Raw genomic sequence first — 230686 nt, 5'->3', positions numbered from 1 at the left:
TCAAGCTAGGTTTGAAAATTAAGTAGCTTGAAACCGAGTAGCTGTGATAACTCACGGTTACTCGGTGGCTAAAAGAACCACCGCCTGCGCGTATACAGACGATGGTATTGAGCGATACTTATACCTTTACGCCGCGTTTTTATTGCCAGTTGGTTTGCACTGACTTCTTGCCAGTTTGTTCTTCGAAACCTGAATATGTGCCAGTGCAACATGGTATCCCAGCAAGTTTAGCCTGTTGTATGCATTTCTTAGGTTTACCTTTGAAAAGAAAGGCAGCTTGTGAGGTAAGGCTTTTACACCGTATATCGCAAAAACAACACGGTAATCATTGGCATTTGGCTGCTGCTTAGAATTACTTAGCGGCATCACGTTAGGGTGGCTGTCGTACAATTTTTTACGGGCTTCCGCGCTACTGCGGAAAATCTCAGCAGAGACAACGCCTTGACTGAACAAGTGGCTCAATTCAGCCGACGAATTTTTATAGTGTTTAACGTGAATAAGGTCGAATTTAGAATCTGTACCATTATTCGAATTGGCTAAATCGCAGAACTCAAAACGGCTTTTTCCACCACCCAGCATAATGTTTTTGGTGTCCAGTGACTGAATTTCTGTTCGCTGTGCCGCCACATCACAGTTATACGCGCCTTCATTTTTGTGGTCATAATCCGGCAGCGAGTATTGATACGCAGGTATTTGGGCAATCGCGTCATTCACTTCTTTGACAAAGTCTTTGTTCATCTGATACCAAACACCATTACGTATCGCAAAGTGCTCCCCGTTATGCACCAGTTCACCGTAAATGCATTCGAGCCCCGACCAAGTTTTGACTGTTTGATGGTTATCATCTTTCGCATATATTTTGCATTTAGTTTTTAAGTGGCTCAGTTCGAGTGCTCGCTTTCCATTGAGCGTGGCTGCCTTAACGTAACGAGAAAGGGAAAGCATCTCAAACATTTGGGTGCTTCGTTTTTCGTAGCTATAACCCGCAATCAAATCCAAGTCGACGACCTCCGGCTCCAGAAGGTAAAAATCATTCTGCGTGGGTTGAGAGAGCGCATTAACCAGCGCATTGTTTAGAGTGTCAATGAGCTTGTCTTCAGTCACTTCCGCGATGTTCTCTACCCACTTTAGCTCGGGCTTGAGCGGCGCTTTAAAGTATTGCCAAGCTTTGGTCAGAATGGTTGGCAACAGTTTTAAGTCGGCGGTCAGCTTGATCCCCAGCGCATAGCGATTTCCAGAAATCTGACTATTGAAAATCGCCTCAGATGACTTTCCAACAATGGCCTGCAACATGTCTTCATCAACGTCGATGGGAAAGTCATTCACTTTGGTGCCTTTTCCACACTGCATGCGAGTATTTAAAGGCGCGGCTTTATTAGACGCCGTATCTACACTCCGAACTTCCTCAATATCCGTCGAGTTCAAGGCAACACGCAGCCCGAAGTTGGGTTCAAAGTAGTCTTTGTCTAGCAAGTGGTAGCCGTGACCAAAGGTGAGATAGAAGGTGTTTCCAGCGAATTGAACTTGCAACACACCCCCAGTGGATTGGTTAGACCCGAAATCCATCTCTTTAAAGTTGGGTTGTTGTGTGAACAGATCCGCAAATGCCGGTTTATTACTTGAAGGCTGCTTGATGAATAATTTTGCCTCTGTCCCCTCAATTTCAAGACTGTGCTCAATGCAGTCATGGGTGTTCATTACAGCGGTGTTGGAGGATACGGAGCCCTTTAGCAGATAGATTGAAGTAGAAATTTTTTTCACGTTATTTTCCTTTTATTTTTAGTGCGTCAATTAAAATGATGCACTTATTCTGCGTTGACAATAATAAACTTGTCAACTATTATTTTTGCATCAAATAAAATGATGCAATTGGGATATGAAGGTAAAATTACAGGACATTGCGGACATCAGAGCGGGGCATCCGTTTCGCGGATCAATCAAAGAATCGGCGGATGGAAATGGCTTTGTGATTCAAGTTCGTGACCAAGATGAATATGGAAATATTCACTGGAATGCGTTGGTAAAAGCGGATATTGGGGGGCGAAAAGAACCCGAATGGCTACAGCCTGGCGATATCGTGTTTGCTGCACGTGGAGTGAGAAATCTCGCCACCCACATTGCCGACATCAATAAACCTGTCGTATGTTCCCCTCACTTCTTCCAGCTCAGAGTGAATCGCGATAAAGTGTTGCCAGAATTTATTGCCTGGCAAATCAACCACACACTGGTTCAGCGCTATTTCTTGCAATCTGCTGAGGGAAGCGTACAAGTCAGCATAAAAAGGGCAGTGCTAGAGCAAACGCCGATTTCAATACCACCGCTTGAAAAGCAAAGGTTGTTGATGAAACTAGTGACTAGTGCAGAGCAAGAAAAGCAAGCTTATCAACACCTGATTGCGCTAAGGCATAATGAGCTAGACGCCATAGCCACCCAAGTGCTTAACGAATTATAGAAATATCAGAGATTACCAACCATGTCAGAGAACACCAGCCAAGTCTCCAACCTACAAGAACAAGTGAACAATGCAGTATGGGCGGCTTGCGACACCTTCCGTGGCACTATCAGTGCCGATACCTACAAAGACTTCATTCTTACCATGCTCTTCCTGAAATACATCTCGGATGTGTGGCAGGATCATTACGACAACTACAAAGCCGAATATGGTGATGAGCCAGAGCTGATTGAAGAAATGATGAACAGTGAACGTTTTCAATTGCCTATGGTAGACATCACCGACGATGAAGATAAGGTCATCGAAACCTTCAGAGCCAACTTTTACAGCCTGTATGAGCGTAGGCATCAGGCAGGCAACGGCACCCGAATCGATCAGGTATTGCACGCCATTGAAGAAGACAATGGTTCCAAGCTAAAAAACGTGTTCCAAGACATCAGCTTTAACACCGACAAACTGGGCGATGAAAAGAAAAAAAATGACTTGTTGTGTAGTCTTCTGGAAGATTTTGGTAAAAAAATCCTCGACTTAAAGCCCAGTCGAGTCGGTAACCTCGACATTATTGGTAACGCCTACGAATACCTAATCAAACACTTTGCGGCTGGCAGCGGCAAAACCGCGGGCGAATTCTATACACCGCCGGAAGTCTCTGACTTGCTCTCTATTCTGCTCGACCCTCAGCCGGGCGATACCATCTGCGACCCAGCCTGTGGCTCTGCCTCTTTGCTATTGAAATGCGGTAACCATATTAGAAGGCGCTTTGAAGGTTCAAAGAGCTACGCGTTATATGGGCAGGAGTCCATCAACTCAACTTGGGCGCTGGCGAAAATGAACATGTTCCTGCATGGGGAAGACAACCACCGCATTGAATGGGGCGACACCATCCGCAACCCCAAGTTAAAAGTGAGTGGGAAAGAAGAACTGTTAGAGTTTGATGTGGTGACCGCCAACCCACCGTTTTCTTTGGATAAGTGGGGGCATGAAAACGCCAATGATGATATTTACCACCGTTTTGAAAGAGGAACTCCACCTAAAACCAAAGGCGACTACGCGTTTATTTTGCACATGATTGAAACCATGAACCCCGCCTCTACTTCAAGCAAAGGGGCGCGCATGGGTGTGGTGGTGCCACATGGTGTGCTATTCCGCGCGTCGGCAGAAGGCAAAATTCGTCAAAAGCTGATTGAAGAGAACCTGCTGGATGCGGTGATCGGCTTACCGGAAAAACTGTTTTTTGGCACCGGTATCCCAGCAGCAATTCTGATCTTTAAACGACACAAAAAAGATAACAACGTGCTGTTTATTGATGCCTCGCGTGAGTTTAAATCGGGTAAAAACCAAAACCTGTTAACAGACGACAATATTCAGAAAATTGTCGATACCTACAGCGCAAGAAAAACCTTGGATAAATACGCGTACCTCGCCACACCAGAAGAGATAGCCGAAAACGACTTTAACCTGAACATTCCACGCTATGTCGATACCTTTGAAGAAGAGGAAGAAATCGATCTTATCGCCGTTCGCACAGAGCGCCTGGCACTGCAAGGAGAACTTGCCGAGCTAGAAAAAGAGATGGCAGGTTACCTAAAGGAGCTCGGTTATGGCTCGTGAGTTAAGCTTAACTAAAATCCCTAAAGGTTGGTCTTATGGGTTATTGGATGATTATGCTGAAAGGTGTAGTGGGCATACACCCAGTAAGTCCTTTCCTGAATATTGGAATGGAGGAATCAAGTGGATTTCATTAGCCGATACATTCCGCTTGGATAAAGGACTTGTGAAAGAAACAGATAAAGAAATTTCCTCGCTAGGTATTGATAACTCTTCTGCCCAGATACACCCTGCTGGGACTGTTGTCATTTCTCGCGATGCAGGCATCGGAAAAAGTGGTGTCATGGCAGAGCCTATGGCAGTTAGTCAGCACTTTATTGCTTGGAAGTGTGATTTTAATTTAAAAGCTCATAACTGGTTTTTGTATAACTGGTTGCAATTGAATAAGCCTGAGTTTGAGCGACAAGCTGTTGGTTCGACTATTAAAACGATCGGCTTACCTTACTTCAAAAAACTCAAAATTGCTCTCCCACCGTATGAAGAACAACGAAAAATCGCCAAAATCCTATCCACCTGGGATAAAGCCATTGCCAAAACCGAAAAGCTGATTGAAACCAGCAAACAGCAGAAAAAAGCGCTGATGCAGCAGTTGTTAACGGGTAAAAAGCGTCTGGTGAATCCAGAGACAGGGAAGGTTTTTGAGGAGGAGTGGGAGGAAACATTAATTTCAAGTATCGCCAAGTGTTTCTCTGGTGGTACTCCATCTAGAAAGAAAGATGAATATTACGGTGGTTCAATACCATGGATTACCTCAGGCAAGCTGAATGATCGATTTGTCTGCTCTGTTAATGAATACATCACCGAGGTTGGAGTAAAAAACTCATCAGCTAAATATGTTAAAGAGGGAAGTCTTCTAATAGCAATGTATGGTGCAACTGCTGGAAAGGTGGCAATTAACTATCTAGTCGGAGCCACGATAAACCAAGCTATACTCGCATTGCATGTTAGAGAAGAGCATTCAAATACTTTCTTGTTCTATTTACTTGAAAGAGAAATGGAAAAAGCAATAAATCTTGTTCAAGGTGGTCAACCAAACTTAAACGCTTCAATCATTAAGGGCTTAAAAGTTAATATACCTGCTTTTGAAGAACAACAAAAAATCGCCGCTGTCCTAACCGCTGCCGATAAAGAAATCGAAACTCTGGAAACCAAACTCGCGCACTTTAAACAAGAAAAAAAGGCGCTGATGCAGCAGCTATTAACGGGCAAGCGCCGTGTGAAAGTAGATAGAGTAGAGGGGGTATCATGAATACCAAACGCCCTCGTACTATTCAGATATTTTTGCCCAGTGGTGACCCTTCGGGTATTCGTATTGCAGAGCAAACCACGTCGATTATTCGTGTTATCGAAGTGCCTCGCAGCAACATTGCCGACTTTGTTAATATGCCAGAAGCCAAACAAGTGGGTTTGTATTTTCTTGTTTCTGGTGACAACAAAGAGGAGTGCTATATCGGGCAGTCGAGTGAAGTGGGTGCCAGGTTAATGCAACATCACCGAGACGAGAAAAAAGACTGGGAGCGAGCACTGGTTCTGGTTTCGCTCACCAACAACCTCATGCAATCCCATGTGTCGTATCTTGAATCACTGTCCATTGAAAAAGCCAGGGCGTGTCAGCGCTATGACCTGCTTAACCGTAATGGTGGTCAGAATACTCACACTACTATTCCATTGAAAGCGGACTGCGATGAAATTCATGATGTGGGCAGCTTGTTGCTGGCAACCTTGGGTTACCCCATATTTGAAGCCCTTACAGAACAAACAAAAACCAAAGCCGAGCAAACCTTTGTGTGTAACCGAGCAGGCGTAAACGCCAAAGGGATTTACACCAACGAAGGCATGGTGGTGCTAAAAGGTTCTTCCGCACCCATGACAACCAAAAGAAAAACCGACCAACGGTTTTACGATAAACGCGACGCATTGCGCGATAAAGGGGTTGTATCGACCGAAGGCGACCGTTTTGTGTTTCAGCGCGACTACTTGTTTCGCACACCAAGCGGCGCGTCTATGTGTTTGTTGCTAGGCACCTCAAACGGATGGGTAGACTGGAAAACCGAGCAAGGTGTAACGCTGCACGACCATCAGGGGCGTACGCTGGAGACTGGCGTTTTATCCCCTAACGAAGCGTGTTAAGCGGGCGACGAATTTGAATAGGAAATAGCGTAATGAGCGATAAAACGCCTCAAGGTGAACAAACGGCTTTGCTCGCCAATATCCGACAATTACTCAATCAGGGGCGAAAGCAGGTTGCTGTTGCTGTTAATACCGCCATGGTGCAAACCTATTGGGAAATTGGTCGGCTGATAGTGGAGGATGAGCAGCAAGGGCAGGCACGCGCGGAGTACGGAAAACAGGTACTTAAGCACCTCTCCGCCTCACTCACTCAAGAGTTTGGTAAGGGGTTTGATGCGTCTAACCTGAGAAATATGCGTTTGTTTTATCTCGCTTTTCCGAATCGTGACGCACTGCGTCACAATTTATCGTGGACACATTATCGCACGCTCACACGAATTGAAAATGAGCAAGCCCGCCATTGGTACATGAACGAAGCCATTGATCAAGGGTGGTCGGCAAGAGCACTAGACAGGCAAATAGGCGCACTCTATTACGAACGCTTACTGACGACCCAAGCCAAACAGCAGGATATTCAGCCTGTCCTTGATGAAGGGGAACAGAAAATATCTGAGCTTGCTGTTACCGCCAAAGACTATTTAAGAGATCCTTACATCTTTGATTTCCTTGGGCTACCTAGTGGCACACTGCAAGAAAGTGAACTGGAGCAAGCACTCATAGACAATTTGCAAAAGTTCTTGTTGGAGCTGGGCAAAGGGTTTGCTTTTGTTGAAAGGCAGCAAAGGATCTCAACCGACGATGGCGACTACTACATCGACTTGGTGTTCTATAACTTCCACCTTAAGTGCTTTTTGCTTATCGACTTAAAAATGCACAAGCTGACTCATCAAGATGTTGGGCAAATGGACATGTATGTGCGCATGTACGAAGAAAAGAAACGCCAGAAAGACGATAACCCAACCATTGGTTTGATTTTATGCACTGAAAATAACCATACCGTGGCGAAATATTCCGTGCTTAACGACAGCGAACACCTCTTTGCTTCCAAATATATGCTGGAACTTCCAACCGAAGAAGAACTGCGCCAGCAACTCGAAAAAGAGCGCCAACATCTATTGTCACAGGTCTCAAATAATAAGGATAAAGGCTGATGTTGCCCAATTTCCGTGAAGAGCAGAGCGCTAAAATTCCGGCGCTCGCTCTTCTTACCCAATTAAACTACACCTTTATTCCACCCTCGCAATGTAATGCGATAAGAGGGAATCGTTCTACCGTCATCCTTCCCGATATTTTGCGCCGAGCTTTGCAAGAGAAAACCTACCTGTTTATGGGTGAAAAGCGCAAACTTCAGCCAGCCTCTATCGATAAGATAATCCATGAACTGACGCCAGCCATGAACCTTGGGTTAAAGGAGGCAAATGAAAAGCTCTACGATACGCTGACTTATGGTATCGGGGTAACGGAGTTTGTTGGCGGCAAGAAAGCCAGCCCAACCATCCAGATCATCGACTGGACAAATCCGAGCAATAATCACTACCACTTTACCGAAGAATTTGATGTAACTAACTCGCATGGTACAGGTAAACGCACCCCCGATATTGTTTGCTTTGTTAACGGGCTTCCGTGGGTGGTGATTGAAGCCAAGCGTCCCGATTCTTCCCACTCAGGTAAACCAACGGTCGCAGAAGGGATTTCTCAAAACCTTCGCAACCAAAAGAGTGATGAAATCCCCCATCTTTTTGCTTACAGCCAGCTTTTGTTATCTGTGAACGGTTTGGAGGGGCGTTATGGCACCTGTGGTACGCCATCCAAGTTTTGGGCGAAGTGGAAAGAAGAAGCGATAGCCGAAGCCGAATTTCATCAACTAAAGAACACTGCGCTGACCGAATCGCAGCTCGATCTTCTCTTTGATCACCGACCTGAAGAAATGAAGGATGAATACTTACGTTTAATCCGTGGTGGGGCGCTGCAAGTCACCGATCAAGATAGGTTGTTGGTGTCATTACTGCGCCATGATCGGTTATTAGAAATGACGCGTCTTTACACACTCTTTGACAAGAAAGTCGGCAAGGTGGTGGCGCGCTATCAGCAGGTTTTTGGTATTAAAGCACTTATAGAACGCGTGACGTCGTTCGATGACACCTTACCCGGTAAGCGAAAAGGCGCTCGAAATGGCGGCGTTATCTGGCATACGACGGGTTCTGGTAAATCCTTCACCATGGTCTTTTTGTCTAAAGCACTTATCTGGTTTAAAGAACTCGCCAAATGTCGAGTGGTGGTGGTGACCGACCGCGTGGATTTGGAATCGCAATTATCGCGTACCTTTACATCTGGCGGCGCGCTATCAGAAGTAGACAAAAAGTCTGCCATAGCCACCACAGGGAGCCACCTTGCCAAACAAATCGGCAAAGGAAATGAGCGCATTATCTTTTCGATTGTTGATAAATTCCGTACCGCGATAACACAGCCCGATTGTTACAACGAAAGTGCTGATATTATTGTTTTGGTGGATGAAGGGCACCGTAGCCAGAACGGTGAGAACAACATCCGCATGCAGCAAATGCTTCCGAAAGCTGCTTACATTGCCTTTACCGGTACACCTTTGCTGAAAGGAGATAAAACCGAAGGTAAATTTGGTCAAATCATTCATTCTTATACCATGCAGCAAGCGGTGGAAGACAAAACGGTTTCTCCTTTACTGTATGAAGAGAGAAAGCCGGATTTAAGCACCAATGACAAAGCGATTGATGCTTGGTTTGATCGCATGACGGAAAAGCTGACGGAATCGCAGAAAACCGATCTTAAAAGAAAGTTCTCTCAGAAAGGTCAGATATACCAAACCGAAGGTCGCCTGGAACTCATTGCTCATGATATTTCCGACCATTTTCAGAACTTCAAACAACAAGGTTTAAAAGGGCAGCTCGCCTGCCGTAACAAGACCACAGCGATCAAGTACAAACAATTTCTAGACGGTATCGGAAAGGTAACGTCTACGGTGGTGATGTCGCCGCCAGACACGAGGGAAGCCCATAACTCTGTTGAGGATGAAGATACGCCGATTGTTCAACGCTGGTGGAAAGAGAATGTGGGCAGTGAAGACGAGAAAAAGTACACCGATCGCCAGATAAACGCGTTTGCTCAGGATGAAGGTCCTGATTTGATGATCGTAGTGAATAAGCTTTTGACGGGCTTTGATGAACCAAAAAACACGGTGTTGTACATCGATCGCTCATTGAAAAAACACAATTTGATTCAAGCCATAGCTCGGGTCAATCGCCTTCATGAGAAGAAAAAATTTGGCTATTTGATTGATTACTATGGTGTATTAACAGAGCTGGATACCACCATCGAGAGCTACCAGCAATTAGCGGAAAGAACTCAAGGTGGCTACGACATCGAAGATATCAAAGGCTTGTATCACAGCATGGATACGGAGTACAAAAAGCTCCCTAGATTATATAAACAGCTTTGGTCATTTTTTAGTGAGGTAGAAAATACGGGCGATTTTCCAGCATTGATCAGCGTTTTCACGCCACGTATCGAACTGATTGACGGACAGTTAACCGACCTGAACTTGAAGAAGCGTGCCGATTTTTACATCGCACTGACTGAGTTTGCCAATTGCATGAAGGTGGCGCTTCAGTCTGCCACGTATTTTGAAGACAAACGTTTCGATACTATTGACCCAGAGACTAAGCTGAGCAAGCGCGATCTTTACAAGCAGACACTTAAGCGGATGTCTGATTTGAGAAAAGTCGTTCGTCAGGAAGCGGAAGAAACCGTGGATTATGATGAGTACTCTGAAAGTATTCGCACTATGCTCGACAAACACATTTGTGGGGTAGAGATCCAAGAAGCGAAAGGGGCGTACTTGGTAGGAAATATGGGGGAGCGAAAAGACCCTAAAAAGATGTCTACCCAAGAAGCGCGAAACCAAAAGGATGTCATCACGGGGCGTATCCGAAAAACCATTGATCAAGACCTTGAAGATGATCCTTACGCCAAGGAATATTTCTCCAAGCTACTCAAGCAGGCAATTGAGCAGACAAAAGAGATGTTTGATGCGCCCATCAAGCAGTACCTCCTATTTGCAGATTTAGAGCAGCAAATAAAAGAGCGAAATATTGAGACGATACCAGACGCACTTTTTTCAGATTTACCCCCTAAAACCAAACGATATGCCAAGGCGTATTACGGTTTATTTATAGTTGAATTAGAAGGGGAAAATACGTTATCGGAACAAGAGCAATTGGCGTATGCAATACAGATTGATGCGGTAGTCACCAAAGCGGTGGCAGAGTTTTCAATTAACCCCAGTGAGATAGAAAATCAGATCCGCAAGGCGCTTCTGCCCACCTTATTCAAAGCGATTGGAATGGACAAGGCAAAAGCGGTGATCGAAGAAGTTATCAAGATCACTCGTTTAGGGGTTAACGGTTATGGGGCAAGCAGGGCTTCATCGTGACGGCAATTTCTTCAAAGGAAACAGACAGCGAAGTATACAGCTTTGTTTATGGTGATGAAGCGATTGGCTATGAAGTGGTTCGTAGAGCGGTTCAATCTCAGCCAAAGCGAAAAGTGACCATTAGCATAGAACCCAGTTGTGAAGTGATTGTTTTTGCTCCAGAGGATGCCTTGAGAGGCGATATCCACGATGCGGTAATGAAGAGAGCATCGTGGATATATCAAAACCTGAAAGAGTTTCGAACCCATCAGGAGTATGTGCAGAAAAAGCAGTACATCAGCGGCGAGATGCTTTTTTATCTTGGAAAGCGTTACGTCCTCAAGGTTATTGAAGACGGCGATTCCAATGCCAGCGCTAAGATGATGACTGGAAAACTGCAAGTCACATTGCCACGGTTCAATGATGACAAAACTGCTATGGTGAAAGCATTAGTTCGAAATTGGTATAGAGTACGCGCCGAAAAAGTCTTTCACCAGAGGTTGGCTGTGCTTTTACCAAAAGCGACATGGGTAGAGGGTATGCCTAGTTTTCGTGTCATGCCGATGCAAAAGCAGTGGGGCAGTTGCTCTGCCAAGGGGAACCTCATGCTAAACCCTCACCTTATTAAAGCGCCACGAAATTGTATCGATTACGTCATTTTTCATGAACTTTGCCATATCGCCGAGCATAATCATAGCGAGAGGTTCTGGCGTTTGTTAACCAGCGTTATGCCTAATTGGAAAGAAGTGAAAGTACAGCTTGATGGTATGGCTGAACTTTACTTGAGCGAATAACGCTTTATATCGGAATTCAAACCAAGACAGAGCCGTAATCTGACCGTTTATTCCCAACGATGAGTGGTCAATCACACTTTTCGCTAGTTGACTGATTGCATTGAAATATTTCCATTCCAGCTCAGGTCTGTCTACGGTAATTCATAAATTTAGTACTCGCTGTAGTACAGAACTTACGGTAAGTTTGTATTTGGTAGGTACATTCGTTACCGCTATTCGTATCTACAGCCAATTATAAATAAAGGGAATATTATGCAATCTGCTCTCTATAAGCGTGCAGTTATTATCGCTGTTATTGTCGGAACCATCCTCAATTTAATCAACCAGTACGATGCTCTGTTTGGCTCAAAAGAGTTTAATGTGATTAAAGCGCTTCTCACGTACTGTGTTCCATTCATTGTCTCTATTGTGAGCAGTCAGATTACTCTTAAGTCGGTTGCCAAAAACATGGTTGCACCCGAATGCCCAGAAGATACAGCAGGTTTGGTGTGTCGTGACACTTTGTCTGGAGCAAGAGAGAAAGTGCAGTCAATGCGCAATAACGCAGGAAATGTGAATCAGGCTTCTAAAAAACGCCTGGCGTTTGCAGAAGCTGTGGTGGATCAAGCTCATGAAGTGACGACAGGGTCGTGTGAGCTGGCAAAATTGGCGGAAGTCTCGCAGGAGCAAATCCACAGTGTCCATGACAACTTTAACGTGATGAACAAGCGTCAGACAGAGTTTATGACAGAGTTCTCGCAAGCTTCAGATTGGGCTGCGAACTTAAAACAATCTATCGACAACCTGAGCCATCAATTTTCTCAGATCGAAAACATGGCGTCGTCCATTACGTCTCTGTCAGATAAGACGAACCTGCTTGCCTTGAACGCATCAATTGAAGCGGCACGAGCTGGTGAATTTGGTCGTGGATTTGCCGTTGTAGCGGAAGAAGTAAAAGGGCTGGCGAATAAGTCAGGTGAAGATGCTCAGCAAATCAACGCACTTATGGGAGAGCTGAGTTCAACCAGCACAAGGCTAGCGGACGATGCCAGATTGTTTGCTGAGTCTATGTCTAAAATGCAGGAAAATACCAGCCAGGAAGAAGCGGAGCAGGTGGCTGTTGCCATCGATCAGATTCGTTCTGCTGCATCGGATGTTCATGGACGAGCTCAGTGGCAAATTGCAGAGATGGAAAAGGTGGCTGGGAAGGTTCAGCAATTGGCTGAAGATGCCAAAGCCGCAGTGGAAGGTTCCGCCAATAATATGGAGCTCAGCGAAGGATTGATTCAGGACCTCCAGCACGTTGTGAAAGCGTCTTAGAAAATTTCTGTCAGTTATTTGAAATGGGCTGCGCTATGACGCAGCCTTTTGTTTGCCTGTAGAGTTGCCAGTGTTTCACGATTCCATTAAAGTTAATTCTAATTAAGATTCTTAACCTTAAGTAAAATAATGGATAAAGTGGACACCATCCTGCGGCAGTGGCGGGAACAACGACCTGATCTCGACCCCTCTTCTATGGCCATTCTTGGCCGTATCAGCCAGCTCAGAGATCATATTGCGCCTAAGCTCAACAAAACGTTCTCGGAATTTGGTCTGAACTCTGGTGAATTTGATGTGTTGATGACCTTGCGCCGTTCTGGCGACCCTTACACCCTTTGTCCACATAACCTGCTTCAATCTATGATGCTAACGTCTGGTGCAATGACCAACCGTATCGATAAGCTGGAATCCAAAGGGCTGGTCGTGCGCAGCGCAGATCCTAATGACAGACGTGGCGTGCAAGTATCTCTTACCGAAGAAGGGCTAGCACTTGCTAATAAAGCGGTGGAAGCGCACATAGAAAACAGTGAAACGATTCTGACAGGGCTAGATAAAGAAGAGCGAGACGCGCTGGCAACATTGCTCAGTAAGCTACTGGCTTCTCAGGAAAAAGAAGATTAAGAAAAGGCGACATAACGTCGCCTTTTTTGATCGTTTTGTACCGGTTATTGGCTCTCAATTCTTAGAATGGCTGGCAACGGGGGCAGTTTGGTGGCGGAGTTGGCGTACCTGGAACATGTACGTAACCCAGAGACAAGCCATCGGAGTATTTGCCGTCAGACAAAGTCACAGAAACGCTATTCACGCCGGGGTTTGCTGGTACAACACTGATGACTTTAGAGCCACTTAGGCTACTTAAGCTGTAGGTTTTTGAAGCTGTTCGACCATACAAATCATCCCTGACGCGAATGGTCAGTCGGGCATTAACGCTGGCATCTTTTGCAGCAGTCGAGTATTTATCGACTAAATACTGAATGTTCGCTTTCACACTACCGGAAGACTGGTAAGCGTTACCTTGAATGATACGAGGTTTTTTCTGTACCCATACCCCTTCTGCGGAACACATTCCACTGGCTCTGTTTATCCAAACTAAACCGTATCCATACGTATTAGAGAACTTCATATTGTGGTAAGAGTTCGCATCCCAGTTGGATTTATCTTTCCCAACGTAGCCAAATTCTGAGTTGTTAAAACGCACATATGCCAAGCGATCAAACAGATTGCCTTTTGCTCGGAATACTTCGTTTTGGGCGATGTGTTTTGGCACTTCCACGCGTAAGTAGTCGAACGAGTTAAACAAGTTAAGAAGTGCCTCAAAAAAGTCCTGATACTCTTGCTGGTTCTCTTGGTAGTTTGGGTCTTGGTAGATATCGTAGCCGTTGTTTACCGCTTGCTGCACATCTTCAGATTTAAAGTCATAAGACTTTACTCGTCCATACTCACAGCCAGGAGGGAGATCCAACGTTTTTGCCTGAGATGTCAGTGAAGTGGATGCAAGCGCAATGGCTGCAATAGGTAGGATGTATTTATTTTTCATTAACTTATTCCTTGTTAACTGTCTAGCCAAAGGCAAAAGTGAAGAGGCTTCACATAATGCGTTCGCATACAGATTTAACTGAGGAAGGAATCTAATGATAGAGCAATCAAGCGAGCCAGTTTTGCAAATGAGAGCACTTCTTACTTAATTGGCTTAGACTCTCACTTGCTTTCATTCCATATTCATAAATGTTCACAAAACATACAGTGTTGGTGACTGTTTATTGGGAACTCCGCTACTGAGTGGCGCTATCTGCCCACGGAGAGCTAATTTCCGTTATACCGAAATTGCCTGCACGTGTGCTTTCTATGATTGAGAGGCATGCAAACTTATAGGGATAAACGGTTCTCTTAACAGCTTCCCCAAAAAAGGCGAACAATGGTCGCCTTTTTACTTTTATTTCAATAAGTAATGAGCCTGAGTTCAGGCTATTTAGCTGAAGTCGTCAAATAGAAATCCACGGAAAACTTAGGCTGTTCGTTTGAAATTGAGTCTGGTGTAGGTTCTGGAATGTAAATATCCGAAAACGTGAAGCTGACGCGATGATCCGAGATGTCCAACTGAAGCTGAGCATTAGTAGATACTGGCTTAGGTTCATGGTTTTCCGCTTGCAAATACACCTCACCATTAATCATAGAAAAACGGAATGTAACGATGTCGTTTCCTAAATCAATATCAAAAGGGTGACGAATGTTTTTGCCTAGCATGAATTGAAGCCCTGAACTATTGAGAAAGGTTTCATACACCTCAGGACCATCGGGCAGGTATTTGATTTGAGACTCTTTTCGGCAATCTGAACAGCTTGGTACGTTCTGGTTAACGTTCCAGTCATCAACGAATTTTTTCTCAAAAAGAAGCTGATCGTTTTCGACTGAAAACTGATTGATGGGTTTCTCCGCACCTGCTTCGGAGCAGGCAGTCAAAACGCCCAATATGAATATCCCGCTCAGCAACTTTAACATCAATCAATAGCCCCTAACTTTTTCAAGCGTTCAAAAAATTCGGCAGAAGGTGCCGCTTCCACAATATATTCCTGACTGTCATTTGCTAAATAGTCGTGCGTAACTTGCTCCGAGTTCTGGGAAGTTACGCGATAAGCGCCTGTATTGCCGCTGTATGTATCTCGGAACCTTAAGCTAACCGCCCCCCAGTCATTAAAATCAGTCAGGCTGGTCTTACCGTTGGTCTGGCTGGTGGCACTCACATTAGTGAGATCCAGTGACACTGCGGTGTCATTGCTATCACCATCGCAGTTAAAGTCGACTCTGTCTGTTACGCTTCGACCCAGCCCTTTCGTTTCGTCCAGATTCGTTTCGTCCAGTGGCTGACCAGAACCATCTGAGTAATCGATTTTAAAGTTGTCCGGCGAGCCATACGGACCGTTGATCAACTCTGATGTAGTGGTGGCATAATTCTGAGGCGTATTCCGGCAGTTTTGATTGGCAAGTTGTTGCTCATAGTTCCTTAAGTAATAGCGATCTCCCTCGGTCTGACCAAGTGTCGAAAGCCCGTCCAACTGATACATGTAGTTCATCACACTATAGTAGTTGGGTTTGAAATTAAGGTTTTCATTGCCACCGTGAAGGAGACCCAGATTATGACCAAATTCGTGCATGATGGTGCCAGACTGGAAGTTAATCAGGGTATTTCTGGCGAGTACTGAACGACTATTAAGTCCCCATCTTCCTAAGGTAATGAGGGAGTCATTTCCGTTGATCTCCGCGACTCCTGAAGACCCCGATGCCCCAGTTCTGTTCTGGCTGTTGCCAAACATCATGTAATAGAAGACCAGTCGACGGCGGATATCCATGTGCTCGATTTTGTAGCTTTGCAGAGTCACCGGATTGTAAGAACGGCTCAGACTGATACCAGGAGAGAAGGGCACCTGATTACCACCACCTAGGTTGTGATCCTGACCGTGCAGTGATCCTGTATCGAAATGCAGCGAATAACCTTGGTTCTGGAATGCAAACTTAACTTTGTCGAGTGCTTCTTTACGTGGAATGATGCCCTCATCAGCCGCCTGGCGATTGCCATTTGTGGCGTCCATGTAGTCAATTTCAATGAAAATATCCGGTTGGTTTTCCCGAGCGCCCCAACCATACATGTCCATGCCTGCGTAAGTTGTATTCGGGCGCTCTGCACAGTCCGGAACGTTGTCATTATCGGTATCTGACGTACAGTGATTGACGTCGTTGATGCCGCCTGGTGTTGCAAAGGTGACAACTGCCCAATCTTCCGCTTTATTGGTATCAGTATGATTTTGGGGGCGCGATAAGCTTCTGCCAAGAACTTGTGGCAGTCGTTCAATAGTCGATGTACCTGCCCAGTTGTTTCCAGATGTCGGGGAGGTTGTATTTAAACCAAAACGGACGAAATCTACAGTTTGATTATTGCTGACCTGAACAATTTCGACAAAGCCACTGTCTGTCCAGTATGGCACGTAGCTGTTTTCAGTAATGGTAATAACCTGATTTGAACTGCCGGTTTCCGCATAGGCATTATTGATAGCCTTTGCCTGAAGCAGAATGTACCCCCCTTTTTTCAGTATGATTTGAGGTAGCGGGAAACTGTATTTATTCAACTGATTGTACTGATTACGGATCGCCCCCGACTTCAATACATATTGGCTAAGGTCGATGTCTTTACTGCCAGAGTTGTAAACTTCTACCCAACGTTGGTCCGAAATGTATCGAGTTGTGGACACCTCATTGATGATCAAAGTCGGTAGCGTTGAGCGATTAGGATCATTTGGGAAAGCGTCACTGTTGTCACCTACGCCATCTCCATCGGAATCTTTCTGTTCATTAGGATTGCTTGGGAAAGCATCACTGTTGTCACCAACCCCATCGCCATCGGTATCTTTGGATTCCGATGCATCATTTGGAAATGCATCGCTATTGTCACCGACTTTATCACCGTCTGAATCCGCATACTCATTTGGATCTGTTGGAAAGAGGTCAGCACCTGCTGGCCAGGCTCCGTGAGTATTTACGTTCCAGTTTGTAGCTGAAAGCAGGTTTCCCTGTGCGTCTGTGTGATCCCAATACCCGTCATTATCGCGGTCGTTTTGAATGACTGCCGTGGTTGTGCTGTTGGATGCGGTAATCTGAACGGTTTTATTGTCGAAGCTTGGGCTCGGCTTTGATTTTTCTGATTTGATGAGTTGCCCAATGGCAGCGATTTTTTCCTGAACTGCGATGTCCGCACTTTGTTTGCGCGCATTTGCCACAGTTTGAGATTCTGGAATTAAAGATTGATGAACCAAAACGCGAGCGGCAAAAGCAACATCGGCAAGATTCTCTGATTTGTAGTCTTTTGAAACGCTGGAAGCGTCAATTTGCAATTCGGACGCGACGGCTTGCTTAGCTTGCTCAGCAGAAGAACCACGGTCCATCTTCTGTTTGAGCAACGTGGTTAAAGGAGTAATGATCAGATCGCCGGGAGGCGCGCTCAGTAAAAAGTTCCGGGTAACGGCTGCACCTGAGTCTTCGTCTATCGTTGTGCCTTTTGTTGCTTCGACAACCACAGGGTAAGAAGAAGGTGATGAGATATTTTCAACATTTAAGGTAGCTTGACCGCCTGTTCCCGTTGTTGCTAAGGGTTCATTGATGTCGTGAGCAAAGTTGTTGTTAAGGTCTAGCCAGACTTTGGCGTTTCTCAGATAACCGTCAATAGCCGTTACATTCAGCTCTTTTGTAGGGCCGCTACTTGGGGGAGTTGAGCCACTTTGACCATTGTTAGAACCTTCTCCTCCGCCACATCCCGCGAGTGCAACTGCCAGAGAAAGAGTACTTATCTTCAGAAACGTTTTCGTCATGATTTACCGCTCGACTACTGTGTAATGATGTTTTCGTTTTCAGCACACGATACTACTACGGATTCTGTTAACAGAGTGTAAGTTTGGGTAACTGCGGGAGAGGATCTCATTATAAATATTTATGAGATGAATATTTGAGCTTATAGATGAAGAAAAAGACCTCCGTTTGAAGGTCTTAGAGTAGTTTTTTATCGGGGCAGGCTCATCTAAAGAACATTTTGGCGTTTTGCATTGAGCTTTATGGAAAGCCGACCAACTTGGGCAAATACAACGACAAACTTGGGAAGAAGGCGATGATAAAGACCGCGATCACCGAGGTAATCACAAACGGATGAATTCTTGCCGTTATCTGCTCGACTGTTGAGCCGCCAATTCCCGATGCCACGAAGATGTTTTCCCCAAGGGGCGGAGTGGCAAAGCCAATCGACAATACACATACCACCACAATGCCGACGTGAGTGGGGTCTGCCCCCAGCATATACATGATCGGCAGCAGCACAGGCACGATGATCATGATGGCAGCCAGAGTTTCCATAAACATACCAATGAAGATCAGCAAACTGATGGTCAGTGTCCACACTAAGTACATATTGTCGGTCAGGCTAAGCAGCGAATCGGCAACCACCACCGGGATTTTTTGTTCCACCAGAAGGCGACCAAAAACAGTGGCAGCGAAAAGAATCAGCAACACGCGACCAGTTATCCAGGTTGTGGTAGAAAGCGATTTGATGATGCTTTGAAAGGTGAGTTCACGGTGAAGAAATAGCCCGACAAACAGCGAGTAGAAAATCGCGACAACTGCAGATTCTGTCGGCGTGAAGATACCGCTGTATATCCCCCCTAAAATGAGGAACGGTGCCAAGATAGACCACACGCCCTTCTTCATTGCGCCATGAATGTCTTTGGGATCCCAGTTCTCTTTTAAACCTTTGTAACCCCTTTTCTTAGCGATCAAATAGTTAGTCGCCATCAGCGATAGTGCCATGATCAATCCCGGCAGAACCCCAGCTACGAAAAGCTTGGGAATAGAGACGGTTGAAAACGTACCGTGTTCGGCAATTGCTTCAGGTGGCGGCATTAAACCCATTGAAGAAATACCAAAGATGACCAACGGGATTGAAGGCGGGATAATGATTCCCAATCCACCCGACGCAGCAGTGACAGCAGACGCGTAGCTTTTTTCATAATCTCGCTTCACCATCGCAGGAATCATCAACATGCCCACCGCAGCGGTGGTCGCAGGACCTGAACCGGAGATCGCACCAAAAAACAGGCATGCCACCACGGTTGCCATACCTAATCCACCAGTGACAGGTCCTGCTAAATTCTCGGCAATGTCTACCAGCCGTCTCGATATGCCTGCCGCTTCCATCAGTGCCCCAGCAAGCACAAAGGCTGGCAGAGCCATCAATGGGAAATTGCCTACCGAAGTGAACGCAATTTGTACCAAGGCGATGGGGTTTTTATCTAAGAGTAAATAGGCTGCCATTGAAGCGCCCGCAAGGGAGACGGTAATCGGCGCTCCCAATATCAGCAGCACCAAAAAGCTGCCAAATAGAATCAGAGTTAAATAGGCTTCCATGCGTAGGGCTCCATCTTACTCAGCCTTGTAGGCCGTGCTTTTCGAAAATTTGCTTTTAAGAAAATCGTCTTTTAACGAATGTTTTTGAATCTCTTCACTTTCCGGGTCTGTCGCTTCAATGCCCAGTACCAGTTTTTCGTAGTTGTTCCACAGAATGCGTACCGACATCAAGAAGAAGGCGATGGGCAAAATCAGGTAGAAGTATTTCATTGGGATCCCGGTGGTTTGGGACTTCCAGAAGAGGTTCATTTTGTTGAACACAAAATCGTAACTGAGATAGACGAAGTACAAATTGAACGCGACCCAAATGAGGTCTGCAATGGTTTCACAAACGGTTTTCACCACTGGCGGGAAAAAGCGAAAGTGAAAGCTTACGCGGTTGTGTGCCGACATTTTTGCCGCCACGACTGCCCCTAAGTAGGCGAACCAAACGAACATATAGGTAGCGACTTCGTCACCCCACGGAATCGAATATTGGATGGACTGTCGCAGTACGATCTGCGAAAACAAAAGAATCACGAAAGAGGCGAGTAACAAGCAGCATGTGTACTCCTCAATGTTGTTTAGATGTTTCCTGAATGACTTCATGACGCTGCCTCTGCGAGCTTGAAAGGCACCCCACCTAAAAAGGTGGGGGTGCCATGTGTTGGAGAGTATGTAAGGACTAAGCCTCAATACCTCGTGTAAGGCGTAATTTGTGGCGATAGATGGATTTATCGACCCAGGGATTTCAGTGTGTCATCCAGTTTTTGTTTTCCGCCAATGCTGGAGTAAAACTTCGGCCAAACCTTTTGTGTGACTTGGTCAATCCACTCTTTTTCATTATTGGCTGGCTCGGTAATCACCATGCCTTTTGCCACTAAGTCCTTGCGAATTTTGTCTTCAGATTCCAGCAAGAACTGATAGCTGTGTTCGGTCGCTTCTTTGCCTGCCGCCAGAATGGCTTCTTGTACCTCTTTGGACTGCTCCTGGAAGATAGACTCGCTCACAATCAAGGGCTCGATAGAGAAGATATAGCGGATGTTGGTGATGTACTTTTGTACCTCGTTAAACTTCATCGCGTGCACGGTGATGTATGGGTTGTCTTGCCCATCTACCACGCCTTGCTGCAAGCCGGTAAAGGTTTCTGACCACGCCATTGGTGTTGGGTTGATGCCCCAAGCCTGATAGGCCGAAATCATGATGTCGTTCTTCGGTACTCGAATCACCAGCCCTTTAAGATCTTCCAGCGTTTTGACTGGGCGCTTAGAATTGGTCAGCACACGGAAGCCAGAATATGCCCAGCCAACAATACGAACATTGGCATCGCGAATGGTGTTTTTGATCAGCTCTTCACCAACAGGACCTTGCGTCAACGACTTCGCTTCTTCCGCACTTTGGATAAGATATGGCATGGTCAACAAGCCAACGGTAGGAGAAAACGGCGTCACGTTATTAATAGCCAGTACCGAGAAGTCCAGCAAACCGATGGCGGCGTTGTTCACCGTATCTTGCTCGTTACCCAATTGACCGTTCGGGAACAGATCCAGCTTGACCTTTCCGCCCGTTTTTTCTTCCATTAATTCACTGAATTTGGTGCCCAGCTCCCACTGAGTACCGCCTGCTGCATCGCCCAGTGCCATCTTAAATGTTTTGGCGGAGACGACCGGAGCGGCGATAACGGCTGCCATCAGCGCCCCCAAAGAGATCAGTTTTGTTGTGTTCAGTTTCATTGTTGTAACCTTTCTTCCATGTTCGATCTTTGCGTAGCTCGCGAATTCGCTGTTTAAAGGGTGAACGAAACCCGCAAGACGCCCCTGTAATCTCGCTATTCTCCTCAGTTGTCGATGTAAAATGGGTGCGGTTTACAGCACCTCATCCTTCAAGTGATACCACTTGTAAAGAAAACGTTGTCCCAGACGGCGAAACGGTGCAAACGCTTCGGATTCCACCACTTCGCGCACGTTGGGAAACGGCAATTTTGATTGAAATATAGGTAAGTCGAGTTGTTTTCCTTCACCAGCAATCCACTGGGCGAGCCTTTTTCCTGCCTGAGCCGAGTACATTACGCCGTTACCGCCGTAGCCCAGTGCGTAGTAAATGGACTCACGATGATTAGGTTGGAAAATTCTGGGCATCATGTCGTGGCTGACATCCACCCACCCCCACCAGGAGTAGTCGATATCAATGCCCGTTAGTGCCGGAAACTTACGGTGTAAATCGTTGATAAGAAATTGTTTGAATTTGTCTTTTGGTGCCGATTTTCCGGTGATGGCACTGCGTGACCCGATTTGCACGCGGTTGTCTGGCAACAAACGATAGTAGTGGCGCAGCACTCGAGTATCGGTAAGAACTTGCTTGGTGAGGAAGTTGCATTGTTCCAGTTCTGTTTCCGTCAGCGGACGTGTAACAATCGAATTGGACAAAATAGGCAGCAGGCGGTTTTTGAGTTCTGGATGCAACCCTTGAGAGGTATATCCACCGGTCGCAACGCCAACGGCTTGGGTTTTTACAATGCCACCCGGTGTTTTGATGTAATGGACGTCGCCTTCCGATTTCCACCCGATCACTGGGCTGCTGGTGTGTACTTTGACCCCCAAACGACGTGCTTTTTCAAGATAACCAAACGCCAGTTTTCCAGCGTGAATGCCAATGCCTTCCGGTTCGTGCATGGCACCTGCTGCTTCTTTGTCGTCGACGAATTGCTTTTTGACGGTATCGGCATCCAGAATCTGAGCATCGTAATGAAAGGTATCGCGCAGCAGCTTGGCTTCTTTTTCCAAGGTTGGCATTACTTTGCTGCGGTGCGCAATGTACAGGTGCCCGCCGGGTTGTGGATCACAGTCGATATCTTTGATGAGCTCTTTGAACGTTTCCATGCCATCCAGACATTCTTGGTGCATCTTCAATGCGGTGTCTAATCCCCAACGCTGGATCCATTGCGAGCGTTTCAAACGACCGCTGGCACACTGAGCTTGTCCACCATTTCGGGTACTGCACCCCCAGCTGGCTTTGTTGGCTTCCAATACGGTAGCGCGAATGCCGTAATGTTCAGCGAGGTAGATGGCCGCCGTTAATCCGGTGTATCCCGAACCGATGATCACAACGTCGGCATCGGTATCCGACAGAATAGGACCATCGTCTTCTGGGGGAGTACCAGCGGTGCCTATCCAGTATGTTGGTGCGTAGGCTTGACCTGTGCCCGGATTATGGCGTGTCAGTGGATCGTAACTTGGGTCGTAGGGGTTATGGGATTGGCGGTTTGCCTTCCCTTGGGTTTCTATACCTCCGACCATGTTGGCGTTCATTGATTCAGAGTTCATCACCTTCCCCTTGACTATGCGACGTCTTCGGATAAGACGGGACGATCTTTCCTGAACGCGTTTTTCACTTGGATTTTTCCATCGCGAACAGTAAACACATCCACCATACGAGCTTCAATTTTGCCGCCCTCTGGTGTGGTTGCACAAAACGTTGATTCAGTGACGGCGCGATCTCCAGAGACAAAATGCACAGGGTCTTTCCACTCAACATCCGGGAAATTCTTCCAAACTACAGCAAACGCATCGCGCAAAGCGTCTTTGCCTGTGAATGTGTTGCCTTGCAGCCCATGACCTGCGGCGGTGTGGAACACACAATCATCGGTCACGAAACTGAGTAAAGCTTCAATGTCGTGAGCATTCCAAGCGTCGCTAAATCCTTGAAGTGTTTGAATTGTGATTTGATCTTGATTGCTAGTGTTCATTTTCTTGTTCCTTCAAAATGGGCAGAACAAACATGAATCGATAAGAGAAAAATCAGGAAAAACGCCCTGAATGAAGTCAGATTCAACAACCGTTTGTTTCGCTAGATTACAGTTTTATTATTTCAATATGCGATACATTACGTTCCATATTGAGATATGGATACCAATATTTTTTAACAAAGCATTTACAACTTAGCGTGATTTTTGAACCGAAAACCCAAGGATTTCAAAGTTCTTAAAGGCCGCCAGACAGTTTAAAAACTGCCCAGCAGCGGCTGCCTGTTACACGTAATCTTTGTACTTATCGAGGTGACGCACAGGGGTTGATAGAGCATCTCTGCGGAACGGGTCGCCCAGCTCGCGAGTACACATAATTTCGATGATGGTGGTTTTGCCTTCGTTCATTTGCATGTCGATGGCTTTTTGCAACGTTGGACCCACATCTTCTAATTTATCGACTGTGATGCCTTCAGCGCCCATAGAGCGGGCAATGTCTGCGAAGCTTTGGTTATCAAGTTCACCAGCAACAAAGCGGCGGTTGTAGAAGTCCACTTGGTTTTTCTTCTCTGCGCCCCATTGGCGGTTATGGAATACCACCGCGGTGACCGGAATGTTGTGGCGAACACAGGTCATGGTTTCGACCAGGCTCATACCCCAGGCCCCGTCACCAGCATAAGAAATAGCAGGGCGGTGTGGCGCAGCTACTTTGGCACCAATTATGGTTGGGAAGGCGTAACCACAGTTACCGAAGCTCATGGCTGCAAAGAAGCTGCGCGGCTTTTCAAAGCGAAGATAGCTGTTGGCGATGGAGTTGATGTTACCGATGTCAGTCGACACCATCACATCTTCAGGCATGGCTTTTTCTAGCTCACGCAAGACTTGGCGTGGGTGTAGGTACTCACCACCAGAGAATGGGGTTTCCTGAGCGTTCTCTTCGATCATGTCTAAGCTGAAAGCATCTTTTTCGTGCGTCCAGTTATCCAACTCTTCTTCCCAGGCGGCTTTTTCTGCTTGAATCTTCGCAAAGCGCTCTTGCTTGTTGGCATCACAGGCAAGATTGCGACCATCCAGTCGTTGAGTCAGTGCCACAGCAGCGGCTTTGGCGTCGCCACAAATGCCGACAGAGATTTTCTTCACTAATCCAAGCATCTTGTTGTCTGCGTCGATCTGGATGATCTTGGCGTTGGTTGGCCAGTAGTCCATGCCGTGTTGTGGCAAGGTGCCAAATGGACCTAAGCGAGAACCCAGAGCAACCACCACGTCTGCCTGTGAAATCAGCTTCATCGCCGCTTTAGAACCTTGGTAACCAAGTGGCCCACACCACAATTCGTGACTGGCAGGGAATGAGTCGTTGTGCAGGTAGCTGTTAACCACTGCCGCACCTAGGCGCTCAGCCAGCGCTTTACACTCTTCGACAGCGTCGCCCATGACAACACCGCCACCAGAGATGATCACTGGGAATTTTGCTTCAGCCAGAATGTCTGCTGCGTCGTTCAGGCTTTGTTCGCCGCCCGGACCTCGATCTAAGCGTGCCGGTTTCGGGATTTCACATTTGATGTCGCCGTAGAAGTAATCACGGGGAATGTTGAGCTGAGTAGGACCCATTTCACTCATGGCGCGATCAAAACAGCGACCAGTGTATTCTGCCATACGACCCGGGTGGGTAACGTGCCCTTGGTATTTAGTGAATTCCTGGAACATAGGGAGCTGGTTACATTCCTGGAAACCGCCCAGACCCATAGTGGTGGTGCCGGTTTCTGGCGTAACGATAACCACTGGGCTGTGTGCCCAGTATGCAGCCGCAATGGCGGTGACACAGTTACTGATGCCGGGACCGTTTTGCCCGATCACTACTCCGTGCTGACCAGAAACGCGTGAGTAACCGTCTGCCATGTGAGCTGCGCCTTGCTCGTGTACTACTGGGATCAAGCGAATGCCAGCAGGGGCGAAGATGTCCATCGCATCCATAAATGCAGAACCCATAATGCCAAACATGTCCTGAACATCGTTCGCCACCAGTGTTTCTACAAATGCCTCAGAAGGGGTCATGCGTGCTTGTCCTTCAACCACGCTTCTTGTTTTCTCGCTCATCTCATTCTCCTTGATGAAGTAAGTCAAATTTCAAAATATGGAATCAAACATCTCGTTAACTGAAATTTAACGTCACTCTAATTGGACAAAAATTGAACGTCAATAAAAATATTCAAATTGGAATTATTTGTTCCATAAAACGATATTTACATATCAAAAATGGGCATGGACGGTATTCAAGCGACACTGGCTGATGAACAATGAGTGGAAAATGAAGAAAGGGATAAACGATGGAGATGAGAAGGGATCAGCTCACGACCCAGTATTCGGTCAGGGAAACCTTTGGTTTGGACGTGAACATGAGCGTAGCCGGATTTTCAGAGCCTACGCCCGATGTGCCTGAAGTTGACCGAGCGTATCAGTTCAACGAAGAAGTGACCTTGGCGATATTGGCTGGGTTTACTCACAACCGACGAACCTTGATTCAAGGTATGCATGGTACTGGCAAGTCGACGCACATTGAACAGGTGGCGGCACGTTTGAACTGGCCTTGTTTACGAGTCAATCTGGATGGACATATCAGCCGTTTGGAGCTGGTAGGCAAAGACACCATTGTGCTGAAAGAGGGAAAGCAGGTTACAGAATTCCAAGAGGGCATTTTGCCCTGGGCGGTGCAGCGACCCGTCGCGTTAATCTTGGATGAGTATGATGCGGGTAAACCCGACGTGATGTTCGTTATTCAGCGGCTTCTGGAAAAAGAAGGCAAACTGGTATTGATGGAGCAGAACCGGGTGATCACGCCACACCCGCAGTTTCGATTGTTCGCGACCGCCAACACAGTCGGGCTTGGGAACTTCAATGGGTTGTATCACGGGACTCAGGTTTTAAACCACGCTCAACTTGATCGCTGGAATGTGATTGCCAAGCTCGATTACCTGCCTGCTGACAAAGAAGCCGAGATTGTTTTGGCTCGGGTGCCTGAAAAAAATAATCCAGAAGGCAAAGCATTAGTTGAGCGTATGATTGCGATGGCAACACTGACCCGGCAAGGGTTTGCAACGGGTGAACTTTCTGTACTGATGTCGCCGAGAACCGTGATCAGTTGGGCGGAGAATTGCCATATTTTCACAAGTTGCGAGCTGGCGTTTCGCCTCTCTTTCTACAACAAATGCGAAGAATCCGAACAGACGATATTGGCTGAATATTATCAACGCTGCTTTGGACGCGACTTGTTCCCTTCTGAGTGATGGTCGCTATGGCATTTAAAGAGAATATCAGTGCGAAACAATCGAAGCAGCTCCAACGGGAGCTGATGATGTCCACTCTACGTTCTTTACTCGACGAAGAGCACCTTGATCTTAGAGGTCACCACCTTTACTTAAATGGTAAGAGGCTGGTCTATCTTGCTGCACATTTGCAATGGCACCCGTTACCACAAGAGCAGGATGCACAAAGAGGCATGGTAGATGGCTGGACCTTGCATCTCATGCATACGGATTTGCCTGTTTTCCACCAAACTCGTCCCAGTCACGCCGTGGCGGCTTGGGTATTCGATTTTCTTGAGCAGCTTAGAGTCGAAACCCGAGTGTCGCCACTGCATCAAGGCATGACACACAATCTTGACGCAAATTTCGAACGCTGGTCCTCTGGTTTTGTAGAATCGGGTTTATTGGAAAGTCAGGTTGGCATACTGCTTTTCTCCATCGTCCATATGGTGCGTTCCCGACTTAGCAGCCAGCCTTTGCCTGAAGGAGTCGAAGACCAGATCGAAGCCACACGAATGTGGCTTGCCCCTCTTATGGGGAAGGCGCTGCTTGGTCTTCGTCAAAACAGGCAAAGTCAGGAAGATTTTGCTCAGCATGCAAATGAGATAGCCACGCTCGCCGCCGAGCATATTGATGAATGGCTTGAAGACGAAGTGAGTCAGACCCCAACCAATAACCGAGCGGTGTTTCAACTGCTGGTGGACAGCGAATTTCAAATTGACGCCTCTATGCCAGTTGCTGAACTTGGCAACGCTAAGTCGGTCTCTACAGAATTAGAGGATTACCATGTATTTACACGGACGTTCGATGAAGAACGCGACGCCGCTACTTTGGTTCGATCTGCGTTATTGAACGAATATCGACAAGAGTTAGATTCTGAATTTCTTCAATCAGGTCTATCCGTGCGGCGAATCGCTCAGCGGTTGTGCCAACGCTTTGCATTGCCCCGCGAGCCGCACTATCAGTATGGCGAAGAAGCAGGCAGATTAGATGGACGTCGATTGATGCAGCTGATTGCCTCCCCAACGGAGAATCGGGTGTTTTACACCAGACCGAATCAACCAAAGCCCAATGCAGAGCTGGCTATTCTGGTGGACTGTTCAGGTTCAATGCGTCAGCACATCAAATCCGTTACCTTATTTATCGATGTTTTGGTGCGCGCCACGCAACTGGCTCACATTCCTTCTCAAGTGCTCGGGTTTACAACCAGAGAATGGAATGGCGGTCGAGCGTATAAAGAGTGGATGAAGCAAGGCAAGCCAAAGCACCCTGGTCGCCTAAATGATGTTCGACATCTTATTTTTAAAGAAACAACCGACACTTGGGCGCAGTCGAAAGGGCAAATTGCGGCATTACTCAAGCAGGATTTGTTCAAAGAAGGGGTAGACGGTGAAGCGGTTGCCTGGGCGAGCCAAAGGCTCCTTGAGAGCAGTGCTACACACAAATTGTTATTGGTGATATCCGATGGCTGCCCGATGGATACGGCGACTCAACTTACCAATGGCGAGGATTACCTCACGCACCATTTATGTAGGGTCATTCAAAATATGAGTAAGCGAGGTATCACGACAATGGGGGTGGGCGTTGGGCTGGATTTGAGTGCTTTGTATCCCCATCATATTGCAGTCGAACCAGATCAGGATTTCCACACCCAAACTCTCCTGAATGTGGTAGACAGACTGGCTGATGCGGCGACGCACTCTCGGTGAGATCTCCATTTAAAGGGTGCGAACGTACTCTTTGGGTGTGATACCGAAGGTTTGTTTAAAGCGATTTGCAAAACGTGTTTCCGATTGATACCCGCAAGATAATGCGACCGACAGCTGACTGCGAGACTGCTGCATCAGCCCTAATGCATACACCATTCGCACGTTTGTCAGAACCTGCCGGAAGGTGGTATTTTCCGCTGCGAGTTTTCGGTTTAAAGTCGCGCGACTCATAAAAAAGTGCTCGGCGACAGTTTCAACTTTATGATCATGCCCCGGATTAACATTCAGGTACTGAGCCAGCTTTTCTTTGATTTCAGTGGGTTGGTGAGGGAATAACTTGTGCAGTGCGCCCGCCTGTTTCAGCTCTGCATAAAAGCCGTAAAGAAACTGCTTTTGTGCCTCTCTGGTGAGGTCGCTTTTCGCCATTTCAAACAACGTTTCGAAGCAGAAAGCCAGAGTAGGCGTGACCTTAATTCTCATCGGACTGTTGTCTTTCTGCAGTTCAGACTCGGTCACCCAGTCACTGGGTGGTGGTGCTAAAAACGTTAAGGTTCGGGAGTGGAAAGGCAACAGGGTAGGTTCGTTAACAAAAGTAAGGTAGTGACTGGCGGGGCTAACCAGCCAGTCAGATTCGGTGTAGTTGAGTGTTTCCTCATGCCACCAAAGGCGCTTTTCACCTTGGGCAACCCAAATGATCGTGGGCGCGTAAATCAACACGTTGCGCAGCGGTTGAGATGTTGCTGCATGAAAGTGTCCAGCCTGAATTAGCGATGCGGTCATTTGAGTACCTGTTTTCTTTTCGTTTAATCTCGTTTCGAATAACCTGAATGCTGTTACTCACGCACGTAGGTCGCGGTGAGTGTAGCTTTGCCTAAAGATGTGCTGTTTAAGGTGTAACCCACAATGGCATTCGAAGCAGGTTCCGGTATGTTCAGGGTTTGTGTTGGTAATGCCCAAACCGTGAATTGGTAACGGTGCATACCGTGTCCTTTCGGTGGGCATGCGCCACCAAACCCGAGCACGCCGTAATCGCTTTTACGCTCTTTACCCGCAAACGAAACCTGAGTCGACGCACCACGCTTTAAACTCGTTACGTTGGCAGGAATGTCTGTCGCCACCCAGTGCCACCACCCGCTTCCGGTAGGTGCGTCTGGATCATAAACCGTAATGGCGAAACTCTTGGTGCCTTTCGGCGCATCTTTCCAGCTTAATGCCGGGGAAAGGTTGTCACCCTCGCAGCCAAAACCTTTAAATTCGAATGTACTTTCCATCCGAGAGCCTTCCTGAATGTCACTGCTGGTCAGCGTGAACGCTGCACTATTCATTGATACAGCAGTAAGCATTAGAGCAAGATATTGGGCTTTCATCATCGTTCTCCTTGTTTTGATAGCCTTTAAAAAAACTAAGGACAAGGTTACGAAGGTTGAGCATAACGAAATGCACAGAATGGCTCAAATTTGATTTTATTTGGGTTATTTTGAGCGATTTGGGTGTTTTGAGTGTTATCAAGTTTACGAGTTAGAGAAATCCGTTCAGTTTGATACACTTGCTGCAAAATTCAGCCTCTTAAGGAGAAGAAATGAAGCTGTTTGTATTTGAGCACTGCCCATATTGCATCAAAGCAATGATGGTGGCGGGGCTAAAAAACCTTGCTGTTGAAGAAGTCTTTCTGCAAAACCACGATGTCGATGCTCGTATTGAAAAGGTAGGGGCAAACATGGTGCCGATTCTAGAAAAACCAGACGGTAGCTACATGGCAGAAAGCCTGGACATTGCTCAGTACCTGGATGAGTCTGACGGTTCTCCGGTGATTACTGAGGCTAAGTTCAGCGACAAGATCAGCGGTTGGTTAGGACAATCCTTTGAGTTCAGTGGACCTTTGTTATACCCGCGCTGGCTAATGATCGAATTGCCAGAATATGGCAGTGAAGACGCAAAAGCATGGTTCACAAAAAACAAATCTGCGATGATCGGGATGAGTTTTGAGGAGGCGTATGCCAAGACGGAAGAGTACCTGGCAAAAATGAATGCGCACCTTGAGCAGCTTGAGTGGTTAACCTTGCCTTCTGAACGTGGTAGCGCCATCAGCTACGATGATGTAAACCTGTATCCACATTTGCGCAACTTAACTGTGGTGAAGGGCATTCAGTTCCCTACGCATGTACGACAGTACATTGATGAAGTCACCAAACTCACTAAGATTCGTCTGTTTGACGCAGTGGCGGTTTAATTAAGCGAAAAATCCCGATTTAATCGGGATTTTTTCTAAGTATCCAATGGAATGACTAAACGCCAGTTGCTTGTCTATTCAAAAAAACGAGAGTTTTATCTGCCACTGAAATTAAGAATATAAACAGTACGGTCAAGAATGAGCTGTTTTTAAATATTAAATATTTTGTTTAATCAGAACTACTTTTTAGATATATTCTAGGCTGTAAATAGAAATCCTTGTGTCATTAACTAATATACATCAAAGAAGGTTTGGAATATTTAAATTCTAAATTAGCTCAACAATCACCTTAAATTATTAATGGTTGCTGATACCGTATATCGAAATGGTCTTGTAAGTAAAAATAACATAAGAATATGCTTATAAAGGTTTTATTTATCTGTTTTGATTTTCTATTCTCCAATATATAAAAAGAAATAGCTGAATAGGTTCTATGGGTTTTTTTGGAATTAAAGGTGAATTAATACTGAATATCCGTGCTCTATTAATATATCCATCATTGATAATGATCTCATTTGTATATATGCTTTGAATAAAGATCCTGTTTTATCATTTATTAGGAATAAAAATACTCCCAGATATTTAAATATTTAGTCGCGCAATACGCGCTTCTTTTTAATCAACAAATACATGGAGAGTATCAAGCATGAAAACTCTTATATTAAGAACTTTAGCATTAGGATTGGGTGTGTTTAGTGCCGCTTCATACGCTGTACAACCCAGAATCGTCAATGGTGATGAGATTACGCATGAGTCGGCACCGTATATGGTCGCATTAGTTTTAGTCACCGACGACGGGTATCGACAAGGTTGTGGTGGAACGCTGATTTCAGATGAATGGGTGGTAACAGCAGGTCATTGTGTCGACGGATTCAACTCTGACAGATTCCTGAAAGTCGCTATTGGAGAGGAAGATTTAAGCCAGATTGAGCAAGGGCAAATCATCGATATTGACGAAATAGTTTTCCCTCGTGATTACAATCCGTTTTTCGTTGAGCCAGACATTGCTCTTATCAGGCTGGAAACCAAAGCACACGAAAAATACACACCGACCAAAATTCCGACACGACAAGTGAAACGCGCAATCGCATCCAAGGGGGATTATTTACGCGTTTCAGGTTGGGGTATGACTGAAACAGGGAAACCTTCACAAACACTCAGGTCAACCACGGCTCCAGTTATCACTAAACGCGAATGTCACGACAAGCTGGCGGAAGTACTGGATGTCGGCGAGTTTGACAAAGAAAACTACAAGAATGTCATTTGTACTTATGAAGGTGCTTCATCTGCTTGTTACGGTGACAGCGGTGGACCTCTTGTGGGAGCGATTGGAGACACAAACTTCCTATTTGGTGTTGTCTCTCGTGGTGCACCTCAGTGTGATGGTGCAAGTGTTTACACCAACGTAACTCGCTTCAATCGTTGGATTAAGTACATCACAGGCGTGAAACCAACGGATCTTTAAGCCAATACGCCACTATTAAGTTCAGGGATTGGTTAGCGCCAATCAGTTAATAATGTCACCTGTGTGTTTCAGTGCTCACTCTATTTCTTTGACTCCCGTCAGCGTGATAACACTCGGCAGGCAGGTGGCATTTTAGTCTGATTTAAAAATACAACTCTGCGAGTGTTTTCCAGTTTTCTATACCAATGATTGTTGTCACTTTTGATATAAATACTTGAGAAATTTGATCCTCAGAATCGAAGCTCAGGTCACCAACAAACGCATCAAGACTGGCGTGATACTTCTCAAGCAATCTGTCTAATTCCCACCAGAATGCCGTTCCTTTCACATAAAACAGTGGATAATATTGGTATTCATTGTGTTCCGAAACTCGTCGGCTGGCTTCTAACAACCCTGTGTTGGCAAACGGGAATGTTTGAGAAAAAGACTGCCAACTTGCGAGCGGAGATTTTGCAGGAAAGCGCGTGCCACGTAGCGACTTATTGGCATAATATTCAGCCAAACTTTCCGATGCCCATAATGGTAGACCTGGGCTTTCTAATTTATGCACAGATTCATGAGCTGCAATTTTTAGCATCATTCCGAGTGATTGGTCACTTAGTTTTCCCTTATAAACTGGAGCATTCACTAGAATCTGATTATGACCGGCTGCGCCACCAACACTTCCTGACTCCGTTTCTCTACTAAAAAAGGTGATTTGCCAATCGCGGGTATCGGTATTTTGAAATACATTCGTTAGGAATTGCAGTTGATTGGCGAGCGTAGGTTTCCATCGGTTAAGGTTCTCTATGACCTGAGGGGTGTCACTTTGAATCACAACGTGATGCCCCTGAATGTCGATACTTGTGCTTTCTTGCCCCCAAGCCAACAGCAATGGAGGCTCTGTTTCGAGAGGTAGTGCCTCGCATTTTCCATTGGGTAAACACACAGATGTTTCTATTGGATTTGAGTCGTCGCTGACAACTCTAGGAAGTGAGTTAAATTCACTGACAAAATACCATTGCTTCTGTGGGTGGTACGTGTCTTCTTGTTGGGATACATCCATTCCTAAATCATCGGCTGAGTTGAGTTTTAGTAACCAATGAATTGAGTCGCACTCAGAATTTTTAGCGTAATGAAGTGGTGAAAGTAGTCCGCTACTTTTTTGACAGAAAAGCTCTGGTTGAGTTGAATCTGCCATAGAGGTTCGAGCTGGTTTCACCGTGATATTTGAAAAAGCTGATGTGTTTACAGCAACTTGAACTTGGTTGGGTAATGCAGATTCAACGGACAATTGATATTTAATTATTGGTTGAGCACTTGAGATTGTCGCCGAAAGCGAGCTAATTGCAGCTATTAAGATGTATATATGTTTCATTATAGGATTCGACAGAGAATTCGTATTCTCTGACACAAGCTGAGTCAATTAGTTCAGCGTGGTGCTCACCAGTGGATTATCGTCGCGGTTAAAAGTGGACAGCGAAACCGCCAATGACCTGATTGTCAGTATTTGAAATGGTGCCCTTGCTCGATCGTTCGTCGTAGGCAAAGCGTAGGTTGATATCGGAAACGTGACCTTGAGTTAGAACGCTTCGAAGTAAAATGTCGCTATTGATTTGATGGGTTGTTACTTCCCATTGAGTGTTGTCTTCAAAAAGATTGAATTCGATTCTCATTGATTTCCTCTTTGGTGGTTTTGTTTTGGATTTTTCTCTCGGCACTTGTAGAACCAAAAGCGATGTCGTCCCATAGATTTAGACATAATGTTTTCCTTGGTAATTGAATAAAAAGAGTTAATACCCAAGTAACCTCAATATGTTTGGTTCAGCGAGAATTAACTGGCTTTCAGACAAGACACCGATTTGAAGATCTAGTGGTTCTAAATCAAAAATCGGTAACGCAGCATGAAAGCCAGTTAAACTCGCCCTTGGGAGCCCATATTCTGTCCCATTTCATCGTCAAAGAACTTGGAAAGGACTGGTCATTCCGCGCGTTCTTTTTCTTGAACTGAAACAGAATATGAGGCTCTGAATCCTGCATCTTGAGGTCACTTGGGTATAAGTACCCTCGCTACCACTTAATTTAAGACTGCGAATGTTGCAGTTTTTGGTAAATTTTAAAACGATTTAATGACGTTAGCTCAATAAGCATAGTCAGTATCGAATAGAAATAGCGTTAGTTTGCTGGATTATATGAGCTGAGAAAGTTCTGAAGAGAGTCGTCTGAGCTGAATGTCATAAGGCGAAACACAGAGTACAGCAAGTGTCATCACCTTGCAAACCAACCGATTTCACAACGGCAACACGAAGCCGTTGAAAGTTATGACAGGCAAAACTTCAAATATATCCCCGCCAATGAAAAGAAATGGACTAAAAGTCATAGAAACAAGATTCTCGAATTTACAGACCGTTGTTTTATGGAATAAAAATTAATTTTATAAAATAAATTCAAGCGCTGTTTACTTTAACTCGCAGCGCACTTTAAAAGGGTGAATTCATGCGTTTTGACAGAGAAGATCTCAGCCAGTTTGTTGGGAAAAGTTTTATCTACAACTACGACAAAGGGTGGCGTTACGAGTTATATGTAAAAAACAGGACCACCATTGATTACCGCGTCCACAGTGGCATTGTGGCTGGTCGTTGGGTAAAAGATCAAACGGTTTGCTTAGCTAGGGTGGGTGAGAATCTTTACCGAGTTTCCTGGACTGAGCCAACCGGTACGGATGTTTCGCTAACCCTGAATCTCCATGACTTTGTGGTTCATGGCGCGATTTATTTCCCGCGTTGGATTGTGAATAATCCCGAAAAAATTGCTTGTTACCAAAATGAACATTTGGAAGAAATGGAAGACCTGCGCGACGCTGGTCCTATATACCCAACGGAAATCATAGATAGCTTTGCCACTCTTATCTATATGCGGGATTGCGGTCCCGATAACGAGCAAGTCATAGCATGCCCACCAAGTGAGCTTCCTGAAAATTATCCATTCTGTCTGCCGGACAAAAACCTACTACCAGAGAGCGCTGCGACAGCATAGCCAGACATTTCAGGTGCAAAGACTTGGGCTTTTGCATCTGAAATTTATCTTTCACATATAAGGTCATATAGATTGTAGCGCCGTTTTACTGACACACGGAGGTACAATATGTGTGGTCATCAGAAGAATCCAACAGCAAGCCATCGGAATTCCAATGAGTGGAAGAAAAGTGTACTCGATTCCGACCAAAGACGTCGATATGCCGAGTTAGCAAATCAGGCTCAGGAAAAACGTGAAACCAGAAGAGCAAACAGAAAAAATCAAAAGAAAACCAAGAAACCTAACTTCTTAAAAGCGCTATGGCGTAATTTTCTGGACGTGAATGCTTAGTCTGGTCAAATAACAGTGCCTTGCCAGCAGGTGAGATATCTAAAATTACCTAATCCAACCTATTACAGCACCCAGAGAATACAGCCGAACCTGTGGTGAGGATCATTACTTCGTAATCGTATTTGGAATCTGACATATCATCTGAACAGCTTCTGGTACGATGAAGCGCCATAACCTGCGTTGTTGGCTTGCTTTCAGAAGTGAAGGTGATGAACCATCGGTTGATATGGTTATTGCTCTGAACAATACTTTTGATCGAAAACTCTTCTCTATTTTCATCTAAGTCTTCGAATATGACGCTGTCCTTATTGAAGTTGAGTGACCAAAAAGGCTCTGTACCTAAGCATTGGAGTGGAAAGCGCATATCTTTCTCTGCACTGAAGCTAAAAAACGATAAGCCTGAAAGTGTAAAAACGCTAAGTCTTTTTATTAGGGGGAGCATAGATATTTCAGTTTGACGAAAAGATGACTCAGCTTAGGGTTTGAGTTTGGATCAAACAATAGGACTTTTCTGATTTCTCGGTCTGGCTCAAACTGGTAGGAGTGACTTTCTTTAGGCTTTACTCAGAAGTCTAATCAACGAAAAACGACTGATAATGTTTGGGCGTAATGGCTAAACGCTTTTTGAAATGTCTTTGGAAATGAGCTTGGTCAGAAAACCCGGTTTCTGTGGCTGTTTCTGCTAAGGACAACCCATTTTTAAGTAACGATTTTGCTTTAATTATCCTTTGGTCGAGCTGATATGCGTGAGGAGATAACCCAAAATGGTGGTTAAACGCACGGATGAGCTGGTATCGGCTCATATTGGCTTCCTGAGCAAAATCATCCAGAGCGATGTTTTTATCAAGTTGGTCGCCCATCATTTCTAAAACCCGATTCAGGTTTGGTTCTGATTTCTGTATGGACTTTCCATCCAGTTGTGGCTGTCCGAATACCATAGCGAGATATTCAATCATTAACGACTCTGTGGTCAACGGATTGTCTTCCAAAAGGAGTGCTTGGTATAGCTGGTGGAATTGTGTATACAGATTTGGGTGCTGTTCATAGTTGCGAATGAAGGGTAGGTAGTCCTGCCCGTGTTTTCCTGTCCACTCCTGCTGAAGTTGCCCAATCCAGTGAGTATCTACAAACAGCATTCGATATGACCATTGGGCTTTTTCTGGGTTACAGGAATGCATATCTCCGGGATTAATGGTCACTGTGTGACCTCGGTGAACGTTATGGACTTTTTTCAGATTATGATAACTGGCACTGCCGCCATCAATCACTCCAAATGAAAACTCATCATGCGAGTGAGCCTGATAGCATGCAAAAGAGTCGCATGCGGTTCGCATTTCGACGAAGGGCAAGCTTCTTGATTGAGCGAGAAAAACCGAATCGTCCTGTTTCATTAATTATTCCCACCACATTCCAGCTACTGTTATTGCGAGCAGTAAACCCATAAATACATTAAACATTCTTTGTCTTTTACAACTGTTTAGCCAACGACCAATGGCTTGACCGAAAACCGCCCAAATCGCGACACCAACAAAACACACTACTAAAGAAATAGTGACGAGCAGGGTTAAATACAAGTTCGCATAGTTTGTTCCGGCAACAAAGAGTGAAATCCCCGATGATGCGTACAACCAGGCTTTAGGGTTTAAACCTTGCGTCATTGCCCCTTTACCAAATCCGGGTGGGTCAGCTTTTGCGTTCGTTTGTTGTAATGCTACAGGCGAAGATGAGGCAATTTGGTACGCCAGATAAAGCAGAAAAAGAGAACCTGCCACTTTTAGGTAGAATGAAAATTCCGGTACAGAAAGCAGAATCGAACCAATGGTTAATCCACATAGCAATACAACGACGGCATAAGACACAGACGCCCCAACAACATACACCAATGCTTTTTTCACTCCAAATTGTGCCCCCGAGGCTGCTGCCACAATGTTCACTGGTCCTGGAGTAGCAGCCCCTGCAAAGGCAAATACCACCATTGAAATGATGAGCGATTCCATTTTGTAACCCTTTTACGTCATTCAGACAGTCCAAATTACTGAATGCGAAAAAGTAAGTATTGAATGAAATTGCAGGAGACAGCTCCTTACGTTTTTGAAGAGGCTGTTCGAGAAGTACGTGAAGTCGAAAGATGGTCTGGCATATCAAAGACAAGAGCTTAGAAGTCGAGTTTCTATCGATTTAAGCTTAGCTTCTTGATTTGTCTTAGGTATATTAAGGTTCGCTGTTTGGCAATCAATCAGTTTGGCTAGATAAAAACCTCATATATGGACATAAATAATGAGCATTGAAGCGACTGAGGTTGATACAGAACCTCAAACTACCCCGGATTTATCCCATTATAGATTGGCAAGCCCTGGCAGGCGTTACGTTGCGCAGGTCATCGACGGTATTGTGACCTGGTGTATCTACCTTATTCTGCTCAGCAGTTTGAATTACTTTTCGGTAGAAAGGGATCTGACGGACATTATTTCACTCTGTCTGGCGGGCATGTATTTTGTTTTTTCAGATGGTTTACCTAAAGGTAAAAGCCTGGGCAAACATCTGCTGGGGATGACCGTTCTAAACAAGAAGAATGGTGAATACTGCTCGCTGTGGCGGTCTTTTTTACGCAACTTCTTTTCCCCTATTTTATGGATTTTTGATGCCATGTTTATTTTGGGGAAGAAGAGACAGCGTCTTGGTGACAAGTTCGCTAGCACCATTGTTATCAGGGACCAAAAGTAATGGATCTTTTGCAATTACTTCTATTCATTCCTGCGTGTTTTGCTCTCAACATGACGCCGGGACCCAACAACTTGTTGTCTCTGAATAATGCTCGCTGCTACGGTTTTCGAACTGCTTTTATCGCAGGGCTTGGGCGCATTGCCGCATTCGCTGTCATGATTGCACTGGCAGCTTCTGGTCTTGCTGCTGTTTTATACGCTTCAGAAACCATTTTCTTCGCCATTAAACTGGTGGGTGCGGCTTACCTGCTGTGGATAGCTTTTCAGCTCTGGCGTTCAGAAGCGTCACCTTTGCAGCAAATGGGTAACCTCAAAAGTAAGGCTGGCTTGGCTAAGCAAGAATTTGCATTGGCGGCTGGAAACCCGAAAGCGATTCTGATTTTTACCGCTTTCCTGCCACAGTTTGTCGATACCAGCGGAGATATCAATACACAATTTGCGATATTAGGGAGCCTGTTTTTACTGCTAGAACTGAGTGCCATAAGTTTGTATGCACTGTCTGGTTTGTACCTCCGCCACTGGTTTGAAAAACCACGCATGGCAAGGTTGTTTAACCGGGGATGCGCTCTGTTTTTAGGTGTTTCAGGTGGAAGCCTACTGGTTTCTAAACAGTCTTAGGGTTGGCAGCAAATCGGTTCAGGGAATAAGGCGGCTTAATGTCGCTTTAGGTGCATGTCTGATTTAATGAATAGCGGTTGGATATTGTCCAGATAGGGGGAACGCCATGTCCACTCGCACCCGTTATGTCATTCCTTTTGCTTTCTTCTTTGTGGTCTGCCTCTTCTGGTCTTATTTTTATCTTACTTCCGGAACCTGGATACATTTTCCATCAGACAAGCCCGAGTGGTTTTTATTGGTCGATGGGCTAATTGCCTTACCTTTACTGTGTTATCTGTGCATTAAAGACAAAAAGCAGGCAACAACAGTCGCCATGATCTATTTTGGTGCGGTTGTCACACTCGGAAGCTTTATTCTTCCTGCCAGTTCTAAGTTTCTCTGGTCTTATTTAGAGTATGCCCGATATTTAATTGTGCCTTTATTTCTTATCTTTGAAGGCGCAGTGCTAGCCACGGTCATTCTTATTATTCGGCAAAAGTTGAACTATGGGGGAGATCCAGACAGAGCAATAAGTCAGCCACTGGAAGACAAGTTTGGGAAAAACTTGCTGACCAAATGGGCGGCATTTGAAATTCGAGTCTGGGCGTACGCGCTTTTCTCCCAAAAGATAGCGAAGACCCATTTCCTTGGCGAAAAGCACTTTAGCTACCACCAAAAAGATGGCGCACAAAGTAATGTCTTGGGGTTTATTCTCATCATCGTGTTTGAAATTCCCTTCACGCACATCTTGCTTCACTTCCTTATCAATCCTTTGGTTGCAAACGTGGTTACTGTGCTTACACTCGCCGGGATGCATTTTATGATTGCCGAATACAAAGCATTGAGTCGCAGACCGATCTCGCTGGGCGAAGATCGTTTATACATTCGGTATGGTGTTATTCACTCTCGGGAAATCGAGTACGCAAAGATACGCTCGGTACAGTTACATGACCAAGCCGTGAAATCGAATAGGACAACTCAGGTGTTAAACCTGTCTGGAGTGCCTAATGTGAGAATCGCCTTGCGGTCTGGAAATCTCATTTATCTTGGTGTCGATTGTCCTGCTGAATTTGTAGAGAACTTAAGCTGGAAGATAAGAAACGGATAAACGACCTGTCTTGCTTTGTCTTCGGCTAAAATATGCATTATCGTAGCGGCTGCTTAATGCCGTATGAGGAGATAGGTATGAACGCCTTAGAGCACAAATTTAATCGTTGGAAAAAGAAACGCAAAGCTGGCAAAGCCAGGTACATCATTACTTGGGCAATTATTCCTGCCTTTTTTGCTTTGCTCTCTGGGTATGTTGTGCCAGCGCTTGATGAGACGGTCGTTGTTTCTCTTGACCTATCTGTCGTAACAGGAATCGGTTTTGTAGCGGGTTTGATTTTTGGTGCGCTAAGCTGGTTTGTGAACGAAACCTGGTATCAGAACGAGCTTGAAAAACGAAAAGAAGATTAAATCACTGTTTCCTTATTCGAGAAGAGTTCACTCTACAGCCCACCTGCCTTTCCCATAATTGATACTATGCGTATTTAGCTCATTCTTTCACTGCAAATGGTTGCCTTATTTTCTATGCTTTTCTAGCCCGAATCTCTTGTGAGGATAGGAAAATGTTAGATAGCGCGAAGTACTTTCTGGCAGGTGGAGTAGGAGGTGTACTGCCCAAACTGGTTATGCTGGCAACGGTTTTAACCCAAACCACAAACGCAAAATTGACCGAGCCCATTTCCTGGAGCTTTTTTGTTGGGCTGCTCATGCTCTTCGGGATCGGGGGGATCGTGGCGGTCAGTACGGTGGAAAACAGTCGTAAAGTCCGGGATTTCATTATTGCAGGTATTGCGGCGCCAGCCTTAATCGCCAGTATTGTTGGAGGAGTAGAGAAAACCACGGAAAAGAAAGGAGCAGGGGATACTGCGCCTAAATCAACGACAATGAGTTTTTTTATATCTGGCGCTTATGCTGCGACAGAGCCCAAACTGGTCGATCCCACAGATTCATACAACTACACGTTGCAATCCATACCGTACGGATCAACTGACTGGCGTCAAAACACTTTGGGTTACGATGTCGTCGTCACAGACAGTCAGGGGAACAGTAAAACCCTGAACATTAATGGCTGGTCAGAGGGACCAATCAAACTCACCACCAAAACCCCCCTTCAAGATGTTCAGATTAACGATAACGATGGCAACGCCATTACCAAGTTTAACGTCGATGCCGTTGCGTCTGGTGAGATCGTGGTGCGTCCGCAAATCGCTTCAGAGAAAGACTTCTTATGGGCGTTAGGAGCAAAAGGTAAAGCTAAAGTCGTTGGCGGGCAAACCGAATTCGTTCCTCTTGAAACCAATAAAGAAACAAAGAATAACCCTCTTCTTGAGAATAGAGGGGAGTAGTTCTGGTCTTGTGAGGCTGGAAATGGTTGATAAAAAAGGCGTGGATGAGTGGAAGCACCACGCCTTAAAAAACGACACGAGCTGCCGTTTTTTAATACCTCGAATTCAGCTTAACCAGTGCTGCATTTTTCATCATCGCAGTGACTGAATGGGTCTGTTGCCTGCGGTGTTACAGGGCTAAACTCCTCATGAAGTAAGTCTGTAATCATTTTCGCAACTACCATATCGTCTATGATTCCGTGATGACTGAATCGCAGTTGCCCCGACTTATCAATAAGAATCAAGGTAGGTGTACCGGGCAAGCCGTATTCAGCCATCGTAAGCGGAATGTCTCCACCGGATGGCGCATCTACCCCGATAGGAAAACTCAGCCGATACTCATGAATAAAGGCTTTCAGGGAGTCGAGCTGCATCGCCTGATGATGTTCAAACACAGTATGAAGCCCGATTACCTCTACATCGTCATCCCTGAATACTTTATGTATTTTTGATGCCTGAGGAAGCCCATGGCTAACACAGCCGGGGCAAAGCATCTGAAAAGTGTGTAATACCACGACTTTTCCACGCAGATCTTTCAGGGTGATTGGTACATCGGCATTCAGCCATGCGGAAGTTTTCCACTCTGGTGCAATGGGAAGAGTGTTCATTGTCGCCTCCTTACTGATTCACAACACCCGGCAGGCTAAGGTTGCCAGACGCCACATCAAATACATCTTTAACGCAAAGCAATGGTGAGTGAGCACTTGCGTTTACTCGAAGCCCGGCGGTAACGCCATCAAAATTCGCCAGTTTAAGAGCATCAATGTCTTCAAACTTAACCTCTACGTTGAGCGACTCTCCGTCGAAGTTTGGTGTGTAGTCCGGGCTATCAATCAGAAGCGGTAATTCTGGCCAGGTTGCGGGCAGTTTTGGTTTTGCTCCCTCTGGAATGTCGACCACGCCCAGCGCTCCGGGGCCGCATTGTTCATTGGGGTGAAGCACTACCCAATGGCTGTGCCAGACATCACCATCGTTCGCTTTATCGCCATCGCCATTTTCGTCGTACAAAGGCGTATCATCAAAATCGGGATGAGAGGTAACGGCAAAGGCCAGTATCCCTGCGTCTTTTTCGAATCCGACCTCGGCGCTGTTTAACGTTGTTGGCCATACGTAAGAGAACACGTCACTGCCTGCCAGTTTCCCTGTTGGCGTGGGCTTAACGTTTCCAGCCTGACCAGATACGGCAATGTGAAACGTTGCTGTATTTCCCTGTGTGGTGACTTTGGTGTGAACAATGTCAAACGCAGACACCGCCGCATTGCTCATTTCCGCTTGCAAGCCACCCGAGTGAGCCGTGTGTGCAAAGGTTGCAGGTGAACTTGCCAGAAACACGACCGAGATGGCGGCAGAAAGAACGGTGATATTGGAATTTTTAGTACTCATATTGCTATCCTTAATTTGGTTTCGAGTCGAAACTAAATTAGATCTACCAGACTATAAATAAACTTGTCAATAAGGTTTTGAGTCGATACTATTCAGTTATGAGCACAATCGTTATTCATCAATTACTCGACAGAATCGGAAATTTAATCCGAAATGAATCCAGAGCAGGTCTAGCCGAACATGGCTTGCAGCCTGTTCAGCTGGATGCCCTGTATTATCTGTCGATCTGTAACCGCTTTTCCGACACACCCAAAGCGGTAACCGAGTATTTAGGGCTGACAAAAGGGACGGTATCTCAGAGCCTTAAGGTCTTGGAAAATAAAGGTTATGTGGAAAAAGTGGCTGACCCCGACGATAAGCGGGTCACGCATCTGGTTATTAACCATCAGGGCAGGAAGTTGATTGAACAAAGATACCCTTCACGCTCATTGCTTTGTGCCCTAGAGGGGGATAAGGCGCAGTCTCCAGGGCTGGATGTAGATACATTGCAAAAGCAGTTGGAACTGTTGCTTTTGAATGCTCAGAAAGAGAATCAGTACAAATCTTTTGGTGTTTGTAAAACCTGCTCCCACAATCAAACACTTGATAACGGTAGCCACTTTTGTGGACTTACCCAAGTGCCTCTGAGCTCACAAGATGTTGAATTAGTCTGTGTGGAGCATAAGGCTTCTTAAGCCCATTTAAAGTTTTTTTGCTAACTCTGATATTTTACTCTTTGGTTTTATTGATTTTTTTAGGTGTGATACTTTGCCTTATCAATATAAAAAAAGAAGTAGGCTAGGTAGATGATCAAAAAATGGTGGGTTGCTTTGGCGTCAACAGGAGTATTGTCCGGTTGCATTATAACGCCACTCAATACTGGAGAACCCCATTTTTTAAAAGGTAGCCAAAGATATGAAGCGCATGGGCGTCAAGGCTGGATGCCTGGTAAAAACATCAGGTTTGGCAGTTATGCTAGCGAAATAAACAAAGGAAAAACCACCAGCGACAGTCACTATAACTCCACGGAAAGGTATGAAGAAGAAGACTACAACCGAGAAGTGGTAATCACTCAGGCTGGTCCCGATGGAAGTCATATATCATTAAAATATAAGCAGCACTGTGCCATCAAAAGGTATCATTCGTCCTACGAAAATGAACTACTCCGGAAACGCGTTAAAATGACCCACACCCCGAATATTGGTGGGTTTGAACTCAATGGTAAACAATGGCATCTCAAACAATGGGTATTGGATGATCGTGCTGGAAACCAGTTCCGAATTGACCCACAAACTATTTTCCTCAACAACAGGGTTGTCGCTGAGTTCTCTCCGGCGCCTTGGAAAATTCATGATCATGTTTGGCTAAAAGCTGAGGCGAGTGAAGAAACTAAGTTAATTTCTGCAGTGCTGCTTAGCTATGTAATGACTGAGGAACCTTTACCCTGCAAATCCAGATTAATTATGTTGAACTTAATTAATGCGACTAGCCCTATGCTATCCAATGAGGATTTTTAAGCTTATATAGGCATGAAGTTTATCGTGTCGACCATAGTGATCTTTCCCCTTGTTACAAGGTTCTCTTGGCTATATCTGATATTTTACCCTTTGGTTTTAATGAAATTTTTAGGTGTGATACTTTTGCCTTACTAATATGAAAAAAGAAGTAGGCTATAACCCCACGAAGGCAGCCCCCTTTCTTTCGTAAATCAAGTTTGGACCAAACCCACGTAATGAATATCGCGCTATTTGACTTTGACGGCACCATCACCACCGAAGATACCTATACCAAGTTTCTTTTCTATGCCACGCCTAAGCTGCGTATCGCAATAGGTGGGTTGTTGGCGTTGCCTGTAATTCTTCTCTACAAGTTAGGTTGGCTACAAGCGTCTAAAACCCGACCAGTACTCTCAAAAGTTGCGTTCTGGATGCGTAAAGAAAATGATGTTGCTCAGATTGCAGAACGGTATGCCGATGAATATCTCAATACGGTTATCCGACCCGAAGCCAAAGAAAAACTGGACTGGCACCGAAAAAGAGGTGACCAGATTTATCTGGTTTCAGCGTCTCTCGATGTGTATTTGAAAGTTTGGTGCAAACCTTTAGGTATTACGCCTGTCTGCAGCGAGCTTGAAGTGCGAAATGGTCGCTATACCGGGCGATACGTTCAAGGGGATTGCAGTAAAGAAAATAAAGTGACATTTCTCAAACGAGCTGTTGACCTGGCTGACTACGATAAAGTGTACGCTTATGGGGATACTTATGAAGATCTTCCAATGTTGGAATTAGCCGACGAAAAACTGTACCAGTGGAAACCGATGAAATGAAAAGAGAGGTACAGGTGAAGAAAATACTAATATCTATCCTTATGCTTTTTTCTGTTGCTGTCGGCTTGTGGCAACTCAGCAAAGCAAGAAGTTATCAGTTGTTCGGCGATATAATTTCTAAGGTTAGAACGTCAGAAAAAGTCATCGCTCTTACGTTTGATGATGGTCCCTGGAACCAAGAAAACACAGCTAGAGTATTAGCGACCCTCAATGAATATGGAGTAAAAGCGACCTTCTACTTAAACGGTCGTGGAATTCAGTCGAATTTTCAAGCTGCCAAACATATCGTTCTCGATGGTCATGAGGTCGGTAACCATGGCTACACTCATAATCGATTGGTGCTAAAAAGCATAAGTGAAATCGAGCAAGATATTGAAAGCACGAACGATCTCATCCGTTCAATCGGGTATTCTGGTGAGATAACTTTCAGACCGCCCTATGGAAGCAAGCTATTTACGCTTCCCTACTACCTGAATCAAAACGGGATCACCACCGTTACGTGGAACATTGAGCCAGAAACCTACCCAGATATTGCTAAAAGCCCCTCTTCAATAGCAAAACTCATCAATGAACAAGCTGTACCCGGCTCCATCATTCTGCTGCATGTCTTTGGTAGCAACAACGAAGTTTCACGCCAGTCTTTACCTTTAGTGATCGAAGGGCTTACAGAGCAAGGTTATCAATTCGTGACGGTTTCGGAGCTTTTGAGGCTTAGGAGCTAGTTTTGATGCTTTGTTTAGTTGGAAGCTTACAAACCGTTTAATCCGCCAGCTAACTCATCATTTGAACTTCACTTACTGTGATTTTTTGTCCAATTAACGCTCATGATTTATTAGTGACATGCAAGAAGGCGATGGACTTAAATGTCATTTTTATCATATAGTTACTTGCTGATTTTTATATAATTAATTGATTGAAATTCAATTGTAAAAAGTAAACGTTCAGGAAGTAATGCAGTATGAGCGGCAGTTGGTCCGAGGAAGAATTAAGAGCCACAGTTAGAATATATTTAAAAATGTCTACCCAAGAACAAAAGGGAGAGAAGTTCAACAAGAAAGCGTATTACCGAAAACTGTCACAAGAATATGGGCGTACAGAGAAAGCATACGAATATAGGATGCAAAACATTTCGTATATATTTGCGCTATTAGGTCGAAGTTGGGTGTCTGGTTTAAAGCCCGCTAAAAATGTGGGTCGGGTAATCGGTGATAAAATTGAAGGTATAATTGCTGAGCTTGAAAATCGACCTTCAAATCCTGATGTAGGCTTTGAAATAGAAGTTTCTTCCTATCAAAAAAGGAAGGCAACTGATAAACCAGAGGGGATAAATGAACCTAAGGTTAATTACAGTTCTATTCGTGTTTATGAACGTTCGGCGAAAGTTAAGGCTTGGGTGCTGAATCGGGCTAACGGTGTGTGTGAACTATGTTTAGATCAGGCTCCTTTTACAGCACTATCCGGTAAACCTTATCTAGAAGTCCACCACGTTAGACGTTTATCATCCGGAGGTTCCGACTCCGTATCTAACTGCGTCGCTTTGTGCCCTAATTGCCATCGTTCTCTTCACTACAGTATTAACGCACAACAACTTATAGATAAGTTGTATGAAATGAATCCAGAACTTGAACGTGAGTGACTGGCTGATCATGGCTGAAGTAATTTAGGCGAAACTATTCTTTACTACAAAACTCACTCAACAGGGTAGAACGTGAAATTAGATAAAATTACAAAACACAATATATATGAAGTGATGCGCCTGGGATTAAAGGAGAGTCAAAAAGGCTTCGTCTCTTCAAATGCACTCTCAATTGCGGAGTCATCGGTTAATCCTGATTATCGAACAAGAGCAGCAGTCGTAGGTGAAAAAATAGTTGGGTTTGTCATGTATACCGAGTGGGTGAATGCGGTTTGGATGAGAGAGCAAAAGCCAGGTGAATATTATATTCCAAGGGTTATGATTGATAAGTCACACCAAGGCAAGGGTTATGGACGACAGTTGATGGTGTTTGTGCTCAATGAAATAAAAATGAATCAGCCAAAAGCCATTCATATCGTTTACCGTGCGAAAAACACTGCGGCAAAAAATTTGTACGAAAGTTTCGGTTTCAAAGAGTATGGAACGGATGCCCATGGAGATACGTTAGCGAGGATTGATTTTTAGATTTCGCTAATCGCTTTAAATTAAGGAGTTTTTTTGGAAAAAGTTTTAATCAGTTCTTGCTTGGTTGGAAATAAAGTTCGATACAATGCGAGTTGCTTGTCTGTACCAGAGTCAGATTTAGATTGGCTCCATTCCAATCTAGAACTTGTAGTTTTTTGTCCTGAGTTATCAGCGGGAATGCCAATTCCTAGGGCTCCAGCTGAGATAATTCAAGGCAAAGGTAACGACGTTATCTTAGGTGCCGCTTCTGTCGTAGGTGATGACGGAATTGATGTTACCAACCAGTTTATCGAAGGAGCCCAAAACACATTAGAAATGTGTAAAGAGCATCAAATAAAGTATGCGGTAGCTCAAAAATCTACGATGGAACTTTTAGTGGAACCAAAATCGACGGTTCAGGCGTTACCGCAGCACTGTTAGAAAGCGCTGGCATTAAGGTTTTCAGCCAATACAACCTAGCAACTCTTAGAGCTAAATTAGAAACTGAATTCTTATAAGGCATAAATTGCGAAACCATTTGAGCGTTCTTCCCACGCTTGATGTTTTTGTCGATGTTTAAGCCACTTGTTCTGGCGTTATGTAAAAACTGAATGTTATATGAAAATTATTGAGAAAACTAAAGGGCTTGAGCTTGACGAATTCATGTCAAATCCGCTTTATGCCTTCCTTGCAAGTGATACCGATTTTAATCCGTGCTGTTCACCAGTCTGGTTTCTTTGGGAGGAAGAGAAGATATGGATCATCTCTGTTAAAGGAGATTCTTTCCCCAAACGGATAGCGAAACAGCCAAACTGTGCAATAAGCATCGTCGACTGGGATAGGTTTTCCGGGAAGTCTATACATGCAGGTTTTAGAGGTAGTGCAAGTCTTAAAAGCTTCGACAGTCATCGTGCGGAACGCTTACTAACTAAGTATTTAGGTGACGATAAGTCTTCTTGGAACAGACGATTCTTAGATTTTCAGTCAAACGCCGAAAATGTCTTTGTGTGTTTTGAACCAGAAACGGTTGTTCTGAGGGATCAATCATATTGATGGTAGTGGCTTGGGTATCGCTGAGTTTGTTCAATCCTAATACTTAGGACGAAGATTCACCTGTAAAGACTTGAATTGAGTATTGCCTGAGAACTAACCTAATCATTGGTATCCACAGGGAATTCAGAATTGTGAAAAAAGTCTTTATGCGTTATTTAATTCAGCTAAGGGTCATTCTCTTAAAAGTGCCATCAGATACACTTCAGTGCTCACTCTCTGAAGGAATGTTTCCTTTGGAAGCACATGCCAAAATAGCCACTAACTTTGCTTTGAGGGGATATTGCCCACTTTTGGGTGTTGAAGTGATTTCGTTTGATCAACGAGAAAGTGGACTTGCGTCTTTGATAACACAGATCGATGAAACCTTAAGTTACCTCAAACAAGCACCAGATATAAAATCGTTCGACGACAATGTAATGCTTCAGGATAGAGCGGGTTTCGCCAATGTCAGCTTACCTCAATCTGAATTCATTTCTCTTTATATCGTTCCTAACTTATTGTTTCATATGAGTATGGTTTATGCGATTGCCAAATCGAATGGGGTAGAGCTAGGGAAAGGGGATTTTGATGGTTTACACGAATACCCAAAAGGATTTCATTTCGTTAAATAGCCTTATTAAGCAAGCAATAAAAGAATGGGAGTTCTCACTCCCATTCTTTGTAGGACTTACCCCATCTCACTCACTAGCTTTTCAGGCTCAGCCAGCAATTCCTGAAGCCTTTTGTAGTAAAGAGAAATGTGCCAACCGTCCATTAAGGCGTGGTTGGCCTGAACAGAGACGGGCATATCCACATACCCATCTTTATCAATGATCTTTCCCCAGGAAATGAGCGGAATGCTAGAAGGGATATTCAGGTTCACTGGGTGAACAAAGGACGTGAACCTCAGCCACGGTAAGCAAGAAGTGTAGATAACGTCGTCTCTGTCTGGACCGCCTTCTAAAGTCACCTTTTCAGAGATACGAGCCTTTTCTGCCTCAAGATACTCTGCAAACTGAGAAAAATTCTTGCCATTTTCTACTTCACCAAAGCTGAAAAGAGGGGGCTCTTTGGTCATGGCGATAAAGCCAAATCGCAAAGACTCATATTCCACAACCTCATCACTGTGGATCCTCAACCTGAACTCTCTAATCTCGTTGGCTGCCGCGAGCACGGCGTAAGACACCAAGTTAAATATCGAAATGGAATGCGCTTTTGCGTAGTAATAGCTGTTGGTGAGTTCTACATCGGCGCAAAATCCGACATAAGGGTAATCTCGCTGGCTAAAGTGTTCAAAGTGAGGCGTTCGCCCCCAGGTCGTTTTATCAACGGTTTTTGCTGACGCTGTCATACATGGTTCCTAGCTGACTGTTGTTGTTAATTGTTATGTGTATTATTGCATTAATTTAGGCATTGCTCCTGATGAATTGGCGACAACATACACCTAACGCAGAAAGATTGCTGGGAGCAAAATCCTGCTGACAAAAGCTGACATCTTCTTTAGATAGAATGGGTTGATATCAATTCCAAATAACGAGGTCACCATGTTTCAGCAAGAAGGGCATCTTAAAATAGACGGCGCGAGTATTTACTACGAAGTGAGCGGGGATCCAACGGGCAAACCGCTGCTGTTTTTGCATGGTGGGTTGGGTTGCATGTATGACCTGAATCCATTGCTGGATTTTGTGCCCAACGGGTACAAAGTGATATCCGTCGATTTTCGTGGTCACGGGCAATCGACAATAGGCGAATTACCACTAAGCTACCAGCGTTATCAGGAAGACATTGAAGCGCTGCTGTCCCATCTAAAAGTCTCCCGATACTCAATATTCGGGTTTAGCGATGGAGGGATCGTTGCCTACAGATTGGCTTCGGCTCATCCAGATTCAGTCGAAAAGGTGGTGACGCTGGGTTCACAATGGCGGCTGACAGAGAACGACCCGGTAGAACCCATTTTGTCGTCCCTGTCTGTGGAAATGTGGCGAGAAAAATTCCCGAAAGACGTCTCCAGATATGAAGAAATTAATCCGCAGCCCGATTTTTCTACTCTGATTGATAGAGTAAAGGCTGTTTGGCTGGATAGATCGGAAACGGGTTATCCTGTCAATCAAATGGCCAGTATCACTTGCCCGGTATTGATCATAAGAGGTGACAATGATTTCCTTTTTTCGAGGGAAGAAGCGACTTACCTTGTTGATCTACTGCCAGACAGCGCGTTTATGAATGTTCCGTTTTCTGAACATGCGACACATCAGGAACATCCTGAAATGATAGGATTAGCCCTCAATCAGTTTCTATGATTTACATTGTAAATTGCTCAAACGGATCTTAAGCAGGAATAAAGAAAAGATATGGACGTGATTTTTCTCAATGGACCGAGCAGCAGTGGAAAAAGCACAATCGCTAAAGCACTTCAATCTCAGCTGGCGGGTTACTACCTGCACATTGGTATTGATACTTTTATCTCGATGATGCCGGATAAGGCAAACAGCCTTGGAGACGAAACTCAGCACGCTGATGGATTCTATTGGGAAAAGGAATGCTTAGAAGGTCGCGACGTATTTCGCGTGCGTAAGGGGCAATACGGTATTCAAGTGAATGACGCCTACCGAACAACGGTTAAACATCTGGTTGAAAGCGGGCTAAAAGTGATCGTAGATGACGTTGCTGATGGTAATGAAGAGATAACCCTGTGGCGAGATGTACTCAAAGGAAAAGACTGCCTTTTTGTTGGGGTAATCTGTGAAGAGTCGCTTTTGGAGCAACGGGAAAAGTCACGTGGAGACAGAAAGCTGGGGTCAGCCAGGGAGCAGTTGCGCCGCGTACATAAAAATGTTGAATACGATATGTGGGTTGACACTAGCAAGGAAAGCATAGACACAATTGTGTTGAAAATTGGGGCAAAAGTAGAGGCGAAAATCTCAAGAGAAAATAGGTCTTAAAAGAAAAGACGACTATAGAAACTAGGGGACAGAAATGAACATCGACAATAAAGAGGGTTTTGTAGATACGTTTCTTGAGCATTATCTCGACAGGGGTTTTGGTAGCCTGTCAAAAAGCGAAATTGATATCTTGGTGATGTACCTGTTGTTGGAACACAGCGACCTAAAACACAAATCCAATTTCGAGTTGAGTTTACAACTTCAAATTACCGAGTCGCGCATCAAGACCATCAAACACAAAGCCAAGTTGCTGTTTCTGGACAATGCAGACGAATTCATCAAGGCGGAGTTCTTTTCATTACTGCACCAATCTAAGTTGCAAGGGGAGCGCAAACAGGGAGCGCCCGCCAAGATTGTCATGGTGATAGAAGATGCGTTTGTTAAGCAGGGTGTGCAGGCGAAATTGAAAGCTTTAGGGCACTTTGCAGACAACTCATTTAACAGCGAGATCGTAAAAATAACTCAGTCTTCATTTGTGGATCTTATCGATCACTTCTTTAGTCAAAGTGAGCGAGAAAAAATTCTGCAGGACGTGAATCAGGTGATTCCAGAAGAAGACTTCATTGATTTCAAAGCATTGTTACAAGACTTTCTATCTGGAGTGGCGACCAAATCAGGTGAGAAGGTTGTGGATTTAGGCGCTGTCTTCGCGACGGGTGGTGCAAGTGAAATTATTACACTGACCGAAACCATGAAAGCATTCTTTGGTAGTGACGAATAGGGACAATAACAGGGAGAAAACCGATGAAAATTTCGGGTGAATTTGAAGTAAAGCTAGAACCAATGGAGACATTTGCTCAGGGTGTGGATGGCGTCAACCTCGGCCGCATGTCGATTGATAAAGAATTCAAGGGTGAGCTTTCAGCGCACAGCAAAGGTGAAATGCTCAGTGCAGTGACGGCAGTAAAAGGCTCCGCAGGCTATGTCGCCATCGAGCAAGTAGTTGGAACCCTCGGTGGTAAAAAAGGAAGCTTCGTGTTGCAGCACTACGGCATTATGGCGAATGGGAGCGATTCGTTAATACTAGAAGTGGTGCCCAACTCAGGATCTGATGAGCTACAAGGGCTGGCGGGCAAAATGAATATCCGAATTGAAGAGGGTCAGCACTACTACGATTTTGAATACGACTTTGTATAAAGTGCACCTTGAATAAGTGGTAATGATACTCCACATGTTGCCCATTAAATTAGCTGTGCTAGATTAACTCCCTTAAATAAGCCTTTGAAGATGTTCATTTTAGGGAGAAAGCATGAACTACGTAGATGGAGTGCTACAGGTAGAATCATTTCTGGCGGTGACTCTGGGAATCATTGTTCTGTTCTTGGGTCGTCGCCTGACTCAGGCGAGCCACTGGCTAAGGGAATTCAGCATCCCTGAACCTGTCTCCGGGGGCATTTTGATCTCCGTTCTTTTTGCTATTCTGCACTACGTGACTCAAGTGGATGTCGAATTCGATCTGGCGGCGCGTGACCTTCTGCTTGTTTACTTCTTCACCACTATCGGCATCAATGCCAGTCTGAAAGATCTCTTCAAAGGTGGGAAACCACTTATCATTTTGCTTACCATCACGATAGGGTACATGTTTATCCAGAACCTAACGGGTATTGGCATTGCGACCATGTTGGGGCAGCCGGATATCGTGGGCTTGTTGAGTGGTACGGTTTCACTGATAGGCGGACACGGAACAGCGATTGCCTGGTCACCTAAAATTGGTGAAAGCTTCGGTTTAAACACGGCAATGGAAATAGGCATAGCCAGTGCGACTTTTGGGCTGATCTTAGCCAGTATTATGGGCGGTCCCATCGCTAAATTTCTGATTAACCGTCACAACTTAAGCCCGGCTAAAGTCGAAAAAATGGACGTCGGAACATCGGCTGACAACCCTAAACCCAGTATTAATGCGTATGACTTTCTAGATGCGGTACTGGCCATCCATATCTGTGTGATATTGGGGGCATTTCTTAATGAAGCGGTTTCAGAATTCGGACTGGATTTGCCATTGTTCGTGACTTGTCTGTTCGCGGGTATTCTTATTTCTAATCTGATTCCGGACTCTTACCCTCGCTTAACCGGAACACGTTGGCCAAAACGTACCCCAGCCATCGCCCTGATAGCCGACATTGCGCTGGGAGCATTTCTGGCGATGTCTTTAATGAGTATGCAGCTTTGGGCTTTAGTTGATTTGGCTGGACCTATTTTCGTCATCTTAGGTGCGCAGTTTGTGGTCGCAATCTGTGTCGCTATTTTTGTTGTATTTCCGCTGATGGGTAAAACCTACGATGCTGCGGTTGTTTGTGCCGGTTTTGGTGGTATTTCACTGGGGTCTACTCCGACTGCGATGGCAAATATGTCTGCCGTTGCGCAAAAATACGGAAACAGCCATCAGGCCTTCATCATAGTGCCGCTGGTCTGTGCGTTTTTTATCGACCTCGCCAACGCTTTAATCATCCCATATTTTGTCGGATTACTAAGTTGATATATTTAATTTAAAGCTCATTAGTTGTTCTAAAATTGGCCGTTTCAATAAATGAATTATGAATATGATTGGGTAAAGTTACATTTACATACAATATAGATATATTTTTACATAATCTATTTTGTATTTATAAAACATAAAGATATTAAGTTTTTTATAGTCAGAATGATAAATGTTAATGTGATGTTACTCCCAATATTTTTGCAAATAAGTACAATTCTTATCCTGTAATTATTGGCTCACCGTGAAGGTGACGAAAAAACTGACAGGTACAAGAATGATTAATTTTGGTTTTAAGCAGCGAGTCATTGCGGTAGCCGCCTTGCTGCTTGTTTTATCCCTTAGCGTTTCACTCTACATCTCATATTACTTTTTAGCTCAAGATAAGCAGCAAAGTATTGATTACAGTGCGTCTTTGAAAACAGACGCAGTCAGTAACTCTATAGAAACCTGGATGAACAATGTCAGCCGTACACTACAGAATGTTGCTCCGACTTTCGCTACAGAGTATTCAGAAGAGGATACTCAATTACTTCTTAAACAAGTGGCAGACTCTTCTCAGGTATTTGCGATTGTTGTCGGTTTTGAAAACGGCAGCGCGTTTAGTTCACGCTCAGGTAAATACGATTCAAACAGCTATGACCCGCGAGTACGTGGTTGGTACAAACAGGCAAAAGCCAAGCGCAGTACGGTAATTACAGGTATTTACCGCGGATCGTCCACCAAAAAACTCATGGTGAGTGTTGCAGAACCCTTCTACGAAGGTACTGCGTTAAAAGGTGTTCTTCTGGCCGATCTTACGTTGGAAATCATGAATGAAAGAATCAATGACAACCTTCCAGAAGGCGCCATTGCTTCGCTGTTTGACTCACAAGGTACTGTCATTGCTTCCTCGTCACCGAAAAGCACGGCGGGCGAAACCAACCTGTCTGATATTGCATCACTTGCTCCACACAAAACCACAGTTCTGAGTTCGGGTTACGGTTCATTCGTGTTCGACAGCGCGGGTCGCAATCGTATCGGTTACCACGACGAAGTTCATTTGGGTTACGGCGTTTCGTGGTATTACCTGGTAAGCGTAGATCAGGCAAAGGCATACCAGAGCCTGAGCGACCTTGTCTTCAATATGGTACTGGTGGCTGTGGGTCTAATTATTCTCTCTGTACTCGGCATCATGCTGACACTGCAGATGCTGTTTAAGCCGATGAATCGTCTGCAATCTAAAGTGGATGATCTGACAAACGGTGACGGCGATCTGACCAAGAGTATCGACGTCACTAACGAAGATGAAATTGGCAAAGTAGCCATAAGCATTAATGCTCTGATGTCGCAGCTTCAGAACCTGATTTCCGACACTAAATCGCTGGGTAAAGACATCTCGACCAGCATGACTGCGTCGGCAGAAGGTGCGAATAAAGCGCAGAGCTTTATCGCTGACCAGATGCAGGAAGTGGATCAGCTTGCTGCGGCAATTGATGAAATGTCTGTGAGCGCAAAAGAGGTGGCAAACCACTCTCAGCAAGCTTCAACAGCAATCCAAAGTGCAAACGGCAATATCGAGAAGAGTGCCGTTCTGGTAGAAGATTCAGCCCGATCTACAGATGCACTGTCTCAGAAAGTTCAGGAAGCCGTGTCTGTGGTGACGGAACTTAATCAGGCGACCAAACGAATTGAGTCTGTGCTTGAAGTGATCAACGACATTGCAGATCAGACCAACCTACTGGCGCTGAATGCCGCGATTGAAGCTGCAAGGGCGGGTGCGTCGGGTCGCGGGTTTGCCGTAGTGGCGGATGAAGTACGAACTCTGGCTCAGAGAACTCAGGCTTCAACAGAAGAAATTGGCACCATGATTGATGAGCTTCAGGCGGGGTCGAAATCGGCATTGGTGGTCATGGAATCAAGCCAGAAAGAAGTGGTTCAGACTTTGCAGCATTCGCAAGATGCGGACTCAGCTCTGCAAGCGATCCGCCAGGCAATGGGACAGATCACCGATATGATTCATCAGATCGCATCTGCCGCAGAGCAACAAAGCATTGTAAGTGAAGAGGTCAACCGTAATGCTCAGAAAACCAAAGACATTTCTGTGAATGTTTCTGACTTTATGGGCAACCTGACGGGTTCAATCAGTGAGCAGCAAAAAGTGGTTGAGGAGCAGGACAAATTGCTGAGCCGCTTTAAGGTTTAGATCTTAACTGACTGAAATCAGAAGGCACGCTATGGCGTGCCTTTTTAAATTTCGGTTAACAGAGATTGATCTTTATCTATCAAGACCTTGCTCTCTGGTGGTTCGGAGATTGACGCAACAAATCTTCCTACAATTTTTCTGCCATCTTTGGCTTCGTAGGTCACTTCGTAAAACACATCTGATATGAGCAGTTCCCCTTTTCCTGGGCTCAAATTGCTCTTGCCTTTCGGGGGATGACTCAATGCCCTGCAATGACAAAATACTTTTCTTCCTTCGTGTTGGGCAAGTAACTGTAAGTCCCGGATAAACATTTCAATACCAAACCCCTGCACTTCCTGATTGAGTGCTTTGGGGGCGTACATCAAGCCAAGTTTGGCTTCATCACCAAAGCCATGTCCCCAGAGGTGCGCTCTCTCAAAGCCTTTGAGAGAATGCCCGTTGTAACGCTTTTTGGAGGGGGAGGGCAGTTCATCTTTAAAATCCATGCCTTTTTCCCCTCTTATTGATGAAATAGAGGGTTTGACTTCCCCTGCAATGTCGAATTGAACCTGTTTGTTGGGGAAAATGATCGCTCGCATCTCTTGTATTGCACCAGTGAGTCGGGTTTGTGCCCATTTTTTCTGGTCCAGTTTCATTGATAGCCAAATCTTGGCATTCTTCGGAGCAGCAGGAAGCCAGTCGCCTTTATCTTTAATATCGAGGATGGCTTTAACGGGCTTGGTAGCGCTATTCAGCATTTTCTTAGCACGCAAATATGCCCCTCTTTTTTTTGCTGCTTTCAGGGCATCGGAATATTCAGAAACGGCTTTGCTCATGCCTTTGGTTGAGGCATTTTTCGACTTCATCAGTCGCTTTCTTAAGGACATGGTAATGGTGTCCAGAGCAATGACGATCTTAGAAATCTTGAGCGGAGGGGTAAGGTCTAACGCTTTAGCCACTTTTCTGCCAGCGACACCTTTTTGTACTTTGCTAGCCATTCATTTTCGCCATTTTCTGGAAGAACTTGCTGGTGAGATCCGCTGCTTCGTTGGCAACACCAGAGATTTTGGAAAACTTTAATGGGGGAAAGAACATTTCAACCAGGTTGTAGACAAGGTAGCCAAAGTAGTAGCCAGAAGCGGCAGGGGTTCGGGATATCGCGTCTCCAATAGCGAACATCAGCTCATCACTGGTTTCCGTAAAGAACGTTTTTACCTCTGGGTAGAGTTCTTCGGTGAAAAGGTACCACAAGTTGTCCCACGGAATTTTGCGCAACACCGCGATGAAATCATCTGCGACTTCCAACATAAGATTGAAGGCATCACCCAGTTTTCCACCATGTTTAAATGCGCCAATGATCAATTGTAAAATTAGGGAAAGGGTATCAATAAAGCCAAGAATAGAGTCCACAATACCGTCCCATACCCCACCAAAAAAACCGATAAAGGTATCAATGCTTTCGTTGAAATCAGGGCGGTTTTTATCCATCCAGAGTAAAGCACTTTTGGCATGGGCAAGAAAAGAAGCAAACCCCGCCTTAAATCGCTTGAGTAGAAGGGTGAGTGATACCACCAACCCTTCTGCAAATTCGATTGCATCATCCAGTGTGTCCACAATGCCTTTGAATATATCGATGATGGCATCCATTGCACCTACCACCCAGCTTTCGAGCTCCTTTAGCGCGTAATCAATGGCAGACTGTATGTCACTGATCACCGACTCCATGGCGACTAGCATCCTGTTCATACCATTATTGATGGTTTCACCCGCCTCCCGAACCATCTGGTTGAAATCCGCCGGACGCTCTTTTGGATGCCAGAGCTCTCTGGGCACGTGAAGATCGGACACCAGATCCTTGCTAAACCCGTCTAATATCTTGGAGAGCGACTCTAGCGATTCCACAATAAATAACTTGAAATCACTTTCCTCCGATTGTTCTCCGTTTTCAGAATCTTGCCCATCATTTTTTAAATCCAGCAGAGTCACCAAACTGGTGGTGGCTTTGCCATCAAACATCTCAACAAAGATGGGCAAAAGATGAATAAGGCGACCACTCATACCCATGGAGTGCTCAAGTCGCTCGCCGGGCACGGTTAAGATGAAGAGTGAATTGGAAAGTACATCCCCTTCGTTAACTTCCGCGTAAATGGTGCCATCGGCTGCTGTATTGCCTTGCTTGTGGTAGTGAGCAAGTAACTCAACCGCGCTGCTCCCAAGATAGATATCGTATTCATAACTTTCGCCGGGCTGCAGATTATTCAGCTTTCCCAAATACGGCACTTCGAGCACTTCGGGCGTATATGTCACCCGAAGCCTGAGCATTTTGGTTTTCCCCGGATTCAGAATGGTGTAATCACATCGTCCGGATACTGGCTGCTCTGACATCATTTTGTCGGCATAGTGATGAAGTCGCTGGTGTTCGTTCATAGCGAATTAGACTTCACTGTCGTCGTTAGACGCCGGTAACGGGGCGAGTCGGCTGTCACCCTGACCAATGCCTTCGCCATCAATACAAGGCAGACCGTTTCCAACCATGGCAGCCGCCTGATCCTGCACGATGGTAAGGTTAGTCGGCACCTTAGTATCCCAGGTTTCGGTGATGGTCGTTTCCTCTGCCTGCGACACTTCCTGAGCGATAGAAAGGTACAGGTCGTTCTCAGAATCCATCACTAAGCCCTGACCAAACCAGACCTGTCCGGTTTGCAGATAGTAGGTGACGGCATCTTCAAACCCCGGTCGCAAAGGCACCACAACCCGCGCCATTCCAGAGGTGATAAAGGCGTTGAACTTACGATTTTTGGTGACTTGCGCACTGAGTTTCGCCGTCCAGTCCCGCTTCTTCGCGTAGTAGTAGGGATACAGATGGTAGGCCATGTCATCCCAGTCAAACGCCTGCTCGAAAAAGCGCACCATTTCGCTGTGTTTGTCGAGCTTGTCAGACAAACGCAATTTGGGCAGCTTGCCTTCTCGTTCAATGTAATGATTCTTTGCAACCTTGATATTAAAGGGTTCCTGAATCATATACATGGCGAGCTGACGCAACTCTTTTTGGATGATTTCGTTTTTGAATCTCGGGTTGGTGTTCGCGCTGCCGAGTTGAGCCTCATGCCGCTCCTTTTCTTCGTCATATTGCGCTTTCTGTTCGCGGTAGGCATCCATAATGTCGTTAAATGCCCGCAACTGCCATTCTCGATAAATACGTCTTCTGAGTCGGCAGTGCACTTCCACATGGCAAGTAAACGAACGGTGGTACCAAGGTAGAATCACCGAAACTGGAAGCAAGGTGCTAACGCTCGGCTCGAAGTAGCGTTCGGCTTGAATTTCTCCGCTCACAGATTCGCTCGGAATGGGGTCAGTGCCGAGTTTTACGTAAAAACCAACGGTAAAAGGAATAGCATCGGCGCTCTCTTCCACAGGTTGATGCCGAGTTGCATCTAAGAAACCGGGGGTTCCTTGCGTTGATACTTTAGCAAAGTAAGCGGTGTAGTTTTCAGGGATTTCGACTTCGTACGTTGAGGTAAGCACATCCTCGTAAGGAACATTATTTAAGTCTATCGGTTCGGCCAACGGCGGTTTGCTCTCGGAAAACCCACGCATCAAGGTGATTTGGTGCGGGGGCGGTGCTTCAATCGAAATACCGTAACGGGCTGCCAGCTTTCGATAGTTATTACGGGTAACATCGTTTGGCACCTTCACTCCAAAGCGTTTTGGCTTTTTAGGGGCACGTTTGGTGAAATCATCTTCAGGCACAGCCAACTCCTGAGCTTGAATGAAGCGCTTGGCTGGCTCTGGAATACTGAATTCAATCAGGGCACGCTGGCCAACATGAACCAGACGGTGGCGATAGATTTTATCCAGCCAGCGATAAATGCCAAACACATGGTCTTCGCCTGCTCGGTTATCTAATCCGTGCTTGTTGATTTCTTCATACTGATGCTGGCGCAGCTCTCGTCTTTTGCTGGTGGTTTTAGACATGATTTTTTGCTGCACGCGCTCGGTGACACTTTGAGCGTACTGCAAGGCTTGAGAACGGCTTTCCTGCCGGGAGTGAGAAGTCGCAAACGTCATTGCTGTATTGGCATAAAACTGCAAATACTTAGGACCACCCGACACCCCCGCATTCACGTTAATGTTGCGTGAGGAGTCCTGTTCTAACACTTCTTCAACCGCAGAGCTGATCTCGTGTCTTGTTGTGCTTTCTAAATCCGATTGCTGCTCGTAGGCACTTTCGCTGGTCGCTTCGGTTTCAATTTCTGTCACATCCAAACGACGAGTTGTGCGCTCTTTGTATTCTCGTGCTAACAGGTTTTCAGTTCGGGACGGTTCTCCCGCTTCGATACACGCCAGTTCCTGTTCCACTCGATAAAAATCCACCATGCCAATTTGGTTTACCCCAAACAAGGTGGGAGGAGGTGTACCAAGTTCGTCCAGCCCTTCCGGTACCCATGGCAGAGTCGTTGATCCGGTCTGAAGCTGGCTGACTAACATCGTCGGCATAATAGTGGCAGTTTGAGAACCGGCAGTAGTCAGGTGCAGATCAACGTTCACTGGCTGGCGAGAAGAATCAGGTAAGTCAAACCTGAAAGTCTGGAAGCCACCGACACGTTCGGGCAAAGGTTCACCGCGTAATGTACGACCGTTGATCTGGACCTCTGCATTGCTGAGCATCGGATCACCCTGATCTCTGAAATAAGTCACATGAAGCTGCGATTCTCCTTCTTCTTCCGAGATCCCGGCCATAACGGCTCTGTTAGGAATGCGCTCTTCGACTGCGATCTCCGTGCCCATAACCAGAATGGTGCTTTCCTGCTCGATTTCATCATCATCTTCATCGGCTAATGTAAGTTCGGCATCCTCCGACTCCCCTTCCACCATACTGAGTAATTCATGGGCATCCGCAGCATCCATAGATAAACGTTGAAATGTACGAGTTTGGGAAGAAGAAAGGCTTAGCGATAAATCGTCGAGTGAAACAGCAGCAGGTTGAAACACAGCCGTAGAGATATTTGCGGTTGCAATTGTGCTGGTGGTACTCGTTGCCGAGGTAGCTGGTGTAGAAGGAGAAGTAGGCTGTTGCCGAGATCGCCCAATCCTTTTTACCTCGCGTCGGATTTGATCTTTTAGCTGACGAGTCTGTACTAACTTATCTGCGCGGATGTTTCGTTTATGAATGTTTTCCAGCAATCGGTGTTGCACTGTCGTGAGCCCAAAATCAGGTTCAGTACTGACGCGGTTATCGACAATCGCTGAAATCACTGCTCTGGCATTTTTTGCCAATGTTAGCCTTCGGTGGATCTGTGCCTCTTCAAGGGAGTCGTCACCCCTTACATCTCGGTGAACCCTAAGGAAATGGTCACAGGAGATAATCGCAAGAATGTGTTCTATGGTGACCTGGCTATATTCCACCCAAAGGCGGTGAATCAGATTATCCCACAATAAACTTTGCTCGGTAGGCGACAGCATACTGGGAGCAGCACTGGTTATCGCATCGTCGATATCATCAAAAGAGGTTCGATAACGTTCGTCGTGTACCTCTCTGTGGAACTGAATCAGGCTTGCGAACTGAATTTGCAACTGTGCCAGAGAACGCAGATTTTGAAAGCTGTCGCTTAGTGAACGCGCTGCTGCCTGCATGCGTTGTGAGCTGGAAGTGGGAAGCTGCGATAAATAGTGCGTGGCAGCATGCGCGTTAGCTGTCAGCCGAATGGCGAAATCCCGTTCATCCTGATGGCTGATCGTTTGGTGGTTTCTCGGTGTGGAGAAACTGAACACTGGATCTTTCATATCCCTGTACCGTGACGTTGTGTGAAGTTTTTATAAAACTTACGGTATCAGGGTTGGTTAATTATTAACCGTTTCGAATGTGAGAAATGTTGAATGTATGACCAGTTGATTGGGTAGTTGTCGTAATCGACTTTATTGTAAGTGCCTGAATCAATTTTGATTGTGTGAAACTCAGCATCGCCTTCTGTATTTATAAAGTTCACCGCAATCCAGACCTGCCCATTTTCATCTATGGAATCGACCTCCCATAAATGGTCGGTATGGATCAGCTTGGAATAGATCTTGGAAGTGGTATACAAATCATGATTTGGGTTTTCAGCGGCTTCTGCTAAATCTCTCGGTAAGGTATGAACCTGAACGAGGTAACTGACGGTTTTCATTTCGTATCCACTAAGCTAGAAAAATGGCAATGCATCGATAGGCTCATAATCAGGCAATTTTCCTTCGCCAAAAGTCATGTTACCGTTCACACAATCCAGTTCAGCAATCACATCCTTCCCTTTGCTGACGATGATCCCCGCTTCCGTCAGGTGCTCATAACTGCCGTCTTCGAGCCTTTCTCCACGCATACTTCGACTGAAAACCGTGTACCCGTACGGACCGTTTTCAAACAACAGATACCCTGCGCCACCACCACTGTAACCCTCGTGGTATTTGGTGACTGGTGATTCAATCTCCATTTCAATTTTCTCGGGTGTGCCAAAACGGTAGGTAATGGTGTCTTCGCTTGCAGTGCAGACAGACACACTTTTCTTACCAAAGCTGCACTGTTGGATCATCTGCTGTTCCGACTTACATAAGTTAGCAGCCATAGTGGTGGACAAAACAGGCAGTGAAAGAAACAGCACCAAAACTCGTTTAAACATACAAACACCCATCAGAGTAAAGAACATCGAATTATAGGCGATTTGTTGCTCGGTTTATGCCGAGTTTCTGAACGAATTGCAGGCTTTGTTCAGGCAGCGCTAGAGGTGCTGGAAAGTCAATCTGTATCTGGCTGATTGTAGGTGGTTTCTTCTATGTTTGAGCCATGCTTAGCAAGTTAATAATGTCAATTCTGGCGCATAACATACTTGTCGATAATATCCCCAACCTTGGAGAAAGAAAGGTTGTTATATGAGATGTATTGTCGCGCAAATGTGGATGCAGCAAGATGCCCAGTCTCAAATTGAATTGGTTCAGAATCTGGTCATTCAAGGTGCAAAGCAGGGGTATCGTATTTTCGTATTCCCCGAACTTGCTGTCCCCGGCTTTAATCGCAAAGTGGTGGATTTGGCCACTCCAGAAAATTGCCATAAATGGGAAGTGCTTCTGTCTGAGTTGGCTCAAAAACATCAGGTTCACTTGTTTGTGGGAATGCCCAGAATCGATGGTTCTGATGTATACAATTCCTACTTCTGTTTTGCGCCAAGCGGCAAAAAAGTGTGTGTCTGGGACAAAATAGGGCTTACCCCAAGCGAGCAAACATTTTTTACTCCGGGCAATAATCGCCCTGTGATGCAAATTGAGGGGATAACCTTATCAGTCGTGCTATGTCGAGAAGTCTTGGATTTAAAAGAGGTTGAGGCTGAACTGTCGAATTCTGGTGTCGATCTGATCTTATGGCCAAGTTACATTGGCTATGACACGCAAAAAAGCACGAATGGATCTGAAGGTCCAGTTTACGAACGTGAAGCCAAGGCGATGGCTAAGCGTTTAAGTGCCATGATGATTCAGTGCAATTGGCCAAACGGTACCAATGTGCCTGATGCGAAGAATATGGGCGGCAGCAAAGTCATTTCTGCAGACGGAGAAGAGGTGTACCAAGCCCTGTATGACAAGCCAGAAGTCTTTGCCGTTCATCTAGCAAAGACGTCTGAAATAGCGGTGGAAATCTTATCTGATTTTACATACTAGGCTTGTATCACACGGTTAAAGATGACTCTTTGTGCCTCGGCTTCCCCGACATCCATAATAGAGAAACTGACAGGGGAACCCGGAGCTCTTTGCGCCAGTTGTCCTGTGCCTAAAGCGCTCAGTGAACCAATTTTCGGATAGCCACCAATGGTTTGCCGGTCTCTCATTAAGACGATGGGTTGTCCGTCTTTGGGGATCTGGATGGCACCATAAGCGATGCCTTCAGAAACAATGCCGTCTCTCTCCCCGTGAATCGGTTTCCCTGTAAGGCGATAACCCATGCGGTCAATATTTTGTGATACTTCGTAAGTGCTTGAAAGCATGGTCATCAGCGCACTTTTCGGGAAAGATGCGCTTTGATATCCCAACATCACACCCAGCTCAAGAGGGGTGTTGTAATCCGGAATCGCCCATTTTGGCGTGCGGGATTTAATGTCTTTACGGGAGGCATTAAAATGGAGCACGTCCCCCTCTTTTAACGGCTGACCTTGAGTCAGTCCCCCAATTTTTTCCCGTGGAACAGAGGCAACGCTGCCTAATGTTTCTGCCAGTTGAAAGCCTCCGACAACCGCCAAATACGCGCGAAGCCCGCTGACTGGAGCATCAAAACTCAGAGTGTCACCCTTTTTAACCGCGTAAGTGTGCCAGGGGAGGATTTTCTGGTCATTCAGGCGCGCATTCAAGTCAGCACCAGTTAAGGCGACGCAGGTATTGGCACTGGCCTGAAGTTCAAGTTTTCCCAGCGTAATTTCAAGCTGGGGGGCGTTTAACTCGTTGTCGAGTAACCGATTTGCCCAGCAAAATGCATGTTCATCCATGGGACCCCCAGTGGTGATACCCATGTGTTGGTAACCATAGCGTCCTAAGTCCTGAATTAAGGTAAGAAATCCGGGCTTGATGACATTAAAGCTCATCGAAACTGCCTCCTAATTCCAGAAATTCCGGTTTAGACACTGACCGAAACCGGACGTAGTCGCCGACTGCAACTTTGGCGAGTCCGTCACTTTCCCAATCGATCATTTTGGTGGGGGTTCGCCCAATGATCTGCCAACCACCGGGGGTTGGACTGGGGTAAATAGCGGTTTGGTTGTCGGCAATCCCGACACTGCCTGTTGGAACCTTTAATCGTGGAGTTGACTTGCGTGGTGTGGCAATGCGCTCATCAGTTGTGCCTAAATACGCAAAGCCCGGGCTAAATCCTATCGCATATACCTGATACAGCTTTTCGCTATGAATTTGAATTACCTGATCTCGACCTAGCCCATTGTGTTCGCATACCTCCTCGATATCGAGCGAGACTTCTTCGCCGTAGTAAACGGGCAGATCAATCACGTTGGATGCCTGAGTATTGGTATGAGCCGACTTGATGCCTCGCAATACTTTTTTTAACTGTGCGATGATGGTGAATCGGTCGGTTTTATTTACGTCATAGCACACCAAAATCGAGGTGTATGACGGAATGATATCGACGATCTGGTCACTCAGCTTTTGACGAAGACGACCGATTGCCCAACTGACCTTTTGGGCGGTTTGTTCACTGATGGTATCTCCAAAATAAACGATGCAAGTCATTTCGTTGACAGCTTCAATCCGCATTAGGCAGACCTCCTCATCACAGCCGCCGCTTGGCAAACACTTGCTGCATGTTCGCCGTCTCCGTGAACGCATATGGTATCGACGTCAATCGCAAGTTTTTTCCCCGTAATGGTGGTCACGCAGCCTTCTTCCATGATCTGGCAGATCTGGTTCCGAATGCTCGTGAAGTCGTGGTAAACCGAGCCGTTCATAGTGCGGGGCACCAGGTAGCCATCGTCGTTGTATGCACGATCGGAAAAGGCTTCAAACCAAACTTCGATGCCATGCTCATGTGCCATGGTGCGAATGATGTCGTTGTTGGGTGTAGCCATCACCACTAATGGGCAAAGTGGACGCACTTTACGTACCGTTTTCATGATGGTGGATAGCATCTGCTTGTCTTTCATCATTTGGTTATACATGGCGCCATGGGGTTTGATGTAGCTGACTTCTGTGCCGTATTTCTGACAAATCGCATCCAATGCTCCAATTTGATAAATCAGCATGGCTTCGAGTTCGTCGGGCTGGCAGTGCATGTTTCTGCGACCAAACCCCACTAAATCGGGGTATCCGGGATGGGCACCAATCTCGACAGTGTTTTCTACCGCCAGTCTTACGGTAGTGTCCATCGTTAGCGGGTCTGAGGCGTGAAAACCACACGCAATATTAGCCATATCGATAAACGGCATGACGTCAGAATCCTGTCCTTTGGCCCAACAGCCAAAGGACTCACCCATATCACAATTTAGTTTCATTGGTTTTTCTCTTAAATAACGCTCGTTATCTTTGTGTCATGGTGGTGGGCAGGTAAGTGACGATGTCTGGGAATATCGTGATCAACACCAGCCCAATTAGTATCAGTAAGAAGAAAGGCAAAGCTGCTCGGGCGACATACAAAATGTCTTTTCCGGTAAGCGCTTGAATGACAAATAAGTTAAACCCAACAGGCGGTGTAATTTGAGACATTTCCACCACCAGTACGATGAAAATACCAAACCACAATAAGTCGATGCCCGCCTGCTGCACCATTGGCATTACAACAGCAACCGTCAGTACTACGACCGAAATGCCATCCAGAAAACAGCCGAGAATCACAAACAGCACCGTGAGGTAGAGCAGGAGTTCAAAGGGGGATAAGGTGAATGTCGCAATCCATTCCGCCAGTGCACGAGGGATACCGAGAAAGCCCATTGCTAACGTCAGGAAGTGCGCTCCGACTAGGATCAGCCCGATCATACATGAGCTTTTGACCGCCCCGAGCAAACTGTCCAGGAAGTTATCCATTGATAACGACCCCGTCGCTTTTGCCAACACGATAGCCCCGAAGACGCCCAATGCCGCTGCTTCTGTTGGTGTGGTTAATCCGCCATAAATAGAACCCAGAACGAAAAGGATCAGCCCAACGATAGGCAATAATTTCCTGAGTGCCGCCAGTTTCGCTGAAAAAGAGATTTGCTCCGAGTTATGAGCGGGTAAGCCGTCTTTATTCATTAAAGCCCAAAGTGCGGTATAGCCCATAAACATGACGACTAACATGAGCCCCGGGAGTGCCCCTGCAATGAATAAGCGACCAATGGACACTTCCGCGGCGACACCATAGACAATTAAGATGATGGAAGGAGGAATCAGTAGCCCCAAGGTGCCTGAACCCGCGAGTGTGCCAACTGCCATTTTTTCGCTGTAGCCCTGCGCTTTGAGCTCGGGCAAAGTCATACGACCAATGGTGGCAGCGGTAGCTGCAGACGATCCGGATACTGCCGCGAAAATGCCGCAACTCAGCACATTCACATGGAGCAGCTTACCTGGAAAACTGCTCAGCCATGGTGACAACCCTTTAAACAAGTCTTCCGATAATCGGGTACGGAAAAGCAATTCACCCATCCAGATAAACATGGGAAGAGCAGTCAATGACCAACTGGTGCTGCCTCCCCAACTTGAGGTAGCAAAGAGCAGCCCGATTTGCTCGTTTCCCGTTAGGTAGAGCCCAAAGACCCCAACACCGACGAGTGCTAACGACACCCAGATCCCTGCCGCGAGCATGAGAATCATCGTCAGGGCAAGAATGATAGAAATGATTGAAATGTCCATGTCGGCTTCCTTTATTGTGTTTCGCCTTCATGGGCTTTGTATGTCGGTGTTCCGCCTTTCAGTGCGATGATCAAGTTATCAAGCACTGCGAAGTTGAGTCCTATCATGCCAATGGCAACGGGCACCTGAGGGATCCATAACGGGATAGGGATATAGCCATGGGTGACTTCTTCGAAATCGTACGATTCCCATACCATGTGGGCACAGTAGAAGTTCATGAATGTCACTAAAAGGAACGCGAAAATGAGTATGGCGATTTCCTGATACTTCTGAACACTCGCAGGTAATCGCTGGATCACTAACGTGACCCGAATGTGCCCACCTTCGCGAAAGGCATATGCCAGCCCAAAAAAGGTAGACGCTGCAAGCGCATAACCGGAAAAGTCTTCCGCTGAGGGGACAATAAACCCAAACATTCGACCGATAACCTGAGCCAGTATGATCAGCATCATAAGCACAATGCACAGCCCAGAAGAATAGCCGGACAACATGTATAGAGTGTGTTTAAACGTATTCACTGAAAAACCTCACAGCAATACCTAGGGTCTGTTTACTTTAAAAATAAGGCTCCACCGAGCAGAGCCTCTCGTATTATTGGTTGTACTTGTTGAGCACTGCTTTTACTTCTTTTGGTGCTTCCTGTTCCCATTCTTTAGTCATGGTCACACCAATAGCTTGTAGTTCAGCGATCAGCTTGTCAGACGGTTGAGTCACTTTGATGCCGTTGTCCGCCAGAATGGCTGTATCACGTGCTTCGCGCTCTACCACCAAATCCCAAGCTGATTTTTCTGCTTTTTCAGCGGCCTGGCGAATCGCTTGTTGCTCACTTTTGTTCAAACGTTTGAATGCGCGCTTATTCACCACGACAAAGTTTTTAGGAATCCAAGCTTTTACTTCGGTGAAGTGGCTTAGGTAATCCCACGCTTGCCCATTGGCACCAGTAGAAGGTGAGGTGATCATGGCGTCGATGATTCCAGTACTAAAAGCTTGTGGAATATCAGGAAGCTGCACAGTTGTTGGGGTGGTGTTCATCAAATCCGCAAGGCGAGAAGTGGATGGGCTGTACGCGCGCATTTTGCTGCCTTTCAGATCATCAAGCGAATTGACTGGCTGCTTGGTGTACAAACTTTGGGCTGGCCAAGGCACAGTGTATAGCAGCATCAACCCTTCTTTGCTGAGTTGCTTTTCCACTTCAGGCTTCGCTGCTAGCCACAGTTTTTTCGCCTGTTCGTAGTCAGTGGCTAAGAATGGAATGTTGTCGTGTTTGAAGATCGGGTGCGTGTTGCCCATGATGCCAATGAAGACTTCGCCCAGTTGAACCTGACCAGTACGAACCGCACGTGGAATTTCTGGGTGTTTCATCAATGAAGCACCAGAGTAGACAGTAATGTCGATGTCACCGTCGGTGTAGCTCTTAATATCCTTAGCAAATTGGTAGGCGATTTGTGTGGGTAGATGTCCGTCGCCATAAGGGGTAGGCATATGCCACTTTGCTGCCATGGCTCCGTGAGCAGCCAGACCACTGAGCAATACTGCTGCGGTTTTTGCTATCCATTTCATGTTGTGTATCTCCATTTTTATTTTGCTTTTGTATGTTTGCCTAACGGGAATCGGCGGATTACAGCACCGCCAGTTCGTCGTTAAGGCAATCTGTGATGAGCATTTTCCCGGGTACGTGTGTGATCGCAATCGGTGGCTTGGCGTGTGCAATTGCCACCTGCGGGGTCACACCACAAGCCCAGAAAACAGGTAGTTCGTGCGGGTGTACCTCTGCCGCGTCACCAAAATCTGGTTTCGATAAATCGTCGATACCGATCAGTTTAGGATCCCCGATATGAACAGGGGCACCATGGGCTTTTGGCAGACGAGAGGTCACCTGAATAGCGCGAATGGCATCTGCGGCTAAAAACGGGCGCATCGACACCACCATGTTTCCATGAAACCGACCACTCGCGGTTGTCTCTATGTTGGTTCGGTACATAGAGACATTGGTGTTAGTTTCAACGTTTCGCACCGTCAGACCTGCGCGCTCTAATGCGTCTTCGAAAGAGAATGAACACCCTAGAACAAAGGTGACAAAATCTGACTGCCACAGGCTATTGATGTCGGTGACGGTTTCAGTGAGTTTTCCGTGGCGAAAAACATTGAATTCGGGCACATCGGTGCGGATGTCAATGTCTTCACCTAAGGTATTGAGGAGCGGGTAACCTGGCTGCGAGACCGCGATAAGTGGGCAGGCGACAGGGTTGTTTTGACAGTATCGAAGAAAGTCATTTGCCCATTCTTGAGGGAGAATGACGATGTTTCCTTGAACCAGTCCAGATGCCACGCCGCTGGTGGGTTGGTTGAATTTACCGATTCGGATTTGTTTTCTGACTTCCGAGGCTTGAGCAAACAGCTGCGACTTGTACGCAGAAGGCTGAGAATTCTTGATGAGCATTTCGCAAAGCAGTCCGTTGTTAATGAAATGTAAATCAAGTGTTGCTCTGTTAGCGCATTAAGTCCAATTATGGTTTTTTAAGTCTGGCGATAAATTTTATTTATTGGCATTGAGTTCGAACTCAGACGCGACATTCACCGCGATGTCAGCTGCCAGCTTGGCGGCACTGTTAAATGGAACCGATGGATAAGAGGCAGTGAAGCTAAGCGCTGAAGGCTCCCATTTTGCATTCAATTTTTTGAGTGAACCCGCTGTGATTTCAGGCGCGACCATAGCGTAGGGCAGTGACGAAATTCCGATTTGGTCCTGAGTCAGTTTTAAGCAAGCAGAGAGGGAACTGGATGAGAAGAAACGCGCAGGAAGCCCATCAATCTGCATAAACTTTTCGCTGATTTCGGTGAAAGGGCGCGTGTTGCGTGCGTAAGTGATGATTGGGTATTGAACCAGTTCTTCCAGCTCAATGGTTTTGTCTGGCAAATCCAGTTGAGTGCTGGCGATCCAAACTAAGGGGAACTGGCATAATTCCAGGTTGTTGACGGTCGGTTCGGAAACCGGACCCATTAAAAAAGCAAGATCCAAAGAGCGATCAAGCAAGCCATTGCGAAGATTTCCAGTCACATCCACTGTCATATCTACGTCCAGGTTAGGCAATTCTTGGTGCAAAACTTTGAGAAAATCGGTGAGCCAAGTATGAACAATCGTCTCTGATACCCCCAAACGCAGAGTGCCAGAAAGCAGCCGGCTGATATCGGCACGCTTGTGCATTTGTTCTGCCATATAGAGCATTTTTTCCGCGTAGGGTAAGAGTTCTTTGCCTTGCGAAGTCAATACGATAGGGGACGCATCGCGATCAAAGAGCTTTACGCCGAGCTCTTCCTCCAGGCCTGCAATACGAGTGGAAATAGCAGGCTGAGTCGTAAATTGCTGCTCAGCAGCTTTGCGAAAGCTGCCTAACGTGGCGACGAGTACGAAAGTTTCGATGCGTTTGAAGTTCATTGTTCTTCCTTTAGGGTCTTTTCCAAACTTAATGAACGAACAGAGCCTCTGCAAGATTCTTGTTATTTTTACTAATTAGGGATGTGACTGAGCGGACAAAGTGAAAATTAAGCTCGCTACCTCAGAAAGCGAGCTTGTTGAGTTGATGTGATTAAGGGTTACTATCAATTTCTGCGGGAATATAGTGCTCCGCTTTTAGCTCGCACATTTCCGGTAAAACCGTAGCAATCGAAATGGACGACCAGGTGCCTGAAACAATGCCGATAAACATGGCGCTGGCAAACCCTTGCAACGGTGCACCGCCCATCAGCCAAAGCGCACCAACAGTGACCAGAGTGGTGCCTGATGTCACCATGGTTCGCGAGAAGGTGCTGATCACCGCTGAGTTGATGACATCACTGGTTTTCCAGTCCAGTTTTGCCAGAATCTGTTCCCGGATTCGGTCTGCAATGATGATGGAGTCATTCAACGAATAGCCTAGTATCGCGAGCAGCGCAGCAAACACGGTTAAGTTGAACTCTTGTTGGGTTAATGCAAAGAAGCCCAGTACCACAATCACGTCGTGGAACAGCGCCAGAAGTGCACCGCTCGCCAGTCTCCATTCAAAGCGAAAACAGAGATAACCCATAATGCAAAGCATGCTGACCAGAATCGCCATGCCCCCTTGATCAAATAACTCGTCGCCAACTTGCGCGCCAATCATACTGCTGCTGACCACTTCGGCGTGGGTATCCAGTTCAGCTAAAGTCGACTTCACTTGATCTAGAGTTGCGCGACTTTCTGAAGAATAACGGAGTGTCCAGCGACCCAGTTCTCCCCCTTTGACGATGGAGAGAGAGTCTCCAACGACTGGGCCAAGAGACTGAGTCAGCTCCGTTTGGCTAACGTCTGATAACAGGCGAAATTCACTCACCATTCCACCGGTAAAATCCAACCCTAAATTCAGCCCTCTCACTGATAAAAGAGCGATGGAGATAACCACCAGAGCAATAGAGAAAATGCCCGTCCAGCGACGAATTTGAGTCATGTTGTTTTTAATATTCATACTAAACTCCTATACGCGAACGTCACGGCGGGCATCCTGCCCCCAAATGAGGTTGATGATGGCACGGGAAAGGAAGATGCCCGTAAACATGCTGGTTAGAATCCCCAGCCCCAGAGTAAGTGCAAAGCCCTGAACCGGGCCATTACCAATCGCGTAAAGCACTACGGCGGTGATTAAGGTGGTGATATTGGCATCCATGATGGTGCTGACAGCACTGTTAAACCCGAGGTTGATGGACTGTGCGAAACTGCGCCCTTCGCCAAGTTTGTCTTTAATGCGCTCGAAAATCAGGACATTAGTGTCTACCGCCATGCCAACCGTCAATACCAAGCCCGCTATTCCGGGCAGGGTTAGAACTGCCCCGGGAATCAAAGCAATCAAACCTAACAAGCAGACCATATTGCTGAGCAACGCAAGGTTGGCAACCCACCCTAACCGGCGATACCAGACTGCCATAAATGCCAGGGTAAGCCCCATGCCCAGAGCCAGAGCAGAGAATCCGTTTTCGATGTTTTCAGCCCCTAACGACGCCCCAATAGCCTGTTCTTCTACAATGGTGACTGGTGCAGTTAATGAGCCAGCACGAAGCAGCAGCGCCAGTCCTTGCGCGTCTTGCATGCTGCCAGCACCTGTTATCTGAAAGCGCGTACCTAGCTGACTTTGAATGGTTGCCACACTGATTACTTTGTCTTGCTTACTCAAGTTACCCTGTGCATCAGACACATACTCACTGAACAGAGTTGCCATCGGCTTACCAACATGAGTCGCTGAAAAATCACTGATGTCGCCGCCGCCAGCCAGATCAAGAGAAATGTTCACCACGGCGCGTCCCATTTCATCTAAGCCTGCTCGGGCATCCACAATGTGTTCACCTTTCACTACGGGCTTAGAGACCAGTCGCACTCGGTTTCCGTCTTCATCTAACGCGCTAAAAATCCGACCTTTTGAACTCTCGGTTTCTACCTCGTGAAACGCCAGGCTAGCGGTAGCGCCAATCACACTTTTTGCCTGTGAAGGATCCTGTACCCCCGGTAATTCGATTCGTATGTAGTCGTCTCCCTGACGCTGCACGGACGCTTCGGTTATACCAAGCTCTTCAATGCGCGAACGGAGAATAGTGAGGTTTTGCTTCAGTGTTTGCTGAGCAAATTCATCGATGCTTTGTTTTGGCATCGACAAAACCAGCTTGTTGGATTGCCCATGTTGTTGCCATTGTGGAAACGCTTCCTGAATCGCTTTCCCGATCTCGCTTCTGGAATCTTCGGTTTGTGTGGTGACAGTAATTTGATGATCAACAGAGTGGCTGATCTGAATGCCTCGAATATGCAATTTTCTGGCTGTAGTGCGAATGTCATCCGCTAAGGTTTGCTGTTTTTCATTCAAAGCTTGGTCTACGTCCACTTTCAATAAAAACTGAACGCCACCACGCAGGTCTAACCCTAAGTCGACGGGCTGAAAGCCCATCTGGGTTAACCAGACTGGTGCGACTGACTGGTAAGCCAAAGTGATTTGCGTCTCTGCGCCAAGAGTAGGGAGCAGAGCGGCTTTGGCATTGGCTTGGTCGTGTTCACTTTCAAGCAGCACCACCATTTGGTTGCCGGTGTCAGTGATTTCGCGAACAGGAATATTGTGATGTTTTAGTTCAAGCGAGACCTGTTCGATACTCAGATCTGCTTTAGGCTGGTCGATAATTAAAGCAGGCTTGTCGCCATACCATGAAGGCAGGGCACTTAAAGCCAGTAATACAATAGCGGTAAGAAGCACTACGTATTTCCAGATGGCGTAGTGATTCATTCGCTCGGGCGCTTTCGCGCGAGTGCGTGGAGAAGACATAGTCATACCTCTTTGATGCCGAATGCCAGCGCATACGGCACGACATCAGGACTGCCTGATATCGCAATAAACTCATAAAAAAGGGAAGTGGACGCAGGTGCGCCGGGAGTTTAAAGGCTAGCTTCTCTGATTGAGCTGGACGTAAAGTTGATTGGAGTCTTTCCAGCCTGAGACCCGGTACGGATTTGAGCCGACCGCTTTTTCAGACCAGAGGACAGATGGGATAGAAAGAGTAAAAAACAGATAACTCGGCGGGCGATCTTCTCCACCCAACTGAGCAATAAGTTCGTAATCCGGGGTGGGAACGACGCGTTCCTGTGCCCACGAGACAACACGGGAAGAAGCTATAAGCCCTTCGGGTATGCGCTTAGAGTGGGAATCAAAATCGCCAGATTGGCTAACATCGATGGAAGAGGGAGATTCATCACCGAGTTGTATTTCAATTTGATGGGACTGAGAGGGATAGCCAGAAACCTCCGCCTGTGCAAACGCGGATTGGCTAAAAGTCAGCAGTAGCGAAAACAGCAGGACTGCCAGAGTTCTCATTAATATAAGTCGCTCATCAAATTTGTTGGGTCGATAGTATTCCTGAACGATTCTTCGGACAACTAAAAAAATCTAAATCTTACTTATCAATTTCTGATCATAGAGATTTAAACCTCGATCAGCGATTCGCTGTCGCTGCCAACGTGACGCCTGCGCCAATAAATGTGGTGCCAAAAATGCGGGATAATCGGCGAACTGGTACAGTTTTTGTCGAACGCCTGAGAAGTTTAGTTCCCCAGTAACCATAAGCGGTTAAACACAAAGCTGAACACACAATCAAAGTGCCAACGAGCAAGGAAAACTGCGCGGCAAGAGGCTCACTCGGTGTAATAAATTGTGGAAACAGAGCCGTAGTAAAAACTATGGCTTTCGGGTTGGTAAGTGCCACCATAATGCCCTGAAAATACAGGTTAGATTTACGATACTGATTAGGTGACTCAGAAGCATCAAAGTCAAACTGAATCCCATGTCTCCACATTTTCCAGCCCATGTACATCAAATACAAAGCGCCAATAAACTTGATCGCCAGGAATGCAGATGTAGAACTGAGTACTAAAGCACTGAGCCCCAATACTGAACACAGAGACATAATGAATAATCCGCTGACGTTGCCAGCAATCGCCATGAGTGAGCGTTTAAATCCTTTACTTAATGAGTGAGTCATCACCAACAGAATGGCAGGACCGGGAGTAACGGTGGCAAGAAAGGCAATCGACAAAAACGCCAGCCAGTTTTCTAAAGACATAACACCTAAGATACTGAAATCCATTTCACTTACCTCACACAGAGACACGAACCTTCATCATACTATCCTGCTTATTGATTTAATGTTAATTAAGGGCGAAGTAAGGGCGAAATTTTGTTCGAAAGCGCCTTTCAAACCTCAAACCTGTGGGTAGGGTCGCCATTATCGGAACTGCAATAACATTTGTAATTGTCTTTTCTATCAACCTAATACAGAGTGTGATTTCTAAATGAAAAGGAGTAATCAATGACAGCAGCAAGCTTTTTTCGATTGGTATGTCTGGCCGCCATTTGGGGCGCGTCATTCCTTTTTATGCGGATCGCTGCCCACAGCTTTGGTCCTGCTTACCTGATCGAGTTTCGTGTACTTTTTGCTGCCATTAGCCTGTTACTGGTGTCGCTGTTTCTTCGTCGTCGCTTAGTTTTATTCAAATATCCGAAGCACTTTCTGATCATTGCATCATTCAACACGGCAATGCCTTTTATGTTGTTTGCCTATGCCGCTCAGACCCTGAACGCGTCTACTCTGTCGATTCTAAATTCCACCGCCGTCATCTGGGGGGCAGTGATTGCCTATTTCTGGCATCGCACGCCTCTGTCGATGAAAGGCGCATTAGGCTTAGTGCTCGGTGTGATTGGTGTGGCAGTGTTAGTTGGGTGGGATGCCGTGAAAATCGGTGAAGGTGCAACCCTACCTATTATTGCTGGAGTGATGGCTGCCTCTTGTTATGGCATTGCGACTAACTATGCGAAGAACGCCCCCAAGGTATCGTCGTTCGATAACGCACACGGCAGCATGTGGGGAGCGGTTATTCTGGTGTTGCCACTGTTACCCTGGCTACCCATGCCGCAAACTCCTACAACGGTGGAATGGTCCTCTGTTGTAGTACTTGGGGTCTTATGCACTGGTCTGGCTTACCTTCTTTATTTCCGGCTGGTGGATGATATTGGTCCCGCCTCTACGTTATCAGTGACTTTCCTGATTCCTTTCTTCGGGATTCTATGGGGCAATCTGGTGCTGGATGAGCCTATTGGTTTCAATACCATGATTGGAACCCTACTAGTGGTCACTGGCACCATGTTGGTAACAGGTTTCTCCCCCAAAAACGTTTTGCGCAGGAAATTAGCTTAAAGCCCGGGTTTTTCCGCATTCTCTTGAATGGTTATTGTGATGTTTTCAATGAAACTCTTAGGATTACTAACTGGTTAGAAGCTAAATCTGAGCAGGACTTTCTGGATGGGTTGGAATTTCTACCGATTTCAATTCGAATATGTGCTTTAGCTAATGTAAGCAGTGAAAATGCCAATTTCCTATCACAATCTCTTTCTCTGAATGTAAGAAGAAAGTAAAAGCCTTCCTTGAAAACATGTGTTGTTACAATTATTTCTGTCTCACAAATGCGAAATAGAGATATTAGTCGACTATTAATGTGGTTTTGAGTCAAAACGGTTTGATTCGAGATCCCCTACTGCTTATGTTTGTATTCAAAGGCACTTGCGCATCACTGATCCGATCAGCGTGCCTTAAAAAGGAATGAGTAGTAGTCCAAGCTGAAAGGTAGTTGCTAAATGGGCATAGACGTAAAACAATCTGGTCACGATCTCTGTTTACGGAACCAAACTGGTTCTGTGCCTCTGCCCCCCCAAGACTTCTCCGGGCAAGACAAAACCCGCTTTCAGTTTAAAAACGAAATCATCGTTAGCGAAAATAAGAAGTTACTTGCCAGCGAGTTGTTATTGTCGCAGGAAGACGCGTCTATCCACACTTCGTTTATGAAGGGAGAGCTTGGAAAACGTCTTGCCAAAGATATTCTGGACCAGCAGCTTCACTTCCTTATTTCTGTCGATCCCGCTTCTTTCCCATTTGAATGTCTATTCCTGAATGTTGAACGTCATGCCCTTGGCAATAAGAAGACAGTCAATTTACTGATAGCTGTACACTCTCATTTGCGAAGCTATGGTAAGTCTCTGGTTATTGAGACCACTGAAAGACAATATTCAATTGAAAACAAAGACTACCTGTCTGGAATTGAAAAGCTGAAACAGGTCGGAGTGAAACTGGCTTTGGATGATTATCAGGTGGGTGATGACTTTCGGGACGACGAGCTCAGTGCTGGCTTTTACGATTACGTGAAAGTAGACAATCCCTTTTTTAATCTTGAATCCGGACTCGCTGAACCTAATCAGAAGCTGGACATCATTCTTAGTCAGAAAGCCGCCAGCGACGCGAAGTGGATTGTGGAAAGGGTAGAAGATCAAGATTCACTCAATCAATTGCTACCCTTTGCGTTTTGGGGATATCAGGGGTATCTCTTCAATCCGTTACAGGAACATTATCCTGAGTATTCTCTGTTTTAGCGGCTGGAGCTTTGATTCGACGTTTGGTTCGCCACAGGTTGATAAAGTTAGGCAGCAGTGAAGCGGCGATCATACCCATCATTAATCCGATTTGAGCGGCACTGTAACTTTCGTTCATGAGCAATACTCCACCAGTGATACCCGCTACCGGGTTTGCGATTCCACTGAATGTGAACTCAACAACCGTCATCTTACGAATCAACCAGACATACATACCATACGCAAGTGCGGTATTCAGAAGCACTATCCATGTAATACCCGCCCAGTTTCGAATGCTGATGTCGTTACTTAGAACGGCTTGATAAGTGGCGGGGTCTACCCAAAACTGAAGCCCGGTAACCAGCCCCAGAACTACCCCGCCAATAATGAGCTGCCAGCTCAGCACTCCCCACCAGTGCATGTCCTTAGACAGATTCTGAGTGAGCATGCTGCCAATAACAATACAACAGATGGCACAGAACATGGCGATCAGTCCGACAAGGTTGAGTGACAACTGGCTAGGATCAAACAAGAACCACGCAAATGCCACCAGAATTCCCCCGGATACCACCTGAACCATCGACGGTCGCTTTTTGAACCAAAGCCATTGAAAAATCATGGCAAAAATAGGGACGGAGACCATACCAACACCAGAAATTGCTGCGGGTAGCGTTGCCGCCATCAGGAAGATCATCGCGAAGAATGCACCAATGTTAATCACAGACAAGATAAGAAGAGGTTGCCATTGATGTCTTGCAGGTATCACGGGTTTCAGTGCGAAAAGCAGTAAGCCGGCAGGCAGAGCACGAACAAAACCCAGCAGCAGAGGTGGCCAGTCCGAAACGGTGTACTGGGTAACTGCGTAAGTGGTACCCCAAAAGAAAGCGGGGATCATGGCTAGGAATATGTTCATGTTAACTATATTAATGTGAAGATAATGGAGGCTAATGTACGCCTATTTTACATCTATGTAAAGTATCTTTATATGAAGATATATTTAATTTCAGAGAGGGATACAAAACCAGTATCTGCAACTAAGCTTATCATTTGAGCTATATAAAAAAGAAATATTAGTAACTTTAAAGCCCTGATACGTTCAGGTTTGATGGGGGCGTGACCGAGCGATAGGCATGAGAAACGACAAGCGAAGCTGCTGATAAACGGAGAGAGTATGTGATTGGAGAAAGAGTGTGATTAAAGCGAAACAGCTCTATATGCCTGCCATTGCGATGACTGCATTGTTCGTCGGCTCGATTGCTGTGCTTCAGAAAGCCTTGTCAGAATCATACGTCAGCCTGATCACAAATGAACTACACATTGAGCTGGATAGTATTATTTATGGGTTGTCTGTTTCCGTAGATTCCCCTTCTTATCAAGCCTTTGATGAATTTATTGAGAAAACGCCTTTTGCTCAAAAGCGGCATGAGATCAGCATTATTTCGGAGCAGGGTAAGCTGATTTTTGATACAGGATTATCCAAAGCCCAACTGATTCGCCAGCCTCCACAAAATAACCATCCAGAGTTTTCAAACGCACTGAAGCTGGGAGTAGGCAATGCGATGCGCTTCAGTGAAACCAAGGGGATCGAATATCTGCATGTCGCTAAACCTTTCGCCTTACGCGATTTTTATGGCGTCGCACGGATATCGGTTCCCATCGAATACATCAACTCAGCCATAGACAGGTTCATTACCTTCTTTTTCTTGGTGATGTGTTCTGCGCTGGCGGTGATGCTGGTGATTACCTACCTAAACAACCGCCAGATAGTTCAACATCTGGCGAAAAAAGAAGACAGATACAAAGCACAGTATGCACAGCAGACTCGGGAAGTGGAGTTACTCAACCGCCTAGCAAGCTTGCTGGCGGCATGCAGTACCATCCATGAAGCGGAGCAGGTGGTGAAAGATCTGGCGCCTAAGATACTTGGGGATGTTTTAGGGGCGGTTTCAATAATGCGTTCTTCAAGAAATTTGCTTGAAGTAAAACTGGTGTGGGGCGGTGACTGGATTGGCGATAACATCTACCCACCGGATGATTGCTGGGCACTGCGAAAAGGGAAAAGCCATATGGCGAGAGACGATCTCGCTGCCATGCCCTGTAAGCACATGCCAAATGTGAATGATGAGCAAGTGCTTTGCATTCCTCTAATCGCGCACGGCAACACTGTGGGTATGATGCATTTGGCTTTTGGGGACGAAGAGGAGTGCCGACGCCAGTACAACCTCTGTCGCACTGTTGCGGAACATATCGGGTTAGCCATTGCGAACCTGGAGCTTCAGGAAGAGCTGCGACGACAGGCACTGAGAGACCCTCTGACTGGTCTGTTTAATCGCCGCTATATGGAAGATGCCATCGAGCAGGACATGAATGTTGCTAGTCGCAAGAAACAGAGTTTCTCGCTGCTGATGGTCGATATGGATCATTTCAAAATCTTCAACGACAATTTCGGGCACGATGCCGGTGATTTTGTGCTTAAGCAGCTCGCAGGCGTGTTGCTGAAAGCCACTCGGGAGCAAGACAAAGTGTGCCGGATTGGCGGAGAAGAAATCGCCATTTTACTGCCCGATACGTCACTGGAAGAGTCTATTCTTGCTGCCGATAACGTATGTAACGCCGTCAGAGACATCAACCCAAAACTTAATGGTCAGATGCTTGGAAAGGTGACGGTTTCGATCGGTATCGCAACCTACCCAGAATCATCCAATGGAGTGGAAGGGTTACTGAAAGATGCGGATATTGCTTTGTATCAGGCAAAAGAGAATGGGCGGGATCAACATGTGCACAGCGGCTTAAAAACCACCGCTGTGCCCCTGAAAACGCTGCCTCGTGAGGCAAGTTCAGGGTAGAGAAAACTTAGTTCAGAGCTTTGTCCACCGTTTCTTTAAGTTGTGCGTATGGAATAAAACCCGGAACGATTTCATCGTTAATGATGATTGCCGGAGTACCTCTCAGACCCAGTTCGCCGAAAGCCTGCATGTTTTTCGACACGATGCTTTGCTCTCGCTCACCTGTTTCCAAGTACCTTTCTGTTCCTGTGTCTTTAGCGATGCGATTGAGTGAGTCGGCATCGTGACGGGTTGGGTGAGCCACCAACTGGCGGTGAACTTCGGCAAATTTCTCTGGCTCTTTTTCCCACACTTTCAAAGCGTAGAAAGCAGAGTTGGTGTTGGTACCACTTGCAATCTGCTGCTGTAATGGCACGTAAACATTCACCACCTGCACATCTTTAACTTCAGTAAGTAACTTCGCCAGACCAATTTCCAGTCGCTTACAATAAGGACAGTTGTAATCCGTGAAGTTAATGATGGTCAGTTTCGGATTGTCCGAACCTGCTTTACTGTGTTCTGGCGCTTTTGTCAGCCATTCTCTTTGATCTTCTAATGCCTTTTCCGTGCGCTCCAACTGCGCAACGTAACCTTTCAGGCTTTGATTTAAGTCTGCAATGATTTGTGGATGACTGCGAAGAATAGAATCGATTTCCGCCAGTTGAACACTTTGCTCCGGTGTGAGCTGTTCTGAAGGTTTGACGGCATCGGCGACACTTACGCTCACCATACTGAAGGCAAGACCTATTCCGCCAAGCCACTTGGTTATTTGAGTCATTTTCTGGTTCCTTATGCCAGCAACAATCTGAGCCACAATCCCCATGGAGTTGAGAAACCTGTGGTCATTGAATGAATTTCACCATCTTTGACGATGGCAATCGTTGGGGTAACTTGAGCTCGCCAGTATTGATTAATGCTGCCTTTCAAGTCGTTGATGACTTTGAAGTCATAGTTTTTATGTGTCATGTATTCCTGAAGGCGTTCGTCTTCACCAGAAGCGAGCGCTATTGAGACCACTTCATAGTGACCGGAAAGCAAATCAATGGTTGGGCTGGTCAGGGTGCATACGCCACACCAGGTCGCCCAGAAGTAAACCAGAACAGGTTTTTCCTTGCTGAGCTCTTTTAAATCGACGTAGGTGCCATCTATGGTCATCCCTCGCGTTTCTGGCATGTCATAAAAGTCGACATGCTTGGTTCTCCACCAATCCAGTAAGCCAGTAATAAGGACAATCAGTAACAGGTAGCCAGTGAGGTTTCTTATTATTTTAAACATTGGGTCAGTTTCCTCTCGCCGCTTCTAAAGAGCGTGAAATCGAATCATGTGTAAGCAAAACAGGCAATGGAGTGCCTAAAGGTGAATCTGGTCCATAGACAACGTTTAGTGGTACGCCATAACGTCCGTGGCTCATTAAAAATTCGGTAATTTTACTGTTGGCAGTCGTCCAGTCTCCGCGCATCAGTACGACATTTTTTTCCTGTAAATGTTCATACGTAGGAGACTGAAGAAGTGTGCCGATTTTGTTGGCTTTACAAGTGATGCACCAATCTGCCGTAATGTCGACAAACACCAGTTTGCCATCAGCGACGTGAGCTCGAATGGCTTGCAAATCGAGCGGCTGCCAGTTTAAGTCATCGACGATTGGTTCAGCCCAGTATGATGATGTTGAACCTGCGATAATCATACCCAGCCCAACCACCAGTAACGTCGCGCTGCTGAATATTGCTACAAGCCTTGCACCGTACTTTGAAGTGAGAAGGACCAAGAGTAAAACCAAGGTCGCGATTCCCGTGACGACGGTGCCAAACTGACCGATATGCGCATGTAGTAGCGAGATCAGCCAGAAAGTGGTGAGCGACATCATCAATGCAAAGACAATCTTCAGCTTATTCATCCATGCGCCGGGCTTGGGAAGAAAGCGCGTGCTATTCGGAAAGAGTGCGAAGACGAGCCATGGCGCTGCAAAACCCAATCCAAGAAACGTAAAGATAAGCAAGACATTCTGAACGCTTCCGCCAAGCGCAAATGCGACGGCGGTGCCTAAGAACGGAGCACTGCAAGGTGTCGCCAATAAAGTAGCAAATGCCCCCTGAGCAAAATGATTACCTAACCCTTTTCCGCGATCCTTCGCCAGTGAGTCTGACACTTGTCCTGGCAATTTGATTTCGAATACACCAAACAGGTTGAGGCTGAATGCCAGGGTAATCAGTGCCAGAAAGGCAAGAAACCATGGCTGCTGAAACTGGATACCCCATCCGATGGCGTACCCTGCCCACTTTAAGCCAATCAGGGCAAACGCAATCAGCCAGAACGAAACCAGTATTCCAGCAGCAGATGCAAAAAACTGGGCTTGTTGAGTTCGCTTGTTTGGCGCAGATAAAAGCAAACTGTTTATTTTGATGCCGAGCACAGGCAACACGCATGGCATGACGTTCAGAATGAGACCGCCAACAAAAGCAAACCAGAGCATGGAAAGCAGATTGCCGCTGATCTGGAAGACGTTTCCTTTCTTCCACGTCGTCGATAGTTCCTGCGCGAGTAGATCATCCAGAACCGTAACTCGCAAAGAAGGCAAATCAAATTGAACTTTGCCAAAGGTATTCGATACCTGGCTTACGGCTGCTAACGTTGTTCCTTCTATTGATAGAGAAGGTTGCTGGAATTGATCGTCTGAATTTTCTGTGGTTTCGATGAATACGTTCGGATTCTGCCAGCCATCAGGATGAAACAAAGTCACCTGAATCATTGAGCTTGTTTCATCCCAGACAACTTCTCTGACTTCGGTTTTTCCCTCTTTCAAAGGCACTTTGGACATCGCCTGATTGTGACGCAACAATATTTCAGAGTCAGGAACTAGTTCAGATGGAGTAAGACTGAGAGAGACAGGGTAGTCGGTGAGCACACAGATGTCGGTACAGCTTGGCAAAGTTATGGTTGCGTTAAACGTGGCACTTTCGTCCCAGTTTTCAAGCTGAATATCGAGCGGAAACGCCACGTAGTTTTTATAGCCCTGAACCGTTAAGCCAAACTGCTGGAAGTAGTTTGGACTTGGCCAGTGCCAGTTTACCTTATCGATGTTTGTAGATGGAGATAACCTGATGGAAGGTGCTACACCGCCCTCTCCGGGTGATCGCCAGTAGGTTTTCCAGTTATCTTCCAGCGTTACTTCTAACAGCGCGTGCACCACCTTTTGGTCTTTATTCGTGGTGCCAGGCAGCGATAACTTCACTTGTACTGGAGGGTGCTGCTCATTCGCTATCCACCCGGTTGTGTTCGCCGCAACACTCGGCGAAATACAGAAAAAGAGCAGCAGAAGTAGCAGCAACTTAGGGCAGTTAGGCATGATGTAAGGTGCGTGATGGTTTCTCATATCTTTTGAAATTGTATACCTAATACCCAAATTCGGGAGCGAAAGGATAGTGATCAGGGCTGCGTTTTCATGGTTTGATGAACACGAAACCTGAGCTAATCGAAGAATCTGGCAAAAGAGTTGTATCAATTGCGAGGGAATAGACCCGGGTTTAGCGGAAAATATTCCCAAAAATAAGAAAATTTTTTTGACAAACAGAGGGTTCGGAAATTGGAAAAACGAGAAATTCCTACAAAACTTTCATGAACTCTGTGTGAATATTGTGGAATTTGCACACAGATATCACAATCAACGTTATTTTTTGACGATAATCGAAGAAAAACATATACACACAGCGGAAACTCGCGTAACTTGGAGGTTGGCCTGTACACAGACCTATTTATTTGCTGTTTCTGACTCAAGAAGTCTTCTCTAACCTACTGCTCTGCGGTCTGTTCCTGAAGTGTTTTCTTTTCGATGTTAAGACCTCTCATAAGTAATTCTAATTCCGGCTGATATATTGGCACGATTGTCGTGCTACGAGATACAAAGATTCAATTTAGGAAATACCCATGTCTAAGACAACTGGCACAGTTAAGTGGTTTAACGAAGAAAAAGGTTTTGGTTTTATTACTCAGGAAGACGGTGGTGCAGACGTATTTGTACACTTCCGCGCTATCACTGGTGACGGATTCAAAACACTTGCTGAAGGCCAAAAAGTGTCGTTCGAAGTAGAACAAGGTCAGAAAGGTCCACAGGCTGCGAACGTAGAAAAAATCTAATTTAATCGTTTAGATTAGATCAGAATATCGCGCCCCGCTTTCTCTATGAGAGAGCGGGGCGAATTTGTTTTTAGGATAAGAAAGTGTGTTTCTTACCCTTTGTTTTCTATAGAAAATACAATTTACGTTAGGCTTTGAGTGCCAATTTTGAACCATCAAATTTGAGATGGCTTAGGAGTTTCTGCACATTCTTTTTACCCTTCTCATCAAACATCATCCCGTAGCGGGCATAGTGATGAGAACGCTGCATATTACATATTGTTCCACTCAAAATAGGCAAATCCAGTTTGCTGCGGGTACGTTCAACAATCGCAATCTGAACTTTCTCTTCGATCTGGAAGGTCCGAATCAACGGGCTGGTTACGATTCGACAACCACCTTTCGAAAGATCACGTACCTCACACTCCAAACGCTGACCGTTATATGCCACAACCGCGGCAAGAGAAACGTCGTATCTTGGTTCTTTTCTTAGCTGAAGTACTTTCATGGTGCTCGGGATAGAAATCATAATCATGCGAACGGGCTCGTTCACAATGTGCATGATCTGACTTCTGAAATAGATGAGTGCACCTTCTCCGCGGGGTGAAATGGCTTTCACGTTCACCCAAAACCCTTCTTGAAAGAAGTATTCGTAGTCTTCGTCTGAAATATCTGGGGCTGCAAGTAGAATAAAATCTGATCCATACGTACCGATAAAGGGCGTAATCCCCTTGTAATTGATACCTACAGGTGTCGAGATATTGATCGTCGTGTCACTATTGTGCTCAATCATCCCTAATGCATCAGAGCTTTTTAGTGTTGTTTCTGCGCCTTTAAATACTTCTTGCTCAGTATTGCTTTGAAGGTTAGCCTCTGCAGAGTTTCCAGCCATGGTGTTCCTTTTCGACTTTAAGTCTTTGTAATGCTTTATCTTATCGTTGTTTTTCCGATTACAACGGTACTCATCATCTACAATAAGGTCAATAGATTGAAGTACTTATTAACAAAGTTAGTGAGTACGATGTCATTATAAGGAATGATTTATAAAACAGCTAAATCATCATTGCCTAATGTGAGCTGTGCGAATAAATTGCGCTCAATTTTCCAGCATCGGTCCGGCACATACATTCAAAAGCTCAAATTTGAGTCATTGTATGTGTTTAGTTTAGTAATAACTCACTCTGTTAGCTAATTCTTGCCAATTGAGCGAGAATACACAGCATTCATCAATACTCTAAGAAATTCTGAAATGGACAAATTGCAGCCACCCTTTGCGCCGTGTAAGAAAGCACTCATCCAAAAACTGTGGGGTGATTTTGGGCGGCTTGAGCGCTGGTATCTGGACTCTGAGTGTCGTCAGTCTGTTATTGCCAAATGGATAGAACTGCCGGACACACTTGCTCATCCCAGAGGGTGGAATACAGCGAGATCGACAGAACGAAAGCTGGCTTCTTACGTGATTGAAGCAAACTGGTATCTGCATTTTTCCAAACAGAAAGATCCTCGCTGTCTAATGCCCATTGGTCTGGATGTGGATCCCAATCCAGCCAACTATGTGATCGTTATGTCTGACCTCAATGATTGGGGGCTAACTCAGATAGTCAAAGAGTCTTCTCTTGTCCATTGGAAGCTCTGCCTCAAGTGGCTCGCCAACTTTCATGCAAAACATTTAGGTTGTGAGGAAACCAATCTTTGGGAGCAGGGGACATACTGGCACTTCGACACTCGACCAGACGAATGGGAAGCGATGCCAGACAGTGACTTAAAACAGCAAGCGTCAGCCATTGACGAGGCGTTAAAACGTGCCCCATTTCCTACCCTGGTTCATGGCGATGCCAAGCTAGCAAATTTCTGTTTTTCTGAGGACAACATTCAGGTTGCGGCTGTCGACTTTCAATACGTCGGGCATGGTTGTGCGATGAAAGACGTGATGCTGTTCATCAGCAGTTGCGTACCTGTCGATCAGGCAAAAGATTTTGAGGAATTGTTGTTAGATTACTACTTTTCTCAATTTGAAGAGGCGATTTTGTTCTATCATCCAGAACAAGACGCAAAGCAGATCACCGAAAGCTGGCGTCCCTTTTACTACCTGGCTTGGGCGGATTTTCTAAGGTTCCTTGAGGGATGGAGTCCAGAACACTGGAAGATCAATAAATATTCAAAAGCATGTGCTACAAAAGGGTTGTCTTACCTCGCGAAGTAACGAATTTTCTGGAATACCATATTTCCAAATGATTGAGCTGTTTTTGTTGTAAATGATAATTATTATTGTTTGATATATTGTAAACGTTACAGAAATTTTGTAGTTTTTCTCAACAAATTTGAAATAGGTAAGTTTTTGGGATGCGTATCGCGGTTAGCTGAGGTAAAGTAGCACGCTGTTTTAGCTCAGTTGAACACTAAGTAGCCCATAGCTCTTACCTCTCGGACTGATAGTTAACACCTATTGTTAATTTACTTGGGACACTGATAGTTTGTGTCCCATTAAAATCCCTCTTTTAAGGAAAGATGATGGTAATACCTGAAAACAGCTGCATCGTTATCTTCGGTGCCTCTGGCGATTTGACTTACCGTAAGCTGATCCCTGCTTTATACCATTTGTATGCAAATAAGCAGCTTCCAGAGTCCTTTGCGATTTTAGGCGTGAGTCGTACCGAGTACAGCGACGAGTCTTATCGCGACAAGTTGAAACGCTCTCTTCAGGAAATGGAAAAAACGGAACCTGAAACGTTAGATGCGTTTATTGATCACCTTCATTACCAAGCGATCAATACTTCTGACACTAGCGATTACGCAAAACTGGCAACTCGTCTGGATACACTATCCGACACTTACCAGTTTGAACAAAGCAACATCCTCTTCTACCTAGCCACTCCACCAAGCCTGTACAGCGTGATTCCAGCAGCACTTGCTGCTCATGGTCTTAATGACGAAAGTAAAGGCTGGCGTCGTCTTATTATCGAAAAACCATTTGGTTACGATCTGGAATCGGCTCAGAAGCTGGATAAAGAAATCCACGAACATTTTCAGGAACACCAGATTTACCGCATCGACCATTACCTGGGTAAAGAGACGGTTCAAAACCTGCTGGTTTTCCGCTTCTCTAACGCGATGTTTGAACCACTGTGGAACCGTAACTTCATTGATTACGTTGAAATCACAGGTGCAGAGTTCTTGGGTGTTGAAGAGCGCGGTGGATACTACGATGGCTCTGGTGCGGTTCGCGACATGTTCCAAAACCACTTGCTACAAGTACTGGCAATGGTGGGTATGGAGCCGCCTGCTCAAATCAACGCAGATTCTATGCGTGATGAAGTGGTAAAAGTGCTTCAGTGCCTAAAGCCGCTTGATGAATCAGACCTTCGAAACAACCTTGTTTTGGGTCAGTACACAGGCTCTGATGTACGTGGTGAATTCCTACCGGGTTACCGTGAAGAGCCGGGTGTGGCAGAAGATTCTCGTACCGAGACTTATGTTGGCTTGAAAGCTTACATCAACAACTGGCGTTGGAATGGAGTGCCATTCTACGTTCGTACCGGTAAGCGTTTGCCAACTCGTGTAACAGAAGTGGTCATTCACTTTAAACGCACGCCTCATCCAGTATTCGGTTTGGATGCGCCAGAAAACAAACTGATCATCCGTATTCAACCGGACGAAGGCATTCAGATGAGCTTTGGTCTGAAAGAGCCGGGTGCAGGTTTCAACGCGAAAGAAGTGAAAATGAACTTCCATTACGCTTCTCTGGAAGAAACGCAAATGCTGACAGCATACGAGCGTCTGCTTCTTGATGCGCTAAATGGTGATGCTACTCTGTTTGCCCGTAGTGATGCAGTAGAAGCTTGTTGGCAATATGTTCAGCCTATTCTGGACTTCAAACAAGATCCACAAGCGCTGTTTGGCTACGCATGCGGAACATGGGGACCAATCGAATCCGACAAGCTGCTTCAGCGCGACGGACGCGCATGGCGCTTCCCTTGTAAGAACCTTACCGACACGGATTACTGCGAACTATGATCAATCATAAGATCTTCCAAACTGCGGATCAGGTAGTAGAAAGCCTGGCAAATGAGCTGAAAGCGTTCAGCGAGCAAGGCAAGCCTGTTCACATTTCTTTGTCTGGCGGCAGCACGCCAAAGATGTTGTTCAAGCTGCTTGCGACAGACGCTTACGCTACATCCATTCAGTGGAACAACCTTCACTTCTGGTGGGGGGATGAGCGCTGCGTAGCACCGGATGATGCTGAAAGTAACTACGGTGAAGCGAACACATTGTTGTTCAGCCAAGTAGATATTCCGGCAGAAAACATTCACCGCATCCGTGGTGAAGACGAGCCAGCGGTTGAAGCTGAACGCTTTGCGAAAGAAATGGCAGATGTAATCCCAACTGAAAACGGCACGCCAGTGTTTGACTGGATCCTGTTAGGTGTTGGTGCAGATGGTCACACTGCCTCCCTGTTCCCGGGGCAAACCAATTATAACGATGAGAACCTAGCCGTTTTGGCTTCTCATCCTGAATCCGGTCAAATCCGCGTATCCAAAACAGCGAAAGTTCTGGAAGCGGCGAAGCGCATTAGCTACTTGGTGCTAGGCGCAGGCAAGATCGAGATCGTACACGAAATTCACACCACTCCAGCGGAAGCACTGCCTTATCCGGCAGCGAAAATTCAGTCCAAAGCGGGCGAAACCGAGTGGTACTTAGATTCAGACGCAGCAAGTAAAATTGCCTGATCGATTAATGGAGATAAATAATGAAAGGTGATATCGGTGTTATTGGCCTAGCAGTAATGGGTCAAAACCTTATCCTAAACATGAACGACCACGGCTTTAAAGTGGTTGCTCACAACCGTACTGCTGCGAAGGTAGACGAGTTCCTAGAAGGCCCAGCGAAAGGCACAAACATTGTTGGTGCATACTCTCTAGAAGAGCTAGTAGAAAAGCTAGAAGCGCCACGTAAAGTGATGCTAATGGTTCGTGCTGGTGACGTTGTAGACACGTTCATCGAAAACCTAATCCCACTTCTGGACGAAGGCGACATCATTATCGACGGTGGTAACACTAACTACCCAGATACAAACCGTCGCGTAGCGCATTGTCGCGAGAAAGGCATCCACTTCATCGGTACTGGTGTATCTGGTGGTGAAGAAGGTGCACGCTTTGGTCCTTCAATCATGCCAGGCGGTGCGCCTGAAGCTTGGGAAGCGGTTAAGCCAATCTTCCAAGGTATCTCTGCAAAAACTGACGCTGGTGAGCCTTGCTGTGACTGGGTTGGTAACGATGGTGCGGGTCACTTCGTTAAGATGGTACACAACGGCATCGAATACGGTGACATGCAGCTTATCACTGAAGCATACCAGTTCATGAAAGACGGTCTTGGTCTTTCAGCTGACGAAATGCAAGCAGTATTCGCTGACTGGAACAAAACTGAGCTAGACAGCTACCTAGTTGAAATCACGGCTGACATCCTTGGCTACAAAGATGAAGACGGCGAAGCTCTGGTTGAGAAAATCCTCGACACAGCCGGTCAGAAAGGTACGGGTAAGTGGACGGGTATCAACGCACTAGACCTGGGTATTCCTCTAACGCTTATCTCTGAGTCTGTATTCTCTCGTTGCCTGTCTGCACTGAAAGACCAGCGTGTTGAAGCTGAAAAACTGTTCGGTAAGACGATTACTCCAGTTGAAGGCGACAAGAAAGAGTGGATCGATGCACTTCGCCAAGCGCTTCTTGCATCTAAGATCATCTCTTACGCTCAAGGCTTCATGCTAATGCGCGAAGCGTCTAATGAAAACGGCTGGGACCTGAACTACGGTAACGTAGCACTAATGTGGCGTGGTGGTTGTATCATCCGCTCTGCATTCCTAGGCAACATCCGTGATGCGTACGAAGCAAACCCAGACATCGCGTTCCTAGGTTCTGACGAGTACTTCAAAAACATCCTACAAAACAGCCTGGCAGCATGGCGTAAAGTAGCAGCGAAATCTCTTGAGTCTGGTATCCCAATGCCATGTACGATTTCTGCTCTATCTTTCCTAGACGGTTACACAACTTCACGTCTACCAGCTAACCTGCTTCAAGCTCAGCGTGACTACTTCGGTGCTCACACTTACGAGCGTATCGACCGTGAGCGTGGCGAATTCTTCCACACGAACTGGACTGGTACAGGCGGCGACACTGCTTCTACAACTTACGACGTTTAATTGCTTCGTAATCCAAATTTAAAGGGTGCCAATCGGCGCCCTTTTTACTTTTTAAAGCTCCTATATCCTGAAATTGGATCACAATTGCAAACTCGTATGTGAAAAATAGCCCCCTTCCTACCTATTCATTGAAGTATGGTTATCTGCAATAGATAAATTATATATTCGAGGCAACAATGGCTTTAATCTTCATTCCCTTCGTCTCTCTGTTTTTTGTATGGAGAGATTTGCATCGCACGGAATGGATAGGAACATTCTACTTTTTGGTTTACGCCATCTATCTCACTTTCTTTGTCGAACTGCCTGACCATCATCGGATAGGAAGCTTTGCTATTGGAGTCCCCTTTGCTTCATACATGGCAATTTTATTCCCAAGTTGGCAGCAGGAATACCCTGAAGGTGTTTTGCAGGCACTCGGCTTTGGTGGGATTACGGTAACCTTTATAAGTTTGCTACTGCTATTTTAACTGCTTTCTAAAACGAGCAATTTTGTTCAAGCTGAGCGATGATAAAAGACGTAATCTGAACTCATGAAGGATGAACGGGAAATTGACCATGCAGGATAAAAATCAATTTCACTATCAGGGAAATCAGAGTATTGATGGGCTGATGCTGCTGAGCGCCAGCATGAGCGACTTTACGTACGACAAACACGCCCATGAAGAATATTCCTTTGGCGTAACCTTAAAAGGTCGGCAAGACTTCTTCTGTCGAACCCAGTTTCACCAAAGTCCAGCGGGTGGGGTGATGGTATTCAACCCGGAAGATGTGCACGACGGGCAATCCGGGGGTACAGAAGATCTCGAATACGTCATGCTCTATGTTCATCCAGATGAATTGGTTTCGCACTTTCAGACTTTGGGAGTCGTAAACCCCAATCAGGCAAGAGTCAAAGAAACGCTATCGAGCGACCCTATACTTCGTCAGCAAATTTTGACCCTGTCACGCTGGATGTCTGAAGACGGCGTATCTAGTGTGGAATACGATGCTGCGTTGCTTGAAGTTGCCCATTCCATTATTCGAATGAGTGGGCAGGCACCTGAGATACCTGTGAAAAACACACGCCGTGAAACACTGCTTCAAAGAGCCAAAGCCTTTATTCATGCGCATGCCAGAGAGGACATCTCAATTGATGACATCAGCCACGCATGCAGTATGTCGAAATACCATCTGATTCGGGTTTTTAAAGCGCAATACGGCATGACGCCTCATCAATACGTGCTCAATTGCCGACTAAATCTGGCGAGAGGGTTTCTTGAATCAGGGAAAACCGCTACCGACATTGCCCAAATAGCCGGATTCGCTGACAGCAGCCATTTCAACCGGCGCTTCAAACGTGTTTATGGAATGACGCCAGCACAATACCAAAAACAACGCCTTTCCTAGGGTCAACAGACCCTAGACTTTTATCAAGAGATAGATCCAATGTTAGAAATCTTCGCCTACGCCATAGGGGTCATGTACACGCCCGGACCTGTAAACCTGCTGGCACTCAACGCTGGGCTGCAAAATAACACCAAACAATACATCGGCTTTTACGCTGGAGTAGGTGTCGCAATGTTCATTTTGTTTGCCTCGATAAGCTGGGCAGGGAAAGCGTTAATTCCAACAGCATGGCTACCCGTGGTGGCGGTGGTTGGGTGCAGTTATATCCTTTACATCGCCTGGAAACTGTATCGCAGTCAGGTTGCGTCGCTAAACGTGGCAACTCATGCTCTTAACTTTAAAGACGGTTTTGTTATGCAGTTGCTTAACCCAAAAGCGCCAGCTGCCGTTTTGCCCGTTGCCGCTGTACAGTTTCCTGCAATAGGGATTCAGGGGAGCGAAGCAATGCTTTGGTCTGGCGTACTTGCCACATTAGCTTTTGGTGCCCCCACTTCTTATTCAATGCTAGGGGAAGTAGTCGGTCACAAACTCAGGAACCCAAGGGTTTTCTCTATTTTTAACAAAGTATTAGCTTGGCTACTCGTTGGTGTCGCGATCAGTTTGGGTTACGAAACCGTCTACCTTCACCTCTTGAATCATGCCGTATGAAGCTCATCGCAAACACTAACTTCTGACAATTGATTACACAATCCTGATTGAATATTGAGCACAAAGTCATTAGTATCTGCTTCTTTGTTGCGTCGCACTCATTGTTCAGGCGCAGTAAATCATGCAGTTTGAGGTTCTAAGATGTTCAATAAATACTATGTGTTCGTACCAAGTGAATTGGAAAACGAGCAAGATAACAAAGATAACTCGTCATGCGAGAAGGAAGCTCAACGTCAGGCATTGGTAAAGCAAGCCCAGGAAGAAGCGCTTTAATCCAATACACTTGGATTCCGCAATTTCACTGCTCCATGCATTTAAAAAGCCTCGAAGACCATATCGATCTTCGAGGCTTTTTTGTGTGTCCACAACGCGTTTTGGATACTCAGATTAGCGAACTCGTTCATTCCCTTTTACACTGAAATCACGCCAAATTTGATGATCTTAGATTTAGGTAACACAGTATAACCGTGTTCAGCTAAAACCTTATTTGAGAGTATTTGATGGATCCATTAACGCAGGGCTTACTAGGCGCTTCTTTGCCTCAGTCGGTGAGTAAAAAACAGAATGTGGTTATCGCCGGAGCTTTAGGGCTGCTCGCAGGAATGGCTCCGGATTTGGACGTGCTCATTCGTTCATCAACCGACCCACTGCTGTATTTGGAATTCCACCGGCAGTTCACTCATTCACTCCTGTTCATCCCCATTGGAAGCTTAATCTGTGCCTTGGTCTTGCATCCGCTTATCGCAAAAAGACAGGGGCTATCGTTTCGGCAAAGCTGGATCTTTTGTGCGCTAGGTTATGGTACTCATGCACTGCTGGATTCTTGCACCAGCTACGGCACGCAGCTGTTTTGGCCCTTGAGTAATGCGCGTTATGCCTGGAACACGGTGTCTATTATTGATCCTGTATTTACGCTACCTATACTGGTACTACTTATATTTGGAATACTGAAGCGAACCCCTTTGTTCGCCCGTGTCGCCTTTCTTTGGGCACTGGTCTATCTAACGTTTGGAATGATTCAAAGAGACAGAGCGGAAGCGGCAGGCTGGCAATTGGCGCAAGAAAGACAGCACGCACCGATTAAACTTGAAGCCAAACCCAGTTTTGCGAACCTTTTACTTTGGAAAGTGGTTTACGAAACCGAAGACAGCTATTACGTGGATGCAGTAAGGGTGGGAACGTCGGTGAAAACCTATACCGGTGAATCCGTGGCTAAGTTAGATGTCGGGAGAGACTTCCCTTGGCTCGAACCTGATTCACAGCAAGCCAAAGATATTGAACGTTTCCGCTGGTTTTCCAATGGGTATGTCGCGCAGGACCCAACCGATAAGTTACGTATCATTGACGTGCGTTATTCTGTTGTGCCCAATCAGCTAAATGCGCTTTGGAGCATCAGGTTATCTCCAACCGTTTCTGAGGACACGCATGTAGAGTATGCTACTCACAGGGACAACTCCCCAACGTCCAGAGCGTTGTTTTTTGAAATGCTATTGGATGATTGATGGAAGCCACTTTGGTGGCGCATAACATAGGGAAATGAATCGCTTATGAACTATCAGACCTTTCAACCACACCCAGATCTAGAGTCGCTAATCAGTTGCTACTGGACTTTGGAAGTCCCTGAAATGGAGGAAACTCAAAGACAGCGAATCATCCCAGATGGCAATATCGAAATGGCGTTCATTCTGGGAGACGATATCAAAAGGTATACCTCTGAAGATAGCTTCATTCTGCAGCCCAGAGCCATGGTATTAGGGCATATCATCGACCCTTTTTATATTGAGGCGACGGGGCGCGTCGACACATTTGCTATCCGATTTTACCCCTACGGATTTGCTAATTTTATAACCGTACCTATCAAAGCATTGGAAAATACCGAGACGCCTTTAGCTCAGTTATTCGACGAAAAAACGGCTAATCAACTGGAACAAGACATTATTAGGGCAGCAGATACGAAACAAAGAATAGAGATAATCGAATCGTTTCTTCTGGATAAGCTTAGTGAACAGAAGACAGTTGATAATATCGTTAAAACAACAATAGACACTCTATTCGCAACTAAAGGAAGCACGTCGATCAGCAAGATCCTCAAAGAAGAACCATCCAAAAGAAGGCAACTAGAGAGGATGTTCGTTAAACAAATTGGTGTCAGCCCTAAACAGTTAGGTAAATTGATTCGGATTCAAAGCGCGTTAAAAATGATGCTTAACCAAGAGGAAAACCTTACCCAAATCGCCTACCAGAATGATTACTATGATCAATCGCACTTTATTAAGGATTTCAAAGAGTTTACTGGAGTCAGCCCAAAAGAATTCTTAGGGAATGAAAACATGAATCTCTCTTCCATGTTCTATAAGTGAATTTAATCTGTCGCATTTTTACAATTCCTTTTTTCATTGCCTGCATAACCTTTCCGTAACATTTCAATCAGTAGATGTGAGGGTTAAATGAGAAAGGTAATGCTGAGTCTTACCGTTGCAATGTTAGCTTTTGGCTACACTGTTTGTTATGGCGCAGACCGAGTTGAATCAGAAAAACCAAAAGGCGATTCAGCCATGAATCAAAATGGAGAAGGTATGAACAGTTATATTTCTATTTTTGAAATCCCAGCAACAGATATTTCAAGAGCCATCAATTTCTACCAGGCAATCCTCGGCATCAATATCGAGCAGATGGAAATGCCGGGCATGGAAATGGGCTTATTCCCTTATGAAGATCAGGCAGTGATTGGCGTGGTTTTAAAAGAAGAAGGTTTTCAACCTTCGTCAGGTGGTGTCACGGTATACCTAAACGGGGGAGACAACCTTCAGGTTGTTCTCGATGAAGTGGAAAAAAACGGCGGCAAAATCGTTATTCCCAAAACCGCTCATGCTGACGAAAGTGGATTCTTTGCCATATTCCTCGATTCAGAAGGAAACAGAATGGGGCTACATTCCCCAAATTAATTCAGGAAGAGCTAACACCTGATACCGGTTAACGAATAACGCCAAGATCATGCTTCAGTCTCGGAGTGTTAATTAACCCTGCACATAGACTCTGCTTATTTGAAAAGCCTCGAAGAATGTAATGATTCGGGAGGCTTTTTTGTGTTGTAGTGAAGTGTAATTTGCGAAAAAAATCCCTGCTCTGGATTAACCAGAACAGGGATCAAATGAGAGAATACTAAAAATAGCGGGTATTAGTTGGCAGGTTCCCAGTTACCCCACTTATCTTTTTGATATGACACTTTAGGGTTATCACCACCCTGAGCCCAGTTTCGCGCTCTCCATTTTTCATTTTCGAAAGTTACGATATCACCAGTTCGGTAAATTTTTGTCGCATCCCATAGGTCTGCAGGCGGCTCAGTTGGCTTTGTTGGCGGCTCAATTGGCTTCGTTGGCGGTTCAATTGGACCGATAGAACCAGCTTTAACACCTGTTAGGATTTTACAGTCCTCTTCAGTCAGCTTGTTTCCGTTAACGTCGATAAGTCCACACGTATTAATAACGTTAGTCATGTCCAGTTTAGTTTGAGTGACTTTGTAGCCTAAACCTTCACGTGCAGCATTGATGTGGTAACCAGGATCGTGATCGACCATCCAGTTGAAAATACCGCCCAGATTACGTTTTTTCGCGTACGCCGCTTTCGCGTAAACTGTTCGTGGAGTATCAACACTTACGTACTGTTTTGTGGTCTTGTTGAACAGGAAGTCTGCATTCGCGTCGATGTCGGTGTAAATCTCATAGCCCTGCATGCCAGCAGCACCTGTGCTCTTAAAGCTCACAAGCTTGTTCGCATAATCGTAAAGCTCAGAAGAACCCGTATCATAAGATTTGTTTGCAGCATTACCCGGCGTAAACGAACCAATCAGTGGAGAAACGCTTTGAAGGTTCACCTGACCAGCGTTACGGCTATAGTTTGCGTAGCCAATCTGAATCGCTGTTGATGGAATGCCAAGCACGTCGATCATGTAATCAATGGATTTCTCAGCAGAGTGGAACGTATCGTCATTCTTAAGCTGCTCGCCAGACAGGTTAGTGTGGTGAGCCAGTTTGTCCTGCCATTCACCCATGAAGTCATACGTCATTAAGTGGACATAATCCAAACCGTTATCGATCAATGCTTTGATGTTTGATGCGTCCAGTTTTGAAGCAGGCGCACCAGCGGCGATAGCAATTTTCTTGTTTTGCATACCAGCAGCATCTAGAGCCATACGAAGCTCTTTGATAAGAAGCGCGTAGTTCTTACCGTCGTCTGGTGACCACGAGTTTTCGCTCGCACCCGCACCACCTGGGTACTCCCAGTCAATGTCGAGCTGATCAAACATTGGATACAGAGTGAACCACTTCACAGCACTGTCGACAAACACTTTACGAGATTCAAATGTGCTTGCCATACGAGAGAATGGTTCAGATAGCGACCAGCCACCCACACTGAAGGCAAGCTCTAAGCCTGGGTCGCGCTTCTTCATTTCACGAAGAACAGCAACCAAACCACCAGCGTGTTCCTGACCTGCTTCAAAAGTTGCAGGGCCGTTTAGTTCACTTACCCAGTTACCGCTACCTGCGCCAAGATCCTTATGGAGATCTGCAAATGGGTCGGTAAACACAATGGTGAAGTCAGGGTAACCGCCTTCGGCACACACTTTCTTCGCAGACTTAACAGCAGAAGTAATCGTTGGGTCACCAATCTCGGTGCCACAAAGCGCCATGAAGGAATAAACTAACTTGTCGTATTTTCCTTCAATGTCATTGATATCAAAACTACGCTCGTATCCACCCCAGTTAGAGACATAACCTGCTACTGGTAATAGTGACGCGTTGTCTTCATAAGTATTAAATACTTGTTCCGCCTGAGTCCATTTCGGACCACTATACGCAGCAGTACTACACGCTGCTAATATAGCTAAACTTACTATTTTCATAGATGTTTTCATTTTATCTACCTTTAATAAAATTTAAGTTTTAATGATTTTAAATGTTTCTTGTTTTACCAAGATTATGTTTGTTGCTGCTAATAATTACGTTATATATTTTATAAAATTTGATCCATATGCTTGTTGTTGTATATGTGTTTTATTAAAGTCAGATTTTTACGATGACTTGGTTTTAAAGTTAAATAAAAACAATAGTTTGAATTTAAATGTCAATTTGATGTTATTATATTTTTCCTTTGTTAATGCTTGTTCTGTGATTTTTATTCGAGTTATTTTTTGAAGAAAAAATACTGTCTCAATAAGAAGACTAAGTTGTTTTAGAAACAATAATTCGAATAAAAATTCAAAATTAATGAAGAAGAATAATGATTGAAGTTAGATTTTTAATGAGAGATATCGATTTTTATTATCAGCATGAATATTTATTTACAGACAAAGATACCGTACAGGGTAAATATTGATAATGACCAATACTGTTATTAATTGGAGTGTAATACTGTATTTTTCTGTATCAGATAATATTATTTTTGAACGCGATTCAGAATATTAGGCGACGAGGCAAACGGCTCTTTTTCTAGAGATGCCAGACCAAGTTGTTAAAGCCCAGGTTATGACCCTAGCAGAATGCTAGATTTTCGTGTACGGGAGATACGTTATTTGAGGCAGGGCAGTAGTGGCTGCTGTACTTTTCGATGAGTGCGATAGCAGAATCTCGGTAACTTGTTTTCGCGTCAATAGGTGGTATTTCTAGGGGCTAAGCATAAGAGCGTAAGAAGGCCCCTTTTCCTAAAGCTTATTAGTTGCCAAGTCCTTCACCATTTTCATGAATTTTCCTGATTAACTTAGCAGGCGTTCCGCCATACAGTGAATCTGGCGGAACATCGCTATTAACTACTGAATTGGCTGCAATCACAGATCTCGCACCTATGGTGACACCTTGGTTGATCACAACATTGCCGCCAACCCACACATCGTCCTCAATGTTTATAGGAACACAGGAAGTTTCCCACTTCCGACGTGCAAGGTAATTCAGTTCGTGGCTAGCACAGTAAAGCTGGGTATTCGGACCAATCAACACATTATTGCCAATGGTAATTTTCGCGCCGTCCAGCATGGTCACGTTCATGTTGATGAAGGTCTTTTCGCCAATTGAGATGGTCTTACCGAATTCACAATAGAAGGGAGAGCGGATCAAGCTAGAATCTGGAATGCTGTCCATAAGCTGTCGAAATAACACACTGCGTTGATTCCCATCGGTATTTTGGTTAATGGCTTGCAACAAGCTAGACGCATTCTGACGGATACGGTCAACACTGTCTGCGCTACCATCAAAATCTTTCCCTGCGAGCATCTTTTCAAATTCAGTCATCTTGCCCCTCAACTCGTTATCTATCGGTTTACTGCGGTAACATTGTATCACCGGTGGAGCTATCTATTCATTGGTTCGCCAGTAGAGGGAAACCATCCATTGTTCGAATTCCGTTTTGAAAACTATCCAGATTTTTTAAATACTCGAATGCTACTTTATTCGACTATTACAATGATGTTTGTGAAAACAAGAATATCAATATAAATCGATATTTAATTTTTTGATTTAAATTTTATTAAGGATTATTTAACTTCAACTCCTAACTATTAATTGTTGAATGAAACATTCATTGTAAATATTTTATTTTATGAGTCTCAGCACATAATGAATAACTGCTTATCTCTGATTTACACAAACCGCTGTACGATTGCAGTTCGTAAATGTAGCAATAAACCCATTTTATAACAGTATGTTAAGTTAAGTTTGCGGGCTGGTTAATTGTCTTTCCTCGTTGAGTGTTTACCTCATAGTTACAAGTGCTGAATGGGTAATATTGCGCTGTTTCAAAAGATTTTTATTTGAATTTATGGACAATTAAATATGAAGACAAGGTTTTACGAAATAGATTTACTCAGGTTTTTGTCAGCAATTTTTGTTGTGATTTTTCATTATACCTATTCTGCACATATGGCAGGACATGCTCCTGTTATTGATCTAGAAAATACTCGTATTTGGAGCCGATACGCCTATATGGGTATCAATTTCTTTTTTGTTATAAGTGGCTTCGTCATTTTTATGAGCGTAGAAGGGGGTAGCGCTCGCAAGTTTGTTGCATCTCGTTTTTCCCGTCTGTTTCCAGCCTACTGGGTCGCATTGACCGTGACCAGCATTATTACCGTCTATTTTGGCGCTCCCAAATTCACGGTTGACGGTGCACAGTTCCTTGCCAATTTAACCATGGTGAATCACTGGTTTGGGCATATGCCTGTAGATGGGGCGTACTGGACGCTATTTCTGGAAGTGAAATTTTACTTATTAGTCTTCGCGCTGCTGCTCTTGAGAATGATGAAGTATTTTCTGCATGTTATTGCCATAGTACTCATTGTATCAACGGCCACTCTATTCCACCCATGGGCTAAAGAAATGAACATGTGGGTGTCTATTTTTCCTCACTGGAGCGGGTATTTTGCCGCCGGAGGCGTGTTCTACTTTATTCGTCGTGATGGCGCATCTGCCTTTAAAATGCTTCTGCTGGCACTGTCGTTCATTTATATGGTTAAGCAATCGACATTGTTTGGTGAGTTAATGTCTGGCTGGTTCTCTATCACTTTCAACACCACGGTCATTGCCATTCTCAACATCGCCTTCTTTATGCTGTTCTGCGTTACCGCCTTCTGTAAAGAAAACATACTCAGACAAAAGTGGCTGTACTACCTAGGCGTGCTGACTTACCCGATTTACCTGGTACACCAAAACATTGGCTACATCATCTTCAATCACTTTGGTGATTCGGTTGATCCTGTTGTATTAGTCACATCAACCATCGCTCTCATGCTGGTGGTCGCCTATGTAATCCATACACAAGTAGAACGCAGGCTGGCTCCAGTGTTTAAAACGGCAATGCTGAGGCTTTTGCGTATTCCAGATGAAGGTAAAAGTCGAAAAGTAGCCGAGACAGTGCAGTAAAGGGGGAGCTGGTCTGGTTTTGGACTGGGTGAGAGCATTTTATGGTGAGCCACTAATAAGTGGCTTACTATCTACGATGCCTAAATAGAGCAATCAGAGACTGTCTTCTGTTATTGCGTTTAGGAAGGATTGAGGGTCAGAGTTTAGGAGCATGTGTTTTAGGTTCTGTAACTTGTTTTTGCCCCTCAATTGCTTAGGATGAATATTCTTCGCAATAGCACGGAGTACATTCGCATAAGATAATCTTATTCTAGAACAAATTGTTGTTACATATATTTGGTCTATTCTTGCCCCCTATGTTGTACCACGCCACCACCTCAGAAATGAATTTCTAATTTGAATACTTGATTCTCACTGTATGCATACCCATATGAGCATATGGGCTCATACCATCGTTAAGGAGATCTGTGTTCAATGTCTATTCAAGCTCATTTCAATAAGTTCAATAAGAATATCTATTTAACTAGCCACTCAGAAGGATATAAAAAGGCAAAGGACAAGGATAAAAGCATTTTCGAGGAAATAAAAAGCGCTTTCAAAGATGCTGGTTATCCTGTAGTCGATTCATTCATGCAAGGATCATTTGCGGTTAACACTGCCATCAATAGTTTGGAAGGTGATTTTGACATAGATCGTGCAATTGTTATTGATGCAGAGAAAGCACCTGAAGATCCTATTGCTCCAAAGAAAGTCATCAAAGATGTGCTGGATAAGCGTAATTTCAAGGATCCCAGAATCAAGAAGCCGTGTGTAACAGCGGATTACAAGTCTATTAATCTGCATATTGACTATACCGTATACAAAAAAGAGACTTCTCTTTTTGGAGATACTTATTACCTAGCTGTTGGTAAAAATGGCTCTAGCAATGAACATAAAGAGTGGTCAGAAGCCGATCAGAAAGGCCTTATTGAGTGGATTGATAGCGTAGATGATTTTGTTTTTGGAGCAACTGCAAAACGCAAGCAGCTTAAGCGTTTGATCCGCTATATTAAGCGCTGGCGAGATGTGAACTTTAATTGTGAAGGTGTGAGAAAGAAGGTTTTTTCGATTGGTCTAACTATCATGATGAAAGAGCAATACTGTCCTAATCCATTTTCTTCAGAGGTAGATGACGATCTACAGGCTTTGAAAAACACTGTTGATGCGATTCTTGATGCTGACTACATTTCTGCCCCGTGGGGAACTGATGATTACCGCGTTTATGTCAGGTTACCAAAAGCGCCTAAACGGGATGTTTTTCAACATAAGGTTGAAGGAGGGCTCGCTGATGGTAGTGATCTAAATGTCGGCACTCAACTAAGAAACAAGCTTCTTAAGCTTCAAGATGAGCTTCAAAAAGCCTTGGATGAATCGGACGAAAGAAAACAGTGCCAAATCTTAAATAAGGTGCTTGGCGACGATTTCGAGATTCCCAAAGAAGAAAATAAAGCATCCTCTAATACCGCATCAACACTTCTGACAGCTGGGGTTGCCCCCCTAAGCACAGCAGGAGCTTCCGGAACGTCGCAAGGGGCATAATGTGAACTACGCAACTGTTCTAGAGCACTTCCTCGATAGTGACTATGAGGTTCAGCCCTCAAGTTTTTCAGGTCTGGATACAATTTCAGTCAGTGTTGAAATAGAAGGTCGCTTAATGACCTTGGTGCATTTTTGCATCAATGAAATACAGCAGTTACCTCATTTTTATTTGGAGGACCATGCATTTTTTGGTGTTTTAGCTCATGTACTTCCTTCATCGAATTTTGAAGGGCTTGGGAGCATTTGTGTGAACCAACTGGACTCAGTGTCAGTTAATTTTGAGCGGCCAGAATTGGCTTTCGAAGAGTCTATAAGGCGCCATATTAAACTGCTAAGTAAACTAGTAAGAGACTCTAAATTTAATCAGAGCGAGTTGCTCAGGGAATTTAGTACAAATTGGTATGCGAATACTAAAAGTCTGCTGAGTTCTTCACCTAAGACCCTATATTGCACATCACGAGTTACTCATTTTACCCAGTTAGATGTCTATCAACCGTTAGACAAAAATAGTCATATGGACATTTCTACATCTTTTTCTGCATTACCACACGAGGGGAATGATCAAGATGTAGCTCGATTCTTACAATTTGAATCTCGACGACAACGAAAAGATGCCACAGGGTGCATTATTCCGTTACATGCTGTAAACCCAGTTGTTCCTTCCTGTTCTAAAGGGATGAAAGTGTGGTTGTTAGAAGCAATTCATAATCTAATTCCTGAGGTCAAAGATAGAGTAGTAAAAGAAATGTGCTCTGTCAGAATGAAAGAGTTCTGGTTGGTGCTAAATGTGCCGACGCCATCAGGTAAAGCTTGGGTAGGATTAAGGCTTAGTTTGGATAAGAAACGGGCATTCCCTCTAACCACTGAAAAGATGAAACAGTGGAAAGTTGAGCCTATTTTTGTGGAAGCATTTAACAAGGAATTAATGCTACCCCGCAGTGGTGCCAACCCATCACTTGATAACAAAAAAGTGGTTTTGTTTGGCAGTGGTTCCGTGGGAAGTGAGATTGCCCATAAGCTAGGAGCTGCCGGAATTGGACGTATTGATATCGTCGATCCTGATCATTTCAGTACATCGAACCTTTACCGGCATACCCTCGACGGTGATAAAACAAATTGGTCTAAATCTTTAGCTGTAGCCTTTCAGCTGCAAAAAAAATTTCCATGGATAAAAGTAGGTAATTGTAGCAACTCTTTGCTCGATTATAGAAAGCGTATAGTTTTAAATGCGTATGATCTCGTTGTCATTGCTATCGGGGTACCTACTCATGAACGTTTGTTCCATGATTACCTAGTGAAATCGGATGTTAACGTTCCGGTAATATATAGTTGGCTAGAGGGGTACGGAATTGGAGGGCATGCTGTTTTAGATATTCCGAATCAAGTCGGGTGTTTGCGTTGTGCGTATGTTGAACCGAGTAGTGGGATTCGTGGTTTAGCATCCAATCTTAACTTTATAGAACCGGAACAGAATGTAGTTAAAAACTATGCTGGTTGCGGTGAGATGTTTATCCCATATGGTGCAATCAGCTCTGCACAAACAGCTCTAGTCGCAGCAGACTTAGCTGTAGGGTATTTAGAAGGGAAGCTTACTGAGTCAAAAAAAGCGAGTTGGAAAGGTGATAGTGTAGATGCAGAGCATGAAGGACTTAACCTAAGTAGACGATATCAAACTTTTACATCTTCTTTAAAAAAGCTACCTTTACGGCATCCTCTATGTGACATGTGTCGACCTCGGGAATTTATTACCTACAGAAGCAGGTGCGGGAAAGTTCTTCACCTTCCTCAGGTACTTAATGAAGAATTGTGTTCATATCGACAAGAAAAACCGACATCTGTTGAGTCTGCTGGACTCCTCATCGGGTATTACAACCAGAACGGTGAAGTACTAATAGATACTTTTACCACCCCAAAAGAATCCGATCAAAGAACCAGAACAACATTCAAGCTAGATGCGCAGGCTCACCAGAAAGAAATTGATGAAGCCTATATCGCCTCAGATCAGCTGTTAGGCTATGTTGGAACTTGGCATACACATCCTCAGAGCTTTCCGTTTCCCTCAACCCCGGATAAAACTGACTGGCGAACACATGAGCGCGACAATCCCGACCGCCCATTATTTTTTATTGTTGTAGGCATAAAGAAAACATCGATTTACACCTTGGACAAAGGAATAGTTGTTGAATTATCAATCAGTTCTGAGGAATGTTGCTGACTATGTGGGAACGCTTTAAATGGCTGTTTGTTACAGCATTAAAATTTAAACGTACATCGTACCCGCGAACAAAATGGGGAGTTAGAGCCTGCCTCGCCGCTTTGGGAACTGGTTTATTTTCGGTTGGCGTACTCAACGTGAAATTTGAAAGTGGCTATGTTGTCGACACTCTAAGTCTTGCTGATAAAGAGCCATCATTATATGCGATGTACCTTAGTGTTGCCTTGTTCATTTTGGGCATGATGCTCATTTTCTCTGAGTGGAACCAAAAACTTCGACACACCGCGAGGGTTATCATTTCAGCAATGCCAAGTGTTTCGACGGATTTTCCTGACGAGGTACTGGAACCGTCCGAGAAAGCTTTTTGCAGAGAGCCAGTTCATCTTGGCGTACCCCAGACTACGTCTGAAAATATAGAGCAGCAAATCCGACGATATAATGCGGAATTAGAGGTGGATATTTTTAAACGCCATATACTTCAAGATAAAGGTCAAAAACTTTATATAGGAGGACTAGCCCGCATCCCATTTTTAGTTGCTTATGGTGCCATGCTGAGAAACCTTTCTGTGGAGGTTTTATACTTTGATAAGCTTCATAGTAACGGAAACTATGCACTGTTATCTGATGAGTACACCGGAGTCAAGTTAAGGGAATCTCCTCTAGTAAATAAGGTCAACAGCTCAGGAGATGCTGCGATAGCTATAAGTTTTAGTACTCCTATAATCCTCAGTCAAATTCCTGAGGAGTTCCAAAATTCAATTACCATGTTGGATTCTGAACAAGATACTTCGAGGAATCTGATTAAGAATAAGGATAACTTACAAGAGGTTTCAGCAAAGGTTGGTGAAATTATTGACAGATTATCTGCAATACCAGGTTGTAAAAAAATTCACTTATTCTTGTCTGTCCAGTCGACCTTAGCGATTGAAATCGGGCGTCGTTATCAAGAAGGGACACAGCAGAATTGGGTAATTCATAACTTTGACCCATCATTGCAATCCTATACATGGGCATTGGAATTATCACGTTCGGGGGTTTCTATCTACTCTTAGAAAACACTAAACAACAGTTTTGTTATATTCCAGCAGGCATTAACAAATACAATCTTGGAAAGGCAGTGCTCCTTAGTCTCATTGCCTTTTAGCTTGAGCCGTATCACCCAAAATAGTCACACTAAGTCAATGTTACTCATCGTAGATATAGTTAGCCGTAAATAGCTAATTTAGCAAAATCGCTAACTCAATAATGTCTAAAAACGCACTAGGAAACCCAGACGATCTCGCGTACTTCAAAATATCCCAACCCTCCTACTCTTAACGTAACACCACCCACTAATTACAACAAACCAAAATGCGAAGTAGTAGCAGAATGAAGAGAGGGACGCTAAGAAATCGAGGTGTTGTTCAATCTCTTGCTCCGTGTAGCTTTGCGAGACGAGTTTGTAATAGTAGGCGTAAAGAATGCCTATCGACCCATACCCCAGGTTGAACATCAATCCCTTAAAACTCAGAACGGTGGCTCGGTTATGCGATTCAGTCTTTTTATTAAGGTGGTAGCTTATGAAGATGTTCATCGTCATATTAATGAAAATCAGCACCAGAACGGGTATCACTCCGTAAATCGACCAGCCAAGGCTGATCAAATAGTACGTAATGGCAGTGGCGATACCCATCACCAAAAGAAAAGTTCTCGGCGCTATGCTTTCTGCTAAACGTCTGCTTTGCCCTGCCAGCAGAATTTGCAGCAAACTTATCCCAGCCCCGATAAATCCGAAATAGATAATCGGGATATCGATGGCGCGATAATATTGGCTGTTCATGGTTAAGAACATCCGTGATATGTGCTCGAACAAGCTGTAATAGAGCAATATAAACAGCACGTAAGGGGTGGCAATGACCCACTTTCCTGTATCGAGTGTCAGCTTGAAGCTGGCGACTGTGGTTTCCCATTTGCTGTTGTGGGTTGGTAGGGCGTGATTGTCTTCTTCCATGTTTATCGCAGCATATATGGCAATGATCGCAACAAACAAGGTGGCAAAGACGGGAATACGCATGATGTCCTGAGTATTCTCTGGTGGAGCCAACCCAAGAAATTGATAGACGCTTGCCATAAAGTTCACGTCGTACATGGCTGCACCCAGCAAAGTAACAAAAATGCCGATGCCGGAAGAAAGGCGAAGCTGGATTTGCAGCACCTGTGGCCACACTTCTTCTTTACCTTGGGCTTTTAAGGTGTCGTAAGCCAGTGCTTCATCCGCACCACTCGCCAGAGACATGGCTAATCCACTCAATACCCGGTTGATCATAAACACCACGAAAACCAGTGTGGGGTTGCCCGTAGGCACAAGGGCGATCATGGCGATTTCAATGAACATCACCACCGAAGACAAAACGACCAGTTTTTTACGCCCCAAGGTGTCGGCAAACGCGCCCGACGGGACTTCAGAAATCACAATGGTTGCCGCCCAAATCACGTTGAGTATGGCGAATTGAGAAAGGGTTAAGCCGTAATCCAGATAGAGCAGGGTGAAAACAGGGTAGTAAAAGCGCGCAAAGTAACTGCTTCGAAACACTAGGTAGTTACGCACATTGCGGATTTGCAGGATTTCTTTGAGTGTCATGAAGTTTTCAGCACTTTGAACAACATACCATTAGGTATATACCCTTTTAAATTGAAGGTAAAAGCCTCTATGGGTGAAATCATGGGGCTGTTGCAAAATCCACCACTTATTAAGTGAGCAAGTCAGCTTTAACGTTCCGAATTCCAAATAAACAAAAGCCCCTGACGGGGCTTTTTCATGGGCGCTAACCCAAGACAGTGAATAAAAAGATCCCTTGCAAAAGGATATGGACAGAGGGAGAGATTCCCAGAGCAAGGGAGGGGAAACTTACAGTTTGTCTGCGCTTACGGTTTTGATTTCAGGCCAGTTGCCATCAGCCGTTTGCACAAAGCCTTTTACATCTTCTAACCAGCGCTTCTGAACAGACTTATCTAAGTTCAGGTAAAGCTTGCCAGCTTCTACTTTCCACGCCAGTGGGTCGGTATCAAACTTCTTACCCATTGCTACACCAAATGCGCAGTAGCCGCCGTATTGTGGTGCGTATGCCGCTGGATCTGCACGGAATGCATCACGGTTTGCCGCAGTAGAGAAATGGTAAATCGCGTTTTTGTAGGTCGCAGAAAACTCAGGGTTACCTTTCGTTGGCTCTGCTGCGTTGAAATACGCTACCGGGTCGTAACCCTGAATGGCCAGGTCATTGGCATCTGCACTTACATCGATGTCGGCAGCCATTACAGAGAAAGGAAGCATTGCGATACCGCCTAAACTAATAAGGCGCTTAAGAGATTTGTTTGAAACAGACATAGGAAAACTCCTTTTTATTATCTTCTTAATGTCAGGTTTCCGTAATTTCTGCGGCTTGCCCTGACCGTGTGTGAAGTAATTTAAGGCAGATGTCCGGTCTATTTGGGTACATAAGTGCGTAAAAGTGTGCCAATAGTACGGAGGAAATATGGATGCACTTTCGAAATTAATTCAGCAACTCTCTATGCGATCAGAAGTTTTCTATTCTGGTCAGCTTTGCGGTGTGTCTTCATTCAGCGAACCGCACCGCAATCAGGGGCATTTACACATTTTGCGTGGCGGGCATTTGAGACTGCGAGACCACAAAGGGCGGGAGCTGGAAATTATCGAGCCCTCGCTGGTGTACTTTCCTTTAACGGTACCGCATGTGATTGAAGGGCTTTCTGATGGCGCTCATCTGGTCTGTTCTACCATTGAATACAGCGAGGGAAAGTGGGAGCTACTATTTTCAGCTTTGCCCGATCGCATCGTGATCCCGTTCAAGACCATGCCGTCGCTTTCTCCAATCATGGAGGCACTGTTTTTAGAGGCAGCGAACGCGGATTTAGGGCAACAGGTGATCTTAGATAAGCTGAGCGACGTTATGATGATCATGCTGTTTCGTCACATAGTTGAACAAAATTTGATGAAAGAAGGGGTGTTGGCCGGTTTGTCTCACCCACGGCTCGCGGATGCGCTTAATATGATCCATCAGCTTCCATATCATCCATACTCGTTAGAAGATCTGGCGGAAAAGTGCGCCATGTCTCGGACCGTGTTTATCGAAACGTTTAAAAAGGTTGTTGGGATGACCCCAGGGAACTACATCGCTCATTGGCGGATCGGGGTTGCGCAGTCTCTGATATTGCAGGGTAAGCCGATGCATTGGGTGCTGGATCAGGTTGGATACGAGAGCTACTCAGGTTTTACTAAGGTATTTAGGAAAATCACCGGCTTGTCACCACGGAACTGGATTGCTTCCAAGGAAGAAACAGGAAGAGGAGAATTATGAGCGGAATCATTGTATTCGGAAGTGTAAACGCCGATCACGTTATGCAAGTGCCTGAATTTCCTCGTCCGGGTGAAACCATAACCGGAAGAAATTACCGAATTGTCGCCGGTGGAAAAGGGGCGAATCAGGCTGTTGCGTGTGCGCGGTTAGGCGCAGATATCCGCTTTATTGCCTGTGTAGGCGATGATCCTTTTGGGCTTGGTATCCGCAAGCAGTTTGAATCGGACGGTATCGATGTAACTGGTGTGAAAGTGGAGCCCGATTGCCCGACAGGTATCGCCATGATCCAGGTGACGGATTCCGGTCAAAACAGCATCTGCATTTCGGCGGAGGCGAATGGTTACCTGACCGCTCCTGTGGTTTCAACCTTTACCGACACCATTCAAAGCGGCGACTACCTACTCCTTCAGCTAGAAACACCGTTGGATGGCATTGAACACGCGGTGGACATTGCCCACCAATCCGGTTGTAAAGTAGTGTTAAACCCCGCGCCCGCTCGCGAGTTGCCTGACGATCTGCTTGCCAAAGTTACGATGATTACTCCGAATGAAACTGAAGCGGAAATCCTCACGGGCGTTGAAGTGACAGACGATAAGTCTGCGTCTCAGGCATCCCAAATTCTTCATAAAAAGGGCGTGGAAACCGTTCTGATTACCTTGGGCGAGAAAGGCGTCTGGGTCAGCCAGTCTGGTGTTGGGTATCTGGTTCCCGGCTTTGTGGTTGAAGCGGTGGATACCACAGCAGCCGGAGATACGTTTAACGGTGCGTTGCTTGTAGGGATGTGTCGAGGAAGCACGTTAGAAGGCGCGATTGTGTTTGCACATGCGGCTGCGGCGATGTCGGTGACTCGTTTCGGGGCTCAGACTTCCATTCCTTACATTGGTGAAGTAGAAGCCTTCTTAAGAAATCAGGGGCAAATGGATTAGCGAACGCTGATCACTAACAAACAAGCAGTTCGACTTCGTGCTGCTTGATCACTTCTACCAGCTCGGCGGCGGGCATTTCATCGGTAAACAATGAATCTACCTGAGAAATGTGCCCAAGGTTGACCATAGCACCGCGATTGAATTTACTGCTGTCTGCGGCGAGTAATGTCTGGCGGGAACTGGCGATAATCGCTTGCGCAATCTTCACTTCTGAATAGTCAAAGTCCAGTAAACTGCCATCGGAATCGATGCCTGAAATGCCGATGATGCCAAAATCCATTCTGAACTGTTCAATAAACTCGCGGGTCGCTTCGCCAATAATACCGCCGTCTTTGTTGCGGATCTGCCCGCCTGCAATGATCACCGTGAAGTCTTCTTTCGCCATTAAAATGCTGGCAACGTTGATGTTGTTGGTGACCACTTTAAGGTCTTTGTGATTGAGAAGCGCGGTAGCGACCGCTTCGGTGGTGGTGCCGATGTCGATGAAAAGTGAGGAGCCGTTTGGAATCTTCTTGACCAGCTCTGCGGCAATTCGGGCTTTTTCTTCCTGATGGCTGACTTTTCGGGTGGAATAGGCTTCGTTTTCGGTGCTGGAGTAAAGAGAGGCACCGCCGTGGTGTCGGCTGATCAGCCCCTGTTTTGCCAGTTCGTTCAGGTCGCGACGAATGGTTTGCGGGCTTACGTTGAACGTCTCAACAAAGGCTTCGGTGGAGAGGAATCCTTGCTCATCCAGCAAAGCGAGTATTTCATGATGACGTTGGGTTTGTTTCACAGCTAACTCCGGCTTCTATTGTCCGGCAGATAGCCTAACACAGATTCGCATTCGCCCAATCAGATCAGCGTCTTCTTATAAAAGATTTTGTCGGTTCCGCCTTTCGGGTAACCCTGATAGCGTCCTACTTCCTGATATTCGTGTTTTTGGTAGAACTCGGGTGCCTGAAAATTGTAGGTATCGAGAAAAATCTTTTTAACCTGCATTTTTCTGGCTTCTCTTTCTGCGGTTTTAAGCAGTTTGGTGCCGATGCCTTTGCGACGGTAATTGGCATCAATCCAGATACGATGAATATGAAGGGAATCGTAAAACAGATGAGCAGCAATACCACCTACCACACGGTGTTGATGATCGCGAATAAATAGCGCGAGAACTTTCTCGTCTAAGTCGGGGAAGTACGGCTCGTTAAATTCACGCAACGCTTGGTAGATGGACTCTAAATCCTGCTTATCGGGGTGGTACGTTACCTCAATGATCATGCTGCCTACTTAGGTCTATCAGGTTGATTTATCGAAAGTATATACCCTTATTCTTTTCTATGCATTTTCAAATCTTAAATTTAAACGGGCTCTCATAAGTATGAGAATCAGGCCGTCATCTGCCGAGCGTTACGCCATCGCCTTGCCCGCTTTGTGGGCTCGTTGAATGGCATCGACAACAATCTCATGAGTGATTTTAACTGGCTCATTGTACGCAATGCTGCCTGCTTCGCAGGTTTTGGTGGCGATGATATCGATGGCATGAGTGTCGGTCGGCTTAATGCCTAAATCATCCAAATTGCAGGGCAGATCTATTGCCTGAAACAGCCGGATGACTTTTTCGAGTTCTGGCTGAGGTTTATCGTTCAGAATCATAGACACCACCACACCGAAAGCGACTTTTTCACCGTGCATTAAAAGATGAACGCGCTCGTAGCTGGCTGGCAGTTCTGTTAAACCGTGATGAACAGCGTGTGCAGATGCCACTCCCACCGATTCGAACCCTATGCCCGACAGCAGAATGTTGGCTTCCAGCACCTTTTCAAATGCAGGAGAAAGACGATTGTTGCGGCAATCTTCTACAGCCTGTGCGGCGTTTTCAAATAAAGTGTCACGACAGAGCTGTGCCACCATGTTGGAGAGCTGAGTCGCAAACCCACCACAAAAATTCCCCGTACCTGAATTCAGGCACGATTCCGCTTCGTACCAGGTTGCCATAGCGTCGCCAACGCCAGCCGCAAAGGTTCGGGCTGGCGCACCGATCACAATGGCACTGTCCACCAAAACCAGATTGGGCGGGCGCTTCACAAACAGATCTTTAACGAAAGTGCCTTCTTCGGAATAAATCACCGCCAGAGAAGAGCAGGGTGCATCGCTTGCAGCGACCGTTGGCACGCTGACAAAAGGAATGATTCTGCCCAGCTTATCCGACAGCATGTCGGCACTCGCCCGACATAAATCGATCACCTTGCCACCGCCCATTCCGACAATGCAGTCTGCGTTGTACGATTGCAGATCCGCCAGCGTCAGTTCAATTTTTTCCGTGGTGCATTCGGCTTCCACAGAAAACACCGACACATGGCTGGGAATCGGCTGCAATGCGTCAATCACTGCCGAGTAGGCATTTTGGTCGATGTAGATAACAGGGTGCTTCCCAAGCTTATCAAGCTCAGGAATAAGCTGCGCCATTGCTCCAGAACCCTGCACATAGCGGGAAGGAAAATTGGTGGTGAGCAGAGTAAGGGATGTCATGGTGTTTAACCTTTGGATAATGCCTTGAGAAGTTCATCGCGGTTGAGTGCTACAGGCAGTTCGGAAGGAAAGCGATCCCGAAGCTCAGGAAGCGGCACACCGATCACTTCCATGCCTGCGAGCATGCCCGCTTTGGCTCCTAATGGGCTGTCTTCAATCACGGCCAGTTTTTCTGGTTCAATATCCAGCAGATATGCCGCTCTCAGGTAGCCCTCAGGGGAGGGTTTGCCGTTCTTCACGTCGTTTCTGGCGACCACAATCATTCCGGGGATTTCAATCTCCAATGCTGCCAGCGCCGCATTCACCAGAATACGGTCTGAATTGGTCACCACGGCCTGAGGGACGCCTGCCTTTCGAAAAGCTCGGAATAAATCACAGCCATAAAGCGGTGTGATTTCATCGCTATGCTGACAAAAATACTGGTAGTTCGCGTTGCGATAATCATCAAAGGAAACAGACAAATCGTACTTGTCACGGAAGTACTCAAAGGTTTTGATGCCTTCGGTGCCGAGCACATTGAGCAGATCTTCGTGTGTCGGGTCCACACCCTGCTTGTTGAGTGTGGTGCGAATGGCTCTTTCATGGATGGGTTCGCTATCGGCGATAGTGCCATCCATGTCCCAAAGTACGCCTTCAAATTTCAGTGTCGATTTGTCAATGTCTCGCATTCTGATTCCCTATTTTGGGCTACCAGCAAGTGTAGCCGCCGTCTGTTTTTAAAATGGTGCCCGTCAGCAGGCTGGATGCCTGACTGCTCAGAAAAAGCACGGCAGAAGCGACTTCTTCGGGTTTCCCCAATCGCTTCATGGGTGTGTTGTCTACCCATTGCCGATACATCTCTTTATCTTGTGTCACGTAACGGTTCATTTCGGTGTCGATGTAGGTGGGCGCAACGGCGTTAACACGAACGCCACGTTCTGCCCACTCGGCAGCCAGCGATTTGGTGAGCTGATGTACCGCCGCTTTCGAGGCGTTGTACTGCGCCTGCTCCTGCGGTCGGTTGACGATGTAACCCGACATGGAGCCCATATTAACGATGCTCCCTTCACCTCGTGTCAGCATTTGCGCGCCAAACGCACGGCAGCAGTAGAATACACCATCGAGATTGACCTGAAGTACCTTGCGCCAGACCTCATCCGTCATGGATTCAGCGGGGTGATTACTGATCGCAATTCCCGCGTTGTTGACCAGAATGTCTACCGAGGTTCCTTTTTTGGCAAGTGTTTCAGCCGTGTTGTTCACTGCCTGGGAATCGCTGACATCCAGAACCAGCGTCTGAATGGTGGTGCCTTTTTCCTGCGCCAGATCGTTCAATACCGACTGCGCTTTTTCTAACGCTTGTGAATTAATGTCTGTGATGATGATGCTTGCTCCGGCATCGAGCAGCGCATGACAAATCTCAAACCCAATTCCCTGTGCTCCGCCTGTAATCAGCGCGGTTTTTCCCGTTAACTTAAATTTTTCAAGGTACATGTGACTTTTCCTATTCTAACCGCTGCTTTTTGCACGTAGATGTGTTCCGTATTGCAAAAGCATGGCAATCACAATAATAAGACCCATAAAGACCTGTTGGTGGTAACCCGGCACCTTGGCAAGGTTCATCAAGTTAGCAATCACTCCCAGAATCAAACAGCCGATCAGCGTGTTTAACGCCGTTCCCCGACCGCCCATCAAACTGGCTCCGCCTATCACAACGGCGGCGATGGCATCCAGTTCCGCGGCAACCCCTATGGTGGCGGAACCCACGCCTGTCCGGCTGGTGGAAATGATGCCAGCAAGGGCGGCTAACCCGCCGGAAATTACATACACCGAGACAACGTAACGGTTGACGCGAATACCGGAAAGTCGCACTGCTTCGCTGTTGGACCCTATTGCCGTCACTAAGCGACCAAATCGGGTGTAAGTTAAAATGCCCCCGGCGATCAAAAACAGAGTGAGCATTAAAATCACGGGTAAAGGCACACCAAACAGGTAACCGGAACCAAACTGAGTCAGCAACTGACCGGGTTCTCCCATCACGATGGGTTGCCCTTCCGAGAAAATCAGCGCCAGACCGCGAACAATGGTCATCATCGCAAGGGTGGTCACAAACGGTGGAAGCTTAAGATGGGCAATTAACACACCAGAAACCAGACCACAGGTTGCGCCAATAAGCACAGTGACGACAACAGAAGTACCCGGAGCCATATGTTCGACAAACATGGCAGACAGCACGCTGCCGAGTGCCGCAATCGAACCCACAGAGAGGTCGATACCTCGGGTTAAAATGACGAACAGCATGCCTATCGACAACAACCCAATGCCCGCAATCTGGCGCAGCACGTTCATGATGTTGCGCTCGGTTAAGAAGACATCCGACTGGCTGCTGGCAAAGATCAACAGCAGTACCAGTATCATGGGGGTGCCCCATTTCTGGAGGTGGTGTTGGATTTTTAACGCGGTTTCAACCATATCCATTTCCTTATCTTTTTTATTTCTGCCTGAGCTTTCGGGAATTAGCCATACCCAAGTGACCGCAAGATGCCTGGTTCAGCGAGAATTAACTGGCTTTCAGACAAGACACCGATTTGAAGATCTAGTGGTTCTAAATCAAAAATCGGTAACGCAGTATGAAAACCAGTTAAACTCGCCTTTAGGAGCCCATATTCTGTCCCATTTCATCGTCAAAGAACTTGGAAAGGACTGGTCATTCCACTGCGTCCTTTTCCTTGAACTGAAACAGAATATGAGGCTCTGAATCCTGCATCTCGCGGTCACTTGGGTATATCAGCCTGCTCCGTGGCAATCATTGCTAATCGAAGTAAATTGACTTCCTGATAATCGTCAGGGGTAAGTTCGCCGGTGATTTCGCCTTCTCGCATCACCAGAATTCGGTCACACAAACCAAACAGTTCCTGATGTTCAGAAGAGATCACAATCACCGCGACACCTAAGGTCGCGAGGTAGCGGATCAGGGTATAGATTTCGACTTTGGCACCCACATCGACACCGCGTGTAGGTTCGTCCAGAATCAATACTTTGCATTGAGCGTGAATCCATTTCGCCAACACCACTTTCTGCTGGTTGCCACCCGACAGACTGGAAACAGGATCGCTGCTTTGGTGGTATTTCACGGTCAGCTTCTTCGATAAATCGGTGACGATTCTGGCTTCTCTGGCTGGATGAATCAGGTCACCTGCGATCAGAACGTCTTTGAGGTTTGCCATGGTGATGTTGTGGGTGATGGAAAATTCGAGCACGGTCCCCTGCGCTTTGCGATCTTCAGGAACCAGACCAATACCGTGTTTCACTGCGTGATAGGGGGAGTGAATGGATACGGTTTTTCCTTCGATTTTGATGGTGCCGCTGCTGGCTTTGTCTGCACCAAACAAAAGGCGCATGGCTTCGGTCCGACCCGCCCCCACCAGACCACCCAACCCGAGGATTTCCCCCGCACGAACGTCCATATTAAAGGGGGACAAGCGTTTGCCGTCCGACAGGTTTTCTATCGACAACACGGTATCTCCCAGAGCGTGATCGGTTTTCTCACCAAACAGATCTTTCAAAGGTCTGCCGACCATAAGTGGGATCAGGTCATCGACGGTAAGCGATTCCGATGTGGTGTTGTCCAGTGTTTCAATGGACTGCCCGTCTTTGAGCACCGTGATGCGATCTGCGATTTGCAGCACTTCATCCAGACGGTGTGAAATGTAAATAATGGCGACACCGGTTTTTCTCAGGTCGTCAATGATGGTCAGTAAGCGTTGCGCATCACCTTCGGACAGCACGGCGGTTGGCTCGTCAAACACAATGATCTTCGCGTGAGTCGAGAGGGCTTTGGCTATCTCGACAATCTGCTGGTGGGCAACGGGCAATTCACCGACGGGGAGGGACGGATCCAGCTTAAACCCAAGCTTGCGGATCAGTTCCGACGCGCGGCTTTGCAACGCTTTTCGGTTCACCAGACCGGGCAGTTCTTTCAGAAAAATGTTTTCAGCAATTGATAAATCCGGTGCCAACACCATTTCCTGATGGATAACCGCAATACCGGAGCTGAACGCGTCTTTGGGGGAGCGGAAGACGGTTTCTTTTCCCTTAATGCTTAGCTGACCTTTGGTGGGTTTGTATTCGCCCCCGATCACCTTCATCAGGGTGGATTTCCCTGCGCCGTTTTCCCCGATCAGGGCGTGCACTTCTCCCTTTTTCAGGGAGAAGTTAACACCTTGCAGGGCTTTGACACCGCCAAAGTAGCGGTGTAAGTCCTTCACTTCTATCAGTGGGTGTTCATTTGCCATAACTGCCTCAGAACACCGCGTCGTCGCGTAGGAAGTCGTCGACGTTATCCTGAGTAATGACCGCAGGCTTGGTGTAAGTGAGTTTGCCTGTTGTGGCTGGCAATTTTCCGTCGATGGCTTGCTTGGCAAGATCCACTGCTGTGGATGCAACAAGGGCAGGGTCATTCAGACCAGTAGCTCCGTAACCGCCGCTTTTGATCAGTCTGAGTGCTTCTTTCTGACCATCGGCTGCCGCAACCAGTAACACGTTGCCTTTCAGCTTGGCGGCTTCAACGGCTTTCTTCGCTCCCAATACCATGGAGTCATTTTCACCCAGCACGACGTTCACATTGGGGTTGGCGACAAGGATGTCTTCCATCGCTTTCAATCCGCCTTCACTGTTCCAGCCACCCCAGCCCTGAGCGACGATTTCAACACTGGTTTCACCTTCGTTTTTAAGCTGACCTTCAATGATTCCAGCAATCACACCTAAGCGACGTTCTTTGCCTACTTCGTTACCTTTTTCACCAGACAACAGCGCGACTTTCAGATCTTTGCCTTTCATCTCTTTGGCGATCCAGCCACCCACCAACTGCCCGTTCTGGGAGTTAGAAGACTGAACCAGAGTGATGAAATTAGCACTTGGGTTCAGGGTGGAATCAATCACAATCACCTTCACACCTTCTGCACTGGCGGCATTAACGGCGGGCACCAGTGCTTCACTGTCGCGAGGGTTAATGATCAATGCCTGAATGCCTTGCGACACCATGTCTTCTACATCCGCGATCTGCTTCACCAGATTGTTTTGGGCATCGGTAGACAGCACTTCACATCCTAGGCTTTCGGCGTGTTTTTTGGCAGACACTTCCTGTGCAGCAAAGTAAGGCGCACTTAGTGTCTTCATTGAAATGCCAATTTTGCATTTGGCAGCGTAGCTCAGTGGGCTGGCAGCCAAGCAGGCTGTGACGATAGCCAGTTTTACTAATTTGCTCATGGGTCAATCCTTTTCTTAATTAAAAGTACCGAATAATTCGGTTTTCCTGCTCTTTTTGCTTTTTTCTCGCCATAAAATGTAGTTTTAGAACATTGAGTGGCGAAAAAAATCCAAACCGATACACCTCATCGATATGGATAAATTCAGTCTTCTTCGAGTTGATCTAAAGCGGTGTAGAGACCGCTGGTGGCATCCTTTATCTGATTAAACACGGGATACATACGATCGTATCTGGCTTTCCAGCTCGGGTCTGGGATGATCTCTTTTTCAAACTGCACCAGTTGCCTGGCGGCTTGAGATAGAGAATCAAATTGCCCCGTCGCGGTCGCAGCTATGGCGGCACAGCCGATCACGCCACATTCCGGTTCTTTAGGTACCAAAATGGGGGTGTTGTACATGCTGGCTTTGATTTTCAGCCACAATTCCGACTTGGCACCGCCGCTGGCTGCAATGATGCGCTCAACCTGATTATCGGCATGGCTCATCTGTTCGATATGACGTCGTACCGCGAAAGCCACACCTTCCAGAACCGAACGGTGGAGATCTGCCAGACTGTGCCCGGAATTCAGGCCAAAGAACTGCGCTCGGGAATTACGTGTCGCGCCAAGGCGTTCTCCGGTCAGGTAAGGTAAAAAGAACAATTGGCGGCTACCCGCTGGTGATTGCTCTGCTTTTTGTGTGGCTTCCTGATAAGAAAGCGTGTTTTCGTTCATGGCGCGTTTTGCCCAGCGAACGGCGTCGCCTCCCGCATCCAGCAACGAGAATGCCCCCCAATGGTTACCGGGGATCAGAACATTGCACACTTCTTCATGTCGAACGGGCTCTGAATTGGCAAGAGTGATGATGGAGGAAGTACCCGTCACATCAGAACCTAAGCCCGGTTCGGTAATGCCTGAACCCACAAGCGTTACCGGAAAGTCGCCACCCGAAACCACCACAGGCGTGCCTTCAGTTAAGCCCGTATCCCGAGCCGCTTTGGCGGTGATGCTTCCTAAGATATCGAGTGGATCGCACAACGGAGGCAGCAGACGTTTGGGAATGCCTAACTGCTGAATCATGTTATCGGACCATGTTTTTGAATCTGCATCCATTAAGAAACTGGCGGATGCTTCTGTGGTATCAAATGCAATTTCACCCGTCAGTCGAAAGTTAATAAAGTCTTTCGGCATCAGCACTTTCCAACTGTTCTCAAGCAATTGTGGTTCATGCTCTGAAAACCATTGGAGTTTGAAGCCCGGCCATGCCGGAGTGGGAGGATTGGCGGTATTTTTCAGACAGGAATCCAGCCCAAAGTCCTCCTGATAACGATTCACCAAATCGATGGTGCGTTTGTCGTTCCACAAAGGGACGAACTCACGGGTGGGTTCGCCCGATTCATCAATCAGAACCGTGCCGTGCATCTGCCCGCAACAGGCAATAGCGCGAATGTCCTTAGATAAGCCACCCAATTTGGCAAGCACACCGTGGATAGACTCACACGCGCCGTCCCACCAGTCCGAAGGGCGCTGTTCACACCATCCATACCTTGGAACATGCTGTTCATGCTCTCGGTTGGCAAACGCCAGTATCTGACCACTTTTATCAACGGCGGCGGCTCTGACAGAGCCAGTACCGACATCGACGACCAAATAGATTGGGCTCGACATAGTTAATCCCCAATTCTCATTTCAGTTTGAATATCGAAATAGTGCGCTTTGGACATATCCACTTTGATTTTACTGAGCTGCCCAACACTGGCAGGGAAGTGGCTGTCAACTTGTGCGGTGAACGGTTCGCCTGCTAACTCGGAGATCAGCAAGGTGTGAGAACCGAGTGGCTCTATCGCTTTGGGTAAAACACCCACTACATTGCTGGTTTCCTCCAGTGCTTCCAGCGTGTGCTCCGGGCGGATACCAATGACGACCTTTTCGCCTCGGTATTTAACCAGGCTGGTCTGGTGGGGTGAGGCAATGTCTAGCGTTTCGCCGCTGTCTAAAGTAACGAAGGTTGCGTCTGCGCCCACCGTCACCCCAAGGAAATTCATGCTGGGTGTGCCGATGAATTCGGCCACAAATCGGTTTGCGGGCTTTTCATATATTTCGATGGGCGAGGCAAACTGCTCAATATGCCCGTTTTGCATCACGACCACTCGATCTGCCATGGTCATGGCTTCGACCTGATCATGGGTAACGTATACCGCTGTCGTGCCGAGTTTGCGTTGCAGCTGCTTGATTTCTGTGCGCATTTCTACGCGCAGCTTGGCATCCAGATTGGAAAGTGGTTCGTCAAATAGGAACAGATCTGGGTGACGGACAATGGCTCGCCCAATCGCAACACGCTGGCGCTGCCCGCCTGAGAGGTGACGAGGTTTTCTGTCCAGCAATGCATCAATCCCCAGCAGGGCACTGGCATCGGAAACACGTTTTTTGATGACGTCTGCCGGTTCTTTGCGCACCTTCATGCCATAGGCGATGTTGTCGTACACCGTCATATGCGGATAAAGCGCGTAATTCTGGAACACCATGGCGCAGTTGCGAGTGCCGGGTTGCTCGTAGGTGACATCGCGATCCGAGATGGCGATGTGCCCATCGGTGACGGTTTCCAGTCCTGCGATCATTCTCAAGGTAGTGGTTTTGCCGCATCCGGACGGACCCACAAGCACCACAAACTCACCTTGCTCAATATTGAGGTTGAGATCCGGGATAACGCTGATGTCATCATACGACTTTTTGATGTTGGTTAAGCTAACGTGTGTCACCGCATCGACTCCTTGTACATCCTTTGGTTGAGTTCAATAAGCTGGGTTCCGCCACCGCTGTGGTAGCGGAACCAGACAGGCTTATTTCGCAGGCAGACCCATGGCGCTGCGATACGCTTTAAGCTGTGACTCGCGACCGAAATCGTCTGTGAGTCGGTCCCATTGCTTGGCAATGCTGTCTAAAGCTTCCTGTTCAGACACTTTGCCTGCCAGAGCACGAGACAGTTCGATTTCCAGAATTTCGGTGTAAGCGAAGAAACCCGGAATTCGAAGATCGAGCGCCACGTTGGGTGCATCCAGAGACGCACGTTGCGCCGCTAAGTATGATTCCGCTTCGGGTTTAGAGAAGATCGCCAACCAGTTATCGATGTTATCGTAGTGACTCAGACGGTATGGGTTAACCCCCGTATTCGCGGTGACGATGGCTTTGGAAGACTGCTCCTGACTGGTCACGGTTTTCACAAAGTCCCACGCTGCCGCTTTGTTTTTAGACGACTGAGGAACCGCTAACTGCCAGCCACCAAAAGCAAGGAATGGAGAGGCAACGACACCGCCGTATTCCACCCATTTGTCTTCTTTGGCGTTCCAGATGGATTTAGAGCCTGGCAGCATGGCGGTGCGTACATTACCCACAATACGGGATTCCTTGGGGTTTGCGCCTAGCACACCAGAGTCGGCCCAGTCGATGTTCATCGCCACCTTGCCACCTGCATACAACGGACGAACGTCACCCGAACCATTGTTTAGTGCACCCGGTGGGTTGTAGTCTAAGCCACGCTTGTAGTCCTTCAGGGCTTTTAGCCAGCCAGCGTTGTTGATTTGTGCGTCCATGGTGTCTGGATCGAAGAACATCGCGCCCGGATTTTTTGGATCGTTGGTGTAGCTGGCAGCATGAGAGAAGAAGTACCAGAACTGCTGACCGCCACGTTTGTAAGCTTCCGCTGTGCCGTATAGACCTTCATCCGGGCGAGTGAAGAATTCAGCAATGTCGTAGTACTGATCCCAGGTGACTGGCGCGGCAAGCTCATAGCCGTACTTCTTCTTAAAGGCGGCTTTTTCACCAGCATCGTTAAAGAGATCAGCGCGGTAGTTCAGCATGTGCATGTCGCCATCCATGGTAGCGGATTTCACTTTGCCGTCCCAAAGCATCAGACGCTCACGATAAACGGGGTGAATGTCTTGCCAGTATTCGCCTTCCTGCATGCTTTTCGGCATTTCTGAAAGGAACAGGTTAAAGTCTGGCAGCCATGCCGGAATGTAGGAAATGACGTCGATCTCACTCGATCCTGTCTGCATTCCCGTCAAAAATTTAGGAAAAAGCTCGCCAAATGGAAACTCGACAATTTTCACTTTTCCGCAGGTTTGTGTTTCCCATGCATCCCCTGCGGTGCGCAGAGCGGAGGCAATAAAGGGACCATTTTGAGACCCGACGGTCACCGTCACACCGGAGTAATCAGGCTCGCACGCTGCCAGTGTTTGGGTCGAAAAAGCGGCTGCACCTAAGCTAAGGGCAACGGCCAGTGCTGAAGAACGTATTTTCCTTTCCATGTTTAATTCCTTCTAATTTGCCCTTATCAGTAGGTAGGGCATCCATGGTGAAAGTTGTTATTTTATAGAGCCGGATAATAGTCCGGATTTCATAAGTCGACCGAGCAGAGACACAACGATGATCATCGGTATTATTGATATTAGTGTTGCGACTGAAATCGCCCACCATTCATCGCCTCTGCTTGAGTTTTGCCCTGCTAAAACCACTGGCAGGGTTTGCCAACGTGACGAAGTCAGTAAAAGTGCAAACAAGAACTCGTTCCAAATAAACGACAGCGTAATCATAAAGGTCGCTATCAAACCGGGTTTCGACATCGGCAATACAATGTCGAAGAAAATGCGCAGCCTCGGTACGTTTTCGACCATGGCGGCTTCTTCCACTTCAACTGGAATGGAACGGAAGAAATCGCGCATCAGCCACACTGCCAAAGGCAAACCAAATGCGGTGTACGCCACCACCATGCCAAAGAAACTGTCCAGAAGCTGAACGCCCTGCTTTCCGAGTTCGGCATAAAACAGGTAAAGAGCGAACGCAGAAACAATGGGTGGGAACATGCGTTGGGACACAAACCAGAAGGTCACATCGTCGTTGCCCAATACCGGTCCGGGTAAGCGCAGTTTGTTGATAAAGAACGAGCTGACAAACGCCGCCACCAGAGAAATCAATATGGCCTGAGGAATCGCAAATTCAACCAGTTCGGTAAGGGCTAAGAACCCTCCGATCCCTACAACGGCGAACGTAATACCAGCCAGTAAGCGGATACGAAACTCAAACCTTGCGATGCCATAAGCTGCCATTGAGCCCAGCAGTACGGACAGACACGTAGACACCAAAGCAATCAAACTGGAGTGCCAGAATGGTCCGACGAAGTCACCGCGAATACCGGAAATGACTTCTCGGAACGCTTCCAGAGTGGGAGCAAAATCGATAAACGGCAAATACGTTGCGCCGCCATTGACCGCTTGCGGTGGCTTAAATGCGGTTACGGTGACCCAGTAAAACGGAGCCAGCAGAAATAGCAACCACACGATACAGCCAATAGTGGCGATCCACTTAAAAGTGAGATCCGTCTGCGCTTGTTTCATCGAATGTGGCTCTGTCTGACGATGACTGCTGTTCCCAGAACTTGGTTTTGACATAGCGGGTTTCACATCCGTGTTCGAGGTTGAAAGTTTGTCTGTGGCGAAATCGGTCATGTGCGTTTCTCCACAACAGGTTTAACCGCAGCCAGGTAAACGCTACCCAGAACCACAATCACAATAAGGAACAGGAAGCTTAGTGCCGACGCTTCACCTAAGTTGAAGGTTTTGAAGCCTTGGTTATAGGCGAACAGGGTGAGGGTTTCGGTCGATGTACCGGGACCGCCTCCCGTTAAAATGTAGACGGTATCGATGATCTTGAACCCTTCGACGATCCGGATGAAAACGACTACGACGGACAAAGGAAGAAGCATAGGGAAGGTGATATCCCAGAACTGACGCCAGGGTGGCACGTTCTCTAGGGAGGCGGCTTCATACACATCTTTAGGCAACCCTTGCAAACCCGCCAGCATCAGCAAGGTCACAAAAGGCGTCCATTGCCACACTTCCACAGTAACCAGAACGCCGAGTGCCCAGCTGGTTTCGGTCAGAAACGGCAAGTTTTCAAAACCCAGCAGGCTAAAGAAATCGTTCACCGGTCCGAGTGCGGAGTGGAACATCATACGTGCGACCAGCGCAACTGCGATGGGTGCCATAAACATAGGAAGTAGAAATACTACACGATACAGCTTTTCCCCCGGCACTTTGTTGTGCAACGCAAGAGCCAGCATAAATCCCACTACATACTGAATGGCAATAGAACTCAGAACAATCAAGAGAGTGGTGCCGACCGACTGCCAGAAACGGGCAGATTCCAGTAACGACTGATAGTTATCGAAGCCAACAAACCTGACTGGTAGCGGTGGGATCAGGCGTACCGACTGAAAGCTGACCGTCAGCGCGTAAATCAGTGGGAACAAGGTAACCAGCAACACAATAAACAGTGCTGGCCACACAAACAGATACTTGATGGAATCTGTCTGGTTGGGTTTGAGTGTCCCTGTCGGCATTCTGTGACTCCTTGAATGAACCTGTCCTTTGGTAGTTTTACTTTCCTGCCCTTCGTCATGAAGCGCTATGTACAGAACTACAACTTAGCTTAAATGTATTTTTAATACACAAATCCGTATTGTCAAGCTCATATTTTACACTTTATTAACTTTTTAAGGTGAAAATATGCACAATTTAAATCTCAAAACGGGTTGATCTTTTATTTGTGTGTAGTATTAATACTAAAAAGAGCTGAAATTCGAACTCATCATTCTTAACGAGCGTTGTTATGTGTTTATGCCGTTTTTTATGAATGTTCAGTCAAAGAGTAGGCAATTGTGATGGAGAATGAGGGAATAATTATGTCACTTATGGATCCAGTGAGCTGCCACATTGATGTGTCTTCCGGCAGCCTGACAGGGACAGATCGGCGATATCAGAAGCGATTTGATGACTTGGATGGTCTCTACGCAGACCAGAATAGCTATCAACAACTCAAACCAAAACTCGGAGAGCAGGTGGTGTACGAAGTCACCGACTACCATCCGGGAGAGCGGTGTCAGGATATGATTTTTGGGGTCACCAAGATGCAGCCAGGTAGGGTAGGCAATGAATTCTTTATGACTCGCGGTCATATCCATGCCAATGCCGACCGCCCAGAAGTGTACATTGGTAAAAAAGGGCATGGACTGATGCTGATGGAGTCGCCAGAAGGGGAAACCAAGGTGATTGAAATTGGTCCTGATGATGTCTGCTACGTACCGCCATACTGGATCCATCGCAGCGTAAATACAGGTGATAGTGAATTTGTGATGTTCTTTTGCTACCCGAGCGACAGCGGTCAGGACTATTCGATTATTGAAAAATCGGGTGGTATGAAGCATCGCGTATTGTCGGATGGCAATGGTGGTTGGGTGCTTTCTGAAAACCCCGAGTATCAGCCCAGAAGTGACGAGAGCATCCAACAGTTGTACAGGGGGAGCGTCGGATGAATTTAACGCCCGCCTCAAAGCCCACCTTTTATTTCGTTGGGGTGTCCACCAAGCACAGCTCGATCATGAAAGTGTTTCCGGAATGGGCGAAACACTTGCAGCTTGGCGACGTGAAGATTTCAGGTATCGACTTGCCTCTGAACGCACCCGCTAATGATTATCGCAAGGTGACAGAATTCATTAAGCGTGATCCGTTATCTGTTGGGGCGCTGGTGACGACTCATAAACTGAATCTCTTTCAGGCAAGTCAGGATTTGTTCGATTCAATTGACGATCATGCCATCAAAATGAATGAAACCAGTTGTCTGTACAAACGAGGTCAGCAGTTTGGATGCAGTGCCAAAGACCCCATTACTTCGGGCTTTGCGCTGGATTACATTTTACCTGAGCGCCATTTCCCTAATACGGGTGGAGAAGTGTTTGTGATGGGGGCTGGTGGCAGCGCGACGGCGATTTGCTGGCATTTGGCGCAGGGATTAAGCCAGGACCAGAGACCGAATAAGATCGTGGTATCGGACATTTCTCAGCATCGGCTGGATGAGTTGGCGGAAGTATTGAGCCGCTACCAGATAGAGGTGGACGTCGACTACGTTCTGGTGGGCGAAGCGCAAGGAAGCGAACAATCAGGTAACGAGCAGCTAAGCAACGAACAGCCCAGCAACGAACAGACGTTAGCCAATATGCCTCCGCACTCTTTGGTTATCAATGCGACCGGGCTTGGAAAAGATGCACCGGGTTCCCCCATTAGCAATGACGCGCGTTTTCCTGAGTATGCCATTGTGTGGGAACTGAATTATCGCGGCGAACTGGATTTTCTGCATCAGGCCAGAAAACAGGAAGAACAAGCTCAACTGGCGATTCACGATGGCTGGGTCTACTTCATTTATGGATGGACGCGGGTGATCGCTGAAGTTTTTGATGTCAACATTCCGGTTCGTGGTGAAGACTTCGACACCATTTGCCAAATTGCCCAAAACGCCTAAGCCGAAGGAGTTAAGCGACCCATGGAAAAGGGAAAAATTCTGATCACACCGCGCTCGTTGTCTTTGAATGGTCACCCCGCTTTTGAAAAGCTCAAAAGCTTGGGGTATGAACTGGTGTTCTGCCAACCGGGAAAATCCCCGACCGAAGAGGAGCTACTGGAAATTGTGCCTCAGTGCGTAGGCTGGATTGCCGGCGTGGAGCCCGTTTCTGAGCGGGTGATTACGTCTGCATTATCGCTCAAAGCCATTAGTCGAAATGGCACAGGGGTAGATAATCTGCCTTTGGATACCATAGAAAAGCAGGGGATAGCGGTTTGCAGAGCGGAAGGAGCAAACGCCCGAGGCGTCGCGGAACTGGCAATTGCCATGATGTTGTCTGGTCTGCGCCATATTCCGGAAACCGCAGAAGGATTGAAGCAAGGTCAATGGACAAGAGCTTTGGGGCATGAAATTCAGGGCAGAGTTGTTGGCGTGATTGGTATGGGAGCGATTGGTCGTCAGGTCGCTCAAATGTCGCTAGGGCTTGGAACACAGGTTATTGCTTACGATCCGATTCTTCAGGGGCAACTGGTATTGAACGACGATTTTAAGTTTTGCGAAGTGGACAATTTGCTTCGCCAGTCCGATATCATCACCTTCCATTGCCCTGCGCCATTAGACGGCAAACCCATTATTGGTGCTGAGAACGTACATCAGCTAAAAGATGGGGTGGTTATCATCAATACGGCCCGTGCTTCTCTGGTGGATCACGATGTCATCTATGATGGGTTGTGCAGTGGTAAAATTTCGGTGTACGCGGTGGATGTGTACGATACCGAGCCGCCGGCGAATCATCCGCTTTGGCAGCACGAGCGCTGTATCGCAACCAGCCATATCGGCGGGTATACGCAGGAGAGCGTGGATAAGGCTACCCACGCGGCGGTCGATAATCTGATTCAGGTTTTAGAGGTATAGAACAATATATGCAGGTGCAATTCGAACCTTTGGTATTTGATGGTGAGCTGGCTGACTTTTTAAGCCAGTACCTTCAACCGGAAGCGTCGGTCAGTTTGTTCTGGTTGGGGCAGGCAGGCTTTTTGATTCGTTATCAAAATCAGGTCTGGCTTATTGACCCGTATCTGTCTGACTCTCTGGCAGAGAAATATCAAGGTACGCGTTTCCCACACATTCGAATGATGAAAGCGCCGATTTTTCCTGATCAACTGGCACATATTTCAGGCGTATTTTGTACCCACAAACACACCGATCACATGGATCCAGCCACCCTTCAGCCGATTTTTAGAAGCGCAGACAATGTATTTCTGGTTGCCCCCAGAGCGGAAAGTAAAGAAGCACAAAACAGAAGTGGTTTGGAAGAATCCAAGTTGACTCTGGTGTCGGATGGTGAACACATCCAGCTTAATGAATTCATTAGTGTGCATGTTCTCCCGGCGGCGCACGAAGCGATTGAACGGGACGAACAGGGCAATAGCCGCTTTTTGGGCTATGTTCTGGATATTGCCATTGAAAATAGAAAGGTAAGGGTGTGGCACTCGGGAGACAGCGTTCCATTTGATGGCTTGGTTGAACGGGTTCAAAAGCTCAAGCCAGATGTGGCTCTATTGCCTGTTAATGGTCGGGATGAAGCGCGACGATCCAATGGCGTACCCGGAAACTTCCATCTGAAAGAAGCGATAGAGATTTGTCAGCAGGCACAAATTCCGACACTGATTGCGCATCATTTCGGCTTATTTGAGTTTAACACCATAGAACCAGAAAAAATTTGTGCAGCAGCGCAGCAAAACGCTGATAGTATTTCTGTTTTCCCTGCGCAATTGAATGTCGAATATCGTTTGAGGTTAAGGAGTTAGCATTGCAGCAAAAGCAGCCTAATGTCATTGAAATGATCACCCGCTCACTGGACCAGCTCCGCAAGTCGGATCGCAAGGTGGCGGAGTGGGTATTGTCTGACCCTCATAAAGCCATTAACAGCACCTTGGTCGAGACCGCGAAAGCCGCAGGAGTCAGTGAACCCACAGTAATGCGCTTTTCCACGGCTGTGGGGTGCAGCGGGTTTCAGGACTTAAAGATTCGTCTGGCTCAGAGCATTGCCCTTGGTGTGACGCCAACCCATGCGGCGTTGGAAGAAGGCGACAGCACTCATGTGGTGTCTCGTAAACTGTTCGACTTCACGCTTACCAGTCTGGACTGGGCGCGTCAGCATGCGGATATGGAAAAAATGGAAGCGGCTGTTGAGCTGCTTTCCAATGCGTCTCAAATCGACTTTTATGGGTTCGGCGCTTCCGGCATTGTTGCACTGGATGCGCAACAGAAATTCCCCCTGTTTGGTGTGCCTTGTAACGCCCATACGGATGCGCACCAGCAATTCATCGCCTCATCCATGATGCGAGAAGGAAATGTGGTGGTTGCGATTTCAAACAATGGAGAAACCATCGACCTGATTGAGACGGTACGTGAAGCCAAAGACCATGGCGCAAAAGTTATTGCTATAACGGGGCGTCGGGGCTGTTCGCTCAGTCAGGAGTGTGATTTAAGTTTGGTGGTTGAAACGCTGGAAAACACCGATCGCTACACCCCTACTATTTCACGCATTGCCGCGTTGGTGGTGGTGGATATTCTGGCGACCGCCGTGTCACTGAATAAAGAAGAAGGGCACCGAGACCAAATCACCTCGATGAAAGAGCGATTGTCGCGCTTCCGTTCCAACCATTTTGATAACGAATAAAGGATAAATTTATGTCGCAGGACGTCTTTCAAACGCTGGCGCAGCATAAGGTTGTGCCCGTTATTTCTATTACTTCTTTAGAGCAGGCTGAGCCTCTTGCTAATGCGCTAATGGACAATGGTTTACCCGTTGCAGAAATTACATTTCGCACCGAAATGGCTGCCGAAGCGATTGCTATTATGGTCAAAGCGCAGCCAGAATTGTGCGTGGGGGCAGGGACGTTAATCAAACCCGAACAAGTGGATGCAGCCATTGCGGCAGGAGCAAAGTTCGGAGTAGCACCTGGGTTCAACCCGACGGTGACGAACTATTGCAAGAGCAAAGATTTTGCGTTCATTCCCGGAGTGAACTCCCCTTCCCAAATTGAAATTGCGTTAGAAAGTGGCTTTAGTCTGCTGAAGTTTTTCCCGGCAGAAGCCTCGGGTGGTATTCCGATGCTAAAAGCGCTGCTAGCGCCTTACGGTGACGTTAGCTTTATGCCGACTGGCGGAGTGAATATCGGCAACGTTAAAGACTATCTCTCCATCGATCGCGTTGTATGCTGTGGTGGCACTTGGCTCGCAAGCACAGATCTAATGGAGCAGGGCAAGTGGGATGAAATCGGCAATCGAATCCGCGCGGCGGTTAGCTCTGTTTCCGGTTAAAGTATCAGGATTTGGTAAAACTGGGACTAGTTCCTGAGCAATTGGCACTCCGACACTTCTTACCCTAAGTTTTGTGAGATGATTAACTTGTAAAACTAACCAAAGGAGTGCGAAGTGCCAAAGTATCCAGAAACCAAACAGTCAGACGTTGTTGACCAATATTTCTCGACCAAAGTGGCTGACCCTTATCGCTGGCTGGAAGATGACCGCAGCGAAGAAACGGCAGACTGGGTAAGCCGCCAGAATGAGGTTACATTTGCACACCTCAATCAGATCCCTTTCCGCGATGCAATTCGTAAAAAACTCGAAACAGTAAATAACTTCGAAAAAGTCTCTCAGCCATTCAAGCACGGCGATTACACCTACTTCTACAAAAACGATGGTATTCAAAATCAGGCCGTGCTTTATCGTCAGAAAGAAGGCAGTGAAGCACAGATTTTCCTCGACCCTAATACTTTTAGTGAAGAAGGCACCTCTTCACTGGGTGGTGTTTCATTTTCTAAGTCAGACAAAGTCGTCGCGTATTCTGTTTCAGAAGGTGGCAGTGACTGGCGCACCATCTACGTAATTGATGCGGAAACAGGCGAGGAGCTTGAAGCGCCTATTCTGGACGCAAAATTCACTGGCATTTCCTGGTTTGGTGACGAAGGTTTCTACTACGCCAGTTACGACAAACCAGAAGGCAGTGAGTTGTCGGCGCGTACTGAGCAGCACAAGCTTTACTACCACAAGCTGAACACACCACAAAGCGAAGATGTATTGGTGTTCGGCGGTTCCGATGCTGAGAAATTCCGTTATGTATCCGGCTACACCACAGAAGACGATGCTTTTCTGGTGGTCTCGGGAGCGCAATCTACGTCGGGCAACGAGCTCTATGTTCGTGATTTGCGCCAGCAAGATGCACCACTGACATTGGTGACCAACAAAAATCAGGCAGACAGCTACGTTGTTGAGCACCATGACGGTGACCTACTGATATACACCAATTTAGATGCGCCGTTGGGTCGCGTGGTGAAGGTTAATGCTCAAGCGCCTGTTGATGAAAACTGGGAAGATTTGATTCCGGAACAGGAGCAGCAGCTTGATATTGAAACTGGTGCGGGTTACTTATTTGCGTCCTACCTTGTAGACGTAAACACCAAAGTCGTTCAATACCGTTACAACGGCGAAAAAGTCCGTGATGTTGAACTGCCGGGTCTGGGTTGTGTGTCTGGTTTCGATGGTCGCCAAGATTCCAAAGAGCTTTACTACAGCTTCACTAACTACATCGTAGCGTCTTCATCCTATAGCTTTGACCCAGAAACGGGTGTGACTGAGCTTCATCGTGGCTCTGAGTGCCAAATCGACAGCGAGCAACTGGAATCCAAGCAGGTCTTCTATCCATCTAAAGATGGGACTTTGGTTCCGCTGACCATCTGTTACCGCAAAGGTCTGGAGCTGAATGGCAATAACCCAACCATGCTTTACGGATACGGCGGTTTTAATGTGAGTCTGGAACCGTATTTCAGCCCATCCGTTGCAACCTGGATTGAAATGGGCGGCGTGTATGCCGTGGCTAACCTTCGTGGTGGTGGTGAATACGGCAAAGCGTGGCACATTGCAGGCACCAAACTGCAAAAGCAGAATGTGTTTGATGATTTCATCTCTGCCGCGGAATACCTGATTGCAGAAGAGTACACATCATCAGACAAGCTAGCTATTCATGGTGGCTCGAACGGTGGCTTGCTGGTAGGTGCGTGTATGACTCAGCGTCCGGATCTGTTCAAAGTCGCAATCCCAGCAGTTGGCGTATTGGACATGCTGCGCTACCACACGTTCACCTCTGGTGAAGGTTGGGCATACGATTACGGCACTTCCGAGCAAAATGAAGAGATGTTCAACTACCTTGCGGGTTACTCTCCGGTTCACAACGTGAAGGAAGGAACGCACTACCCAGCGACTTTAGTGACCACGGCGGATCACGATGATCGCGTAGTGCCAGCTCACTCATTCAAGTTCATTGCTGAACTACAAAGCAAACATGAGGGGGAAAACCCAGTGCTGATCCGAGTGGACACCAATGCGGGTCATGGGGCAGGAATGCCAATGAGCAAGATTCTGGATCTGAATGCCGATATTTACGCTTTCAGCTTCCACCATATGGGTTTTGAGCCTAAGGTTTAGGCCAGATTTCAATTCAGTAAAAGCCTCCATGTGAGGCTTTTTTTTATGGTGTGACTGAAAATTTGCTCAGTTTTCCTGCCCATCAACAGACACATCTAAAAAAAATCTGAATCATCTTGAGTTCAGTATCTAGCGAATTCAAATTGTTTTATGTAAGCCAATTCCTCTTATTGGTTTCTAAAATGGTACTTTTTCAGTGCCTCATGTCTGACTTTCTTTCCTAATTAGAAAATTTAATACCTCACGTAGTGATTATTATCTATTTGAAAAAAGGTTAAAAATGATTTCGTTCTCTCTGAAGCGCTGTTTGTTCTCACTGCTTCTAACCGAAAAGTCTTTACTACAGAAAAATAAATGATGCGATATAAAACAATTAATGAATTTGGTACAAGGTTTGTAATAAATATGGCTAAGAAACTATTGTCTTGTGATCGCGTGGTAGCAATCAGCGAGTTCCGAAAAAATCCAGTAAAAGAAGTTACCGAAGACTTTGGCACATTGGGCGTGTTGGCAAATAACTCACCCGCTCTTTATGCCATTTCAGTCGAGGAATACGAATGGGTTCTAGGGCATCTGGCAAAGCAGGGCATAGATATGGATGAAGTGTTCAAAGCCTTTAAACAATACAAATCTCAGTAATAATTTGAGGACAAATCTATGAAGAAAACACTTCTTTCAGCGTTAATCGCAGCAACCACCGCTTTTGGTGCGCAGGCCGTGACTTTCAAAGCACCAGACCGTGAATTCATCGCAGCCGCAGAATCTATTGGTATGACGGGTCAAACATGGGAAACCCCTGAATATATTGCGTCTGCCATGCCTCATGTCTATAAGCTCACCCACAGTTACACGCTTCATAAAGGTGACTTTGTTCTTCAATTCGAGAAAGGCGTACCGCTCGATCTTGAGAAGGTGATGGTGCCTGAGTTTGATGGCAGCATTTCAGCAAAGGATTTTCTTGCTAACCGCATGCAAAATCATAATGCAGTGATCATCAAAGATGGAAAAATTGTTCATGAGCACTATGGCAATGGTCTGAATGAATTCTCTACTCATCTTGATATGTCTGTATCCAAATCATTTACTGCGATGGCTGCCGCTATTGCTGTGGGTAAAGGTGCGCTTGACTGGGAAGATCTGGCAATCAAATACGTGCCTGAGCTGAAAGGAACTGCATTTGAAACGGCGACGGTTCAGGAAATCTCTGATATGCGTACTGCGGTTGTACTGGCTGCCGGCACTGCCGAGAAATACTGGGATACTCGCCTTTCTGACGCGCAGGGCTATTACGGTGAAGAGGCATCTGAACCCTACCCAAATGGCACCCTAGATTTCTTTCCTCTGATTACAGAACGACAAGACTACGCCATGGGTGAGAAGTACGATTATCAGGACGTGAACAGTGAATTACTGGGTCTGATTGTCGATCGTGCAACTGGCAAATCGTTCACTCACATCCTTGAGCAGGACTTACTGCAAAAAGTGGGGGTGGCAGCAGATGCGCACTTTATGTCAGACAAGAAAGGGCTCGCGATGGGTTCTACTGGCATGAACATGGCAACCAAAGATTTGGCGCGTGTTGGTCTTCTGTTTCTGAACGATGGAAAGAATGAGAAAGGCGAACAGGTATTGCCTGCCAAATTCGTAGCTGACCTTTGGAACGGTAACGATGAAGTACGAAGTGCGTGGCTTAAGAGTAAAGAGTCTGCTCTGGCTCCGGGCTATTACAAAGATCAGTTTCGAGTTCTTGAAGTAGGTGGCTACCGAATTCTGGCGATGGTCGGTGTGAATGGTCAGGTATGCGCTATCGAGAAGACAACCAACTCAGTTATCACTCTGAATGGTGGCTATCCAATGGCAGAAACACCACGTTTTGCTGCTATGCAATTCCACCAGTTCGTTCCTGCCATCCTAGATGCGCTTTCTAAGTAAGGGGTTGATATGTCTATTCAGGTTAAAGCTGCTGTTGTCTGTGCCATTGTGTCTGGGTGCGCTCTGTTTCATTCATGCGCGACCATGGCAGAAGAAACACAAAACGATGTGAACTATGGCGACCCGACTGCCTCATATCGTGGTTTGGGTGTTCAGCGAACCAACGATGGTACACAGGCATCATTTGTATTTGGTACTGGTGAGCACATTGCGTCTGCAGACTTTGGTTTGCAGGACAACGGCAAAGATTACAACTACCGTGTTCGTTATTTCAACGTTGATCAGGACAACGGCTTCGGATTGTCGGTAGATTTTATTGGCGGCAAAACTGGCGATACAACAAGTAACGGGTTACTTGGCGGCATGGTTCAAAAATTTGAGCTGACACCTAACGTGATGCTAGTACCTATGCTCGCAGCAGGTAAGGTAGGAGCTCAAGATAACGGTCACAAAGTAGATTCCTGGATAGCACAGCCCGGATTGTACGCTATGTATGGGTTCGATGCCGGCCACTGGTTATACGCAAACCCCAAAGCGACATACGTTTACGAAGCCAAAGACTGGACCAACGAGCTGGAGCTTGGAGGTGGATACATGTTAACGGACGAATCCAGTATCGGGTTTAAACATGAGCTGAGTAAAGTCAACGGAAAAACAGACAGCAAGACCTGGGTTAATCTCTATTACTACTTCTGAGCAGTTTTCTAATTAATCGCCAATTAGAAAAATCCCCGAACTAGATGATTCGGGGATTTTGCTTTGAATGAGAACAGACAGATTTTTAGTGCTTTAAACAGAAGAGTTTTAGTCGCTTGTAACTCACAACACTTCACCCTGACTAAGCTCTACGCACTCACCCCGATACAGAATCCGACTGTTCGGATTTTCATTCATCGTAACCAGAAGCTCTGAGCTATTTTTTAGCGCTTTCCATTCCGTTGGCGACATAAAGCGAACTTTTTGAATGTTGGCTAAGCTATCGATGAGTTTGAGTTCACCTGTTGTTTTGTCTTTCATCCAGACGACGGCTTCAGCCATTGGGAGTGTCTGCAGCCCAAGGTTGAATTGTATTTGAATGTTAGACTCTCCGGGTTTGTCTCCCTGATACGCAACCAATGCAAAGTGATTTGGATGGGATTCGGAGGACATCATCGCCAGGTAGCTCACCGGGCGCACATTTGCACTATCAGGTATTGTGGAAACCGGAATCAAAACGGGTTGAATCAAGGTGCCAATGAGTAACGAAAGCGTCATCGCTGTCGGTAACCACCACCATTTGAATCCTTGAGGTGATTTCTTAATGTTGAAGGTACTTGCTTCTATCTGCTGCCAGACTCGTTTAGGCGGCGCTGCAAGTTCTTCTGAATCTCTAAAAAGCTCGGTTGCCGGGTTTAATCCAGCTAAATGTGAGTGCCATGATTCAATGTGTTCCCACCAGGACGGGTCAGAATCCATAAGTTGCTCAAGCCGTCGGCGAACTCGTGGGGTTTGTGTTCCCAGTACGTATTCACCAGCCAGTTTGTCTCTTAACTCAGAGTCAAGATAGCGCCGACCTTGGGTTATTTGGTTAGGCATCGTTTTAACTCCTGCAATCCGCGGCGAATATTCGACTTAACGGAGCCCAAAGGTGCTTTGATGTGTTGCACAATCTCTCGGTGGCTCATCCCGTGTTGATAAGACAAAACAATGGCATTGCGTTTGTCTTCATTTAACTGGTTTAAGCACCGTTTGAGGCCTTCATCGACATGATGGTGAGCGGTGTGGTAATGATCTTCAGAAAAAGAGGCAAGCACTTTTTCTCTCTGTTTCCCCTGTTTTCTGACCTCGTCGATCGCGAGATTACGCATACTCTGACAAAGCCATGCCCAAGGATAATCTATGGGGAACCGGCTGCTGCTGTACCAAAGTTTCACAAATCCTTCATGCAAGAGATCTGCAGCGATGTGCTCATCTTTGACGACACAAACAATGACGTTAAAAAGCTTTGTGCTCGTCAACTGATAGAGCGCTTCGAAAGCCTCGCGGTCTCGAAGCGCAACTTTGGAGAGCAGTAAACCTATCTGGTGTTTATCTAAACTCACAGTTTCCTCATCGCTTAACCAAGTGCCATACCTGCTTTACACCATCTCCGTTGGTCTCTCCCGGCTTGGTGTCTTGAAACCATCGGTAAAGAGGCTGATTTTTGTATGTCCATTGATAGGTGTTGTCCTTTCTTTGGGTAACACCAAAATCACCAGACAGTTTTAGCTTGTCTGCTCCTCGTTCTATGAGCTTTGAATCAACGTAAGCGGGTGGCCACTTAACCTGACATTCTCCATAGCATACTGATTGATCTTTTTTGTCTTTGTCGAAGGTATAGAGCGTTAAATTGTTACTATCGACCAGAAATCGACGTTTTCCATCATTGTAAAGCTTTACGCTAACATCATCGGCACGGGCAAGAGGCCAAACACCTTTTATACCTGCGCCCGTTATGTCACCCGACTTTGTATCTTTGAACCAGCGATATAAAGGCTTGTCATTCAACGCCCACTGCTTAGCTCCGTCATTTCTTGTGATGGTGCTGAATCCTTTCTGCCCATAAAACAGGGATTGATTGCTTCCCTGAGCAAGTAGAGGCGACCATTTTTCAGCGCATCCACCTGTGCACACGGATTGTCCGGCAGGGTCTTTACTGAACGTATATAAACTCTTTCCTGAATTGTCCACATAGACATCGCCAATGCTTGTCTCTACAGAATCTTTGGAGGCAGTTGCACAACCCAGAGGGATCAGAGTAAGTACCGCGATAAGCGCTTTTTTCATCATCATGTTCCTTATTATTTGATCTTCATGACAGGAGACGAAGAAACAGCCAATTTGGATGCAGAGAATTGAAATTTATTTGATCGTGTTTGGCGCTTCTTAACCGTATGACATGGAGTTTTGGTTTTAATTTTTTAAGAAGGGTTGGAGCAGAAGTGGTATTGAAAAAGAAGAAAGCCACCTGATATCTCGGTGGCTTTCGCATTTAAGCGCATGGCTTATTTTCAGATAAGATTCATCTGATTCTATTTATCCAGTTCTTCAAAAATATTGTAGATGGAGTCAAACACGTAGGTCATGACCAATTGCTGCCCGGATGGTTGACGATAGTTACCCGTGATAGCAATGGAGTTTCCGGTGCTGTGGTCAAACGCAGAAAACTGACCGTTCACACCTATCATGGTTGAGATAGTACGCCCATTATGGGTCATTGTACGCCATTGGTTTTTGTAAAACGCATTTGGCACCAAAAGGTGCTCATAGGAAACTTTATTCCAGGCACTTTTTACCTTGGCATCACCTTTCTTGACTTCATCAACGTACTTTCTAGGAAGAACCTGCTCGCCTTTCCAGTTCTTACCATCGTTAGCCATCAGGTAAGACGCGATAGCAAAATCACGGGTTGTAATATTGAAAGAACCAGATGCCGCACTCTCATTCAGATAATTGGTGTACATTGCAGAGTCGGATGTAAATCCGCCCTTGGTCCAAAGATACTTTTCAAAAAACTCTGCCAAAGTCATACCTGATGTGCGCACAACCACCTGACCCAGCATCTCGGTGTTCAGATCTTTGTATTCGTATACTTCACCCGTTTTGAAGCTCGGCTCAATATTGTTTGCGAAGTAGGTTAGATATTCGCTAAAACTGGTTAGCTCACCAAGTGAATCGGGTTTTGGAAGAACAGAACCGTCCTCTTTAACGATGTGTCCGTTATAGCCAAGTACGGATGGCATCGCACTATCCCAAGACCCTGAGGCACCTGAACCGTATGACGACCAGTGGTAACCATCGCGGCTTTTAGGCAGTTCCTGAATGCCGCTAGTCATGTCGGCAAAATCCTGAATTGAAACCTGAGCCCAATGTGTGCCACGCAGTTCTGCAATGTATTTACTCGCAGGTTCAGAGCGCTTGAACAGCCCCTGTTCTTCTGCGATAGCCAAAGCCATTGAGGAGAATGACTTGTGAGAGCTCATGATGTGGAACAGTGTATCCTTGTCAGTACCGTTCCAATATTCTTCCTGAAGAATTTCACCGTTTTTATTCATTACCACAAAGCTTGAAACCGACCCTCGATCTCGCATAACGTCGTAAACACTGATTTTCTTGTTAGGTACAATGTGATCAATCAGGATCTTAGACACATCCAGACCACCAACCACTTTAATGGGCATTGCCTCACCATGTTTAATCATCGCGTGATGGTGGTACAGATGAGCGTCTGACATTGTGAATGGCATAAAACGCGCTTCTTCCCAGTTTGCAACCCCTGCACCATAAGCATTTAAGTTTGCTTCCATTTCTATGCTTGGCTGGTGGTATGTCACTGCATGAGCGCTAAAGGTCGCAGCAGCGATTAGAGCAGACAGAATTGTTTTTTTCATAACTATCTCCGAGGAATATGTTGGGCTGTGAATTACGAATTTTTACTGAGATTTTTATCGACCACTTTTTTGATCAGATCTTTGTACTCAGAAAATGAAGTCACACGTTGCGGAATTACCTGATATTGGTTTCCGACAATAACGGATGGAACAGCAGTAATCCCCATCCGATTCGCATCTAATAGATATGCATCAACTTTTTTATTGGTTTCTTGCGAGAGGAACTGCTTTTGGAAAATCATCGGTTCGATACCCATCTTGCGACCAAAGAACTCAGTCATGGTATTCAGGCATTGTGGTGCGCTGCCTTTACGCATTTCTGTGAACATACGAGAAGTGTATTTCTTCTCCAATCCATGAGACTCAGCAACCGCTAGCCCTTTGGCATGCAAAACATCCAATTTGTCTTTCGGATCAAAGAGAATCACTTTCTTAACGCAAGCATCGCCCGCCAGTTCATCGGATACTTCAGCAAAGATGTGGTCCAGAGTAGCGCAATGACCGCACCGGAAGCTGAAATATACTCGTACATCATCATCCTGTTCTACTGGGACGGTTACTACGCGGTAATCTGTTCCCTGAATCAGTTCTTCAGCCTGTGCCACATGGGAACCGCATAGAGTGGAGATAGCTAATGCCAGCGTGGTCATTACTTTTGATTTGAATTTCATGTTTCTACCCCAGTTGAATCTCATACAAAATTTAATTGGTTTTATATTAAACTATTTTGAGGTGTTTATTAAGTATTAACTGATTTTTAGTAGTAAATCTTTGTTTCTAATTTTGATTTTTCTTAGTTTTATTTGATGTGTAACTATCTGAGATGTACTGATAAGGTTAGCCTCAGGAATTAACCCGCGGTGCTCACGTGTGAAAGGATGGTAGTTTGCTTATGTGTGGCAGGAGAGAACCACTTGTTTGTAGTGTGCCTTCGATCTTCAATAAGTTTTTTCTATTGGCTCAATATAACCTTGAGCTTTGACCCCGAGACTTGGGAATTTGCTACAGATTCAGGTAAAGGCATTTCAATTTAGAGACACTATGTAACTTTTCAACCATTGCGAGATGTTCATTCATTCTTCATTTTTAGTTCATTGAATCAAGCCAAGCCCGGCGCATACTCCGCGCTATGGTCGCCCGACCTTTTGTCTCAATTGAAGTGCTTGGTACAAACATGAATTTAAAACTCACGCAAATGCTGTACGCTGGTTTCTCCTTTATATTACTAACAACTCTAATCCTGTCTTATATTGTTTGGTCTGCCGTTCAGGACTCTGCCAAACTTGCCGAAGAAATAGAATACGACAATGTGCCAGGGGTACTGGCTTATCTGAATGTGAACGACAAAGTTGCAGATTTACAGACGTATGCACTGGAATACCTCAATGGGGAAGAGGATGAAATAGAATCTTTTCGCACTAGTGTTGCCCGATTCGAACACTATTACGCGCTGCTGTATAAGCTTGAATCTAACAGTCAGGCTGAAATCGACAAAATGAACAAGATCAGAGCATTGGCTGACCAGTATATTCGTTCGGTAGAGCAAGAAGTATTTGCTAAATATTCCCCCGCGACTGAGCAGAAAGCAAAACTCTGGGTACAGGAACTGAACCGAGATATCGGTGACCCGCTTGAAGATCTTCTCGACAAGATGAAAGAAGAGGAATTTGCTGACGCATTCAATACCACTGAGCTCAGTGAGTCTCTCAATGACGACTTACCCGGCGTTCGCTATTACTTAGAAATGATTGATGAAGCAGGGGATATGATCGCCTCTCTTAACGCTTATATCATGGGGGATGCAAATGCCCGCCAAGCCTTTGCTGCTGATGCCAAGTCTTTTGAAAGCTATCTGGAAAAGCTAAAGCCATTGGAGCGACGTCCAAATGAGGTGAAAGCGATTGAGCAGATAGAAGCCTACTATTCGCAGATTCTAAAAACCGCAGATAGGGTATTCGACAGTTTTGACCCTGCGGCAAAACAAAAGGCGATAGCTTTGGTCAATACGCTTGAAAACAGCGTGGTATTGCCATTGGAAGAGATCCTGGACCGTTCGTCACGGGAAGAAAAGGCAGACGTAACCAAAGACATTTCCGCAGTAAACGACAAGATGAATCAGATTGTCGCTTGGTTATCCATTAACGCGTTGGTTGTGATCATCGTAAGTATTGTGGTCGCCTTGATGCTGACTCGTGTCATCAATCGCCGTATTAGTGTGATTTACGAAAAAGCTGACCATATCGCTCAGGGGGATCTCACATCGCCAGCGATTAACGAAACTATCAATGATGACATTGGGAAACTGGCCAATTCAATTGATGAAATGCAGGACTCTCTGCAAAAACTGGTTTCGGGGATTTCGTCTGTTGCCGGAGAGGTCACCAGCAATACCAAACAGGTGGATGAAATCAGCAATCAGGTTGCCAGCGACATTCAGGTTCAGGCAGACAAAGCAGCGTTGATAGCCAGTGCTGTTGAGGAAATGAGCGGGACTGTGCGAGAGGTTGCGATGCAGTCTTCTGATGCTGCACAAAGCTCTCAGGAGGCGGGTAAGGTCGCGACAGACGGGGGCAAACTGATGCAGGAAACGGTTCATGGAATGCAGAGAATTGCGGATGTAGTGAACGAGTCGGCAGTGACGGTCGATAGCCTTGGAAGGAAAGGGGAAGAGATAGGCGATGTGATCAAAGTGATCAACGATATTGCCGAGCAAACTAACCTTCTGGCTCTGAATGCTGCGATTGAAGCGGCTCGAGCAGGCGAACTTGGACGAGGGTTCGCAGTGGTTGCCGATGAAGTCCGAGGGCTGGCTGAGAGAACTTCTAAAGCGACCGAAGAGGTCAGCGGCTTGATCACCTCTATCCAGAACGAGACCCGAATTGCGGTGGAGCGAATGGGAGAAGGTACCCAGTTGGTGACGGAAGGCGTTGAACTGTCGAACTCGGCAGGTGAAGCGCTGGAGAAAATCGTTCAGCGTGCGGGTGATGTGAATAATATGATTCACTCAATTGCGACTGCAGGAGAAGAGCAATCCACCGCAACACAAGAGATGGCGCACGACATCGCTCAGGTCAGCCAGATTGCCTATTCATCGGTTGAAAAAACACAGCGCAGTTCTGAGTCCACCCGAAACCTCTACACCAAAGTTAAAGAGCTTGAAGGCATGGTGGCACAGTTCCAGTTGTAGCCTTTCTGTCTTACCTTACCCAGCCCCGCATCAAGCGCGGGGCTGCTATAGAATGACGTTCATCTGCCCATCTGATACTAAACTGACACTGTTTCACTTTACCTGAACCTTTACCCTAATGCTTAACACCAATTAAGAATAATAGGGAAAGTTAACCATGCAACAAGATTTCGGAAACGTGAAAAATATCGCTGTCATTGGCGGCGGAACATCCGGTTTGGCAACCTGCTACTACCTGTATCACAAGCTCTCAGAAAGCAATCAACTGGACCAGTTTCGCGTTCACTTGTTCGAGAAAGAACAGGAACTGGGCGGCAACGCGCATACCGTTGTTCTGAACATGGGTAAAACCAACAGTGTTGACTCAGAAGGTAACAACATCGATCCGATGACATTGGTACGCTGGGCCGATATGGGGGTAAATGATGTTAACTTTAGCGAGTACCACACCCTTAAAAAGGTGATGACGAAGACAGAATATTTCAATGAGAGGAACCTAAAGCCGATTGAAGATACGGCGTGCTTTTTCTCTCAGGATAACCAACACCTCTACACCGATGACATCCATGTTTCTATGGATCGCCCGATGGATAGACGCTTTAGCCTGTCAGGTACACCGCAAGGTACAGTATTTACTGCGATTGTGGATTATGGCACCAATATGAGCAATTGTGAGAAAAAGCTAAATGCAGCGTGGAACATAGAACTGCAGACCTTTTTTGAAGTGGTAATCGCCCTCGCTGAAGGGTTTCCGAATAACAAGGAGCAATCGCCAGAATTTGACATTTGTTTTGATGCTTACCAAGCCATCCGAAACGAACCTTCTCTTGTAGATATTCCTGGTCCTGAACTGGCAAAACTGATCATTGAAGTCCGTGATAACCTGTTTTTCCCACGAGTGGCAGCCATGTTCTTCACCTTAGACAAAGGACCACAACATCTTCCACTTGCCTCCCCATTTGGCTACTTCAGCTATCAAGAAGGGAAAGGAGCTAAAGAGCAATTCCCTGATCGCCGCTACTTTGTCGGCGGGACAAAAAGATGGATTGAGCACTTGACTGCTTATCTATTAGATAAATTTAACCCGCCACAAAGTGAGCCAAAACTGTTCATTTACACTGGTGCGGATGTAAAGTTCAAAGCAGAAGGCTCCGGCTTCTCAATTGCTAGTATTAAAGGCACAGAAGACGATTCATTAAGAAATGCTCCGTTTGATGCTGTGGTTAGCACCATTCACGCGAATCATGCTCGCACTCAAATTTCCTTCGATGCTGCACATGCCGAGCAAGGTAACGTGTTGGATCCTATTCTTGCCCGAATTAAATATACCCAAAGCATTGGTATTGTACACACAGACGCCAGCGTAATTTCTGCCAATGTCAACAGCTGGAGAACGTTTAACGTGTCGATTCGCCATGGCGAAGCCATGATGCCTTACAGCATCACTTTCCAGGAAAACCGTCATCAAAACGACTGGTGTAACCCACAAATCAGGCATGCACCAGAGCTGAGCTATTTCGTTACCCTGAATCCAACACAACCTATTGCTGATAAGTTTGTGCTTCGCACCGTCGATTCCAACGAGAATCTGGATTTCTTGTGTGGTACAGACTTAACAGAGCTTCCTGAGTCGACACAAAAGCACCTGAAATCTGGTAGCGATAAAAACCTGCTGGGTCGAACAGACAATAAAGCCATTTTCTACTTTGCTCACAACGTGTATGACAAAGCAGCGCACCAAAGCCAGCTTGATATTGAGGAATACCATACGAATCTGGCAATCAACGTAAAACAAAATGGCTACGCGCCTATCGTTTACGCTGGGTCTTGGTGTGCGGAAGTGGGCTTGCAGGAAACGTGCTGGAAACAAGCTGCAAATGCCGTAGATAAGCTTCTGCCTGTCTTCTCATAAAGAGATAGCTATCTTAGCGTAAAGAAAATCCCATTCGTCTATTTTTGACCGAACCACCCAATATGTTGTGTTGAGTATTGGGTGGCTTTTTGCTTTTTATAGCCTCTAAAAACCTTTATTCCTTTTCAACTGAGACCAAACTGAACCAGATTCTTTGCCACCTTAAAACTAAGCTGAATACGTTGATTTTTTTTAAATACTCTTTGTAAAAGGAAATACTCATGTCCCGGTTCGCGCTTGGTGGTTGGTCTAATTTTCGTCAATTAAATCTGGAAGATAAGTCGGTCTTCAATTCGGCATTTGATGGATTTGTTGGTGTTCACTACGAACCCTTTGAAGTCCAGACTCAAGTCGTTGCTGGAGTAAATTATCGCTACCTGTGCAAAGCAAATCGGGTTAATGAGCCTGCTCTGCATTTCTTTGCCTGGGTTTCCATTTTCACGCCTTTAGATGGTGGTGCCTACATCACCAATATTCAGCGGATTCAGGAACCTAACGTGGTTCAAAATCAGAAGGTGGATCAGTTTGAGCTGGTTAGCCTGACTGCGGTTCTAAACAATGGTGTGGCTGAATCTGCAGAGGACGTACTCGGCTTTGAGCACCTGGTGAGAGAAGGGGACGAATGTTATCAGTACTATCAGGCGGAGCGCGGATTAGGGTTAACACACGCCAATCAGGTTATGTGTCCAATGGGGCTGGGTGTGATTGACGGTTACAAAGTGAGTTACAAGCAAGCCATTGAGCTTTTCCATACCGGAGACTGGGGAGGAAAGTTCATTTACCTGACGCTTTCCAGAATCGTTTCACTCAATGTCAAAGAACCCGTCTGGACCTTCATTTCGGATCTTGGTACTCAGGTTCAGATTGGTGCCAACACGGGTGAAATTCATGAAGCGGTGCTGACTGAGTTGGTCTAAACGTGATTTGGGATGAAGCTGCGATACCTCCCTCTCTTATGTTTGGGGGAACGTAGGAAAGCGAGAGGTATCCATCCCTTATTTTATATCTCTACATGAGCATGTGAATCTCAGAAAACAGGCATTGTATTCAGCTCATCTGTAGAGATCTGAGCTTGCAAAATATTCGCTTGTTTTACCTGTTGGTTAAACGCATCCAATTGAGCCTCGGAGCTGTTATTAGTTAACAATGCCAGCATTACGTCAGCCTGATTCAGATAAAGGTCGCGCCAGGGCGATGGTTCACACTGCGATTTCAACTGCTGCTGGTAGTTGGCAAGCAGCGTACGATCTTTTAAATTCCAGGCAGTTCGAATGCCTTGCTGATAGAAACGAAGATGATTGTGCCCTGCACAAGGCTGGGCAAGCCACTGCTCTCCCGTATCCAGCGCCTCTCTTGCTTCTTGCCAGAATGGGCTGACCATGGCTTTGGTTCCGCATAGCCAGGGACCAATAAAGGCCTGGAGGTTGTTTTCCTCGACCAGTCTCAAACCCTTGTCGATGAATGCTTTCGCTTCGTCAGGTTTATTTTGATACCACTTGAGGCGAGCCTTGGCTTCCATCAAACAGGCGATGAACCTGACGGCGTTGAATTCCTCGGCGATAGAAAGAGCCATGGTAATTTCGTTGTCTGCCTGCTCCAGTGCGTTGAAGTCGAGCAGGATCCACGCAGCGGTTAAACGTGACACAATTTCAGCTCTTCGGTTACCCGTTAGGTAGGCAAGCGTGGCTGATTGTTGAGATTGTTGAAGCGCCTGAGACGTTTCCAACTGATAAATCAGAGTAGATGCCAACATGTAGCGGTTTGATGCTTCTATCTCAAGAAACTGATTTTCCTCACATATGCTTAGGCTTTGCCTAAAGTTGTTGTATGCGTTGGTCATGTTGCCACGTAAATATTCACAATCGCCCAGACCGCTTAACGCCTTGGCTTTTGCTTTGTCGCAGTTAGCTTTCTGGCTGTACTCCAGCGCTTTCTGATGCTCTAGCTCGCAGGCTTCGATATTTCCTGTTGGGAATAGGATGTTGCCTCTCATTGAGTGTACTTCAGAGAGTTGAGCATATTGCTTGGAAGGTTCCGAAATATCTTGGGCGGTTTGTAATATCGAAAGTGCCTTATCAATCGCATCCACTACCTGATAAGGGTTGGCTAAATCTATGAAATACTGGCTCGATGCGGTGGAATCCGTGTTGTGATTTGCTGCCTGTTCTAGAAAATGGATGCATTCTTTCACTTTACCCATCGAGTAAAGGCAGTTTCCTTTCAGGTTTAGCGCATACGCAGTTTCGCTTTTGGGGACGATTTCAATCGCTTCTTCAATCAGTTCCAGTGCCTGCTCAAACTGGAAGCTGGCAAGGTATTCCTTGGCGCTTTTGATCAGAATAGTGAACGCGTCTTTACACTTGGCACGTTTAGAGTGCAGGGCGAACTGTTTTTTGTCTCGCTCTTCAAACCATTTGGCGCAGTGCTCATTCAGTAACTGTTTTTCACTCTCCGAAAGCTGTTTCTGAACTGCAGAACAAATCAGGTCATGGTGGAACATAAACCCTTGATCGGAATGTTTGATCAGACCGACTTCAAGCAAGGTTTTTGGGTAGTAATTGTCGTCATTAAGGACGAACTGAAGTTGCTCCAGGCTGAAACACTGACCAAATACCGACGCGGCTTTAATGGCAGACAAGCTGTTGGAATCAAGCTTACATAGTTGCACCATAACAAGGTGTTCCATTGACTCCGGAACAGTATTCCCCAGCCGGGAACAAAGTAAAGACTGACGCAAAAACAGGGGATGCCCACTGGCGCGCTCAACGCATCTTTGGATAGCATCCTGGTTACCCGGTGCCATCCAGTTTGCCAACTGTATCGATTCATCCATATTAAGAGGGGATAATGCGATCGTCTGAGCGGTCTGGAACCAGTCTGGCGCATTGAGCAGATGATTTTCAGAGCGGAAGGTGAGCACAAGCATTACTGGGAATTTATGACTTTGTGCCGCTACGATCTGAACAATGGTCAGTAACAGCTCATTTGCCCAATGCAGATCTTCAATCGCGACGATGAGCTCTTTGGATTCTGCAGGTCTGTGAGTCAGCAGTGCGATGATGCTCTCTTCAATAGCGCGCTGGCGAGATACATGTTCCATAACATCGAGTAGTCTTTGCTCTGACTCGTGTAGCTTAAGCCCCATCAGCCAGTAGATAAACAAGTGATGAGAAGAGGCAATAGGGGAGAGGGCGATTCTCTGGCGAATATCAGCATGATCGTCATTTTCACCAAACCCAAACAACGCGCGAATCAGTTTAACAGTCGGCAGAAGCGAATTCACAACCCCAAAGTTTAAAACCTGCAGACGAACAGGGGAACGGTGCTGTGCTTCTAGCATGTCGATAAACTTGTGCAACAAACGGGTTTTGCCTATCCCTGCCATACCTGTGAGGCAGACAGTGGTTCCTTTTCCGTGTTGGTAGAGGTCCGCGACCATAGTATTCAGTTGACTGAGTTCAGATTGCCGACCGACAAAGTAATCGGTCTGAACCTGACACATGGATACGATGCGCCAGTCTCGGTAATCTGGGTTTTCAGGCAGGAACACGTTTCTTGGTCTGGCGCAGTTTGAAGACACGAAACAAGGGCAGGCAACAATGTCTCCCCAGGTGACTTGGTTAAGCAACGTTTTTGTCGCTGATTCAATACTTTGATTATCAATCTGGTTTGTCGGCGATTCACTGGCTTCCACAAAGAGGCGGATCTGGTTCTTCAACGTGAATTGCAGCATGGCGCACAGCCGACGCATGCGTTCAAACACAAATTCATCACTGGAATTTGTCAGCCATCCAAACTCAAGAAAGTTGCCGTCTTTGTGGTAATAGTTGTAGGACTTATCGTTGAGCTCTTCAACACGCTCGCGTAAGTTCTCGTCGGAAATTTCGATAGCAAGCCTTAAAACCTGACGTTTGTATTCTGGTACAGTAGCCAGCTCTTTTTGCAAATCGGGTGCGGAGTTCTGAATGAGGCTTTCTACCGATACATCATAAAATTTAGCCAGTTCTTTCGCTGTTCTGTAAAGGATGCTGCTTCCTGATTCGGCACGCTTAATCGAAGACAAGGACACATATAGGCGTTCTTCTGCACATTGTTCCGCTAACTTCTCCTGGCTTAATCCTTTCTGCTTTCGAAGTTGTTTTAGCAAATCCCCGTTTAATGGCAGGCGGCCATCTTTAGAACTCATTTTTAAAATCCATTTAGTTAATCGGAAGCGCAAGATGCTCAAAACTCTGTGCCCGAAAACACAAAGGTCTTACTGATAGAAAAGATAGTTATTGCTTTGAATTGCTTAAAAAATAACTAATAGCAAAAAATGAGAGACATTCAATTCATTGATACATTTATATGTTCTCATTATCACAGTTTCTAATATTAAAATGAGCCAAGTAAAAAACAATGACGATTATGTTTCAGAGGGCTAAATGTGGAAGGCGTTTTCTAGAAACAGGCGTAAGTTGACCTTTTAGTCAATTCTAACTGCATGAATAAAAAGTAATTATTGATTTATTTATAAATTTGAGGGATTCTTAGAAAAATGTAACGGAATTTGTTGCAGTGCGTATTCGGAATAAAGAAACCCTCGCCAGATTGACGAGGGTTGGAGTGAAGGTTCACTGATAAATCAGAAGATGAGGTGAGCAACACCTGCAATCACTGGAAGAGTGATTAGCGTACGCAGAATGAAGATGATGAACAGTTCTGCTAGGTTAACTGGGATACGGCTTCCTAGCAGTAGTGCGCCCACTTCAGACATGTAGATAAGCTGAGTAACCGACATGGCAGCGATAACAAAACGAGTCAGGTCGCTTTCAATAGATGCCGCTAAAATCGCAGGAATGAACATGTCTGCAAAGCCAACAACGATGGTTTCAGAGGCTTTTGCCGCTTCCGGAATATTCAGAAGCTCAAGGAAAGGTACGAAAGGCTGACCAAGAATAGAGAATACCGGAGTGTACTCTGCAATAACCAAAGCAATCGTCCCTAACGCCATCACCACTGGTAGCACGCCGAATACCATGTCCACTGCGTTTTTCAGACCTTCAACACACACTTCTTTTGCTGATTTCACACGGCTTGCTTTTTCAACCGCCAGATTCATACCCCAAGACCAGCTGTTATAACCTTCAGGAATCGCATTTTCGTTGGCGTCTGGTGCAGTACCATCAATGTACTCGTCTTTTTTGTAACTCAGTGGTGGAAGGCGAGGAATGATAACCGCGGCGACTAAACCAGCCAGGCAGATTGCACCATAGAAAGGCAGGAACATATGTTCAAGGTTTACCTGAGCCAGTACAACCAGGCTGAAAGTGATCGATACAGCAGAGAAGGTAGTACCGACAACCGCCGCTTCACGTTGGGTGTAGAACTTTTTCTCGTATTGCTTACTGGTCAACAGGATACCAACGCTGCCATCACCTAACCATGAAGCCATACAGTCGATAGCACTACGACCCGGCAGGTTAAACAGAGGGCGCATGATTTTGCTTAAAAGCGTGCCGAATAGCTCCAGCAGACCAAAGTTAAGAAGCAGAGGAAGAAGCAAGCCAGCAAAAATGAAAACAGCAAACAGTGTTGGCAATAGTCCTTCCAGTACAAGCCCACCAGTGTTTTCTTCCCAGATGGCTTTAGGACCCAATTGGAAGAAAGTCATCAGTACAGCCACACCACCAATGGTACGAACGGCAAACCAAAGAGGAGAAGGATCAAACAGACCCGTTAGAAAAGTGTTATTAGCAACAAAAGCAGGCTTTGCGATTTTATTAATGATGGTTGCGACAGACATAAAGCCGATGACTGCAGTAACCAAAGGTACAACCATGTCGCCCAATAGATCTTTTAGTGCACCCGCTAAGATCGCAACAGGGATAGTGATATCACCCTGATAGCTGACGGGTGCCATGAATAGGAAAAGACCCAGCAAGGAGGGGATCAAAAATACCCAGAAATTCTTTTTGCTCTTGGAGGAGCTGACTGTGTTTACGTTATCCATCTTCTTATACTCTTGTTACCGCTAGTAAATAATTATTCACTAAACATTAGTATTCATTCATTGATGCGAAGAGTAACTATTTTTCATGGTTAACGCAATACTATTCAATGTTAATTACTAAATATTCAGTGATAACGGCGGCTAATGGTTTGATAGGTGGAGTATTGTAACAACTATGTTGCATTTAAGTAGCGAGATATACAGAAGTGATAACTGGATCAAGAAGTAAACAGAAATGCCACCTTATGGGAGGCGGCATTGTTCGCAGTCACTGCGACGTTTTCCGGTAAGAAGCCATGATATGGTATAGCGGTGCTTGGCGAATCTGAGGTATGCCCAGTCTGCGACGACACAAATACCGGGCTTGCGTAGCCAGTTGACCCAGGGTTTGCGTTCAACAGCATTCCACGCGGCTTGGGTCACATCCAGACCGAGCAACAGGTTTCCATTCCCATCAATGGCATGAAGAATGCGATTCGCGCTTGCTACATCAATCTGTGGGTATTGCTCACTGAACTGAGTCTGATAGATATCGACGAGCTTCAGCTTCTGATGGGTATCGAAGTTTTTTAGCTGGTTCATTTCCGCTTTACATAGCGGGCAGGTGCCGTCATAAAAAATAGTGAGTGTCATGTCTTTCTCGTCAGCGGTGTCTTCAGACATTGTACGAGTAACCTTCCGCCAAGATCAAAAAAGCTCCGAAATTCGGAGCTTTGAATTCAGCGTTTATGATGAGGTTAGAAGCGGTTCGAAAAAACCAGCTCTACAGAACTGTTGTCGTAGCTGACCGCATCAAAATCTGTGCTGGTTGGAAGATTTGTTGAAGAAGCTAAGTAGTTCAGACCCATATCCCATGCACGATTTATCTGGTAGTTAACACCTAGTTTTGCCGTGCTGTGCTTATTGTTACCCCAAACCTGATAGCGGTATTCACCGGTCAGATCTAGGCTGTCGAATAAGGTGTATGTAGCGCGTGCTGTCATCGCAGGCAGAATACGCAGGTATTCACGTTTTTCATGCTGACCTAACTCTTCAGCATTTGCGATCTCATAGCCGAAATGGTGTGCGTAGAAGCCCAAACCAAACTTCACATCGAAGTTATCTAAAGGTTCGTACCCTTTGTAAACATTACCGCCCAACATATAGTGGCGATATTCGCTCACCAGAGATTCACCCTTGTTGTACGTGGTATCTTGGTATTTGAACGTTTCTTTCGCTGTGCCATTTACACGCAATTCCGTTGGGATGAACTCAAAGTCCAGCATGTCGTTGTTTGAAAGCTCACGCGAGTATGTGATTCGCGTGTATGGCTGCAGCTTATCGACCTGTTTTGTGTCGCTGAAGTGGCTGTTTGCGATCAGGTCTTCCGTGAAGAAGTTCAGGTGAGACCCTAAGCCCACTTCGATTTTATTGTAAAGCGGCGTAGCAATGTGCTGGATCTTATCCTTGGCGGTACGCTCTTTGTTAAAGGCTTCTTCAGTAATGGTTACGTTAAGCGCCATGCCGTCTTCCGTCTGCTGCGCGTTCATGTAAACACCATCGGCAGCGTAAGGAGACACAAAATACTGATTCACCAGGAAAGAAATACCAGCACTGGCGGTTACATCACTCACGAAGTGGCGTTTACCATGTACACGGCTGTAAGCCACGTAAGACGCTGCTGCATAGGCTGGGATGCCCCACTCTGCACCGTAGCGCATTTGCAAGAAATGTGCGCCTGAGAACCCTGCTGCCGCATGACCAGAAGGGTAAGAGCGTGGGCTGGTTCCACTTGGTCGCTGGCGACCTACTACTTTTTTAGTGGTATCTACAATGATTTGAGAAGCCAGAACAGAATATGTCAGCTGTTTTGCGCCTTCCCAGTCGTCGTGCATCCATGCCGCCATATAGCCACTAAGCGGGATGAATAGTTGCAGCATATCGCCAGTTTCAACGGTTGAGTCTGAACGAATATTGGTGATTTCGGACGCTGCCATAGCCGGTGCGGCCGTACCCAGTGCGCCGATGATCATCGCGGCACAAGCACGTAACTTCATTGTGTTTCCTTTTAATTGAAATGATTCATTCTTGGAATCAATCTTTAATGCAGCGGCGTATTATACGTGCTGTTTATATAACTGAAAGTAAATATTCTAATTGGGATGAGAGCCTATTTAATGGGTTTCGTTAAACCGTCTGGCATCTCTATTCAGCAAGATTAAAAAACGCAGCACAAGGCTGCGTTTTTTAAACCCAAGCTTACGCTTTTACAGCTTCTCAACACCCATGTTGTGGAGTGTAAAACTGTAGATATCCGCGTATTGCTCAATCACTTTACTGGTTGGAGTACCAGCGCCATGACCTGCGTTTGTTTCGATACGAATCAAGGCAGGGTTAGAGCCCGATTGCTTGGCCTGAAGCTCAGCGGCAAACTTATAAGAGTGCGCTGGTACAACCCGGTCATCGTGATCGCCTGTGGTCACCATGGTGGCAGGGTATTCGACACCTGGCTTCACGTTGTGAACCGGAGAGTAGGCTTTCAGGTACTCAAACATTTCTTTGCTCTGGTCGACGGTACCGTAGTCGTATGCCCACCCAGCACCTGCTGTGAAGGTGTGGTAGCGAAGCATATCAAGTACGCCAACCGCCGGAAGCGCCACCTGGAACAGTTCTGGTCGCTGAGTCATGACCGCGCCTACCAACAAGCCTCCATTCGAGCCACCGTTAACCGCCAGTTTCTCTGAAGAGGTATAGCCCTCATCAATCAGGTATTCTGCGGCAGCAATGAAATCGTCAAATACATTTTGCTTGTTAAGTTGTGTGCCTGCTTTGTGCCATTCTTTTCCGTATTCACCACCACCGCGAATATTGGCAACCGCATATACGCCGCCCATTTCCAGCCAGGCTGCACGAGTCGGGCTGAATCTCGGTGTCAGGCTTACATTAAAACCGCCGTAACCGTACAGAATAGTCGGCGCACTTCCGTCCATTGGTGTGCCTTTCTTGTAGGTCACAATCATTGGAACTTTGGTGCCGTCTTTTGATGAATAGAAAACCTGACGGGATTCGTACTCTTCAGACGCAAATGGCGATTTTGAACGATGGTACAACTGGCTTTCACCTGATTGAATGTCCATCTTGAACATGGAGCTCGGTGTGCTGTAATTGGTAAAGGAAAAATACAACTCAGAGTCGTCTTTTTCTCCTGAGAAGCCGCTTGCACTGCCAATTCCCGGCAAGTTCACTTCACGAACCAGATCGCCGTTCATTTTGTATTGCTGCACCATGGAAACTGCATCGACCATGTAGCTGGCAAACAGATAGCCGCCAGCGGTAGAAGCGCGCAGAACATGTTCTGTTTCTGGAATCAGATCTTGCCAGTTTTCAGGTTGTGGCGCGTTGGCATCCACCGTCACTACTCGTTTGTTCGGTGCATCCAAGTTGGTCACCAAAAAGAGTTTGCTGCCTTGGCTGTCGATAACATAAGTGTCCGATTTGGTTGTGTTCAAAACGGGTACCATAGGCTTCTCTGGATGAGCCAGATCTTTAATGAACAACTTGTTGCCAGAAGTGGATACAGCCGCAGAGATCATCAGGTAACGATCATCCTCTGTGGTGTAACCGTAAACATAGCGATGCTTCTCTGCTTCAGTACCGCCGAACAGGAGCTGGTCTTCGCTTTGCTTGGTATTCAATTTGTGGAAGTACAGTTTGTGCTGATCTGTCTTGGCAGACAACTCACTGCCTTCTGGCTTGTCATAACTTGAGTAGAAGAAGCCTTCATTCCCCAGCCATGAAATGCCACTGAATTTGACGTCTACCAGTGTTTCGCCCACTTGTTCTTTGGTTTCGGCATTTAGAACAACAACCTGCCGCCAGTCACTGCCACCTTTGGAAATTTGATAAGCCACCAGAGAGCCATCTTTGGAAAAACGAACACCAGACATCGAAGTAGTTCCGTCTTCACTGAACGTGTTCGGATCAATAAACACTTCTGGTTCACCATCGTTCAACTGACGATACAAAACGTACTGGTTTTGCAATCCATCGTTTTTATAGAAGTAGGTGTATTTCCCCTTTTTGAAAGGGCGGCTGACTTTCTCATAATCCATCAGCTTGGTAAGGCGTTCTTCAATGCTCTGACGGTATGGAATGTGCGAGAGGTAATCGAACGTCAGTTGGTTCTGATCTTTCACCCACTGAGCAGTTTCGTCGCTGCGGTCATCTTCCAACCAGCGATAAGGATCTTTCACCTGAGTGCCAAAATACTCGTCTACCACTTCAACCTGTTTGGTGACCGGGTATTTTAAAGCCATGTTTTCTATGTGCTGTGCGAATTGATTTGATGTGCTCTCCGAATTGTCGGAGGGAACGCTACAGCCGGAAAGTGCAACCGCAGTTGCCAGGAGTAACACTTTGCTTTTCATGAACTTCCTTGAAACGAGTGTTTGAGGGAAAGCGAAATGTACTACAAAATACACCCCGTACGACGTTTTAGTTTATAAGAGCCCATATTATTTGTGACAAGGCTCGACGAATGGTACTGAGCAAAGCATAAAGTAACTTTCAAAAGCATCATCGTATATTGAAAATGATTTGATGTGATATGATTTAGCAAACGCATTTTTTACTTTCGAGGCATCATGAAAGAGCAAATTTCCCGACGGGAACAGCAATCCATCAAAATTGGTATCGCTGCCAATCTGGTCATGGCATTCAGTGGTTGGTGGACTTTCTACCTGTCTGGATCAGAGGCACTGCTTCTGGATGGCAACATGTCTTTTATCCTGTTTGTCTCATCCATGGTTGCGCTAAAAATTTCTAAGATAAAAAGTGTTCGCAGCGAAGTCTTTCCCTTTGGTTTGTACGTTACTGAAGCACTGTATTCCATGATGAAGGGGCTACTTCTGATAGGGGTGATCATTTCAGCGATTTCTGGTAATGGCACTAAGATCTTCACCTACTTGCAAGGTGGAAATATTGCGCCAATCAATACCGGACCGATCGTGTACTACGCCATTGCGATGGTTTGTATCTGCTGGGGACTGTCGCTGCTCTACCACGTGCAGAATAAGCGTATAGGGAATGCCAGTTCGATGTTGAAAGTAGACAAGAAAGCCTCGTTTATCGATGGTGTGCTTTCTGCTTCTACCGGATTGATTCTGATTGTTATCGGATACGTGCCTGCTGGAAGCAGTTGGGATTTCTTACTCTATATCGGTGATGCTCTGCTGGTGGTTGTTTTGGCTACTCTGATGATCAAGCAGCCGATTGGAATCATTAAGGAAGCCTTTATCGAGTTAGCTGGTGGAAAACTTCAGGATCAGGTGCAGCATGAAAAAATAGAAACGTCAGTCAATCAGCATTTGCAAGCCTGTGGTATCAGCGCAAAGAGTCTGAATATCAGTAAAACTGGCAGCAGTTACCTAGTAATAGTGGGGTTGGCGTTGGAAGAGCTTGCAGACAAACCTGCGGGTTCAGTTACCGATGCTCGCCACAATATGAAACAGGCTTTAGATAAAGACTTCAATTTTGTGGATGTTGAAATGGTACTGGTTTGAAAAAAGGGGAATCGAAAGCGATTCCCCTTTTCCTTTTATGTTAATGGGTACAGAAGCTTAGGGCTTTAGATCACCCGACTGAATGCCACATCGCCAGACTGCAGAAGCAGCAGTCCAAATAAACCCAGAACAACACCACCTGCCAGCGTCATGTAATGAGGAGCCCGAGAGGAAGAATGATGATGGTGATGATCATGGTCGTGGCTGTGGTCATGATCGTGCCCGTGATGGTGGCTGTGCTCATGATGATGCTTGTGCTTTCGGCTAAACAGATTGGTGGTGACTTTTTTACCACCCAGAGTCAACATGGCGATGGTGGAGGTGGTTAAACAGGTTCCCGCCGCCATCAACAGCGCACTCAGTACACCTACCCAATAGACCCCAACCATGTTGGCAAACAGCAGGATCATGATGGCACCAGTGCAGGGTCTGAGACCGATAGTCAAAATCAGGCCGACAACTTCTTTCCAGTCATTGGCAAATTTAGGCTCATGACCATGACAGCATTGTGAGGGGTTTCTTATCTTCCGAATTGATCGAACGATCATCACCAGACCAAACAATAATACACAGAAATAGCTGACCATCATGACGGATTCTGCCTTGGAGTGAATGTCGCGCATGGACGCTTTGTAAACCCAAAGGAGAATCGAGACCAAACCTATGGCGACTATAGCCTGAACAAAAGAAGAAACGATGGTGATGATTAGGCTGGTCTTCACCTGAGTTGGTTTTGCGACCAGGTAAGTGGAAACCACCACTTTGCCGTGACCAGGTCCCAGAGAGTGCAGAATACCGTAGATGAAGCTGATTATACTGAAGCTTAACAGTGCCCCCTGATGCTCTTCCTGAATGTCATAAAGAAGGTCGCTTAACTGACCATTAAAGTCTCGCTGTAGCTGAATGCTCTTAAGCAGTAGCGTCGGCCAGCTTTGCCACAACTGATAACCCAACGCCAGAAAAAGGAATGCAAACGCCCATTTGATATAAGGCTTTGAAAAAAAGTCTGGCATGGTTACCCCTTGCAAGTGATGTAGGCGTGTTGGGTGAAAAGTTGACCTAAGGTGTTATCGGGGTCGGCATCTTGCGGCAGTGAAAGGGCATAAGCCATTTGTTCTGCTGTTGGTGTAGGTTCTACCACATCAAAGCTGCACTGTTCTCGAAGTGACGTGCTGAGTTCTATAGCGCTGTTGGCTTTCCAGCTCATGTCCACGTAATAGCTGGGTTCGAATATCATCAGCTTTAAATTCTTACCGTTTGCGTCTTTGTCTTCGGTTAACGGAAGTTCGAAATGAAGGGTGAGTTTGCCCCGGTGAAAAGTCAGCTTTGCGTCCATGACCTGTTTGTAACGGATGGGGTCATCGCCTTCGAAAAAATAAGTGAAGTAGTGCTCATAGAGCATGTTGTCGATAACAGACAGCGCAAGTTGCTGAAGTGTGGCTTCCCGAACTTCTTCCGACATGTCTTCACCGTCTAGCATGTAGGCGGAAGTCATGGCATCAAACGTCCATTCCATTGAAAAGCCGGAAATATCAGAACCTTCTCCAAGAACACGAGTTTTCATATCGACCCACGAGTGTGGATGCGCGAAGGAGAGCGAAGCAGGCAGGAGTAAAATGAGAATGCGACATAGCTGAGTCAGCGTTTGTCGCATTGGATGCATCAATTTCATTAGAATTGGTTTTATATTAAATTTCTGCCAAGACTAAGGGAATTGATACAAAATGACAATCAGAAAATTGTTACATTATAACAGGGTTAAACTAACTCTTTCTTCACGCTAACTTCTGGAAAAAGCGTGAGTCGTTCGCCATTGTTGAGATGAGTGGTACATGCCACTCGTAGGAGAGAAGCAAAGTTCCTTATCTCTCCACGCTTTTCAAGCACTTCCTTGTAGATCTGGGTAACAAAAGCACCGATGGAAAGCTCAGATTTTTTGGCAATGTCTTCAATGATCTGCCAGAAAATGGCTTCTAGTCGAATGCTGGTTACTACACCGTCAATGCGGATAGAGCGGGTTTTTAGTTCAAAAAGTTCTTCTTCCGCGCCGGAATAAATTTCACACATAATTGTCTCCCAAATGTGAGATTTAGGTTTTGTACCCAAGTAGCCTCAATATATTGGTTTAGAGAAGTCTCTCGGGTAATTAGCCTGATGAATCGACCGTTTTGCGTCCTGCAAATTACCAACTCATCATTTTCTGTCGTTGTGTGATCGATAATAAAGCAAAAACAGCCAGAAGAAACCCTGGCTGTTACATTGAAATGTTAAGTGAACCGAGAAATTGCTTATAGAAGCTTTAATAACTGGGCTAACCATGCGGGGTGTGCAGGCCAGGCTGGTGCCGTAACCAGTTTGCCGTCTGTGTGCGCCTGGTCCATTGCGATGTCCTGATACTGACCGCCAGCCGCGTTTACTTCAGGCGCACATGCTGGGTAAGCCGATACGGCTTTGCCTTCAATAACGTTCGCTGCTGTCAACAGTTGTGCACCATGGCAAATTGCTGCAATAGGCTTGTCTTGCTGATGAAACTCCTGAATCAGTTTCAATACATCCTGATTTAGCCTTAAGTATTCTGGAGCGCGACCGCCCGGAATCACTAGAGCATCGTAGTCAGAGGCTTTTGCATCTGCAAAAGAGGCATTAAGTGCGAAGTTGTGGCCAGGTTTCTCTGTGTATGTCTGATCGCCTTCGAAATCGTGGATAGCGGTTTTGATGGTGTCGCCAGCGTTTTTGTCTGGGCAAACCGCATCAACCTGATGACCGACCATTTGCAGTGCCTGAAATGGAACCATGATTTCGTAATCCTCAACGAAATCGCCTGCAAGAAGTAGAATTTTAGCCATTGTATTTTCCTCTCAATATAGCTTGGATACTTCGCCATTTCATTGCCTCACCCAAGCTGGGTTTAGGCTTCATGAATGACGATGTCTCCTGTTTTCCTTGTCGGGCATAGAATTGCCGAACTCCAGACTGTACGGGTAACAGTGGAATACTACAGCCGAGATATGACTCACAGAGTGATGGAAATGATGCAATTTTGTTAAATCAGATGAGAATTATATTTTTTGAGAAAAGCTAGTCTTCGCTAGGCTCATAATGAACGGTGACCTGATCTTTCCCCTGATGCTTCGAGGTATACAGTGCGCGGTCTGCGTGGCGAACCATAGTATTGAAATTGGATTTCGTCTGACCGAAGTAGCCACCAATGCTGACGGTGACAGGAAGTGACAGGTCGCTATGTGGTGTGGCTTTGATCTGATGGCGAATTTCTTCGGCCAGTTGCTCCAGTTCTTCTGGAGAACAAGAAGGGTGGAAAACCATAAACTCTTCACCGCCCCAGCGGCAAACCGACGATATTCTGGGTATTACCGAACTGATTCGCTTAACAATGGAGATCAGAACGTCATCTCCAACCAGATGTCCGTATGTGTCATTGACAGGTTTGAAGTTGTCGATGTCCAGAATCAGCAGCCCAACGTCAGATTTACTGTTAACGTAGCTCGGATACACGTTGTCGAGTTCGTCAAAGAATCCCCTTCGGTTCTGGATCTTGGTCAGTGGGTCGATACGCATCAGTCTTTGGTTACGACGGAAAGCGACGTAAAGGAAGTAGGCACTGAAGCTCAATACCATACCGATGAGTAGCAGCATCCAAACCGTCATTGAATGTTTGATGCCCTTGTCTCGCAATTGCTCGCGGCTGACAAAATGCACCAAATCCAGTTCATTAGGCACCACAGATCGCCAAAGGTAGAATCCGTCTTTGTCCTCTACCCAGTTCATCCCATCCGAAGGGGCAGGGAAGTTGATGGTTTCGTTTACCTCAAATTCCGTTAACGAGGATACGATTTTCTTGTTTTCATCCACAAGGAATGACTGACCTACAGAGTTACTGACTTGCAGAAGATCCAGCAAACTGTCGATGCCAATATCGATGGCGACGACACCAAAGAACTCATCATGGATCCAGACTGGATCGGTAATGGTGACCATCAACCCCTGTCCACCACTGTCTTCATACAGATCTGATACAAACTGCCGACCGTAAGGGTTCACTTTTGGCTGAGCCTGAACCCAGAATGGGCGTCTGTAGTCTGCTTCACTGAGTTGAAACTCCCGAACTGGCAGCTCCGGGGAAAGGAATAGGTATTTGTTCGCGGAAATGTAATACGACCATACCGCGACACCGAGCTCTCTGACCAAAGTACTGATTTGCTCATTCAGCGACAACGCAGCTGTCATTTCGTAACGCTGCTTTTCATTGGTAGGGTTAAAAGGCTCCATCATGGTTAAGGTGCCTTTTAGCTTTGACGCTTTCTCTGGATGATCAAAAGCGGACAGCGCGTAAATATCGTATTCGGGGAAATACTCTATCGCATTGATCCACTGTGGAAGGTTGATCTTCCCTTCTTCCGCGAAATGGTACGAGTGGATCATGGTATTTTTAAGCCCGGTGTTATGGGCTGAGATGAGTTTGAAATACTGCTCGAACAGCCCCGCACGAACATTCACTGTGTTGATGGAACTGCGACGGATTTCATCCAGCTCAGATTCGTAATACACATAGCCGACAATCGCCAATAAGGCTGAAAAAAGAGTAGGAATGTACAAACTTCTCTTCATTAAGTGTGTTCCACTGTCGGTTAAATATTTGGTTCTTTTAGGGTTACGGGAGTTCGGGCTATCAGTTCGTTTCTGCGACAATATTACTTCTAAATCTAGCTGATATAACTGCGGTTAACCATTACATCGTCAAATAACTTGGATTCAGCTTGTCAAATGTGGGAGGCGGATCAGTAGAACTAACCAATTACGGTTTGATTCCGACCTGCTTCTTTGGCTTCGTAAAGGGCAATATCCGCTTTTTTCATCATTTCATCGACCTTAATGTCGGCAGAACTGACGGTTAATCCGATACTTACCGTTACTGTGAGTGATTTAGAACCGTGCTTGCTTTTTGCAATGGCGAGGTGAATTTTCTCAGCCACCCAATGTGCCCTGTCCAGCGTCGTATCCTGAAGGAGAATGACGAATTCCTCGCCACCCCAACGACACGCCACAGAAGACTGACTGGCCACCCTCCGAATGTCGGCGGCTATAGAGCGGATCACTTCATCGCCCACATTGTGCCCAAAGCTGTCGTTAATCTTTTTAAAGTGATCGATATCGATCACCAGCAAACCACACTTTTGCTGGTTTCTTAAAGACTGCTGGAAAATAGGCTGAATGAAAGAATAGAAACCGCGTCGGTTATACAAGCCTGTTAACGGGTCAACCAGCATCAATTGCCTGTTTTTCTTGGCAGAAACGTAGGTAAAAAACGAAAGAATACTCAGCACACACCCTATCATCAGAAGTGACCATACAGTGGATGACGCTTTCATGGCTTCAAGCAGCAAGGTTGTCTTCTTCAGGCGATGCACCAAGAACAGTTCTTTGTTTATAGTTGGCGTGCAATAGAACCAACCTTCATCCGACTCTTTCCAGTTTTCTCCAGTATCTGATACCAGGATAGGCAGCTTATCGCCCAGCGCGAAAGGGCTAAGGCTGGCGGTTAATTGCATGTTCTCATCAATCAGGTAGGACTCACCGGGTGCTGCGCCAACTTTCAGTAGGGAAGTCATCAGATCGAGACCAATATCTATTGCCACAATGCCTAAGAACTCATCTCCACGATAAACCGCATCAGAAATGGTGATCATTAAACCCTGCCCAGCGGCATCGTCATAAAGTTCTGTCACTACCTGTTTTCTGTCTGGGTTCTTTTCAGGCAGAAGCTCGGTCCAGAAAGGCTTTTCATAAAGAATGTCACTGAACTGGAAAGTTTCGACAGGCAGCTTTGGAGAAAGAAACAGGAACCGGTTTTTCGACAAGTAATATGCCCAAACGGTCATTTTAAGGTCATCAATGACTGTTCCCGCTTGCTCATTAATTGAGAGCACAGCAGCAATCTCTTCTGAGATAGGATCATTTGCCGACTGTAACGGCACATCCATGGTTAATGTGCCTTTTAACCAATCCCCCAATTCCGGTTGATCGAAAGCCGACAGAGCGTAGGTGTTGAACTCAGGGTAGTAAGTGATTTCTTTAATCAAATCGGCACGCGCTTTTAAAATAGACTTTTGCTGCACGTCCAACTCGATAGAGTTTTTCATCGCGGTGTTTTTGGCAGACATCAGCCGCACGTACAGGCGAAGCAGATTCGAACGAACCTCAAGCGTTGATAAAGTTGTCTGGCGAATTTTTTCGGCTTGATAATGGAAGTGGGAAAGACCAAGCGCCAAAAACACCATGATTAACACGATGGGATAAAGGGTAAGTTTTGACATCAGAGTTTCTTATTATTTTTCCCTTGGAGTTAACGTTGATTAGCAGTCAAAATCTAAGTGGAACAAGCGCGATCCGACAGAACCAAAACAGTTCTCTAAAATATTGATTAATGATACCTAACCAAAGCATTATGCAAGTTTGATTTTTAACTGATAGTTTTGACATTTCCTCTTAAGGTTGAGCCGTTTAAATAATAAAGCAGATATCGTATAGATATTGTTCGATGAAATAAAGGTGCTATTGGTGGGTTGTTTTGATGGTGTTTTTGGTTTTTTTTACTGCATTTGAGGGTTTATTTGGCTCTTGATATTTTTGGTACTTGTTGAATATCTATCTAGTATGTATGCGCGGAATTTCACTTGCCTATATGTGCTTCATACCTGAGACGAAATTGATGTGCATTTCATAAAAAGAGGAAATCATTCTCACAATTTATTACTGTTTTTACAGGTTTCATATTTTCGTAATATCCAAGAAAACCTTTCCAGTTCCTGTTAGGTTCGATTTTAAATCACCTTTGATCAAAGTGGTGAGTTTCCCTAGACACGAGGCTCAGCCATTTTGGTGTTAAAACAGTGTGAATTGGTCCCCCCATTAGGTTTTCCCCCGCCCCTTTTTGGGAGCGGGGTTTGTTTTAATGATCCAAATACAAATAGTTCTGCCAGCTCTTCATTCTGATAAGAACTTTTCGCATCACAGACACATGAGTAAAGCTGTCTGAATACACCGCGATTTCTGCATTGCTGCCCATTGGCAGATGGTAGCTTGATAAATCGTCAGTAATTTTCAGTTTCACCAGAGCACGCCCGTTGCTGCGGATGGCACTGGAAGAAAGCAGCGCACCCGACGCCTGAACCTGCCCTTCTCCAATCGCTGGGATCACTTCAACAACTTCACCTTTAAATACTCTTCCCGGTAAGGCTTTAAAGAGAAACTCGGCTTCAAATCCTGGCTCTAAGCGTTGTAGGGAGTTTTGACGAAATGCCCCGACAAAGTATTCTTCTTCGGTATGTACAAACGTCATTACCGGACGAAGGGGCAAAGGCACTGCCATCATACCTGGACGCAATGCCAGTTGAGTCACGTAGCCATCAGTCGGGGCTCGTACTATGGTTTCATCCAGATTGAACTGAGCCTGAGCAACCTCAGCTTTCATTCTGGCAATCAAGGTGTTCTCGCCATTGATTTCGGATTCATAAGCCAGTTGCGCTTGTTTGGCTTTAGCCAGAAAAGCCTGATAGCTGGCTTGCGCCCCTTTAAATGCCTGACGTCTGGTATCAAGTTGTTGCTCGGTAAATGCGCCTTTTTTAAAGCCTTTATCGTACCTCTGGAATTCTCTCTCCGCTTTGTCTTTGTCTGCAAGCGCTTTTATGGACGCTGCCTGCGCTTCTTTATACGCAGATTCGAGTTGCAGAACGGTCTGCTCTGCTTCAGCTAACGCCGACTGCTTTCTTATTAACTCGGCTTCAAAAAGAGTTGGGTCAATCTTGAACAGCGGCTCACCCTTTTTCAACGGTGTATTTGCTTTTGCAGAAACTTCAACCACTTTGCCCTGAACGCTTGGCACTATAGGTGTTGTAGAGTAGTACTGACCACCAAACTGAGTGAATGGGTGGTTGTAGTTCATCAGCAATATCAGCGTACCAATCAGAACAACGCCACCAAGAACTGCGGTAGGAACCGTCCATTTGTTTAGCGGGATTTTGAATATTTTAAAGATGGCGATACACAGCGCGGCGTACGTCATAATCAGCAGTAAATCCATTATTCGTCTCCCTGCTTGATTTCATTATTCGGATGTTGGGCGGGCTGCGTGACAGTGTCTCTGGATTTTAACTCCGCTACTTCTTTTTCCAGCGCGCTGACTTGATCGATAAGCACGTCCATACGGTGGTGCATGTCATGCTGCTCTTCTTCCAGTTTGTGAAAACCCCAGCCCCTTTCTTTGCGCCACAGCGTTGCCCAGATCCATAGGAAAGGCCAGATAGCATGCAGGGTAAACAGACTGACCCAGCCGGAAACGTGAATGGCGTCCTGATGAGGGTGGTCTCTTTCTTTAGCGATTTCATAGGGAATATCGTGAATGACAATAATGCCGTAGAAGAGCACGAGAGCGACAAATACCAGCAGCCCCAGTGCAAAGTAATCAAGAAACATAAAACGCTTCCTCTTAATTTCTGTAGAAAATTCAGACCTTAATATATCGCTTGATTCATATGGAAACCAATATTTATCCGAGCTGCATCATGAGAGTTGCGCACCAATTGGTGATAGCGGAATGAGTATGAGATTATTTTCTCTTCAATTTAGATAGGGAAATCGAGTGGGATACATAGGAGAAGCGGCGGCGTTACTCGCGGCATTAGTTTGGGCGGTTGCTACCTGGATATACGGGCGTTTTAGCCACCAGTTTTCTGCTTTGCAATTAAACATAGTGAAAGGCGTTATTGCTTCTGCAATGATGCTGGTTGTGTTGCCTTTGTTGCCAATGCCAGCAGAAGCCTGGCTGATGGACAGTCAGCACTTTCTCATTCTGGCGATCTCCGGAGTGATCGGTATTGCTATAGGGGATAGCGCCTACTTTGCCGCTCTAAAGCGAATCGGAGCCAATAAAACCCTGCTGCTGGAATCCTTAGCACCTCCGCTGTCTGGTGTTCTTGCTTTGGTTGCTCTAGGTTCACAGCTGAGCTTTCAGAGTTGGTTAGGCGTAGTCATTACGACTGCTGCGGTCACGTTTGTGGTGTTTAAACCGTCAGGCATTGACCAAAAAGCTTCTGTATCGGGTATCGGTTTTGGCTTGCTGGCAAGTGTGTGTCAGGCAAGTGGTGTGGTGATTTCTCATTATGCTTTGGTGGCTGGAGACATTCCGCCACTGCTGGGCGCGTTGATTCGGCTGAGTATCGGGGTGATAGCAGTAGCTGCTGTGATTCGCCTGCTTGAGCCTGCGCCATTCAAATCCATTAAAAGCAACTGGGGAAGCATGGATCGCAAAGCCCACCTTACATTGCTGCTTGCGATATTAGTGGGGACGTTTCTCGCGCTCTGGTTACAGCAAATTGCGTTGAAAAATGCCAACCCGGCGATTGCACAGACCCTAATTGCGACCAGCCCATTGTTCATATTATTCATCTATGCGTGGAACGGAGAGAAAGTGTCGTCCAGCAGTGTGATTGGTACTCTGGCTGCTGTCGGTGGGATCTCGCTCTTCTTTCTATAAACACAACGATTTTTCCGATCAAAAAAGCCATCCGGCAGGATGGCTTTGCGTAAAGAATTTTATATCTACACTTCGTAACAGACTTGATTTCGACCTTTGGCTTTCGCCCGGTACAACGCTTTGTCTGCTCGGTAGAAAGTACGTTGAGTGTTTTCCCCTTCACGGTGATTGGTCACACCGATACTGACGGTTAACCCACGCTCACCGAGGATTTCACGCCAGCCAAACTGGAAGATTCGTTCGCGGTAGTGTTCTGCGTGCAGAACAGCCTGCTCAACATTGGTATTTTCCAGAATCACCAGAAACTCTTCACCACCAAATCGCACGCAGGATGCGCCGCGGAACCTGAAGTGCGCCGCCAGTTCGTGCGACACATTAACGATTGCCTTATCACCAACCAGATGACTGAGTTCATCATTGATGGATTTGAAATGGTCAATGTCGATAACCAACAGAGTAAAAGGCGTTTCGTGTAACAGAAGATCTTTGAGCTTCACATCCAGCCAGCGACGGTTGTGCAGGCTGGTTAGTGGGTCGGTGAACACATCTTGCTGCAACTGAGCCACTTTGTCTTTCTGGGTTTCGGTGGTTTCCTTAAGCTCTTTATTTTCTTGTTCAGACAAGATCAGCTTGAGTTGAAGTTCGAAGCGGGACAGGCGACGAAGCTGGAAGCCAGCCAAGTCACTGATAGGGATATTCTTCACCAAATCCGTGCCAATTCGGAAGGCTTTTTTCTCAAACGCCAATGCCTGTTTAAAGTCTTTCTGAGAAGCGAAAACATCGCTCAGAGACTCATACAGACTTTTCAGAAGCACAGGCGAGTTATTGAGCTTGATTCGCTTTACCGCCGAATTAAGGGTGTATTCGGCCAAATCGGTTCTGCCAACCGCATTTAAGCTACGTGCCAGTTCCAGCCGCATCATGTTAGAAAGCCAGAACGCGCTCACATTGTTGAGCGAGTAACGTGCTTTTGCCAGTACTTGCAACGCTTCCTGATACAGCTTTTGCTTGCGCAGAATGCGCGCCTGATAAAGGATGATTTGACCTGCCAGCACTTTGTCTGAAACCAGAATACTGAGTTCTTCGCATTCTTTAAGCTGTTCGTTGGCATTGGCAATTCGACCAAGAGAAATCAGACAAGACACCATGTACAGCTTACAACGCAGACGCAAAGAACGACTGCTGATGGCGTGGTCGATACCGCTGATTTTCTGATAATACTTGAGCGCGCGAGCGTGATCGCCATAGGCATCACATAAGTTGCCCATACCAAGTACCGCCATCACGTAGTAGTCGATGTAGCCGTATTCCACTGAAATGTTGGACAATTCAACGCACTCTTTCAGTGACAGCGCGTAATCGCCGTTTTCATAAAGACGATCTGCGAGCGTAGATTTGATGGTCAGAATGTCTTCAACATCTTTAGGAAGCGAAAGCAATGCAACCGCTTCACGTAATTCATCCAGGCTGGATTTAGGTTGATTTAACTTAGCGCGATATTCTGAACTGATAAGGTAGCAGTGAGAGCGCTCAAGATTTGTGGTCGCAATGTGCTGGCGAACGTGATCCCAGAAGATGATCGCATCTTCGCCAGTAACAGAAGCCGGATCCAACCCAGCTTCAGAGACTTTACTTAGTAACGCTTCCATCAGCTTGCTCCGTTTGGGTTGATTTTTCGACCAGTTGATCGAGCGTGAATGGGAACGTCAAAATATCGTGTAACGACGTTTTCGGTGCTTTGCCTTTCAAGCCTCGACGACTCCACGGATACATGGAAATCATTTGGCTGACCACATCATAAAGTTTGTTTGCCTCGTCACCTTTTTCTGAAATCAGCATGCCTACGCGGCTTTCATCCAGTTGAGAGATTAAGTCGCTGCGACCACACAAACAGTGGGCGAGCTCTATACAAATCTCCAGATAGTTGCTGTCTTCATGCTCAATCATGATGACCGCATGGTTCGATTTCATGAGTTCTGACTTGAACAGAACCATCTGCTCCCACCAATAGGTTTCAGACACCACATTGGAGTAGCGTTTTTCGCGGTTGAATTCAATCTGACCACGAATACGATTAATCAGTTTTCTCGCGCGCTGTTCGAGCTGTCGTTTTGACCCTCTGGCCTTATCCATACCCAGACGGTTGGTCTGTTCTTTGAGCATCTGTATGGAGTAGCGACGGTATTTCTTAAACGATTGAAGTGCTTTTTCGAAGTTTTGACTTTCTTCTGCCACGACCGATTGCTGAAAGCAAATTTGTGAAAGAAGTTCACCGTTATCGAACGGTTTTGCGGCATCTTCCGCTTGTTGAAGAAGCTCACCTGCGGTGCTGAAGTCTTTGCGGATAAGCTCTAAGCGGGCGCGGCTAATAAAAGAGTGCGCTTTCATCCAGGTCAGATCGTGTTTGATCGCCAGATGATGGGCTTCCATTGTGGAAGTTTCAGCATCATCCAGACGTTCGAGCCCGATCAGTGCCAAACCCCGAAAATCGCAAATTTCTGCGCGCCAGGTTGGGTCCTGATGATATTTCAACGCTTCTTCTGCGCCATCAAGCACAGAGAGCATTTCTACGTAGTTGTTAAGTAGGTAGTAATCCCAGGCAAGTAAGATACGAGCTTTGCCTTCCAACCAGTCAATTCGGGCATTGTTTGCAACTTTTACGGCAAGTTCGTGTGTAGACCTTGCCAAATGAATGTCTTCCGTGATTCTCCATACGTTACCCAAACCAATCAGAGACTCAATTTCAATCGTGGATTCACCAACCAGAGCGGACTGCTCCAGCGCGTTGATCCAGTATTGTTGAGCGGAATAGTATTTGGCTTGCCCCCAGAACTGGAGTGCGTGAATATGAAGAATTTCAGGAAGATAGTTGTCATTGTCGAGTCGGTTTTGACCTGCGAGCGCTTCCTTAATGGCTTTCATGCCTTTCTGGTAGCTCATCAAACACCAATGACAACGGGAGATGACGATGTAGGCTTGGATAACGCCTTCGTGATACAAAATCTGTTCTGCACGAGCTAAACATTGCTTCGCCTGAAGCAATACCCCTTCGGGTTCACTTTCAATTCGAGCACGTAGTTGCTCTAGCTCATTCTCAATTAATATCTGGGCTTTATCCAATGTTTAGTCCAAGCAGTTACGTATCTTAATTTCAACTTTGTTATTATATTGTGCGCTCATTAAGAATGGCACCACCAATACAATGATAATAGCCACATTTTCTCAATGAAGTACAACTAATGTGGCAGATTGCCAATTATCTCATTGATGAATGTTATGCATTCAGAACCTGATTCTATAAATCAGGACAACAAAGTCCGTAATGTAAGCGGCTTGTCCGCCAACCCAAGTTGTTGTGCAGGCGTCATTCCGTTCTTGTCTTGGTAGCACAAATTGTGCCAAGCTCGGAAAATATCCAGTAGAGGCAGTAATCCGCCTGGGCGGAGTTTACGTCTTGGTTCGTTGATAAAGCTTTCAAATAGCAACTGAAAACGTTGCTGGTAATATTGCGTTTGTTTCGTTGTAGCAAGGCTTAGCCAATGTTCCAGGTCGGCGTTGTCGCCTGCCAGGTAGCAAATGCCTTTGGCTCGATTCTCTTCATTCCTGATTGCCCACCTGTCTCGCCACCATCCCATGTGTACGATGTCAATTTTTTGAGCAATTCCACCGTCTTGCCAGTTGCCATCTTCTTCGACGTACATTAAGTCAATATTATGGCGCTGGATTCTCGGAAGGCAGACAGAGAGCGCTGCCGAGCGCAATACTGGGTCTTGAGGCATAAAGATCGAGACCCGTTTTTCTTCCTCACACATATTTAGAATGTGAAGGTAATGTGCATAAGAAGTGTACGGCGGTCGAATCAATGCACCTTTGGAAGGGTAGTTGAATCGGGACAAGTTCCCCATAGGATCTTCAACATTGCCTCGTGCCAGAATCTCCTGATACTTGTTGTCGATCTTTTCCCGCAATGAGGTTGCAGGGCGAGTCACGGCTTCAAAAGACTCTGGCTTGTAGTCTTTGGAAACAAAGCGAGAAGGTTCTTCATACGGGTTGTGATCGACGTTACCTGCCGGTTCATCATCGAAGGAATAGTTCACATGCTGGGAAAGCACGTACCCGGTATCGGCGTCGGTAGTCACTATCCAGAATACGCCATTCTGGCTGTTAGGTTGCAGCACGGTGTAGTGAGATGACAGGTGATATTCCGAAGCGTGATTCATCCATCGAGCATCAAACATCGCAAGCTTACGACGACAGCGACTGGCGATCTGGTCTACGTGGTCGTAGAACGTTTTAGGATTAATGGCGAGTTTGCGGCAAATTTCCCGAACGGAATAGCCAGTAAACAGGTAACCGAGGAGATGTTCCTGAAATTCGATTTTGGCATTGCTGCCAGACCATTTATCAACAAACGTCGATTGGCAGGATTTACAGCGGTATCTTTGACGATCGCCACTATACCCAAACGCATGATAAAGGTGTTTGTGGGTATGGACGGTTTTGCCAGCATTTTCACAATTGGGGTTACGACACGCTGGCAAACCGTCGCTATGCACGGCTCTAAGCCTGCTCAGTTCATTCAGAACTTCGCGATTATTAAGTAAGGGGGGGAAAGCACCACACTCACGGCACACCATCGCCGGACGCTTAGGGTTAGCATGCTGCAAGACATACCGTTCTGCATCACTCAATCCAAAGTTGTCACACGCCAATGTTTTACAAAAGTTGAGTTGCAACCCATCTGCATCTTTTGGCAGCTTGCCATCTGACACGATCGCCCCCTCGGGAATAAAATGGTTGTAAAAATTACAGGTTAATTGCGGTTTCTAGTGCAACTGTCATCATGTCGTTGAATGATTTCTGACGATCTTCAGCAGACAGCTTCTCGCCACGGATAATGTGGTCGGAAACAGTAAGAATGGTCAGCGCTTTTGCACCAAGTTCAGCAGCTACGCCGTAGATGCCAGCGGCTTCCATATCTACGCCCAAGATGCCCAGCTTCTCCATTTTTTCAAAAATGTCCGCTTCAGGTGTGTAGAAAAGGTCGGCAGAGAATACGTTGCCCACTTTCACCGGCACGTTATTCGCACGTGCCTGCTTCACTGCTTCTTCCAGAAGACCAAAGTCAGCGACTGCTGCGAAATCGTGGTTCGCGAAGCGGATACGGTTCACTTTAGAGTCCGTCGATGCACCCATGCCGATAACGACGTCCATTAGGTTTACGTCGTCTTTTACGGCACCACAGCTACCGATACGGATGATGTTTTTAACACCGTATTCAGAGATCAGCTCGTGAGTGTAGATGCACGCAGATGGGATACCCATACCGTGACCCATCACAGATACTTTTTTACCTTTGTAAGTACCAGTAAAACCAAACATGTTTCTCACATCACAAACTTGCTTAGCGTCTTCCAGGAAGTTTTCTGCAATGAATTTTGCGCGCAACGGATCGCCTGGCATTAGGACTGTTTCTGCAAAATCGCCCGCTTGTGCGTTAATGTGTGGGGTTGCCATATTGATACTCTCCAAAGTGAGTTCTGGTAATTCGCAGGAAACGTGCGACAACAATTACCAAATCTGTTGAACAGGGTTTTCTTCTTGGGAGCAATACTAGCCCTGTCAGCGTTAACGCCTTGAGATCTAAGTCACAGAAAAACGCTATTTCCTACCAAATACCTCTATTGATAACCAAATGTGTTGAAAGCGGGAATGCAATCGATTTGCTTAACGTTTGCTATTCAGACGCACAGTTTTGATATCAATGCTGTGTCAAAAATGACATTACTCTTTTCCCCATATTCCATCGTTTGAAGTCAGGGTGTTAACTATCTGTAGTTGGCGTTATCTACAAAGAAACAAGGAAGGAGAAACATGCCAGATAACCGTTATGTGATTGGGGTAGACGTTGGAACAGGTAGCGCGCGAGCCGGGTTGTTTGATCTGAAAGGCAAACAGATTGGCTCAGTTAAGCAGGACATTGTTATGTTCAGTGAGGGCAATGCGCACTATGAACAGTCCTCAGACCAGATATGGGAATCGGTTGGTCACTGTGTCCGAACGGTATTGTCTGAATCGGGTGTGCCAAAAGATACCGTAATAGGTATCTCGTTTGATGCCACCTGTTCCTTAGTTGTGATTGGAGAGAACGATCAACCTCTTTCGGTTGGTACTCATGGTAAATCTGAACGAAATATCCTTGTCTGGATGGATCAGCGTGCAACACCTCAAGCAAAACGCATTAACGAACAAGGTCACTCAGTGCTGAAATTTGTCGGCAACCGTATTTCTCCGGAAATGCAGACGCCAAAGCTCATCTGGCTGAAAGAAAACTTACCAGATACCTACAACAAGGCTCGTTACTTTTTTGACCTGACCGACTTTCTCACCTGGAAGTCCAGTGGTTCTCTTGCGAGGTCAATCTGTACAACGGTATGTAAGTGGACATATCTGGCTCATGAAAACCGTTGGGACGAAAGCTATTTTCGTGAATTTGGCTTAGATGATTTGGCGGATGGCGGATTCAGTAAAGTTGGAACCGATATTGTCGCTCCGGGAACCGCGCTTGCAAGCGGGCTGACTCAAGACGCGGCTGAACATTTGGGGCTTAATCAAGGCACGGCAGTTGCGGCTGGCTTGATTGATGCTCACGCAGGTGGGGTAGGATCTGTTGGTGCTCTGAATGAAGAAGGAGAAGCTGACCCCAGTGCCAGCCTGGCTTATGTGTTTGGGACTTCCGCTTGCACCATGACATCCTCACCGAATCAGGTATTGGTTCCGGGCGTCTGGGGTCCTTACTACTCAGCAATGGTGCCGGGCATGTGGCTCAATGAGGCGGGTCAGTCGGCGGCAGGAGCGGCTATCGATCATTTGGTGAGTTTACATCCTGCCTACTCAGAGCTGAAAGCCATGGCGAATATCGATGGTAAATCGCCAGTGCACTATCTATCTGAAGGTGTGAAAAGCCAGATCACAGAGTGGAGTGACGCGGTCACTATGGTGGAAGGGATGCACGTATTGCCTGAGTTTTTAGGTAATCGGGCTCCGAATGCCGATCCTGATGCGCGCGCTGCCATTCTGGGTCTGGATATGGAACATTCGATAGATAATCTCCAAAAGCTTTACGTAGCAGGCGTTTGCGGTCTGGCTTATGGTTTACGACAGATTATAGAAGTGCAGGAAGAGCGTGGACTTAGCATCAGTCAGGTGGTGATAAGTGGTGGTGCAGGACAGGATCCTCTCATACGCCAGATTCTTGCGGATGCTACGGGAGTGAAAGTGGTGGCACCTCAGGCACCAGAGCCCGTGATGTTGGGAAGCGCGATCCTCGCGGCAGTCGCTGCCAACGCGTATCCAGATATGCAGGAAGCGATGAAAGGGATGTCTGTGTTTGGAGAAAGTTATACACCTGCTGATGGTCGAATTAAGCAAGTTCACGAAAAAAGATACCAAACCTATATTAAGTTGCAGAGACTGGTGCGTGAATCCCGAACGTTCTGATTTTATATCAGTTTTCTAGTTCTTCTTCTCGAATCTTAAGCTGTACAAAATATCGATACAAAAATATTTTTTGTATCGATGTGATCGTTTTGCTATAGATAGTTGTACAAGAAAAATAATTGTACAAACTAATCAATCCACCTGATTCAGGAAAAAGGGGCGAGACTATGGCTACGAATGAAATCAAAATTGGTGTGAGCGCTTGTGTCGTTGGTGAAAAAGTTCGTTTTGACTCCGGCCACAAGATCAATAATTTCTTAGTAAAAGACTTTTCGGAGTACGTGAAGTTTGTTCCTGTATGCCCGGAAGTGGGTATCGGAATGCCTGTTCCCCGCCCTGTAATCCGTCTTATCAGTGAAGAAGAGCGCGTCGCTCTGGTTGAATCCAAAAATCAGGACAAAGTGTACACACAACAAATGCTGGATTACTCAGAAAACAAAGTCGAAGACCTGATTTCTGAAGACCTATGCGGTTACGTGGTGTGCGCCAAGTCTCCCACTTGCGGGATGGAACGCGTCAAAGTGTACAAAAAACACAGCGCATCGAAAGAAGGGGTGGGCTTGTACACCAAAGTTCTGATGGAAAAAATGCCGTGGTTGCCTGTAGAGGAAGACGGTCGTCTTCATGACCCGTTTCTAAAAGAAAACTTTATCTCTCGCATCTATGCATTGAAAGACTTCTATGACTCGATGGATGGAAAGCCGACACCGAGGAAAATAGTCGAGTTCCATTCCCGCTATAAGTTGACGCTGATGGCACACCACCCGGCATCTTACCGTTCTCTGGGTCGCTTAGTTGCCAACATCAAAAACTACGACGCAGAGACATTCTACCTTGAATATCGCACTGCATTTATGAACGCACTCAAGCACCGCGCCAGTCGCAAAAACAATACCAATGTGCTTATGCATTTGCAGGGATACTTCAAACGTGATTTAGACAAAGGGCAGAAAAAAGAGCTGGCTGATACCATTCACGATTATCGTCAGGGCTTATTGCCATTGCTGGCACCGTTAACGCTGATTAAGCATTACCTGAGTACATTCCCAGATGCTTACCTGCAGCAACAAAAGTTTCTAGACCCATACCCACAAGAATTGAGATTACGATATGCATTATAAAACCCCTCGCTTTGCGATAAGAGAGGTTTCAGAAATGACGGGCATCAAGCCCGTTACATTAAGAGCGTGGCAGCGCCGCTATGGGTTAATTCAGCCTAAACGTACCGAGAAAGGACACCGACTCTTTTCAGAAAAAGACATCGACCTGATACGAGAAATTCAGGGCTGGCTCAATAAAGGCGTGCCTATCGGCAAAGTGAAAGAGCTGATTAAGAACGGAGCTCAGTCCAGTCAGGCGCAAGTGGTTGATGAATCATTACATGAAGTAGAACAGCTGCTTCAGGCTATCGCTGAAATGGACTCGGGAAAAGGCGACAAAATCCTGTCGGGGTTGTTTAAGGAGTATCCCACACAGCACGTGGTTGATAAGGTCATTCATCCGGTTCAGGAGGCACTGGAATCGGTGAAAGCGACGCAGCGATCGCTTCAGGTTTCTCTGTTCCAGTCTTTGTTGATTACGGTGTCGAACCGAATCATCGAGTCTGAAAACAAGGTTGCGGCGAACAAAAAAGCATTGCTGGTGAGTTTTGACTCAGCAGGCAGCGTTGATACCCGAATCCATGCTTTGCTGCTTTCAGACAGCGGAAACCGAGTCACCATGTTAGAAGGGGTGGAAGACATCAGCGGTTTGTCTGAAATGCTCGACCCGGGCAAAGTGTCTCAGGTGTATTTCCATTGCAGCAAAAATATTGGTGCCAAAGTCGCGGGTGACATCAAAGAGTTTGTTGAATCTAAATTTTACGAAGTAGGGTATTCACCGCTTATCCATCAGGTCTACTTCAGCAATCAGGAGCAAGCTTAGCCCTATGCAAATCGTATGGTTTCGTCGTGATCTCAGAACGATAGATAACACCGCTCTAAATCAGGCAGTCGCGACTGGTGAACCCGTTGTGGCACTGTTTTTGGCAGCCCCTCAACAATGGAAATCACACAACAAAGCGCCGATTCAGGCAGATTTCCTTTATCGCAGGTTATACGAATTGCAACGGGAACTGCATGAACTCAATATTCCGTTGTTGTATCAGGAAGTCTCGATGTTCGCTGATCAGGTTTCCATGATTCGTTCTTTGTTGTGTCTTGAAACCGTTAATGGTGTGCACGCGAACCGCGAGTATGAATTGAACGAGCAGCAACGTGACAGGCAGATAGAAGCTCTCGAAATAGAAGGAAAAGACGTTCATTTTTATCACGACAAATGCGTCATGCCTCCGCGAAGTGTGCTGAATAAACAGGGCGACTATTTCAAAGTATTTACCCCTTTTAAGCGCGCATGGTTAGCCAAGGTCTCTATGGCTGGTGTGACTGTTTCGCCAAGGCTGAAGCGCGCAAATGACGCTTTCCCCGGGGTAGGGTTGTTGCTCAATATCGTTGAAGAATTTAATCATAAGTGTCATTTCACATACCCAACGGAAGACAGCGCGGCTTATGCTGTGGACACCGAATCCATCATCCAGAAACTGAGAGATTTCTGTCGCGAAAGTGCTTCTCAGTACAAAGACGACAGGGATTTACCTGCCATTGAGGGTACGAGTCGTCTTTCTCCCTATCTGGCTTTGGGGTGCCTTTCTCCAAGACAATGCATTGCTCGCCTAACCTATCAGGAAAATGACAGGCTAAAGAACTTTGATGAGCTGAATGAGGGGGAGCAAACTTGGCTCAGTGAGCTGATCTGGCGCGAGTTTTATCAGCATCTTCTCGAATTTGAACCAAAACTGAGCAAAGGCTTACCGTTTGTTGACTGGAGCATTGACCTTGAGTGGCACAATGACGAGGATTGGTTAACACGCTGGAAAAACGGTGAAACGGGATACCCAATTGTGGATGCTGCAATGAGGCAGCTAAACCAGACTGGGTGGATGCACAACCGTCTAAGAATGATCGTCGCAAGTTTCCTGACTAAGGATTTGTTGATCGACTGGCGAAAGGGCGAAGACTACTTTATGTCTAAACTGATTGATGGGGACTATGCCGCGAATAATGGCGGATGGCAGTGGTCTGCATCAACCGGGTGTGATGGTCAGCCTTATTTCCGTATCTTCAACCCTATATCTCAGGGGGAAAAATTTGATGCTCAGGGCGAGTTTATCTGTAAATGGATTCCTGAATTAAAAGAAGTACCTCAGAAGTTTATTCATCAGCCATGGAACTGGACAAAGCGCCACACACTGGACTATCCCAAACCCATGGTTGATCATAAAACCCAGCGTGAAATGGCGTTAGACATGTATAAGAAAGCGAAAGGATAAAGAATGAAACAAGCCGTATGTCGTATTTGGTGGTTGTCTTTGGTTGTACCCAGCGTGCATGCGGCGACATTTCCTCTGCCTATTGAAGGCAGCAACCTAGCCGGAAAGGTGCAGCGTCATGTGGTTCAGGACGGTGAAACCTTTGCTCTGATTGCCAAACAATACGATGTAGGATTTCTCTCTTTAATGGCTGCGAACAAAGGGTATGATCCATTTCTTCCTCCTGAAGGCTCAGTGTTAACCATTCCTTCCCATTTCATCCTTCCCGATGCACCTCGCGAGGGCATTGTGATTAACCTGCCTGAACTGCGCCTATACTATTACCCGAAAGGGCAGGACGTGGTTCATGTCTTTCCTGTGGGGATCGGGCGAGTTGGTCGGGATACACCAGAAATGACCACACGCGTTTCTGCCAAAATCCCTAACCCCACCTGGACGCCTCCAAAATCCATTCGCAAAGAGTACGAAGCCAAGGGCATCAGCTTGCCAAGGGTCGTTCCTGCGGGTCCTGAAAACCCGCTGGGTGATTACGCCATGCGCCTGGCGTATGGATCGGGTGAGTATCTGATTCACGGTACAAACAAGGATTTTGGGATTGGCTTGCGTGTGAGTGCCGGTTGTATTCGTATGGAACCTAAAGATATAGAGTGGCTTTTCCAACGTGCTAATAAAGGTGAAAAGGTACGCATCGTTAATCAACCGATAAAAATGTCGTTGGAGCCAGACAGAAGCGTGTTTATCGAGGTACATGAACCTCTGACAAACAGCAAAGGTGTGCAGGCGAGACTAGAGTTGCCGATGGAACTAGGCTGGTGGATGGAAGAATTCAATATCTCAGACGCGAAAGCCAGAGCTGCCGTTCAGGTACAAAACGGCGTGCCAATCGAAATTGCCACGCCGTAAGTATTAAGATCTGTCGTTTATAACCGACAGCAAGCGAAAATATCTGGGTGCTATCGCACCCATTTTCTATTGCTCAGGATATCAATTTATTTTGTATAAGATTGAGCAATGTTATCGATGCGGCTGTTTGCTCGCGAAGCTTCCTGTTGAGCTGACATCGCTGCGTTTTTCGCACCGTTTGCTGCAGAAGCTGCTTCTTCCGCTTTCATGCTTGCTTTTTCTTGAGAAGATTGCAGTGAGGAAACTTGCTGACTGAGCTGCTGAACCTGATTAGTCAACTCATCAATTTTTTTAGACGTTGTATCTGGCGTACCAGAGCAACCGACCAAAAACAGAACTGAAGAAATACCCGCTGCTAAAAGTAATTTGTTGTTCATATGAACTCCTTGTTGGACATTTTTACGTAGCTGATTCTACCCATGTAACCGGACCGCTATATCAGTAAAGGGTACTGGCATGTCATGGCTGCTACTCAATCATAGTGTCGGACATAGCCGTACGTAAATTCGAACCCATACCATGTCGTCACTTGTCTCTAATATGGCACAAAAATTCGCCATCTGACGGCATCAACCTAAAATCTAACATGAAAATGACAAATTTGTAGATAGCGTTACACAGGGAGAATGCGTCAAATTTCCGTTAAATATAGAAGTGTTAACTATTTTTTGTGATCTAACCCTTAAAAAGGGGTATTATACGGCGCTATTACGGTCTATCTGACTTTTATGTGTACCGCCTAACTGGAGAATCCTTTGCAATTTAAAGACTTAGGGCTAGACAATCGCTTACTGAAAAACCTGAAGCATTACGACTTCAAGCAAGCTACTGACATTCAGCGTCAGTCCATTCCTGTTGCCATTGCGGGTAAAGATCTGCTGGCTTCATCCAAGACAGGTTCGGGTAAAACGCTGGCATTTGTGTTGCCTCTTCTTCACAAAGCCCTTAAGACGAAAGCCTTTTCAAGCAAAGATCCTCGTGGTGTGATTCTGGCTCCTACCCGTGAACTGGCAAAGCAGGTTTATGGTGAGCTACGTTCGATGCTAGGTGGTCTGTCTTACGATGCGACCCTGATTCTTGGTGGTGAAAACTTTAACGACCAAGTGAAGGCGCTTCGTAAGAACCCTAAATTTATCGTTGCGACACCGGGTCGCCTTGCCGACCACCTTGAGCATCGTTCTCTGTTTCTGGATGGACTGGATACGCTAATTCTAGATGAAGCTGACCGCATGCTGGACTTAGGTTTTGCTCCTGAGCTGCGTCGTATCCATAACGCGGCAAAACACCGTCGCCGTCAGACTTTGATGTTCTCAGCGACACTGGATCACGCTGAAGTGAATGACATTGCCTCTGAAATGCTGGATTCACCAAAGCGCATTTCAGTTGGCAGTGCGAATGAAGAACACAAAGACATTACCCAGACTTTTTACCTTTGTGATCACCTGGATCATAAAGAAGCCATTCTGGAGCGCGTGCTTGAAGAGGCAGAATACCGTCAGGTCATCATCTTTACCGCAACGCGTGCAGACACCGATCGTTTAACCAAAGAGTTGAACGAGAAAAAGCTGAAAGCCGTTGCCTTGAGCGGAAACCTGAATCAGACCCAGCGTAATACCATAATGAGCCAGTTTGAGCGTCACGTATTTAAGATACTGGTGACGACGGATGTTGCTTCACGCGGTTTGGATATTGCGAGTGTCACGCACGTGATTAACTTTGATATGCCAAAGCATACCGAAGAATACGTTCACCGAGTGGGTCGTACTGGTCGCGCTGGTAACAAAGGGTTTGCGATTTCTCTGGTTGGCCCGAAAGACTGGGACAGCTTTAAGCGAGTGGAAACATTCCTTCAGCAAGACCTGACTTTCTCCAAGTTGGAAGGGTTAGAGGGCAAGTTCAAAGGTTTGAAACCTCGCAAACCTGACTACCGAAAAGGTCAGGCGAATAAAGGCAAACGCAAGCCTCAGGCGAAGAAGACAGCGAAGAAACCTGTTAAACGCGATAAGTCATTCCACACCAATGTCGACGTTGGTGATCAGGTATTTATGGTGAAAAAGAAAAAGCCTGCACCGAGTAACGACGGCGACGAGTAAGGTTCACTAAGAACCAGAATTAATAAAGCCCAGCATTTGCTGGGCTTTTTAATACCTGTAATTCAGCTGCTAGAAGGGCGGTAGTCTTGAGCGATTGCGTTCACAGAAAGCAAACAGCTCTGCGGCATTACCCACTTCCAGCTTTTTCATCAGACGGGTTTTATAAGTACTTACCGTTTTTTCACTTAGGTAAAGCTCTGACGAAATTTCTCGATTTTTCATGCCTTTTGCAATTGAAGTCAGCACCATCAATTCTCGTTGAGATAGTGATGAGACTTTGCTGGCATCGGAATTAGTGTTGTTTACTTCAAGTTCTTTTGGGAAGTATTTTCCACCGAGCAAGATGGTATCGACGGCTTCTACAAATTTATGAAGCTCATCGGATTTAGATATAAAACCAGAAACATCAAAGTTCGCAGTTAAATTTACCAAGCTCTCATTTTCAACGGCACTGAACACCAGAAACTTTGTGGATGGGGAAGGTGGATAGCGCTTCATTACCTCAAAGCCATTCAGTTCTGGAATGCCAATATCCAAGATAACCAAACCTATCTCTTCAGACTGAAGAATGTTCACCGCTTCTCGACCATTTATCGCGTTTAGAAGCGTATACCCTCGGTCTCTGAGCAAATAGTAAATGGACTGTCTGACGATAGAGTGATCATCTACAACAAGAATTTTCATCTGACACCTGATAAGACTATTTTGACCGATATTATGGCAGAGATTGTAAGGCACCTAAGTATATGGAATGTAAGCGTATGTCAGCGAGCATACGCTTAGCGAAGTAGGCATGTCTGCTTCGGTTAGTCTTTCGCATTACCAGACGATGGTGGTTAGCAATAGTAGAGACACAAATGCCAATGAATGAAATTTTTCGGTAGTTGTCATGAGCTTTCCTTAATATCGAATTATCAGTATTAAAAGGGCAGTGGATGACTGATAATAAATAAGTTCTCTTTGTGTTGATTTAAATATAAATAAATACTCTTGATTTGTCTTGTAGGAGTATTCTTAAATATTCAAGTTAATTTTTTAAATGAATTAACAATACTGCTAAAAATTAACCGTTTTATGTAGGATTGTTCCTATATTCATTTCTGTTTAGTGCCAAACCAAGATTAATTGCCTAGTCTAACTGTATGTTCATAGCCCAATGTTCAAAGAAAATTAGCTAGGGTATAAATTGACGAATAAAAATATTGAGCTAGACGTTTTTTATAATATTCGAATATGTCCAATTGATAGAAATGTAAAAGGAATTGAGGTTGAATATTTAGATGGGTTGACAACAGAAAGCCATCGAGTCGAATTCTTTAATCGACATATTCTGCATTTGGATATGGTATTTGTGACTATTGTGGACTCGATGAATGAAGTTTGGGGGGACGTCATCAATGAGATAGACGACGGGGTGAAGCTCTATCTTAGAATCCCGCTAAATGTATACAGAATGACGGTAACTATGACCCATATGGCGAATTTAATGGGTCACTACGATGTGTTAAAAGGTCGAATGGTACTGACTATCGAAATGCCCAACATTGAATCTGTTTTTTTGCATGAGGAGATTTTCTCAAGGCAGTCACAGCTCTTTAACGAGAATGGTGTGAGAGTCGCGTATTCATTGGAAGACTTTCGTCATATAGAGTTTTGCTATTTAGAGAGCATGGCTTTCCATAGTGTCTATGAAGTTGAGTTTCCCAAAAGGAGCTTTGTTCTTACGGGTGAAAAACTTGACTGCTATCGCTATACAGTAAAAACCGACTTGTACGCGCTATCAACAGGAATAAAGGCTCTATCGGATTACTTAGGTGTGCATCTTCTTGAGCACAGAGTGGAGCCTACGTTCATCTTATAACTGGAATACAAGGTAATGTCATATAAGGACAAAAAACACAGCAGGGAGGGTGAGGGAACAATGAATACCGAAAACTTGGGTAAGATAATCGATGCAATAGAACATATGGATACTCATGAAGTAGAAATAGTCAGTAGAGCTATTAGAAAAATGCGTGACAATTCAAATTCTAAATCGGAGATAAGAAATTCCCTGATAACAGATGAAGAAATAAGATATATAGCAGATGTTTTTTATTCTAATAAGTGAGTAATAAGAGAGTTCTTACAATCTATTTCTGACTGTCTATGATATTTTAACATGTTTATCCAATCATTATTATCGATGAATAATGATTTAATGTGATGATAAATAAATTTTACTAACCTATTATAATATAAGAAATATAAGTTCATTGTATCCCAGTGTTCTTATATACCCAATTATCTTGAAATAATTAGGGATTAAAAAGTAAAAATTCACGTTGCTGGAGTTAAGGAAGTTTAACCATGAAGGAATCAACACCTCATATTCATTATTTTTTTCTGGATTTCATGAAGGATCCATTGGAAGAACTGCGAGAGATTGAAGAACTTATTCAATATCGACGCATAGTGCTCGGTCACATGGCTAAGCAGCCATGTCCGGCGATCAAAAAGAGGTTGATCGCCGAAACAGTTCCTTAGTTAAAGAGCTATTCAGCACTTATGCTTACTTGGAAGCGAGCCAGTCTTTTACTTTCGTGACCACTTTATTCGCTTGGTTCTTCCCGGCTGAATCATCAAACGAGTGATCGAGCCCAGTAATTGATAGGTATTCAATGTTCGATTTTCCTTCCTTTTCCAATGTTTTATATTGCTTCTCTGCAAGCTCAACTGAAACATTGGTGTCGTCCTCTGACTGAATTAAAAGAACTGGTACTTGAGATTGCCTCAATACCTCAGTCTGATTTAGCTCTAGCATCTCGCGCCACCACTTAAAGCCATGACCGCTTACATTGAATTCAACAGGCTCGCTATTCAGGACGAATTGAGTGAACTCATTAATTTCCTGCATTACTTCGGTGTACACCTTTTTTTCCGGAATCTCGAGCTTAACTGCGTGTTCCAGGTCGTCCATAAATCGAGCGCCACCGCCGTTAAATGCCACGATTTTTGATACGTGATCTGGGTGCGCTGAAAGCAGGTTGGCGACCAGAGCGCCTTCGCTTCCTCCGATCAGGTAGACTTGCTGATATTTGTGCTGAGATTTGATTTTCTCCAGAACTTTTAGGTAGTCGTCCATACGCTGACTCAGGGCATCATTTTGAATGAAGGCTTCTGGGCAGTCTTTGCGTTCAGGGTCCTCATCGTAGCTGAGTTTGTTGGTGATGCCGTATTTTTCTACGGTAAGAATATCCGCAGTAGGAGCGGCGGCGGGGAGATCTTCTTCAATCATCTTAATCTGGGTCACGCTATTGCAATCAGAACCCTGAATCAGAACCAGAAGTGCCTCGGATGGCACCGCTTGCTTTTTGTTTAGGTAGTAGTGAATTTCGCTGCCATCTTGCCGGGGTAAGGTTAACGCACTGTTTGCCACTGCGAGCGTTGAACACAGAGAAGTGATTAATCCTAATAAAATGATTTTTCCAGTCCGCATAACACTGTTCCATTGTGAAAAAGAGGAATACGCAATATAGGATGCGGGTGGTTAATTTTACCGAAATGGTGACTTAGTGGATTGCCTGACGATGAGCTCAATTGGGGGAACTCGTGGGTCAAACTCATCTCCGGACAGCAGTTTTAACAGCGCATCCGCACTAACAGCACCCAATTCCTCTATTGGCTGGCGTAAGGTGGTTAAAGCCGGAGTAAAGAATCTGGATGTAGGGAGATCATCAAATCCGACAATAGAGATGTCTTCTGGAATGCGATAATTCCTGTCGTGCAGAGCTTTCATCGCGCCATAAGCCGTCTCGTCGTTAGCGGCAAACAGAGCGGTAAAATGCACATTCGAGTCCAGCAACTCGATGGTTTTTTCGTAACCAACTTCAGATGTGAAGTCGCCCTGTTTGATCATCGCCTTAATCGGCTTTATCCCTGCTTCTTTCAGTGCTTTCTGATAGCCCGAAAAGCGGGCACGAGCATCGGGTTGGCTGGCATGCCCTTTAATATGCGCAATAGCCACATGCCCCTGTTGCAGCAGGTGCAGGGTGGCCATGTAACCACCAAGTTCATTGTTGATGCAAAGTGAACGAACTTTGTTCCCATTCACATGGTAACCAACGGCGACTGTGGGTAACGCTTCGCTAAATTCTAAGATCTGTTTCTCGGTGAGGCTGCCAGTAAAGATGATCACCCCGTCTACCTGACTTCGTGCCAGATACTCTAGCGCGTGCAACTCGGCTTGGTTTTTCCAGTGACCCGACGCAATCACCAATGAATACCCATGATCCATCAGTAAGCTTTCCATGTTGATCAACATGCGATTGGTGTGCGGGCTTTCCGGGTTCTGAACCAGCACGCCAATCGTCATGGAGCGTCGATTTTCGCCGAGATTGATCTGGAAATTGGGTTTGTAACCTGTGCTCTTTAGTGCTTCTTCTATCCGTAAGCTTTTTGATTCTGAAACATAGCTGCTGCGATTCAAAAAGCGAGAAACGGTGCTGACGGATACACCAGCACGTTTAGCCACGTCATACACAGTGGCGTCTTTTTTCTTTCTCGTTTTTCTATTTGATTCAGTCATACAACTCAAACATTTGCACAAAGTCAGTCAGACGCCAGCGATTTATCACTCATTACGTCGAAAAGGTGAATCGCGTCCATATCCATGTAAAGTGTCAGGCAGTCCACATCCACTTCTGCTGCCTGAGTTTCAATGGTAAGTGGTTGCCCATCGAGTTCGCCTTTCAACAGAATACTGGCGCCAAGCAGCTCTTTATCCAGAATTTTTACAGGTACAGAGTATACGTTATCGTGTCCTGTTTGCTCTGGTCGAAGGTGGATATCTGTCGGTCGGATACCAAAATGCAGTGCTAAGTTTTTGCTGGCGTTTTTTTCGAACCGTTCAGGGAGCGGTATCATCAAAGAACCGAGCCGAATGCACCAGTTATTCTCGTGCTGCTCCAACTTGGCATCCAGCATGTTCATTGATGGGTTACCAATAAACTGGGCAACAAATTTGCTGGCGGGACGCCTAAATACGTCCGTTGGCGTACCGACTTGCGCTACGTATCCGTCTTTTAGGATGACGATACGATCAGCCAGCGTCATGGCTTCAATTTGATCGTGGGTGACGTAAATAGTGGTGGTTTTCAGTTCCCGGTGCAGCTGTTTGATCTCTTCACGCATGGTGCCGCGCAATTTGGCGTCCAGATTCGAAAGAGGTTCATCAAATAAGAAGACCTTCGGGGTGCGAACCATCGCGCGTCCCATGGCGACCCGCTGGCGCTGCCCACCGGAAAGGGCTTTCGGCTTTCTGTCTAGTAAAGGTTCCAATTCTAGCATTGTCGCCGCTTTACGCACTTCAGCATCAATATCCTGCTTAGACATGCCTTTGAGCTTCAGGGCGAAGGCAATGTTTTCGTACACCGTCATATGCGGATACAAGGCGTAGCTCTGGAACACCATGGCGAGATCCCGGTCTTTGGCATCTATCGGGTTCATCAATTTATCGCCAACAAAGATTTCACCAGAAGAGATAGATTCAAGCCCCGCCAACATCCTCAGAGTCGTGGATTTCCCGCAGCCGGAAGGACCAAGAAAAACCACGAATTCGCCGTCATCCACGGTAAAGTCGAATTGCTTGACGACTTCGACATCACCAAAAGATTTTTTCAGATTTCTGAATTCCACCTTAGCCATTTTGTTGTCCTCCCCGACGCTCTAACAACATGTTTCGGTAGGCAATGGCGCTGTTTTTCAACGTACGTTTTTGGGTGGTGTAATCTACGTGCACAATGCCAAATCGTTGCTGATAACCAAATGCCCATTCAAAGTTGTCCATTAAGCTCCAGGCAAAGTAACCACTTACTTGCACTCCTGCCTCAATGGCTTTGTCTACCGCATTAAAATGAGACTGATAATAGTGCATCCGCTGTTCGTCGTTGACGCTTCCATTTTCCAGTTTATCGTTACCTGCTGCCCCGTTTTCAGTGATGTAAATAGGGGGGAGATCCGGATAGTAATGTTTGATTCGGAGCAGGACATCAGTCAGTGCCTGAGGGTAGATTTCCCAACCGATGTAGGTATGTTCGGCGTTTTCTTGAGTGACCGACTGAATGTTTCGATTCGAATCAAAACGCACGACCGAACGGGTGTAAAAATTGATGCCCAGATAATCGATGGGAGCGCTGATGATTTTCAGGTCTTTCTCCAAAATAACAGGAAGGTTGTTCGCCTGTTTTTCCAGAACCAAATCGGGGTAGCGACCTTTCAAAATCGGCTCCATAAACCAATGACAGCTTTCTGCATCTTCGTAATCTGCCGCTTTCTGATCAGCCTCTGTTTCCGGATACGCTGGTGTCACATTCAGAACAATTCCATGCATCGACTTGGGGGCATTTTTTCGAAGGTATGGCATGGCTAATCCGTGCGCCAGCAATAAGTGGTGTGACGCCTGAAACCCTTCTTTCTCTCCTTTGATGCCCGGAGCGTGAATGCCCCAGCGGTAACCCAGAAAGGCAGACACAAAGGGTTCATTCAACGTGGTGTACACGTCAATTTTATTGCCAAAATACGCGCTGACCACCTCGGCGTATTCAGCAAACTTATAGGCGGTTTCCCGGTTGAGCCAGCCACCACGATCTTCAAGGTACTGAGGCAAATCCCAATGATAAAGGGTGACGAATACGCGCAACCCCTGAGCATGGCATTCATCAATGATCTGCTCATAAAACTTCAGCCCAGCCTGATTGGTTTCACCGTTCTTCTTGATGATTCGTGGCCATGCCATCGACAGGCGATACGCATCCACGCCTAAGTCTTTGATCATCTGAATATCCTGTTTCCACAGGTGGTAATGATCACAAGCGATATCACCGTTATCCTGATTGTCGACGGCGTTAGGTTTAAGGCAGAACGTATCCCAGATGGACGGGCAACGACCATCCTGAGTCACGCCGCCTTCAATTTGGTAGGAAGATGTGGCCACGCCAAAAGTGAAATCTTTAGAAAGCATGGCGGAATGTTTTGGAAGCTGATAGATATTCATGGAGATTTATCCTTTAACGGCTCCGGAGGTTAAGCCACTGATCATTTGCTTTGAGGCAAAAAGATAAGCTGTAACCAAAGGAAGGATGGAAATAGTGGTGCCAAGCATCACAGCACCCCAGGGCGTATTTGGGATGCCCTGTACACTGCGTAAAGCCTGAGTAATAACGTAATTTTCTGGAGAGGTGAGCACGACCAGCGGGTTCATAAAGCTGTTCCAGAAGAACACGAACTGGACGATGGCTAAGGTCGCTAATGCAGGTTTCATCAGGGGCAGTACCACACTCCAGTACGTTCTGAATTCGCCTGCACCGTCGAGCTTTGCGGCTTCCAGCAGTTCTTTTGGAATAGAAGCAACGACGTGCTGGCGCATAAGAAAAATACCAAATGGTGTCGTGGTAAACGGTAGCCAGACCGCAACATGGTTATCCAGCAACCCGAGGAACTTCACGATCATGAAGTAGGGGATAAGGCTAAGCACAGGCGGGATCATCATGGAACCCACCAACATGCCAAACAGAATATTTTTGCCTTTGAACTGGTAAACCGCAAACGCGTAGCCGCCCATTGAACAGAACAGCAGCGAAATAGCCGTACCCAGAAACGCTACGTAGATGGAATTAAACATGGCTTGCCAGAAAGGCATGATTTCCAAAAGCTTGGCGTAGTTAATGGTCAGGCTATCTCCGATAGCAAAGCTGATGCCAGACCCAAAAATTTCAGTGCGGTCGCGGGTAGAAAGCAGTGCAGACCATAAAAATGGAAACACCGTCATGAGCGCCGAAACAATAAGTACAGTCGCCAGAGCAATCATTAACACCTTGGTAGCCAGTTCTATCCAGCGTTGATTTGGATTGAGTGTATGTGTCGACATCTATTGTTCTCCCAGCCCTTTTTTACCGAAGAAGAAAAACTGAATGCAGGTGCAAAACGCAATCAGCGCGAACAATAGCCAGGAAATGGCAGACGCTGTGCCCATTTCTAACCACTCCCATCCCACTTTGTAGAGATACATAGAGATGGTTAAGCCGGATTGCCCGGTTCCCCCCGTACCACGTGTTAAAACAAAGGGTTCTTCAAATAACTGTAGGTTACCGATGATGGTCATGGTGACGGCGAAGAACACAAAAGGACGGATCATGGGAAGAGAAACACTCCAGAATCTGCGAAATGCGTTGGCTCCGTCCATGCGTGCTGCTTCAAGAATGTCTTTGGGAATGGTCATTAACCCGGTGGTGTAGAGCACAATGTTGAAGCCGGTGTACTTCCAGAACACCATGATGGCAATCGCTGGTTTTACCAGCGTAGCGTCGTCTAGCCAGCGTATGGGCTGATAGTCATTCACCCAAGCGAATGCCCAGCCAAACAAGGTGCTGTCGGCGAGGTATGTCAGAGACTGATTGATGATCCCGCTGTTGGGTGAATACATGTTGAAAAAGATCAGCGAAGCCGCCACCGTTGAAGTGATGAAAGGCAAAAAGTACGCTGAGGTCAGCCAGTGGCGAAGTCGGTCTCCCATCGAAACCAAAATGTAAGCGACAGGAATCGCGACGAGATGTTGTGCCACTCCTGAAGTGATCGCTAACCATAAGGTATTGTTGAGTGAGCGCCATAACCAGGGATCAGTCAAAGCAATTTCGTAGTTTTCCACACCCACAAATTTCATGGCCGACAGACCTTCTACCGGGTTCCAGGCATGAAACGAGAGATAGACGGAAAACAACAGAGGAAACACTCCGAATACAGAAAAGATCACGATAAATGGCAACAAAAATCCGTAAGGCGTGAGCTTGTTTAGCCTGAACCGATTTGTTTGCTGCTGATCAATTAAATCAACGGGTTTGCTGTTTGCGGTGTCCATAACCTGCTTACTCCAGATTAAGGAGGCGAAACACGCCTCCTATTCATTTACAGGTTACGGGTGCGACGCTTGATCAATCGCTCAGCTTCTTTCAGTGCGGTTTCTATGTCTTTACCTTCATCCAGCACTTCCATCAGAGCATTTTCCAGAATGATCGAACGTGCGACGTGATCACCTTTGCCCGGCTGGACGGGTTTGATGTTTTTGGCAACATCTGCAAACAGCAGACGTGCTTTCTGACCACCAAGGAATGCCACTTCCTGTTCAAAAAGCGGATCGTTGTAGGTGGTGGTGTTGGCAGGAAACGCAGCAATGGTTTCGAAGTGGGTCAACTGAACATCACGATTGACTGTCATGTACTCGATCAGCTTCCACGCTTCATCCTGATGCTTAGATTGCTTAGGAATGGAAAGAAAAGATCCTCCCCAGCTACCGTAAATACCGTCTGGCAAGTGTGATACCGCCCACTTCCCCTTGGTGTCTGGCGCAATCCAGTTGTTCAAATGCCCAAGCAGCCATGCGCCGGAAAGTTGAGTGGCAAAGGTGCCGTTTCTGAATCCTTCATACCATTCGTTCGACCACGCCAGAATTCGCGCGTCTAGCTGTTTATCCCGAATCTTTTTAGCGACCTGAAAGGCGTGAACAAATCGTTTGGAGGTCACAACGGGATTGCCTTCTTGGTCAAAGTACAAGCCTTCACCCTCTGGCACTGTGGTAAAGATGATTGCCTGTGCGACATCCGCCGCAGAGGCAATTAACTGGACACCTTGTTTTTTCAGAGTTTCTCCGGCTGCAATGTAGGAATCCCAGTCTTTGATTGCTTCCTTTACGTCAATTCCTGCTTTCTCAAAAATGTCTGTGCGGTAATACATCACCCCAGGGCCCAGATCGACGGGAATGCCATACATAGAACCGTCGCCACCTTTTCCCTGAGCCCAGGCGTAGGGAGCAAACTGAGACTGATACTTATCGGCACCATATTGTTTGGAAAGGTTGACCAAACCACCGGAAGCCACAAACGGACCGATTTTTTCTACGTCTACGACGATCACATCACCAGCTCCGGAGCCTGTGGCTAAGTTGGTCGTCAGCTTGGTGTGGTGATCACCGTGGTTATTCATCAGGTAATCCACCTGAATACCGGACTGCTTCTGAAAGTCAGGAAGAATGACTTTCAGGCTGCTGTCAAAGTCGGGAAAACCGTCAAAACGAATCTTGTTGTCTTCAGCATAAGCGGCAGAAGCCAGCCCTAAAGCAAGCGCGCAAGGTGCGGCTAACGTGCGGAGTTTCATGATATGTCCTTATATTTTTATGATGTAGGGAGTAGTGCTAGTCACTGGATGTGGAGGGAGTATTGATAAATGCATTCAAACAAAGAGTGATATAAATCACGCTAAATTCGAATGAAAAATACGCATTTCCTGAAAGGTTGAAAGGTGAGGCACTTTAGAAAATCTTTATGAAACAGTTTCATGAAGATTAGTAACCTTTCAAAGTAAATGTTGATGGTTTTATTGTGATGTATATCACGTAATGTGGTGTTTGTGACAAGTTATTAATGGAATTTCATATCTGGTAATTTGTTTTATTATCTGCTCACAAAGTCGCTTTATAATGGGTGTTTTAACTATATCTGGATATAAAGTGAATTAATATTCTGGACATGATGTGTTTTCTGATTTCTTGTTTCGAAACTAAAAAGTTTACGATTGAATGACAATTAGTCATTTGAACTTATTTTGTGTGATTCACTTCAAATAATAATGAAAATGATAATTGATCTCATTTTTATTTGAATGCACCATGCGCGCCCTTTTATAAGTTCCATCAATATCTCTAGGGTTGCTTATGCGCTGGCGTTCATCTTTTGTTTTATTCACTAGTCTGTTTTGCACGTCCGTTTTGGCTCAGGATGAGTTCGACTGGCTTAGAGACGACGCACGCAGCAACAGTGAAGTGAAGCAATTTTTGTCAGAGCAAAACAATGCGACAACGGAGTATCTGAAAGGGAACGAAACCCTAAAACAGGCACTGCTTGATGAGTGGAAGAGCGATAACTTTGTCAAAGCCGATTCACCCTGGCTCTTGATGCGCGGGATGTATTACAAACTGGGCGTCAAAAATGGTCAGCGTGCCATATTGATGAAAAGCACACAGTCTGCGTCCGAAGAAGTATTACTGGATCTTTCCAGCAGGCAGCAAGACCACGCCTATTACCATTTGGCTGCCTGGCGTTTGAGTTCTGATGGGTCAAAAATCGCCTTGGCTGAAGACATCACGGGAACCGGTGAGCACCGAATTTCTGTTGTTGATCTTGAGACGGGTTCAGAGTCTTTGGTCGCAGACGGCACAGAATCGACGATTCTATGGAGTTCGGATTCACAATCCATTTTTGTGATTAAACAAGAACTGCCTACGTTACGCCCTTACAAGCTGGTTCAGATAGATCTTAAAACCAAAAAACAGACTCCGGTCTTTACCGAGAGTGATTCTGCATGGCTTGTTTCTGCGTATCTGGCGAGCGACAGTCGTTGGGCGGTAATTCAATCCAACAATGAGTCGAGTGTTGAGCAAGTTCTGCTTAACCTGAAAACAGGCGCGCTTTCTAAAACACTGCTACCGAGAAAAGACGGCAAAGAATACTTTGCCGATGTTGCTGACGATCAGCTTTTCCTGAATTCAAACCATAACAATGGCTTTGCCATCTGGAAAAAGTCATTGAGCTCTGAAAATGGCGAGTTCCAACTGATTTTCCGACCTGAATCAGGTGAAGTGATTGATAATTTCTACCTGTTTGAATCGGCATTGGTTGTGGCGACGCTACGTGGTCAGGATAAATACCTCACGGCAGTTCGTAATGGTAAAACGCTGTGGAAAAAATCCCTCAGCGAAGATGGCGTGGTGACCTGGGTTAAACGCAACGGTGATTTTTCCAGTAACCGAATTCGCCTTCGTAGCATGTCTTTGATGCAGCCACCAAAGTGGTCGGAACTGGATGTGGAATCCGGAACTGTTTCCGACTTATCTTCAGACTTCTACCCAGAACATCACCCTCAAAAATACGTCTCTAAACAAATTTGGGTTGAGAAAGGTTCGATTCGAGTCCCTGTCACTCTCGCATATCGAAAAGATACTCTGACTGAAAACTCGCCAGTTATTTTGTACGGCTATGGCGCATATGGCGTAACCATGCGTCCGTACTTTATGCCGCAAATTGTGAGTGTGCTTAATCAGGGCGCGATCTACGCCATTGCCCACGTCCGTGGTGGCGGCTTTCTGGGTAGCGACTGGCATGTTTCTGGTCGCGGTATCAACAAACAAAACGGCATTGATGACTTTCATATTGCCAGCCAGTTTATGAAAACCTTCAAGCATGGTCAGCGTCCTGTGCTCGCCATTGGTGGCAGTGCTGGCGGGACTTTGGTAGCGGCTGCCATTAATCAAAAACCAGAACTGTATCAGGGTGCGGTATTGCAGGTTCCGTTTCTGGATGTGGTGAATAGCATGTCTGACAGCACCCTGCCACTCAGCTATCAGCAGCATCTGGAATGGGGAAACCCTAAAGATGTGGAAGAACAACGCGTGATGCTGGAATTCGACCCGTACCAAAACCTTAAAAAACAAAGCTATCCACCTGTGCTGGTGCGCGTGGGGTATCAGGATCGCCGGGTGCCATTCTGGGAAGGGGCAAAATACATTGCCCGAATGCAAAAGCTGAGTACGGCAGACAACCCTTATCTTCTGCGTACTGATTTTGTTTCTGGTCATCGACCGGATCGCCGACACGCACTGAATTTTCAGGCGGAAGAGTACGCTTTTCTCCTTTCACTTGTTCAACACTCATCAGCGGAGTAATTGATGAAACTTTCTCCTTTATCTGTCGCAGTATCTGCTGCGTTGTTTTCTCATATCTGCTTCGCTGAAAGCGGCACAGTTTCTAACCAAAATGAACAGGAGTTTGTCGAAACCGTCGTTGTTACGGCAAACAAAATCGACACTCCTCTGTTTGAAGTGCCGGGCTCCATCTCTGTGGTTGATCTGGACAAGGTGGAAAAGGAAGGGGCAACAGAACTCTATGACGCGCTAGACACCGAACCGGGTGTTTCTGTTACTGGCGGAGCGGGTCGACCTCAGAACATCGTGATCCGAGGGATGACAGGGAACCGAATCGCCATTGTGAAAGATGGTGTAAAAATGTCGGATGGCTACGGTGCTCTGGATCTCAATGATGGTGCGGGTCGCGATACTTTTGATATCAACAGCCTCAAGCAAATCGAAGTTGTGAAAGGGGCGAGCTCCAACATTCACGGCTCCGGTGCTATTGGTGGGGTTGTGGTACTGGTTTCCAAGAAGCCAGAGGACTATTTGCGGGGGAAAGATTTTCACTCTGAGATAGGCACCACCTATACCCAGGTCAGTAACAAAACCAAAAGCTATGCTCTTTCCGCATTTCGTTTTCAGGATACCGAAGCACTAGTTCGCGCCAGCTACTGGTTGGGTGAAGAGACCCGAAACTATAAGCAGGATCTCTATAATCGCGACATCGACGGCTACAATCTGGATGCGGTGGTTGACCATTATCTGCACGACGATTTTATTCTTAAAGCCAAAGCAAATTACTACCTTAACCGTGTTAATCGCGATGAAGGCACGCATATCGTACAGCCGGATGGCAAATGGGATGTTAGCCATTACAACGACAAAGTCTTTACCCGGACGATTGGCGTTGAACTTGGGACACAGCATACTGTTTCTAATGCATTTTACGACGAGCTGAATACCAAGGGTTACCTGCGTGATTCTACCTCGCAGCGCGATCGCAATTACTCGATATATCGTGATAACAGAGGCATCACGGAGTACCGCAATGAAGATGATCATCGTGAGTTTAATGACAGCGCCATCGGCATCAATCTGGACGCCAATAAACTAACTGATTTCGCCGATATGCAGCATCAGATCGTTTACGGTGTAGAGGTAGACCGTCGTTCGTACAATCGCCCGGTTACCCGCAAGACATTCGACACCAATGGCTTGAACGAGCAAGATAAGTCGCCGTTTGCAGGAGTGGTGACTCACAGATTCAGTTCATACATCAAAGACAGAGCAACCCACGGCAACTGGAATATCGATCTTGGGGCGCGCTTTGATTTCCACCATCTGGAACCGGAAACAAGAAGTGAGATTGGTGGTTATGAAATCAGCAATACCCGAAGCTCAGAATGGTCACCAAGTCTGTCCGTCACCCACAAGTTCACGCCATCTCTGAACGGTTACATTAGCTACAACCATGGCTATCGTGCCCCGAGCTACGACAAGGTGTACGGTTTTGTACCTCACCTGTTTAACCTACTTGACCCGTTCTACATTATTCCAAATTTAGATCTGGAAAAAGAGACCAGCGACTCTTACGAACTAGGCGCTAAATATCAGGACGGTCAGTGGTCCTGGTCGACAGCGGTTTTCCACACCCAGTACAAAAACTTCATCGATGTTAAGCGAATAGGGCGCGATTCAAACGGCAATTCGTTGTACCAGTATGTAAACAAGAAAAATGTGTTTACGCAGGGGATGGAGTTCTCTGTCGCTTACCAGATTGATGAGCAATGGGCAGTGTCGACCAAAGCAGGCGTAGTCGATGGAAAAGATGGCGATGGCAATTACATCCGTTCTCTGACTCCTTGGGAAGGCAACGTTCAGCTCGACTACGAACAAAATGCATTGAGTGGCTACCTTCGAATGAACTGGGCTGCTGAAATGACCAGAACGCCTGTTTGCAACAATGAACTGCAAGTGGAAGTGCCGTGTGACCAGACTCAAGCTTGGCAGTCACTGGATGCAGGTGCAAGCGTTGTCCTTTGGGATGACCTGACTCTAAGCGCTAACGTGATCAATCTGCTGGACAGTCAATTTACGCGTTATCAGGACATCGCTGGATTGGGTAAGCATCAGACCTCTTTCTCAACCGAACCTGGTCGCTATTTCACACTTAACGCGAAATACGAGTTTTAGGGAGGCATGATGAAAAAGTACCTCTTGCCGACCCTGCTTTGTGCCTCTATTTCATCTGCAATGGCTGGGGAATGGGACTACCCGAGTAATGCAACCACAGTGACCAGTGATGGTGAAGCACTGAACTATGTGAGCCAGCGTTATGCTGATGTTGGTTCATTCCGTTTGCGTTACGTTACCGAAAGTAAGCTCGGCAAGCACTATAACTTCGATGTGTTGGTGGGTGGCGAATACAAACATCAGAGAGCGGTCGTTCTGAGTGTGGATAACGATCAGCGTGTTACCCGTATATTCAAAAGCCTTGAAGATACAGTTGTTCGAAACGGGTTAGTCATCACTGCGATTGAGCTAGAAAATCCGAGGCGTCTTGAGGCACTTGAGCCGCCAGAACTGGCAACAGGTTCCATCAAGTCTGTGAACGTCAATGTGTTCGACCCAGATCTTCGTACGATGGATAAGGTTCCGCAGCCCGATACTTTGTGGAAAAACCTGGAAGACTACCCGCATTCTATTCGTTACGTGAGCAAGCCTGTCTCTGTTCTTGAATCTGGTGGCAAGCTGTATCTGGCAAACGAGCGTGTGCGTCAGGTGGATGCGAAGGAGCTTCAACAAAAAAATGCGGATACTGGAGCCTGGGAAACCAGCCCGACCAGCTCGTTTCTGGCTCAGGAAGGTGTTGCTGAATTTGCTTCTGAAGCAGCGCTAAGTTCAGTGACTTATGACATGCCGGAATTTGCGCAGATTATGGCGTTTTACCATCTTGATCATTCGTTGCAATACCTGTCTTCACTGGGTTCTGATTTGTTTTCTGAACCCGTTCGCTTTGACGGAAGGGGACTGTCGCAAGATAACTCGACATATTACTTCGGTCCTAAAGCCGCCATGTTCGGAATTACAGGTTCGCCAGACGCAATAGATGCCGATGTGGTAATCCATGAATTAGGGCATGGCATCCATTATCAGATTGTGCCGGACTGGGGCTATGGTCATACCGGAGCCATCGGAGAAGGTTTCGGCGACTATTGGGCAGGGTCATACAGCTACCGCGTTCAGTACGCGCAGAGCGAATCTTTTGAACTGGATACCTTCGCTAACTGGGATGGATTATTTGGCTTCAAGAAAAATACCCGGAGCCTTTGGAATCAGCGTGCTCGCTACTTTGAAAGAAGTGAATACCGACCACACGAATATGTGGGTGGAGAACTGGGCGATGAGCTTTGGTCAACGCCTTTGTTCCAGTCACTGAAACAATCGGTCGCCAAATACGGACAGGTCGCTTTCTCGGAGTTTGACACCATTGTGCTGCAATCCATGTATGGTTTAGGTCGTGGCATGAAGATGCATGATCTGGCAGAAAGCATGATTTTTGTTGCCAACAAACTGTATTCGGACAAGGAATACGCTCAGATCCTAAAAGCCAATTTTGATATTCACGGGCTGATTAAAGAGCCATTTCGTGTGGTCAATACGCCCAAATTTATCGATCCTGAGCATGGCATTGATCTGCAAATCCAGCGCACCTTATCACTAAGCAGTATCGATGGTGTTGCCCGTACCGATTTGGCGAAAGAGGTCGGCTTTTCTGATGCCAGTTCGGCTGTTCAGAAAATTCATATTTCAGGTCTGTCGAATGGTGTTTGTGCCAAGCCTTTTGATTTGGCATTAGACATCCAATATCAGGTTACGAGCAACCAGTCTGTTCGCCACTGGCAGCATACAGAGCAGCTTGTTTACGGACAGCCGAACTTTGTCACACCAGTCACTTCCGTCAACGCCCCCATTCCCGATGCGGACCAGAACAATAACTTAGGCGTTAAGTCGTTCAGCTATGACGTATACGCTCAAAAAAACATCTCAGACAACCTTGGGGTCTATTTCGAGTTGGAGCATGAAAAGCTTACGGATATCGAACTCAAGCTGACCAGCCCAGATAACGTCGTTATCCGAATTAAGCCTCATGAATACAGCAGTGGCAATACGTTCAAACGCTACTTCGCAGCGGGCAACTCTAAGGAATTAGATGCCCTGAAAGGAACCAGCATGTATGGCATCTGGCGACTGGAAATCACCGACTTTGCACACGAGGACACAGGCACTTTATTGAAATGGGGTGTCAGTGAACTGAGTGGGTATCAATGTGAGAATACGACGACAGATAACAATAAAAAGCCGTCGACGACGCAATCTTCAGGCGGGGCGTCCATTGCCTGGCTAAGTTTGCTCATTCTATTTACCGGAGCCTGGCTTCGGAACCGCAAGTACTACTAAGAGTTCATTATGAAAACAAAACTGACCCTGCTTTCGGCAGCTCTCCTGCTCGCCGGTTGTGGTGGTTCGGGCGGCGATTCTGCCAGCTCAACCAGCCTTCCGACTTATGATTTGTCTGGCAACATTACGACAGCAAATGTCCCTGCCAGCGCAAAAGTATGCGTGGATGCAAACCAAAACTACCGTTGCGATGTATCTGAGGCGAGCACAATTGCACGAAACGGCGCTTTTACCATCACCAGTACCAGCCTGAGTATTTATGATTTTCCCATTTTAGCGGTGATGGACACAGGTGTGGCGCAAGCTTCTGCATTAAGCAGTGTTAACCCTGTCTCTGCGGGAAGCCAGACTGTTTTGGCGGCGCCGAATCGTCGAATGAAAAGCGACAACGTTATCAATGGCATCACGACACTGATCTCTGGCGCAATGGATAACGGTTTAACGCTGACTCAGGCGGTTTCTCAGGTAGAAACGGAAATTAAGCGCGCGAATATCGCTCTGTCTGGCTCTTTGTTAAAAAACCTGAATGCCAACGAACTAAGTGTGCTTGAAGCGAATGTGGTCAAGCTCTCTCAAGCGGCAGGTGATAAGAACCGCTCCAGCGTTCTGGCATCCGCTGGGCTTTCGCTAGCAGACTACAAAGCGTTGACGGAAGCTAACGCATCGGCTGAAGATCTCACTAAAGCAGTGACTGAACTGTCGAAAGCCAAATTCACTTTACAGCCATTGAATGATACGGGTCTGACTAAGTTCTTTTCTGATGCTTCAAACACTGAAAACCAGACCGAAAACCCATCGGATTACCCGGGTCAGGATGCTATGTATGGTCTTGATGTCACGGATAAGCAGGCTAATACTGGCAACGGTTTTAAATTCAAAAAGCTTGATGCTCAGGGTAACGAGCTGGCGGATGATGCCACTGAATGGTCTTGCGTATCCGATGAGCGCACCGGATTGATTTGGGAAGTGAAATCTAACGATCCCTCCTCCATCCAGCATATGGAACGCTTGTTTGCATTGGAAATCAAAGACAGGTTTAAACCACATTCTTATGATGTGTCTTTAGTAAATTGTCAGGCTTCTGGCGATGGTATTTGTACCACACAGCAGTATGTGGATGAGATAAACAAGCAAAAAATTTGTGGACTATCGACATGGCGCTTGCCAACGGGTCATGAGCTTTACGATATCGTAGATTTTGGTGAAGAAGGTAAACTACCAAATGGTTCAATTGCTGGGCTTTCACTGGAGTATTTCCCAAACCAAACGATCGGTACTGAAGATGATTATCCATACATAAACAAAGGTATTGTTTGGACGGATCACTTCCTTCATGGAAACTTTTACTCTGAGGCCAAAGGTAAGCTGTATTTTTATGCTGTTCACCTCAATGGAACAGATCCATCTGATTTAGGTAGCGGTGCAGTTACATTGACGCGTGGTCAATCAGCGCAATACGAAATCTGGACCAATGAATACGCACAGCTTGAATGGGAAACTGAGTCTTATTCTTTTCCAACTCGTTTAGTAGCGACTAAGGAGACCAAGTAATGAAAAAGTTTATGCTAACCATGTTGCTCACTTTAACTTCGTCTGGAGCGATGGCTCAAATATGTGCCGCAGATATTACTAAATCAGCACCAAATTCTCGTTTTGTCGCTGAAGACAATGGCACGGTGAAAGATCTGAAAACAGGACTGGTATGGATGCGTTGTCCACTTGGTAAAACATGGAATAATGCAAGTGGTTCATGTTCAGGAGAAAACCTTGGAACTCAATGGCAAACAATTTTGAATGAAGTTGCTGACATTAACTCAAAACCACTTCACAAGTTGCATAAGTTTGCTGGTTACGAAGACTGGAGATTACCAAACGCCAAAGAGCTATTTTCCCTAATTGAAAAAAGTTGCATTAAACCTGCTTTGAATACAAAGGCTTTCCCAAACTTCATGCCTACAGATAGTTTCTCGACTACTTCATCTTTATGGAGTTCAACAGCGGTAGGTTCCGGTGATGCTGCGCTAGTGATGGATGCGAGGTTTGGAGATGTTTTAACCCAGTTACCTAATAAAACGGGTGGTAACTACGGTGCATTGCTGGTTACAGATCAATGAAGCAATCAACCTTAATGTTGCGCTTTGCTAAGTTTCTGTTTGTTTTTTTATCAGCCGCTGTATCTGCACCATCATTGGCTTCAAGTGGATTGGTGACTGAAAAGCTCTGTAATAAACTTAAACGAAATTGGTATGATAGCAACAACATGATCGTAGCGGGTTATGAATATTGTCTTCGTGGAAGCTACGGCCACATTGTTAATCTGACATCAAGCCCTTTATATATTCATAACCCAAGGGATCCTAGTAAAATTTATGAAGTGGATGCAAGCAGTAGACTTCGCTTGGAACCACGTGCTATTCCATCTCTAAACCTACTGACTAGATTAAATGGTCGCGTATACTTGGTAGGTGATAAGTTGGTTGTCTCCACTTATGATACAGCCAATGAAACCAAAGGTTATTACCGTAGTGTTATAAACTCTCTTCGAGGATCGAGGATTAAATATGTGAGTAAGTTTAGAGTTCGTGAAATGAGCTACGATAGTAAAGTTTTTTTCGATAGTCCAATCCCCGGATTTGAGAAGGTCCAAAGGAGCGCCCTTCCAGTAGTTGTCGCTGTTGGTATTGGTGGTGCTGGGGCGGGCGCACTTGATGCTTGGGACCCTGATAATGCTTGTTTTGGAGATATCCTCAGAGGAGCTTTTGAAGGAGGAGTATCTTCAGTTTTAGGAGCATTAATAGCTATTCCTGGCGGAATGGGAACAATTGTTGGTATGGTTTCTGGTGGTGCAGTGAGTAAAGTGGTTCAGGCTACTTGTTCGCAGTGTCACAAAAGCTACTGTGGGAAACACTGACGATTAAATTTCATTGTTTTAATCACTAGGTAATGCCAAAACCTTCGGTACGATAAAAAGTCAGTCTTTGTTTTAAAGGCTGGCTTTTTTGTTTGTGGCAAATGAAAAAGGGTCGCTGCAAAAAGAGGGGGACGCAGCGACCTAATCCTCAAACAAGGGAATAGAGGTTTAAGGTGTGGTCATTTCCAGAGAGATAATCGAGCGGTCATCAAAAAATTCTTCGGAAGTTGACCCTTTAATATTTTCAAAGTCAGAAACTTTGGTGAAATCGAGCTGTTCTACCCGTGCATACTCTTCTTCCCAATCTGACACTTTCGTTCCCTCTGGCATGGTCAGATACCCATCGCTGAAGAGCTCCAGTGTCCGCACGCTTTCTATACTCAGGGTGGTATCAATGACATCGTTCATTAAAGGCAAGTTGCCATCCAGTGTGCTGAACCCTAAAGGATGCTCGCCGTTATTGGCATACACTTTCTGGCTGACAATACCTTTAAGAACAAATCGTTCGAGATCCTCATATGAAGCAATTTTACTGTGTTGCTCAAGTACTCTTGCCAGTATGCTATCGACATCCTTTTTGTCGATGATCTGGTCGCTTACCCCGCATTCGATACCGTGAAAAGAGAGTCTGCGTGTGACTTTTTCTAAGGAATCCGGGTCTGGAAATACGTCCTTAAGCCTGTGATGAATGGCAATTCTTGTGGTGGTTGCAACGGAATCAATAGGCTTGTGGTGGCAATAAACATCAGTGCCATTTACCCGGATCCCAGAATCTCCAACATTAAGAATGCGCAGAGCGTCTTCCAGAAAAATCACCATTGATAGGGTCGTTGATGGGGAATGCACAAATTTGTGGTTGGACATACACTCCGCGAATCTTTCGGAAATGCTCCGCAGAATAAACTCAGCGGATGATTCCCTAAATGCCTTGTCACTGAAAAGTTCTGCGCAAATCGCCGCAACCGTGTTGGACGCGTATCTTCCAGAACTTTCTCCGCCTTCTTTAAAACTGGCAAAGGGGTCGGTTGCACCGTCTAACAGCGCGATGATGTTTCCCGGAACGATGAGCATAGCGTCATCCCCCGGTTTTTTATTACTCCGACTTTTCGAACGTGAAAAGGCATTTATGTTCATAGTTAAACTCTGTTGGTGAAATACTTAAACAAACGATGATTCGCTGTCATCTGAGAAACGGAAAACCGTGTAAACACAGAGCCCAGTGCTCACCAGTAGAATGGTCGAGAGTGCTGCTGCAATACCAAATTCCCCGTCTAATACCGATATGTAGATTTTGATCGGCATGGTTACCGTTCCTGAGTTATAGAGAATCAATGTCGATGACAGCTCATTAATTGCGGTGATAAAACTCATCAGTGACCCGACAATTAGCCCGGGCAGGATGAGAGGAACAGTGACAGTCACAAATGCCTTTAACGGGTTTGCGCCTAAGTTAATGGCTGCTTCTTCCAGAGAAGGCTTAATCTGTCTTAGATTGGTTGTCGTGGAACGAACGCCATAGGGAAGTCGCCTGATAAAGTAGATCATAATGATGATCGCGGCAGTTCCGGTCAGGTCAAACATTCCGGTTCTGAACGTAGTAACAAAACCTATGGCGATCACTACCCCGGGAACCAGATATGGCACCATCATCAGTAAGTCGATCATGCCGGATGTTTTGGTGTCCCGGCGTACAATCAGGTAAGAAATCAGCCCCGAGAAAATCGCGATAAGTGCAACGGCAACCAGCGCAAAAGAGAAGCTGTTCACTATCGCTTCCGGCGCATCGCTGATAACCCGAGCATAGCTCTGTAAACCAAACCCTCCGGTAAAGACGGGTCCATTGGTTTGCAGGAACGAGGTATAAACCACCACCATGGTAGGCAGCATAGCGACCAGTACGACGGCGTAACAGAACACGTGTGCTAATACGTTTTGTATGCCTGTTAGCTTGCTGACGACGGGTCTGTTGGTAAGAGCACTGGCGTATCTGCGTTTTGCCAGAATCTTGCGCTGTACCAAAAGAGCCAGCATAGAAATAGCCATCATGACCAAAGAAATGGTCACAGCCATGGTCGGTTTTCCGCCTAGCTCAGAGGTATAAGCCGAATACGCAATGGTTGAAAGTGTTCTGAATCCACGCCCTAAGATCGCAGGTGTACCAAAGTCGGCAATAGAAAGAACAAAGCAGATGATGGCTCCCGTACTTACCGCCGGGAAAACCAATGGCAAAGTGACTTTGAAGAAGCGTTCAAGCGCATTGCAGCCGAGGTTTTCAGCCGCGTCTTCGAAAGACTTATTGACCGATTTAAGTGCCGTTTGTGTCATCAGGTACACAAAAGGAAAGAACTTGAGTGTGAATACCAGAATAACCCCACCCGCTCCGTAAATGGTAGGTGTTTCTATGCCAAACTGGGCGAAGAAGTTAGTCACAAAACCGTTTGATCCAAACATCATAATCCACGCATAAGCACCGATAAACGGTGGTGCTACCAGTACCAGAATGGCTAATGTTGAGATGAACTGTTTTCCCCAAATGTGGAAACGAGCGGTGAAGAAAGCTAAAGGTACACCCAGTAAACACGCACCCAGAGTCCCCATAAAGCCTACGTAAAGTGAATTTTTTAACCCAGTCAGGTAATAATTTTTAGTGAAAACCTTGATGTAATTATCGAGTGTAAATGCCCCTGTATTGGCATCGAAGAAGCTCACCACAAACACGCTAAAGATGGGTAGTATCAATAGGATGAATAAGATGGCGACGGTGACGATGGAAACAAACGACCAGAAATCCAGTTGACGGAATTTAGGAAACAGGCTGGTTATTCCCTGTGGCGCCGCAATGCGAGGAGTATTCATTGCAATCTTCTCCCAGTTTCTGAATCTTCAAACAAAGAGATGTCTTCTTGGTCAAAAGACATGAAGGCTTGGTCTCCCTCTTTGATGTTCATAATGGTTTCGTCTGGGCGGGTAACCGCTTTTAGTATTTCTCCGTCAGCCGTTTTGCCATGCACTTCCATTTCTCTACCAATGAAACTGATTTGTTCGACCGTGACCTTTACATCAAAAGTGTGTTCAGAAGGGGAGGTTGCATGTAAAGAGATCGCTTCGGGACGAACAGCGGCGACGATTTCCATCGATTTATCAGCATCAGCAGGATAGTCACCTATCACTTTATCTGCGCTGGTCAATGAGATGAGACCACCTTGATTGGAGGTTCTAAGAAAGTTGTTTCCACCAACAAAGTTGGCAACAAAGCGATTCGCCGGACGGTTATAAACTTCGAACGGTGGCGCTGCCTGTTGAATGATCCCTTTGTACATCACACAAACCGTATCGGACATGGCCAGTGCCTCTTCCTGATCGTGTGTAACATATACCGTGGTCATTCCCATTTTTTGCTGAATTTTTCTGAGCTCGGCACGCAGATCTACCCTGAGTTTTGCGTCCAGATTAGAAAGCGGTTCATCCATAAGCAAAACCGTTGGGTTGATGACGATTGCTCTGGCAAGCCCTACACGTTGCTGTTGTCCTCCGCTGAGTTCGTGTGGCATGCGTTTGGCAAACTCAGAGAGCTGAACCATTTTCAATGCGTCTTCTACGCGCTTTTTCATTTCGTTTTTTGCAACTTTGCGCTGCTTCAAACCAAACGCGACGTTGTCTTCAACGCTTAAATGAGGGAAGACGGCGTAATCCTGAAATACCATACCAACATCGCGTTGGTGCGCTGGTTCGTTCTCGATTGAGTGCGAGTCGACAACGATTGTCCCTGAATTCTGGCGGTGAAATCCTGCAATGGTGCGGAGCAGGGTAGTTTTTCCACACCCACTTGGTCCTAGTAGCGTGTAAAAGGAACCCGATTCAATCGAAATATTAATGTTTGACAATGCGACAACGTCACCATACTGCTTTCTTATTCCGTTAATTTGTACGGCTGCCATTTCATCACCTCTGTAATCTGGCTAAAAAATACAGTGGCTCTGCTTCAAGCCACTGCTTAATAAGTCGTTTTCTAAAAGGTTAATCTGGATTCTTTACTGAACGTCTAAGACCCAATCTGCCCAGTTTTCGACAAGGCGTGAGCGGTTATCCGCTGCCCACTTAAAGTCGTAATCCATGACAGGAACTCTTTCTAACGGAATAAGAAGTGGGTTGGATTCCACATCGGTACGCACAGGTCGGCGACCAAGAGAAGCAACGACTTTCTGACCTTCTTCTGAAAGAATAAAGTCGATGAATTTTTCAGCACCTGCACCATTTGGGCTGCCTGCAACTTTCGCAATGGCATCGGGTGCCAGTGCAGTGCCTTCAGATGGGTAAACGATTTCTACCGGACCGCCCCCTTCTTTGTATTGCAATGCGGCATCTTCTAGCGTGATGCCGATAGGGGACTCGCCATCATTAACAAATCGAGGAACCGCACCAGAGCTGTTGGAGAGGACGAAATTTTTCAGTGCACCTTTGTAGATAAGAGCAGCTTGTTCTTCCACAGAATAGATCTGCATAACCGTCGCATACTGGATAAATGCGGAGCCAGAGCGATCGGCTCTTGCTGATGAAATTAAGCTTTTATAGATGGGTTTAGATAGATCCTCCCAACTTGCCGGTACAGGCAGACCTTTCAGCTTTGCTTCGTTGACAATGAACACCATGACAACGGCAGTGAAAGGCGACCACATATCACTTTTAACCAAACCCGGAATGAGGCTTTCAGCATGCACCGATTTGTACGGGCTAAATAGGGTTGGGTTAAAGTCGATGACCGTGCCGTCAACACTCCACAAAACATCGGCGACGGGCTTGTCACTTTCCGCGGTCAGACGATTCAGCAGTTCACCTGAGCCAGCTTTGATGACCTGCACTTCAATGCCTGTCTGTTTCTCAAATTTTGGCACCAAAGCGTCAACAAACTTCTGAGGTGCAGCGGTGTAAACCGTAATTACATCAGCAGCATATGAGCTAAATGAAGCAATTCCCACAATTGCTGCAGCCAGTATTCTGGATGTTATTTTTTTACTTAAACGCATATTGTTTCTCCCTCTCTGCGTCGATTTCCTTATTGTTAGAATTGATATTAGTGATTATTTTACACAATGTAAATTAATCCAGAGGATAAAAAATGAACAGCTTAATTTGTTTTGAAGTTGATCAAATTTTCTGAATTTTGTTTTCGCATGGGGGGATCAGTGTGATGATCTAAAAAACCAATAAAATGAAGTGAATGGAACAAAGAGTGGTTGTAAACATTTTTGCAAAGTTGAATATTCGACGGATTGTGGCACACATCCGACGATATGGTCCTCAGACGCGAGCTACTCTGACCAAAGAGCTGGGCGTGACGCCAGCAACAATTACCCGATTAACCAGTGAATTGCTTGAGCATGGTGTGATGGAGGAAATACCGGATCCGACTAAAAAGGGTCAAAAAGGATTCCCCTCTAAATTACTAAAGCTCAAATCAGAGAGTCTGCTCACGACGGGCGTGTATTTTGACCCGGATACCTTGTATACCTGCGTGGCAGATCTAGAAGGAAATATCATCACGGAAGAGCAGTTTTCCATTGATAACAGGGATTTTCATACCATTTTGACTAAGGCCAGTCAGAGCATTCATCAACAACTGGAGCAGTCTGGCAGTGATATTTCCCGAGTGGTGGGGTGCGGCGTCAGCTATCCCGGGCAACATACCGATACGCCGGGGCGCACATTAAAAACTCAGCAGTTTGCCGACTGGCCGTCGATAGATTTTAGAAACGATCTCGCCCAGTATTTTGAATTTCCCGTCTATCATATCAATGACGCGAAAGCCGCCTGTCTTGCCGAGCTTTACTATGGTGCCTGCAAATCGCACCAGCACTACTGCTATATCTGGTTATCTTATGGTATCGGTGGTGCGGCTATTATCGATCAAAGCCTTTATTTAGGTCACAGTCAGGTTGCCGCTGAATTCTCAGGGCTGTTTCCGAAATCTAAGGAAAGACCATCAGGTCAGGATTTACTGGATACTTTAGTCAAAGAAGGAATCGAACTAGAGCGACTGGATCAACTGACGGATGAACACCTGAACACACCTTGCGTTAAAAAGTGGGTTGCCCGTTCTACGGAGCAGATAAAGTGGCTTTGTTTGGTGATAGCCCGAACGTTCGCCCCGGATGCGATTGTGATTGGTGGAACCTTACATTCCAGCCTGATCAATCAGATCCAGGCGTCCATTAGTGAAGAAACTGAATTAGGTGAAGACTTTGCCATTCAGCCGCCGAAAATAGTAAGAGCGACGACTGATATAAAACCTCAACTAGGTGCTGCGGTCCTTCCTATAGATGAATTGATTAACCCAGCAAGATATCAGGGGCGGATCCATAAAACAGACCGCTAGAGAGTTGTGGTAGCGCGCTAACAAAGAGAGCCTAGCAGTTTCCCTGCCAGGCTCTCGCTTTTGAATCTCTAATTAATGCGGGTCATATTGAATCACACGGCAGAATGATCCAACCGTACCATTTGTATAAACGGTCGCATTTCTTTTCCCTTGCGTGAACATTGCCAGAGCGACAGAAGTTCTTATTGATAATCCTTTTCCAAATAACGTTTTTATTGAAGGTACAAATCTTTGATTTTAAACCAGGACCCTTCACAGCCCTCAATAGTGACCGTAAGTTTCATACCTGATGCTTTTGCAGTAAGAATGGTTGACTTAATAACATCGTCCGACTTGGATAACCCTGCCCAACCGTTATTTCTACTGCACTGATTTGCTCTGATGGCATTAGGGAACCCACCATCAAGTTGTAGTGCAATTGCCCCATTCGGATTCGCGAACACTTTCTTTACTGTATTTGTGTCTTGAGAGTAGGAAGCTGCGGATGCACTACCAAGAAATGATAGAGATGCAGATAAAAGAAGAATATTTCTAATCATAGTAACTTTATGTGTCTAATTAACTAACGCTTTTAACAATGTATCGAAACAAGAGCTAACTTAGCTTGTTGAATATTTATTGGATTCAAGAATCTTATTCCTGGAAACCGCCATTATTACATTTGGACCACAATGTAATTGAATGTTGGATAATTGCCGTAACACGTATCCACCACATTGAAGCTGACCTTTTTTCCAGCCGTAGAAGCGGTCATTAACAAACTCAAGGTTTCTTTCCCTGATACAGCATTGTCTTTGTTCCAGCGGATGGAACTGGAACGGCATTGTGTGGGACCCACAGTGGTGTCTAGAGTTGCGTAGCATGTTCCATCATTCAAATGGCAACCGATTTGTTTGATGTCTCTCCAGCCAGACCCCTTTGCAAGAGCTACATTGGAAGTCAGTAACATAGAAGAAATCATTGTGAGTTGAATAAGCCTTTTCATTTTATACCTGAAGTTGTTATTTGATTTATTTGTCAATTTTGAAATTCTAAGGCGAATTCATTTCCCTGAAAAATCGATCGGAAGTATGCCATTGATAAGGCTTTTTTTTACTTTATTTCCATACATTTACAACCTAACTCTCAGTTAAATAAAGAGAAGCGGGTTTTATACATTCTATTTTGCTGCTTTTGTTGAAGCGTGCGTATTCATTCGAACCAAAAAAGCCAGCAATGCCCTACACATTGCTGGCTGGTTTGCTTCCAGATTCCCTAAGCCAGAAGCAAATAGGTCGATCTGTCTCGATTACTTGGAAGCGATCAGATCTTTATAGGCGATGGTTTTGCCTTGTGGTTTCTCGTTCGCCAGTTTGGCTTTCGGAGAGCCCGGTTGAGCTAACCAGTATTCTGCGCCTTTTTCTGGGTTCAGCTTAGGACCACATTCGCCTTGTGCTTTACTGCGCTCTAAACGACGAAGTACTTTGTCTTGTGCTTTCGCCAAGCCGTCCAGTGCTTCTTGTGGGGTCTTCTCGCCACTGGCTGCTTCAGACACGTATTGCCACCACAGCTGCGCCAGTTTTGGATAGTCTGGCACGTTGGTCCCGGTTGGTGTCCACTGTTTACGCGCATCACTGCGGTAGAACTCTACCAGACCACCCAGTTTTGGAGCGGCATCAGTCATCGCTTGCGAATTGATGTCCGATTCACGAATCGGCGTCAGACCCACCAGCGTTTTCTTCAAGCTCACAGATTTAGACACCACGAACTGCGCGTATAACCAAGCGGCTTTGCGGCGATCAAGCGGTGTACTGTTCAAGAAGGTCCAGGAACCGGCATCCTGGTAGCCCAATTTCATGCCGTCTTCCCAGTATGGACCGCGTGGCGAAGGCGCCATGCGCCATTTTGGTGTGCCGTCTTCGTTCACCACTGGCAAGCCCGGTTTGGTCATATCCGCAGTAAAGGCGGTGTACCAGAAGATTTGTTGCGCGATAGAACCCTGTGCTGGAACAGGACCTGCTTCACCAAAGGTCATGCCTTGTGCTTCTGGTGGCGCGTACTTCTTCAGCCAGTCTACGTATTTTGTGGTTGCATAAACGGCTGCTGGACCGTTGGTGGCACCGCCACGAGAGACATCCGATCCCACTGGCTGACAACCTTCGATACGAATACCCCATTCATCGACAGGCAGACCGTTTGGAATCCCTTTGTCACCAGCACCGGCCATGGAGAACCATGAATCGGTGAAACGCCAGCCTAAGGAAGGATCTTTCTTACCGTAATCCATGTGACCGTATACAGGCTCGCCATCAATGGTTTTCACTTTGTCGGTAAAGAACTCAGCGATGTCTTCATACGCAGACCAGTTAAGTGGTACGCCCAACTCGTAACCGTAAGCGTCTTTAAACTTGGCTTTCAAATCGGCGCGCTCGAACCAGTCGGCACGGAACCAGTAAAGGTTGGCAAACTGTTGGTCTGGGAGCTGGTAGATTTTACCGTCTGGTCCTGTTGTAAAGCTCAAACCAATAAAGTCTTTCAGATCCAGCATTGGGTTGGTGACCACTGCACCTTCACCGGCAATGAAGTCACTGATAGGAACCACTTTACCGTAGCGGAAGTGCGTACCAATCAAGTCGGAGTCATTGACGTAAGCATCGTAAATATTACGACCCGTCTGCATTTGGGTTTGCAGCTTCTCTACCACATCACCTTCCTGAATCAGGTCATGGTTAACCTTGATACCCGTGATTTCATAGAAAGCCTTCGCCAATACTTTCGCTTCGTACTCGTGAGTTGTGATGGTTTCTGATGCGACATTGATTTCCATTCCTTTGAATGGTTTTGCAGCATCGATGAACCATTGCATCTCTTCCTGCTGTTTTTTCACAGAAAGTGTAGATGGCGTAAACTCAGACTCCAGCCATTTGTTGGCTGCAGCCATATCGGCACTCGCATAAGGTGACACCGCTGCCATCAAAATGGCCAGCGACATACAACGTCCTAAGTATGTTTTTTTCATATCCTTTTGCATTACTAATAACTCCTGTTATTCATATATTTCACGTTATGTTTATGTGTAGCTTTTAGCGTCATTATCCCCATTTCATTACGGTACATAGCCAAACTACAGAAACTGCAAATGGCACCCAAATACTGATTTCACTCAGCCCTACGAAGCCCAAATGAATGAAGGCTCCGCTGAGTAAACCAATGAACAGACGATCCCCACGGGTGGTGGAAATTGGCAAAAAACCTTTGCGTTCCACACAGGGGTATTTGATTTCCAAAATCGTCATGGTGACGAGGATCAGGGCGATCCCCGTGAAAAAGAGTGCTGATGGAGTTGTCCAAGCCATCCAGTTCATGTTGTTTCTCCTTAAACTCGTCCGAGGGCGAAGCCTTTCGCCACGTGATTGCGCACAAACCAGATAACCAAAATACCGGGCAGAATCGTCAGTACCCCTGCCGCGGCCAGCACGCCCCAGTCAATCCCTGAGGCGCTGACCGTTCGGGTCATCACCGCTGATATGGGCTTGGCATCCACTGAAGTCAGGGTTCTTGCCAGCAGCAGTTCAACCCAACTGAACATGAAGCAGAAAAAGGCCGTTACCCCGATGCCAGAGCGGATCATCGGTAGGAAAATCTTCATAAAGAATTTCGGAAAGGTGTAGCCGTCGATGTACGCGGTTTCATCAATTTCGCGTGGAACACCCGACATAAAGCCTTCCAGAATCCAAACTGCCAGCGGCACGTTAAACAAGCAGTGGGCTAGGGCGACCGCAATGTGCGTATCGAACAGCCCAATCGATGAATAAAGTTGGAAGAATGGCAACAGGAATACCGCTGGTGGTGCCATTCGGTTGGTCAACAGCCAGAAGAACAAATGTTTGTCGCCGACAAAACGATAACGCGAGAAAGCGTATGCTGCGGGTAAAGCCACAATCAGGGTGATGATCATGTTCATCACCACGTAGATGATGGAATTCACATAGCCCATGTACCAGCTGGGATCTTCAAAAATCACCTGATAGTTGCGGAACGTCCAGTTCTCTGGGAAGAAGCTTAAACCGCTCAGGATCTCCTGATTCTCTTTGAACGACATGTTGAGTAGCCAGTAAATCGGCAACAGCAAAAACACCACGTAAGCAATGAGGCCGAATAGTTTTGATTTAGTCATGATTCAATCCTCTACTTGTTCTCTGTGTGCGTCATTGCGGTGTAGAACACCCAACAAACCAGCAAGATGATTAGGAAATAGATGATGGAGAACGCCGCCGCCGGACCAATATCGAACTGACCGATCGCCATTTTGGTCAACGCCTGGCTGAGGAAGGTGGTCGAGTTACCCGGACCGCCACCCGTCAACACGAAGGGTTCGGTGTAAATCATGAAGCTGTCCATAAAGCGGATCAGCACACCAATCAGCAACACGCTTTTCAGTTTCGGAAGCTGGATGAAGCGGAAGATGGCCCAGTTTGAAGCACGGTCGATTCGAGCTGCTTGGTAGTAAGCATCTGGAATCGCACGCAGACCGGAGTAGCACAGAAGCGCGATCAATGATGTCCAGTGCCAAACGTCCATCAGCAACACGGTGAACCATGCGTCAACAGGGTTGCCTGCGTAGTTGTAGTTGATGCCAATGCTGTTCAATGCCCAGCCGAACAGACCGATGTCGGCACGACCAAAGATTTGCCAGATGGTGCCGACCACATTGAGTGGAATAAGTAGTGGCAGCGCCAGAACGATCAAGCAAAAGACTGAGCCTTTGCCTTTAGCTGGCATCGCCAGCGCCACCAGAATGCCTAAAGGCACTTCGATCAAAAGAATGGCAAACGAAAAACCAAACTGGCGAAATAACGCCCCTTGTAAACGTTCGTCGTTGAGCATTTCTTTGTACCATTCCGTTCCCACAAAGTAGGCGGTGTTGGCGTCGAAGATGTCTTGCAATGAGTAGTTGACGACCGTCATCAATGGGACGACCGCACTGAATGCCACCAGAAGAAATACGGGCAGCACTAAAAACCAAGCTTTGTTATTGGTGACCTTGTCCATTAGTCTTCCCTCTCCCCAATCAAAAATTCATCCAGATACACCATGGTCCATTGCTCTGGGAAGCTGATGTAAGCCACCTTGGCTGGCACAGGCTGATCTTCTTGCAAGCGGGCTTTGATTTCCTGTTTGCCCACTTTAAGCGTCAGAATCTTATAGGTGCCGAGGTCTTCTACATGGGACACGTCGCAGCGGATTGCGCTGTCGTTTTCTTTCTCCCATACATGAACAAACTCGGGGCGAATGCCAATTTTGATGTTGTGGGTGTTGGCACCCAGAATTTTCTCTTTCAAAGCGTTGGAAAGTGGCAAGTCAACGTCGTCGAAACGCACGCCATTGTCGGTAGGAATCACCTCAATCAGATTCATTCCCGGACTGCCGATGAAATACCCTACAAAGGTATGGTTCGGTTTTTCGAATAACTCACGTGGCGTACCAAATTGCACAATTTGACCGTCGTACATCACCGCAATCTTGTCGGCAAAGGTAGAGGCTTCGAGTTGATCATGGGTGACGTACACCATGGTGATGTTGAATTGCTGGTGGATCTGCTTGAGCTTACGTCTAAGTTTCCATTTCAGCTGTGGGTCAATCACCGTGAGTGGTTCGTCGAACAGAATCGCGGAAACATCATCACGAACCAGTCCGCGTCCCATGGATACTTTTTGCTTCTCATCTGCCGTCAGGTGCTCGGCGCGTTTCTTTAAAACGGGCGTGAGTTCTAAGATTTCGGCAATTTCGGTCACTTTTGAGTGAATTTTGGCGCTGTTCACCTTCATATTGCGCAGTGGGAATGCCAGATTGTCGTACACCGACATGGTGTCGTAGATCACCGGAAACTGGAAAACCTGCGCGATATTTCGGTCTTGTGGAGGAATGTCATTCACCTTCACCCCGTCAAACAGCACTTCGCCATCCGATGGGCTCATCAGCCCGGAGATAATGTTAAGCAGGGTGGATTTCCCACACCCAGAAGGACCAAGCAGTGCAAAAGCGCCCCCTTGGTGCCAGGTGTGCGTCATTTCCTGGATGGCGTAGGTGGAATCGGGACCTTTCTTTTTGTCGTATGTATGCGCCAGGGCATTAAGTGTTATCTGAACCATATCAATTATCCCAACAGATGATGACTAGGGGCATGGATCAACTGTTCATCCATGCCGAACACGTAAAACTTATGAATAGGGATGTAAATCTTGATCGATTCATCAACGTCGTAGCTGTGAACCCCCGGTAAGTGCAGCACCATTTCAAAGTGGTTGTTGCACACGTGGAGGAAGGTTTCAGAACCGCTGATTTCAGCCACTTCAACCTGAACCGACAATTCAATGTCATCGTCGTTTTTCGGCAGCAAACTCAAATGGCTTGGACGCACGCCGAAAATGTATTCCCCTTGTCCTAAATGCTTCAAAGATTGATTCAAAGGGAAGTGAGCTTTTTCATCGAAACACACTTCGCTGTCTGTCACTTTTCCGCGCATCAGGTTGATTGGAGGTTCGCTGAACAGGGTCGCTGACGTAACGGTATTGGGTTTGTGGTACACCTCGGGTGTGATGCCCGACTGAATAACACTGCCTTCGTGCAGAATAGTGGTGGTTCCGCCAAGGGCTAATGCTTCGTTAGGCTCAGTTGTGGCGTAAATGGCGATGGTATGACGAGTCTGAAACAGCTCGCGCATTTCCTGACGAAGTTCTTCACGTAATTTGTAATCCAGGTTAACCAGCGGCTCGTCGAAGAGAATGATCTCGGCGTCTTTGACCAAAGCTCTTGCCATTGCAGTACGCTGCTGCTGACCACCAGAAAGTTCCAATGGTAAACGGTTAAGGTATTCTGTAATTCGCAGCATTTCTGCTGTGGCGTGTACTCTCTCCTGAATCTCTTTGTCTGCCATGCCTGCCAAGCGCAACGGAGAGGCGATGTTTTCGAAAACCGAAAGGTTGGGGTAATTGATGAACTGCTGGTACACCATTGAGATATTGCGTTCACGCACAGGCATACCTGTTACGTCTACGCCATTGACCAGAATTCGTCCTGAAGTGGGCTTATCTAAACCGGCTATGAGCCGCATTAATGAAGTCTTCCCCGCCAGCGTTCTCCCTAATAGCACGTTAAACGAGCCCGGTTCGAACGTCAGGCTGGCTTCATTGATGTGGACTTCGTTGTCCACCAATTTGCTTACCTGCTCAAGTGTTAATGACACTAAGTTCTCCTTAACTTCGAAATTATCTTTAAATTTTTGGGTATGCTAATTTTCGATAATGTTCGTTATTGCCAGAACTGTGCCAGTTTGTTGTTAAACGAAAATAAACGGCGTTTTAAACAATCTAATGCCTTTATAAACAATGAATTAATATAAATATCACTTTAACTTTATGAGATATTGAGCTTTTTATCCTTAACAGTGTGAGATCACATTTGTTAACAAAATGTGTTCAAAGTGTTCAGTTTGTGCTAATTTGAGCTGAGCACTGATTGAACAGTATTTTCGTTTTCGAACATTTTTCGCTCATCCTTTCGAGCATTGCTTAGCTGTAATATGTGGTTTTCATGGACGAATATAAGAATAATGATCGTTCCCACCAGTCGATCATAGAAAGCTCGTGGCGACGCTGCCGTGATGCTGGGCTGGCGCATTCCAGTACGCCAGTCATAGAAATGGCAAGTGACGCCGACTTCACCTCGTCACTCGATCAGCACCATGGTTTGCTGCAAACGACGCAGCAAAAAGTGCTGCCGTTTTACGACAACCTTCTCTCTAACAGTAATTGCTTAGTGATGCTGGCAGACACCAACGGGCAGGTGCTGAACAGCTGGGGAGAGCAACGGTTCTTTCAGGAAAATCAGCCTCATGTTTTTCGCCACGGTGTGCATTGGCAGGAAGGATTGATAGGAACCAATGCCATTGGCACGGCTTTAGAAACAGGCAACATTGTTCAGATTTTCCATGATGAACACTTTCTCGCTTCCAACCGATTTATGACAGGCTCGGCTGCCCCTTTGTTTGACGCTGACCGCCGAATGACAGGGGTGTTGGCGATATCGAGTGACACCTACATGCCTACAGCCCATACGCTTGGCATGGTGAAGCTGATGTCTCAGGCCATTGAAAACCAGCTGATTGTTTCCCGCTTTAATTCGGATCACTACTTGTTCTGGTTTAATACCAGTGAAGAGAACATCGATAGTCAATGGTCCTGTCTATTGGTGTTCAATGAACAAGGCACCATTGTCTCTGCCAACCGGCGGGCAGAAGTGGTGCTGGGTTGTGACTTGGCTCTTCAAAATCTGGATCAGCTGTTTGACGTACGCATGGATCAATTACTGGCACACCCTTCTTATACCCCTCTGGTTCTGAGATCCAAACATAACTTCAATTTCCATGGCATTGTGATGCCACCGAAGATCCCGCAAGGGCGCTCACTGGACTTTCGTAATGCTCCGAAACCTGCGGCCAAAGCGGTTTCGAAAGATGATGTACTGGATCTTGAACGCCTGAACATGGGCGATCCAAGGCTGTCGAAAGCCATCACTCAAGCTAGCAAGATACTGAACACGGATATTCCCATTTTGATCAATGGCGAAACTGGAGTCGGGAAAGAAGTGTTCGTAAACGCGCTTCACCTGTCGAGTGAACGCTCACAAGCCCCCCTTATTGCTGTGAATTGTGCTGCGATTCCTTCTGAACTGGTGGAATCTGAATTGTTCGGATACGAAAAAGGCGCGTTCACGGGCGCGCACACCAAAGGGTATATCGGTCTTATTCGCAAAGCCGACAAAGGAACGTTGTTTCTCGATGAATTGGGTGACATGCCACTGAATGTGCAGGCGCGTTTATTGCGCGTGCTTCAGGAAAGAAAGGTCACCCCGCTTGGTTCAACGACCTCGTACCCTGTGGATTTCAAATTGGTGTCTGCCACCAACCGACATTTAAAGCAAGATGTCGAAGCGGGTAAGTTTCGACAAGATCTGTACTACCGCGTATCGGGTCTGAACATTACCCTACCACCGCTTCGCGAGCGTACTGATAAAGACGCTTTGGTCCAGTACTTATTGAGTAAGTTTTCTAGTGGCGATCAGCCAGGGCAAATTTCTATGGAGGTTTTGTCTCTGTTCAAGTCGCACCCTTGGCCAGGCAATATCCGCCAGATGGTTAGCGTGATTCAGATTGCACTCGCGATGGCAGAGCCGGAAGCGATTCAGGTGGATGACTTGCCGGATGATTTCTTAGCCGATGTACAGAGCTCAACAAATCATGATTCCAATATTCGTCCATTCGTCGCGCCAGTAAATACGAGTTTTCAATCCCAAACCACGGTAGAAGAGAAAGAAGACTGGTTGGAGGCGTATGAGCGAATGAACCGCAATATTTCGAAAACCGCCAAAGAGCTTAATATCAGTCGAAATACACTTTATAAAAGACTGAGAGAAAGTGGTCTGAAATAGTAAGTACGTTGTGATCTTTGTGATTGTTTTTATTGAGTTTTTTATCTATATCCTGATTCTTACTGTGGCTTAATTTTCTCCTCTTATTACGAATTTTATGACTATTATATGCATACATAGTCATTATTTCCTTATTAACATATTGATTTATAAGGTATTCTGTTTAATTTTTTAATGTTAACTAAAAGTGTTGCAAATGAGAGTGCAATGCATTGCAATAAATTTTAATTTATAAATTATTTGCTCGATTTATAGGCATTGTTTTATAGCAGGGCAGCTTTCGAATGGTTACCTATTCGGGTCACCAAAAAGCAAATTGCATAAATGCGTAATACAAGGAATGAGTAAATGATTAAGTTAAACAGAAAGAACGTCGGGCTATTTAAGCCTACCGTATTGGCTTTGGCGATGTTCACATCTGGCTATGCTGTAGCCGATAATTTCACTCAGGTTTCAGAAGCTGAGCTGCCTGTTAAATACCTAGTGAAATTTAAAAGCAATATGTCTGAAAGCCCTGCCAGAATGGGCTTGAGCCAGTTCGCTGGGGAAAGAATTGTACAAGAGTCTGTGTTGGATCGCATTAACGCACAGCAAATAGAAAAATTAGGTGATAGCTCAGTTTACAGTGTCGAAGTTGACCAGGCTGCGCTAAGCGCTCTGCAACACAATCTGGACGTAGAATACGTTGAAATTGACCAACCACGATTCTTGCTTAGTGAGCTCACACCATGGGGTCAAGACTCTGTAGGTGCAACGTTATTGTCCGACGTTAACGCGGGTAACCGAACGGTATGTATTATCGACTCAGGCTACGATCTTGCGCACACTGATCTGGCGACAAACCAGGTAACAGGTACCAACGACAAAGGCACTGGCGACTGGAGCGTTCCGGGAGCAGGAAACGCTCACGGTACTCACGTAGCAGGTACAATTGCAGCAGTAGCGAACAACACCGGTGTTGTAGGTGTAATGCCTAACCAAAACGTGAATCTGCATATTATCAAAGTGTTTAGTGAGAGTGGTTGGACATACTCTTCTGGTTTGGTTAAAGCAGTGGACACTTGTGTCAGTAATGGTGCGAATGTTGTTAACATGAGTCTGGGTGGAAACAAGCTCAGTGTAACGGAAAAAGCCGCGTTTAAGCGCCATAGTGATCATGGTGTCTTATTTATAGCTTCTGCTGGTAACGACGGAAATACTAAGCACAAGTACCCTGCATCTTACGATTCAGTGGTATCGGTTGCAGCTGTTGATACAGCGCTGGATCATGCGGCCTTCTCTCAGGCAACCAACCAGGTAGAGATTGCAGCACCGGGTGTGGCGGTACTTTCAACCGTTACAATGGGCGAAGGTGTACTTGCTGATATCGAGTACAACGCACAAAGTTACTTTAACCGCGGTATTGTTCCTCACAACCGTTACATCAAAAACGCATTGGACAAATTCGAGCCAGCTAAAATATCAGGCACTCAAACTGCTCCTGCCGCAGTCTGTGATACGACAACAGGCAAATATGTCTGTGGTGACATGAAAAATAAAGTCTGTGTAGTTGAGCGTATTGAAAATCAGCGTCCTGGTCTTCGTCCAGAAATCGATGCTGTAAAAGCATGTTACGACGCGGGTGCATCTGCAGCTATCGTATACAGCAACTCAGAACTGACTGGTCTGCAAAATCCATTTGTTGTAGATGCGAAAAATGAAGCACCACTGCTTTCTGTAACGGTTGACCGTACACTGGGTCAGGAGTTTGCAGCGGCGGCTGGCCAGCCAATCACGGTGAGCGTGACAACAGGTGAAGATTATGCCTACTACAACGGTACATCTATGGCAGCTCCACACGCTGCGGGCGTTGCAGCTCTAGTATGGAGCTACAACCCTCAATGTACTGCCGCTCAGGTTCGTAAGGCACTAAGCGCAACGGCAACTGACCTGGATGTAGCGGGTCGCGACAACCGCACTGGTCATGGTTTAGTGAATGCAGTAGCAGCTAAAGAATACTTAGATCTTGGCTGTAACGGTGGTGAGCCAATTCCAGACCCTGCTGTTTGTGATGCGACTGGTCTGAATGTTTACCCTAACTGGCCTCAGGCTGACTGGGCAGGTAACCCAAACCACGCAGGTGTTGGTGACAAACTGGTTCACAACGGTGCAGTTTATCAAGCAAACTGGTGGACACGTTCTATCCCGGGCAGCGACAACAGCTGGTCACACGTATGTGATTTGTAATACCTCAGAGTGCCTCTTCGGAGGCACTTTCTCTTAATAGGATCTTGAATGAAAAATAAGCGAGTAATAGGTGTATTGATGTCAGCAGCCATTGTGGGTTCTATTGCAATTGCCCATGAAACGGAGGCGACCATGAAGCACTACGTGAAGTTTGTGGAAAGCTGTAAAGCCGAACTGCAGCAAAGCTTGGCGTCTGAAAGCATTACGGTGATCGATGAACTCATCCACGATAAGGTTCTTATCGTAGAAGCCACTTCAGAACAGGCAAAAAGCCTGACGAATCAGGCTTGTGTGGAATACGTAGAACTGGTTCCGGAAAGAGAAATGCACAGCGGTTCCGACCCTTTTTCTCACTAGCATTGATACCCAGACAGTTTAGGTACTGGGTATAGAGTGGACTCAGACAGCATGCTGCAAGTTTGAATCGCTGATGTGTCTGTTTAAATACTGCTCCAGTTTTTCAACTTCTAGCGAACTGAACTCAATTCCTAACTTGGAGCGTCGCCACAAAATATCTTCACTTGTGACCGCCCATTCGTGCTGAATCATGTAGTCCACTTCGGCTTGATACAATCCATGGCCGAAATCGATGCCCATGTCCTGAACTGAACGACGATTTTCCACTATGCGATGGCTTAGTGTACCGTAAGACCTTACCCAGCGACGGATGATAGTTCGGTCTAACCATGGGTAGCGATTTTTGAGTGCAATCTCCAACTGTTCTCTGTTGATGAAGTCTCCGCCGGGCAGCGTTGCTTCTTTTGTCCACGGCGCTTTCATCGAAGGGAAGAACGGAATCAGTTTATTGACTGCGGCTTGCCCCAGTTTTCTGTACGTTGTTAATTTGCCACCAAAAATTGAAAGCAGAGGGGCATCATCAAACATGTCGTCCAGTTCAATGGTGTAATCTCGCGTTACTGCTTGTGCGTCGGAAGATTCGTCATCGCACAAAGGACGAACACCAGACCAGGTATTAATGACATCTTCAGGAGAGACTTTCTCGACAAAGTGCTGATTGACGATGTCACACAAGTAATCCACCTCGTCATCACTGATTTCGACCTTAGAAGGATCACCCTGATACTCAACATCCGTAGTGCCGATGCACGAGTATTTGTCCTGATACGGAATAACAAAAACAATCCGGTTGTCTTCGTTTTGCAGTATGTAGGCGTGATTCTCAGGGTACATGCGCGGCACCACAATATGGCTGCCTTTTACCAGTCGGATCCCACGCGGTGATGGCAGACTAAGTTGATGATCAAAGAATCGATCAACCCAGGGACCTGCGGCATTAACCAAGGCTTTGGCAGATACGGTTTTGACGACATGGGTTTGAGTGTTTTCGATATCGATTTCCCAGCCAGAAGAGCTGCGAGATGCGCCAGTGCAGCGAGCCTGAGTCTCAATGTTTGCACCTAACTGGCTTGCTAACTGAGCGTTGGCAATGACCAAGCGGGCGTCATCCACAGCGCAGTCTGAATACTCAAATCCCGCTTTCATTTCTGGGAGTAACGGGCTGGATTCTCCGAAATTAACCCCATGGCTGGCAGGAAGTGAAACGCGCTTTCCTATGTGATCATAAAGAAACAATCCTGTGCGAATCATCCATGCAGGGCGAAGGTGTGGTCTGTGTGGTAGCTGAAAACGTAAAGGTGCAACCAAATGGGGGGCGCTTTTCAATAAGACTTCGCGTTCTGCCAGTGCTTCGCTCACCAAACGAAACTCATAATGTTCGAGATAGCGCAACCCGCCATGAATAAGCTTACTGCTTGCTGATGAAGTGGCGGAAGCGAGATCGGACATTTCGAATAGCCCCACTTTTAATCCCCGACCTGCCGCATCGGCTGCTACAGCAACGCCATTGATACCACCACCGATGACAACAACGTCGTAATCTTCTCTGTTTGGATTGTGTTCATTAGCGGAAGCCGTTTTATCGAATTCAGCTTGGGTAGACATATCTTTACCTTCGTAAATGTTCGTTTGTTTTCGTTATTGCGCAGTATATACACATATTGATAGGTGGGTCGAGTGAAAAATAAACAAAATTTTATTGTCTATGAGCTTGTCACAGTATCAATACTGTCCTTGAATTGTCATATGGATAAAGTACGGGTGACACTTTTGTCAGGTTTAACCAAGTTCACAGTTATTCATTTACACTCGATTAACCTTTGAGTGTTTTATTGCGAAAACGAACATTTGATGGAAGAATGAACATCAATTTTCAAGAATGGTAATGAAAAAGGAACACGGAGCACTCATGGAAGTTCGCAACAAAGTCATCGTTGCCTTAGATCAGGGAACAACCAGTTCTCGCGCTATTATCTTCGATCAGGATGCCAACATCCTGAGTACCACCCAGCGCGAGTTCAGTCAGATTTATCCAAAAGCCGGATGGGTGGAACACGATCCAATGGAAATTTGGGGAACCCAGCGTTCTTCTCTCACCGAAGTGCTCGCCCAGTCGGACATCGATAACGAACAGGTAGCGGCAATTGGTATTACGAACCAACGTGAAACGACCATTGTCTGGGATAAACACACAGGTCATCCGGTGTATAACGCCATTGTCTGGCAGTGCCGCCGAACTGCTGAAACTTGTGATGCCATTAAAGCCGAGGGGTGGGGTGAATACATTCAGAAAACCACTGGGCTGGTCATTGATGCGTATTTCTCTGGTTCCAAAATACAATGGATTCTCGACAATGTTGAAGGCGCGAGAGAGAAAGCCGAAAACGGTGATTTGCTGTTTGGAACGGTCGATACCTGGCTTATCTGGAAGCTGACCAATGGTAAGTCTCATGTCACTGATGTTTCTAATGCGTCTCGATCCATGCTGTTTAATATCCATACGCTGGAGTGGGATGAAAAGCTGTTGGAGCTGTTTAACATCCCCCGCAGCATGCTGCCAGAGGTGAAATCATGCAGTGAAGTCTATGGCTATGCCAGCATAGGTGGAGGCTCTGAGATTCCAATTTCAGGCATCGCAGGGGATCAGCAGGCTGCGATGATCGGTCAGCAGTGCTTCACAAAAGGCATGGTGAAGAACACGTATGGGACGGGGTGTTTCCTTCTGATGAATACCGGGAATCAAGCCATTCATTCCAAACACGGGTTGCTGACTACCATTGCGTACAAGATTGGGGATGAAATCGCCTACGCATTGGAAGGCAGCGTATTTATGGGTGGAGCTACCGTTCAATGGCTGCGTGATGAACTTGGTTTGATCCGAGATGCGTCCGATACCCAGTATTTTGCTGAAAAAGTAGAGGACGCGAATGGTGTGTATTTAGTGCCAGCGTTTGTCGGTTTAGGCGCACCTTACTGGGACCCGCATGCCAGAGGAACCTTGACTGGATTAACGCGCGGAACCAATCGTAACCACATTATTCGTGCCACTCTGGAATCCGTCGCTTATCAAAGTCGGGACGTGCTGGAAGCTATGGAAGAAGACGCAGGTATTAAACTGAATCAGGTTCGTGTTGATGGCGGTGCTGTAGCCAATGATTTTCTGATGCAGTTCCAGTCGGACATTGTTCATACCAAGGTTATTCGTCCTTCTGTGACCGAGTCTACTGCATTGGGTGCAGCGATTTTGGCGGGGCTGGCAGTTGGGTTCTGGAAAGACAAACAGGAGCTGGACAGCAAACGCCAGATCGACAAAGTGTTTTCACCTCAGATGGATCGAGAAACTCAAACCAGACTCTATAAAGGCTGGAAGAAAGCGATTCGTCAAACCCAGACCCAGTAAAAAAAATACCCAAGTGATTGCTGTTTCAATCACTTGGGTATGTACACCTTAGCATCGGATAGTTTTCAGGACTCCAGGTCAACAGGCCCTAAACAACCTCAAACAAACCTACCTTTCCATTTTTATGATCTCATGAGTGTTTCCACGCAGTACCTTGAGTTCCAGAGTCTCTCCGTCACGAGCGTTCGGTAGCCAGCGTAAGATTTCGCAATGTTTTTCAGGATCAATATAGGTGGTATCGCGGTAGTTCACTTTCAGAATCCGGTCTCCTAACTGAAGACCTGCCGATTCAGCAAGAGAAGGTGATTCCAAGAAGCTAACATACAGGGAATTTAGCTCACTGATGGCTGTTTTGTATCCCCAACTTGTTCGTTCTTTACGCCTTTCCTGAAATTTATAGAAATACGCATCTCTATTTGGGTAATCGAGCGTTACGATGTGGTTCTCCAGTAGCTTGGCACCGATCAGAGAAGGAGGGGTAGTTCTTGTCCAGGCATGGAAGTCTTTCAGTTCAAGGCCTCCAACCTCCATACTCTCAATTGGAGTTTGGTAATACACGGTGGATTCTGCCTGTCCGCCAGCAGATTCTCCAAACGAGCCGTGTCCCTCAATTTTGGGGTTGGACAGCACACCATCGGTAATCATCTGATTAAGAGCAAGCTGGTTAAGTTGCAAAACTTCCGTGTTACCTGTGTCGAACATAAGGTTGTCGGTAAACTTGTCATTAATTCTGTGTTCCAGAATCGGGTGGTGAGGATAGCCGGATTCTTTCAAAATCGCGCGCGCTGCGCCTTTTGTGTAATCAAGTTTTCGCACGTCGCTGGTGATAACAATTTCACTGTCTTTGAAGTTGAGCTGCCAGGCAGCAAGCGGGAGGATCTCTGCACCAATGATGCCACCATCCAAAAAACACTTCGCAGAAGGCAGACCTGACGGATCAAAGATGAAAACCGGAACGTTTCTGAATGCCACATCACCAATCTCGATAGAGTCTGCAATGGAAATATCCATCGAGACGAGATTGTTATTCGCATCTCTTCCCTTGTTGGTATCCATGACTTCCAGACCAAGTTCGTCGGCAACCTGTTTGGTTAAAATGGTTGGTGAACCCGTATCCAGAATAAAGCTGTAGCGCTTGCCATTGATGCTGGCATAAAGGTGTGTTTTGTTTCCAATGGTAAGAATAGGAATAACAGAGTGAAAGCTCTTAGTTTCTGTATACGGCTTAGTTAACAGAACTTCGGACAAGTCACTTTGTTGAGTATTGCTTGTGCAGCCAAGCAAAAGTACGACGCTGATGAACATTATTGTAAGTTTTTTCATAGTAGTTCCTGATTGGTCCGTATCGGGAATGTACACAACTTGTTTTACAGCATTCGCTAGATAGATTTTGTCGTAAAAGCGAGACTGCTAATATATTTGACCTTCCTCTTACAGAACACACCTCGAATCCCTCGTTACTGATAGAAATATTTGGCGCTGATCACGCTTCGCAAGATTTTTGCTGATGTGACTGGCAAAAATATGAAAAAGCGTTTCAAAAATATTATTTAGTGCGTTCTAATAAAATTGCACAGGGGAAAGGACGCTTTTCAACGTGCACATAGACTCGTTTTCTATGCTCAACGCCTAATGGTTGGGTTACAGAACAATAAGCAGGGTCGTCAGACCCTAGCCACAACAGGTTTCGAAGTTAAGGAACAATATGAACAGCTTTCTTCTGTTTGCTGGTAAACGGCTGGTGTCGATACTCGTCACCATATTCGCTGTTTCCATTGTCGTGTTTGCGGTGATCGACTTGCCGCCCGGCGATTTCGCCTCGTCTAAAATTGCAGAGCTCCAGTCCATGGGGCAAACCGTTGACCCCGAAATGATTTACACGCTCAGGGAAATGTATGGGTTGGATAAACCTCTCCTTGAGCGTTACGCCAACTGGATGATTGGTCTTATGACTGGTGATCTTGGTATCTCCCTCACCAACAACCAACCAGTCTGGGACACCATAGAGCCACGAATCTGGCCAACAGTGTGTCTGGCACTTGCTGTGTTCCTGTTTCAGTTCTTAGTGGCTATTCCAATTGGTATGTATTCTGCTCTGCGCCAGTATTCGTTTGGCGATTACGTGGCGACTATCTTTGGCTTTATTGGTATGGCAACGCCTAACTTCGTGATTGCCATCATCGCGCTTCTGATTGGTTATTACAGCTTTGATACCGTGGTTTCCGGTCTGTATTCAGAAGAGTTTCTTGATCAGCCAATGTCATGGGCGAAGTTTATGGATGCCGCATCCCGAAGCTGGATCTACATCTTAGTGGTCGGAACCGCCGGTTTGGCGGGCATCATCCGAATCATGCGTGCCAACCTGCTGGATGAATTGAAAAAGCCTTACGTGAAAACCGCGCGAGCTAAAGGGCAGACAGAAGCCAAACTTATCATGAAGTACCCAGTTCGCATCGCGATCCTTCCTATAGTTTCTACGATTGGCTGGATGCTACCAGCTCTTTTAGGTGCAGACATCATTGTTAGTCAGGTGATGAACATTCCTACGCTGGGACCTCTGATGCTTTCTGCATTGCGCGCTCAAGACATGTACGTTGCGGGTGACGTCCTGCTCATCATGTCCATCCTCACAATTATCGGTACCCTGATTTCTGACCTGCTGCTGTACTGGGTTGATCCCCGCGTACGCGTTGGCGTGTCGAAGGAGTTTTAATCATGACAACGTCTACTATGAATTGGTTTGGAAAGCTGCTTAGCCGCAAGAAAAAGCAGCCATTGGATCTCAGCACAGCCACGCAATGGCAACTTATCAAGATCAAGCTGCGTCAGCACAAACTTGCGTGGTACAGCATCTGGTTCCTTGCGGTGATTTACTTTGTCGCTATGTTTGCCGAGTTTTTCGCACCGTTTGACCCAAGCGAAAACTGGCGTCGATACACCTATGCACCCCCGCAGTCTGTAAGCCTGTTTGAAAGCACGGATGATGGCTGGCGCTGGGCTCCGCATCTGGCGTTTTACAAGAGTAAAACCGACATGCGAACCCTGAAACGCCATTACACTCTGGATGAAAGCAAGAAGGTGTACTTCGAGTTCTTTGGTAAAACCGAGAAATATGAACTGATGGGCTTTATTCCAATGACTTACAAGTTCATTGTGCCTGAAAACCCAAGGCAGCCTTTCTTTATCCTAGGTTCAGACCGAATGGGACGCGATATGCTGTCTCGCCTGATCTACGGTGCGCGAATTTCTCTGTCTGTCGGTCTGATGGGGGTATTTACGACCTTTGTTCTGGGTATATTAATTGGTGGTATTTCTGGTTACTTCGGTGGTGCGATCGATAACTTCATCCAGCGCAGCATTGAGTTTATGAAGTCCATTCCAACACTGCCTTTGTGGATGGCGCTGTCTGCTTCTCTGCCTTCAGAATGGAGTTCTCTGACCAAGTATTTCCTTATCACTATCATTCTGGGTTTGGTGTCCTGGCCCGATATGGCGCGCGTTGTGCGAAGCCGCTTTATGTCTCTTCGTAGTGAAGAGTACGTCGCCGCAGCTTGGTTAGATGGCAACAGCCCATTTGAAATTATTCGCCGTTACATGGTGCCGAATTTCCTTAGCCACATCATTGCTGTCGTCACTTTAGCAATTCCAGCCATGATTCTGGGTGAAACCGCGCTGAGTTTCCTAGGTCTTGGCCTGCAGGCACCAATGGTTAGCTGGGGGGTACTGCTTCAGGAAGCGCAGAACATCCGCGCACTGGCTGAAGCATCCTGGCTTCTTATTCCGGCCGCAGCAGTAGTGGTGGTCATTCTGGCGATGAACTTTGTTGGCGACGGTCTGCGAGATGCGTGTGACCCATACCATGATCAGGGAGCAAAATAATGTCTGAGAAAATCCTACAAGTAAAAGACCTCAATGTGAGCTTCCCGACCAGTACGGAGCATTTCCACGCGGTAAAAGGCGTTTCGTTTGACCTGTACAAAGGCGAAACCTTGTCAGTGATTGGTGAATCAGGCTCTGGAAAGTCAGTAACTTCCAGTGCCATCATGCAGCTTCTTGACCGCCCCGGTCGTATCGATTCGGGCGAGATTCTGCTGACGACAGATTCTGGTCAGGTAATCGACATTACTCAGATAGACCCACGAAGCAAAGAAATGCGCTCGTTGCGTTGTTTTAATTTCTCTCTGGTATCGCAAGAGCCGATGGCAGCATTAAGCCCGGTGCATACGGTTGGCGACCAGATTAAAGAAGTGCTATGTCTGGTTGATCCGGATATCTCAAAAAAAGCGGCGCACGATCGAGCCGTTGAACTGCTGGCTCAGGTACAGATGCCGGAGCCGGAAAGCTTAATCAATAAGTACTCGTTTGAATTGTCAGGCGGTCAGCGACAGCGCGTCGTGATTGCCATGGCAATCGCCACCCGCCCGGACATTCTGATTGCCGATGAGCCAACCACAGCTCTGGATGTGACCACACAGGCAGAAATACTGGAGTTGTTCGATCAACTGCAAAAAGAGATCGGAATGGCGATTCTGTTCATCACCCACGACTTAGGTGTGGTTGCCCAGATCTCGGATCGCGTCGCGGTAATGGAAAAGGGCGTGTTGGTGGAATGTGGCGATGTGCGACAGATCTTCGAAAACCCTCAGCATCCCTATACCGTTAAGCTGATGCATGCCACGCGTGCGTTGGAAAAGCCGTCGAAAGTGAAAAAGCCGTTCCAGCTTATTGAAGGGAAAAACGATCAGCCAATTCTTGACGTGATCAGTGTAACCAAAGAATTTGAAAAACCGGCGAAGATGTTCCAGAAGAAACAGATCATGACCGCGGTAGATGATGCCAATCTGGTGCTTCATCCCGGTGAATCTCTGGGCATTGTCGGTGAGTCTGGTTCAGGTAAAAGTACTTTGGGACGCGCCATTCTGGGAATGGCACCTGCCACATCGGGTTCTATTCAATATGTGGATAAAGAAAATGGTATTGAGCTGGAGTTATCAGATTACAAACGTATTAAACGCGATCCACTGTTTGCGGATTTGCGTCTGATTTTCCAGGACCCTTGGTCGTCATTAAATCCGCGTATGACGGTATTCGATATTATTGAAGAGCCGCTCAAGCTACTTCGCTCTGAAATGAATGCAAAACAACGCGAAGAGCGCGTCAGGAATATGATGAAGTGGGTGGGCTTACCACCGGAGTTTTCCAGCCGTTATCCGCATGCGTTTTCCGGTGGTCAGCGACAACGTATCGTGATTGCACGCGCTCTGGTTACCTTACCAAAGGTGGTGATTGCCGATGAAGCGACGGCGGCACTGGATGTATCGCTGCGATCTCAGGTACTGGATCTGTTGATTGAATTCCAGAACACCTATGGCACGGCCTTCATTCTGATTACTCACGATATTGCCACCGTTAAGTACTTCTGTGACCGCGTAATCGTGTTGCAGCAAGGACGAATTGTGGAGCAGGGGAGTGTGGAAGAGGTCATTCATAACCCGACTCAACCTTATACGCGGGAACTGATCGCGGCCGTTCCTGTGGCCGAGCTTCCAGATTCCATAGAAAGTGAGCACGTCGCATAACCTTTATTTTGGTACAAGAAAGCCTCCATGTTTGGAGGTTTTCTGTTTCATTCGCGGTAAAAAATCGGCTTAAATTTAAGATTTCGCTGGGTATAGATATGCATGAATATGCGACGATAAGCCGCAGATATAAGATTGGAAATCGTTTTCTTTATGCATAATTACGCATTTTTAAAATTAATTTAATAATGAATTAATTGGGTTTAGTTTATAAATTTATAAGATAAATACGAACATAGAATAAAATGATTGAGCTGATAAAAGAGGTTTAAATCATATTGATAGACAGTTTATCGCACATTAAAATTGATGCATTTAGGCGTTATAATCCTGATAATTCATTATCTTATTAAAAAAAATTGAACACCTACCAAGTCAGAGTTCAAAAAAAAGTTTATGACTCTTTTTTTTATAGAACATTATTTTAAATTGAATTAGTTAAATTTGGGATAGTGGTAATTTTTCATTTATGTTGAATTCTTGAAATCAGAAGACAACCCGATGACTTTGGCAGGGGACGCTGAAGTATTCCACCCATAACCAAGCTATACGTGGAGTAATAATGACAACAACAAAACAACCTGAATCGGTATCTTCGGTTCTAAAGACATTTGGGATTTTACAGGCACTGAGTACGCAAAAGGACATTGGTATCAGTGAATTAGCTCAACGGCTTATGATGTCGAAGAGCACAGTTTACCGTTTCCTACAAACAATGAAGACACTGGGTTACGTTTCTCAGGAAGGGGAAAGTGAGAACTACTCCCTGACGCTGAAATTGTTTGAACTTGGCGCAAGTGCCCTAGAGTATGTTGACCTGGTTGACTTGGCAGACATTGAAATGCGCCGTATTTCTGACCTGACCAATGAAGCCCTGCACTTAGGTGCGCTGGATGGTGATGGCATCATCTACATCCATAAGATCGATTCTAAATACAACCTTCGTATGCAGTCTCGAATTGGTCGCCGCAATCCGTTACACACGACCGCGATTGGTAAGGTACTGCTAGCTGAGCGAGACGAAGAAGAAACGCGCAATATTCTTTCTTTTGTTGAATTCACTAAATCAACGGAAAACACCCACGAAGATGTGGAATCACTTCTCGCTGAACTTCCTCAGGTAAAAGAGCAGGGATTTGGTGAAGATAACGAAGAACAGGAAGTTGGGCTTCGCTGTCTTGCTGTTCCCGTTTATGACCGATTCAATCAGGTAATTGCTGGCATGAGTGTGTCACTGCCAACGATTCGTTTTACTGAAGAGAAAAAAGTGGAATACATTGCCGAGCTTCATGCGGCAGCAGCGCGAATTTCTCTCAAGCTAGGTTGCAAAGCTTACCCGCACGGAAAGTAATTAACCTGAAATCGGGATGAAAGGTTAGCTAGAGCGGAGGTCTACCCTCCGCTTTTGTTGTTCCAGGGAGCGCCAGACAAGCGCTCTTTGAGTAGCGCGAGAAAACCGGATGTTCGGCCAGATCGTTCTGAACGGTGAGTGCTGAGCAAGGCTATGATATCTGCATTTGGCAGTTGGTAGTTTGGCAGCACTCGTTCTAGTTGACCACTATTGAGCTGTGGCTGGACATCCCATTCCGATCTCATGATGATCCCCATTCCAGCTATCCCCCAGTCTTTGACGACTCGTCCCTCGTTACTCGCCATTGCGGGATCAATTCTTACGGTTTCTTCTTTGCCATTTTCAGGGTTGGTAAACGTCCACAACGTAACATCTTCGTTATTTTCTCTCAGAGCAATGCACTGATGGCTTCGCAGGTCCTGAGGTGCTTCAGGGGAGCCTTTGGTTTTCAGGTATTCGGGTGAAGCACATAAGAATCGCTGATTTTTAGCCAGAGTAACCATTCGAAGTGTCGAATTCGGCAGCTTGCCAATAAATATGATGATGTCCCATTTGTGATGGTGAGACCAGGTAGGGTTGTCGGAAAGCTCTAATTCGACTTCGAGCTTGGGGTGCATAGTTTTGTATTCTGCCAGCAGCGGCGTCACATAGTCATTGCCGAACCCAAGTGGCGCAAGGACGCGCAGTTTTCCACTTACCTCTGTTTTGTTTTCATCCAGCAGCTCCTGCAACTCATCCAGATGATGAAGAATGGATGCGCCTTTATCGAGTAACAGTTGCCCCTCCTCTGTCAACGACACGGTTCTGGACGGGCGCTGAATAATGGTAATAGAGAGCTTCTTCTCTATGTTCTGCAGCCTGAGTGTGACGGAAGGGGGCGTAATGTTCAGAGATCTCGCGACATCGGATAAAGTCCGATGGCTGGCAACCACCTGTATGAATCTTAAATCCTCTGTGGTGATCATTTGGTTTAAACCTAATTAATGTCTTAAATAATGTAAATTTTAGTCTAAATAACTTTCTTCCATACTACAAAAATTACCTGAGTTTCGAATATGGAAGTCAACATGAAAAACAATACAAGTACTAGGCTCAGCCCTCCAATCACGCCTTACCTGAGGCTGGATAAACCTAAATTTCTCAGCAATATAGATAGATTGAAACGACGCCTTGAAAGCTCTGGCGTTGCTTTGAGACCTCATTTGAAAACCGTTCGCTCTATTGAAGCCGCGCCTTATCTCCTTGCTGACTTTGATTCACCTGCCACGGTTTCTACTCTGGCGGAAGCCGAAGCTCTGGCGAAGGTGGGTTATAAGAACTTTCTTTATGCCGTTGGCGTGTCAGAAGAAAAACTGCCCCGGATAAAAGATCTGATGGAACGGTATCAGGCGAATATCTCTGTGATTGTCGACACCATCGAGCAGGCTGAATTTTTAGCGTCCTTTGCTAGTGAAAGTCGATGCCCAATTCCCGTGTTGATTGAATTGGACTGTGATGGTCACCGCGGTGGAATCAAAGCCGACTCCTCTCAGTTGATTGCCATTGCGAACACAATTGCATCCAGTTATGCCGTGTTTCAGGGCGTACTGGCGCATGCGGGAGAATCTTACTTCTGCCAATCCCCACAAGAACTTAAAAATGCAGCAAAGAACGAGATCGAATGCGCGAATTTGGCGATTGATCGCCTCAAAGCACATGGAGTGGAATGCCCAATTGTCAGTGTTGGTTCAACACCAACTGCTTTCTACGGCGAGGATTATACGGGCATCACTGAAGTTCGGGCTGGAGTGTATTGCTTCTTCGATCTGGTCATGAAACATGTCGGCGTCTGCCAGTGGCAGGATATTGCTTTATCTGTGGTGACGACCGTGATTGGTCACAACGAGGAAAAAGGCTGGCTCATTACCGATGCTGGCTGGATGGCGCTCTCATCCGATCCGGGTTTGAACGCTGACTGCTTCGGTTTAGTGACGGATCACAATGGGAACCTGATACCTGATATGCAGGTGACGCTTTTGAATCAGGAGCACGGCATTATTCAGCTATCGGATGCCTCTTTGGATGCTTTTCCCATCGGGACTCAACTGCGAATCTTGCCCAATCATGCCTGTGCAACAGCAGCGATGCATCTGGAATATCAAGTCGTTGACGAGATGGGAAATATCGAAATCTGGAACAGAATTAAGGGGTGGTAACAATGATTCATTTAAGTGAACAAGAAACAAGGAAGTTGATCAGTCACTCGCTGGCATACGAGGCGATCAAGGCGGCGTTTAAATCAGTTAATGGAGATGCCCAACTTTTCCCTGTTGTGAATGCGGAAGGTGCAGAGGAAGGGACGATGTTCTCTCTTAAATCTGCGTCGACTTCTGATGTCTGTGGGTGGAAAACGGGCAGCTATTGGCCTGGGAACGTGGAGCAGGGGATACCTTGTCATAGTACGGTCATATTTCTGCTGGATCCGAAAACTGGGCTTTTGATGGCGACGGTGGAAGCGAGTGAAGTCAATGCCTATAGAACAGCGGCGGCAAATGCGGTGGCGACAGATGTTCTGGCAAGATCAGATGCAGAAACACTCACTGTGTTTGGTACAGGTCATCAGGCGTTTTATGAAGTCTGTGCGATAAATGAAATAAGAAACATCAAGCAAGTCATGGTGGTTGGAAGAAGCAAAGAGAAATCGGAAGCGTTGATAGCCAAGCTACGTAAACAGGGTATTGATGCATGCCATTCTACCTCCAAAGAAGGATGTCAAAGCTCCGACATCATTGTTACGGCAACGACCTCACAAGCCCATTTGTTTGAAGCCGACTGGGTTCGTGCGGGTACGCATATTTCGGCTATGGGAGCAGATAAAATAGGTAAGCAAGAGTTACCTACCGAGCTGTATCAAGACGCTGATTTGTTCTGTGATTATGAAAAACAGTCCAGAGTGATTGGAGAATTTCAACATGCGCCGAAAAAGAAAGACATTTCGGAGATCGGCGACGTTCTAAACCATTTCAAAGACGGTAGGAAAAATAGCGAACAAATAACACTATTTGATAGCTCTGGAATCGCGTTACAAGATTTATATATTGCAACCAGATTACTTCAGGCTTCAAATACAGAAAACAAGTGAAGGAGATAAAAAAGCAAACGTTTGTATTTTGTTAATGAAGCTAATATTTAAGTTAATACTTAACTAATATTCGTATTACTTAAAAGAGAATTCAGTTTTTACCTATTATCTAATGCCTCAATACGCGATATTCTAAAACGGTTAAGAAAAACACGTAAATCCGGGCTATATAGGGTTGATAACCCAGATTGGTGGTTTTCTTTATAATTCAAATAAAGAAACGTCAGGAGGTAAATTATGGTGATTCGGGTACTGCCAAAGGTAGTACATAGATGCTTTAACGCATTTACTTAAAGCTGCATTTACATTAATTAAAACAATTTGCTTGTGTGGAAATTAATCATGCAGCTTTAACAAACTCTGCTAACACAGCAGAATTACACGAAATTTTTATTAACACGCTACTACTAGTTCAGGTTCCCGCAAAAGCTTTGCGCTTCGTTCAGGTCCTTGAGCCATCATCCTTGCTGGTGGTTTAATGCAAAGCTTTTGCTTTTTTTCCTTCGGAATGAAAAAACGCTTTCAGCGCCTCCAAAACTACTTCCACCTTTTTAGGCACAGATCGGCTTACGGTTAAAGCCTGTACTTTGATATTCGGCCACTTCACGCCGCTTAACACTTCGCATAAATCACCGAGGTTTAAATGTTCGCGGACAAACTCCTGCGGTATAAGTGCTAACCCTTGCCCTGTTATCGCAAAAGCGCGAGCCACGAGATCATTGTTTACTTTAAAGCGAATATTGAGATCGCGTTTATCTTCAATGTTGGCAACGCTGCAAATGGTTTTTTGAGCGCAGCAGTCGGAATTGATTATCCAGTGGTGGTTGGCGATATCGACGATGGAATCTGGTGTGCCATAGGTATCAAGATAATGAGAAGAAGCACACACGACTCTTGGCATTTCCCCAAGAGGTCGATAGACCAGATTACTGTCTTTAGCATCGCCAAGTGTTATGGCAATGTCGATGTTTTCCTGAACAATATCTCTTGCTTCTTCGCCGGTAATGAGGGTCACCCTTAATTCAGGGTAGGCAGATAAACAGCTTGAAAGTGCATTGGCAATCACTTCTTGTGCCATGCCAGCAGAACACGAAATACGAACCTCCCCACGCACGCCTTCGCGGCAGTCGGACAGCTTTTGTTCCAGGCTTTCAAAATGGGAACGCATTTGACCATAACCTTGTAGCAAGATCTGACCTGCTTCGCTAACGGATAAACCGCGAGTAGAGCGATGTAATAATGTGACTCCCAGAGCGTTCTCTAATTGAGAGATATTTTGACTGATTGCAGAAGGGGACATACCAAGTCTTTTTGATGCTGCTGTCATACTTCCCGCACTTGCAACGACAGAAAAAATACAATACCGCTTCATATTCTCCAAAGTACTTCTCCCATAATAAAAATTGAAATACAAACTTATTCAAAAAATTTGAATATAGTCTGTAGAATTTTTAAAATATTCAATGGTAATGAAAACAGTTCACTTGAATTAAGTGAGTACAGAAATTAGGAATGAGTACGTGAAATGAATATCCATCGTTATACGACTTTCCTAGCTAAACGTTGTGTTTTGTATAGTTTTAAATCTCATTTTATAGATTTTATAGATTTAATTTCAAGTCAATTTTTTGAAAGGGAATTGTATTTCTCAAATAAACTATTGCACAAATAAAACAATGAATTTCATTGCAGAAATCGAGTGGAACAAGTGTCACAGAAAGTGACGTTTTCTCTGAGATTTGCCAGGTGAAAAAGTCGAGAACAAAGCATGTTTGTGTGTTGTAATGTG

204 protein-coding genes and 1 pseudogene (1 of these 205 only partly in view) are annotated in these 230686 nt (G+C 46.1%); 99 read left to right on the top strand and 106 right to left on the bottom strand.

All coding sequences use genetic code 11. The annotated features are described in order from the left end of the window. Positions 1-26, top strand: the final stretch of a protein-coding gene (locus tag QMG91_RS27115; RefSeq protein WP_281831124.1) for a tetratricopeptide repeat protein. The gene continues 4948 nt to the left of window position 1, outside the view; only the last 26 of its 4974 coding nucleotides appear in the window; its start codon lies off the left edge, out of view; it ends in the stop codon at positions 24-26. Between the two features lie 100 nt (positions 27-126). Here the strand turns inward: QMG91_RS27115 and QMG91_RS27110 are convergent, their stop codons facing one another. Next, the gene (locus QMG91_RS27110; RefSeq protein WP_281831123.1) at positions 127-1761 is read right to left on the bottom strand and encodes a TIGR04141 family sporadically distributed protein; all 1635 of its coding nucleotides are present in this window, start codon (positions 1759-1761) and stop codon (positions 127-129) included. Between the two features lie 115 nt (positions 1762-1876). Here QMG91_RS27110 and QMG91_RS27105 point away from each other — a divergent pair, with 115 nt between their 5' ends. From QMG91_RS27105 to QMG91_RS27065, 9 genes are all read left to right on the top strand, one after another. Beyond that, positions 1877-2452, top strand: coding sequence for a restriction endonuclease subunit S (locus tag QMG91_RS27105; RefSeq protein ID WP_281831122.1), 576 nt, complete (start codon positions 1877-1879; stop codon positions 2450-2452). A 21-nt stretch (positions 2453-2473) separates the two neighbouring features. Next, positions 2474-4063, top strand: a complete 1590-nt coding sequence (locus QMG91_RS27100) for a type I restriction-modification system subunit M (RefSeq protein WP_281831121.1) — start codon at positions 2474-2476, stop codon at positions 4061-4063. Next, complete coding sequence (locus QMG91_RS27095) at positions 4053-5309, top strand: restriction endonuclease subunit S (protein WP_281831120.1); 1257 nt, start codon at positions 4053-4055, stop codon at positions 5307-5309. The genes QMG91_RS27100 and QMG91_RS27095 overlap by 11 nt, the downstream gene beginning before the upstream one ends. Further along, on the top strand, positions 5306-6190 hold the full coding sequence (locus QMG91_RS27090) for a GIY-YIG nuclease family protein (protein WP_281831119.1): 885 nt from the start codon (positions 5306-5308) through the stop codon (positions 6188-6190). The genes QMG91_RS27095 and QMG91_RS27090 overlap by 4 nt, the downstream gene beginning before the upstream one ends. Before the next feature lie 32 nt (positions 6191-6222). Continuing rightward, complete coding sequence (locus QMG91_RS27085) at positions 6223-7281, top strand: PDDEXK nuclease domain-containing protein (protein WP_281831118.1); 1059 nt, start codon at positions 6223-6225, stop codon at positions 7279-7281. After that, positions 7281-10595, top strand: coding sequence for a type I restriction endonuclease subunit R (locus QMG91_RS27080; RefSeq protein ID WP_281831117.1), 3315 nt, complete (start codon positions 7281-7283; stop codon positions 10593-10595). Before QMG91_RS27085 ends, QMG91_RS27080 begins: the two co-directional genes overlap by 1 nt. Beyond that, on the top strand, positions 10592-11368 hold the full coding sequence (locus QMG91_RS27075) for a M48 family metallopeptidase (protein ID WP_281831116.1): 777 nt from the start codon (positions 10592-10594) through the stop codon (positions 11366-11368). Before QMG91_RS27080 ends, QMG91_RS27075 begins: the two co-directional genes overlap by 4 nt. Positions 11369-11620: 252 nt before the next feature. Continuing rightward, the gene (gene nrtS, locus QMG91_RS27070; RefSeq protein WP_281831115.1) at positions 11621-12667 is read left to right on the top strand and encodes a nitrate/nitrite transporter NrtS; all 1047 of its coding nucleotides are present in this window, start codon (positions 11621-11623) and stop codon (positions 12665-12667) included. Between the two features lie 129 nt (positions 12668-12796). Then, positions 12797-13288 carry a MarR family winged helix-turn-helix transcriptional regulator gene (locus QMG91_RS27065; RefSeq protein ID WP_022605963.1) on the top strand — a complete coding sequence of 164 codons (492 nt, stop codon included), beginning with the start codon at positions 12797-12799 and terminating at the stop codon, positions 13286-13288. 61 nt (positions 13289-13349) lie between these two features. Here QMG91_RS27065 and QMG91_RS27060 read toward each other — a convergent pair whose 3' ends face one another. From QMG91_RS27060 to xsc, 9 genes are all read right to left on the bottom strand, one after another. Beyond that, positions 13350-14204, bottom strand: a complete 855-nt coding sequence (locus QMG91_RS27060; RefSeq protein ID WP_281831114.1) for a hypothetical protein — start codon at positions 14202-14204, stop codon at positions 13350-13352. Positions 14205-14632: 428 nt separating this feature from the next. Further along, entirely contained in the window at positions 14633-15166 is a 534-nt protein-coding gene (locus QMG91_RS27055) for a hypothetical protein (protein WP_281831113.1), read from the bottom strand. Further along, positions 15166-18024: a lamin tail domain-containing protein gene (locus QMG91_RS27050; protein WP_281831112.1), complete on the bottom strand. Its 2859-nt coding sequence runs from the start codon at positions 18022-18024 to the stop codon at positions 15166-15168. Before QMG91_RS27050 ends, QMG91_RS27055 begins: the two co-directional genes overlap by 1 nt. 238 nt (positions 18025-18262) lie before the next feature. After that, positions 18263-19606, bottom strand: a complete 1344-nt coding sequence (locus QMG91_RS27045; RefSeq protein WP_022562023.1) for a TRAP transporter large permease — start codon at positions 19604-19606, stop codon at positions 18263-18265. A 15-nt stretch (positions 19607-19621) separates the two neighbouring features. Beyond that, positions 19622-20194 (bottom strand): TRAP transporter small permease, encoded by a 573-nt coding sequence (locus QMG91_RS27040; protein ID WP_281831111.1) that lies wholly within the window; start codon positions 20192-20194, stop codon positions 19622-19624. A 125-nt stretch (positions 20195-20319) separates the two neighbouring features. Continuing rightward, positions 20320-21276, bottom strand: a complete 957-nt coding sequence (locus QMG91_RS27035) for a TRAP transporter substrate-binding protein (protein ID WP_404819627.1) — start codon at positions 21274-21276, stop codon at positions 20320-20322. Between the two features lie 174 nt (positions 21277-21450). Further along, positions 21451-22893 carry an NAD(P)/FAD-dependent oxidoreductase gene (locus QMG91_RS27030; protein WP_409351285.1) on the bottom strand — a complete coding sequence of 481 codons (1443 nt, stop codon included), beginning with the start codon at positions 22891-22893 and terminating at the stop codon, positions 21451-21453. Positions 22894-22922: 29 nt separating this feature from the next. Next, positions 22923-23330 (bottom strand): nuclear transport factor 2 family protein, encoded by a 408-nt coding sequence (locus QMG91_RS27025; protein ID WP_004409505.1) that lies wholly within the window; start codon positions 23328-23330, stop codon positions 22923-22925. 282 nt (positions 23331-23612) lie between these two features. Continuing rightward, a complete protein-coding gene (gene xsc / locus QMG91_RS27020) occupies positions 23613-25421 on the bottom strand; it encodes a sulfoacetaldehyde acetyltransferase (RefSeq protein WP_004409506.1) in 1809 nt (602 codons plus the stop codon). A 230-nt stretch (positions 25422-25651) separates the two neighbouring features. On the opposite strand from xsc, the gene QMG91_RS27015 reads away from it, so the two are divergent. Then, complete coding sequence (locus QMG91_RS27015; protein ID WP_409351275.1) at positions 25652-26608, top strand: AAA family ATPase; 957 nt, start codon at positions 25652-25654, stop codon at positions 26606-26608. Between the two features lie 8 nt (positions 26609-26616). After that, positions 26617-28335: a cobaltochelatase CobT-related protein gene (locus QMG91_RS27010; protein WP_281831110.1), complete on the top strand. Its 1719-nt coding sequence runs from the start codon at positions 26617-26619 to the stop codon at positions 28333-28335. 9 nt (positions 28336-28344) lie between these two features. Here the strand turns inward: QMG91_RS27010 and QMG91_RS27005 are convergent, their stop codons facing one another. Then, a complete protein-coding gene (locus QMG91_RS27005) occupies positions 28345-29115 on the bottom strand; it encodes a helix-turn-helix transcriptional regulator (protein ID WP_281831109.1) in 771 nt (256 codons plus the stop codon). A 53-nt stretch (positions 29116-29168) separates the two neighbouring features. Next, positions 29169-29702 carry a YbhB/YbcL family Raf kinase inhibitor-like protein gene (locus tag QMG91_RS27000; RefSeq protein WP_281832757.1) on the bottom strand — a complete coding sequence of 178 codons (534 nt, stop codon included), beginning with the start codon at positions 29700-29702 and terminating at the stop codon, positions 29169-29171. A 212-nt stretch (positions 29703-29914) separates the two neighbouring features. Between QMG91_RS27000 and grxB the strand changes: the two genes are divergently transcribed. Both grxB and QMG91_RS26990 read left to right on the top strand, forming a co-directional pair. After that, entirely contained in the window at positions 29915-30565 is a 651-nt protein-coding gene (gene grxB / locus QMG91_RS26995) for a glutaredoxin 2 (RefSeq protein WP_281831108.1), read from the top strand. Positions 30566-31211: 646 nt separating this feature from the next. Continuing rightward, entirely contained in the window at positions 31212-32030 is an 819-nt protein-coding gene (locus QMG91_RS26990; RefSeq protein ID WP_281831107.1) for a S1 family peptidase, read from the top strand. A 142-nt stretch (positions 32031-32172) separates the two neighbouring features. On the opposite strand, the gene QMG91_RS26985 is transcribed toward QMG91_RS26990, so the two are convergent. Both QMG91_RS26985 and QMG91_RS26980 read right to left on the bottom strand, forming a co-directional pair. Continuing rightward, positions 32173-33387 (bottom strand): hypothetical protein, encoded by a 1215-nt coding sequence (locus tag QMG91_RS26985; protein WP_281831106.1) that lies wholly within the window; start codon positions 33385-33387, stop codon positions 32173-32175. An 88-nt stretch (positions 33388-33475) separates the two neighbouring features. Continuing rightward, the gene (locus QMG91_RS26980) at positions 33476-33685 is read right to left on the bottom strand and encodes a hypothetical protein (protein WP_022591444.1); all 210 of its coding nucleotides are present in this window, start codon (positions 33683-33685) and stop codon (positions 33476-33478) included. An 820-nt stretch (positions 33686-34505) separates the two neighbouring features. Between QMG91_RS26980 and QMG91_RS26975 the strand changes: the two genes are divergently transcribed. Together QMG91_RS26975 and QMG91_RS26970 are read left to right on the top strand one after the other, a co-directional pair. After that, on the top strand, positions 34506-35045 hold the full coding sequence (locus QMG91_RS26975; RefSeq protein WP_281831105.1) for a phenolic acid decarboxylase: 540 nt from the start codon (positions 34506-34508) through the stop codon (positions 35043-35045). A 108-nt stretch (positions 35046-35153) separates the two neighbouring features. Continuing rightward, a complete protein-coding gene (locus tag QMG91_RS26970) occupies positions 35154-35375 on the top strand; it encodes a hypothetical protein (RefSeq protein ID WP_281831104.1) in 222 nt (73 codons plus the stop codon). 49 nt (positions 35376-35424) lie between these two features. On the opposite strand, the gene QMG91_RS26965 is transcribed toward QMG91_RS26970, so the two are convergent. From QMG91_RS26965 to QMG91_RS26955, 3 genes are all read right to left on the bottom strand, one after another. Beyond that, positions 35425-35739, bottom strand: a complete 315-nt coding sequence (locus QMG91_RS26965; protein ID WP_281831103.1) for a hypothetical protein — start codon at positions 35737-35739, stop codon at positions 35425-35427. A gap of 208 nt (positions 35740-35947) precedes the next feature. Beyond that, positions 35948-36766 carry an AraC family transcriptional regulator gene (locus QMG91_RS26960; RefSeq protein ID WP_281831102.1) on the bottom strand — a complete coding sequence of 273 codons (819 nt, stop codon included), beginning with the start codon at positions 36764-36766 and terminating at the stop codon, positions 35948-35950. A 3-nt stretch (positions 36767-36769) separates the two neighbouring features. Next, a complete protein-coding gene (locus tag QMG91_RS26955; protein ID WP_281831101.1) occupies positions 36770-37372 on the bottom strand; it encodes a LysE family translocator in 603 nt (200 codons plus the stop codon). Between the two features lie 280 nt (positions 37373-37652). On the opposite strand from QMG91_RS26955, the gene QMG91_RS26950 reads away from it, so the two are divergent. From QMG91_RS26950 to QMG91_RS26930, 5 genes are all read left to right on the top strand, one after another. Then, the gene (locus QMG91_RS26950; RefSeq protein WP_004401193.1) at positions 37653-38099 is read left to right on the top strand and encodes an RDD family protein; all 447 of its coding nucleotides are present in this window, start codon (positions 37653-37655) and stop codon (positions 38097-38099) included. Next, positions 38099-38716, top strand: coding sequence for a LysE family translocator (locus QMG91_RS26945; RefSeq protein WP_281831100.1), 618 nt, complete (start codon positions 38099-38101; stop codon positions 38714-38716). The genes QMG91_RS26950 and QMG91_RS26945 overlap by 1 nt, the downstream gene beginning before the upstream one ends. Before the next feature lie 106 nt (positions 38717-38822). Then, positions 38823-39803, top strand: coding sequence for a hypothetical protein (locus QMG91_RS26940; RefSeq protein WP_281831099.1), 981 nt, complete (start codon positions 38823-38825; stop codon positions 39801-39803). Positions 39804-39880: 77 nt separating this feature from the next. Continuing rightward, positions 39881-40153, top strand: a complete 273-nt coding sequence (locus QMG91_RS26935) for a hypothetical protein (protein ID WP_022562005.1) — start codon at positions 39881-39883, stop codon at positions 40151-40153. Between the two features lie 152 nt (positions 40154-40305). Then, a complete protein-coding gene (locus QMG91_RS26930) occupies positions 40306-41088 on the top strand; it encodes a hypothetical protein (RefSeq protein ID WP_022599346.1) in 783 nt (260 codons plus the stop codon). Between the two features lie 110 nt (positions 41089-41198). Here the strand turns inward: QMG91_RS26930 and QMG91_RS26925 are convergent, their stop codons facing one another. Continuing rightward, complete coding sequence (locus tag QMG91_RS26925; protein WP_022602418.1) at positions 41199-41735, bottom strand: peroxiredoxin family protein; 537 nt, start codon at positions 41733-41735, stop codon at positions 41199-41201. Positions 41736-41745: 10 nt separating this feature from the next. Continuing rightward, on the bottom strand, positions 41746-42510 hold the full coding sequence (locus QMG91_RS26920) for a hypothetical protein (protein WP_281831098.1): 765 nt from the start codon (positions 42508-42510) through the stop codon (positions 41746-41748). A 98-nt stretch (positions 42511-42608) separates the two neighbouring features. On the opposite strand from QMG91_RS26920, the gene QMG91_RS26915 reads away from it, so the two are divergent. From QMG91_RS26915 to QMG91_RS26875, 9 genes and pseudogenes are all read left to right on the top strand, one after another. Next, entirely contained in the window at positions 42609-43184 is a 576-nt protein-coding gene (locus QMG91_RS26915; RefSeq protein WP_281831097.1) for a MarR family winged helix-turn-helix transcriptional regulator, read from the top strand. A 111-nt stretch (positions 43185-43295) separates the two neighbouring features. After that, a complete protein-coding gene (locus QMG91_RS26910; protein WP_281831096.1) occupies positions 43296-44006 on the top strand; it encodes a hypothetical protein in 711 nt (236 codons plus the stop codon). A gap of 215 nt (positions 44007-44221) precedes the next feature. Further along, entirely contained in the window at positions 44222-44815 is a 594-nt protein-coding gene (locus QMG91_RS26905; protein WP_038145946.1) for an HAD family hydrolase, read from the top strand. After that, on the top strand, positions 44797-45537 hold the full coding sequence (locus tag QMG91_RS26900) for a polysaccharide deacetylase family protein (RefSeq protein ID WP_281831095.1): 741 nt from the start codon (positions 44797-44799) through the stop codon (positions 45535-45537). The genes QMG91_RS26905 and QMG91_RS26900 overlap by 19 nt, the downstream gene beginning before the upstream one ends. Positions 45538-45773: 236 nt before the next feature. Next, positions 45774-46451, top strand: coding sequence for an HNH endonuclease (locus tag QMG91_RS26895; RefSeq protein ID WP_281831094.1), 678 nt, complete (start codon positions 45774-45776; stop codon positions 46449-46451). 72 nt (positions 46452-46523) lie between these two features. Further along, a complete protein-coding gene (locus QMG91_RS26890; RefSeq protein WP_281831093.1) occupies positions 46524-46976 on the top strand; it encodes a GNAT family N-acetyltransferase in 453 nt (150 codons plus the stop codon). Positions 46977-47009: 33 nt separating this feature from the next. Continuing rightward, a pseudogene (locus tag QMG91_RS26885) lies at positions 47010-47473 on the top strand (DUF523 domain-containing protein). Between the two features lie 100 nt (positions 47474-47573). Continuing rightward, the gene (locus tag QMG91_RS26880; protein WP_022599360.1) at positions 47574-48008 is read left to right on the top strand and encodes a PNPOx family protein; all 435 of its coding nucleotides are present in this window, start codon (positions 47574-47576) and stop codon (positions 48006-48008) included. A gap of 131 nt (positions 48009-48139) precedes the next feature. Further along, positions 48140-48619: a DUF1993 family protein gene (locus QMG91_RS26875; RefSeq protein ID WP_281831091.1), complete on the top strand. Its 480-nt coding sequence runs from the start codon at positions 48140-48142 to the stop codon at positions 48617-48619. A 56-nt stretch (positions 48620-48675) separates the two neighbouring features. On the opposite strand, the gene QMG91_RS26870 is transcribed toward QMG91_RS26875, so the two are convergent. Continuing rightward, positions 48676-49338 (bottom strand): chloramphenicol acetyltransferase, encoded by a 663-nt coding sequence (locus tag QMG91_RS26870; RefSeq protein ID WP_281831090.1) that lies wholly within the window; start codon positions 49336-49338, stop codon positions 48676-48678. A gap of 193 nt (positions 49339-49531) precedes the next feature. Here QMG91_RS26870 and QMG91_RS26865 point away from each other — a divergent pair, with 193 nt between their 5' ends. From QMG91_RS26865 to QMG91_RS26840, 6 genes are all read left to right on the top strand, one after another. Then, positions 49532-50287, top strand: a complete 756-nt coding sequence (locus tag QMG91_RS26865) for an alpha/beta fold hydrolase (RefSeq protein ID WP_022591464.1) — start codon at positions 49532-49534, stop codon at positions 50285-50287. A gap of 51 nt (positions 50288-50338) precedes the next feature. Next, the gene (locus QMG91_RS26860; protein ID WP_281831089.1) at positions 50339-50929 is read left to right on the top strand and encodes a chloramphenicol phosphotransferase CPT family protein; all 591 of its coding nucleotides are present in this window, start codon (positions 50339-50341) and stop codon (positions 50927-50929) included. A gap of 34 nt (positions 50930-50963) precedes the next feature. Then, a complete protein-coding gene (locus QMG91_RS26855) occupies positions 50964-51650 on the top strand; it encodes a hypothetical protein (RefSeq protein WP_281831088.1) in 687 nt (228 codons plus the stop codon). A 23-nt stretch (positions 51651-51673) separates the two neighbouring features. After that, entirely contained in the window at positions 51674-52066 is a 393-nt protein-coding gene (locus QMG91_RS26850) for a DUF3224 domain-containing protein (protein WP_004402801.1), read from the top strand. Between the two features lie 112 nt (positions 52067-52178). Further along, complete coding sequence (gltS, locus tag QMG91_RS26845) at positions 52179-53405, top strand: sodium/glutamate symporter (protein WP_200767954.1); 1227 nt, start codon at positions 52179-52181, stop codon at positions 53403-53405. Between the two features lie 277 nt (positions 53406-53682). Then, the gene (locus QMG91_RS26840; RefSeq protein WP_022591468.1) at positions 53683-55590 is read left to right on the top strand and encodes a methyl-accepting chemotaxis protein; all 1908 of its coding nucleotides are present in this window, start codon (positions 53683-53685) and stop codon (positions 55588-55590) included. A 44-nt stretch (positions 55591-55634) separates the two neighbouring features. On the opposite strand, the gene QMG91_RS26835 is transcribed toward QMG91_RS26840, so the two are convergent. Genes QMG91_RS26835 through QMG91_RS26815 form a run of 5 tightly spaced genes read right to left on the bottom strand, consistent with a single transcriptional unit; the run spans position 55635 to position 62219 of the window. Next, a complete protein-coding gene (locus QMG91_RS26835; RefSeq protein ID WP_281831087.1) occupies positions 55635-56567 on the bottom strand; it encodes a polymorphic toxin type 4 domain-containing protein in 933 nt (310 codons plus the stop codon). Then, a complete protein-coding gene (locus tag QMG91_RS26830; protein WP_281831086.1) occupies positions 56560-57996 on the bottom strand; it encodes a phage tail family protein in 1437 nt (478 codons plus the stop codon). Before QMG91_RS26830 ends, QMG91_RS26835 begins: the two co-directional genes overlap by 8 nt. 6 nt (positions 57997-58002) lie before the next feature. Further along, complete coding sequence (locus QMG91_RS26825; protein ID WP_281870286.1) at positions 58003-61353, bottom strand: hypothetical protein; 3351 nt, start codon at positions 61351-61353, stop codon at positions 58003-58005. 47 nt (positions 61354-61400) lie between these two features. Next, complete coding sequence (locus tag QMG91_RS26820) at positions 61401-61733, bottom strand: hypothetical protein (protein WP_281831084.1); 333 nt, start codon at positions 61731-61733, stop codon at positions 61401-61403. Between the two features lie 15 nt (positions 61734-61748). Further along, the gene (locus QMG91_RS26815) at positions 61749-62219 is read right to left on the bottom strand and encodes a hypothetical protein (RefSeq protein ID WP_281831083.1); all 471 of its coding nucleotides are present in this window, start codon (positions 62217-62219) and stop codon (positions 61749-61751) included. A 250-nt stretch (positions 62220-62469) separates the two neighbouring features. Here QMG91_RS26815 and QMG91_RS26810 point away from each other — a divergent pair, with 250 nt between their 5' ends. Then, positions 62470-63249, top strand: a complete 780-nt coding sequence (locus QMG91_RS26810) for a carbon-nitrogen hydrolase family protein (protein WP_281831082.1) — start codon at positions 62470-62472, stop codon at positions 63247-63249. On the opposite strand, the gene QMG91_RS26805 is transcribed toward QMG91_RS26810, so the two are convergent. The 12 genes from QMG91_RS26805 to QMG91_RS26750 all read right to left on the bottom strand — a co-directional run bounded on the left by QMG91_RS26805 (position 63246) and on the right by QMG91_RS26750 (position 74541). Then, positions 63246-64163 carry a 5-oxoprolinase subunit C family protein gene (locus QMG91_RS26805; protein ID WP_281831081.1) on the bottom strand — a complete coding sequence of 306 codons (918 nt, stop codon included), beginning with the start codon at positions 64161-64163 and terminating at the stop codon, positions 63246-63248. The genes QMG91_RS26810 and QMG91_RS26805 overlap by 4 nt on opposite strands. Continuing rightward, the gene (gene pxpB / locus QMG91_RS26800) at positions 64153-64845 is read right to left on the bottom strand and encodes a 5-oxoprolinase subunit PxpB (protein WP_281831080.1); all 693 of its coding nucleotides are present in this window, start codon (positions 64843-64845) and stop codon (positions 64153-64155) included. Before pxpB ends, QMG91_RS26805 begins: the two co-directional genes overlap by 11 nt. Beyond that, positions 64845-65579, bottom strand: a complete 735-nt coding sequence (locus tag QMG91_RS26795; RefSeq protein ID WP_281831079.1) for a 5-oxoprolinase subunit PxpA — start codon at positions 65577-65579, stop codon at positions 64845-64847. The genes pxpB and QMG91_RS26795 overlap by 1 nt, the downstream gene beginning before the upstream one ends. A gap of 25 nt (positions 65580-65604) precedes the next feature. Beyond that, positions 65605-66912, bottom strand: coding sequence for a TRAP transporter large permease (locus tag QMG91_RS26790; protein WP_022612160.1), 1308 nt, complete (start codon positions 66910-66912; stop codon positions 65605-65607). 11 nt (positions 66913-66923) lie between these two features. Beyond that, positions 66924-67403: a TRAP transporter small permease gene (locus QMG91_RS26785; protein ID WP_281832756.1), complete on the bottom strand. Its 480-nt coding sequence runs from the start codon at positions 67401-67403 to the stop codon at positions 66924-66926. A 100-nt stretch (positions 67404-67503) separates the two neighbouring features. After that, positions 67504-68472: a TRAP transporter substrate-binding protein gene (locus tag QMG91_RS26780; RefSeq protein WP_004402823.1), complete on the bottom strand. Its 969-nt coding sequence runs from the start codon at positions 68470-68472 to the stop codon at positions 67504-67506. Positions 68473-68530: 58 nt separating this feature from the next. Continuing rightward, positions 68531-69352 carry a putative hydro-lyase gene (locus tag QMG91_RS26775; RefSeq protein ID WP_281831078.1) on the bottom strand — a complete coding sequence of 274 codons (822 nt, stop codon included), beginning with the start codon at positions 69350-69352 and terminating at the stop codon, positions 68531-68533. A gap of 96 nt (positions 69353-69448) precedes the next feature. Further along, the gene (locus QMG91_RS26770; protein ID WP_022591482.1) at positions 69449-70348 is read right to left on the bottom strand and encodes a LysR family transcriptional regulator; all 900 of its coding nucleotides are present in this window, start codon (positions 70346-70348) and stop codon (positions 69449-69451) included. Between the two features lie 151 nt (positions 70349-70499). Next, a complete protein-coding gene (gene secF, locus QMG91_RS26765) occupies positions 70500-71393 on the bottom strand; it encodes a protein translocase subunit SecF (RefSeq protein WP_281831077.1) in 894 nt (297 codons plus the stop codon). Positions 71394-71402: 9 nt separating this feature from the next. Continuing rightward, positions 71403-73226, bottom strand: coding sequence for a protein translocase subunit SecD (secD, locus tag QMG91_RS26760; RefSeq protein WP_281831076.1), 1824 nt, complete (start codon positions 73224-73226; stop codon positions 71403-71405). A gap of 117 nt (positions 73227-73343) precedes the next feature. After that, positions 73344-73772: a hypothetical protein gene (locus QMG91_RS26755; RefSeq protein WP_281831075.1), complete on the bottom strand. Its 429-nt coding sequence runs from the start codon at positions 73770-73772 to the stop codon at positions 73344-73346. Between the two features lie 118 nt (positions 73773-73890). Next, positions 73891-74541 (bottom strand): LysE family translocator, encoded by a 651-nt coding sequence (locus QMG91_RS26750; RefSeq protein WP_022606798.1) that lies wholly within the window; start codon positions 74539-74541, stop codon positions 73891-73893. A gap of 222 nt (positions 74542-74763) precedes the next feature. Between QMG91_RS26750 and QMG91_RS26745 the strand changes: the two genes are divergently transcribed. Both QMG91_RS26745 and QMG91_RS26740 read left to right on the top strand, forming a co-directional pair. Then, positions 74764-75648: a DMT family transporter gene (locus QMG91_RS26745; RefSeq protein ID WP_281831074.1), complete on the top strand. Its 885-nt coding sequence runs from the start codon at positions 74764-74766 to the stop codon at positions 75646-75648. 437 nt (positions 75649-76085) lie between these two features. After that, positions 76086-76874: an EAL domain-containing protein gene (locus QMG91_RS26740; protein WP_004402834.1), complete on the top strand. Its 789-nt coding sequence runs from the start codon at positions 76086-76088 to the stop codon at positions 76872-76874. Here the strand turns inward: QMG91_RS26740 and QMG91_RS26735 are convergent. After that, positions 76831-77766: a DMT family transporter gene (locus QMG91_RS26735; RefSeq protein WP_281831072.1), complete on the bottom strand. Its 936-nt coding sequence runs from the start codon at positions 77764-77766 to the stop codon at positions 76831-76833. The genes QMG91_RS26740 and QMG91_RS26735 overlap by 44 nt on opposite strands. Before the next feature lie 277 nt (positions 77767-78043). Between QMG91_RS26735 and QMG91_RS26730 the strand changes: the two genes are divergently transcribed. After that, complete coding sequence (locus QMG91_RS26730) at positions 78044-79699, top strand: sensor domain-containing diguanylate cyclase (protein WP_022597267.1); 1656 nt, start codon at positions 78044-78046, stop codon at positions 79697-79699. 7 nt (positions 79700-79706) lie between these two features. On the opposite strand, the gene QMG91_RS26725 is transcribed toward QMG91_RS26730, so the two are convergent. The 3 genes from QMG91_RS26725 to QMG91_RS26715 are packed head-to-tail and all read right to left on the bottom strand — an operon-like array spanning position 79707 to position 83048. Then, positions 79707-80456 carry a DsbA family protein gene (locus tag QMG91_RS26725; RefSeq protein WP_281831071.1) on the bottom strand — a complete coding sequence of 250 codons (750 nt, stop codon included), beginning with the start codon at positions 80454-80456 and terminating at the stop codon, positions 79707-79709. An 11-nt stretch (positions 80457-80467) separates the two neighbouring features. Next, on the bottom strand, positions 80468-80953 hold the full coding sequence (locus QMG91_RS26720) for a protein disulfide oxidoreductase (protein WP_004402844.1): 486 nt from the start codon (positions 80951-80953) through the stop codon (positions 80468-80470). 4 nt (positions 80954-80957) lie between these two features. Continuing rightward, on the bottom strand, positions 80958-83048 hold the full coding sequence (locus tag QMG91_RS26715) for a protein-disulfide reductase DsbD family protein (protein ID WP_281831069.1): 2091 nt from the start codon (positions 83046-83048) through the stop codon (positions 80958-80960). Positions 83049-83599: 551 nt separating this feature from the next. Between QMG91_RS26715 and cspE the strand changes: the two genes are divergently transcribed. After that, positions 83600-83809: a transcription antiterminator/RNA stability regulator CspE gene (gene cspE, locus QMG91_RS26710; protein WP_004402847.1), complete on the top strand. Its 210-nt coding sequence runs from the start codon at positions 83600-83602 to the stop codon at positions 83807-83809. 127 nt (positions 83810-83936) lie between these two features. Here cspE and QMG91_RS26705 read toward each other — a convergent pair whose 3' ends face one another. Continuing rightward, positions 83937-84680 (bottom strand): PilZ domain-containing protein, encoded by a 744-nt coding sequence (locus tag QMG91_RS26705; protein ID WP_004402849.1) that lies wholly within the window; start codon positions 84678-84680, stop codon positions 83937-83939. Positions 84681-85037: 357 nt separating this feature from the next. On the opposite strand from QMG91_RS26705, the gene QMG91_RS26700 reads away from it, so the two are divergent. The 11 genes from QMG91_RS26700 (at position 85038) to QMG91_RS26650 (ending at position 94963) form a co-directional block, all read left to right on the top strand. Then, positions 85038-85991: a phosphotransferase gene (locus QMG91_RS26700; protein ID WP_281831068.1), complete on the top strand. Its 954-nt coding sequence runs from the start codon at positions 85038-85040 to the stop codon at positions 85989-85991. Between the two features lie 308 nt (positions 85992-86299). Continuing rightward, complete coding sequence (gene zwf, locus QMG91_RS26695; RefSeq protein WP_004402851.1) at positions 86300-87802, top strand: glucose-6-phosphate dehydrogenase; 1503 nt, start codon at positions 86300-86302, stop codon at positions 87800-87802. Then, a complete protein-coding gene (gene pgl / locus QMG91_RS26690) occupies positions 87799-88515 on the top strand; it encodes a 6-phosphogluconolactonase (RefSeq protein WP_281831066.1) in 717 nt (238 codons plus the stop codon). Before zwf ends, pgl begins: the two co-directional genes overlap by 4 nt. 20 nt (positions 88516-88535) lie before the next feature. Continuing rightward, positions 88536-89984: a decarboxylating NADP(+)-dependent phosphogluconate dehydrogenase gene (gene gnd, locus QMG91_RS26685; protein ID WP_004402854.1), complete on the top strand. Its 1449-nt coding sequence runs from the start codon at positions 88536-88538 to the stop codon at positions 89982-89984. A 176-nt stretch (positions 89985-90160) separates the two neighbouring features. Next, positions 90161-90451 carry a hypothetical protein gene (locus tag QMG91_RS26680; RefSeq protein ID WP_004402856.1) on the top strand — a complete coding sequence of 97 codons (291 nt, stop codon included), beginning with the start codon at positions 90161-90163 and terminating at the stop codon, positions 90449-90451. 88 nt (positions 90452-90539) lie between these two features. Further along, positions 90540-91370 carry an AraC family transcriptional regulator gene (locus tag QMG91_RS26675; protein ID WP_281831065.1) on the top strand — a complete coding sequence of 277 codons (831 nt, stop codon included), beginning with the start codon at positions 90540-90542 and terminating at the stop codon, positions 91368-91370. 39 nt (positions 91371-91409) lie between these two features. Beyond that, positions 91410-92018: a LysE family translocator gene (locus QMG91_RS26670; protein ID WP_281831064.1), complete on the top strand. Its 609-nt coding sequence runs from the start codon at positions 91410-91412 to the stop codon at positions 92016-92018. Between the two features lie 141 nt (positions 92019-92159). Next, positions 92160-92291: a hypothetical protein gene (locus QMG91_RS26665; protein WP_022590686.1), complete on the top strand. Its 132-nt coding sequence runs from the start codon at positions 92160-92162 to the stop codon at positions 92289-92291. 227 nt (positions 92292-92518) lie between these two features. Then, positions 92519-93520: a metal-dependent hydrolase gene (locus QMG91_RS26660; RefSeq protein WP_281831063.1), complete on the top strand. Its 1002-nt coding sequence runs from the start codon at positions 92519-92521 to the stop codon at positions 93518-93520. Between the two features lie 45 nt (positions 93521-93565). After that, positions 93566-94378 carry an AraC family transcriptional regulator gene (locus QMG91_RS26655; protein ID WP_281831061.1) on the top strand — a complete coding sequence of 271 codons (813 nt, stop codon included), beginning with the start codon at positions 93566-93568 and terminating at the stop codon, positions 94376-94378. An 87-nt stretch (positions 94379-94465) separates the two neighbouring features. Next, positions 94466-94963 carry a VOC family protein gene (locus QMG91_RS26650; protein ID WP_281831060.1) on the top strand — a complete coding sequence of 166 codons (498 nt, stop codon included), beginning with the start codon at positions 94466-94468 and terminating at the stop codon, positions 94961-94963. 233 nt (positions 94964-95196) lie between these two features. On the opposite strand, the gene QMG91_RS26645 is transcribed toward QMG91_RS26650, so the two are convergent. Next, positions 95197-96921 (bottom strand): glycosyl hydrolase family 18 protein, encoded by a 1725-nt coding sequence (locus QMG91_RS26645; protein WP_281831059.1) that lies wholly within the window; start codon positions 96919-96921, stop codon positions 95197-95199. Positions 96922-97729: 808 nt separating this feature from the next. Beyond that, a complete protein-coding gene (locus QMG91_RS26640; protein ID WP_281831058.1) occupies positions 97730-98302 on the bottom strand; it encodes a sugar O-acetyltransferase in 573 nt (190 codons plus the stop codon). A gap of 540 nt (positions 98303-98842) precedes the next feature. Here QMG91_RS26640 and QMG91_RS26635 point away from each other — a divergent pair. From QMG91_RS26635 to QMG91_RS26620, 4 genes are all read left to right on the top strand, one after another. Continuing rightward, a complete protein-coding gene (locus tag QMG91_RS26635; protein WP_281831057.1) occupies positions 98843-99928 on the top strand; it encodes an acyltransferase family protein in 1086 nt (361 codons plus the stop codon). Positions 99929-100342: 414 nt separating this feature from the next. Continuing rightward, a complete protein-coding gene (locus QMG91_RS26630; protein ID WP_281831056.1) occupies positions 100343-101446 on the top strand; it encodes a nucleotidyltransferase domain-containing protein in 1104 nt (367 codons plus the stop codon). 1 nt (position 101447) lies between these two features. Beyond that, positions 101448-103661 carry a ThiF family adenylyltransferase gene (locus tag QMG91_RS26625; protein ID WP_281831055.1) on the top strand — a complete coding sequence of 738 codons (2214 nt, stop codon included), beginning with the start codon at positions 101448-101450 and terminating at the stop codon, positions 103659-103661. A gap of 2 nt (positions 103662-103663) precedes the next feature. Then, positions 103664-104713, top strand: coding sequence for an SAVED domain-containing protein (locus QMG91_RS26620; protein ID WP_281831054.1), 1050 nt, complete (start codon positions 103664-103666; stop codon positions 104711-104713). 236 nt (positions 104714-104949) lie between these two features. Here QMG91_RS26620 and QMG91_RS26615 read toward each other — a convergent pair whose 3' ends face one another. After that, complete coding sequence (locus QMG91_RS26615; protein WP_281831052.1) at positions 104950-106281, bottom strand: MFS transporter; 1332 nt, start codon at positions 106279-106281, stop codon at positions 104950-104952. A gap of 267 nt (positions 106282-106548) precedes the next feature. After that, a complete protein-coding gene (locus QMG91_RS26610; protein WP_086027452.1) occupies positions 106549-106971 on the bottom strand; it encodes a YHS domain-containing (seleno)protein in 423 nt (140 codons plus the stop codon). A gap of 202 nt (positions 106972-107173) precedes the next feature. On the opposite strand from QMG91_RS26610, the gene QMG91_RS26605 reads away from it, so the two are divergent. Both QMG91_RS26605 and rbsK read left to right on the top strand, forming a co-directional pair. Further along, positions 107174-108016, top strand: coding sequence for an AraC family transcriptional regulator (locus QMG91_RS26605; RefSeq protein WP_281831050.1), 843 nt, complete (start codon positions 107174-107176; stop codon positions 108014-108016). After that, the gene (gene rbsK, locus QMG91_RS26600) at positions 108013-108942 is read left to right on the top strand and encodes a ribokinase (protein WP_022561940.1); all 930 of its coding nucleotides are present in this window, start codon (positions 108013-108015) and stop codon (positions 108940-108942) included. Before QMG91_RS26605 ends, rbsK begins: the two co-directional genes overlap by 4 nt. Positions 108943-108955: 13 nt before the next feature. Here the strand turns inward: rbsK and QMG91_RS26595 are convergent, their stop codons facing one another. From QMG91_RS26595 to QMG91_RS26535, 13 genes are all read right to left on the bottom strand, one after another. Next, on the bottom strand, positions 108956-109714 hold the full coding sequence (locus QMG91_RS26595; RefSeq protein WP_004406357.1) for a DeoR/GlpR family transcriptional regulator: 759 nt from the start codon (positions 109712-109714) through the stop codon (positions 108956-108958). Positions 109715-109773: 59 nt separating this feature from the next. Further along, positions 109774-110193 carry a GNAT family N-acetyltransferase gene (locus QMG91_RS26590; protein WP_281831048.1) on the bottom strand — a complete coding sequence of 140 codons (420 nt, stop codon included), beginning with the start codon at positions 110191-110193 and terminating at the stop codon, positions 109774-109776. Between the two features lie 129 nt (positions 110194-110322). After that, complete coding sequence (locus QMG91_RS26585) at positions 110323-111444, bottom strand: glycerol dehydrogenase (protein ID WP_281831047.1); 1122 nt, start codon at positions 111442-111444, stop codon at positions 110323-110325. A 5-nt stretch (positions 111445-111449) separates the two neighbouring features. Beyond that, positions 111450-112112 carry an HAD family hydrolase gene (locus QMG91_RS26580; protein ID WP_281831046.1) on the bottom strand — a complete coding sequence of 221 codons (663 nt, stop codon included), beginning with the start codon at positions 112110-112112 and terminating at the stop codon, positions 111450-111452. Between the two features lie 19 nt (positions 112113-112131). Then, a complete protein-coding gene (locus QMG91_RS26575) occupies positions 112132-112917 on the bottom strand; it encodes an SDR family NAD(P)-dependent oxidoreductase (protein WP_281831044.1) in 786 nt (261 codons plus the stop codon). A 15-nt stretch (positions 112918-112932) separates the two neighbouring features. Then, entirely contained in the window at positions 112933-113895 is a 963-nt protein-coding gene (locus QMG91_RS26570; protein ID WP_004406344.1) for an ABC transporter permease, read from the bottom strand. A gap of 302 nt (positions 113896-114197) precedes the next feature. Then, positions 114198-115718 (bottom strand): sugar ABC transporter ATP-binding protein, encoded by a 1521-nt coding sequence (locus tag QMG91_RS26565; protein ID WP_281831042.1) that lies wholly within the window; start codon positions 115716-115718, stop codon positions 114198-114200. Between the two features lie 7 nt (positions 115719-115725). After that, complete coding sequence (locus tag QMG91_RS26560; RefSeq protein WP_281831041.1) at positions 115726-116691, bottom strand: substrate-binding domain-containing protein; 966 nt, start codon at positions 116689-116691, stop codon at positions 115726-115728. Between the two features lie 143 nt (positions 116692-116834). Beyond that, on the bottom strand, positions 116835-118337 hold the full coding sequence (locus QMG91_RS26555; protein WP_281831039.1) for a xylulokinase: 1503 nt from the start codon (positions 118335-118337) through the stop codon (positions 116835-116837). Between the two features lie 2 nt (positions 118338-118339). Continuing rightward, positions 118340-119428, bottom strand: coding sequence for an ABC transporter ATP-binding protein (locus tag QMG91_RS26550; RefSeq protein WP_281831038.1), 1089 nt, complete (start codon positions 119426-119428; stop codon positions 118340-118342). 81 nt (positions 119429-119509) lie between these two features. Continuing rightward, on the bottom strand, positions 119510-120976 hold the full coding sequence (locus QMG91_RS26545) for an ABC transporter substrate-binding protein (protein WP_022561930.1): 1467 nt from the start codon (positions 120974-120976) through the stop codon (positions 119510-119512). A 57-nt stretch (positions 120977-121033) separates the two neighbouring features. Beyond that, complete coding sequence (locus QMG91_RS26540) at positions 121034-122173, bottom strand: carbohydrate ABC transporter permease (RefSeq protein WP_223098117.1); 1140 nt, start codon at positions 122171-122173, stop codon at positions 121034-121036. Next, positions 122170-123066, bottom strand: coding sequence for a carbohydrate ABC transporter permease (locus QMG91_RS26535; protein WP_281831035.1), 897 nt, complete (start codon positions 123064-123066; stop codon positions 122170-122172). Before QMG91_RS26535 ends, QMG91_RS26540 begins: the two co-directional genes overlap by 4 nt. Before the next feature lie 342 nt (positions 123067-123408). Between QMG91_RS26535 and QMG91_RS26530 the strand changes: the two genes are divergently transcribed. The 10 genes from QMG91_RS26530 (at position 123409) to QMG91_RS26485 (ending at position 133181) form a co-directional block, all read left to right on the top strand. Then, positions 123409-124038, top strand: coding sequence for a glucose-6-phosphate isomerase (locus QMG91_RS26530; RefSeq protein ID WP_004406820.1), 630 nt, complete (start codon positions 123409-123411; stop codon positions 124036-124038). Further along, on the top strand, positions 124035-125021 hold the full coding sequence (locus tag QMG91_RS26525; RefSeq protein WP_281831033.1) for a shikimate dehydrogenase family protein: 987 nt from the start codon (positions 124035-124037) through the stop codon (positions 125019-125021). The genes QMG91_RS26530 and QMG91_RS26525 overlap by 4 nt, the downstream gene beginning before the upstream one ends. A gap of 21 nt (positions 125022-125042) precedes the next feature. Beyond that, positions 125043-125975 carry a phosphoglycerate dehydrogenase gene (locus QMG91_RS26520; protein WP_200767906.1) on the top strand — a complete coding sequence of 311 codons (933 nt, stop codon included), beginning with the start codon at positions 125043-125045 and terminating at the stop codon, positions 125973-125975. Between the two features lie 8 nt (positions 125976-125983). Further along, positions 125984-126871, top strand: a complete 888-nt coding sequence (locus tag QMG91_RS26515) for an MBL fold metallo-hydrolase (protein WP_281831030.1) — start codon at positions 125984-125986, stop codon at positions 126869-126871. A 2-nt stretch (positions 126872-126873) separates the two neighbouring features. Continuing rightward, on the top strand, positions 126874-127746 hold the full coding sequence (locus QMG91_RS26510; protein WP_022598074.1) for a MurR/RpiR family transcriptional regulator: 873 nt from the start codon (positions 126874-126876) through the stop codon (positions 127744-127746). Between the two features lie 11 nt (positions 127747-127757). After that, positions 127758-128390, top strand: coding sequence for a bifunctional 4-hydroxy-2-oxoglutarate aldolase/2-dehydro-3-deoxy-phosphogluconate aldolase (locus QMG91_RS26505; protein ID WP_281831028.1), 633 nt, complete (start codon positions 127758-127760; stop codon positions 128388-128390). 114 nt (positions 128391-128504) lie between these two features. Then, positions 128505-130553, top strand: coding sequence for a prolyl oligopeptidase family serine peptidase (locus tag QMG91_RS26500; protein WP_281831026.1), 2049 nt, complete (start codon positions 128505-128507; stop codon positions 130551-130553). Positions 130554-130958: 405 nt separating this feature from the next. Further along, complete coding sequence (locus QMG91_RS26495) at positions 130959-131192, top strand: hypothetical protein (protein ID WP_004406799.1); 234 nt, start codon at positions 130959-130961, stop codon at positions 131190-131192. Positions 131193-131210: 18 nt separating this feature from the next. Further along, the gene (locus tag QMG91_RS26490; protein WP_281831025.1) at positions 131211-132485 is read left to right on the top strand and encodes a serine hydrolase domain-containing protein; all 1275 of its coding nucleotides are present in this window, start codon (positions 131211-131213) and stop codon (positions 132483-132485) included. Positions 132486-132494: 9 nt separating this feature from the next. Continuing rightward, positions 132495-133181, top strand: a complete 687-nt coding sequence (locus QMG91_RS26485) for a hypothetical protein (RefSeq protein ID WP_281831023.1) — start codon at positions 132495-132497, stop codon at positions 133179-133181. Between the two features lie 123 nt (positions 133182-133304). Here the strand turns inward: QMG91_RS26485 and QMG91_RS26480 are convergent, their stop codons facing one another. The 5 genes from QMG91_RS26480 to QMG91_RS26460 all read right to left on the bottom strand — a co-directional run bounded on the left by QMG91_RS26480 (position 133305) and on the right by QMG91_RS26460 (position 137565). Next, the gene (locus tag QMG91_RS26480) at positions 133305-134060 is read right to left on the bottom strand and encodes a hypothetical protein (RefSeq protein ID WP_281831021.1); all 756 of its coding nucleotides are present in this window, start codon (positions 134058-134060) and stop codon (positions 133305-133307) included. Next, positions 134045-134566: an RNA polymerase sigma factor gene (locus QMG91_RS26475; protein ID WP_281831019.1), complete on the bottom strand. Its 522-nt coding sequence runs from the start codon at positions 134564-134566 to the stop codon at positions 134045-134047. The genes QMG91_RS26480 and QMG91_RS26475 overlap by 16 nt, the downstream gene beginning before the upstream one ends. Before the next feature lie 7 nt (positions 134567-134573). Then, positions 134574-135290 carry a hypothetical protein gene (locus QMG91_RS26470; protein ID WP_281831017.1) on the bottom strand — a complete coding sequence of 239 codons (717 nt, stop codon included), beginning with the start codon at positions 135288-135290 and terminating at the stop codon, positions 134574-134576. Positions 135291-135535: 245 nt separating this feature from the next. Further along, a complete protein-coding gene (locus QMG91_RS26465; protein ID WP_281831015.1) occupies positions 135536-136894 on the bottom strand; it encodes a serine hydrolase domain-containing protein in 1359 nt (452 codons plus the stop codon). 32 nt (positions 136895-136926) lie between these two features. Then, on the bottom strand, positions 136927-137565 hold the full coding sequence (locus tag QMG91_RS26460; protein ID WP_281831013.1) for a thioredoxin domain-containing protein: 639 nt from the start codon (positions 137563-137565) through the stop codon (positions 136927-136929). A gap of 503 nt (positions 137566-138068) precedes the next feature. On the opposite strand from QMG91_RS26460, the gene QMG91_RS26455 reads away from it, so the two are divergent. From QMG91_RS26455 to QMG91_RS26445, 3 genes are all read left to right on the top strand, one after another. Further along, positions 138069-140081 carry a methyl-accepting chemotaxis protein gene (locus tag QMG91_RS26455; RefSeq protein ID WP_064668950.1) on the top strand — a complete coding sequence of 671 codons (2013 nt, stop codon included), beginning with the start codon at positions 138069-138071 and terminating at the stop codon, positions 140079-140081. A gap of 157 nt (positions 140082-140238) precedes the next feature. Beyond that, entirely contained in the window at positions 140239-141993 is a 1755-nt protein-coding gene (locus QMG91_RS26450; RefSeq protein WP_281831010.1) for an NAD(P)-binding protein, read from the top strand. A gap of 221 nt (positions 141994-142214) precedes the next feature. Then, positions 142215-142910 (top strand): hypothetical protein, encoded by a 696-nt coding sequence (locus tag QMG91_RS26445; protein WP_004406783.1) that lies wholly within the window; start codon positions 142215-142217, stop codon positions 142908-142910. 110 nt (positions 142911-143020) lie between these two features. On the opposite strand, the gene QMG91_RS26440 is transcribed toward QMG91_RS26445, so the two are convergent. The 5 genes from QMG91_RS26440 to QMG91_RS26420 form a co-directional block, all read right to left on the bottom strand. After that, positions 143021-146179 carry an AAA family ATPase gene (locus tag QMG91_RS26440; RefSeq protein ID WP_281831009.1) on the bottom strand — a complete coding sequence of 1053 codons (3159 nt, stop codon included), beginning with the start codon at positions 146177-146179 and terminating at the stop codon, positions 143021-143023. Positions 146180-146617: 438 nt separating this feature from the next. Continuing rightward, entirely contained in the window at positions 146618-147985 is a 1368-nt protein-coding gene (locus tag QMG91_RS26435; protein WP_022598045.1) for a YjiH family protein, read from the bottom strand. 243 nt (positions 147986-148228) lie between these two features. Beyond that, positions 148229-148648, bottom strand: coding sequence for a thiol-disulfide oxidoreductase DCC family protein (locus QMG91_RS26430; RefSeq protein WP_409351274.1), 420 nt, complete (start codon positions 148646-148648; stop codon positions 148229-148231). A gap of 74 nt (positions 148649-148722) precedes the next feature. Then, positions 148723-150021 (bottom strand): phosphatase PAP2 family protein, encoded by a 1299-nt coding sequence (locus QMG91_RS26425; protein ID WP_281831006.1) that lies wholly within the window; start codon positions 150019-150021, stop codon positions 148723-148725. Between the two features lie 210 nt (positions 150022-150231). Next, positions 150232-152391 (bottom strand): prolyl oligopeptidase family serine peptidase, encoded by a 2160-nt coding sequence (locus QMG91_RS26420; protein WP_281831004.1) that lies wholly within the window; start codon positions 152389-152391, stop codon positions 150232-150234. A gap of 216 nt (positions 152392-152607) precedes the next feature. Here QMG91_RS26420 and QMG91_RS26415 point away from each other — a divergent pair, with 216 nt between their 5' ends. Beyond that, positions 152608-153525 (top strand): cation transporter, encoded by a 918-nt coding sequence (locus QMG91_RS26415; RefSeq protein WP_281831003.1) that lies wholly within the window; start codon positions 152608-152610, stop codon positions 153523-153525. Positions 153526-153590: 65 nt separating this feature from the next. Here the strand turns inward: QMG91_RS26415 and QMG91_RS26410 are convergent, their stop codons facing one another. The 8 genes from QMG91_RS26410 to QMG91_RS26375 form a co-directional block, all read right to left on the bottom strand. Then, a complete protein-coding gene (locus tag QMG91_RS26410) occupies positions 153591-154538 on the bottom strand; it encodes a nickel/cobalt transporter (RefSeq protein ID WP_281831002.1) in 948 nt (315 codons plus the stop codon). A gap of 2 nt (positions 154539-154540) precedes the next feature. Beyond that, positions 154541-155179, bottom strand: coding sequence for a DUF1007 family protein (locus QMG91_RS26405; protein ID WP_281832751.1), 639 nt, complete (start codon positions 155177-155179; stop codon positions 154541-154543). A gap of 104 nt (positions 155180-155283) precedes the next feature. Then, entirely contained in the window at positions 155284-155592 is a 309-nt protein-coding gene (locus QMG91_RS26400) for a ribbon-helix-helix domain-containing protein (protein WP_004407624.1), read from the bottom strand. Positions 155593-155813: 221 nt separating this feature from the next. Continuing rightward, a complete protein-coding gene (locus QMG91_RS26395) occupies positions 155814-156371 on the bottom strand; it encodes a DJ-1/PfpI family protein (protein ID WP_022592724.1) in 558 nt (185 codons plus the stop codon). A 232-nt stretch (positions 156372-156603) separates the two neighbouring features. After that, positions 156604-158151, bottom strand: coding sequence for a sensor domain-containing diguanylate cyclase (locus QMG91_RS26390; protein ID WP_004407628.1), 1548 nt, complete (start codon positions 158149-158151; stop codon positions 156604-156606). A gap of 179 nt (positions 158152-158330) precedes the next feature. Continuing rightward, positions 158331-159857, bottom strand: a complete 1527-nt coding sequence (locus tag QMG91_RS26385) for a sensor domain-containing diguanylate cyclase (RefSeq protein WP_022561905.1) — start codon at positions 159855-159857, stop codon at positions 158331-158333. 635 nt (positions 159858-160492) lie between these two features. Next, entirely contained in the window at positions 160493-161623 is a 1131-nt protein-coding gene (locus QMG91_RS26380; protein WP_281831000.1) for an HlyD family secretion protein, read from the bottom strand. After that, complete coding sequence (locus QMG91_RS26375) at positions 161623-162015, bottom strand: DUF3302 domain-containing protein (RefSeq protein ID WP_022613637.1); 393 nt, start codon at positions 162013-162015, stop codon at positions 161623-161625. Before QMG91_RS26375 ends, QMG91_RS26380 begins: the two co-directional genes overlap by 1 nt. Positions 162016-162181: 166 nt before the next feature. Between QMG91_RS26375 and QMG91_RS26370 the strand changes: the two genes are divergently transcribed. After that, positions 162182-163075 (top strand): DMT family transporter, encoded by an 894-nt coding sequence (locus QMG91_RS26370; protein ID WP_281830997.1) that lies wholly within the window; start codon positions 162182-162184, stop codon positions 163073-163075. 65 nt (positions 163076-163140) lie between these two features. On the opposite strand, the gene QMG91_RS26365 is transcribed toward QMG91_RS26370, so the two are convergent. The 4 genes from QMG91_RS26365 to deoD form a co-directional block, all read right to left on the bottom strand. Next, positions 163141-164724, bottom strand: coding sequence for a GGDEF domain-containing protein (locus tag QMG91_RS26365; RefSeq protein ID WP_004407639.1), 1584 nt, complete (start codon positions 164722-164724; stop codon positions 163141-163143). Next, complete coding sequence (locus QMG91_RS26360; protein WP_004407642.1) at positions 164705-166195, bottom strand: hypothetical protein; 1491 nt, start codon at positions 166193-166195, stop codon at positions 164705-164707. Before QMG91_RS26360 ends, QMG91_RS26365 begins: the two co-directional genes overlap by 20 nt. A 182-nt stretch (positions 166196-166377) precedes the next feature. Then, positions 166378-167847, bottom strand: coding sequence for a hypothetical protein (locus QMG91_RS26355; RefSeq protein ID WP_004407644.1), 1470 nt, complete (start codon positions 167845-167847; stop codon positions 166378-166380). A 34-nt stretch (positions 167848-167881) separates the two neighbouring features. Then, complete coding sequence (gene deoD, locus QMG91_RS26350; RefSeq protein ID WP_004407647.1) at positions 167882-168592, bottom strand: purine-nucleoside phosphorylase; 711 nt, start codon at positions 168590-168592, stop codon at positions 167882-167884. Positions 168593-168949: 357 nt separating this feature from the next. On the opposite strand from deoD, the gene QMG91_RS26345 reads away from it, so the two are divergent. The 5 genes from QMG91_RS26345 to QMG91_RS26325 all read left to right on the top strand — a co-directional run bounded on the left by QMG91_RS26345 (position 168950) and on the right by QMG91_RS26325 (position 174845). Next, on the top strand, positions 168950-170575 hold the full coding sequence (locus QMG91_RS26345; protein ID WP_281830995.1) for an FGGY-family carbohydrate kinase: 1626 nt from the start codon (positions 168950-168952) through the stop codon (positions 170573-170575). A gap of 167 nt (positions 170576-170742) precedes the next feature. Then, a complete protein-coding gene (locus tag QMG91_RS26340; RefSeq protein ID WP_022592717.1) occupies positions 170743-171696 on the top strand; it encodes a YbgA family protein in 954 nt (317 codons plus the stop codon). Next, on the top strand, positions 171686-172498 hold the full coding sequence (locus QMG91_RS26335; protein ID WP_022561896.1) for a MerR family transcriptional regulator: 813 nt from the start codon (positions 171686-171688) through the stop codon (positions 172496-172498). The genes QMG91_RS26340 and QMG91_RS26335 overlap by 11 nt, the downstream gene beginning before the upstream one ends. A gap of 4 nt (positions 172499-172502) precedes the next feature. Further along, positions 172503-173942, top strand: coding sequence for a deoxyribodipyrimidine photo-lyase (phrB, locus tag QMG91_RS26330; protein WP_281830992.1), 1440 nt, complete (start codon positions 172503-172505; stop codon positions 173940-173942). A 3-nt stretch (positions 173943-173945) separates the two neighbouring features. Next, positions 173946-174845, top strand: coding sequence for a L,D-transpeptidase family protein (locus QMG91_RS26325; protein ID WP_004407657.1), 900 nt, complete (start codon positions 173946-173948; stop codon positions 174843-174845). A gap of 86 nt (positions 174846-174931) precedes the next feature. Here the strand turns inward: QMG91_RS26325 and QMG91_RS26320 are convergent, their stop codons facing one another. Further along, the gene (locus tag QMG91_RS26320; RefSeq protein WP_281830990.1) at positions 174932-175222 is read right to left on the bottom strand and encodes an Lpp/OprI family alanine-zipper lipoprotein; all 291 of its coding nucleotides are present in this window, start codon (positions 175220-175222) and stop codon (positions 174932-174934) included. Between the two features lie 366 nt (positions 175223-175588). Here QMG91_RS26320 and QMG91_RS26315 point away from each other — a divergent pair, with 366 nt between their 5' ends. Then, complete coding sequence (locus QMG91_RS26315) at positions 175589-176938, top strand: DEAD/DEAH box helicase (protein ID WP_281832748.1); 1350 nt, start codon at positions 175589-175591, stop codon at positions 176936-176938. A 69-nt stretch (positions 176939-177007) separates the two neighbouring features. Here the strand turns inward: QMG91_RS26315 and QMG91_RS26310 are convergent, their stop codons facing one another. Next, on the bottom strand, positions 177008-177622 hold the full coding sequence (locus QMG91_RS26310; RefSeq protein ID WP_004409133.1) for a response regulator transcription factor: 615 nt from the start codon (positions 177620-177622) through the stop codon (positions 177008-177010). 667 nt (positions 177623-178289) lie between these two features. On the opposite strand from QMG91_RS26310, the gene QMG91_RS26305 reads away from it, so the two are divergent. The 3 genes from QMG91_RS26305 (at position 178290) to QMG91_RS26295 (ending at position 179464) form a co-directional block, all read left to right on the top strand. Continuing rightward, a complete protein-coding gene (locus tag QMG91_RS26305) occupies positions 178290-178799 on the top strand; it encodes a hypothetical protein (RefSeq protein ID WP_281830988.1) in 510 nt (169 codons plus the stop codon). 60 nt (positions 178800-178859) lie between these two features. Continuing rightward, positions 178860-179048, top strand: coding sequence for a hypothetical protein (locus QMG91_RS26300; protein ID WP_022615112.1), 189 nt, complete (start codon positions 178860-178862; stop codon positions 179046-179048). Between the two features lie 239 nt (positions 179049-179287). Beyond that, a complete protein-coding gene (locus QMG91_RS26295) occupies positions 179288-179464 on the top strand; it encodes a hypothetical protein (protein WP_022598001.1) in 177 nt (58 codons plus the stop codon). 25 nt (positions 179465-179489) lie between these two features. Here QMG91_RS26295 and QMG91_RS26290 read toward each other — a convergent pair whose 3' ends face one another. Genes QMG91_RS26290 through QMG91_RS26260 form a run of 7 tightly spaced genes read right to left on the bottom strand, consistent with a single transcriptional unit; the run spans position 179490 to position 187123 of the window. After that, positions 179490-180416 carry an alpha/beta hydrolase family protein gene (locus tag QMG91_RS26290; protein ID WP_281830983.1) on the bottom strand — a complete coding sequence of 309 codons (927 nt, stop codon included), beginning with the start codon at positions 180414-180416 and terminating at the stop codon, positions 179490-179492. 57 nt (positions 180417-180473) lie between these two features. After that, a complete protein-coding gene (locus QMG91_RS26285) occupies positions 180474-181505 on the bottom strand; it encodes a LacI family DNA-binding transcriptional regulator (RefSeq protein WP_022597998.1) in 1032 nt (343 codons plus the stop codon). 23 nt (positions 181506-181528) lie between these two features. Next, complete coding sequence (locus QMG91_RS26280) at positions 181529-182623, bottom strand: ABC transporter ATP-binding protein (protein WP_281830980.1); 1095 nt, start codon at positions 182621-182623, stop codon at positions 181529-181531. Further along, positions 182616-183971, bottom strand: a complete 1356-nt coding sequence (locus QMG91_RS26275; protein ID WP_281830978.1) for a GH1 family beta-glucosidase — start codon at positions 183969-183971, stop codon at positions 182616-182618. Before QMG91_RS26275 ends, QMG91_RS26280 begins: the two co-directional genes overlap by 8 nt. A gap of 6 nt (positions 183972-183977) precedes the next feature. Further along, the gene (locus QMG91_RS26270) at positions 183978-184844 is read right to left on the bottom strand and encodes a carbohydrate ABC transporter permease (protein WP_281830976.1); all 867 of its coding nucleotides are present in this window, start codon (positions 184842-184844) and stop codon (positions 183978-183980) included. Beyond that, on the bottom strand, positions 184845-185831 hold the full coding sequence (locus QMG91_RS26265) for a carbohydrate ABC transporter permease (protein ID WP_281830975.1): 987 nt from the start codon (positions 185829-185831) through the stop codon (positions 184845-184847). 47 nt (positions 185832-185878) lie between these two features. After that, entirely contained in the window at positions 185879-187123 is a 1245-nt protein-coding gene (locus QMG91_RS26260; RefSeq protein WP_281830974.1) for an extracellular solute-binding protein, read from the bottom strand. A gap of 556 nt (positions 187124-187679) precedes the next feature. Between QMG91_RS26260 and QMG91_RS26255 the strand changes: the two genes are divergently transcribed. The 6 genes from QMG91_RS26255 to QMG91_RS26230 are packed head-to-tail and all read left to right on the top strand — an operon-like array spanning position 187680 to position 197022. After that, the gene (locus QMG91_RS26255) at positions 187680-189686 is read left to right on the top strand and encodes a prolyl oligopeptidase family serine peptidase (RefSeq protein ID WP_281830972.1); all 2007 of its coding nucleotides are present in this window, start codon (positions 187680-187682) and stop codon (positions 189684-189686) included. Positions 189687-189689: 3 nt separating this feature from the next. Beyond that, positions 189690-191843, top strand: coding sequence for a TonB-dependent hemoglobin/transferrin/lactoferrin family receptor (locus tag QMG91_RS26250; protein WP_281830971.1), 2154 nt, complete (start codon positions 189690-189692; stop codon positions 191841-191843). 9 nt (positions 191844-191852) lie between these two features. Beyond that, positions 191853-194111, top strand: a complete 2259-nt coding sequence (locus QMG91_RS26245; protein ID WP_281830970.1) for a proprotein convertase P-domain-containing protein — start codon at positions 191853-191855, stop codon at positions 194109-194111. A gap of 9 nt (positions 194112-194120) precedes the next feature. Continuing rightward, positions 194121-195662 (top strand): Lcl domain-containing protein, encoded by a 1542-nt coding sequence (locus QMG91_RS26240; RefSeq protein ID WP_281830968.1) that lies wholly within the window; start codon positions 194121-194123, stop codon positions 195660-195662. Further along, positions 195662-196225 carry an Lcl C-terminal domain-containing protein gene (locus QMG91_RS26235; protein ID WP_281830966.1) on the top strand — a complete coding sequence of 188 codons (564 nt, stop codon included), beginning with the start codon at positions 195662-195664 and terminating at the stop codon, positions 196223-196225. The genes QMG91_RS26240 and QMG91_RS26235 overlap by 1 nt, the downstream gene beginning before the upstream one ends. Further along, the gene (locus QMG91_RS26230; RefSeq protein WP_281830965.1) at positions 196222-197022 is read left to right on the top strand and encodes a hypothetical protein; all 801 of its coding nucleotides are present in this window, start codon (positions 196222-196224) and stop codon (positions 197020-197022) included. The genes QMG91_RS26235 and QMG91_RS26230 overlap by 4 nt, the downstream gene beginning before the upstream one ends. Positions 197023-197190: 168 nt before the next feature. Here QMG91_RS26230 and QMG91_RS26225 read toward each other — a convergent pair whose 3' ends face one another. From QMG91_RS26225 to QMG91_RS26210, 4 genes are all read right to left on the bottom strand, one after another. Continuing rightward, the gene (locus QMG91_RS26225; protein ID WP_281830964.1) at positions 197191-198156 is read right to left on the bottom strand and encodes a protein phosphatase 2C domain-containing protein; all 966 of its coding nucleotides are present in this window, start codon (positions 198154-198156) and stop codon (positions 197191-197193) included. A gap of 24 nt (positions 198157-198180) precedes the next feature. Further along, a complete protein-coding gene (locus QMG91_RS26220) occupies positions 198181-199878 on the bottom strand; it encodes an ABC transporter permease (RefSeq protein WP_281830962.1) in 1698 nt (565 codons plus the stop codon). Then, positions 199875-200960, bottom strand: coding sequence for an ABC transporter ATP-binding protein (locus tag QMG91_RS26215; RefSeq protein ID WP_281830961.1), 1086 nt, complete (start codon positions 200958-200960; stop codon positions 199875-199877). Before QMG91_RS26215 ends, QMG91_RS26220 begins: the two co-directional genes overlap by 4 nt. A gap of 93 nt (positions 200961-201053) precedes the next feature. Continuing rightward, complete coding sequence (locus QMG91_RS26210) at positions 201054-202046, bottom strand: extracellular solute-binding protein (RefSeq protein WP_281830959.1); 993 nt, start codon at positions 202044-202046, stop codon at positions 201054-201056. 206 nt (positions 202047-202252) lie between these two features. On the opposite strand from QMG91_RS26210, the gene QMG91_RS26205 reads away from it, so the two are divergent. Then, on the top strand, positions 202253-203395 hold the full coding sequence (locus QMG91_RS26205) for an ROK family transcriptional regulator (RefSeq protein ID WP_022597977.1): 1143 nt from the start codon (positions 202253-202255) through the stop codon (positions 203393-203395). 212 nt (positions 203396-203607) lie between these two features. On the opposite strand, the gene QMG91_RS26200 is transcribed toward QMG91_RS26205, so the two are convergent. The 8 genes from QMG91_RS26200 to QMG91_RS26165 all read right to left on the bottom strand — a co-directional run bounded on the left by QMG91_RS26200 (position 203608) and on the right by QMG91_RS26165 (position 210620). Further along, complete coding sequence (locus QMG91_RS26200; protein WP_004408043.1) at positions 203608-203934, bottom strand: hypothetical protein; 327 nt, start codon at positions 203932-203934, stop codon at positions 203608-203610. Between the two features lie 116 nt (positions 203935-204050). Next, the gene (locus QMG91_RS26195) at positions 204051-204380 is read right to left on the bottom strand and encodes a hypothetical protein (protein ID WP_223097973.1); all 330 of its coding nucleotides are present in this window, start codon (positions 204378-204380) and stop codon (positions 204051-204053) included. Between the two features lie 303 nt (positions 204381-204683). Beyond that, positions 204684-206405, bottom strand: coding sequence for an ABC transporter substrate-binding protein (locus QMG91_RS26190; protein ID WP_281830956.1), 1722 nt, complete (start codon positions 206403-206405; stop codon positions 204684-204686). Positions 206406-206466: 61 nt separating this feature from the next. After that, positions 206467-206739, bottom strand: coding sequence for a DUF2160 domain-containing protein (locus tag QMG91_RS26185; RefSeq protein WP_004408040.1), 273 nt, complete (start codon positions 206737-206739; stop codon positions 206467-206469). Between the two features lie 11 nt (positions 206740-206750). Then, positions 206751-207551 carry a carbohydrate ABC transporter permease gene (locus QMG91_RS26180; protein WP_281830953.1) on the bottom strand — a complete coding sequence of 267 codons (801 nt, stop codon included), beginning with the start codon at positions 207549-207551 and terminating at the stop codon, positions 206751-206753. An 11-nt stretch (positions 207552-207562) separates the two neighbouring features. Next, positions 207563-208426 (bottom strand): carbohydrate ABC transporter permease, encoded by an 864-nt coding sequence (locus tag QMG91_RS26175; protein ID WP_004408038.1) that lies wholly within the window; start codon positions 208424-208426, stop codon positions 207563-207565. Continuing rightward, complete coding sequence (locus tag QMG91_RS26170) at positions 208426-209526, bottom strand: ABC transporter ATP-binding protein (protein ID WP_223097968.1); 1101 nt, start codon at positions 209524-209526, stop codon at positions 208426-208428. Before QMG91_RS26170 ends, QMG91_RS26175 begins: the two co-directional genes overlap by 1 nt. A gap of 5 nt (positions 209527-209531) precedes the next feature. Continuing rightward, a complete protein-coding gene (locus QMG91_RS26165) occupies positions 209532-210620 on the bottom strand; it encodes an ABC transporter ATP-binding protein (RefSeq protein WP_022561865.1) in 1089 nt (362 codons plus the stop codon). A gap of 347 nt (positions 210621-210967) precedes the next feature. Between QMG91_RS26165 and QMG91_RS26160 the strand changes: the two genes are divergently transcribed. The 3 genes from QMG91_RS26160 (at position 210968) to QMG91_RS26150 (ending at position 215446) form a co-directional block, all read left to right on the top strand. Next, positions 210968-212863 carry a sigma-54-dependent Fis family transcriptional regulator gene (locus QMG91_RS26160; protein WP_200767856.1) on the top strand — a complete coding sequence of 632 codons (1896 nt, stop codon included), beginning with the start codon at positions 210968-210970 and terminating at the stop codon, positions 212861-212863. 348 nt (positions 212864-213211) lie between these two features. Beyond that, positions 213212-215089 carry a S8 family serine peptidase gene (locus QMG91_RS26155; RefSeq protein WP_409351273.1) on the top strand — a complete coding sequence of 626 codons (1878 nt, stop codon included), beginning with the start codon at positions 213212-213214 and terminating at the stop codon, positions 215087-215089. Positions 215090-215137: 48 nt separating this feature from the next. Further along, complete coding sequence (locus QMG91_RS26150; protein WP_022592685.1) at positions 215138-215446, top strand: hypothetical protein; 309 nt, start codon at positions 215138-215140, stop codon at positions 215444-215446. Between the two features lie 42 nt (positions 215447-215488). On the opposite strand, the gene glpD is transcribed toward QMG91_RS26150, so the two are convergent. After that, on the bottom strand, positions 215489-217051 hold the full coding sequence (glpD, locus tag QMG91_RS26145; protein ID WP_281830948.1) for a glycerol-3-phosphate dehydrogenase: 1563 nt from the start codon (positions 217049-217051) through the stop codon (positions 215489-215491). Positions 217052-217355: 304 nt separating this feature from the next. Between glpD and glpK the strand changes: the two genes are divergently transcribed. Then, positions 217356-218846 (top strand): glycerol kinase GlpK, encoded by a 1491-nt coding sequence (glpK, locus tag QMG91_RS26140; protein ID WP_022592683.1) that lies wholly within the window; start codon positions 217356-217358, stop codon positions 218844-218846. Positions 218847-218954: 108 nt separating this feature from the next. Here glpK and QMG91_RS26135 read toward each other — a convergent pair whose 3' ends face one another. Beyond that, complete coding sequence (locus QMG91_RS26135) at positions 218955-220169, bottom strand: aspartyl protease family protein (protein ID WP_281830947.1); 1215 nt, start codon at positions 220167-220169, stop codon at positions 218955-218957. Between the two features lie 382 nt (positions 220170-220551). On the opposite strand from QMG91_RS26135, the gene QMG91_RS26130 reads away from it, so the two are divergent. From QMG91_RS26130 to kdgR, 4 genes are all read left to right on the top strand, one after another. Continuing rightward, entirely contained in the window at positions 220552-221559 is a 1008-nt protein-coding gene (locus tag QMG91_RS26130) for an ABC transporter permease (protein WP_004408021.1), read from the top strand. A 2-nt stretch (positions 221560-221561) separates the two neighbouring features. Continuing rightward, positions 221562-222725, top strand: coding sequence for an ABC transporter permease (locus tag QMG91_RS26125; protein ID WP_022597957.1), 1164 nt, complete (start codon positions 221562-221564; stop codon positions 222723-222725). Continuing rightward, positions 222725-224425: a dipeptide ABC transporter ATP-binding protein gene (locus QMG91_RS26120; RefSeq protein WP_004400686.1), complete on the top strand. Its 1701-nt coding sequence runs from the start codon at positions 222725-222727 to the stop codon at positions 224423-224425. Before QMG91_RS26125 ends, QMG91_RS26120 begins: the two co-directional genes overlap by 1 nt. 562 nt (positions 224426-224987) lie before the next feature. Next, complete coding sequence (gene kdgR / locus QMG91_RS26115; protein WP_022561856.1) at positions 224988-225776, top strand: DNA-binding transcriptional regulator KdgR; 789 nt, start codon at positions 224988-224990, stop codon at positions 225774-225776. Positions 225777-225817: 41 nt separating this feature from the next. Here kdgR and QMG91_RS26110 read toward each other — a convergent pair whose 3' ends face one another. After that, positions 225818-226741, bottom strand: coding sequence for a LysR substrate-binding domain-containing protein (locus QMG91_RS26110; protein WP_022597952.1), 924 nt, complete (start codon positions 226739-226741; stop codon positions 225818-225820). 102 nt (positions 226742-226843) lie between these two features. Between QMG91_RS26110 and QMG91_RS26105 the strand changes: the two genes are divergently transcribed. Beyond that, entirely contained in the window at positions 226844-227971 is a 1128-nt protein-coding gene (locus QMG91_RS26105; protein WP_281830944.1) for an alanine racemase, read from the top strand. A gap of 2 nt (positions 227972-227973) precedes the next feature. After that, positions 227974-228897, top strand: a complete 924-nt coding sequence (locus QMG91_RS26100) for an ornithine cyclodeaminase family protein (RefSeq protein WP_281830942.1) — start codon at positions 227974-227976, stop codon at positions 228895-228897. 475 nt (positions 228898-229372) lie between these two features. Here QMG91_RS26100 and QMG91_RS26095 read toward each other — a convergent pair whose 3' ends face one another. Further along, entirely contained in the window at positions 229373-230269 is an 897-nt protein-coding gene (locus QMG91_RS26095; protein WP_281830940.1) for a LysR substrate-binding domain-containing protein, read from the bottom strand. Positions 230270-230686: the final 417 nt, after the last annotated feature.

Origin of the sequence: Vibrio nigripulchritudo (genome assembly GCF_027924785.1) — a bacterium.
GTDB lineage: Bacteria > Pseudomonadota > Gammaproteobacteria > Enterobacterales > Vibrionaceae > Vibrio > Vibrio nigripulchritudo.
The sequence above is the reverse complement of the archived record's forward strand: the minus strand, read 5'-3'. Positions and strand labels throughout refer to the sequence as shown.

Coding starts and splice junctions, on each gene's coding strand:
- QMG91_RS27105 (WP_281831122.1), top strand. CDS start 1,877: ATGAAGGTAAAATTACAGGACATTGCGGACATCAGAGCGGGGCATCCG.
- QMG91_RS27100 (WP_281831121.1), top strand. CDS start 2,474: ATGTCAGAGAACACCAGCCAAGTCTCCAACCTACAAGAACAAGTGAAC.
- QMG91_RS27095 (WP_281831120.1), top strand. CDS start 4,053: ATGGCTCGTGAGTTAAGCTTAACTAAAATCCCTAAAGGTTGGTCTTAT.
- QMG91_RS27090 (WP_281831119.1), top strand. CDS start 5,306: ATGAATACCAAACGCCCTCGTACTATTCAGATATTTTTGCCCAGTGGT.
- QMG91_RS27085 (WP_281831118.1), top strand. CDS start 6,223: ATGAGCGATAAAACGCCTCAAGGTGAACAAACGGCTTTGCTCGCCAAT.
- QMG91_RS27080 (WP_281831117.1), top strand. CDS start 7,281: ATGTTGCCCAATTTCCGTGAAGAGCAGAGCGCTAAAATTCCGGCGCTC.
- nrtS (WP_281831115.1), top strand. CDS start 11,621: ATGCAATCTGCTCTCTATAAGCGTGCAGTTATTATCGCTGTTATTGTC.
- QMG91_RS27065 (WP_022605963.1), top strand. CDS start 12,797: ATGGATAAAGTGGACACCATCCTGCGGCAGTGGCGGGAACAACGACCT.
- QMG91_RS27060 (WP_281831114.1), bottom strand. CDS start 14,204: ATGAAAAATAAATACATCCTACCTATTGCAGCCATTGCGCTTGCATCC.
- QMG91_RS27055 (WP_281831113.1), bottom strand. CDS start 15,166: ATGTTAAAGTTGCTGAGCGGGATATTCATATTGGGCGTTTTGACTGCC.
- QMG91_RS27050 (WP_281831112.1), bottom strand. CDS start 18,024: ATGACGAAAACGTTTCTGAAGATAAGTACTCTTTCTCTGGCAGTTGCA.
- QMG91_RS27045 (WP_022562023.1), bottom strand. CDS start 19,606: ATGGAAGCCTATTTAACTCTGATTCTATTTGGCAGCTTTTTGGTGCTG.
- QMG91_RS27040 (WP_281831111.1), bottom strand. CDS start 20,194: ATGAAGTCATTCAGGAAACATCTAAACAACATTGAGGAGTACACATGC.
- QMG91_RS27035 (WP_404819627.1), bottom strand. CDS start 21,276: ATGGCAGCCGTTATCGCCGCTCCGGTCGTCTCCGCCAAAACATTTAAG.
- QMG91_RS27030 (WP_409351285.1), bottom strand. CDS start 22,893: ATGAACGCCAACATGGTCGGAGGTATAGAAACCCAAGGGAAGGCAAAC.
- QMG91_RS27025 (WP_004409505.1), bottom strand. CDS start 23,330: ATGAACACTAGCAATCAAGATCAAATCACAATTCAAACACTTCAAGGA.
- xsc (WP_004409506.1), bottom strand. CDS start 25,421: ATGAGCGAGAAAACAAGAAGCGTGGTTGAAGGACAAGCACGCATGACC.
- QMG91_RS27015 (WP_409351275.1), top strand. CDS start 25,652: ATGGAGATGAGAAGGGATCAGCTCACGACCCAGTATTCGGTCAGGGAA.
- QMG91_RS27010 (WP_281831110.1), top strand. CDS start 26,617: ATGGCATTTAAAGAGAATATCAGTGCGAAACAATCGAAGCAGCTCCAA.
- QMG91_RS27005 (WP_281831109.1), bottom strand. CDS start 29,115: ATGACCGCATCGCTAATTCAGGCTGGACACTTTCATGCAGCAACATCT.
- QMG91_RS27000 (WP_281832757.1), bottom strand. CDS start 29,702: ATGAAAGCCCAATATCTTGCTCTAATGCTTACTGCTGTATCAATGAAT.
- grxB (WP_281831108.1), top strand. CDS start 29,915: ATGAAGCTGTTTGTATTTGAGCACTGCCCATATTGCATCAAAGCAATG.
- QMG91_RS26990 (WP_281831107.1), top strand. CDS start 31,212: ATGAAAACTCTTATATTAAGAACTTTAGCATTAGGATTGGGTGTGTTT.
- QMG91_RS26985 (WP_281831106.1), bottom strand. CDS start 33,387: ATGAAACATATATACATCTTAATAGCTGCAATTAGCTCGCTTTCGGCG.
- QMG91_RS26980 (WP_022591444.1), bottom strand. CDS start 33,685: ATGAGAATCGAATTCAATCTTTTTGAAGACAACACTCAATGGGAAGTA.
- QMG91_RS26975 (WP_281831105.1), top strand. CDS start 34,506: ATGCGTTTTGACAGAGAAGATCTCAGCCAGTTTGTTGGGAAAAGTTTT.
- QMG91_RS26970 (WP_281831104.1), top strand. CDS start 35,154: ATGTGTGGTCATCAGAAGAATCCAACAGCAAGCCATCGGAATTCCAAT.
- QMG91_RS26965 (WP_281831103.1), bottom strand. CDS start 35,739: ATGCGCTTTCCACTCCAATGCTTAGGTACAGAGCCTTTTTGGTCACTC.
- QMG91_RS26960 (WP_281831102.1), bottom strand. CDS start 36,766: ATGAAACAGGACGATTCGGTTTTTCTCGCTCAATCAAGAAGCTTGCCC.
- QMG91_RS26955 (WP_281831101.1), bottom strand. CDS start 37,372: ATGGAATCGCTCATCATTTCAATGGTGGTATTTGCCTTTGCAGGGGCT.
- QMG91_RS26950 (WP_004401193.1), top strand. CDS start 37,653: ATGAGCATTGAAGCGACTGAGGTTGATACAGAACCTCAAACTACCCCG.
- QMG91_RS26945 (WP_281831100.1), top strand. CDS start 38,099: ATGGATCTTTTGCAATTACTTCTATTCATTCCTGCGTGTTTTGCTCTC.
- QMG91_RS26940 (WP_281831099.1), top strand. CDS start 38,823: ATGTCCACTCGCACCCGTTATGTCATTCCTTTTGCTTTCTTCTTTGTG.
- QMG91_RS26935 (WP_022562005.1), top strand. CDS start 39,881: ATGAACGCCTTAGAGCACAAATTTAATCGTTGGAAAAAGAAACGCAAA.
- QMG91_RS26930 (WP_022599346.1), top strand. CDS start 40,306: ATGTTAGATAGCGCGAAGTACTTTCTGGCAGGTGGAGTAGGAGGTGTA.
- QMG91_RS26925 (WP_022602418.1), bottom strand. CDS start 41,735: ATGAACACTCTTCCCATTGCACCAGAGTGGAAAACTTCCGCATGGCTG.
- QMG91_RS26920 (WP_281831098.1), bottom strand. CDS start 42,510: ATGAGTACTAAAAATTCCAATATCACCGTTCTTTCTGCCGCCATCTCG.
- QMG91_RS26915 (WP_281831097.1), top strand. CDS start 42,609: ATGAGCACAATCGTTATTCATCAATTACTCGACAGAATCGGAAATTTA.
- QMG91_RS26910 (WP_281831096.1), top strand. CDS start 43,296: ATGATCAAAAAATGGTGGGTTGCTTTGGCGTCAACAGGAGTATTGTCC.
- QMG91_RS26905 (WP_038145946.1), top strand. CDS start 44,222: ATGAATATCGCGCTATTTGACTTTGACGGCACCATCACCACCGAAGAT.
- QMG91_RS26895 (WP_281831094.1), top strand. CDS start 45,774: ATGAGCGGCAGTTGGTCCGAGGAAGAATTAAGAGCCACAGTTAGAATA.
- QMG91_RS26880 (WP_022599360.1), top strand. CDS start 47,574: ATGAAAATTATTGAGAAAACTAAAGGGCTTGAGCTTGACGAATTCATG.
- QMG91_RS26870 (WP_281831090.1), bottom strand. CDS start 49,338: ATGACAGCGTCAGCAAAAACCGTTGATAAAACGACCTGGGGGCGAACG.
- QMG91_RS26865 (WP_022591464.1), top strand. CDS start 49,532: ATGTTTCAGCAAGAAGGGCATCTTAAAATAGACGGCGCGAGTATTTAC.
- QMG91_RS26860 (WP_281831089.1), top strand. CDS start 50,339: ATGGACGTGATTTTTCTCAATGGACCGAGCAGCAGTGGAAAAAGCACA.
- QMG91_RS26855 (WP_281831088.1), top strand. CDS start 50,964: ATGAACATCGACAATAAAGAGGGTTTTGTAGATACGTTTCTTGAGCAT.
- QMG91_RS26850 (WP_004402801.1), top strand. CDS start 51,674: ATGAAAATTTCGGGTGAATTTGAAGTAAAGCTAGAACCAATGGAGACA.
- gltS (WP_200767954.1), top strand. CDS start 52,179: ATGAACTACGTAGATGGAGTGCTACAGGTAGAATCATTTCTGGCGGTG.
- QMG91_RS26840 (WP_022591468.1), top strand. CDS start 53,683: ATGATTAATTTTGGTTTTAAGCAGCGAGTCATTGCGGTAGCCGCCTTG.
- QMG91_RS26835 (WP_281831087.1), bottom strand. CDS start 56,567: ATGGCTAGCAAAGTACAAAAAGGTGTCGCTGGCAGAAAAGTGGCTAAA.
- QMG91_RS26830 (WP_281831086.1), bottom strand. CDS start 57,996: ATGAACGAACACCAGCGACTTCATCACTATGCCGACAAAATGATGTCA.
- QMG91_RS26825 (WP_281870286.1), bottom strand. CDS start 61,353: ATGAAAGATCCAGTGTTCAGTTTCTCCACACCGAGAAACCACCAAACG.
- QMG91_RS26820 (WP_281831084.1), bottom strand. CDS start 61,733: ATGAAAACCGTCAGTTACCTCGTTCAGGTTCATACCTTACCGAGAGAT.
- QMG91_RS26815 (WP_281831083.1), bottom strand. CDS start 62,219: ATGTTTAAACGAGTTTTGGTGCTGTTTCTTTCACTGCCTGTTTTGTCC.
- QMG91_RS26810 (WP_281831082.1), top strand. CDS start 62,470: ATGAGATGTATTGTCGCGCAAATGTGGATGCAGCAAGATGCCCAGTCT.
- QMG91_RS26805 (WP_281831081.1), bottom strand. CDS start 64,163: ATGAGCTTTAATGTCATCAAGCCCGGATTTCTTACCTTAATTCAGGAC.
- pxpB (WP_281831080.1), bottom strand. CDS start 64,845: ATGCGGATTGAAGCTGTCAACGAAATGACTTGCATCGTTTATTTTGGA.
- QMG91_RS26795 (WP_281831079.1), bottom strand. CDS start 65,579: ATGAAACTAAATTGTGATATGGGTGAGTCCTTTGGCTGTTGGGCCAAA.
- QMG91_RS26790 (WP_022612160.1), bottom strand. CDS start 66,912: ATGGACATTTCAATCATTTCTATCATTCTTGCCCTGACGATGATTCTC.
- QMG91_RS26785 (WP_281832756.1), bottom strand. CDS start 67,403: ATGTTGTCCGGCTATTCTTCTGGGCTGTGCATTGTGCTTATGATGCTG.
- QMG91_RS26780 (WP_004402823.1), bottom strand. CDS start 68,472: ATGAAATGGATAGCAAAAACCGCAGCAGTATTGCTCAGTGGTCTGGCT.
- QMG91_RS26775 (WP_281831078.1), bottom strand. CDS start 69,352: ATGCTCATCAAGAATTCTCAGCCTTCTGCGTACAAGTCGCAGCTGTTT.
- QMG91_RS26770 (WP_022591482.1), bottom strand. CDS start 70,348: ATGAACTTCAAACGCATCGAAACTTTCGTACTCGTCGCCACGTTAGGC.
- secF (WP_281831077.1), bottom strand. CDS start 71,393: ATGAATATTAAAAACAACATGACTCAAATTCGTCGCTGGACGGGCATT.
- secD (WP_281831076.1), bottom strand. CDS start 73,226: ATGTCTTCTCCACGCACTCGCGCGAAAGCGCCCGAGCGAATGAATCAC.
- QMG91_RS26755 (WP_281831075.1), bottom strand. CDS start 73,772: ATGAGAACTCTGGCAGTCCTGCTGTTTTCGCTACTGCTGACTTTTAGC.
- QMG91_RS26750 (WP_022606798.1), bottom strand. CDS start 74,541: ATGGATTTCAGTATCTTAGGTGTTATGTCTTTAGAAAACTGGCTGGCG.
- QMG91_RS26745 (WP_281831074.1), top strand. CDS start 74,764: ATGACAGCAGCAAGCTTTTTTCGATTGGTATGTCTGGCCGCCATTTGG.
- QMG91_RS26740 (WP_004402834.1), top strand. CDS start 76,086: ATGGGCATAGACGTAAAACAATCTGGTCACGATCTCTGTTTACGGAAC.
- QMG91_RS26735 (WP_281831072.1), bottom strand. CDS start 77,766: ATGAACATATTCCTAGCCATGATCCCCGCTTTCTTTTGGGGTACCACT.
- QMG91_RS26725 (WP_281831071.1), bottom strand. CDS start 80,456: ATGACTCAAATAACCAAGTGGCTTGGCGGAATAGGTCTTGCCTTCAGT.
- QMG91_RS26720 (WP_004402844.1), bottom strand. CDS start 80,953: ATGTTTAAAATAATAAGAAACCTCACTGGCTACCTGTTACTGATTGTC.
- QMG91_RS26715 (WP_281831069.1), bottom strand. CDS start 83,048: ATGAGAAACCATCACGCACCTTACATCATGCCTAACTGCCCTAAGTTG.
- cspE (WP_004402847.1), top strand. CDS start 83,600: ATGTCTAAGACAACTGGCACAGTTAAGTGGTTTAACGAAGAAAAAGGT.
- QMG91_RS26705 (WP_004402849.1), bottom strand. CDS start 84,680: ATGGCTGGAAACTCTGCAGAGGCTAACCTTCAAAGCAATACTGAGCAA.
- QMG91_RS26700 (WP_281831068.1), top strand. CDS start 85,038: ATGGACAAATTGCAGCCACCCTTTGCGCCGTGTAAGAAAGCACTCATC.
- zwf (WP_004402851.1), top strand. CDS start 86,300: ATGGTAATACCTGAAAACAGCTGCATCGTTATCTTCGGTGCCTCTGGC.
- pgl (WP_281831066.1), top strand. CDS start 87,799: ATGATCAATCATAAGATCTTCCAAACTGCGGATCAGGTAGTAGAAAGC.
- gnd (WP_004402854.1), top strand. CDS start 88,536: ATGAAAGGTGATATCGGTGTTATTGGCCTAGCAGTAATGGGTCAAAAC.
- QMG91_RS26680 (WP_004402856.1), top strand. CDS start 90,161: ATGGCTTTAATCTTCATTCCCTTCGTCTCTCTGTTTTTTGTATGGAGA.
- QMG91_RS26675 (WP_281831065.1), top strand. CDS start 90,540: ATGCAGGATAAAAATCAATTTCACTATCAGGGAAATCAGAGTATTGAT.
- QMG91_RS26670 (WP_281831064.1), top strand. CDS start 91,410: ATGTTAGAAATCTTCGCCTACGCCATAGGGGTCATGTACACGCCCGGA.
- QMG91_RS26665 (WP_022590686.1), top strand. CDS start 92,160: ATGTTCAATAAATACTATGTGTTCGTACCAAGTGAATTGGAAAACGAG.
- QMG91_RS26660 (WP_281831063.1), top strand. CDS start 92,519: ATGGATCCATTAACGCAGGGCTTACTAGGCGCTTCTTTGCCTCAGTCG.
- QMG91_RS26655 (WP_281831061.1), top strand. CDS start 93,566: ATGAACTATCAGACCTTTCAACCACACCCAGATCTAGAGTCGCTAATC.
- QMG91_RS26650 (WP_281831060.1), top strand. CDS start 94,466: ATGAGAAAGGTAATGCTGAGTCTTACCGTTGCAATGTTAGCTTTTGGC.
- QMG91_RS26645 (WP_281831059.1), bottom strand. CDS start 96,921: ATGAAAATAGTAAGTTTAGCTATATTAGCAGCGTGTAGTACTGCTGCG.
- QMG91_RS26640 (WP_281831058.1), bottom strand. CDS start 98,302: ATGACTGAATTTGAAAAGATGCTCGCAGGGAAAGATTTTGATGGTAGC.
- QMG91_RS26635 (WP_281831057.1), top strand. CDS start 98,843: ATGAAGACAAGGTTTTACGAAATAGATTTACTCAGGTTTTTGTCAGCA.
- QMG91_RS26630 (WP_281831056.1), top strand. CDS start 100,343: ATGTCTATTCAAGCTCATTTCAATAAGTTCAATAAGAATATCTATTTA.
- QMG91_RS26620 (WP_281831054.1), top strand. CDS start 103,664: ATGTGGGAACGCTTTAAATGGCTGTTTGTTACAGCATTAAAATTTAAA.
- QMG91_RS26615 (WP_281831052.1), bottom strand. CDS start 106,281: ATGACACTCAAAGAAATCCTGCAAATCCGCAATGTGCGTAACTACCTA.
- QMG91_RS26610 (WP_086027452.1), bottom strand. CDS start 106,971: ATGCTTCCTTTCTCTGTAATGGCTGCCGACATCGATGTAAGTGCAGAT.
- QMG91_RS26605 (WP_281831050.1), top strand. CDS start 107,174: ATGGATGCACTTTCGAAATTAATTCAGCAACTCTCTATGCGATCAGAA.
- rbsK (WP_022561940.1), top strand. CDS start 108,013: ATGAGCGGAATCATTGTATTCGGAAGTGTAAACGCCGATCACGTTATG.
- QMG91_RS26590 (WP_281831048.1), bottom strand. CDS start 110,193: ATGATCATTGAGGTAACGTACCACCCCGATAAGCAGGATTTAGAGTCC.
- QMG91_RS26585 (WP_281831047.1), bottom strand. CDS start 111,444: ATGACATCCCTTACTCTGCTCACCACCAATTTTCCTTCCCGCTATGTG.
- QMG91_RS26580 (WP_281831046.1), bottom strand. CDS start 112,112: ATGCGAGACATTGACAAATCGACACTGAAATTTGAAGGCGTACTTTGG.
- QMG91_RS26575 (WP_281831044.1), bottom strand. CDS start 112,917: ATGTACCTTGAAAAATTTAAGTTAACGGGAAAAACCGCGCTGATTACA.
- QMG91_RS26570 (WP_004406344.1), bottom strand. CDS start 113,895: ATGGTTGAAACCGCGTTAAAAATCCAACACCACCTCCAGAAATGGGGC.
- QMG91_RS26565 (WP_281831042.1), bottom strand. CDS start 115,718: ATGGCAAATGAACACCCACTGATAGAAGTGAAGGACTTACACCGCTAC.
- QMG91_RS26560 (WP_281831041.1), bottom strand. CDS start 116,691: ATGAGCAAATTAGTAAAACTGGCTATCGTCACAGCCTGCTTGGCTGCC.
- QMG91_RS26555 (WP_281831039.1), bottom strand. CDS start 118,337: ATGTCGAGCCCAATCTATTTGGTCGTCGATGTCGGTACTGGCTCTGTC.
- QMG91_RS26545 (WP_022561930.1), bottom strand. CDS start 120,976: ATGGAAAGGAAAATACGTTCTTCAGCACTGGCCGTTGCCCTTAGCTTA.
- QMG91_RS26540 (WP_223098117.1), bottom strand. CDS start 122,173: ATGACCGATTTCGCCACAGACAAACTTTCAACCTCGAACACGGATGTG.
- QMG91_RS26535 (WP_281831035.1), bottom strand. CDS start 123,066: ATGCCGACAGGGACACTCAAACCCAACCAGACAGATTCCATCAAGTAT.
- QMG91_RS26530 (WP_004406820.1), top strand. CDS start 123,409: ATGTCACTTATGGATCCAGTGAGCTGCCACATTGATGTGTCTTCCGGC.
- QMG91_RS26525 (WP_281831033.1), top strand. CDS start 124,035: ATGAATTTAACGCCCGCCTCAAAGCCCACCTTTTATTTCGTTGGGGTG.
- QMG91_RS26520 (WP_200767906.1), top strand. CDS start 125,043: ATGGAAAAGGGAAAAATTCTGATCACACCGCGCTCGTTGTCTTTGAAT.
- QMG91_RS26515 (WP_281831030.1), top strand. CDS start 125,984: ATGCAGGTGCAATTCGAACCTTTGGTATTTGATGGTGAGCTGGCTGAC.
- QMG91_RS26505 (WP_281831028.1), top strand. CDS start 127,758: ATGTCGCAGGACGTCTTTCAAACGCTGGCGCAGCATAAGGTTGTGCCC.
- QMG91_RS26495 (WP_004406799.1), top strand. CDS start 130,959: ATGGCTAAGAAACTATTGTCTTGTGATCGCGTGGTAGCAATCAGCGAG.
- QMG91_RS26490 (WP_281831025.1), top strand. CDS start 131,211: ATGAAGAAAACACTTCTTTCAGCGTTAATCGCAGCAACCACCGCTTTT.
- QMG91_RS26485 (WP_281831023.1), top strand. CDS start 132,495: ATGTCTATTCAGGTTAAAGCTGCTGTTGTCTGTGCCATTGTGTCTGGG.
- QMG91_RS26480 (WP_281831021.1), bottom strand. CDS start 134,060: ATGCCTAACCAAATAACCCAAGGTCGGCGCTATCTTGACTCTGAGTTA.
- QMG91_RS26470 (WP_281831017.1), bottom strand. CDS start 135,290: ATGAAAAAAGCGCTTATCGCGGTACTTACTCTGATCCCTCTGGGTTGT.
- QMG91_RS26465 (WP_281831015.1), bottom strand. CDS start 136,894: ATGAAAAAAACAATTCTGTCTGCTCTAATCGCTGCTGCGACCTTTAGC.
- QMG91_RS26460 (WP_281831013.1), bottom strand. CDS start 137,565: ATGAAATTCAAATCAAAAGTAATGACCACGCTGGCATTAGCTATCTCC.
- QMG91_RS26455 (WP_064668950.1), top strand. CDS start 138,069: ATGAATTTAAAACTCACGCAAATGCTGTACGCTGGTTTCTCCTTTATA.
- QMG91_RS26450 (WP_281831010.1), top strand. CDS start 140,239: ATGCAACAAGATTTCGGAAACGTGAAAAATATCGCTGTCATTGGCGGC.
- QMG91_RS26445 (WP_004406783.1), top strand. CDS start 142,215: ATGTCCCGGTTCGCGCTTGGTGGTTGGTCTAATTTTCGTCAATTAAAT.
- QMG91_RS26440 (WP_281831009.1), bottom strand. CDS start 146,179: ATGAGTTCTAAAGATGGCCGCCTGCCATTAAACGGGGATTTGCTAAAA.
- QMG91_RS26435 (WP_022598045.1), bottom strand. CDS start 147,985: ATGGATAACGTAAACACAGTCAGCTCCTCCAAGAGCAAAAAGAATTTC.
- QMG91_RS26430 (WP_409351274.1), bottom strand. CDS start 148,648: ATGTCTGAAGACACCGCTGACGAGAAAGACATGACACTCACTATTTTT.
- QMG91_RS26425 (WP_281831006.1), bottom strand. CDS start 150,021: ATGAAGTTACGTGCTTGTGCCGCGATGATCATCGGCGCACTGGGTACG.
- QMG91_RS26420 (WP_281831004.1), bottom strand. CDS start 152,391: ATGAAAAGCAAAGTGTTACTCCTGGCAACTGCGGTTGCACTTTCCGGC.
- QMG91_RS26415 (WP_281831003.1), top strand. CDS start 152,608: ATGAAAGAGCAAATTTCCCGACGGGAACAGCAATCCATCAAAATTGGT.
- QMG91_RS26410 (WP_281831002.1), bottom strand. CDS start 154,538: ATGCCAGACTTTTTTTCAAAGCCTTATATCAAATGGGCGTTTGCATTC.
- QMG91_RS26405 (WP_281832751.1), bottom strand. CDS start 155,179: ATGCGACAAACGCTGACTCAGCTATGTCGCATTCTCATTTTACTCCTG.
- QMG91_RS26400 (WP_004407624.1), bottom strand. CDS start 155,592: ATGTGTGAAATTTATTCCGGCGCGGAAGAAGAACTTTTTGAACTAAAA.
- QMG91_RS26395 (WP_022592724.1), bottom strand. CDS start 156,371: ATGGCTAAAATTCTACTTCTTGCAGGCGATTTCGTTGAGGATTACGAA.
- QMG91_RS26390 (WP_004407628.1), bottom strand. CDS start 158,151: ATGAAGAGAAGTTTGTACATTCCTACTCTTTTTTCAGCCTTATTGGCG.
- QMG91_RS26385 (WP_022561905.1), bottom strand. CDS start 159,857: ATGTCAAAACTTACCCTTTATCCCATCGTGTTAATCATGGTGTTTTTG.
- QMG91_RS26380 (WP_281831000.1), bottom strand. CDS start 161,623: ATGGATTTACTGCTGATTATGACGTACGCCGCGCTGTGTATCGCCATC.
- QMG91_RS26375 (WP_022613637.1), bottom strand. CDS start 162,015: ATGTTTCTTGATTACTTTGCACTGGGGCTGCTGGTATTTGTCGCTCTC.
- QMG91_RS26365 (WP_004407639.1), bottom strand. CDS start 164,724: ATGGAAGCGTTACTAAGTAAAGTCTCTGAAGCTGGGTTGGATCCGGCT.
- deoD (WP_004407647.1), bottom strand. CDS start 168,592: ATGGCAACCCCACACATTAACGCACAAGCGGGCGATTTTGCAGAAACA.
- QMG91_RS26345 (WP_281830995.1), top strand. CDS start 168,950: ATGCCAGATAACCGTTATGTGATTGGGGTAGACGTTGGAACAGGTAGC.
- QMG91_RS26340 (WP_022592717.1), top strand. CDS start 170,743: ATGGCTACGAATGAAATCAAAATTGGTGTGAGCGCTTGTGTCGTTGGT.
- QMG91_RS26335 (WP_022561896.1), top strand. CDS start 171,686: ATGCATTATAAAACCCCTCGCTTTGCGATAAGAGAGGTTTCAGAAATG.
- phrB (WP_281830992.1), top strand. CDS start 172,503: ATGCAAATCGTATGGTTTCGTCGTGATCTCAGAACGATAGATAACACC.
- QMG91_RS26325 (WP_004407657.1), top strand. CDS start 173,946: ATGAAACAAGCCGTATGTCGTATTTGGTGGTTGTCTTTGGTTGTACCC.
- QMG91_RS26320 (WP_281830990.1), bottom strand. CDS start 175,222: ATGAACAACAAATTACTTTTAGCAGCGGGTATTTCTTCAGTTCTGTTT.
- QMG91_RS26310 (WP_004409133.1), bottom strand. CDS start 177,622: ATGAAAATTCTTGTTGTAGATGATCACTCTATCGTCAGACAGTCCATT.
- QMG91_RS26300 (WP_022615112.1), top strand. CDS start 178,860: ATGAATACCGAAAACTTGGGTAAGATAATCGATGCAATAGAACATATG.
- QMG91_RS26295 (WP_022598001.1), top strand. CDS start 179,288: ATGAAGGAATCAACACCTCATATTCATTATTTTTTTCTGGATTTCATG.
- QMG91_RS26290 (WP_281830983.1), bottom strand. CDS start 180,416: ATGCGGACTGGAAAAATCATTTTATTAGGATTAATCACTTCTCTGTGT.
- QMG91_RS26285 (WP_022597998.1), bottom strand. CDS start 181,505: ATGACTGAATCAAATAGAAAAACGAGAAAGAAAAAAGACGCCACTGTG.
- QMG91_RS26280 (WP_281830980.1), bottom strand. CDS start 182,623: ATGGCTAAGGTGGAATTCAGAAATCTGAAAAAATCTTTTGGTGATGTC.
- QMG91_RS26275 (WP_281830978.1), bottom strand. CDS start 183,971: ATGAATATCTATCAGCTTCCAAAACATTCCGCCATGCTTTCTAAAGAT.
- QMG91_RS26270 (WP_281830976.1), bottom strand. CDS start 184,844: ATGTCGACACATACACTCAATCCAAATCAACGCTGGATAGAACTGGCT.
- QMG91_RS26265 (WP_281830975.1), bottom strand. CDS start 185,831: ATGGACACCGCAAACAGCAAACCCGTTGATTTAATTGATCAGCAGCAA.
- QMG91_RS26260 (WP_281830974.1), bottom strand. CDS start 187,123: ATGAAACTCCGCACGTTAGCCGCACCTTGCGCGCTTGCTTTAGGGCTG.
- QMG91_RS26255 (WP_281830972.1), top strand. CDS start 187,680: ATGCGCTGGCGTTCATCTTTTGTTTTATTCACTAGTCTGTTTTGCACG.
- QMG91_RS26250 (WP_281830971.1), top strand. CDS start 189,690: ATGAAACTTTCTCCTTTATCTGTCGCAGTATCTGCTGCGTTGTTTTCT.
- QMG91_RS26245 (WP_281830970.1), top strand. CDS start 191,853: ATGAAAAAGTACCTCTTGCCGACCCTGCTTTGTGCCTCTATTTCATCT.
- QMG91_RS26240 (WP_281830968.1), top strand. CDS start 194,121: ATGAAAACAAAACTGACCCTGCTTTCGGCAGCTCTCCTGCTCGCCGGT.
- QMG91_RS26235 (WP_281830966.1), top strand. CDS start 195,662: ATGAAAAAGTTTATGCTAACCATGTTGCTCACTTTAACTTCGTCTGGA.
- QMG91_RS26230 (WP_281830965.1), top strand. CDS start 196,222: ATGAAGCAATCAACCTTAATGTTGCGCTTTGCTAAGTTTCTGTTTGTT.
- QMG91_RS26225 (WP_281830964.1), bottom strand. CDS start 198,156: ATGAACATAAATGCCTTTTCACGTTCGAAAAGTCGGAGTAATAAAAAA.
- QMG91_RS26220 (WP_281830962.1), bottom strand. CDS start 199,878: ATGAATACTCCTCGCATTGCGGCGCCACAGGGAATAACCAGCCTGTTT.
- QMG91_RS26215 (WP_281830961.1), bottom strand. CDS start 200,960: ATGGCAGCCGTACAAATTAACGGAATAAGAAAGCAGTATGGTGACGTT.
- QMG91_RS26210 (WP_281830959.1), bottom strand. CDS start 202,046: ATGCGTTTAAGTAAAAAAATAACATCCAGAATACTGGCTGCAGCAATT.
- QMG91_RS26200 (WP_004408043.1), bottom strand. CDS start 203,934: ATGATTAGAAATATTCTTCTTTTATCTGCATCTCTATCATTTCTTGGT.
- QMG91_RS26195 (WP_223097973.1), bottom strand. CDS start 204,380: ATGAAAAGGCTTATTCAACTCACAATGATTTCTTCTATGTTACTGACT.
- QMG91_RS26190 (WP_281830956.1), bottom strand. CDS start 206,405: ATGCAAAAGGATATGAAAAAAACATACTTAGGACGTTGTATGTCGCTG.
- QMG91_RS26185 (WP_004408040.1), bottom strand. CDS start 206,739: ATGAACTGGATGGCTTGGACAACTCCATCAGCACTCTTTTTCACGGGG.
- QMG91_RS26180 (WP_281830953.1), bottom strand. CDS start 207,551: ATGACTAAATCAAAACTATTCGGCCTCATTGCTTACGTGGTGTTTTTG.
- QMG91_RS26175 (WP_004408038.1), bottom strand. CDS start 208,426: ATGGACAAGGTCACCAATAACAAAGCTTGGTTTTTAGTGCTGCCCGTA.
- QMG91_RS26170 (WP_223097968.1), bottom strand. CDS start 209,526: ATGGTTCAGATAACACTTAATGCCCTGGCGCATACATACGACAAAAAG.
- QMG91_RS26160 (WP_200767856.1), top strand. CDS start 210,968: ATGGACGAATATAAGAATAATGATCGTTCCCACCAGTCGATCATAGAA.
- QMG91_RS26155 (WP_409351273.1), top strand. CDS start 213,212: ATGATTAAGTTAAACAGAAAGAACGTCGGGCTATTTAAGCCTACCGTA.
- QMG91_RS26150 (WP_022592685.1), top strand. CDS start 215,138: ATGAAAAATAAGCGAGTAATAGGTGTATTGATGTCAGCAGCCATTGTG.
- glpD (WP_281830948.1), bottom strand. CDS start 217,051: ATGTCTACCCAAGCTGAATTCGATAAAACGGCTTCCGCTAATGAACAC.
- glpK (WP_022592683.1), top strand. CDS start 217,356: ATGGAAGTTCGCAACAAAGTCATCGTTGCCTTAGATCAGGGAACAACC.
- QMG91_RS26135 (WP_281830947.1), bottom strand. CDS start 220,169: ATGAAAAAACTTACAATAATGTTCATCAGCGTCGTACTTTTGCTTGGC.
- QMG91_RS26130 (WP_004408021.1), top strand. CDS start 220,552: ATGAACAGCTTTCTTCTGTTTGCTGGTAAACGGCTGGTGTCGATACTC.
- QMG91_RS26125 (WP_022597957.1), top strand. CDS start 221,562: ATGACAACGTCTACTATGAATTGGTTTGGAAAGCTGCTTAGCCGCAAG.
- QMG91_RS26120 (WP_004400686.1), top strand. CDS start 222,725: ATGTCTGAGAAAATCCTACAAGTAAAAGACCTCAATGTGAGCTTCCCG.
- kdgR (WP_022561856.1), top strand. CDS start 224,988: ATGACAACAACAAAACAACCTGAATCGGTATCTTCGGTTCTAAAGACA.
- QMG91_RS26110 (WP_022597952.1), bottom strand. CDS start 226,741: ATGATCACCACAGAGGATTTAAGATTCATACAGGTGGTTGCCAGCCAT.
- QMG91_RS26105 (WP_281830944.1), top strand. CDS start 226,844: ATGAAAAACAATACAAGTACTAGGCTCAGCCCTCCAATCACGCCTTAC.
- QMG91_RS26100 (WP_281830942.1), top strand. CDS start 227,974: ATGATTCATTTAAGTGAACAAGAAACAAGGAAGTTGATCAGTCACTCG.
- QMG91_RS26095 (WP_281830940.1), bottom strand. CDS start 230,269: ATGAAGCGGTATTGTATTTTTTCTGTCGTTGCAAGTGCGGGAAGTATG.